The sequence below is a fragment of the Bacillus sp. FSL W7-1085 genome, from assembly GCF_038595035.1.
Classification (GTDB): Bacteria; Bacillota; Bacilli; order Bacillales; family Bacillaceae; genus Bacillus; species Bacillus altitudinis.
The window spans coordinates 2777473-3003367 of sequence record NZ_CP152000.1 but is presented as its reverse complement, the minus strand read 5'-3'; the positions used below and the strand labels follow the sequence as shown (position 1 = coordinate 3003367).

Genomic DNA, 225895 nt, shown 5'->3' with positions numbered 1-225895 from the left:
TGTCCCGGCAGGTGTTTTTACGGCTGCAATTGGTGCACCGTTCTTTATTTATTTGTTATATCAACAGCGAAATCGTTAAACGAAAGATGGGGGTTTTGATATGAAGCCAGAGTGGGTTGAGAGAGAATTACTTGATTTCGGGGTACACATCACAAATGGACCAATGACATCTGATCGCACACTGGCTGCGCTTTTTTCAGAAGCATCTATCAGACGTTTATTAGAAGCTGAAAAGGAAGCGATGCATGCACCGAATATAGCAGTGGCGGCGTCCATGTTTTCAAAACGCTATGCCTATTTAGCTGTTAGTTCTACTTTGTACTTGATGACAATGTATGATGCTGTCTACCGATTTTCACCAGAGGCGTGTGTCTTTAGAGAAGATCGTAAAATTGAGCTAGATGAAACGCTCTGTTCATTTGTTCAGTTAGAAGGAGATCGTCATGAGTGGAGAGAACAGGTCGTCCGCACGCTATTTACGCAGTGTGTCACACCTCTTTTAGATGTATTGAAACGTACTTCAAGACTTCCGTATTCAATTTTATGGGAAAATGTAGCGGTACGTATCAATTCTCTTTACCGTAGCATGATGCGAGAAACGGAAGAGCCTAAAATGAAAGAGCGCGTACGTGAGGATTATTTGTTTCTGAAGAAGGCGTCGGGTGATCTTTTCGGAGTGAATCAAAATCCTTTTCAGCACAGCTTAAATTTAGATGAAAGTTTGCTAGACACATCAAATCGAAAGACTTGCTGTATGTATTATAAGCTTGAGAAAAAATCAGAGAGCCTTGATTATTGTCTCGTCTGTCCGCTTGAAAAAAAGAAAGGCACTGCTTGTTCATAGCAGTGCCTCTCTTTTTTATTCCCAAATATCGCTTACCCATTCAGGGTGATCAATAAAAGGATTGCGATTGTGCTGGTACGTTTGATAGATGATTTCGTTACGATTCCGTTCGATTTGATCGACTGGATCTTGCTTGTGCCATTTCAATAGGACAGACATTTTGCCGTGAAGAGGGGCGCTTCCATTATTCACTTTGTTGTTCAATTCTAAATCTGGGAAACGGTCATCGCCTTCATATCGGACAGCCATATAAAAGAGCATTCTTGCTACATCTCCTTTCACCCGGCTATGAGGTTCAAATGAGTCGCTGTCGTAGAAGTTGCCCGGCGCTCCCTTGTATTCATTTCCGCCTATATCAAAATCTAAATTTCCTCGTGTGCTATTCGTTTGTACGTCTGTTGCCCGAAGGTGATGGAGATCTGTACCAGGTCCCTGGCTCGTCCCAAAATTGCCGTGAGATTTAGCCCACACATGCTCCCGGTTCCACTGTCCCACGTTTCCTCCATTTGCTTGCTTTGACCTGGAGATACCGCTATAGAGCAAAAGCACATTGCTTGGATTTTTTGGATCTTCATCCGTTTTCTTTAATGCGTCCCAAACCTGGCTGTAGGATAGCTGCGTATGATCATCAATAATATCGTGTAATGCTTTCTTAAGAGCAGGCCCAGATTTGCCAGCAGCAGATTGGTAATAGGAATCAATTTGACTTGAAGCAGTTGTTTTCGCATGTTGAGCAGATGTTTCGGTTTGTAGCTGTAACGGGGGAAAGGTGATGGTTTGACTCGGTTCATTCAGAGTAAAGCCTTGAGCATTTGCAGCGGGAGGCAGCGGAGCGGCAAATGTACCGAAAATCATGATTCCGGCGGCCACAGTTCCAAATAAAGATCTTTTCATTCTATTTCCTCCTTCATAGGGAATGTATACTCTTTAGTTCTATCATATTGCCATAAAGAAATAAATGGATTTATCGTAAATTTTATGTAACCAATTCGTAAGAAAAGAGATTGCTATTTTATCAGCATTGCTGTATAAGTGGGCATATAAGGATGGACACAGCAAGGGAGAGGATGGATAACGTGAAAGAACTACACACACCTACTAGAACCATTATGACACCAGGACCTGTCGAAGTAGATCCGAGAGTCCTTCGAGTGATGAGTACACCAATTCTTGGTCAATTTGATCCTGCATTTACAGAGATCATGAATGAAACGATGACCTTATTACGATCACTTTTTCAAACAGAAAATGAATGGGCTTATCCAATTGATGGGACGTCCCGCTCAGGACTTGAAGCTGTGCTTGCCAGTGTGATCGAGCCCGGAGATGTGATGCTTGTTCCGGTCTTTGGACGCTTCGGTCATTTGCTGATTGAAATTGGACAGCGCTATGGTGCTGAGGTACATACAATGGAATGTGAATGGGGAACGGTTTTTAAGCAAGACGACATCATCGCAGAGATGCATCAAGTCAAGCCGAAAATTATTGCGATGGTTCATGGTGAAACATCTACCGGAAGATTACAGCCGCTTGAGAAAATTGGTGAAGCATGCCGAGCACTTGATGCGCTTTTTATTGTAGACGCTGTGGCGACAATTGGTGGTGTCGAGGTCAAGGTAGACGAATGGAAAATCGATGCGGCAATTGGGGGCTCGCAGAAATGCTTGTCTGTTCCATCAGGGATGTCACCGATCACATATAATGAACGAGTGGCTGACGTCGTACAATCGAGAAAGAAAGTAGAAAAAGGGATTGCAACACAGGACGAACTGCAAAAACAGGTAGACATTTCTCCAATCAAAAGCAATTACTTTGATCTAAGCCAGCTGCAAGATTATTGGAGCCCGAGGCGGTTAAATCATCATACAGAAGCGACAACGATGCTTTATGCACTGAGAGAAGGGGTTCGACTTGTGCTAGAGGAAGGTCTGGAGGAACGTTTTCAGCGCCACTTGTTTCATGAAAAGGCTTTAATGGCAGGACTTGAAGCGATGGGGCTTGAATTATTTGGTGATCCAGACTGCAAAATGCCGGTCGTGACGTGTATCGTCATTCCAAATGATATCGACGGAGAAGCGGTCCGGGCTGATCTTCTTCATCATTTTGGAATTGAAATTGCGAGTTCATTTGGACCGCTTGCAGGACGGATATGGAGAATTGGCTCAATGGGCTATAGCTGCCGAAAGGAAAATATTCTATTTGTTTTAGCAGGCCTTGAAGCCATCTTGATGAAGTACGGAGCAGCTATCAATTGTGGCGCTGGGTTACAGGCGGCTCTTTCCATCTATGAACAAGCTGAATAAAAAAGGGATTCTCAAAATACTCGCCACCAGCGGGTATTTTTTATTTGGGAAAAAACGCTGTTTTTTGAAAAACTAGACTTATAGAGAACGATATCGCTATACTGAAGAAGTTCTTATCATTTTTGTCATCATTTTCATTTATTTTGAAGAAAGAGGTTTTAATATGAAAAAAATGGGCAGATTGTACATTTTGATGCTCAATATTTTTATTGCCATGCTTGGATTTGGTCTGATCGTTCCTGTCATGCCAAGTTATATTGAAGCCTTTGGCGCAACTGGGAAAACACTTGGTTTCCTCGTTGCTGCAACTGGCCTCACACAATTTGCTTTATCACCCGTCGCTGGAGCGCTGACTGATCGATTTGGACGCAGAAAATTGATTATTGCCGGGATTGCCGGCTTTACGATTGCCCAGTTTATTTTTGCATTTGCGGATCAGCTTTGGATGCTGTTTGTGTCTCGGTTTTTTGGTGGTGCTGCCGGAGCTTTACTCATGCCCGCCATGTTTGCATACATCGCTGATATCACAAGTGAGAAGGATCGAGGGAAAGGAATGGGGCTATTTAGTGCAGCAATGACGTTAGGTTTTGTCATTGGACCAGGCGTAGGCGGTTATTTGGTTGAGTTTGGGATTGCTTTTCCTTTCCTCATCGCTGGTTCCTTTGCAGCCCTGTCGACGCTGTTGTCTTTCTTGTTCTTACCTGAAACTTTAACAAAGGAAAAGCAGGAAGAAGCACGATTGAATAAAGAGCTTCATTTCAATCCTTTTACGCAGATGATTCAGGCTTTAAAAACACCATACGGTTTTTTGTTTATCTTGGCCTTTGTTTTGAATTTCGGAATCATTCATTTTGAATCGATTTTTGGCTTATATGTGGACCAAAAACATGGCTTTACACCGAAGGATATTGCATTTGTCATTACGGTAGCTGGACTTGCGGGTGTCATCGTTCAAGGTGCTTTAGTAAATACCTTTGTGAAACGATTTGGCGAAATGCGTGTCGTCCGGTATGCCCTTTTAGCTGCGGCGTTTATGCTGATCGCCTGCCGCTTTGCCCCTTCCTTTTGGCTAATTTTTACGGGTTCCATTTTGTTTTTATCGGCCACCTCGTTTGTTCGTCCAGCCCTCAATACATTACTATCTAAAATGGCAGGGAATCAGCAGGGGGTAGCAGGCGGCCTCAATACCTCCTTTATGAGCCTTGCGAATATCGTCGGGCCAAGTCTTGCGGGTATTTTATTTGATGTGAATATTGAGCTGCCATTTATGTTTGGAACGCTGGTGCTTTGTATGAGTTTCATTGCTTCTATTTTATGGGCGAAAAAAGCGCAGCAACATTCCCATGCCGTATCGTAAAGACAGCATAGAAAAAACCGATCAGCACAAATGGATCGGTTTTTTTCGTCATTGCTCATACTTCACGACTGGTGATTTTTCTTTATGCAGCGCATGAATCAATGCATCGTCCACATGCAAATGCTCCTTCACTAATTGAGGAGGGGTTAAGGCCATCCATTGGTTCAATGAAATATCAGCAAATCGATCGCTTTTAAACATTTCTAGAAACCAAAGGCTCGTTTGCCCAATATTTTGTATGTAATGCCCCATTCCGAAAGGAACATAACCAACATCACCTGCTCTGTAATTAAAGGTGCGAGCTGTCCCGCCTGCTCCAAAAACCGTCATTTTGGCTGTACCGGTTAAATAGTATTGCCACTCATCATTATTCGGGTGCCAGTGCATTTCTCTCATCCCGCCAGGTTTTACCTCCACAAGTGCAGCAGCAATGGTTTTAGATACTGGAAAATTGCGTGAGTCGACGATTCGCACTGTTCCCCCAGAGGTCACGATTGGTTTTTGACGAAGGAGCTGGTGGGTAAATGGCGGTTTGATGCCGCCGTATGGATCAGAGACTGTTTGGCTTTCAATGGATGCCGGTGAAGAGCCTTGAAACATATAGCGCTGTTTATGTGGAATGTGATCAAACAGCTTGATTGGCACGCCGAAATTAGCAGAAAGAATGTCTTTTGGTGTATGAGCAAACCAGTCTGTGATGGTGAACGTATCAAATTCAGAAAAAGCACCATCATCAAACACAAGGAGAAACTCACAGCCATCCTCAAGACCTTGAATGGAGTGCGGAATACCGGGCGGGAAATACCACAAGTCTCCTTCTTCTACATCAGCGATCATATTCCGTCCTTCTGCATCTACAGATGTGATCCGGGCTTTGCCTAAAATCATATATGCCCATTCCGCCTGCTTATGCCAATGAAGCTCACGAACACCTCCGCGCGTAAGCCGCATGTTTACACCAGCAATCGTTGTTGAAACAGGCAGCTCTCGCTCGGTAATTTCCCTCGACCAGCCGCCATGATTCAAGTGCATATGTGTATCAGAATATGAAAATTTTAAATTAGGAATCGTCCCCGCATCCGTTTTAGGGGGAACGAACATATCTGGGTTCTCCATATCGCGCAGAACGTCTCGCGGGCCTAAATCGGTTGCGCCGGCCCCATCGTCTCGAATCGGTTGCGGGATGTGACGAATCTCCTCATCCATTTGACACCACTCCTTGTCATTCACATTTCTCCTCCAAAATATATGAGGCGTAAGAAAAAAAGATTCAATTGGAATCGGATGAAAGGTGCTTTTGAATCCGCAAAGCTAATCGCAAGCGCAATGTTGCATCAGGATCTTTTAAGCTGATCTGGAGCAGTTCTTCACATTTCTCCAGTCGATATATCACGGTGTTGCGATGAACAGATAAACGTTTGGCTGTTTCTGAAATATGGCAATGTGTTTCGACATAAACAGATAAGGTGTGGAGAAGGTTTGGATCGACTTGTGATTGTTCATATAATGGGTGGAGATACCGCTCATAGAATGTTGTTAAATCTTTTGGTGGGATGAGCTTCAGTAAATCTGACACATCTTTTGCTTGATAGAACTGAATATATTCAGCTCGTAATGAGAGCTGGCCTGATTGCAGAGCATGGGCAGCTTCACTGAATCCTTTTGGCAGATCGGTGATGAGATAACCGCTTAAGCTTACACCAAAGGAAATGGTGGCATTCACATGCTGTTTAATAAGGATCTGCATTTGTTTTAAAAAAGAGCAGATCGATTTGTTCATTGCCTGCCAGCCGCCAGTCTCTTCTATAAGGAAGATGCCGATATCTCCTTTGACAAAAAGAAAGGCGGGAAATGGACAGTGCGAAAGGGTGCTTTCAAGTAAAGCAAACACATCATCTACAAGGGTTTGCTGCTTAAGGAAACAAGAGAAATGACTGCTCTGATCAAGTTGAGAGACGATACATAAATAGGGAATCGTTGTGTTTAATCCAAACATGAGTGCCAGACGGGTGACATCTTGCTCTGAGGAAATCATCCCCTCCATCCATTTGCGAAACCATTCATTTTTGGCTCGCTCTGTGGATTGCTTGATGGCATGTTGTTTGATGCGCAAAATGGACATGGCATTTACAGCTTGTACAATTGTCAAATGTAGCCCCATGTCGTCTTGAGGGTGAATGAAGGCTGGAACGACTAAATAATCATAAGCTTGTTCGTTTATATAGATAGGAAAAACAGAAACGCTTTCTTTTGAATGAACCATAGAAAAATAATGCTGCTGCGTACTGTGAAACAAGCGGAGCATTTGTATCCAATCTGGATTTGTCATACCTTGGGGTGAGGTGAAAAGAATACGTCCATACTGATTGATCAAATAGACAGGCTGATGAATTCTTTGGGCCACTTTTTGCAATGCTTCAACATAATGATCGACAATGTTCATATCCACTCATTCTCCTTTTTTTAGAGCTGAAGCCTTTGGTGAAGATGAATAAAAAAATGGACAATCGCTGTCAAAGTCTCTGATATCAATTTTATGTTATCAGCTCCATTCAATTTAGATAGAAAGTTGTGATGTAATATCACAAAAAAGATGGCAGGGCAAAATCACGTCACATCAGTCATCTTCATTCAGAAAAATGGGTAAATATGATATGTTGTAGACAGAAGAATTTCTTTCAGAAAGATGGGTATCCCAAGAAACAAAGACTTTCAATGGGAAAATCCGTTTAGACAAGCAAGTGGCAAGAGGTGAGATAGATGATTTATATCGGATTAACTGGCTGGGGCGATCATGACAGTCTGTACCCGCCGAGAATCGGCAGCTCTCAAAAGCTGTTTCACTACGCATCAACGTTCCCCATTGTGGAACTGGATGCAAGCTTTTATGCTGTTCAGCCTGAGCGGAACCATGAAAAATGGATAAAAGATACGCCAGACGCCTTTCAATTTGTTGTGAAAGCATATCAAGGAATGACCGGGCATCAAAGAGGCGAGATCCCGTTTGCTTCAAAGGAAGAAATGTTTGACGCCTTTATTCTTTCACTGACTCCTCTCATTCGAGCAGGGAAACTGGCGATGGTTCTGTTTCAATTTCCACCATGGTTTGATTGCAAAAAGGAGCACGTCCACTATTTAAGATGGTGTAAGGAGAAGATGGGGAACATTCCTTGTGCACTCGAATTCCGAAATCGAACTTGGTTTTCAGACGAGTTTTATGAACAAACCTTATCCTTTATGGAGAAAGAAGGGTGGATTCATTCCGTCTGTGATGAACCGCAAGTCGGAGAAGGGTCTATACCGCCAGTCATAAAAGCCACACACCGTGACAAAACATTGGTCCGTTTCCACGGAAGAAATAAACAAGGCTGGCTTCACCCGGCAGATCATGAGAACTGGCGTGAAGTTCGTTACTTATATTTATATAATGAAGCTGAACTAAAGGAATGGAAAAAGAACATCGACATCCTGCATCAACAATCGAAAGATGTATATGTCGTATTTAATAATAACTCAGGCGGAGATGCGGCAGCGAATGGCCAGCAAATGATTGATTTGCTGGATTTGACGTATTCAAGCTTATCCCCGAAGCAGTTAGATTTATTTAGTTAAACGAGAGCTGTGGCTTTCAATTTGAACGATACGGTTCAGTGACAACTTGAGGGAGAGATCAACATGCTGCAGAAGCTATGGTTATATCATACAAACGACTTGCACAGCCACTTTGAAAACTGGCCAAAAATCGCAGCTTATATTGAAGAAAAGCGTCAAGTTCACGATCAGATGCTCTTATTTGATATTGGCGATCATATGGATCGAGTAAACCTTGTATCAGAAGCGGATTATGGAAAAGTGAATGTCAAACTTCTCAATCAGCTTGGCTATGATGGAGTCACAATTGGTAATAATGAAGGCATTACGTTGCCTCATGAGCAGCTCGACCAATTGTACAAAGACGCGCAATTCCCGGTGATTTTATCTAATTTATTTGAAAAAGGCAAAAGACCATCGTGGGCAAAGCCTTATGAAGTGATCACGTTGAACAATGGACTGAAGATCGCCGTCTTAGGGGTGACCATTGCGTATACACCTGTCTATGAAAAGCTGGGCTGGGACATTACAGACCCATTTGAGAGCATACGGGAGATGCTACAAGAAGTGAAAGGACAAGCCGATGTCATTGTTCTTCTTTCCCATCTAGGCATCATCCATGATCGAGAGGTAGCCCATGACTTCCCGGAAATCGACATCATCTTAGGCTCACATACGCATCATCTTTTAGAACAGGGCGAGATGGATAATGGCGTTCTTCTTGCATGTGCTGAAAAGTATGGGCATTATATTGGCTGTGTCGAGCTGACCATTGACACAGCGAGTAGCGAGCTCATCGAGAAAAAAGCGACGGTGCAATCAGTGGACCAGCTGATCAGTGAATCCGATGAAGCGATCACGACTTTACAGAAAGCAGAAAGACGAGCGAAGTCACTCATGCAGGAAAAAGTGACATCCATTAAATCAAAGCTCGAAACAAAGTGGTTTGATGATTCCCAGCTTCCGCAACTTTTAACAGATGCCATTAAAGAATGGTGCGAGGCAGATATCGGCATGATGAATGCTGGGATGGTGCTTGATTCATTAGAGGCTGGCATCGTCACAAGAGAAGACATTCACCGGATATGCCCGCATCCCATTAATCCAATCAGGGTGACACTTACTGGGAAGCAATTGATCGAAACAGTGTCTCGTGGCTGTGAAGAAAAAATGGAACAGCTACGCATCAAAGGCTTTGGCTTTAGAGGCGAACTGATGGGGAAAATGCTATACAGCGGTTTGACTTATTCATTAGAAGAGGGCGAAGCCAAACGAGTAAAAGAGGTTTATGTAAACGGCGAGCTGATCCAAGAGGACGTGTCCTATACAGTTGGCACAGTAGATATGTATACACTTGGTTCTCTTTTTCCTCATATACGTGACCATGAACACATTGAATATTTCATGCCGGAATTTTTACGTGATGTCCTGAGCTGGCGATTGAAGGACGCAAAGTGAAATCCGCTCCAGCCTAACAACACTTGCCCTCCCTTCACATAGATTGTGTTGAAGGGAGTGAAGGGATATGGTGAATTTAACACCTATTACAATTGATGGCCATTCCTTTACAGCCGTCACCGTCAAACTGCCAAAGACCAATTTCATGGCAGTGACAAATGAGCATGGTTATATTATGTGCGGTGCACTTGATGTCGGGCTCCTAAATGAAAAGCTTGCAGATAGAGGAATCATCGCAGGAAGAGCAGTCGGTGTAAGAACCATCGAGCAATTGCTGGATGCACCTTTAGAATCTGTGACATATGCCGCTGAGTCGCTCGGCATTCATGCTGGCACAATTGGAAGAGATGCATTATTAAAAATGGTGAAATAAAATGAACAGATGATTCCTATCCCCCCGCCTGTCTGCATACACTTGTAATGGAGAAGGGGGGATTTTTTATTGAGATTGAACCGCCGTTATCGCCCCTATAAAAAGGGCCCTCTGCCATTTCGTTATGTCATGCTGCTTGCCATATTATTTTTTGTGCTCTCAACTGTCATTAGCCTATTCTTCATCAATCGTTCCATTAAACCAACGTTGATTCACATTGCTGAACTAGAAACAGAACGAATCGCCAATCATCTCATCCAATATTCTGTTCAGGATTTTGCAGATGATCAGGAGAATATGAAGGATATGGTTGTGATGAATACAAGTGAGAACGGAAAAGTGACAACTATCGACTTCAATGCGCAAGCAACATCGAAAGCAATGGCTGACCTGTCACGTCACCTTCAAAAAAATCTAGAGGACATTGAAAAGGGGAATTTTCAAAAAGAGGCAAAAGAAGCATTAAAGGATCAAACAGATGGACATGACGGCATTATATATAACATTCCGCTTGGGCAAGCGTCCGGAAATGCACTTATCGCCAACCTAGGACCAAAAGTGCCTGTACGATTCAGTGTCATTGGTGACCCGCATACGGACGTTGAAAAAAACATTAAGCCTTATGGCATTAACAACGCCTTGATTGATATTAGTGTGCTCATTGAGGTGAAGGTGAGAGTCATCATCCCATTCGCCTCAGAAACCATCGTCGTCAAAAACTCCGTGCCTGTCTCCATTCAAGCCGTTCAAGGAGATGTCCCAGATTATTATAATGGCAGCGGAACAAATTCAGGCGCTCCATCGATTGTTCTGCCAGAGAAAAAGGAGAAGAAAGAATAACAGCCCAATGGACGAATTGGGCTGTTTTTTTCATACGCTGTGATTGCATATAGTGTTTTTGTGATGAACGTTTTGTTGTTACGAAACAGACAGTCTTGTCCTTGTATCATTTTCATCGGTGATATAGGTCACGTCTTCAAATCCACATTCAACTGCATTCTTGTATAGCCATTCGAGTGTTCCCTTATTTTTGCAATAGATCGTGACATAGGAGCAATCGGTCACTAAAAGAACAAGCTCGCATTGGCTTTCAATAAATTCTTCATAGGTCTTAATATGAGACAATGTCCCTTTTGGATATGCTTGTAAATCGGCGAAAATCATATAATACGTCTTGTTTTCAATGAGGTGTTTGAGTTCTATACCGTCCATTTCTGTTTTACCTTCAGGAAAAAGTTCTTCATCTTTTTCGCCATCAACTAGTATATTCGAGTCTTCGGTATCGATTCGCCAGCTGAATTTGGTGATGTCGATCGGTTTTAGCACTTCTCCAAGGAAGACTCCGTATTCATTTGGAATGGTAAAGGTCATTCCTCTTTTCAAAAAACAACCCCCTAACTCTTTGTGAAGTAATCTTTCATTGGTTGTGATGCTTAGACTTTTTTTCATGTGATCTGTTCATCTTATCCTAATTAACCACTTGATTCCATACGGATCACGTGCCATGATAAATGTTCATTGTTTTCCTTTTCTGAATAGTGGAAGCTATCCTGAAGACTGATTTTTCACGATCGTCTGTTGTGAAAGTGAGAGGATGATTTGATTGATATGAAGAAAATTCATGTAAGCGGATTTTGTTTTTTGGTATTTGCCATTGTATTTAGTGCTAAATATATGTCAGCATCGATATTATTAGCTGGGAGTGACAGTTTGAGTGTCGACTTATTTAGAGGGATGTATGACATGATTCCACTCGAAGTAACAGTTGTGTATCTCCTTTTTTTCATCATGGGTATTCTTTTTTTAGTTTTAGGATTGAAAGAGAAGCATAAGCAGTAACAGTAGACAAGTGATGACCGGGGAAATGTTGATACATATCAAAAGGAGAAGCAAGCGGTATCGCTAAACTTCTCCTTTTATTTATCGACGTTTCCGCTCGGCTCTTTCCCATGCCCTTAAATGAGGATAAGGATCAAACGACCATTCAGTTCGTCCATTGTCTTTATACATGCCGTAATGAAGGTGTGGCGGGAATTTTCCTGCTGTGCCAGGTGGACCGTAACCGGAGCTTCCGACTGATCCGATGACTTGACCAGGTTCTACAATCTGCCCAGCTTTGAGTCCTTTGGCAAAGCCATTTAAGTGGGCAAAATAATGATAATGATTATGAATATCTCGAATGCCGATCCGCCAGCCGCCAAAGCGGTTCCAGCCTTTCATTTCAATCACGCCGTACGATGTCGCACGAACAGGAAGACCGTAATGAGCAAAAAGATCAGTGCCCTCATGAATTCTTCTGCCTCCAAAGCCTCTCGCATCACCCCATGTACTCCTGTAGCTGTAGTCAGCGCCAACCGGAAGAGGAAACGCATGCTTTCCGAGGTCAAGATGGCCGTAATGCTTATAGAGCTTCATAAAAGATGAAATGATTCCAACGGTTTGATCACGTCCGTAATAATCCCACAGCGCGATTTTTAATTGGTCGATGCTGCTGCCGTAATGGAGCAAGTATTGAGCAAACGTGAACAGGACATCTTCATCGTTATCGATTTCCGCTTTTCCATCCCCATTACCATCAAGCCCAATACCGTCGAACACTTTAATGCTTAATGGAGAGGTATCCTGCTTATTGGGATTTTCTGGTCCCATCCACATTTCCCGGGGAATGTAGATACCAATCACACCTGTTTGTTTTGGTAAATCTCTTCTGCTTTTGCGTATATTGTGTTCATACTGATCAACCGCAGCAAGTACATACCACGGGACCTGTGTGGTGATGGCGATCTTTTCATACAGTGCCATTCGCTGTTTTAATTCATCGGGCTGTTTGTTTGCCCCTTGTGCATGGACTGATGCGGGAATCATTGAAAGAGCGATGATGATCGCTAAAACCACTTTCACAAACGTCCATCTCCTTTCTTCGAACATACCTTCTACCGTTTAGTGTGGTTTGATCACGTTATTTCATAAGAAGAAAATGTTAGTAATTTTCTTCTGTTATTTTAGGAGTCTTTTGGGTATTTTTGCAGCTCATTCCCTTGTTGTTCAATCTGTACTATGTTAAAGTGTCTAAAGAAAAGGCCTTAGGCCGAAGATTCATTTTTTTGCGGCAACAGCTGCATCCATCGTATATAGCAGGAAGATGATTGTATATGCACCTTTAACGAATTCATATGGAGATGATGGAATTGGCAAAGAAGGAAGAGCACGTAAGAAAACCGGACTGGCTTAAAATTAAGCTGAATACGAATGAAAACTATACCGGTTTGAAAAAAATGATGCGGGAAAACAACCTGCATACCGTTTGTGAGGAAGCGAAATGTCCGAATATTCACGAATGCTGGGCAGTAAGAAGAACCGCTACATTTATGATCCTCGGATCTGTTTGTACGCGCGCATGCCGTTTCTGTGCGGTGAAAACCGGACTTCCTACTGAGTTAGACTTGCAAGAGCCAGAACGCGTGGCAGATTCAGTGGCTTTGATGAATTTAAAGCACGCTGTTATAACAGCGGTTGCAAGGGATGACCAAAAAGATGGCGGAGCAGGCGTATTTGCTGAAACTGTTCGTGCCATTAGAAGAAAAAGTCCATTCACAACAATTGAAGTTCTCCCTTCAGACATGGGTGGCAATTATGATAATTTGAAAACGTTAATGGATACACGCCCTGATATTTTAAATCACAATATTGAAACAGTACGCAGATTAACACCAAGAGTTCGTGCACGGGCTACATACGATCGTTCATTGGAATTCTTGCGTCGTGCAAAAGAAATGCAGCCTGACATTCCAACGAAATCAAGCATTATGATTGGACTTGGTGAAACGAAGGAAGAAATCATTGAAGTCATGGATGATCTTCTTGCCAATAACGTTGACATCATGGCAATTGGTCAGTATTTACAACCTTCGAAAAAGCATTTGAAAGTGCAAAAATACTACCATCCAGATGAGTTTGCAGAGCTGAAGGAAATTGCCATGTCAAAAGGCTTTAGCCACTGTGAAGCTGGACCGCTTGTCCGTTCTTCTTATCATGCAGACGAACAAGTAAACGAAGCGTCTAAGAAGCGTCAGGCGCAAGCATAACAAAGAAAACGCCAGAGCTCTCTGGCGTTTTTTCTCGTATTAATTTTGGCCGTAAGGTGCGTTTCGTCTCATGGTCCGATCGGAATTCGTCATGCCATTGGCATCTTCTTTCGTTGAAATATCTCCGCCTTGAGGAGAGTATTTCATTTGTTGAATCGTTTTCGTTAAAATTTGATCAAAATCACGTGAATTGGTTTGAAGACGTGAAAAATTGGCAATGGATTGAAAGTGCTCTGGGTTATCAGAGACGTACACATGATAATAACGAGGGAGAACAGAAACCGCTGTTTTTTTCACTTGATCGGCTGATTCATCTCGGTTTTTGTTGCCTGTTCGATACACAATGAGGGCATCCTCGTCTGTGACAAGTGTTGCTGCATCCTTTATATTTGGCAGCTGAATGGCTAAACTTGTAATCACGTGGGCAAGATGCTCACGATTTAAAGCAGGGGTTCTTTCCTTCTGATCGGTTACTTGCTGGCGCTGATAACGAACATAGCCTGCTCGATTCGTATCTGCTTCTGGCATGTTGGAATTATTTCCTTCATGACGATCAGACAGGCGAATTGTCTTGCTGGAAGAATCTTCATCCACTTGCCGGTTCATGCCTGATTGAAAGCCGCACCCGCCTAAAAGCATGCATAGGAGAATAGTGGCTGTCAGTTGTTTCATCATAAATGTGACCTCCTTTTTTCTTTAGCTTCGGCTAAATCGGAAAAAACATGCTTTAGCAATTGATGGAGTTGTTCCAATGAATTATCATTAAAGGTGGATCGTTTAAAAAGAGGTGAGAAGATGATCGTCATTCAGAATGCTACCTTTGATCTTGTCAGAGAAATCAAAGACGGCTTTGATGAGGAAGCGTTTAAAGCAAGGTACTCAGATATTTTAAATAAGTATGATTATATTGTGGGGGATTGGGGCTATAACCAGCTTAGGCTGAAGGGGTTCTTTGATGACCAAAACCAAAAGGCCACATTCGATACAAAAATCAGTACACTCGATGAATACATTTATGAATACTGTAATTTTGGCTGTGCCTATTTTGTCTTAAAGCGGATTAGAAAATAACGCAAAGGGGGCGTCATGATGTATTTCGTAGACAGAAAGAAGATTGAAGAGACATTACGTTTTTTTGAGGAGCAATATGATTTGATGCGCAGCCATCAAACATGGTCAAGTCCTTTAGAAAAAAAAGCGCTGGAACGAATTGTTCATTTGCTCGTCGAATGTATTCTTGATACAGGAAATGATATGATTGACGGCTTTATCATGCGGGACCCAGGAAGCTATGACGACATCATGGATATTCTTGTGGACGAAAAAGTTGTACCAACAGAAGAAGGCACTCACCTGAAAAAACTGGTCTCGTGCCGTAAAACACTTGTTCAGCAATACCAAGAAGTGGTTCATCACGATTTGTTGCAGGTCATCAGTGAGGTAGAACAGGCGCTGCAAGTCTTCCCGAATCGAATTCGCACTTACTTGGAGCAGGAGCTTGGACCAGTATCAGCGTTTAAATAAACCATTGGAGTTGTAAGCAGCATGAAATACAAAGGCTATTTAATTGATTTAGACGGGACGATGTATAAAGGAACAGAAAAGATCGAAGAGGCGGGGCAATTTGTTCACAAGTTAAATGAGTTGAACATCCCTTATTTGTTTGTCACGAATAACTCTTCACGCACACCGAAGCAAGTAGCAGAGAAACTGGTTTCATTCGATATTCCAGCAACGGAAGAACAAGTCTTTACAACAAGTATGGCGACGGCAAACTATATCGCAGAACAAAAGAAAGATGCCTCGGTGTATGTGATCGGAGAAGAAGGAATTCAGCAGGCCATCGAAGAAAAAGGCTTGTCGTTTGGTCAAGAAGACGCTGATTTCGTTGTCGTTGGAATAGACCGCGGTATTACATATGAAAAACTAGCGGTAGGAGCCATTGCGATCCGTCAAGGCGCACAATTTGTTTCAACAAATGGAGATATTGCCATTCCGACAGAAAGAGGGCTGTTACCTGGAAATGGATCGTTAACATCTGTGCTGACGGTTACGACAACAGTGGAGCCAACATTTATCGGGAAGCCAGAGTCTATCATTATGGAACAGGCCATGCGGGTGCTCGGGACAGATGTGTCAGAGACGCTCATGGTGGGCGATAACTATGATACCGATATTATGGCAGGGATGAATGCAGGGATGGATACACTGCTTGTCCATACAGGCGTCACGACAAAAGAGCTGCTTCAGAAATATGACAAACAGCCAACCTATGTCATTGATTCATTATCTGAGTGGATTGAACGATTATCTTAATGAAAAGAGGACAAGCGTCAGACGCACGTCCTCTTTTGTGTTTTATTCTGCATTTCTCGCACTATGTGCAAGTCTGCTTGATGCTGCCGCAGCAATAGCACCGACAATGTCATCTAAAAAGGTGTGGCATTCGCCTGAGGATTTATCGTTGAGTTTTCCAAGAATCCCTGGTTTTTCTTTGTCGATATATCCGTAATTCGTAAAGCCGATGGAGCCATAAATATTAACGATGGCAAAGGATAAAATTTCATCCACACCATATAAACTTTCATCTGTTTCAAGAATGGATTGCAGCGGTTCTGTCAGCTTTTTTTGCTCAGCGAGAACATCTAGTTCAACGCCTGTTAAGATGGCATTTTGGACTTCACGTTTTGCGATGACACGTTCCACATTGTGGATGCACTCTGTCATGTCTAAGCCAGGATGATATTTTTCCTGTAAAAAGAAGACAAGGTCTGCTATATCTTGAATGGTTACGCCTCGTTCTTGTAAACGGCGTCTTGCTGTTTTTTCTACTTCGTTCATCTCATGATGATGCGGCATGTTCCTCACCCAATCCTCGTAATTTGTCCACAACGTGTGAAAAAGCTTCGGATAGTAAATAGTATTCATAAATCCCTCAACCTGCGACTACGATATGATAAGAGACTGATTTTATGAACGCAGGTGAAATCATGAAAGAAACCATTTATCACACATTTGGTATTGATGTGCGTCAATTTATGCCATATGGCAGTTATCAGAGCTTTCAAACGGCGGAAGCTCTCTTCATCATTGTTCCCGTGTCTCATTTGCGAGAAGAAGAACTCACAGAGCTTTATCATATCAGTCAGTATTTACTGAATGACGGTGACCCATACGTTGCCGTGTTTGAATTAACAAACGAAGAGAAACCGACTTTTACCCATGGAAAAGAACTGTACGCTCTATTGAAGGCAGCACCGCGGGTTACAAGCCGCTCATTTCAGCACGCATCAGAGCTGGCGGCCTTTCATGTCAGGGGGAGAGGGTTTCCTTATGAGGTGTCTGAAACAAAACGTGTCGGAGCTTGGAAGGAATTATGGGCAAAACGGTTAGACCAGCTGGAAGGCTTTTGGATGCAGCAAATGCATCAAAAACCACTTGAACGATTTGAAAAGAAATTTATTGAATCCTTTCCGTATTATCTCGGATTAACGGAAAATGCCATTCAATATTTAGTGGATACAGAGCTTGATGATGAACCAAAAGAATGTGATTCAGGAACTGTTTGTCATCAGCGCTTTTCACGTATGACCTGGCCACATGAGCAGCCGCTTCGTTTACCTGTAGATTGGGTATTTGATCATCCAACAAGGGACATCGCAGAATATTTAAGAGAAACCTTTGTCCAGCATAAGGAGGATTTAATTGAAGAGGGATTTTCCTTTTTGCAGCAATATGAGCAGGTTACGCCTCTTTCATCATTTTCAAAGCGACTTTTATACAGCCGTCTTCTGTTTCCGCTTCATTATTTTGAAATTGTCGAAGGTTATTATATGTCAGGAGAAAATGAAAAATCTTATTATGAAGAACGATTAGATTACGTTTTAAATGATGCGAACCGCTACGAATATTTTCTCAAGGTGTTTCAAGAATTGAGTGCTATGCGCAGCGGTGGGCATCTCATTCCTCCTGTTGGATGGATTCATCAATCCGCTGATTTGAAGTTTCAGTGAACAGACGAAACGTCTCTTTTCTCTTGAGGCGTTTTTCGTTATGCTTAAAGAAATCTACCAAAGGAGTGTTCTTCTTGACGAAACCTTATGTCTATATCACAAGAAAGCTTGATGAAACAACACTTACACCATTAAAAGAAGTCGCTCATATTGATATGTGGACGAGCGAGGATGAGCCGTGTCCAAGAGAAGAGTTAGAAAAACAAGCGGCTCAAGCAGATGGGCTGCTCACGATGCTGTCAGATCAAGTAGATGAGGCACTTTTATCAAATGCTCCAAATCTAAAAGTGGTCGCGAATCTCGCGGTCGGCTATGACAATATTGATCTAAAGGCAGCTAAAAAGCACGGGATCACGGTATGTCATACACCGGACGTCTTAACAGAATCGACGGCTGATTTAGCCTTTGCGCTTTTGATGGCGTCAGCAAGACGAATTGTCGAAGCGAGTGATTGGATTAAGGATGGGAACTGGACAGGCTGGGGACCGCTTCTTCTAGCCGGTGCTGATGTGCATCATAAAACGTTAGGGATTGTCGGAATGGGCAGTATTGGAACCGCACTGGCCAAGCGGGCAAAAGGTTTTGATATGAATGTTCTTTATCATAATCGTTCAAGAAAGCCAGAAGCAGAAGCGCAGCTAGGTGTGACCTATGCCGCATTTGATGAGCTGCTTACGCAGTCTGATTTCATCGTTTGTTTGACACCTTTAACGCCTGAAACGAAAGAAATGTTTAATAAGAAAGCATTTGAGCAGATGAAGAACACGGCTTACTTCATCAACGTTTCCAGAGGGCAGACGGTAGACGAAGATGCTTTATATGATGCTGTCACGACAGGAAAAATTGCAGGAGCAGGTCTGGATGTATTTAGCAAGGAGCCAGTCAGCCCAGATCACCCGTTAACGACATTACCAAATGTGACAGTGCTTCCTCATATCGGAAGTGCAAGTGTTGAAACGAGAAAAAACATGATGCATTTATGTGCTGAAAATATTGCGCTTGTCCTGCAAGATCAGCAAGCCAAAACGCCAGTTCAGGCGTAATCTCAAGCTTCCCGGCTTCGGGAGCTTTTCTCACAAAAATATTTTGAAAATATAGAATCTTGATATAAATAGCTGTTAAGCGGTTTCATTCTCATATTCTCTTATTTTATTACCTTGTCAAAATGAGGATACCCCTTTATAATGTGTGTACATTGAATGTCTGTGTTAGGTTAACAAATGTCTTTTTAGAGAGGACATTTACGGAGAAAGGTGGAATTTCAGGTGAAGGCAATTCGAGTTGGACTACTAGGATTAGGAACAGTGGGGAGCGGTGTCGTTAAGATTATTCAAGATCATCAGGATAAATTAATGCACCAGATCGGCTGTCCGGTATTAATACAAAAAGTGCTTGTGAGCAATCCCGATAAAAAAAGAGATGTGGATGTGGCAAGAGAGGTCTTCACAACTGAAGTATACGATGTGATTCGAGATCCAGAGATCGACGTCATTATTGAAGTGATGGGCGGCATTGAAGAGACAAAACAATATTTAATAGATGCACTAAATGAGAAGAAGCATGTCATTACAGCCAATAAGGATTTAATGGCGCTATACGGCACAGAGCTTTTACATGTAGCAAAAGAAAACGGCTGTGACCTTTACTATGAAGCGAGTGTCGCAGGTGGGATTCCGATTTTGCGTACACTAGAGGAAGGTTTAGCCTCTGACCGCATCACAAAAATGATGGGAATCGTGAACGGGACAACGAACTTTATTTTAACAAAAATGAATGTCGATAAAAGTGCGTATGAAGATGTATTAAAAGAAGCACAGGATCTTGGCTTTGCAGAAGCAGATCCGACGGCGGACGTAGAAGGGCTAGATGCGGCAAGAAAGATGGCCATCCTGGCAAGACTCGGCTTTTCCATGAATGTAGACTTAGAGGATGTGAAAGTGAAAGGCATCTCTGACATCTCGGACGAGGACATTAATTTCAGTAAACGTTTTGGCTATACAATGAAGCTGATTGGAATTGCCCAAAGAGACGGAGAGAAAGTGGAGGTCAGCGTACAGCCAACTTTACTTCCTGATCATCACCCGTTATCTTCCGTCAACAATGAATTTAATGCTGTCTATGTTTACGGAAGTGCTGTCGGAGAAACGATGTTTTACGGACCTGGAGCAGGCAGTCTGCCAACGGCAACAGCTGTAGTCTCAGATTTAGTCGCTGTTATGAAAAACATGCGTCTTGGTGTGAATGGCAGTGGATTTATTGCACCGCAATTTGAGAAGAAAATCAAATCATCATCCGAAGTATTTGCTCAGCAATTTTTAAGAATACATGTGAGAGATCAAGTCGGAGCTTTCTCCCGCATTACATCGATTTTTTCTGAAAGAGGCATCAGCTTTGAAAAGATCCTTCAGCTTCCTGTCAAAGGGCATGATGAGCTTGCTGAAATTGTGATTATTACACATCAGACATCAGAAGAAGATTTCTCAAATATCCTGCAAACATTAAACGATCTCGACGTGGTGGTTCAAGTGAAGAGCACGTACCGAGTAGAAGGGAACGGTTTAAGCTGATGAAGTGGAATGGACTCATTGAAGAATTTCAAGAATTTTTACCAGTAAACGAACACACACCTAAACTAACATTAAATGAAGGAAACACACCGCTGATTCATCTCGCAAAGCTATCTGAAAAGCTTGGGATTGAACTTCATGTGAAAACAGAAGGCGTCAACCCTACAGGTTCTTTTAAGGATCGCGGGATGGTCATGGCCGTCGCAAAGGCAAAAGAAGAAGGCAATGATACGATCATGTGTGCATCGACAGGGAATACGTCTGCAGCAGCAGCAGCTTATGCGGCGCGCGCTGATATGAAATGTATTGTCATCATTCCAGATGGAAAAATTGCCTTCGGTAAGCTGGCGCAGGCTGTCATGTACGGAGCAGAGATCATTGCCATTGACGGCAACTTTGATGATGCGCTGAAAATTGTCCGCAGCATCTGTGAAAAAGCACCGATTGCACTTGTTAACTCCGTCAATCCATACCGAATTGAAGGACAAAAAACAGCGGCATTTGAAATCTGTGAGCAGCTAGGCTCCGCACCGGACGTACTGGCGATTCCTGTTGGAAATGCGGGGAATATTACAGCGTACTGGAAAGGCTTCAAAGAATATCATGAGAAAAAAGGCACGGGACTGCCAGTCATGCGTGGTTTTGAAGCAGAAGGAGCTGCAGCCATCGTTAGAAATGAAGTCATTGAGCAGCCAGAAACAGTCGCAACAGCCATTCGCATCGGAAACCCTGCAAGCTGGAAGCAAGCTGTAGCAGCGGCAGATGAATCAAACGGGAAAATTGATGAAGTGACAGATGAAGAAATTCTTCATGCCTATCAATTGATCGCACGTGAAGAAGGTGTGTTTGCAGAGCCAGGCTCTTGTGCATCAATTGCAGGTGTACTCAAACAAGTGAAATCTGGAGAAATTAAGCCAGGCAGTAAAGTCGTCGCTGTACTGACAGGAAACGGATTAAAAGATCCGAATACGGCGATTGATATTTCACACATCAAACCGGTCACGCTGGATGCAGATGAAGATCAAATTCTGGAACATTTAGAAAAGGCCGCACGCGTATGAGTAACGCCTCCATGCTTTTTTCAATCACAGTACCGGGAAGCACTGCCAACTTAGGACCAGGCTTTGACTCAGTCGGAATGGCGCTCAGCCGCTATTTAAAGCTATCGGTCTATGACCATGATAGCTGGCTGTTTGAAGCAGAAACAGATGTCGTGTCTGGTATTCCATCAGGCACCGATAACCTGATCTACCAAACAGCTAAAAAGGTCGCAGATGACTTTGGAAAAACACTCCCGCCTGTTCATGTCAAAGTGTGGAGTGATATTCCATTAGCAAGGGGGCTGGGCAGCAGCGCTGCTGCCATTGTCGCCGCTATTGAGCTCGCCAATCAGTTGCTTGAATTAAAGATGACCGATGATCAGAAGCTCTTTTTTGCAAGTGAGGTAGAAGGTCATCCAGATAATGCGGGTGCCTCTTTATTCGGTGGTTTACTCATCGGTCTTCATGAAGAAGACAAGACACATGCCGTTAAAGTGCAGCATGTGGATGTAGATGTCGTCGTCGTGATTCCTTTTTATGAAGTGCTCACAAAGGATGCCCGTGATGTCCTGCCAGAGGATTTTTCCTATAAACAGGCAGTGAGTGCGAGTGCAGTGAGTAACGTCCTTGTCGCCGCCTTAATGACGCAGAACTGGCCGCTTGTAGGGGAAATGATGAATAAAGATTTATTTCATCAGCCATACCGCACGATGCTTGTCCCAGAGCTGTCCAAGGTGGAGCACGTTGCTTCATTAAAAGGCGCGTATGGAACGGCATTAAGCGGTGCTGGGCCGACTATTTTGACCTTAGTGGAAAAAGGGAAGGGAGAAGCGCTGAAAAAGCAGCTTGCTCAAAATTTCCCGCATTGTGAAGTGGATGTACTGACGGTGCCGGTAGAAGGTGTTGTCGTCGAGCATCATTCTGTGAATCAAGTAAAGAACGTGCTGTGAAGACGCACGTTCTTTTTTTTATCCTTGTTTTTCATAACAAAAGCAGGGATTATTATTTAGAGAAGCGAACTATTTTTGATACATAAAAGGAGGAGATCAATTGATGAAGAAATTGATAACAGCAGAGGATTTAACACAAATCGTGTCTGTTTCTCATCCAGTTTATTCACCAGATGGAAAAAAGGCTGTTTTTACAAAAGTAACGGTGAATGAAAAAAAGGATGATTACAATATTCATTTATGGGTTCGAGATGAAGAGACAGGGGAGCTGTCTCGATGGACATTTGATGATGGAAAGCATCATCAACCAACATGGTCAAAAGACGGAAAGCAGCTTGCGTTTATTTTGCAGAAGCCAAAGGAAGTCCCCCAGCTCGCACTCATTCAGAGCGATGGCGGCGGAATTCGTACCTTAACGAATATTCCTTACGGCGTCTCTCATCCTGTATTTTCACCGGATGGAGCGTTCATTTATGCAGCGGTCTCATTAAAACAGGATGAATCTGTTCATGATGAAAAAAAGGAAGAGTGCGATGACTTTGCTCCGGCCGTATATGATGATTTGACTTATAAAGCAGATGGCAGAGGCTTTTTAGACGGGCGTCTGACGCAAATTGTAAAAATCGATGTCCGTTCCGGCGAGGTAGAGATGGTTACGAGTGAGTCTCATCATCATGTGAATCATGTCATCTCTCCTTGCGGGAAGTGGCTTGCGTATATTCAATCAAATCCTCAGACGTTTTACATAAGTGATATCTGTCTCCTTTCCTTAGAGGACGGTACATCCAAGAAAATCACCCAATCAACAGGCGCTTACACGACTGTATCATTTTCTCCAAATGGAGAAAGCCTTTTGTACATTGGACACGAACGTGAATTTGAAAATGCGACCTTCCTGTCATTGTGGCTGCATGATCTGAAGGAGAAAAAGACCGTTCAATTGTCAGAAATGCTCGATATGTATGTAGGAAACTGTATGGCAGGGGATAGTGTTATGGGTGAGGCCAATCAGCTTCCACAATGGACAAAGGATAGTCAGGGGTTTTATGCGCTTGTTTCTGATCAAGGGAGTACCGGAATTTATTATTTCTCTATTGAAGGCTTAGCCTATCCCGTTCGTTTAGAGGCAGAACATGTGACGAATTTCAGTCTTCATCCAGACGAATCAAAAATACTGATCAGCCGTCTTTCACCTGTCTCGCCTAGTGAGCTGTATGAGCTGACTTTAGGGGAATCCTCACTCAAGCAAATCACGTTTGAGCATGATGACTTTCTAAAGGAACATGTCATATCCGAACCTGAACCAATTTCTTTCCAGTCAAAAGAAGGAGACGTTGTACATGGCTGGTTGATGAAGCCTGCTCAGATGGAAGAGGGGAAGACATATCCACTAATCTTAGAAATTCATGGAGGGCCGCATGCGATGTACGGTCATACGTATTTTCATGAATTTCAAATGCTCGCCGCTGAAGGGTATGCGATTGTGTACATCAATCCTCATGGCAGTCATGGGTACGGACAGATGTTTACGGACCGTGTAAGAGGCAGCTATGGTGACGTTGATTATGAGGATGTCATGCTGGCTGTTGATCATGTGCTCGAAGCTTATGACTTCCTTGATGAAACAAGGCTTGGCGTAACAGGCGGCAGCTATGGCGGTTTTATGACCAACTGGATTGTCGGACAGACAGACCGTTTCCGTGCAGCTGTTACACAGCGTTCCATTTCGAACTGGATTAGCTTTTATGGCATCAGTGATATCGGTTATTTCTTTACAAAATGGCAGATTGATGGGGATATTTATGACTCTGTTGATAAGCTATGGGATCGTTCGCCGCTAAAGTATGTAAAACAGGTGAATACACCGCTTCTCATCCTGCACAGTGATGAAGACTACCGCTGTCCAGTCGATCAAGGAGAACAGCTTTTTGTGGCATTAAAGGAGCTTGGAAAAGACACGAGATTAGTCAAATTCCCGAAGGCTTCTCATGATTTATCGAGAAGCGGCCACCCTGGGCAGCGTATTCAAAGACTGACCTTTATTCAAGAATGGTTTAGAGAGAAGTTATCCTAATTAAAAAACGGCCCTGATTGGGTCGTTTCAGCGTGTAGACAAACCCTCGCATTCGGTGTCAGTCCTGCGTTCCGGTGCTCACGAATGTCAAATTCGCTCCGCGCCAGTACTCGTCCTTCCTAGACTGCAAAGGTTTTCTATCACACTGAAAACAAGACAAAGGGCTAAAATTAGCCCTTTGTCAACAATTAAAAAACGGCCCAGTAAGGGCCGTTTTCATGTCATATATGAATTAGAAAACCTGTTCAACTTCTACAACGCCAGGTACTTCTTCTAATAATGCGCGCTCAATACCGGCTTTCAATGTAATGGTTGAACTTGGGCAGCTGCCGCATGCACCAAGAAGGCGTAATTTCACAATGCCATCTTCAATGTCTACAAGCTCACAGTCTCCACCATCACGTAATAGAAATGGACGAAGTTTGTCCAGTACTTCCTGTACTTGGTCTTTCATTTCGACTTCAGTCATTAGATATAATCGCTCCTTTCACAACATATCACCATTATATTCATCTGGACGATAAAAATCTATTGATTGGTTTCAAAGTTTCCTTCTCATTATAGCACAATCTCATCTTGAAACAAAAAGTGATTTTGACTTTTTTCATACAGAAAATTCAGCTAAAATAAAGAAAGAATGGGGGGCTTGTCAAATGAACAAAACCGTTGACCTTTATGTATATGGAAGAGATGTCCTGTGCGCTAGTTGCGTGAATCTGCCTTCTTCAAAAGATACATTTGAGTGGCTAGATGCAGCATTAAAACGAAAATATCCAAATCAGCCGTTTCGCATCACATATATCGATATTGAGCACCCGCCTGAAAACGAACGCCAAAAAGAATTATCTGAACGAATTCTTGATGATGAATTCTTTTATCCGCTTGTCCTTGTTGAGGATCAAATTGTAGGAGAGGGCAATCCGAAATTAAAAGATATTTATCAAGAAATGGAGAAATACGGGTACGAAGAGAGCAGTGAATGAGCTGTTCTTTTTTTAGAAAAATAAATCGAACAAACGTTCCTTTTTAGGTTGATTTAGAACGTTTGTTCGTATATAATGAGATGAAAGGAGCGTGAGCATCATGAATTATTTACTAAAACAATCTCTTCATCAACAAATACCGATTGATATGATTTATATGAAGAAAAATGGAGAGTGCTCGAAACGAAAAATCATTGTACATCGTCAAACTGAACAGTTCATACAAGCGTATTGTTTATCGAAGAAGACGATCAGAACGTTTCGTAAAGACTGCATCCTTGCGCTTGCTCCTATCAAAGTGAACCATCCATCGGCACATGCCGTTTCATAATAAAAGCTCCTTCATTAGAAGGAGCTTTGAGAAAAAATTCACATCATTTTATCCATTGTGGTGCTTGTACATCCAAAGAAGTCCAGATTTTAAGAGTCTTGGAACACGACCAACAAGCGGGCGATCCGCTACTAAGCCAAAGCCGGCTTTTTTCCCTAAAGAGCCGAGTACGCCTTTTAACTTAAACTGCGGGTAAGCCTCAGGAAGCGGCTCGTTCTTCCAGCGTTTCTGTAGAGATTGCACAATTTGCTCTGCCTGTGCCTCGGCAAGCTGTGCACTTGGTGCGTGCGGCAAGCTTGCGCAGTCACCTACGACATAGACATGCTCATCTCCAGGGAGATTGTGATGAGGAGTTAAGACGACACGGCCTTGGGCGTCTTTTTCAACATCCATATCTCGCACGACTTTACTTGGCTGAATTCCTGCTGTCCACACGATGACATCTGCTTCAATGGCATCGTCATGGTTGTACACAACTCCTTCTTCAACCTTCGTAATATTGGCGCAATTAATGATCTTTACATCATTTTCTTCAAACCATTTTTGTACATATAAACTTAATCTTTTTGGGAAACTGGAAAGAATCAGTTCTCCGCGGTCAAAAAGAATGATGTTTAAATCAGAACGGCTTTCACGCAGTTCACTGGCCAGCTCTACCCCGCTAAGTCCAGCACCGACGATACCAACCGTTGCACCCGCACTCAAATTGTTTAATTTGTTATACGTATGTCTTGACTGATCAATGGTTTGAATGCTGTATGTATGTTCTTTCGCACCAGGGACATTGTGATACTTGTCCTCACAGCCGAGTCCGATTACCGTATCATCATATGGAATCGGTTCACGGTCGCTAAATAAGATCTGTTTGTTTTCAATATCAATTTTTTCTACTTCCCCGTATTGAATATCCAGCTTCGGATGCTCTGGAAAAGATACTCGAATGTGATGATCAGAGATCGTTCCAGCAGCAAGTGCATAATATTCTGTTTTTAAACAGTGGTAAGGATTTCGATCAATTAATGTGATAGTAACATCATCAGGTAATTGATTTGGTAATAAGCGGTGGAGAACCCGCATATTACCGTAACCTCCGCCGATCAAGACTAAATTTTTCATGACGATTCTCCTTTTCCCCCTAGACATTGAAAAACACTTATACTAAAAAACTTTAAGTTAAAATACCAAATAAAATTATATCGAATTTACTGTGAAACCACAATAATTGTTTCAAAATAACCTACATATTCATTACTTAGTCCTAAATAGTAAAACATTTTACGGGGAATAGGCGTAACGATTTATTGAAGCTCATGTTTTGACTAATAGAAGGAATTTCGGTAGGATAGTAAGGCAAATGTGAGGTGAAGCACAGTGTTTCCACTGATCGAATTTTGTGTAAGTAATCTTGCACAAGGGTCTCAAGAAGCAAAAGAGAAACTTGAAAAAGACCCAAACTTAGATGTAATGGAATACGGCTGTTTAAGCTACTGCGGCAAATGTATGGACTCCCCATTTGCCCTTGTGAATGGAGAATTTGTTTCTGGAGAAAATGCAGAGCAGCTAGTTGAACGTATTTATGCTTTTATAGAGGAAAACGACATGTTTTAAATGCACCACATGGGTCATGAGGTGCATTTTTTTCATATATTCATTTTCCATTTTTCGGGAGAAAATGTAGAAAGCGTATCCAATATGTTATGCTAATAAAATATCATCAAAATGAAGCATCACACGAGAGAAAAAGAGACATATGCATAATAAAAGCCCTTTGCCATGGCAGCAAAGAGCTTCTATGTATGAAAAACGGGGGATGATAAGATTGTCTCCTGAATCGACTCCTTTTATACTATAAAGAAACAACATTTTTGGAGGACGCTCATGACATCATTTCAATTCACGAAAATGCACGGACTAGGAAACAATTATATATACGTCAATCAGATGAAGGAACAGCTTCCAGAAGAGCAGCTGTCAGAGATAGCGATCCGCGTTTCTTCTGTTTATACAGGTGTCGGTTCAGACGGAATGATCCTCATTTGCCCATCAGATGTTGCGCCTGTGAAGATGCGCATTTTCAACAATGATGGATCAGAGGGGAAAAACTGCGGTAACGGTCTGCGTTGCGTTGCTAAATATGTATATGAGCATCAAATCTTAACAGACACAACGTTTAAGATTGAGACATTGTCAGGACTTGTTGAAGCTACCGTTCATGTGCAGGATGGTCACGTTCAGTTAGTGACAGTAGATATGGGTAAACCTCGTTTTGAAAAAGAAGCGATGCCAATGCTTGGTGAACCGGCCAGTACAACGATCAATGAACCGCTTGATTTTGGCACGACGACCTTAAATGGAACAGCTGTTTCAATGGGGAATCCCCATATCGTATTCTATTTAGAAGACATTGAACAGGCGCCGCTTGATTCACTTGGGCCAATTATTGAAAAGCATGACATGTTTCCAGAAGGCGTCAATGTAGAATTTGTGGAACGTGTCAGTGAAACGGAACTGCATTTTCGCGTGTGGGAAAGAGGATCAGGGATTACGCAAGCGTGCGGAACAGGAGCATGTGCTGCGGCTGTATCAACGATTGTCAATGGACATGCGAAAAAAGAAACGGATATGACCGTTCATCTAGCTGGCGGAGACCTCATCATTCGCTGGAAAGACAATGACCATGTGCTGATGACAGGACCTGCTGAAACAATTTGTGACGGCACATTCTATCTCTAAACCATTTATTTGAGAAAAGGCAACATCACGTTTATAATTGAAAAGAAACATCCAGTCAAAAGGAGGGATGATCGTGAGTACACCAGTAACGATTACAGAAGCTGCTGCATTGCAGATTAAAGATATGATGAAAGAACATGAAGAAGAAAATGCGTTCCTACGAGTGGGCGTAAAAGGCGGCGGCTGCAGCGGTCTTTCATACGGAATGGGCTTTGACCATGAAGTTTCTGAGAAAGACACGCAGTTCGAACAGCAGGGCATCAAGGTCCTTGTCGACTCCGAAAGCCTTGACATCATGAACGGAACCATCATTGATTTCAAACAATCACTAATGGGCGGCGGTTTCACGATTGACAATCCGAACGCGATCGCATCATGCGGATGCGGTTCTTCGTTCAGAACAGCTACCAATACCGGTACGCCGGAAGAGTGTTAATATCTGACCATGGATAAAGATAAGCCTTCTTGTTTGTTTGCTTTATGAACAAGAAGGCTTTTTTTGTTTTATTAAGAAAGACAAATATAAAAGAGATGCTCGGTCAGCATCTCTTATTCCATTACTTCTTCTATTTTCAATAGTTCTTTATCCAAGACATCCACCAACTCTTCAGTGCTAAACAAATAAATCACCACTTCTTTATTGCCATCTTCCACATGGACTTCAACCTCAATTTTTATCTTGGCTCGTTCTCCAAGATACATCACTTCAAAGGTGCCCATTCTTTTTGTTTCATTGTTTTTATTCATTTTTTGAACGTTGGTGAGTATCTGTTTGATTTCTTGATCACTCAAACCAGAATCCAAAACCGAAGTGGATACACGCTTTAAAAAAGGTTCTAGCTGATCAACATCCATATTCAATCCTGCAGCGAACTGAGCATAATGTTTGTTAAAGTCTTTTGCAAACACTTCAACTGAACCGCCAATCATCAGTAACAAGCTTAAACTAATCATGAAACGCTTTATCATCTTTCCACCTATCCTTCATGACGATCTTCTCCTTCTTATATCGGTTGAACCAATCAAACCTTCATTGATTCCATTCCTTCTTAAACAATTTGTAAATCGCTCAATTTTGTTACAGCTTGTCCTCACAACTGGCTATTTCCTCTCGAAAAGAGTATCATGAGAACCAAACATAAACTGTCATCAGAAAAGAGGTTGCTGAGGTTTGAGTGAACAAATCAATTGCAGGAACTGTCATGAACTGATTCCGTATCGTTCAAAAACATGTCCATCTTGCGGGATAGACAAGCCGCTTCCGAAAAAGGAACGTGTGAAGGATCGGGTGATTTTGGTTGTGGCAGGAATTGTTGTGGTGTTACTTGCTGCAATGGTACTTGGAATGGCGAATGCCTATATTGGGATTTTTAAATAAACAAAAAAGGAGTTCCGCAGATGGAACTCCTTTTTTTGATCCGTTCTTATTTATTTTCAAATAAGCTTGTGGAATGAAGCGGCTGTACACGAGCTTTCGGGTCCATGTAAGCTTTGGCGTTGTTCACAGCAGTTGGTGCTTCACCAAATCCGCTTGCAATTAATTTGACTTTTCCTTCATACGTACAGATGTCTCCTGCCGCATAGAAACCTTCGATGTTTGTTTCCATTGTGGATTTGACCACGATAGAGTTCTTTTCGATTTCAAGGCCCCATTGTTTGATTGGTCCAAGGGAGGAAACAAAACCGAAGTTGACGATCACGTCGTCCACATCTAGTACTTGCTTTTTATCGCCTTTCACTTCTTCAAGCACAATTTGTTCAATGCGGTCTTCCCCAATGAGCTCAGTTGGCACAAATGGTGTCAGCACATTGACTTTCGAGTTGTGCAAGTTTTCTACACTGTGCTCATGTGCACGGAATTTATCACGACGGTGAATAATCGATACTTCTTTTGCGATTGGCTCGAGCATCAGTGCCCAGTCAACCGCAGAGTCTCCGCCGCCAAGAACAGCAACACGTCTGCCAGCGAATTGGTTCAAGTCATTGATGAAGTAATGCAGGTTGCTTCCTTCAAATGATTCTGCTGTATCTAGCTCAAGCTTTCTCGGTTGGAATGCACCGTTACCAGCTGTAATGATGATCGTTTTCGAATAATGAACCTCTTGATTCGTAACGAGTTTAAAAATACCATCTGCTTGTTTTTCAACCGTTTCCACAGCTTGCTCTAAGCAAATGGTTTGATCAAATTTATCCATTTGTTCCTTTAAATTATCAACTAATTCTTGTGCGCGGATTTTTGGGAAACCAGCCACATCATAAATGTATTTTTCAGGGTAAAGAGCGGATAGTTGACCGCCGAGCTGAGGAAGGCTTTCAATGATTTTCACACTTGCCTGTCTCATGCCTCCGTAAAACGCAGTAAACAATCCGACTGGGCCGCCCCCGATAACGGTAATGTCATATACCTTAGAATCTTCTTGCATTCCTTAATCCTCCCAAATGAAAATTGTTATCACTATATCATATCATACCACATATCGTCGTTTGACTTGTTTTGAAAAACTTGTCGTTTTTTGATGCCGATGCTGTGAAAAGGGGAAAAAAGAGAGAAAGACCGTTTATCCTAAGGATTTTCAGTTTAAAGCCTTGAAAAAAGGAGCAGAACTCGCTATTATTGTTAAGGGAACTAAATATTAATTTTTTATGAATTTTTGTCGGATACGGTCAAATGCTTTCGTTTTTTGTAGGTGAAAGTTCAGATTTTCACATACTTATTTTTTTGTTTAAATTTCATAAAATGCCGCAAAGCGGTTGAGAATAACGATATGTAATTCTTTATCCGTTTTACAGCAAATTTAAAAAAGGTGGATGTGATTCCAGTGAATAAACCGAAAATCGTTGTATTAGGTGCAGGTTATGGCGGATTAATGACTGTAACAAGATTAACAAAACAGCTTGGCACAAATGATGCGGACATTACTCTTGTGAACAAGCATAATTATCATTACGAAACAACATGGTTACATGAAGCAAGTGCAGGTACTCTTCATCATGACCGTTGTCGTTATCAAATCAAAGATGTGATTAACAGTTCCCGTGTCAACTTTGTACAAGCAACAGTTGAAAGCATTAATAAGGAAGAGAAGAAAGTTGTGACATCAGATGGCGAACTTTCTTATGACTACCTTGTTGTTGCGCTTGGTGCTGTTCCTGAAACATTTGGTATTGCAGGACTGAAAGAATATGCATTCTCAATCTCTAACATCAACTCTGCTCGTCAGCTTCGTGAGCACATTGAACTTCAATTTGCGACATATAATACGGAAGCTGAAAAGCGTCCAGAGCGTCTGACAATCGTTGTCGGCGGTGCAGGCTTCACAGGTATTGAGTTCCTTGGTGAGCTTGGAAACCGTGTACCTGAGCTTTGCAAAGAGTATGATATTGATCAAAAAGACGTGCGTATTATCTGTGTAGAAGCTGCACCAACAGCTCTTCCAGGATTTGATCCTGAATTGATCGACTATGCGATGAACTACCTTCAAGGTAAGGGTGTTGAGTTCAAAATCGGTACAGCGATCAAAGAATGTACGCCTGAAGGCATCATTGTTGGAAAAGACGATGATACAGAAGAAATCAAAGCAGAAACAGTTGTATGGGCTGCTGGTGTACGTGGTAACCCAATCGTTGAAGAAGCTGGATTTGAAAACATGCGCGGCCGCGTAAAAGTGTCTCCAGATCTTCGTGTACCAGAAAATGAAGATGTATTCATCATCGGTGACTGCTCATTAATCATCAATGAAGAAATTAATCGTCCATACCCACCTACTGCACAAATTGCGATGCAGCAAGGTGAAACAGTAGCGAAAAACCTTGCAGCACTAGTAAAAGGTGGCACGCTTGAAAGCTTTAAGCCAGACATCAAAGGAACAGTTGCTTCTCTTGGTGAACACGACGCTGTAGGTGTTGCGTTTGGTAAAAAACTTCAAGGAACAAAAGCTTCTGCAATGAAAAAAATCATCGACAACCGTTCATTATTCATGGTTGGCGGACCAGGACTTGTTCTGAAAAAAGGAAAATTCAAGTTCTTCTAAACCGATATAGACAAAAACGTGTATCCCTGTGGTACACGTTTTTTAATGTTTTACGGAATATTTTCTCACTTGGTACTGGACAGAAAAATATGTTATGATGAATTATCAGAAAATTTAGATTAAGGAGTGAGCAATATGAATGCACAAACGAAAGAAAAAAAGTCAACTTGTCAGTATTGTTCAGGAAAAGGATATTTTCAGTTATTGCTCGGCGGATCAGAAACATGTGAGGAATGTAAAGGGACAGGAAAGAAGCATTAATCTTACGGCTTTTTCCATTGATTGACTTCATCTCTATTTCCAAGTTAAACTAATGATGGGATATTTGGGGGTGGAGATGAAGTGATCAGTTTACCAGTCGTTATCATTTCAGTTATTTTATTTTTCGTGTTATTCTTCGGCATTGGCTTTTTGCTGAATATGCTGCTGAGAATGTCATGGATTATGGCAATTTTATATCCAATTGTATGCCTTTTCATTATCAATAATCAAAAGATGATCGCTTATGTAAGAGAACCAGGTATTGCTTTTTCCGGGATAGGAGACCGCATCGTTTCTCTTGCTGCGGCAGATATCATTATTTTATTAAGTGGTCTAATTGGTGCCATTGCCTCAGGTTTTGTCATCAATGCTCTTCGTAAAAGAGGCTATCAAATGTTTTAACTCACTTGTCTACACGCAAGTGGGTTTTTTTGTTTCTCCTTTGCATAGTTTCCATTTTGTTTGGAAACAAATAGATGGGTAGAGGAGTGACAAATAGAAATGAAAACATGGATGAAACGATTGTTCATGACAGTTCTGTTTATGCTTGCCATGATGACAAGCTTTACGGGCATATCTGGCGTAGAACCAAGTGATTTAGCTGCATGGGTGAAAGAGACCGATGCCGGTAAGCACGTATCTTCTTTTTTAAAGCATCCAAAAAGGCAGACGATGGTGGTGAAAAGTGACGATTTGCGTGCTGTTTCTCTCGAAGAAGCATTTAATTGGAACGATTATCCGAAGCAAAAGGTTGTCGCCACAGGTTATACAGCAGGTGTAGAATCAACAGGTAAGACGAAAGAACATCATGCATATGGCATTACATATTCAGGCGTCAAAGTAAAACGTGATTTATATTCAACCGTGGCAGCGGACCCATCTGTCTTTCCGATAGGAACTGTCCTGTTTATCCCCAATTATGGCTATGGTGTAGTCGCAGATACTGGGAAAGCGATTAAAGGTCATAAGCTTGATTTATATTATGAAACGGTTGATGATGTGTATAGAGAATGGGGTAAAAAAGTGCTGGACGTTTATGTGATTAAAAAGGGTGAAGGAACGCTGACAGAAAAAGACTTAAATCAGTTGAATGAAGCAGAATCGATGCAAGTGTTCCGGCAGCAGTTTCAAGCCAATAAAGAATAAAAAAGCTTTGGATCTCAAAAGGTCCAAAGCTTTTTCGTTTCTACATGAAGTAATAATCTAAGATGAGTGTGAGCAAAATTCCTGTTAAGCCGCCGAAGAAGACTTCAATCGGCTTATGCCCAAGAAGCTCTTTCAATTTCTTTTGCTTCTCTTTTTCTTCCGCACTTGGGAAGTTCTTTGCCTCGGCAACAAACCGGTTAAAATCTGTGACCAGTTTGTTCAGGACAGTTGCCTGTTCTCCTGCCTGTCTGCGAACACCTGTCGCATCAAACATCGTAATAATGGCAAAGATGGCGGAAATGGCAAAAATAGATGTTCCTAGCCCGTGCTCTAAAGCAACTGCTGTTGAGAGTGCTGTTACTGCTGCGGAGTGTGAACTTGGCATTCCGCCTGTGCTTGTAATGAGCGACCAATCTAGTCGTCTAGAAATGATAAATTGAATCGGTACTTTTACAAATTGTGCAAAAAAGATGGCTGCAAGGCTAGCAAGCAGCGGAAAATTCGTCAGTACGCTCATGAACAAGAAACATCCTCTCTTTAAGAAAAAATAACGTGCGAAATGATAAAGTATTTACCCTAGTAAGATAAAAAAATGATGGCAGTAAGAACTGTTGCCAAGTCCATGTTCATTATAACATTAAAGAAAGTAGATGTGGAACGAGGAGACCATGGACAGGCTGCTATTGATCGCTGCCGCTTTTTCATGATGCCCTTCCGCGTGCCAAAATATAAATGTTCTTCAAGGGAAGACAGGCTGGCAATGATCGTATCAGCACATAAATTTTGATATAATAGAAGTTCCAATGTGAAATATGGAGTTCATTGAAGGAGCGTGTGATAAATATGTTTTTCTCGACAAATGAGTTGCAACATAAAGATACACTGGCCATCGGACTTTTTCAAAAGAGCCAATTATCAGGAAAAGCAAAAGAAATGGATGAGTTACATGGAGGAAGAATCACTGAATTATTAAAAGAAGGCGATATTTCGTCTAAGCGAAATCAGCTTTCGAAATTTTTCCCATCCCCTGAAACCGGCATTAAACGCATTTATTTTGTCGGGCTTGGGAAGGAGTCAGATTACACGTTTGAAGAGGCAAAGGAAGTGTTTGCACATTTATTTAAAAAGCTTCATCAAGATAAAAAGCAAGCAGTTTCGGTTTTGCTTGATACATTCACAGGAAAGGATCTGCCTGTTCAAGATGCAGCCCATGCCCTTTCTGAAAGCTGCCTTTTAGCTACATATGAATTACAAGATTTTAAACATAAAACGAATGAACCGGATCGCTTTATCGAATTTGTTTATGCAACAACGGATCATGATGCTGCCGAAATTCAGGCAAGTTTGAAAGTGGGCGAAGTCTACGGACAATCGGTCAATTCGGCTCGTACACTTGTGAATATGCCGCCGAACATGCTCACGTCCTCTGATCTTGCATCCTATGCGGCAGAGCTTGCTTATAAATATGAATTCGAGATTGAAATTTTAGATAAAGAACAAATGGAAGAGCTCGGAATGGGCGGTATTCTAGCCGTTAATAGAGGCTCAACAGAACCACCGAAGCTGATTGTATTGAAATATCAAGGCAAGGAAGAATGGACAGACGTCATCGGCCTTGTCGGTAAAGGTATTACGTATGATACAGGTGGGTATTCCTTAAAGCCAAGAGCAAGTATGGTGGGGATGAAAACTGATATGGGCGGCTCAGCCTCTGTTTTAGGCGCAATGGAAATCATCGGTGAACTTCGTCCAGAGCAGAATGTCATTGCGGTCATCGCCTCAACAGATAATATGGTCTCAGCAGATGCGATGAAGCCAGATGACGTCATTGTCTCACTAAGCGGCAAAACAATCGAAGTGCTTAACACGGATGCAGAAGGCCGTCTTGTTTTAGCAGATGGTGTGACCTATGCGAAGCAGCATGGTGCCTCTGTGCTTGTGGATGTTGCGACATTAACAGGCGGTGTCATTGTGGCACTTGGGAATGAGACAACAGGCGTGATGACCAATAACGATGAACTGTATGCCCAGTTTAAAGAGGCATCAGAAGAATGCGGGGAAATGATTTGGCAGCTGCCGATCACCGAAAAAGATAAAAAACGAGTAAGAAACAGCAAAATGGCTGATCTGAATAACTCACCAGGCCGTGATGGCCATGCGATCATGGCAGGTGCATTTATCGGAGAATTCGCTGAAGACACCCCTTGGGTGCACTTAGATATTGCAGGAACAGCCACGACAGAAAAGCCTTCATGCTTTGGGCCAACAGGAGCAACAGGTGTGATGGTCAGATCATTAGCAACATTTGTGGAACGATTTGAACCGAAGAAATAAAGACAGAAGCTCTGCCAGTTGGCAGAGCTTTTTATGTAGGACATACACCATTTGACGAAGTAAATTTTCTATGGTAACATACGTTGGTACTTTAATTATCTACTACATTAGTAAACTAAAGGATTTCGGAGGTTTCACCATGAATGCAGTTGTTTTAGCGGTTGTTTTAATGTTGATATTAAGCTTGCTGCGGGTCAATGTCGTGATTGCGTTGGCACTTGGAGCTTTAGCGGGCGGCCTTGCAGGTGGATTAGGTCTAGGGGGAACAGTTCAAGCGTTCACTGACGGTCTTGGCGGAAATGCGACAGTGGCGATTAGTTACGCACTATTAGGTGCATTCGCAGCCGCACTGACGAAAACGGGTCTTCCTGATGCCATGGTCGAAGGAGCTGTGAAGCTTCTTGGAAAAGAAGGCGATTCTAGAAGAAAAACATTATCAAAAGTGCTCATTATTCTGGTTATTTTGATCGTATCTTGTTTTTCTCAAAACGTTGTTCCTGTTCATATTGCCTTTATTCCGGTCTTAATCCCGCCATTATTAAAGGTGTTTAACGAGCTTCAAATTGACCGCAGACTGCTAGCATGTGTGATGACTTTCGGACTTACTGCACCATATATTTTACTTCCGGTCGGTTTTGGACAGATTTTTCACGGAATGCTTCGTGACAACATGAAAGATGCAGGTTTAACAGTGAATTTAGCAGACATTCCGTATGCGATGCTGATTCCTGTAGGCGGCATGGTTGTTGGCTTGATCGTTTCACTTTTTGTCTATCGTAAGCCAAAAACATATGAGAATCGTGACATTACGGATGTAGAAAAATCAGCATATACAAAAAAGAGCTTATTCTTTGCTGGACTTGCGATCCTTGTATCACTTATTGTTCAGTTATATCTCTCTCAAAGCCTTGGCGTCGAAGGGATGATCTTCGGTGCGCTTGCAGGCTTGCTTGTCTTGTTTGTAACTGGAATGATGAAACGTGATGAAGCAGATGCGCTGATTACATCTGGCATGAACATGATGGCATTTATCGGATTTGTCATGCTTGTTGCAGCTGGATTTGCCAATGTTTTAACGAAAACAGGAGATATTGAATCTCTCGTCAAGGCGTCTTCTCAATTTATCGGAAACAGCCAAAGCTTAGCGGCTATTTTAATGCTACTGGTGGGTCTGCTAGTGACAATGGGCATTGGCTCATCATTTGCAACGATTCCGATTATTACGACGATCTTTGTCCCTCTTTGTTTACACTTAGGATTCAGCCCGATGGCGACTATTGCGATTATTGGTTCAGCTGCGGCGGTAGGAGATGCAGGTTCACCTGCAAGCGACAGTACACTCGGACCAACATCTGGACTGAATATGGATGGACAGCATCACCATATTTGGGGTACATGTGTCCCAACATTCGCCTTTTATAATATCCCGCTCGTCTTGTTCGGCTGGCTTGCGGCAATTATGCTATAAATGAAAAAAGGTTCCTTACTCATAGAGTAAAGGAGCCTTTTCTGATATTAGGAAGCTGTTTGTTCTTTTCGAAAGGATGTGGCTTTTGAAACTGATCGATAAATTTTAGGTGCCAGCATCGCAAGGAGGATGGTCAGCGTGTAGTCTTTTACCATAAACCACATCATGAAGAACCATGTGGTTTGATAAGAGATTGGTGCGTTCAGCCATACATTTAATGCGATGTACGTATAAGTTGTCCCGATCACATACATCACGGTCGTTCCTGCAATGGCTGCAAATAAAAAGCGGCCAAAACCAGGGTTTTGTCTTTTTTCAAGAATGAATCCGGCAAGCCATGCAGCAGGAATGTATGATAACACAAAGCCACCGCTTTTTCCTAAAATAACGCCGAGACCCGCCGAGAACTGTGCGAATACAGGTGCACCAGCGATCCCAACAAGAGCATAGACAATCATGGCCAATGCGCCAAGTCGTCTGCCCAGCAAAAGACCAGCAAGCACACAAAAAAACGGCTGCATCGTAAGTGGGATTCCGCCGACCTGTAAAAATGGCACAATGGATGTGATATTGGCTCCGATAGCCATGAGTGCAGCAAACATCCCGACGAGCACAAAGTCAGCTGTTCTTGTCTTCTTTTGCATGATATTTCCCCCTGTCTTATCTGTACAAATAGATTAAGGGGAAGAGGTTCTTTTGTCAACTCATTTTTATTTTAGGTTAACAATAAAACCCGCCCCTGAAAAGGGCGGGCTACATATTAAGCTTCGGTCATGGAAGAGGTTTCAAGGGCTTTACTAACAGGCACATAATCATAGCCGAGATCACGAGCGACAGCTTCATAGGTGATATGTCCGTTCATCACATTGACGCCTTCAGCAATCGCCTTGTTTTCTTTGATCGCTTTTGCAGTGCCTTTATTTGCAATCTGCAGTGCGTATGGGACCGTGACATTTGTTAAAGCAACTGTCGATGTTCTCGGAACCGCTCCTGGCATATTGGCAACAGCATAATGTAAAATGCCGTGCTTTTCATAAGTAGGCTGATCATGTGTTGTGATATGATCGATTGTTTCCACAATCCCGCCTTGGTCAATGGCTACATCGACAATGACAGAACCAGGCTTCATTTGTTTCACCATTTCTTCTGTGACAAGGGTTGGAGCTTTAGCACCTGGGATGAGAACCGCACAAATGAGCAGGTCTGCCTCGCTCACTGAATCTGCAATGTTAACAGGATTAGACATTAACGTTTTCATTTGATGACCAAACTGATCGTCCAGCTGACGTAATCGTTCCGCATTTACATCAATAAGGGTGACATCTGCGCCAAGTCCGATCGCCATTTTCGCTGCATTTGTTCCAACGACACCGCCGCCAATAATGGTGACTTTCCCTCTCGATACTCCTGGCACGCCGGCGAGCAAAATGCCTTTTCCGCCTTTTGGCTTTTCTAAAAATTGAGCACCAATCTGAGCAGCCATTCTACCTGCTACTTCAGACATTGGCGTTAATAGAGGGAGTGATTTTCCGTCCGTTACCGTTTCATAAGCAATGGCTGTTACACCTTTTTGTTTTAATGCTTCAGCCAAGGAGGGCTCTGCTGCAAGGTGCAAGTACGTAAATAAGATCAGACCTTCTCTGAAATAAGCATATTCTTCAGGTAATGGTTCTTTTACCTTCATAATCATATCAGAAGATGCCCACACATCTTTCGCTTGATCAAGAATCTCTGCACCAACAGATACATAATCGTCATCAGTGAAACCGCTTCCAAAACCAGCGTTCGTTTCGATTAAAATCTGGTGTCCAGCTGAAAGCAATTGAGATGCTGCTCCTGGTGTTAATGCGACCCGGTTTTCATTGTTCTTAATCTCTTTCGGAATGCCGATGATCATATCAATTCCTCCTATGCTTATCTATTGATATTGTATGTCTAGTGTATCCTGAAAGTTTAGAAAATTCTTCGGTTGAATGAAAAAATTAAAAAACGCCTCTTTGTGAAATTTCACAAAGGGACGTTTTTTAGCTTCATATCAAGATAAATAGTCATTTTCTCATTCATGTTTTTTAAATCAATTTCTGCAATGTCCGTAATCCGCTTCAGTCTGTAATTCAGTGTGTTGATATGAATATTTAACTGCTTTGCGGCGATATTGGCGTTGCTGTCACAATCAATAAATCGTTCAAGGGTCTCGACGAGGTTGGAATGATGCCTGAGATCGTAATCCTCAAGCTTTGATAAAGAGTAACTGGAATAAGACGATCCCTTTCGTTTTTCAGCAAGCACATCTAAGTATTGATAAATACCCAGTTCAGAAAAGCTGTTTAATTGTTCTGTTTCCACAGGAAAGCGTTCTTTTGTTTTTAAGACGGCCAGTGCTTCTTTATAGGATGGCTGAATATGAGTAATGTGATCGTAAATTCCACCAATGGCCGCTTGAACGTCATGGAGCTGATACCGATCAGACAACTGCTTTAGCATGCCGCTTGTGAATTGTTTAATATCTTGAAGCGGATGTTCTGTTTTTGGCGAGACAAGAATAATGAATTCGTTAAAATCAACAGTCGTTAACAGCACCTGCACTTGCTGCGTTGTTTCAAGCAGATAGGAGAGCTTCTTTTCCGTATCTTCAGTGAGTTCATCACGAAGGCGAAAAATAATAATGGCATACGTGTCTGGACACCTCATCCCAAGTCTCAAGAAGAGATCAAGCATCTCATCCTTTTCATGAATATGTCCTGTGAGCATCTTCCAAAATAGCTCCTGATTGCGTTCTTCTGTTTTCGTTTTTCGAATTTGTAAATTGAGTAATTTGTTTTTCACGGCATGTGCTGCCATCTTGAGAAGGTCCATTTCTTCATCTGAAAAAGGCTGCGTGGATTCAATTGCCCAGATAAAGCCGAGCACCTCTTTGTCTTTCCATATGGAAATGGCAACCCTGCTGGATAGACCGACTTCTGCAATTTGAGGTACGCGAAGCGGTTCATCTGTTTTAAGGAGTGTAGGAATGATACCGTCTTTCCAAAGCCGATTAATGACTTTTTCCGGTACACGGCGGGAGATAATGGTTGAAGTTCTGGCGGGATCAGTGAAATCATTATGTGTGCTATAGGCTAATAATCGATGATGAGTATCTTCTATAGTAATAGGGCAATTGAGCACATCACTAATTTGGTCTGCCACATCCTCTAAACGATCAAGGCTATACTTAAATGGATCTGTCTTTTTTGTCATAAAAAACCCCTGCTTTTTCGAATATTTCACGTACTTACATTATGAAGAGAATCAGGTACGTAAATCAACAAAAAAATGCCATAATCATTAAAAAAACAAAAAGCTTGAGAAATGAGCACATTGGTCATGCGTTGATCACAAAAAGAAATAGTACAATAATAATGTAGTAAAAAATCAATAGGCGGAAAGATTCATGGAAGTGCACGCCCTTTTATTAAGAATATATGACCAAAAAACTGTTAAATACTAGATAAAGAGCGAAAAAACAGTAATTCTATAGACTCATTTTGTAAAATAAAAACAGATTTGTTTGACTGTGTATCATTTCTGTTTTTATAATAATAACGTCAAAAAATAAGTGGATTAGCCCATTATATGGCGGCTATGCACGGGAGGTAATGAGGAATATGTCAGGAATTATTCGCGTAACCCCAGAAGAACTAAGAGCGACCGCTAAGCAATATGGTGTTGAAAGTCAAGAAGTGTTAAACCAAGTTGATCGTCTAAATAGAATGATCTCTGACCTAAAAGGAATGTGGGAAGGTGCTTCTAGTGAAGCATTCGCTGATCAATACGAACAGCTTAAACCTTCATTCATCAAAATGTCTGATCTATTAACAGATGTCAGCAATCAGCTTGATCAAACTGCAAATACACTTGAAAGCACTGACCAAGACATCGCTAGCCAAATCCGCGGCTAATCAAAGGGATTTCCTTTCTAAGTGTGAAAAGCAGAAAAAGCGCCGAGTCTGTCAGTTGATGCCGGCGCTCTTTCTATTTTGTGAGGTGGAAATTTGTGTATATCGATATTACCATCGACTTAAAAAACTATGATGGCAGTGTGTTTGATTTGAGACTATCAAATTATTTACATATTAAACAAGTCATCCATATCGCCTGGCAGGCAAAACAAATCTCACTACCTAAACGAGATGGCGGATGGGTGCGTGTAGTCAATAAGAAAGCTGTGTTTTCAGGCGAATATAAGCTGTCAGACTGTGGAATCACCACAGGAGACAGGCTGGAAATACTATGAAAGGACTTTTGTAAATGGCAGATAAAAAGAGTTCCTATTTAGAAGAACAATTAGAAGCAGTCATGAAAAAAGAGGAAGGCACTTACACCTTCATTTTTCAAAGAGAGACAATTAAACTCTTAGACGGTTTAGAAGCGGCACCGATTAAAGACATCAATCCTTCATTTAAAAAAGAGATCCAATTAACCGAAGGTGAGGTCATCATTTCGATTCAACCGCCTCCTGCCTATCAGGAATTTCGTTTCATCCATGCAAAGGATGAAAAAAGCAAATGGATTTTTTCATACCAGCTTGTCGATGCAGTGTGCAAACACGACGTGAAGCGGCTGCATCCTATTGTTTCTCCTGAAAACATTGTTTTTCATCAAGGCTTAGCGCCTGCATTTTTGCATTACGGGGTCAAAGAAAGCATCCCGCCATATGAAACCGACCAACATCGTCTGTTAAAAGAGGTCAAAGCCGTCATTCTTCGAGTGGTGGACCATGAATATCAGTTTCAAGAATATTTGGCTTATCATGATACGTTGAAATTATCTGAGCTGGCAAAGGAAATAAGTGATACACAGTCACTGGAAGAATTGTCTGCTTTGATTCAACAAAAAATAGAAGCCATCGAAGCAAAAGAAAAGACGCTCTTAACCATTCCAAAAAAGAAATGGAAGATCGAACGATACATTGGACTTGGTCTCCTTGTTCTTTTGATTCCTGCATTGGTGTATACCGTTTACACGTTCTTTTTCGCCATGCCGAAACAAGAAGCGTATGTGGAAGCGAACAAGTATTATCTCAACAAACAGTACAGCCAAGTGGTGGATACGCTCGAAAAATACAAAGCCGATCAAATGCCAGTCTCTCTTCAATATGAACTGGCCATTTCGTATGTGCAAACGAATCAAGGGAATCTATTGCTTGACCAGCACAAAAAAGAAATCACGGATACGTACACATTGCAGACAGACCCGCAATACTTCCTGTTCTGGATTCATATTGGACAAGGCAATAGCAAGGAAGCTCTGGATATTGCAAGGGTGCTCGGGGACGACCGATACATATTCACAGCACTCGTCGCCTACCGCAATGAAATTCAAAATGACGACAGCCTATCTGCTGAAGAAAAACAAAAACAGCTAGATCCAATCATTAAGGAAATGGCGAAGTATGAAGAAAAAGAAACAACGGAGACGAGCACCAATGACTCCTCAGATGCAAGCCAAACAGATGAAACAGCTGAACAAAAAGAGCAGTCAAAAGCCGATCAGGAGAAAAAAGAGAAAGAATCTGATGCAAAAAAGAAAACCTCTCAGACGAAAAAAGATGAGAAAAAATAATTCTTTCGATACAACTGACAGTTGGTGCTGTCCGATGAGGAGGTGGAGCGTTTGAGTCTTCTATGGGTTTTTTATGAGGAAGATTATCAAACCGTCCGTTTAGATGAGCAGTTCAACCGAGAAGCTGTGATTGGACCTGAAATAGAGCATACAGTAACGATTCCTTCCCTTTCGTTTGATGAAGGATTGATTCGTTTATCTCCAGATGAAACGAATGACGGCTTTTCTCTTTATCAGGGCGAAAAAAAGAGAGGTCACTTACTTCCACATGAACCATGTCAGGTTGGTTCACTCACACTCATGTTGATGGATTCACATCATGATCAAATCATTTATTACCTAGGAAATAGAGTCGAAGTGACTATTTCAAGTGAAGAAATAGATGAAGCGGATGTGTGGAAAGAACAAGCCCATTCAATGTTTCAAGATGCCAAATCCTTCACGTTGGAAAAAATAGAAGGCACTTGGTATGTCATTCCCCAAGATGAGACGATCTATGTGAACGGGAAACAGCTGCACGGTCCACAGCAGCTTCTTGCTGGGGATGAGCTGTTTTGGAACTTTTTGACGCTGTCATTGAAAGATGATGATTTATTGCAAGTAACAGCATTTGAACCATTTCAAACACGTTTAGAAAAAACAAGGCCGCCGAGTACCGAAACGAAACAAAAATATCCTTTATATAGACGAACACCACGTTTGATTTACGATCTGCCAGATGACCGGGTGTCTTTCAGCTTTCCTTCACAGGAGAGTGAAAATAACGGCAGAGGACTTTGGCTCGTGGTTCTTCCGCCGCTTGTCATGCTGATTGTCATGGGGATCGTGGCCCTTGTTCAGCCGCGGGGTTTCTTTATTGTCGTGTCGATGGCGATGTTTATTATGACGTTAATTACTTCGTCCGTTCAATATTTTAAAGAAAAATCACAGCGCAAAAGACGAGAAGAGAAGCGGCAACGCGTTTACTCGCTTTACTTAGAAAATAAGCGGAAAGAGCTGCAAGAGCTGTATGACCGTCAACAATTTATTTTAACGTATCATTATCCGTCTTTTGAACAAATGAAATATTTGACGTCAGAAATCAGCGGGCGTATTTGGGAAAAGACGCTTGTCAGTGATGATTTTTTACAGCTGCGTCTCGGGACAGGTGCAGTTCCTTCAAGTTATGAATTATCGACGAGCGGCGGCGATATGGCCAATCGTGACATCGATGATTTAATGGAACAAACACAGCATATGCAAAACGTCTATCGCGAGGTAAAAGATGTACCGATTACGTTCGGTCTTGCGGACGGTCCAACCGGATTAATAGGAAAACCGGCAATTGTCAAAAATGAGCTTCACCAGCTTGTCGGCCAGCTTGCTTTCTCGCACAGCTATCATGATTTGAGATTTGTTTTTATCTTTAATGAACAGGAGTATGAGAACTGGGAATGGATGAAATGGCTGCCGCACTTCCAACTTCCTCATACATACGGGAAAGGGTTTATATATAACGAACAAACACGTGATCAGCTCTTGTCTTCTATTTATGAAATTTTGCGAGAGCGTGATCTGGAAGAGGAAAAAGAGAAAAAAATCTTTACGCCTCACTTTGTGTTTATCGTGACAAACCATGAACTCATTGCGGAACATGTGATTTTAGAATACCTAGAAGGCAGCCGGACGGATTTAGGCATCTCAATTATCTTTGCGGCAGAAACAAAGGAAAGCTTGGCTGAAAATATTTCAACGCTTGTTCGTTACATTAACGAAGAAGAAGGAGATATTCTCATTCAGCATAAGAAGGCCGTACGAATTCCATTTCAGCTGGATGCACATGAGCGAGCGGACAATGAGTTGTTTGCCAGAACCTTAAGAACATTAGATCATCAAGTCGGGATGACCAACTCAATTCCAGAAACGGTCTCCTTCCTTGACCTGTTTCATGCCAAACAGGTAGATGACATTGGCATTCGTGAAAAATGGCTGACATCTGAAACAGCAAAGTCATTATCTGTGCCTATCGGTTATAAAGGAAAAAACGATATTGTCGATCTGAACCTGCATGAAAAAGCACATGGCCCACATGGTCTGTTAGCGGGAACAACGGGATCAGGAAAAAGTGAGTTTTTACAGACGTATATTTTATCCTTGGCTGTACACTTTCACCCGCATGAAGTGGCGTTCCTGCTCATTGATTACAAAGGAGGCGGAATGGCGCAGCCGTTCCGAAATATTCCGCACTTACTTGGTACGATCACAAACATTGAAGGCAGTAAAAACTTTAGTGAAAGAGCGCTTGCCTCTATTAAAAGTGAACTGAAGAAAAGGCAGCGCTTGTTTGATCAGTATCATGTGAATCATATCAATGACTATACGAAACTCTATAAAGAGAAAAAGGCGGAACAGGCGATGCCTCATTTGTTCTTAATCTCTGATGAGTTTGCTGAATTAAAAAGTGAAGAGCCAGATTTTATTAGAGAGCTTGTCAGTGCCGCGCGGATTGGACGAAGTCTCGGTGTTCATCTCATTTTAGCGACACAAAAGCCTGGCGGGGTCATTGATGATCAAATTTGGAGTAACTCCCGCTTTAAAGTCGCATTAAAGGTACAAGATGCATCAGACAGTAAGGAAATTTTGAAAAATAGTGATGCAGCGTCGATTACCGTGACAGGTCGTGGATATTTACAAGTGGGGAACAATGAAATCTATGAATTATTCCAGTCGGCTTGGAGCGGTGCACCGTATATGGAAGATGGCTACGGATCAGAAGATGACATCGCCATTGTAACGGACACTGGACTGATCCCATTATCAGGGGTAAGTACAGAGCCGGCTGTGAAAAAAGAGACAGTGACGGAAATTTCCGCTGTTGTGGATGAAATTGAACGTATGCAGCAGGAGCTTGGAATTGAAAAGCTTCCGAGTCCATGGCTTCCACCGCTTGAAGAACGGATTCCAAAAACACGTTATGCATCAAGTGAAGAGCACGTCTTCCATTTCGCTCTTGTCGATGAGCCAGATCAGCAAAGCCAGCATCCACTTTCTTATCAAATGATGGAGGATGGAAATATTGGCATCTTCGGTTCATCCGGCTACGGCAAATCACTTGCTGCCACAACACTGCTTATGAGCTTCGCAGAAAGATATTCACCTGAAGAATGGCATGCATATATTTATGACTTCGGTAACGGCACCTTGCTACCGCTTGCAAAACTGCCGCATACGGCTGATTATTTCTTAATGGATCAAATGAGAAAGATTCAAAAGTCGATGAAGCGTCTTCGTGAAGAAGTTGAATATCGCAAGCGTTTATTTAGACAGCAGGAAATGAGTCATATCAAAATGTACAATGCGCTGAATGAGAAAAAGCTTCCATTCATATTTATCGTGATTGACAACTTTGACATTGTGAAAGACGAAATGCATGAACTCGAATCTGAATTTATTCAGTTAAGCCGTGATGGACAATCGTTAGGCATTTATTTCTTAATCACAGCGACTCGTGTCAACGCAGTCCGTCAATCGCTTATGAACAATTTGAAAACAAAGATTGTCCATTATTTAATGGATCAAGGAGAGGCATACTCCATTATTGGCAGACCGAAATTCAGCTTAGAGCCAGTTCCAGGCAGAGTCATTATCAACAAAGAAGAGCTTTACTTTGCCCAAATGTTCCTGCCAGTTGAAGGAGAGAATGATCTCGAATTGTTTGAGCATTTAAAACAAGAGATTCAGCTTCTAGATGCTCGCTTTGAATCAGCTGAAAAACCAAAACCTGTGCCGATGCTTCCTGATAAACTGACCATTTGGGAGCTAGAGAGTCGCTTAGAAGAACAAAAACAGCCGTATGACATTCCAGTCGGACTAGATGAGGAATCTGTTGCACCTGTTTACTTTGACTTGAAGAAGAATAAACACTGCCTCATCATCGGTCAAACGCAGCGAGGGAAAACAAATGTGACCAAACTAATGCTTGATCAGCTATTAGTAGCAAAACCTGAGAAGCTGGCCGTCTTTGATTCGATTGATCGGGGGCTCTCTCATTATGCAAAAGAAGAGAACATTGATTACCTTGAAACAAAGGATGATATCACAGAATGGGCAGAGGAAATAGATCGTTTATTCAAGGTGCGTGAAGAGATGTACGTCGAAGCTGTGCGCCGGGGAGAGACTGATCAGTTGTCGTTCTCTCAAATTGTGCTTGTGATTGATGGCATTACGCGTTTTCAGCAGACAATCGACCCGCGTCTTCAAGATCAATTGGCTGATTTCATGAAGTCATATGCACACTTAGGCTTCAGCCTGATCGCATCAGGAAATCATACCGAATTCAGTAAAGGCTATGATGCACTCACAAACGAAATCAAACAGGTTCGTCATGCCATGTTACTGATGAAAAAATCAGAGCAAAACATCATACCGCTTCCGTATGCAAGACAAGAACCAGAAATTCAGCCAGGATTTGGATATTTGGTTGAAAATGGGAAAGAGAAGAAAATCCAGGTTCCTTTATGTGCGGTAGAAAGGAAGAGTGTTCAATGACAGAGCAGCAAAAAAGCTCCATCAAAATCGTGTCGACCATGATACTGATTCTGGTCTTGCCGGTTCTATTTTTCCATCTCATTGGGGATGATCCGGCAAAACAGAAAAAGAATGCCACACGTAACATTGCCGTGGTCAATGAGGATATGGGGGCGAGCGAAAGTGAAAATACCGCTCGTTTCGGACAGGATGTGGTGGCGGCATTATCAGAACGTCCAGATTACACATGGACAGTCGTCAATCGAAGTGCGGCAGAAAATGGCCTGAAAAATAGAAAGTACGATGCAGTTCTCTATATTCCATCTGACTTCTCTAAAAATGTGCTGAGCTATGATAAGGATCATCCTGAGAAGGCATCTATCCAATTCTCGATCCAAGATCAGCTGAATGCAGTAAATAAAGAAAAAGTACAAAGAGAGCTAGAAAATGCTCAAAAGAAAATGAATGAACAAATGTCGACTTTATATTGGAGTTTTGTATCACAGGAAATCGGCAATGTCAGAGAAGAGTTTGAGCATATTGTTGGCAAAGAGGTCGAATTCCAAAACACGATGTACAACTTCTATAAGCCAAATTCAAACAAACTATCTGATGCCGTCCAGCAGCAGAAGAAACAAATAGAAGAACTAAAAAATGCGATGGCCGATTCACAAAAACAGTATAAAGACGGTTTAAGTACAACAGAAGAAGCGAAAAGCCAGCTGAAGGATTTCGTAAAAGTAGTCGATCAATATCAGCAGTATCAAGACAAACAAAAGGATCTCTTGATCAAAGCGCAATCGACAAGCAAAAAACAAATCCAGCAAGGACTCAAACAGCTTGCGGAGATTCAAAACCAAAATGCCCGCAGCTTTAGCGATCAAATGGGCGGACTCAAAACCGATATCAATGGGGTCCAAAGTCAGCTTAAAACAACGGACAGCGCAATTCAATCTGTTCAAAAGTCGAGGGAAGAAGCTATTCCTAAGCAATCGACGGGATTAAAGGAACTTGTGAAGGCGTCTCAGGAAGAACTGATTAGTAATTATGAAGCTCAATATCTTGCATATATAGGGGATAAAATTACTCTGTTGCAAGAGCAATTGAAAGCTTCAAGAAAGGCATTGCTTGAAGCAGAGAAACCGAAAGAGGATCCGAATGAGGATTCGAATAATCAAGATGAAGACCAAAAAGATTCGTCAGACGATTTGAAAATCGATCTTGAAGAAGAGACGAAGAAATTAACTGAAATCTCAACAGAAATAAATCAAGTGGCAGATGAGTTGTCAGGAAATGAAGAAACGACACCTACTCCAGAAAATCCAGACCAAACTGGGGAAACCAAATCAACGTCAGTTCAATCAAAAGAGCAACTAAAAGCACTGTCTCTAAAATTAGAAGAAGTGAAAAAGAATATCGAGGAGAAAACCAAAGCTCATAATGATCAATTACAAGGAAAAGTCGATCTTTTGAGTAAAGAACTAAAATCTTTAACAGATAAAATAGACAAACTAGAAGAAAAAATAATAAGAATAGAAACTAGTAACAATAAAAACATAAGTGATATAAAGAAATCCATTATCAAACAAGAATCTTCTATTACAAGAAAATTAGAACGAATAGAAACAACTCAATCTCCATTAAATCAATATACATCAAAAATGGATAAAATTGGTGGTTTCGATACAAATTCAGAAAATGCATCAGAATTATTAAAGTATTCAAATGAATTAGCACAGTATGAAGCATTACTTAACAGCTTCTATCCAAAGAAGGATCCTTCTTCTTTGGTCGACACAAAAGGAGATGAAATCCAGTCCATCCTTTCCATCAAAAAAGAAGAAACGGAAAACTGGGATACACTCAAAAATCAGATGCTGACGTCAAATGATGATGTGTCTACCTTTATTGATGAGATGCAAAAATTCTCAGATGGCTACGCAGAATACATTTCGACTCAGCAGGCAAGTATGGAACAGGAGTTAAATGCCATTTCTGAAAGTGCGGACACAGTAGCTGAACAAATGGCTGATCAAGGAGATGCGGTGTATACAGCAGACCTTGCGGGCAGTTCGATTGTTGTGAGTGCACAGGATTCAATTGGTCAGGAAGTGCTTCGTCTTTCTGAAAATATGAGCTCGTTAACCGACCGCCAAAAAGGGGTGGCCGATTATACGAATAATATTGAAGAAAGTGTCACAACCGTCCAAGAAAAAGCAGACACGTTGAACGAAAACTGGAGTAAGAATGTCAATTCTACGAAGCTTGTTCAACAAGATTTAAAGGGTATTTTAGGCAACACTTTAGACGATCAAGGCAACAGCAACTATGTGTATAACCATTTAGCTAATCCGCTGAAAATTAGCGGCGATGTGCCAGAAGAAAAAACGCAGACTGTACCGCCAGTAGTCATTTTGGTTATTGTGATGATCAGCAGTTTGTTGATTGGCTTTTTTAGCTCGTACTATGCGTCAGCGCCAATGCTGGTCAAAGGTGCACTCTTTGGTATTTTAAATCTGCTAGTCGGGCTCATGATCAGCCTGTTTGGACTCAACATTTACAAACTAGCTGATGACCAAGCCATTCAATGGTCGATCTTTACGATTTTGTTGCTAGTGGCATGCTCTGCCTTTATTCGCACAGCTTTCCTTTTCGGTTCAATTGCCGGATGGATGGCAGCAACGGTGCTTATTTTCTTCTTTGTTGCACCGTTAATTGATTTGGTCATGCCAAACTTCCATTTTACAAATCCAGTGACAGACGTGTATCTGTCCATCCAATATGGAAATGGAGACAACTTCGGTATGGGCATCACAGGGCTACTGATTTTAACGATATTGTTCATGGTCATTCCACTAGTGAAGAAGCTATGGAAAGACAAAACAGAGGAACGTGATGTCACTCATGAGGCTTAATCTATTCGTCAAAGGGATGGCACTTGGTGTCATATCCCTTTTTCTCCTCAGTCCTGCTGCTTTTGCTGCTACAGGTGAAGATACGGATACGAATGTCAAGCCGAATGAATATCAAGAAAAGAACCTCAATATTAATTCGAGTATATTGAGGGATCAAACGAAATACGAACAAAGCAAAACAACATCTAAAGTCAAAACGGACATTCACTTTGCTGACCCGCCTAAGACCTCTGGTGGTCAACTTTCGCCGCAGCTTTTTAGTGATCTGAAAGACAATCCGCCTAAAACGCCAGCTCGTATGATGAAAGAGATGGATATCTCTTTCAGCGATTCGGCTGTATCAACGCCTTCTGGCGATGATCATGAAAAGCAGAGATCGGCACTTCTGCCAATCATTTTTGGCATCTTGATCGCCTTTGGCATCATTGTCATGATCATTCTCATTCCAAAGGTGAATGTGAAGACGGAAAAGAAATAGCCTGCCTTATGAAAAGGGCAGGCTTTTCTTTATGCAGATTGCTTGATGTGATACCGATTCACTATTTAAAATAGTGTTATCAAGGGAGGAGATTGTCATTCGAATTTCAATCGTCACAGGCGGATCAAAAGGATTTGGTTTAGCACTTGTCAAACAGCTACTTTCACGCGGGGATAACGTGTATACCGCTGCAAGAAGTGAGTCGCCACTATCCCATCCACACCTCACGCATTCACAGGTCGATCTCACTGATGAGGAATCGGCTGCAAAGTGGCTTCAGGGCATCTTGTCCTCGCAAACTCTCGCAGACGCTGATGACGTCTTGCTTGTCAATAATGCAGGAATGGTGACTCCTATCAAGCGTGCAGGGCAAGGCGGAGAGGATACGCTTCATCAGCATTATACGCTGAACCTTGTCATCCCTGTTTTGCTCAGTCATGTGTTTGTGAGAGAGACACAATCTCTTGAAGGGAAGAAAATCATCGTGCATCTTTCTTCTGGAGCAGCTAAAAATCCGTACAAAGGATGGAGTGCCTATTGTAGCTCAAAAGCAGGGCTTGATATGTTTATGAGAACTTTACATGAGGAACAGCAGGACGAAGCATATCCTGTCACCACGTTTTCCTTTTCGCCCGGTACGATTGATACGGATATGCAGGGAGAGATTCGGAAATCCTCCAAACAGGACTTTGAACAAATTGAGCGGTTTCAGCAATTACATGAAACAGGTACGCTAAAGAGCCCAGATGAAGTGGCCGGTATTTTACTCGACCTTCTAGCAGATGACCCAGCTGGCGGTTGTGTATACGATGCCCGTGAGTATGGAAAAAAGCAGTCATAACGGCTGCTTTTTTCGTATTGTACAAGCAAAGACAGCTTATCGAGCATAAGCTAATCTTGAGACTCATCGGAAATATGACAGAACATTTGAGTTTCTTTTCAGAATATGTTAGGATGCTAAAAATATAGATAAGGAGGGGTTTCCATGAGAAAGGTTACATTAATGGATGTTTACACCCATCCAGTCGCTCAAAAATATTTAAATCGTTCAGGAAAAGCCCACGCCATTGCTTGTGCTTATCACGCATTCAAACTGGCGATGCAGGCGGGGATTAACCCGGATCTTGCTGTGAAAGCAGCACTCTTGCATGACATCGGCCACTATGAATGGTATACAGCAGGCGGAGAATGGGATTATGAGACATATAGACGGAATGATATTCATGCCATTAAAGGGGCAGAGCGGGCACATAAACTGCTCATACGGCTAGGCGAGGAACCAAAAGCAGCCAAAGAGATTGCCCTTGCGATTTTGCTTCACACAGATTCATATTTGCCAGAGGGTGACCTGCATAAGGACACACTCCAGCAAATTGTGAAGAAAGCAGATGAAATGGACGAAGAGCCTGGTGGACACCACCATTACAGACAAATAGATGAATCACTTGCGCTCAAAAAAATTGCTGATTTGGATGAGAAGGTGCAGCAGGCGCTTCAGCCCATGAAACGCTCTGTTTAATATGGAATATCTCCATGAATCGTTCCGTGCTGATCCACATACAATGTGCGAATCACAGTACGGTTAAATGCCGATGTCCCTGACGCAGTGAGACCTGTGTAATGAACCGTGACGGAATAAGCACCTTCTTTTTTCAATTGAACGGCTGATGAAGAGCTCGTTTTCAGTGGATGATCCTTCTCGGCATCTTTAAAATAAATGGTCTCTACAGTTTTGCTTAATCGTTTAATCAGCTTGCTTGAATGTGTCGATGCATCTCCTGATTTCGCTGCAGCGATTTTGATTTCTTCATTCAATGGTGAATCAAAGGATACAAGTAGCAAATAAGGATCCTTTTTTCCTGAATTTGATCGAATCGTCCATTTTCCTGGAACGGGTTTATTGATTTGCACATGGTGTGAATAGGCGCCTTCATATGGGAATGATGCTTCCGATGTCGTCAAATTGGTTAAGACATCGCCATTTGGCGCAACGATTTCCGGATTGGCTTCCTGTCTTTCATTTAACCACTGAATCGATAGGCCATTCGTTCCTTCCTCTACATAGAACGCTTCTGTTTTATCCTTTTCACTTTCTCCACCTTTCACATAAACGTTTGTATTTAGCTCCGAAGAGACTGGTTCTTGCTCTTGTTCGTCTTCACTTTCAGCGCTTGCGGTACTTGCACGCAGCTGTGCCTGAAATACGGGGAACATGCTTGTGCCGTTTTTGATCGAAAAGTGATCCCACTTTCCTGTTAAAATATTGTTTGCATATGTTAGCTTTGTGCTGCTGACCGTCACAGCGCCATCGTTTGCCCCAAAGCTTTTTAAATACATGCCGCCTAAATAAAGCACTCCGCCAAAGGTTCCCCATTCTGAACCAGAATAGGTCACATATTTATGAGGAAACGTCTCCAACCGGTCGGTTTCACTTCGAAAAGCTGCCATCATCCCGGTTTGCAGAGAATAGAGCGCGTCGCTCTTTTGTCCAAGGATTTGCGCAAGCCAGCTTCCGCCTTTGCTATAGGCTAAATCCGCAAGCGGCGTCCCATAATGTGGAGAGCCAAGTGTGATGACTTTCTCTACATATGGATGAGCGTTGTAATACACGAGTGCAGCCTGCGTATCCACTCCGCCTTTACTATGACCGATTATGATCAGTTTTCTGCCGAAAAATTCATAGATTTCTTTTAACTTTTCTGCTAATAGTTTCCCATTCTTTTTCATGTCCTGATCTGGATATAAATCTATGAACGCGCTTTCGTATCCATTCAGAACCGCTTGTTTTGCCATATCGTTTCGATCAGACCATGTGGAGGAAGAACTGTTTATGCCATGTACAAAAACAAGTGGGGGTTTTGACAGGTCTTTTTGTACCGGTTCTTCTCCTTTAAACCACTTCCCTGGTGTACCAGGTGCATCTCCAATTGTGCCTGCGTGCGCATAACTTGCAGAGGATAGTAAGAGCATGACAGCAACGATACAGATTAATTTTTTCAAGATCATTCACCTCTTCAAATAATTTAAGATGTTGGCAGCACCAATCTATTATACTTCTAAAAATTGTAAAAAAATACGGAATGTAAAAATACGGTAATAATGTTGTAGGTTTGCTGAGTGACACTCACATGGGTCATTGCATACGCTGTGGGTAAATACACAAGTAAAGGGGCAGGTAGCATGGCACAACAAGGAAGTCCACAGCTTGTTTCATTAGTTGATCCATATGTTTATCAAACATTGCAGAAAGTAGTCGGTATGAGATTGATTGTTCAAACAGTGAAAGATACAGTACGTGGAAAGTTGAAGGAAGTGATGCCGGATCATATTGTGATTGAGGCGGGGGCAAAATCAGTGTTTTATGTGCGGATCCAGCAAATCGTGTCGGTGATGCCTGATCACAGTGAAAGAGTGTAACAAGCAGACGCACAGGTGTCTGCTTTTTTCAATGCTTACAGAATGTATATCTGGAAAAAGTGCATGATATACCAATTGTTCTTTTTTTTTCAAAAAATATGGTTCTAAAACAAGAAGCAGTTGACAGAAGGTGGGTTGAATAGTAGTTTTTTAATAAGGTCAATACGTAACAGGAGGAGCATCTTTGTTAAAATCTAAAGTTCATTTTTGGACATTCCAAATATTACTGGTTTTACTAATTGTGTACGTATCAACAAAAGTTTCGTTTTTATTTCAGCCGATCATTTTATTTGCTTCAACGTTGTTTGTTCCTATTTTACTGGCAGGTATTCTCTTTTTCATCTTTAATCCGATTGTTCGATTTTTGTCGAAGAAGATACCTAGGACGCTCGCCATTCTGATTATTTATCTTCTATTCATCGGGCTTATCACGTTTATTGTCAATGCTGCTGGACCTGTCATTGTCACGCAGGTGGGTGGACTTGTCAAAAGCTTCCCGGGGTATGTCACGGACATGCAGAAATTTATCAACGACTTCTCGCATTCTAAAACATTTACGTGGATGATGAACCAAGATTATGTGTCTGTTTCAAAGTTTGAACAGTCGATCGTTTCGACATTAAAAGATTTACCGGAAAATATTGCTTCAAGTATGTCGGCGGTGTTTGGCGTGATTGCGAATATTGCCCTTGCTGTCATTACCGTTCCATTCATTTTATTTTACATGCTAAAAGACGGGCATAAGTTTCCGGACAAGCTCGTTCAATTTTTGCCAATGCCTTACCGTAAGGAAGGATTGAAGATTTTTAAAGAATTAAACGATACGCTTGCTGCTTACATACAAGGGCAAATCGTTGTTTGTTTATTTGTCGGAGTTGCTTGTTTTATCGGATACTTATTAATTGGTGTGAAATATGCGCTCATTCTCGGCATCATTATTGCGGTGACAAACGTCATTCCATATCTTGGGCCATATCTTGGTGCGGCACCAGCTGTGCTCATAGCTTTTCTTGATTCGCCTGGGAAAGCGGTTGTGACTGTTATTGTCATTCTTGTTGTTCAGCAGGTCGATGGAAACGTCATTTCTCCATTGATCATTGGAAAACGTCTCAACACACATCCGTTAACAATTATCTTGCTATTAATTGGGGCAGGAAGTTTTGGCGGAATCCTTGGCATGATTTTTGCCGTCCCTGTCTATGCGCTGCTGAAAGCCATCACACTCAATATTGTCAGATTGGTTCAGCTGCGTCAGCGCTCTCGAAAAGAACAGCATTTAAACGTTTAGGGCAGATGCACAACTTTTCCCTTTTTGCATAACATAACTCACATAAGCGAATAGGGAGGAGAAGGAAGATGCCTGCGATTGTTGGACCCATCCATATTGAGTCTTTAGGCGGAAACGGCTCGGCTACTTTTGGTGACGTTCTCGCCATTGCCCCTTTGGCTGTAGATCACTCGACCGGTGGAGCGGGAGCTTTTAATTCAGGTGATTATATGTCCCTGACAAGCGATCCGAATGCCACCATGCTTTGGGACTTTACACTGTTTGGCCAGCCTCAATCATTTAATGCATAAAAGACAGCTGATCATAGGACATATCAGCTGTCTTTTTTATGTTGGATAGACACGTATTGTTCCGCTAGGCATATGATGAGGGTAGTAAAGGTGGTGGAAAGATGCCAGCAATTGTTGGACCCATTCATATTGACCGTGTGATAGGAAACGGTTCTGCACATTTCGGCGATGTGTTTGCCATTTCGCCAAAAAGTGTGGATCATTCCGCTGGTGGTTCAGGCACCTATAATGCAGGAGATTTTGTTCAATTCTTCAACAATCCGAACGTCACATTTGTTTGGGATTCAAACCTGATCAGCCAGCAAAAGAGCTTTAACGCATAGCCAGCTTTGAAAGGGTCTCCTTTTCAGAAGCTGTCTTTTTTTATGGTACAATGGATAGAAGAAGGAAGAAGAAAAAGGGGGGTAAAACACATCAAATGAAAATAAGAAAAGCGCATCTGACAAGCGGGCAACCAACAACCTACAATGTATATTTACATGAAAATAAAAAAGAATATAAAACGCTTGTCGCTGTACCTGACATAGAATGGAGTATTTCTATTGCGTATGAAGACGAAAAAACGCAGCTTGAGCAAGTACTGGAACAATCTTTAAACAAAAGAGTAGAAATAGACGAAGCCCGTGAACTTGCACAAAAAATTGTGCACTGGGTCACAGAAATGTAAATTCAGAAACCAGGAGTGAACACAGCAATGAAAGAAGAATCCGTAGACTTTTATTTGCAGCAAGGGATATTTGGACATGCTGAAACAAAACCAGATGAACGAAGAATGTTTCTCGGCTCATTAAGAGAACGTGCTCTTCTCGCTCTGACAAAAGGGCAAGTATCGAGACATAAATCGTATCAAGAGGTAGAGCAAGTATTGAAGGCAAACCGAGAGGCCACTGTTCTTTTAAATGGTGAATTGTCATATGCTTCTTATTCTCCATATGTCAAAATGGCAAATGCCGCTGGTTGTTCTTTTAAAGTGGTCAACCATCACGAGTCACATTCACCTTTTGGGCTTGTGATAGAGGTGCCGCATGCGATCAATCAAGAACATATCTATATAGAAGATGAGCTTTTTCAAAAAGCTTTTTCTCGTGAATCTGTTGAATAGGTTTCCCTAGTGAAATGAATAAGCTATAATGATTCAAAAGAGCATATGGGAGAGATGCGGATGGGCAAAGCATTGATTTGTATTGATTATACAGTTGATTTTGTTGCAGACGATGGAAAACTGACGTGCGGAAAGCCTGGACAGGCGATTGAGTCGAAGATCACAGAGATCACTTCTTCATTTATTGATGAAGGACACTTTGTTGTTTTTGCCGTCGATCATCATGAAGAGCAAGATCCATATCATCCAGAGACAAAGTTATTTCCGCCCCATAATATTCGCGGGACAGAAGGAATTGAACTTTACGGAAAACTAAGTTCACTATTTCACACGTCAACACATTTAAATCATGTCTATTATATGGAAAAAACAAGATACTCTGCTTTTGCAGGCACTCAATTAGAAATGAAACTGCGCGAGCGTGGCATCACTGAACTTCACCTAGCCGGAGTGTGTACCGATATTTGTGTACTTCATACAGCTGTTGATGCGTACAATAAAGGCTTTGAACTTGTGATTCATGCGAATGCCGTAGCGAGTTTTAATGAAGCGGGGCACGAGTGGGCACTTTCTCACTTTGAGCATACGCTTGGTGCGAAAGTGGTTAAGTAAGGGAAGGAGAATGGAAGTTGGAGCATCGGTTTATTGACGACAGTTTATCACTACATACAGATCTTTATCAAATTAACATGGCAGAAACGTATTGGAGAGACGGCATTCATGAGAAGAAGGCAGTCTTCGAACTCTTCTTTAGAAAGCTTCCATTTGACAACGGCTTCGCTGTATTTGCTGGTTTAGAGAAAGCGATTGAATATTTATCGGACTTCTCCTTCACCGAGAGCGACCTTGCATATTTAAAAGATGAACTCGGTTATAAAAGCGATTTCATTGAATACTTAAGCGGATTGTCTTTTACAGGGACACTTCATTCAATGCGAGAAGGAGAAATTGTCTTTGCGAATGAACCTATTATGCGCATCGAGGCAACACTTGTTGAAGCGCAGCTAATTGAAACGGCACTGCTCAACATCGTGAACTTCCAGACGCTAATTGCAACAAAGGCGGCTCGTATTAAAGGAATCATTGAAGATGAGACAGCATTAGAATTCGGAACAAGACGTGCGCATGAAATGGATGCAGCCATGTGGGGAGCAAGAGCAGCACTGATCGGCGGATTTCAGGCAACAAGTAATGTCCGTGCAGGGAAACGCTTCAATATTCCCGTATCAGGCACACATGCCCATGCCCTTGTACAAGCATATCGCGACGAATATACTGCATTTAGAAAATATGCCGAAACACATACAGACTGTGTCTTTTTAGTGGATACATATGATACGGTCAGATCAGGCATTCCAAATGCGATTAAGGTAGCGAAAGAATTCGGTGATAAAATCAACTTTATTGGGGTCAGACTTGATAGTGGAGACCTTGCCTACTTGTCTAAAAAGGCGAGAACGATGCTGGATGAAGCTGGATTCCATGACGCCAAAGTCATTGCATCAAGCGATCTTGATGAACACACCATTATGAACTTAAAAGCACAAGGTGCAAAAATTGATGTATGGGGTGTTGGAACGAAACTGATTACCGCATTCGATCAGCCAGCTCTTGGTGCTGTATATAAGCTTGTATCGATTGAAGAAAACGGTCAGATGAATGACACGATCAAAATTTCTTCTAATCCAGAGAAAGTGACAACACCAGGCCGTAAACGAGTGTATCGCATTATCAATCAATTGAATCATCACTCTGAGGGAGACTACATTGCCCTTGAAGAAGAAGATGTTCAAAGTGAAGATAAGCTGAAAATGTTCCATCCAGTTCATACATTTATCAGCAAATTTGTGACAAATTTTGTGGCAAAGGACCTTCATGTCCCAATTTTTGAACAAGGGAAGCTGGTGTATGATAATCCAGATATCCAAACGATTCAAGCATATGTGCAGGACAGTCTCGGACTCTTCTGGGAGGAATACAAACGAATCAGCAAACCAGAAGAATACCCAGTCGATTTGAGTCAAAAATGCTGGGATAATAAGATGCAGTTTATCCATGATGTGAAAAATAAAATCAAAAAAGAGCTTTATGAAAGCTGATTACCCCGGGAAAGGAGATCATCAAGCCAGATGGTCTCTTTTTTTTCATGTTGGACGATTCAAAATGAACCTTATGGGCAATCATTTGGTATACTGAAAGCACATCTTGTTTGTCATTGCATAAAGGAGGAATGGAGCAGTTGAGGGTGTTTGTTGCAAGGCAGCCTATTTTTAACAGAAAAGAACAAGTCGTATCATACGAGCTGCTTTATAGAGATAGTGAAACCAATACATATAGCGCTGAAGATGGTGATCAAGCGACAACGGACCTCATTATCAATAGTTTTTTAAACATTGGCATCGAAACACTGACAGAAGGAAAACGATGCTACATCAATTTCACCGAAAGCTTGCTTTCGTCTGATCTGCTCACTTATTTTGATCCACATCAGCTTGTGATCGAAATATTAGAAAATGTACCGATTACCCCGGCACTTATTATGAGATGTAAGCAATTAAAAAAGTGGGGATACACGATTGCGCTCGATGATTTCTTTCTGAGCGGAACACATTTTCATGACAAGTTACTCGATGAACTCCTCTATTGCATTGATATTTTAAAAATTGATTTTCTGAAAACAACATGTGAAGAACGAAGAGACATTTTACATACATATAAAAAGTATCGACTTCGATTCCTTGCTGAAAAGGTAGAAACGCGAAAAGAATATGAAGAAGCGTTAGAAGCTGGCTTCCATTTGTTTCAAGGATATTTCTTTAGTGAGCCGCACGTCATTTCGGGACGAGCCTTATCGACTAGCTTCCACGCATACCATCAGCTATTGAATGAGCTGAGCAAGGAGCAGCCGAATATTCAGACCGTGACGCACTTTATAGAAAGTGATCTTTCCCTTTCATATCAATTATTAAAAATGCTGAATTCTGGCGGCATGAGACGTCTTTATCAAATCAAGAGCATTCGTCAGGCGATTATTCTGCTTGGGTTTAATGAAATACGGCGATGGATCTTTATCCTTTCATTTAAAGAACTGAATGTCCAAGCCAACTCAAGCCAAAAGGAAATCATCAAAATGTCGTTCATTCGTGCCAAAACGTGTGAACTCATTGCTAGTCGGACTGAACGAGAGCATCCCGCTTCTTATATGCTAACAGGTATGTTTTCACTCATTGATACGCTTGTCAGGGCGGACATTACTGAACTTGTGAAAGAACTGCCTCTTTCGGATGAAGTAGGTGAGGCACTGCTTGGCTATGAAAATGACTATTTCCTTGTGTTAGACGTTGCCAAACGTATTGAACGAAATGAATGGGATGATGAGATGTTAGGTGGAAGTCTCCCTAAGCAGGAAGCCTACGGCTGTTATATAGAAGCCATTGAATGGTGTCATAAAATGTTTGAATCTTAAGAAAAGCCGCTCACACTAGAGCGGCTTCTTTCTTTGTTATCCCCACTGTAAAAGTAGAAAAAGCCTGCTGGAAGAGAGGGATAAGTAGATGCGGATGCCTTCTGGACTAAAGCGGATATCGATATTGCTTTTCACCCCAATCTGCTTCAGCATTCGAATCACACTTGCGGTGTCAGCACGTTCAGCAGCTTCCATGATTCGCTGTCCAAACGAAAGCGAACCGGAAATCTGCTGTGTAATGAGGGATGCATCAGCCACGAGACGGGTTGATTCCTTTGCAGCCTTTTGAAACGCATGAGCATCTACTGGAGGAAAAGTCATGGGTGTTCGCGGGTATGCGTTCCCTATTGCGGGAACCTGCAAAGGCGGATAAGGAACATAGTAAAACACATGGTCACCTCTTCTCTCATTGAAGTGAATTTGGACGGATATCTGTTCTAAATGTATGAAGAAAATCCGAATAAAGAATCAAAATGATCTTTCTACCTTTGCATATTCATCATAAAAATAGGTACTTTTGCGGTCAATTTCGGTGAATGTCGCCAAAAAATTGCGGTGTCTACAGTAGAGCCTGTCGTCTGACCTATAACATGAAAAACCGAGGAAACAGAGGGGATCGTACGTTCTGCATCATGAGAATTGTGACGAATGATGCCTGTTCATGTCGCAAAAATGACGTATTTCCTTTGAAATTGAGATAAAAGTATCATTTGAAAAGTCTGAAAATGATGAAAAAAGACCTATTGAATTTTGCGGTATCACGCACACATTTTGTGCATACTTTTCGGTGAAAAAATACTCAATAGCATTTACACTGTTAGTAACAGATCAAATACTTATGACCCAATCAACATACACAAATACATTGATCTTCCAAAAAAGGAGAGTGGAATCGATGGAAAAGTATGAAATCGAAGAACTTAAACAACTATTATGGAAACTTGAAAACGAAATTAGAGAAACAACGGCTTCTCTTCATAACATTAACAAAAGCATTGATCAATACGACAAATATGAATATGTGAAAATTTCTTAAAGACTTGATAACCATCAAGTCTTTTTTTTATCCAAATACATACAAAAAAAGGATATATTATTATATAATTGTTAAATAGTGATGTCAGTGGACATTTGCTTATTTCTTTTTAGTAAAATAAGAGGCGAGAGGGTGAGGATCAAGATCGAGTATGCTAAACTATCTAGAGAATACAAAAATCAAGCAGAAAATGTCTGATTTTATTCAACATGCAGTCAGGCAAAATGATTTACAAAAGCTGCTTCTCGAATTTACAGATATAAAGAATGAATTTCCTTTTGGGCAATTGGCTTACCAACATTATGAGGCATTTGGCGGACAAGACAAGCAAGCGATTACAAAACTGGCAGCAGGGATTGAACTTCTCATCTTATCTGCCGATATATTAGATGATATTGAAGATCAGGATAATGATTCGTATCCTTGGATGAAATGTCAGAGCGGAATTGCGATTAATGCGGCGAATGTTCTCTTTGCATTGAGTTTTGATGTGTTTTCAAAGCTTGATCATGGAGCGAAGCTTTTAAACAATGTATATTCTTATTCCATTCAGTCAATGCAAGGGCAGCATATAGATATGACACTGGAGCCAGAGAATGAGCAGGATTGTTTAAATATCATGAAATTAAAGGCAGGATCACTGTTTGTATTACCTTGTGTGTTAGGTGTTGTTTTGGCAACAGGTTCTTTTGAAAAGAAGGTAGAAGAATATGCTTATTACCTAGGAATGGCGGAACAGCTTGAAAATGACTATCTAGGTCTTTTTAATAAAGATAATATTGACTTTAAAAGAATGCAAACATTACCGCTAGTTTACTTGAAAAATGAGTTTAATCCATCTAGTTCAGACTTGCTCAGTTATTTTCAATCAAAGGATAAGAGTGCCGGCTCTGAAGAATTAAAGGATAAATTAAAAAAATCTGGTGCTCAACAATATGTATTTATTATGAGAAACCTTCTCAGAAATAAGTTTAAAGAAGCATTCAAGAAACTACATTTAGAGGCTTCAAAAAAGAAAAAACTGATACTTTTTTTAAATGGAGATGGAGAAGATGAAAATTCAGGAATTGGTTAGTTATTTAGTGGAGAATCCTTCAACATTAAATCAAATCGCTAATGGGAACGCATCATTGCTTCACGTTGATCAAGAAACTGCAAGTATTATTGTTGACGGATTCCAGAAAGAAGACGTTATTAAAGCAATCATATGGGCAACTGCTTGAGTAGATAAATATTATGAGAAAGTTTTACTCTAAGTTAACAGTTATATTAGTTATCCTTAGCTTCATCTATGTGATTTACATCTCTTATATCAACGTATTTAATATTTTTGTTGGAGCAGCTGTTAAGGAAAATAGTCACGGTCAACTTGAGGTAGTGGATGTCGATAATTTTACAGATAGCTATCTAGCTGGAGTTAGGAAAGGCGATATCATACTTGAAGTGAATGGGAATAAAAAACCAGTTGAAGAAGTTAAAAGAGGTTTTTTAGCTAATGTTAAAAGTTTAGTCGTTGATAGACATGGTGATAAAATTGATTTAGAGAATGTAAGGTTATTGAGTCAAGCGAATCTGTTTATTTATCTAATACCAGTCATTCTTTATTCCATCTGTCTATTTTGTATATTTATGATTTTAAAAATGAATAAAGCAAACCAAAAAGAGTCAGCTTATATTTTAGCTTTATTTCTTTTGGCGGTGTCTATAGGTTATGTAAGTTCTGGTGGTTCTGGAAAAGGAGAGGCTATCAGTCGTATTCTTGTAATCGTTACAATGAATATTGTACCTCCACTATATATGCACTTTATGTATCAATATTTAAAAGAATTAGGAACAGAGATTATTCGTCGTCGAGTTCTTTTTTATTTGTATCTAGTTCCAGTTACTAACGTTTTATTAGTTTTATTCTATAAAAATAAAGCAGGACCAGTAGATCTATTAGCATATGTCAATTTACTTTCATTTTTTGTTCTGGCTTTCCTTTCGATTATTATCACTATAAGGGCTGCTAAAAAATTGAAAGACAATGAAGTCAGCAATGTACTTCGAGCATTTGCACTCATTTTAATCTCAGCATTCAGTCCATTCATGCTATTTTTTATCATTCCTTATTTTTTTGGTATATATTTTATTTCACCTTATGTTGTTGCATCGTTTGTTCTTTTAATTCCTTTTTTCTTAGTATACCAATTTATGTCAAATAAACTGTATAATGTTGATTTCTTTATGGGGAGGATTAAATACTACGGTTTTTTAGCGATTACACCAACAATACTAGTGGTTGTTATTTTTGATTTTATTCAAAAGCCAAATGCAAATTTCTATACAGTGAAATTTACGATTATCACGTACATTCTTATGCTCACCGTCTTCTACTTCAAAGAAATTATCGATTTCCGTTTTCGATTGAAGCGTTTTTCAGAGAAGCATAATTATCAGGATAGTGTATTTAAATTTACACAGCTTATTCGTGAGGCGTCATCACTTCATCAAGTATTGTATCATTTAAAATACACCATCTTAGAAGTACTTGTTGTGAACAAAGCCTTTGTGCTTGAAGTGAAGGCAGATGGACAAATTGTTGAAATTGATGAATCAATAGAAGAAAGCCAGCTATGGAAAGAGTATGTAGATCAATTTCAAGATATTTTAGGTGAAGTTGGTAAAATCATCGGGTTGGATAAAGGATTCATGATGAAAATTGGTGAGCGGGGCGGTCACTCGTTTGTGATTTGCTGTTTATCAAATTTACGGACACCTAAGCTGACCCGCGATGAAATCTCATGGCTGAAAACATTGGCATTTTACACAAGTGTCAGTTTAGAAAATGTCGTCAAGATCGAAGAACTGATGGAGCATCTTGAGGATTTGAAACAGCGGGAAGCCAATCCCGCCTGGCTGAAGAAAGTCATGTTCGCCATGGAAGAGAAGCAGCGCTCAGATTTAGCGAGGGATCTTCATGATTCTGTGCTGCAGGATTTGATTTCACTGAAGAGACAGTCCGAGATGTTCTTAACCAATTTCCAAAACAACCAATGCCCAACATCTATTGAAAATTCATTGATCTCATGGAATGAACAAATGTCTAAGGTGATTCAAACCACGAGAGAAACATGTCATGAACTTCGGCCGCAGCTCCTCTATGATTTGGGGTTAGTGAAGGCAATTTCGAAGCTGACTTCGCAAATTCAAGAGGAAGCGCCATTTCATATTAGACTGAATACAACCCGCTTTGATAAAGAACTGGACATTGATATTGACTCACAGCTGAATATTTACCGGATTGTGCAGGAGCTGTTATCCAATGCGTTGAAGCATTCTAAGGCCAGCCAAGTCTTAGTGATGCTCATTTGTATTAAAGATCAAGTTGTTCTCCATTATGAGGACGATGGAGTCGGATTTGATGCAAGCCAGCTTGATCAGCACACGATGAGCATGGGTCTTTCTGGCATAAGGGAACGAGTCAAAGCTCTAAATGGAAAGCTTCAAATTCACACAGCACCTGAAAAAGGGCTCAAGGTGAAAATTGAAATGGAATTGTAACGATTTCTTAAGGAATAAGACTTGGCATCTGCCAAGTCTTTTATATAAAATGGAAGTGAGTGATTTAAAGGGAGGAAGACATGAAGAAGATATTGGTCATTGATGATCATCCGGCTGTCATGGAAGGGACAAAAAGCATATTAGAATCAGATCAGCAGCTATCAGTCGATTGTTTAAGTCCTGATGCAGAAGGCGCCTTTTTAAAGACGCATGACTTTTCCATCTATGATGTGATCTTGATGGATTTAAATCTCGGGGATATCAATGGAATGGACATTGCCAAACAAATTCTAGAAACGAATCAACAAGTGAAAATTATCATTTATACAGGATATGAAGTAGATGATTATTTCGAAGAGGCCATTCGAGCTGGATTGCATGGTGCAATAAGTAAAACAGAGACAAAAGACAAAATCATTGAATACATACACCGCACATTGCAAGGAGAAGTTGTCATTCAGCTATCCTATTTAAAGAAATTAATTTCACAGCAGCAAGAGAAGCCAGAACAGGCGCAGCAGACGGATCATGAGCTGTTAACAGAGCGTGAATGTTTAATCTTAAGAGAAGTGGAAAAAGGGTACACAAACCAAGAGATCGCCGATGTGCTTCATTTGAGCAAACGCTCGATTGAATACAGTTTGACCTCCATCTTTAATAAGCTGAATGTTGGATCTCGAACGGAAGCGGTGTTAATTGCAAAATCGGAAAGTGTCCTGTAAACGTGTGAAGGGAGAGGGCCTTGATGGATGTGAGTGGTTCAAATACACTGCTTGAGGCACTGGGGATTGAGATTGTGGAATGCAATACGTCACGATGCGTGGCGACAATGCCAGTCGATCACCGAACAAAACAGCCATTTGGATTACTGCACGGAGGAGCATCAGCTGCTCTAGCAGAAACAGTGGCAAGCATGGGTGCTGCTGCTCATTTGGATTTAACGAAGCAGGTTTGTTCAGGTATTGAAATCAATGCCAATCATTTAAAATCTGTACGTGATGGAGTGGTGACAGCTACAGCTGTTCCTGTACATGTTGGACGGCGTACAATGGTATTCCAAATCGATATAAAAGATGATCGAGACCGTCATATCTGTACGTCAAGATGTACACTCGCTGTCATTGATCGCATATAAAAAAGCTCCCGGTGCAGCGGAAGCTTTTTTTAATACCCTTTTATGAACATGCAGGTAAAGTGAACAAGACCTGAATGTCATATTCTTCATTTATAAATAAGAGTCTTCTTTTCGTTTAATGACAAAGTTACGGAAACCGCCATAATCATCTTGGACACTTCGTTTGTCCATTTTCACACCAGTGTTGTAAGCGGCTCTTCCGATCAAATGAGCGCCGACTGGTGCGGTCAGAAAGATAAAGACAATCCCAAGCAGGATTTTCGCAGAGATGATCCCTGCAAGAAACCATTCATGAAAGAACACACCAACTAAAATGAGAACAACACCAAGTGTCGATGCTTTTGATGCAGCATGCATACGTGTGTAAACATCCGGCAGGCGAAGGACCCCAATGGCTGAAATCAAACAGAGGATGGCGCCAAGCAGAATAAAGAAAATCACGATCGCTTTAGCGATGACGATCATTTTCAATCACTTCCCCTTTCTCAAGGAATTTGGAAAAAGCGACAGTGCCGATAAAGGCAAGAATACCGAGCAGTAAAATAATTTCAAAGAACGTAGTGGTTTTCAGTAAGATAGACACGATGGCTGTCATCCCAATTAAATTGATTCCTATCGCATCAAGCGCACTAACGCGATCAGGGATAGAAGGTCCTTTGATGACCCGTATGACAAAAAGCAAAGTAGACAGCGCAAGAATTCCAAGTGACATTTGCAAGATCAGTTCCATTACTTACCGCTCACCTCCTGAATCGCTTTTTCAAATGATACCCGAATATCGTGGATGGCTTTTTCAGCATCTTCAATATCCATCGCATGAATGTATAAAATCGAACGATCATCGGAAATATCGATGACCAGTGTACCAGGTGTTAATGTAATCATATTGGCCAGTATGGTGATTTCCCAATCTGTTTTTAAATCTGTACGAAAGGCGAAAATACCAGGCTTGATTTTCAGCTTTGGAGATAACACCGTCTTGAGTACACTCAAATTAGCAAGAAGCAGCTCTCTGATAAAAATGATGACGAGCTTGAAAATCGCATAAAGGGCATAGCCGTAAAAACGTTGAGGGAAGAATCGCCGTAGCATAAAAATGGCGATCATCCCTAGTGCAAAGCCTGATACAAAGTCTGCAGCTCTGTATGTATCATTCATAAACATCCATGTAAAGGCGAGGAGAGCGTTTAATAATATTTGAAAGGCCATGTTCATCTACTCCTTCAGCACAGCTTGAATATATTTTTCTGGTGTTGAAAGCATTTCCGCAGCTTGATTGATATAAGGTGCAATGAATTCTGTGCCTAATCCAATCGCAAGCGATAAGATAACAAGCAGTACCCCAGGATACACCATTCCTCTAATGGATGGCTTTCTTCTTCGCATATCCTGTTCCTCTCCCCAAAACGCGAGCATGAAAATCCTCATAACAGAATAAAGGACAAGAAGACTGGACAGTAAAACAAGGATAGAGAACGTCATGTACCCAGCAGAAAACCCACCTTCAACAATTTTCAGCTTGCCAACAAATCCACTTAGCGGAGGAATACCCGCAAGTGATAAAGCCGATATGAAGAACATCCAGCCGAGTAGAGGCTGGGATTGAATCAGCCCACCCATTTTTTTCAGATGATTGGTTCCAGCATACACAAACAGTGCCCCTGCGAGCATAAATAGAGCTCCTTTGATCACCATATCGTGAATGAGGTAATAAATGGCGCCTTGAAGTGATGCCGGTGTATTGGCCGCAATCCCAAACAAAATGACACCAACAGCTGTGACAATGTTATAAATCACAATTTTTTGCACATCAGAATAGGCGATAGAGCCAATGACACCGAATATAACCGTTAGAGCGGCTAGCCAGGCCATAATTGTATGTGTAAAACCTGTATCATGTATAAAGATGAGCGTAAAGACTCTGGCAATCGCATATAGTCCGACCTTTGTCAGCAGTGCACCAAACAAAGCTGAAATCGCTGCCGGCGGTGCATGATAAGACCCTGGCAGCCAGAAATAAAGCGGGAAGACCCCAGCTTTTAAGCCAAATACAATCAGGAACAGAATGGCAATCACGGTGATTAACCCTGTTTGCCCAGATTCAGCTATTTTCACACTTAAATCAGCCATGTTCAGTGTGCCTGTGACCGCATATAAACACGCTACGCCAACAATAAATAATGCCGATGAGATAATATTAAACACAATGTATTTCAGTGATTCACGAAGCTGAGGCTTTGAACCACCCAGAACAATGAGCATATAAGATGCCATCAGCAACAATTCAAAGAAGACAAACAGGTTGAAAATATCTCCCGTTAAAAAGGCACCACTGACGCCAGCTAACAAGAATTGGACACCAGAATAATAGAACAGCCGCTCTCTTTCTTTCCCAATCGTTTGAAAGGAAAAAAGAATTGTGACAAGTCCAACAATGGAAGCGGTCAAAACAAGAAGCGCAGCAAACTGATCGGCCACAAGGGCAATGCCAAACGGTGCTTTCCAGCCACCCAAATAAAGGGTTTGTATGCCGTTTGTGAAAATCGTTTGGACCAAATAGACATTACAGATAATGGCTAAAAGAGATGCAAACACACTAAAGCCTCTCGACAGCATGGTGTTTTTATTCATAAAAATCAATAATGTAGCAGCTAGTAATGGTATTAATATAGGCAGGATCACGAGATTATTCATGCTGATCATTTCCTCTCATTTGATCCATGTCATCTGTTCTCAGCTCTTGGAAGGCACGGAAGGCCATCACGAGCAAAAAGGATGTTACACCAAAAGCAATGACAATAGCTGTTAAAATTAATGCTTGTGGCAATGGATCTACATAGGATGTGAGCCCCTCTTTCAAAATAGGAGGTGCTCCCTTTTTTAAGCCGCCCATTGTTAATAGAAGCAAATGGACGCCGTGACTTAAAACGGCAGTACCGACGATGACCCGCAGAAGGCTTTTTGAAAGCATTAAATAGGTCGCTGCCATAAAAATGATTCCGACGATAATAGACATTAGAAATTCCATTATTCCTTCTCTCCAATCGTTTGAATAATGGTCATGGTGACACCAACAACAACTAAATACACACCGATATCAAACAGGACTGCTGTCGCCAGTTCTGTTTTCCCTAGAAACGGCAGTTGGAAATAATCAAATGCATGGGATAGGAAAGGTGCTCCGAACAGAAAAGATCCCATGCCTGTTAGGATGGCAACGAGCAAACCGACACCAGCCACATAAATAAAGTCAAATGGTAAAATGCGTCTGACTGTTTTAAGGTCATAGGCTAAAAGCAGAAGGACGACAGCACCAGCACTCATCAAGCCGCCAATGAATCCTCCGCCAGGATTGTTATGTCCTGCAAGAAATAGGTGAAGTGAGAAAAGCAAGATGATGAATGCTGTAATTTTAGTAGTGACTTGTAAGAGCATATCATTCGTATCAATCTTTCTCATCGCCGTACGCCTCTCTTCCGTTTTCCTTGTGCTTTTACCTTCAATAATCCATAAATACCGAGTGCCGCAATGGCCAGCACTGTAATCTCAAAGAGTGTATCAAAGCCCCTGAAATCGACAAGAATGACATTGACAATATTGTCTCCGCCAGCCAGTTTGTAGCTGTTTTCAATGAAGTACGTTGAAATCGTGTCAAGAGACTGCTGGCTTGTGGAAGCGAAAGCAAGACAGGTGACAACGACTCCAACACCTAATGAGATGATCAAATTTGTTAATTTAAATCTTCGTGTTTTTTGCTTCAGACTCAGCTTTGGCAAATGATAGAAGCAAAGTAAAAACAGCGCGACAGAAATGGTTTCAATAATGAGCTGTGTCAGCGCAAGGTCAGGTGCTCTGAAAATCACGAAGAATAGTGACAGCGTGTAGCCCATAACACCTAGCGCAATAATAGCTGTTAAGCGTGAACGAGCAAATACAGTCGTGACTGTCGCTGCGACCATCACAAGTGAAAGGATGGCTTCGTACGTGCCGATTGATGCAGCGTGCTCAGTTTGAAATGAGAAAGCTTGCTTGTAGAACATCACGCTGCCCAGCACGATAATCATAAAACCAAATACATAGACAAGATAGTCACGAAGGAATCCTGTCATATAGCTGTTTGTTAGGCGGTATGACCCTTTTTCTACACCTATAAGTGAACGATCATACAAAGCGTTAAATGACCATTTTTCCTTAAATATGTTGTACATTGGGCGCCATTTTGACAGCGTTAAATAGCCAATGGTACCGAGCGCAACTACACCAATTGTCATGTAAAGCTCTGGCTGGAATCCATGCCACGCTTCAATTTTTACGGCAAAGCGGCTTCCTGTTTGAATGGCTTCTGGAATGATCGCTTGAATGGCAGGTTCAATGACAGAATAGGCAAGAATATTAGGGAAAAAGAAAAACGTGACCACAAGTGCAGCTAAAATAATTGGCGGGATCAGCATACCAATCGGTGCTTCATGCGGTTTTTTCTCCAATTGATCGACATTCAGACGGCCTCTAAATGTTTTGAAGACGATCATCATACTGTAGATGAACGTAAACACACTAGCGAGCCAAGCGATAGCAGGGAAGACAGCCCCCCATGTTGAAACATCCGTAAAGCTGATGTCAGAAATCCGAATCATACTTGTGAAAAATAGCTCTTTACTTAAAAATCCATTAAAAGGCGGGAGTCCAGCCATCGAGAATGTACCAATTAACGTAATTGTAAAGGTAATTGGCATGATGGTCATTAATCCACCTAATTTGCGAATATCACGTGTACCTGTTTCGTGATCGATAATCCCTGCTGCCATAAAGAGACTTCCTTTAAAAGTCGCGTGGTTAATGAGATGAAAAATAGCAGCAAGAACGGCTGCGCCAAAAAAGGCAGGGTTGTTTTCATGAATGGCAGCTGCGCCTACTCCTAGCATGAGCATAATCATACCGAGTTGACTCACTGTCGAGAAGGCCAGAATGGCTTTCAAATCATTTTGCCGAACGGCGTGGAAAGATCCCCAGAATAGTGTGATAAGTCCGACAATCGAAATGGTCCAAAACCACACCTCTGATATAGCAAAAATCGGACTAAAGCGGGCAACCAGATAAATACCGGCTTTGACCATAGTAGCAGAATGCAGATAACTGCTTACAGGGGTTGGTGCTTCCATAGCATCAGGCAGCCAAATATAAAATGGGAACTGCGCTGATTTCGTGAAGGCCCCTAGTAAAATGAGAACCATCGCAGGGATGAAATAAGGTGATGCCATAATGAGCTGAAGCTGATTGACTGCTTCGCGAATACTGAATGAATCAGTGATCAGGTAAATGAGGATGAAGCCGCCAAGCATAGCTAATCCGCCAAACACAGTAATAAGCAGTGATTTGGTTGCTCCGTAACGAGAACGCTCACGCTTATACCAATACCCAATTAAGAGGAAGGAAGAGATACTTGTTAGCTCCCAGAACAAATAAAGTACGACCATGTTGTCAGAGAGAACAACACCAAGCATAGCGGTCATAAACATTAATAAATACGTATAGAAAGAGCCAAGCTGTTCTTTTTCCTTTGATAAGTAGAAAATACTGTACAGTACCACAAGTGCACCAATACCTGTGATGAGTAAAGCAAATAACAGGCTGAGACCATCTACATACACAGTGAAATTCATCCCTAGAGAGGGAATCCATTCAGCTTGTGAGAACAACGTTCGTCCATTCGAAGTGATCTGGAGCATTTGGATGAAATAGGTGAATAAAAGAATAGGCAAGATGAGAACAAACCATCCTGTATGTATACGCCTTACGTATTTAAAGAGAAAAGGGACGACAAAGGCAAGTAAAAAAGGTGATAGGATGGCGAAGTGAATAAGCTGCAAGAAAATGAACCTCCTTTGATCAATATAAATTCACGTTCTAAAGAACTGGTAATTAAAATTATAGCGTAAATACAGTCATAGTGCATTGGTTTGAACTGATTTACGGCAAATTGAATTTGTTTTGAGTTCTTTTGACCACAAAAAATATTTTATCAAAAATGAAACTCGTTGTATATTGTTTTGTATTTCGTACATGCTTTTCTTAAAGGAGCTGATCAAATGAAACGAAAGATCGCCATCAGCTTAAGCATATTCTGCACGATTTTAGGAGGAGCATTCTTGATTGAACGAAATGATCAAAAAAGGTGGCAGGCCGGGAGTGAATGGCCGCTATTTTCTGAACAACTCCTCCATATGACCTATCCACAGGCGAAACAGTATCCTTTTCAGCCTCGGGAGTATATACGAATTGTATTAGCTGATGAATGAGGATGTATGGGAGAAAAGAAATATAAAAAAAGCATGTCCCTTACGAAAAGGACATGCTCAGCGTGTAGACAAACCCTCGCATTCTTTGTCAGTCCGGTGCTCACGAATGTCAAATTCGCTCTGCTCCGGTGCTCGTCCTTCCTAGACTGCAAAGGTTTTCTATCACGCTGAAAAGAAGACAAAGGGCTAAAATAAAGTACATTTTAGCCCTTTGTCAATTATCTGAGCATGTCCCTTATGAAAAGGACATGTTTTTTGTTTCTTTTTTAAGTAAACATTCTGAGTAAGATTGTTGCGCAAATAACGGTTGCTGCTCCGCCAAGACGTGTAGAGACTTGAGCGAAAGGCATAAGGCCCATTCTTCCAGAAGCTGAAAGAATCGCAACATCACCAGTACCGCCTAATCCACTGTGACAGCCAGTCACAATGGCAGATTCAACTGGATACATGTTCATGAATTTACCAACAAAGTAACCAGAACCAACCATGCCTAGAACAACAGCAATACATACACATACGAAAGGAATCGAAATAACAGTGGCCACATCATCAAGTGGAATGTATAGAATTCCTAAACCAACCATTAGAGGCCATGTAAAGCTTTTCGATACAAACTTGTAGAACTGCTGTGAGCCGTTTTGCAAATGCTGAGGCATCACGTTTAAGTATTTGATTAATGCAGCAAGAACAATCATTAAGATTGGACCTGGAATATGAACAAAACTTTCTAATAAGCCGCCAAAGATAAAGGTTGTACAAGCAACAAGTACACCTGCACCCATTAAGCTGAAGTCAACTTTAGTATCCATGTCAGGCTGTTCAAAGATTTCATTTGCTTCTTTTGATTTAACAAGTCGTCCATTCCCGTTTAGTTCAGGACGTTTTTCACCAAGCTTTTTCATTGCGCCAGCACAAATGATGGCAATGACGTTCCCAATGACAGCAGCCGGAATCAATTGAGAAATTAATGACTCTGCTGATACACCAAGAATTTGTGAATAAGCAATTGATAATGGCAATATTCCTTCACCGACACCACCGGCAATAATCGGTACAATGATAAAGAAGAACGAATGATGCGGTGTGTAACCAACTAGAAGACCCACTAGAATTCCAGCAGCTACAGCTGTAATTGTACCTGCAACAAGAGGAACAAACATACGAATAAGGCCTTGTACTAAAACAGTTCGTTGCATCCCAAGAATACTACCTACTACAAGAGCAGATATATAGAAGTATAGGAAGTTCGACGTTTTCATCAGAGACGTAACCGCTTCCAACGAGTTTGGATTCAGAACATGAAAAAAGACCAGGAACGATGGTACGAATAAAGAAAGAATCGCCGGTCCACCAATATCTTTTAAGATTGGAATACGTTGTCCTACATCTCCTAGGAAAATCCCCAAAATCATAATAACAGCGAAACCACCAAGCATATTTGCTGGAATTTTATTAAAATAAGCGGCAGTTAAAATAATCGCTGCAAGTACTATATACACAGGTAGATCAATAACACCAATTTTCCAAGAAAGAATTTTTCGGAAAACGCTTTTATTATTGTCAGAATCGTTTGTAATCGATTTCAATTGTTGTGTATTAGCCACATAAACACCCCCAAATGCTATTTGTCTCAATTGTAGAAGATTCTGTGACACTCATCTATTTATTAAACTAAATTAAGTGTAATAAAAGTAAAATAAACGGGGGTTTTGTCGTTTTTATCATACAAAAATCCCCTGAAGATAGTTTGTCCTTCAGGGGATTGATCATACATGGTATTTATTTATCGTTTTCCTTTTAAATAAGGGGTACCAAGTGCTTTTGGTGCGTCTGCTCGTCCAATGAAGCCAGTAAGAGCTAGGATCGTCAGCACATATGGTGCAATGAGCATGTACACGTTCGGGATATCTTGAAACAGCGGAAGTAGAGAGCCAATGATGCTTAAGCTTTGTGCAAAACCAAAGAATAAAGCAGCGCCCATAGCGCCAAATGGGTGCCATTTCCCGAAAACAAGGGCGGCTAACGCAATGAAGCCTTGTCCTGTAATGGTGGCGTGTGAGAAGTCAAGAGCGATGGTCGATGCATACACAGCTCCGCCAAGACCGCCAAATAGACCACTAATGAAGACGCCGATATAGCGCATCCGGTATACCTTGATTCCCATTGTATCAGCTGCCATTGGATGCTCTCCGACTGCACGAAGTCGCAAGCCAAACGGCATTTTAAATAAAACAAACCAAGCGACAACCGCAAGAACTAATGCGAGAATCGACGTATAATACACATCTTTAAAGAAAATATCACCAATGATCGGAATGTCACTTAAAAGGGGAATATCTCCTTTATAGAAAGGTTCTGTAATTTTATCCGTTTGTGCTTTGCCATAAATCAGTTTGACAACAAACAGCGTAGCACCAAGGGCAAGCATGTTAATCGCAACACCACTGACCGTTTGATCTGCTCTGAACGTAATAGTGGCAACAGCGTGAATGAGTGAGAACACGCCGCCAATGGCCATACCAACAAGTAGACCGAGCCACGGGGTCAAGGCACCAAACGTATCAGCAAACATTAAGTTAAAGATAATACTAGAAAATGCTCCGACGACCATCAAACCTTCAAGACCGATATTGACGACACCTGATCTTTCTGAAAAGACGCCTCCAAGAGCGGTTAAAATAAGTGGTGCAGCATAAACGAGTGTAGCCGGGACGATGATTTCAAGAATTTGCAGAAATCCCACTTATTTTCCCCCCTTTTTCTTCAATTGTTGAATGACAAGACGGATGATATAGCTTGAGGCAACGAAAAGAATAATGATCGCAATCACAATATCAACGACCTCAGTCGGTACGCCAGATTCAAGCGGCATGTTTAAAGCACCGACTTTTAATCCACCAAGCAATAATGCAGCTAAGACGACACCAATAGCTGTATTTCCGCCTAATAAGGCAACAGCGATTCCATCAAAACCAACGCCAGTGAATGATCCTTTAATCGAAGCATATTCAAATGTTCCGAGTCCTTCCATCGCACCTGCAAGACCTGCAAAGGCACCAGAAATGAGCATCGCATAAATGATGTTGCGTCGAACGTTCATTCCAGCATAATGAGAGGCCTGCTGGTTCATCCCAACTGCGCGTAATTCAAACCCTTTAGAGGTTTTCTGGATAATAACCCACATGACAACAGCCGCAATAATGGCAACAAAAATCCCATTATGCATTCTTGAGAAATCAGTGATCTGCTCAAAAAAACCAGATCGAAGGGAAGCTGTTGCATCAATTTTTTCTGTTTTATCTTTATTGTTTGTTAAGACATTTGAAATCAGATAATTTGTGACATGAAGGGCAATGTAGTTCATCATGATGGTGACAATGACTTCATGTACGTAAAAACGAGCTTTTAAAAATCCGGGAATAAAGCCCCATAATGCACCAGCAACTGCTGCTGTGATCAGTGCAAGAGGCAGATGGATATACATAGGTGCATGGACAGTTGTGCCGATCCATACAGCAGCTACCCAGCCAATCAGCATTTGACCTTCTACCCCGATATTAAAGAGGCCTGTCCGAAATGCAAAGGCAACAGCAAGTCCTGATAAAATATAAGGCGTGACTTGTCGGATGGTTTCTCCCATATAATAGGTTTCACCGAAGACGCCATTCCAAAGGGCGCTATAACCTTCGATGACACTATAACCGCTTGCCAGCATAATGATGGCCCCAACGAAAAGACCAAGTACAATGGCTATAAGCGGAATCAGCAGATTTGTTAAGCGATTAGACATTTGCTTCTTTCCCCACTTCCTGTTGCGTACTTCCAGCCATTAACAGACCAAGTTCTTGCTCTGTTGTTTCTTTTGGATCAACAATGGCAATAATGCTGCCTTCGAAAATAACAGCAATCTTATCACTGACATTGATAATTTCATCAAGCTCAAAGGAGATGAGCAGAACAGCTTTGCCTGAATCCCTTTGTTCAATCAGACGTTTATGAACAAACTCAATGGCTCCGACATCAAGTCCACGTGTCGGCTGTGCGGCAATTAATAAATCAGGATTTCGGTCCACTTCACGGCCAATAATGGCTTTTTGCTGGTTACCGCCTGATAGCGCACGTGCTTCTGTATATTCACTAGGTGTCCGTACGTCGTATTCAGCAATGATTTGTTTTGCTTTTTGATAAATATTTTTCATATTCATCAAGCCAAACTTCGAATATGGACGCTGATAATACGTTTGTAAGGAAATATTTTCTCCAATTGAAAAGTCAAGGACAAGTCCGTGCTTATGACGGTCTTGAGGAATATGTCCGATACCAGATTCTGTGACCTTACGAGGCGGGAGATTTTGAATGGCTTTCCCGTTTAGCATGATCGTGCCAGATTCGGATTTTTTCAGACCTGTAATGGCTTCAATTAATTCAGATTGACCATTTCCGTCTACACCCGCAATTCCGACAATCTCACCAGCTTTCACTGATAAATTGAGTTGTTTCACGGCTTCAATTCCTCGCGCATCTTTGACAGTGAGATCTTGAATTTGCAAGACTTCTTCAGCAGGGGAGGCTGCTTTTTTGTCTGTTTTAAATGAGACTTCGCGGCCGACCATTAAACTGGCAAGCTCGTCTTTGTTTGTGTGTTCCACATCAAGTGTACGAATACCTTGCCCTTTTCGGATAATGGTCACGCGATGACAGGCATCCATAATTTCTTTTAGCTTGTGGGTAATTAAAATAATGGATTTGCCTTCATTGATTAAGTTTTTCATAATTTGTATGAGTTCTTTTATTTCTTGAGGTGTTAAGACGGCTGTTGGTTCGTCGAAGATCAAGATGTCAGCGCCGCGGTATAGTGTTTTTAAGATTTCTGCTCGCTGCTGCATACCGACTGAGATGTCAGATACTTTAGCGGCAGGGTCTATTTTCAGTCCATAACGGTCAGAAAGTTCCTGCACTTGCTGAATGGCTTGTTCTTTGTCAATCTTTCCAAATTTCTTTGGCTCTTTTCCTAAAATGATGTTTTCAGCCACAGTAAATGTATCAACTAGCATAAAATGCTGATGGACCATTCCAATGCCTAAATCACTTGCATCATTTGGACTTGAGATTGTAACCGGTTTTCCGTGTACCTTGATTTCACCTTTTTCAGGCTGATACAGTCCGAAAAGCACGTTCATAAGCGTTGATTTTCCAGCGCCGTTTTCACCAAGCAGCGCATGAATTTCGCCCTTTTTTAGCTGTAGCGTAATGTTATCATTTGCTACAATGCCAGGGAATTCTTTGCGTATATTCAACATTTCAATGACATAATCCACAGGTTTAACCGCTCCTTTTTTAGGGTGCTGATGAAGATAAAAACTAGCAAAAGAAAAGCTGCAAAACAAGGCTGCAGCTTTTCTTTTACCACCTTTTACGAATAAAGAGGAGGTAAAGGAGAGGCAAGGGGATAAGACGCGCTTATCCCGATGCACAAATTAAGCTTTAAAATCTTTTAGTTCATCACGTGTTGCAGGGATTTTCACTTCACCCTTGATGATTTTTTGTTTCCATTCTTCGACTTTCTTCAATACATCTTTATCAAGATTCTCTTGAGATGGAGAGATGTCAACGCCGCCTTCTTTCAGACCGTACGTGATGACTTCGCCACCAGGGAATTTACCTTCTTTTGCTTTTGTTGTTAAGTCTTGTACCGCTGTGTCTACTTTCTTAATCATAGAAGTAAGAGTGACACTTTGTTTTGTTCCAGGTACTTTACCTTCGTCATACTGGTCTTTATCAACACCAATGACCCACACTTTGCGGTCAGGATCAGCTTTTTTCAGGTTTTTCGCTTCTGTGAAGACACCAGTTCCAGTTCCGCCTGCTGCGTGGTAAATGACGTCAACGCCAGATTTGTACATACTTTCAGCTGTTGCTTTACCGATGTCTGCTTTATCGAATGCACCAGCATATTTCACTTCAACTTTTGCTTTTGAATTAGCTGCTTCAACGCCTGCACGGAAACCAACTTCGAATTTTCTGATTAATTCAGAATCAACGCCGCCAACAAAACCAATTTTGTTTGATTTTGTAGAAAGAGCCGCTGCAACACCTACAAGGAATGATCCTTCGTTTTCGTTAAATGTAATGCTTGCTACGTTGTCTTTTTTTACAACTGCATCAACGATGGCAAAGTGGTTTTTCTTACGTTGATCAGCAATTTCAGTAATAGAATCTTGCATTAAGAAACCAATTCCGTAAATCAAATCAAATTTCTCACGAGCAAGTGTGTTTAAGTTTGTTGTATAGTCAGCGTCTGATTTAGATTGTAAGTAATCAAAGCCGTTTTTACCTTTTGTTAAATTGTTGTCTTTCCCAAATGCTTGTAAACCTTCCCAAGCTGATTGGTTAAACGATTTGTCATCGACACCACCGACATCAGTTACCATTGCAACAGTGAATTGATCTTTATCTTTTTTGTTTTCACCGCTGTTTGAGCCAGAGTTGCCGCATGCTCCAAGGATGGTTCCTGCTGCTACGACTAAGGACAATGCAAGTCCAATTTTGCGCTTCTTCAAAACATAACCCCCTATAAAATTTAAAAGTTTCAGAAAAGTCTCGCGAAAAAAGACCGACTCTTGCCTTCTCCTATCCTTGTGAAAAGGGTATTTTATCCTGCATTCTTTTAAAATTGATGGAAACAGGAGAGAAGATGTAAGACATCAGACTTATATCTCGTTGAACTAATCAATCATAATTTATCATTTCCCATCGAATAAATAAATAGAAATTTGTTTTATTTTTAAAAAAATGTTAAAAGGCTAAATTCGATGTCTTTTTATGTGCTGAAATATGATATAATGCCGCTTTTATGATGTGCTCTACTACAGTGGAACCACTGATATCAAGGGGTTTGTGACATCGTATGCCATAAAAAAACATCTGGCCTTTGTGAAAGGTCAGATGTGTCAAATTAAAGATATTGCTGAATCAAATTCATGTTGCTTGTATTCAGTTTATATTGGAAAACAGGGCGGCCGATTGTCCCGTATGCCATTTCCACATCAACCACTTCGATATCCTCAAGAAATTTCAAGTATTTTCTAATTGAAACTTGGGAGATTTCAGTATGATTGGCTAGGTCTTCGGTCGTGAAAGCCTGCTGACCGAATGATTGAATGCTTGTCCAGATGAGTTTGAGTGTGCTCTTCGTCAGGCCTTTTGGCAGCAGGACTTTTTCCGCCTCTGCTTTTTTATGAAAAAGCTTCGCATCTAAATCATTTTGGGAGATGCTGTTCATCGTTTGGTATAGGGCATGTTTTCTTTTATATTCTGCCAGTGCTGATTGGAAGCGTTCAAACTCAAAAGGTTTGATTAAATAGTCGACAGCTCCGTTTCGCATCGTTTGTTGTACGACATCCACTTCATTTGCAGCTGAAATGACGATGACGTCAACGGAATGATTTTTCTCACGAATTTCTGATAATAGGGCGAGCCCATTTTGTCCAGGCATATAAATATCAAGCAATACAAGGTGAATGATTTCTGATTTTAAGATGTCTAGTGCCTTCTGAAATGAGGTGGCAATCCCTTTTAATTCAAATCCTTCTATTTGGGTCAAGTAGCGTTTATTCAGCTCCCCGACCATTGGGTCATCTTCTACGATCAACACATTAATCATGTGAATCCTCCTTTTGTTTATATGGAATACGGAGACTAAAGGTCGTTCCTTCTCCTTTTTCGCTTGTGACGATCATATGTCCGTTCAGTTTTTTGATGCTTTGGTCAACAAAATAAAGGCCAAATCCTCTGTCTTCTCCTTTTGTTGAAAAGCCTTGATCAAACATAATGTCCTGTTCTTCTTTTGTCAGACCGACCCCTGTGTCTGTAATTTCAATATGAAGCTGCTCTTGGACATATCTGAATGAGATGGAGATATTTTTGTTCTCTGTATGGGAAACGGCATCGAGTGCGTTATTTAACAGATTACCGATGACCGTAATAAGGTCATGTGTGACTGCTGGGTCCTCCGAGTTTGGTACCTGTGTACTGCAATTGACTTCTAAAGATGCGCCTTGTTCTCTGATGTAGCTTTGTTTTCCTAGTAAAAACCCGGCTAAGACTGAGTTTTTCACATGGTTGATGATTTCATTTGTTTCTGTCTGCTGATAAATCGCAATATCTTTAATATAGGTGCCAAGGTCATCATAGTTCTTTAGCTGGACCAATCCTAAAATGACATGGAGCTTGTTCATAAATTCGTGTGACTGGGCACGAAGTGCATTGGCATACATCTTCACCCCGCTCAGCTGCTCAGCCAGGTGTTTGACTTCTGTTTTGTCACGGAAGGTTGCGATCGCTCCGACAATTTCCCCTTTTACCGTAATCGGCACCTCATTAAAGACCAGCTCCAGTCCGTTCATTCTGACATCGCGATCAAGCAGCGGTTTCCGTGTTTCGATTACTTGCTTTAAGCCGCTTGAAGGAAGAAGGGCCTGTACATCTTGTTCTCTAGGATCAACCATAATGCCCATATTATGAAAAAGACGTTTAGCTTCTGCATTTGCCAGCTTGATTTTACCGTGCTGATCGACGGCAAGAATGCCTTCTTTTGTTGACTCTAGCATAGCGCTTCGTTCTTTTAATAAAGTGGCAATTTCATCTGGCTCTAGCCCAAACATAATCTTCTTTACTTTACGTGCCACAATGAGTGCGCCGATAATGCCAGATAAAAGGCTAAGCGATGTGACAAAGTAGAGCGGGAGCAGGCTTTGATGAATAATTAAATCAATTTCCTTTAATGTAATCCCAACTGCCACAGCCCCGAGCTGCTTGCCATCTTGGTTATAAACAGGAACAAAGGCACGCATGGACTTGCCAAGTGTTCCAGATGCGGTACTAATATGTTCTTTACCCTGTAATGCCGGTTTTTCATCACCGCCAGCAAACCGCTTCCCAATCTTTTGCGGATTCGGATGTGTTTTGCGGATACCGTTCATATCCATGACGACAACGAATTCGGTTTTGGTAATACGCTGAACACTTGTTGTATATTTTCGCAGTGCTGTATATGATTGATCTTTTTCCAATGATTTTGCTGTGATCGGAGCCTCTGCGACCATTTTGGCAGTGGAGAGGGCGATATCACGTTCCTGCTGATGAATATTTTTGGCTGTTTCTGACCAGATCGTAAAGAATGTGATACAGAGGGAGATCAGGACAACAATACAGACAAAGATCGTCAGCCGTGTTTGCAGTCTTAAAGTTTTTTTCACGAGTATACCCCTAACGCGCAATTTTTTCGTAATAGTAATACTTTAACGGGAAAATGTAAGTTTGTGAAGGAATGTACGTGCAAAATCACAAATTTGATTTAGATTCCAGTTTACTTGGAAAGCATCTTGTCAATCCGTTTTAAGTGAGCCATAATAAAAATGAGCTTATGAGAAAGGATCTATTTATGAAAAATACATATTTGACTGGATATTTTCCGCTGATTTCAATTTTGCTATTCAGCTCTGCCTTTTCTATTTTTACAGTAGGTATCACGACTGACTTCTTGACCCAAGCAGGAATTTTAAAAGGAATGCTGGAATTTTTCTCTGAACAGGGCATTCGTCTTGCTTTATTTGCCGCATTTGCACTTGTTTATTTTATGATTTTATCTGCTTTAAAACTCATTGCAGATACGGTGTTAGAGTTGGCGCTGCTCTTTTTTGCAAAGGACCCTGAAGGGGAGAACTTAAAGAAAATTCGGATTGCATCGGTTGTCTATTTGTTTGCCAGCTTACTTGCATTTCTATTGACGCAGCAGCTCATTCTGCTTGTTGGGCTTTTTGTTTTAGCAAGTCTCGTCTATTTTATCTGGGTTGTGGTACGCATTTATCAATCGCTTTCCATGCTGAATTTAATTGGGTTTATGATGTTTAATCTGCTGTTTTGGGCCACGTTTTTGATCGGCATTTTGTACTTATTTATTAAGCTATATAACAGTGTGATGGCGAGTCTGCCAGCTTAATCAGACGAAAGAAAGCATCCTCCGATGATGGAGGATGCTTTTTTTATGGAAGAAACCGCTTCTGAATATCAGGTGTAGGCATCATACAGGATGTTTTTTGACCAAACCATCTGTAGCGATTCTTTGCAATGAGCTGATAAAACCAGTCACGGATTGGACGAGGGATCGCGAGGAGTAAATAGCTCCATCTGTATATCCCTTTTAAATGCCGCGCGGCTTTTAAGATGCCTGTTGACTTCATATAAAGGGTCCCATTTTCAATATAAATGAATGAATTGAACTCATCTAAAGGCAAGCCGTTTTCTTTTAAAATACGCTGCCCTGTATCTGATTGTAAAGAAGCAAACATCATCCGCTCATTCGGGTCGCGCTTGATGATAAACTGAACAGCACCACTGCACACGTTGCAGACACCGTCAAATAAAATGAAGTGAGAGGGTTGTGTTGAATGCATCGCAATCAAACCTCCTGTTTATCTAGCGTATTGCATAGTTTGTTTCCAAATACGTAAGTGCGGACTTGAACTATAAATAGATTCAACGGTTCCTCTATCTCTTCCTACCCATACACCCATTGTGTATTGATCTGTCAGGCCAACAAACCAAATGTCTTTGTAGTCATTGGATGTGCCTGTTTTTCCCCCAATGTAAGGAGAATTGAAATTCGCCTTTTTCCCTGTTCCACTTTTCACAACAGAGGCAAGCAGCTTGCGCATTGTTTCATTTGTACGCTGAGAATAGATTTGCTTCGGCGACTCTTTCCACTTGTAAAGGGTTTTGCCGTTTAAGTCTGTGACCTTTGTAATGGAGTGATTTCGCGTATAGGCACCTTGATTGCCAAACACGGTATATGCATCGGTTATTTCTAGCGGCGAGAAGCCTTTTGTAAATCCTCCAAGTGCAGAAGGGAGACGGTAATCATCTGCGACAATATGTTCGAATGAAAACTTTTCTAAATAGCTGAAGCCTTTTTTGACACCGACTGTATCAAGCATACGAATCGCTGGTGTATTGTAAGAGTTCTTAAAGGCTGTTTCAAGTGTTACAGTTCCATACGTTTTATGATTATAGTTTTGCGGGCAATATCCGCTACTGCAAAACTTGCCGGCACTGATTTTGCTTGATGCCGTGGCACCGGTTTGATCAATATAAGGGCCATAATCTAACAGCGGCTTAATGGCGGAACCTGGTTGTCTTTGCGCTTGATAGGCGTAGTTGAAATCAAACTTTTTATAATTCTTCCCGCCAGCAAGTGCGACGATTTGATGGGTTTGGTGGTTAATGACTGCTGAACCGCCTTCCACACCTTGATAAGGCAATTGTGCATTGAGCTGATAAACCGCTCTTTGTTGTAAGGAAGGGTCTAGTGCTGTATAAATCTTCACACCATCTTGAAGCAATGCACTGACCTTTTCTGATAATTCTTTTTGAATTGCCTTTTTTGCGCCAGTTGTTTTGGCTTTTTTCAATCGTTTTGTAAAGCCTTCCTGATCAGACACCAGATCGGTAAATTCTTCATTGGCGTATGTCACATAGTCAGGGTAAAGGTTTTTCTTTTCACTTAATGACAAGCTGATTTTTTCTTTCACCGCTTTTTTGTATTGCTTCTTAGTAATGACACCATCTTTTTCTAAAATACCAAGCAGCCGTTCCTGGCGTTTCTTTGTATGTTTGAATTGTTTCAATGGGTCATACAGCGTAGGGTTGTTAGGAATCGCAGAAATAAATGCCATCTGTGCAAGCGTCAAAGAACTAAGCGGCTTATCAAAATAGTAATTAGCCGCAGAACCGACACCGTAAACCCCGTTACTGAAATAAATCGTATTTAAATAGCTTTCGAGAATTTCCTCTTTTGTAAATTTTCGCTCGAGCTCATAGGAATAGAGCAGTTCTGTAAACTTTCGGCTGAATGAACGTTCATGACTTAAATATAAATTACGGGATAACTGTTGTGTGATGGTGCTAGCGCCTTGACTAATGCCATGGTTTTTCACATTTGCGGCAAGGGCACGAATCACGCCCATAAAGTCAATGCCTTTATGGTCATAAAAGTTGCGGTCCTCTGATCGGAGGAACAGCTCCTTGACGGAATCAGGAATTTTATCGTACTTCACGAAAACACGGTTCTCATCGTTTGATACGATCTCAGAGATAAGAGAACCATCTCGATCATACATATAACTGTTTTGGGAAAAGTCTACCTTTTCCAGCTTGATTTTTTGATCAAGCACTTCGTTAACAGGTTTTACACTTGCGGCTTCTTCCTTTGATAGATAAAAAGTCAGAACAAATAATGGAATGAGGGCAGCAAGTAATAACCATCCAATGATTGCACGAAACATGAGGTCACTCACTTTCTTCGGATTTCTAGCCATATCGTACCATTCTTTTGCGATTACGAGAAGGTTATTTTTAGAAAAGAATAGACGTGAAGTCTAGTAAACAAGGCATTTAGACAGAAGAAAAGAGTATCTGATGATGGATCAGACACTCCTCTCTTTTGTCTTTGATTGTGAGCGGACCGCCCATAAAAATAATGCCCCGAAAAGGAAAATGCCGGCGGTAACATAAAAGACAGCTGGAATTCCGTAATGACTCGCCACAATGCCGCCTATGACGGGTCCGACGACATTTCCAAGAAAGCGGAAGCTGACATTGTAACCAAGCACTTCCCCTTGCATAGAGGCAGGCGCTTTGATGCGAATATAGGCCGTCGTACAAGGAATGATGCCGCCTAGTGCCATCCCGTATAAGAAACGGAAGATGACTAACATCCCGTAGGAATCTGCCATCGCTTGCGGGATAAATAAAATGGAGGAGAGGATGAGAAGGGCAAGCAGCACCTTATCGTGACCAATACGATCTCCAAGATCTCCCCATTTCCGTGTAAACAGCAAATTGCCAAGCCCTGTTGCAGAAAACGCCAGCCCTGCATAAAAGGCAAGATTGACTGGGCCGTGTAAATCATGAATATACAAGGCTAAAAGCGGCTGAATACTAAAGTTCCCGACTTGCGTAATAAATGTGAGAAGCATGGTGACGACAAGTAAAGGCTGTTTGAAAATATGGACAAGGACGTCCTTCCGTGAGTAAGAAACCCGTTTTGCTTCTTTTGAACGGATCGGCTGTTCTTTCACACCGAAGATAATGACAATCGCTGATACATATATGACAGCAGCTGTTAAGAAAAATGTATAAATGAATCCGACACTGTCTGCCATAAATCCACCCATTAATGGACCGAATAACCCTCCGGCGACATTACTCATCTGCATTGTACCAAGGGTCTTACCGGCTGTTGCCTTTTCGGTCTGTGCAGAAATCAGTGCCATCGAAGTCGAAATAAAGCCTGTCACAAGCCCCATGAAAAGCCTTAACGCAAATAGTTGATAAACGGTTTGAACAAGCCCCATTAATAAAATGCTTGTTGCAATCCCAATGCCGTTAATGAGCAAAATCTTTTTATAGCCATGCCGGTCACCAATCCGTCCCCAAATTGGAGAAATGAGAAAGGCTGTTAAAAACGTAACCCCAAAGACATAGCCGCTCCATCTTTGAACAAATTCATTCGAATAACTGCTATCAAGAGACTCTATGTAAAGTGATAAAAAAGGGACGATCATTGTAATGCTGGCAGATACAAAAAAGTTCACAAACCACATGATGTACAAGTTTTTCTTCCTGTTTGTGATAAAGACCACCTTCTTTATTTATTTCGTGTTCCTTAATAATTATAAAGGAAAATAAACGATCTTTCATCTGATGAATAGGTTGGGCATAGTGAATCTGCATTATTTTCACGAAAATGAAGTGATTTCAAAGTCCGTCTTAATATAATAGTAGCAGGATGGAAAACAGACGAGAAAGTGGGGTGAGACTGATGGAACAGAAGACGCTGCTTGTGGTCGATTTTGAATTTACGATGCCTGATGGGAAATATCATCCGCAAAATTTTTTCCCGGAAATCATTGAAGCCGGTGTCGTCAAAGCATCAAATGAAACGATCATAGACACATTCTCAAGCTATGTCAAACCGAAAAAGTTCCCGAAGCTGACAAAGCGCTGTAAATCGTTCCTTGGCATTACGCAGCAGGATGTAGAAAGCGGGATTTCTTTTGAGGCGTTTATCGAGAAGCTCGTGTCACTCGATGGGGGAGAAGACTGTGAGATTATCACATGGGGAAATATGGACATGAAGGTACTGAAGCAAAACTGTATGCTCAATCATATTGGTTTTCCTTTTAAGGGGAATCAAAGGGATCTGGCTTTTGAATATAAAACCTTTTTTGGGGATAGAACACTCACAGGACTTCGGAAAGCAGCTAAGGAGTACGGCAGTGAAGGAGCTGGTAAGCATCATAAAGCACTTGATGATGCCATGACCACTTATCAGCTGTTCACCCTTTTTGAAAAAGATCGATCCTATGTGGAAAATCCGCAAACAACCAAAATTGGTGAACTCATTGACTTCTCTCACTTTTTTGATTCGGCAGATTAGCGGGCGTCTTCTGGAAAATAATCTTTTTCAAGAGAAGAGAGGCACGCTCTTGATTTTTCAGCCCACTTGGAATCATCCGCACTGAGCCCTTTTTTCAATTTGTCTACGGCGTCTTTCAGTGATACTTGATAATCAGGTATGTCGCCATCATAAGGCTTGACCATATGATGAGGGATGTTCGTCTGTTCCCTAAAGGCCAAAGCCCGTCTTTCCTGAAAAAAAGGTACGTCCGCTTCTTTTGGATGATGCAGGTCACCTTGAGTGGGGTGTGTGAAAACCGCTTTTACTTGAACGAGATAAGTAGATGGTTTAACGGCTGTCACTTCCCCAATGTAAACACCTGTTTTGTAAAAACCTTTCACGATTTGTCCAATCTGAATGTCTGTCATATGAAATTCCTCCATTTCCTTCGCATAAGAAGGTATTTCCTTTCTTTTAGCCAATATAGTGAAGTAAACGAGCAAAAGGGGGAAGAGCGGAACATGTCGTTCATCATATTCTTTCTACTGTATTTTCCTGAAGATAAAAGGGAGTATATCCCTGCGGCAATCACGACGGTGCTTTTCTTTGCTGCTGCATTTATTTGCTTTCGTCTGATCGTTCGTGCTTCTAAGAAGCAGGAGCAGATCGATGAAAAAAGGACAAAAAAAATGGATTGATCATTTTCTTCTTGTATCTTCAGGAAACTTCACGGTGACTGTTGTACCAGACTGCAATGAGCTTTTGAAACGAATGGTTCCATGATGATTTTCAATGATGGAAAATGTCACTGTCAACCCAAGCCCTGTTCCTTTATTTTTCAATGTGTAATAGGGTTCACCAAGCTTTTTCATTTGACTTTCTGACATGCCTACACCGTTATCAACGAAATAAAGGCAGATTCGATGATTTTCTTTTGAAGCAAACAGTTCGATTTTACCTTCGTGTTCGGGCGCTGCTTCGATTGCATTTTTGATTAAATTAATCATGACTTGTTTGATTTTCGTTTCATCACCTTGGATGTATAAGTCTGGTTCAATCGATTGATGAATCGTGACCGACTTAAAATTCGCATAGGATGTCATCAGCGATGCACACTCTTCAAGTAATTTAGATAAATTGAGAGACTCAATTTGATAATAATTTTGTTTCGCAATATCAAGATAGCTCGTAATAATATCCTGCGCACGGTCAAGTTCAGATAAAACGAGATTTTTATAATCTTTATTGGTTGACGGCTCTTTCGTATTGTCACTTGAAAAGAGCAGTTGGATAAATCCTCTCACCACCGTCAGTGGATTGCGGACTTCATGGGCGACACTTGCTGCAAGTTCACTCACAATCGTCAGTTTCTCTGATTGGACAAGCTGTGTTCTCATTTGCGCATTCTCTTTCACAAACTCAATGGAATAAATACTCAGCACAAGAAAGAATATGTAGTAAAGAGTTGAGAAAAATAATTCGAGCAGCTTTTGTTGCATAATGAATGCAGGGCTGTACTCTATTAAGCTGACCACAAGCAGTCCAATGTAAATAAACATCCCTTTTGATAACGCAATCATGACTCCGTATAACAGTTTTCTCTGCTTAGAATATTGGCGCCATTTCCGGTAAAGCAGGAAAGGAATGAAAAAGTAAATCGGTACAACAATCAATCCAACCCATAAAAAAGAGCCATACATCACGAACTTTACGGTTGAACTAACTAAGATAGCGACGATTCCGGCGGTATATCCCCCGTATAAAATAGCCAGTACAAGGGGAATCGATTGAAGCCCAGTCTGCAAATCTAAAATCGAACCAACTGGATACATAATACATAGTGCTGATGAAATGGATGCAAATATGGTGATGAGCAGTTTATTCGTTTTAGGGAAATGAGCAGGGGTCCGGCTTAGCCATAGTGCATGATATAAAAAGATTGGAAATAGAATAAAAGATACATGGAGCAGAAAATCCTTGAACATTTCCATTTAAATGCTCTCCTCGTAAATAATTGTAATTCCTCTCATTATACCATTTCATGTACAAAGTAGATATGATAATAGGAGGGTTTTTTTCTTTAAAAAGAACACCCGTTAGGATGTTCTTTTGATAGAAATGGTTTTATTCGGATGATAGAGTGAATGCTTGATGAAGGCGCTTCAGACCTTCTTTTACTGTTCCGGCAGGACAGCCTAGATTCATTCGAATAAAGCCGTCTCCTTCGTGCCCATATACGTTTCCGAGCTCTAGTATGACCTTGCCCTTTTTCAGCAGATTACGTTTCAATTCTGCTTGAGTGAGCTCATAATCACGAATATCCAGCCACAATAGATAAGAAGCATCTGGTTTCATATAACGCATGCTCGGCAGATATTCATCAATATAATCCATTGCGATCTTCATATTATTTTCGAGGTAAAGAACAAGTGAATCAAGCCACTCATCTCCGTGGCGATAGGCCGCCTCCATGGCAGGAATCGCAAAGGCATTCAGTTTGGACAATCCATTTCTTTGCAATTCATTGGTGAAAAGGGTTCTTTTTTCTTCATCAGAAATGATAATGGCAGATGCCTGAAGACCAGCTAAATTAAATGTTTTACTCGGTGCAATACACGTTATCGTGATGTTAGCTATCTCATCAGAAAGGCTGGCAAAAGGCACATGCGGCTGTCCGTAAAGCATCAGATCGGAATGAATTTCATCTGACACGACGGTGACACCGTACTGTACACATAGGTCTCCTACACGCTTTAATTCCTCTTTTGACCAAGCTCTCCCTGAAGGATTATGCGGATGACAAAGAAACATCAGCTTTGCTTCTGGTCTGCTTAATTTTTTCTCTAAATCATCAAAATCCATCATGTAACGGTTGTTTTCTATTTTTAAAGGATTGGTTAAGACGATACGTCCATTTCTTTCAATCATTTGATAGAAGGGCGTATACACCGGTGACTGAATGACCACTTCATCATTCGGAGCTGTAAAGGCTTGTACCGCAAAACTAAGTGCTGTCACGATACCTGGTGTGAAGGTGACGGCATCTGTTTGTATCGTCCAACCGTGTCTTCTTTTGAGCCAGTCAGCTACTGTTTGCTGCGTTTCCTGATCCTGAAATGCATAGCCGAATACGCCGTGATCTAATCGTTCTTTTAAAGCATCAAGCACGACTTGGGGCGCTTTAAAATCCATATCTGCTACCCACATTGGCAGCGCATCTGTTGTCAGGAACAAAGACTCTGCTTGATCCCATTTGACTGATTTTGAACCTTTACGTATGATCTGTTCGTCGAAATTCATGAAACCCACCTCTAGCCGTTTTTCAACCACTCTTGGTTGTGCTAAAATAAACATCACAAAATTTATTATAAGCGGTGATCCCCATGAAAGATAGTCAAGCTGTAGAAGAGATGATTCAAATCATTAAGGCATGGGACCCTTTTCAGTATGGAGAGGACTTTTACGAAACGGAGCCTGCTGACGTCATCAGTGCCTTATACGACGCAGAAGACCCGTTATCTTTCGCGAAAGACATTCAAGCCATTTACCATCACTCATTTGATCAGCTTCTTCCGATGGAAAGCTGTCAGCATATCGCAAATCAGCTTTTTGTCATAAGAGAAGGTAGCTCCTGCTCGTTTTAAGACAGGCTGAAATGACCAATTTGATCAGACACAAAGACCGGATTTTCCTCAGGGATGAGGTGCCCGGTTTTTTTTAATGCGTGAAAGGTTGAATGCGGCAGATCCTTGTGCAGTCTTTCGCCAATTTGAATAGGAACGATCCGGTCTTCCTCCCCCCAAATCAGCAGGACAGGTGTCTCCATTTTCTTTAAGACATCCGACGCTAAATCGCCTTCCCTGTGCCGAATCAAACGAAAAATACCTCTGAAAATTTGGTCATCTGAAAAAGGCTTTAAATATCCGTCCACCATTTCTTGATCAATAATCGAATGATCATGCACAACAGCGGTTAAATTGTTCATAATACCTTGCTTGAACAACTTTCTTTTTAAATAGAGATAAAAATAAGGAATATAAGTACTGTAAACAAGCGACTTTTTGGACTTATTCATATACCCTGAACTGCATAAAAGAACGGCTTTTTCAAATAGGTCGGGACGCTCAGAGGCAGCATATAAAGCAATTTGTCCCCCCATGGAATGCCCCACGAGGATCGCATGCTGAATCTGCAAATAACCAGCTAGTTCAATGATGATTTTTGCCATGTTCCGATAGCTGTAAATGAACGTATTCGATTTTTCGGACTGCCCGAATGGAGGCAGATCAATCGCAATTAAATTGAAGTCTTGTTTCAGAAGCGGGATGAGCTTTCGATAGCTGAAGGTAGATGAGAAAAGGCCGTGAATCAAAATCAATGTCTTCTTACCTTCATTTGGATAGTGTTCGTAATAGATATCTAAACCGAATTTACTTTTCATATAGGATGGCTGTACAATGTCCACACTCATCAACTCCGATATTTGATACTCACTCTCTGTTAGGTGACTGTATTGTACCCTAAAAAGTGGATTTTAAGCTACGATTAGAATCTTTTCCCTGCTTAGCATAATGGGAAAAACGTGCTATAATGTTCAGAAGATTTTTTAAAACTAGCTTTTTACAATCAGAGGTGTGAAATCAATGAAACTAACCGAAAAAGAAACTGAAATATTAGAGATTTTAGATGAAAACAGCCGCGCCGATTTAAATACAATTGCAAAAATGGCAGGTGTGACATCAGAAGAAGCAGAAGCCATTATTCAAAAGCTGGAAGATCAAAAAGTCATTATTGATTATTCGACCATGATTGACTGGCGAAAAGTAGACGGACACGAAGGCGTTACAGCGATGATTGATGTGAAAGTGACCCCAAAAAGAGGCGTCGGTTTTGATGAAATTGCTGAACGCATTTACAGGTTCCAAGAAGTGGAGTCCGTGTATTTAATGTCAGGCGTGTATGATTTATCTGTTGTGATCAGAGGAAGATCCATGTCTGATATCGCCCGCTTCGTATCTGAAAAATTATCGACACTTGATTCTGTTGTTTCAACCACTACCCACTTTATTTTGAAAAGATATAAGCATGATGGGAAAGTCTTTGAAACAGGGGACGATGACAAAAGAATCGTGGTGTCTCCTTAAATGAAAAAGTCTTATTTATCTGAAACGGTACAAAGCATTCAGCCGTCAGGTATTCGGAAATTCTTTGATTTGGCAGCCACAATGGAAGGGGTTATCTCCCTCGGGGTCGGCGAACCGGATTTCGTGACAGCTTGGAATGTGAGAGAAGCCAGTATTATGTCTTTAGAGCAAGGACTGACCTCTTATACAGCAAATGCTGGGCTGCTCTCTTTGCGAAAAGAATTGAGCCATTATTTATATAAGCGGTTTCACATTGAGTACAGTCCTGAAGAAGAACTCATTATTACCGTTGGCGGCAGCCAGGCGCTTGATTTGGCCTTTCGCGCCATTTTAAACAACGGGGACGAAGTAATCATCCCAGAGCCTTGTTTCGTCGCATATGGGGCTCTGACGACACTTGCGGGCGGTGTACCGGTTTATTTAAGTACATCGGCTGAAAAAGATTTTAAAGCCGATTCTGCTGATCTTCGTACGAAGCTGACGCCGAAAACAAAAGCCATCTTGCTATGCTCTCCATCAAACCCAACAGGGTCTGTTTACTCGAAAGAAGAGCTTGAAGATATTGCTCAGTTTGCAAAGGAGCATGATCTTTTAATTATCACGGATGAGATTTATGCAGAGCTGACGTACGATGAAGCTTTTACGAGTGTGGCGGCGATTCAAGATATGAAGGAAAGAACGATTTTGATTTCAGGCTTTTCCAAAGGGTTCGCTATGACGGGGTGGCGCTTAGGCTATGTGGCAGCACCGCCAGTCCTCCGTGATGCCATGCTGAAAATACATCAATATTCTATGATGTGTGCACCAGCTATGGCACAATATGCCGCAGAAGAAGCATTAAAAAATGGACTTGAAGATGTGGAGAAAATGAAGAAAAGCTACAGAAGGCGCCGTAATTTGTTTGTCGGCTCTCTCAATGAACTTGGACTCACTTGCCACCAGCCAAACGGAGCGTTTTACGCTTTCCCGTCCATTAAAAGCACAGGAATGACTTCAGAACAATTTGCTGAGGAGCTGCTGCTTAGCGAGAAAGTAGCGGTTGTCCCTGGAAATGTATTCGGTCCAAGTGGTGAAGGACATATTCGTTGTTCATATGCGTCGTCACTCGATCACTTGCAAGAATCACTTTCAAGAATCCAGCGTTTTTTACAGAATAGACAAGTGAAAGAAGAAGCACCTGCTATCTTAAAATAAAAAAAGGCATCAATCCATCTGGACTCATGCCTCTCAAATTAGGGGGGAATACTAGAAAGCATTCTTGTTTTCAGGTATTCCCCCTTTTAAACTGATCTAAACCCAATTAAAAAATATTTTGCGTAAAAGAGCGTTCTGTGATATAGTTTTTAATTGCGTATAAACGAATATTAAAACATTTATTTAGGAGTTGTTATCATGGCGACAAAGTTTGAAGTAGGCAGTGTTTACACTGGTAAAGTAACAGGATTACAAGCGTATGGTGCGTTTGTTGCATTAGATGAAGAAACTCAAGGACTTGTGCATATTTCTGAAGTAACACATGGCTTTGTAAAAGACATCAACGAGCACCTTTCAATTGGTGACGAAGTACAAGTAAAAGTTCTTTCTGTTGATGAAAATGCAGGTAAAATCAGCCTTTCTATCCGTGCGACACAAGATGCACCTGAAAGAAAAGAAAGCAAACCAAAGAAACAAAGACCACAGCAAGCGAAAGAAGAAGCTGCTGCACCACAAGGTTTCAATACACTGAAAGATAAACTTGAAGAGTGGATTGAGCAATCTAACCGTAAAGACCTTATCAAGAAATAAAAAAAGCACCGCTTCAAACGGTGCCTTAGGCTGCCTCATAGGCAGTCTTTTTTTTATGTCTTTTTCATTAGCGGACCTCTGGATTTGGCTCGTCACGGCGGACAGCTTCTTCACTAGGTTTGAACAACAGACCAAGATTGACAAGACCTGCAATTCCAACAAGACCATAAATAATACGTGATAATGCAGCACCTTGACCGCCAAAGATCGCTGCTACTAAGTCAAATTGAAAAAAGCCGATTAGTCCCCAGTTAATAGCACCGATAATCGTGAGCACGAGGGCAATACGCTGAATAGCACTCATCGTGATTCCTCCTTTCGCTACAGTATCAATACATTTATATTTTGCAGATTTTTAGCCAAACTATGCGTAAGAAAATGGATGAAAGCAAATTACTTTACTTTTGGAATGAAAGAAGCGCATAATGTAGCGCGAGGAGGAGATCACATGGATCGATTTACTTATTGGAACCCAACGAAATTAATTTTTGGAAAGGGAGAAGTATCAGCCCTTTCAGATGAACTAAAACACTACGGAAAAAACGTATTGCTTGTATATGGTGGAGGCAGCATTAAACGAAATGGCCTTTATGACCAAGTTGTCAGCATCTTAAAAGAATCAGGAGCTACAATTACTGAGCTTGCTGGTGTTGAGCCAAACCCGCGCTTAACAACAGTTAGAAAAGGGGTTGAGCTTTGCAAAGAGAACCAAATTGATTTTATTTTGGCAGTCGGCGGCGGTAGCGTGATTGACGCAACAAAAGCGATCGCAGCTGGTGCGAAATACGATGGAGATGCTTGGGATATCGTCACTCGTAAGCATGTCCCAATGGAAGCCATCCCATTTGGTACAGTATTAACACTTGCCGCGACAGGTTCTGAAATGAACTCTGGCTCCGTCATCACAAACTGGGAAACAAATGAGAAATATGGATGGGGCAGTCCAGCTGTCTTCCCTAAATTCTCTATTCTTGACCCAGTCAATACATTTACTGTGCCAAAAAACCATACGATTTATGGCATGGTCGACATGATGTCTCACGTGTTTGAACAATATTTCCATCACACGGAGAATACACCTTACCAAGATCGTATGTGTGAAGGACTTCTTCGTACGGTCATTGAAACAGCACCGAAGCTGATCAATGATTTGGAAAACTATGAGCTTCGTGAAACGATTTTATTCACAGGCACCATTGCACTGAATGGAATGCTTTCAATGGGCGCACGCGGAGACTGGGCATCTCACAATATTGAGCATGCGGTATCCGCGGTGTATGACATCCCTCATGCAGGCGGACTTGCGATCTTGTTCCCGAACTGGATGAAGCATGTCATTCAAGAAAACCCAGGTCGCTTCAAGCAATTAGCAGTGCGTGTATTCGATGTAGATCCTGCGGGCAAAACAGACGAAGAAGTTGGCTTAGAAGGAATCGAAAAGCTTTCTGCTTTCTGGACAAGTCTAGGCGCACCAAACCGTTTAGCTGACTATGACATCAACGATGAGAAAATTGATCTGATTGCAGACCGTGCAATGGCACGTGGTGAATTTGGTCAATTTAAAAAGCTGAACAAAGAAGATGTTCTAGCTATTTTAAACGCTTCTTTATAATCGAACATGGAAAAGATAGCTGCTTTTAAGCAGTTATCTTTTTTGAGTTCTGCATGTACATATGTTACAGTAGTCTTTCATGTTTTTGGATATAAATGTTTTAAGGAGATGTAGAACAGATGGAAAACTTTATTTACTATAATCCAACGAAATTGATGTTTGGAAAAGGACAACTAGACGGACTAAAAAGCGAACTCGCTCGTTATGGAAAGCGAGTGCTTCTTGTATATGGTGGAGGCAGTATTAAGAAAAATGGTCTTTATGATAAGGTCATCAGCGCTTTAAATGAAGCAGAGGCTGACGTATTTGAACTGTCAGGAGTTGAACCGAACCCTCGTCTCACTACAGTGCAAAAAGGGATCGACATTTGCCAAAATGAGAACATTGATTTCTTATTAGCAGTTGGTGGGGGAAGTGTCATCGACTGTACAAAAGCCATTGCAGCTGGAGCAGAATATGACGGGGATGTATGGGACATTATCTCAAAGAAAACAACCGCTCAAAAAGCATTGCCGTTTGGCACAGTGCTGACACTTGCGGCAACTGGTTCAGAAATGAATCCAGACTCTGTTATCACAAACTGGGAAACAAATGAAAAGTACGTGTGGGGCAGTTCAGTCACGCACCCTGCTTTTTCAATTTTAGATCCTGAGCACACATATTCTGTGCCAGAGAATCAAACGGTGTATGGCATGGTTGATATGATGAGCCATGTATTTGAACAATACTTCCATAACGTCAAAAACACGCCTCTACAAGATCGGATGTGTTTTGCTGTTCTTCAAACAGTCATCGAGACAGCGCCAAAGCTACTTGAAGACTTACAAAACTATGAGCACCGTGAAACCATCCTTTATGCAGGAACAATTGCTTTAAATGGCACGCTGCAAATGGGCTATTTTGGCGACTGGGCATCACATACGATTGAGCATGCAGTATCAGCAGTCTATGACATTCCGCATGCAGGTGGACTTGCGATCCTCTTCCCAAACTGGATGCGTCATACACTTGATCATAATGTCGAACGTTTTAAAAACCTCATGTTGAACATGTTTGACATTGAGACAGAAGGAAAATCGGATCGTGACATCGCATTAGAAGGAATCGACAAGCTGTCAGCCTTCTGGACAAGCCTAGGTGCACCGAGCCGTTTAGCGGATTATGATATTGGTGAAGATCAACTGGACAAAATTGCTGATATCGCAGCAAAAGAAATGGAATATGGTGGTTTTGGTAACTTTATGAAACTTGGCCGTGATGACATTTTAGCGATTTTGAAAGCTTCTCTATAATTTGGATGGCCGCTTCTCTTCATGAGGAGCGGCTTTTTGCTGCATCAATGACGATCACTTGATTTCAATAGCTAGTTCCGCTAAAGTGAAAGGGACAGAACTAACGTAATGGAGGGCTTACAAGCGATGACACATATTCAATTTGACTACTCGAAAGCGTTACCTTTCTTTCAAGAACATGAGCTTACATATTTAAAAGATTTTGTGAAGGTGGCCCATCATAATATTCATGAACAAACGGGTACTGGCAGTGATTATTTAGGCTGGGTTGACTTACCGAAGCAATATGATCGCGAAGAATTTGCCCGCATTAAAAAAAGTGCAGAAAAGATTAAATCTGATTCTGATGTATTACTCGTTGTTGGAATTGGTGGTTCTTATCTTGGCGCACGTGCGGCCATTGAGTTTTTAAACCATTCTTTCTATAATAGTTTGCCAAAAGGCAAACGCAAAACACCGCAAATCATCTTTATTGGAAACAACATCAGTTCTTCTTATTTAACAGATGTAATGGATCTGCTAGAAGATGCCGATTTCTCCATTAACGTGATTTCAAAATCTGGTACAACTACAGAGCCAGCCATTGCGTTCCGTATCTTTAAAAAGCTCCTTATCGAAAAATATGGCGCTGAAGAAGCGAAAAAACGCATCTATGCGACAACTGACAAGGCACGCGGGGCACTCAAAACATTAGCAACTGAAGAAGGCTATGAATCATTTATCATCCCTGATGACGTCGGCGGACGCTATTCCGTTTTAACAGCAGTTGGTCTATTGCCAATCGCTGTAAGCGGTGCAGACATTGATCAAATGATGGAAGGTGCTGCGAAAGCAAGTGAAGACTTCGCTTCATCTGAGCTCTCAGAAAATGCGGCTTATCAATATGCGGTTATCCGTAATGTTCTTTATAATAAAGGACGGACAATTGAAATGCTGATTAACTATGAGCCAGGCTTACAGTACTTTGCGGAGTGGTGGAAGCAGTTATTCGGCGAAAGTGAAGGGAAAGATGAAAAAGGAATCTATCCTTCATCTGCCAACTTCTCAACAGATCTTCATTCACTTGGTCAATATGTACAAGAAGGAAGAAGAGACTTGTTTGAAACCATCGTGAATGTAGACAAGCCACGACATGAACTTGTCATCGAAGCAGAAGAACAAGACCTTGATGGGTTAAACTATCTTGCAGGAAAAACGGTTGATTTCGTCAATAAAAAAGCATTTGAAGGCACAATGCTTGCTCATACGGATGGAAAAGTACCGAACCTGATTGTGACAATTCCTGAAATGGATGCTTATACATTCGGATATCTCGTGTACTTCTTTGAAAAAGCATGTGCGATGTCTGGGTATTTACTAGGCGTCAATCCATTCGATCAGCCTGGAGTAGAAGCGTATAAAGTGAACATGTTTGCTTTATTAGGAAAACCGGGCTTCGAAGAGAAAAAGGCAGAACTTGAGAGCCGTCTCAAACAATCATAAGAATAAAAGGCACATCTTTGCATAAGATGTGCCTCAGATTGTTGACAAAGGGCTAAAATGAACTGTATTTTAGCCCTTTGTCTTCTTTTTAGCGTGATAGAAAACCTTTGAAGTCTAGGAAGGACGAGCACTGGAGCGGAGCGAATTTGACATTCGTGAGCACCAGTGCACAGGACTGACAACGAATGCGAGGGTTTGTCTACACGCTAAGGCACATCTTTGCATAAGGTGTGCCTTTTTTTATGTTCTCATGGTGTCAGTGCAAGCCTCCCTAAGCTCTGTACATAGAATAATCAATGGAGGAGGTTGATGAAGCGATGAGAACAAATCATATTTATATCCATGACATTTCCGGGCAGGCCATCGTTAACTTTGGGAATATTGGACGGATTTGTCCAATGAGTGCTACGAAAGAAACATCAGGAGCGGGCAGTGTGAACGAGACAAATGCATCATCCAGCCAAAGCTTATTTGATGCTGCTTTTACAAACAATGTGCAAATCACGAAAGGCAAATGTATGAATTCCTCTCTTTAACGAACCCTATACAAAAAGGAGGGTTCTGTATGATTCATGTACCATCTAGGCTGACTGGTGAAAGCTTTTCACTGTACCATTTAGAAGAAAACATGAAGCCGCTCGGATATGTCATTAATGGGAATTGGGATTATGATCATGGATATTTTGATTATAAAATTGACAACCGTGACGGCTATACCTTTCTCAGAGTTCCGTTTACAGCCGAGAAAGGACAGCTGGATCAGCCAGGCGTTGTGGTGAAAATGGGACATCCATTTCTCTTAAAGCATGTCTATCAAGATAAATTAGATGACCATGCGATGGTTGGAAATGTAGGGGCATCTTTTAACCAATTCCAAGAACCGAAAGAGAAAGACGGAGATGTGTCAAAGGCTTATGCCGAAATTGGCTTTTCACTCGTCAAAGAATTAGAAGATGTACTGCTTTAAAAGCTGATCAGCTCATCCTCTGGATGAAGCTCATATCCAAAAGGAGGATTCATCATGGGTCCTTCTTTTTTTTGTACGCCTACAATGATCACATGATGCTCTAAAAAGTGATGAAGTGCCGTTAAGAATGTCTCTCCAGCTAATGAAGCTGGTACTGGAATGATAGTGATCTGTTTATGGAGGGTCATGTTTCTTTTTATTTTTAACGCCATGAGCTGTTCTTTTAAAAGAAAATGCTCCACCATTAAATGATTCACGGCATCAGAAGTATGGATGACTTGATTGGCGCCAGCCCGCTCAGCATTTTTCACATAGCGATCGGTTAAAATTTCAATTAAACAATATAACGAAGGATTTAATCCTTTTGCCGCAAGCAAGGTTAAGACACTCTGCATATCAGCCGTCACTTCATTTTCATGCTGGTCGGCAGTAATCATCAATGTATCAGCACTCATAATATTTGCTCTGCGAAGTGTGGCATCCTCTGTACCATGGCCTTTAATAAAATGGACATTCTCTAAAAGAGGTCCTTCCTTTAAGGAATCATCAATGAGTACAATCGGCATGGCGGGATCAATGGTTTGAAACGATTGAAGCAGTTTGTTCGTTTTCTCATTCCAGCCGACAATGATGAGATGTCCCTTCCCCTTGAAAGCCACCTTTCCCTCTACATAATGGTGCTGTTTGCTAAATACAGCGGCAGCAAGCGTGGCAAAATATGCAGTGACAAAGCTGGCGCCGATCAAAATAAGCGCCATCCCTGCTACTTGCCCAGGCATGGTTTGCGGCACAAAATCACCATAGCCTACCGTCGCGACTGTAATGAGAGCCCACCAGATCCCATCAAAGATCGTATGATACTGCTTTGGTTCAAGTATGACGATTAATTGTCCAAAAAAGAGAAGCAAGAAACAGATGATGATCGCAATGCGAACATAAAGAGGCCATCTTAGCCAGGCAATGAAGATACGGTTTGATTTCATCGAACTCGTCCTTTCAGGGAGACTGCTAATGTCAGTATGCCCGATTAGGAAACAATTTTTCATCATCGTCATGTATTGAAACAGAACCCATATCTTAAAATAAGAGAGAAGAAGGAGGGAATGCGAATGTCGTTTGTTCAAAAGACCGTACTTCTTTTTATTGGCGCACACTTTTTATCATCTGCGGTGATTTTACTCGTGTTTGATTTAAATGCGGTGAACCATTTTATGAATAATTTCTCGTGGCTTCGTTTTTTTCAAGACCTATATGGAACAGTGACATTTTATACAGCATGCATCGGAATGTTCTTCTTTTTCATTGGTGTAGTGATTCCCCTTAAAAAGACCTAGTGCTTTTTGCTGTACACGTTACATAAAAGTCATTAAAATTGTAAATAAATATATAAAATAAAAAGGAAGCTGATGAGCATGCTGTTTTTTTATTTTTTAACATTTGCCGCATTGGGATTGTCTTTTTGGGCACAATTTAAAGTAAAGAATAATTTTGAAAAGTATTCAAAGGTTGAAGCTGCCAGTATGAAAACAGGTGCTGAAACCGCTCGATATATTTTAGATCGCAACGGGTTATACGATGTACCCGTTGAACCGGTAAGAGGAACTTTGACTGATCATTACGACCCGACGCAGCGTGTGGTTCGTTTATCTGAACCAGTGTATTATGGCCATTCCATTTCGGCCATTTCAGTCGCATCACACGAGGTTGGACATGCCTTGCAGCATCAGGAATCCTATGGTGCGCTTGTCTTGAGACATAAGATCTTCCCTGTCGTGAACTTTGCATCTGGTGTTGCCCCGCTTCTTTTCCTAGGTGGATTATTGCTCGGCAGCCTTAACTTAATCGGGCTTGGGATCGTTCTGTTCTCAGCTGCTGTGTTCTTTCAGCTAGTGACATTGCCTGTTGAGTTTAACGCAAGTTCTCGTGCAAAGAATATCATTGTTTCAGAAGGAATCATTAGAAGCAGTGAAGAAAGAGGCGTGAACAAGGTGTTAAATGCCGCAGCTCTTACGTACGTAGCAGCGGCCCTTGTCTCCCTGTTTGAATTGCTCCGTTTTGTAATGATCTTCCTAAATGGCCGTAATGATTAATTGACGCCAGAGGAGGTGAGCCCTTACCCGTGTTAGGTAAGGGTTTTTTTGTATATTTTAAACGTATTTTTAGTCCTATTACTCATTGCTGCGACAGCATTTTTTGTTGTCACTGAATTTGCGATTGTGAAAATTAGAGGCTCAAAAATCAATCAGCTGATTGAAAGCGGTGATAAGAGAGCCATTCATGTTCAGAAACTGACAACCAACCTTGATGAATATTTATCTGCCTGTCAGCTTGGCATTACCATCACGGCATTAGGCTTAGGGTGGTTAGGGGAGCCGACAGTGGAACATTTCCTGCATCCGCTTTTTGAAAAGGCAGGGCTTCATTCCGCTTTGACAGACATCATATCGTTTATCATTGCCTTTGTGATCATTACGTTTTTGCATGTTGTCGTTGGGGAACTTGCTCCCAAAACGATTGCCATTCAAAAGGCAGAAGCCGTCAGTCTTGTGACGGCAAAACCTCTTATTTTTTTCTATAAAGTCATGTACCCGTTTATTAAAGCATTAAATGGGGCTGCACGAGGCATTGTGAAATTATTTGGTTTTCATTCTGTCAAAGAACATGAAGTGGCGATCAGTGAGGAAGAACTGCGTCTCATCCTGTCTGAAAGCTACGAAAAGGGCGAGATCAACCAATCTGAATACAAATATGTCAATAAAATATTTGAATTTGATAACCGAGTGGCGAGAGAGATCATGATCCCGCGTACAGAAATCTCTGCCATTGAAATTGAACAGAGCCTGGAAGACGTGACGCATTATATGCTGAACGAAAGGTATACACGTTATCCTGTCATTAAAGAAGACAAAGATCATGTCATTGGTGTGATCAATAGCAAAGACGTATTTAAAGCAAGTTTTCTCAATCAAGAGGTGTCCATTGAAGACTTAATGCGCCCTGTCATTCGTGTCATTGAAAGTACACCGATTCAAGAACTGTTGATTTTGATGCAAAAGGAACGGATTCATATGTCGGTGCTTGTAGATGAATACGGCGGAACAGCAGGTCTCGTCACAGTTGAAGACATATTAGAAGAAATTGTGGGCGAGATTCGAGATGAATATGATCAAGATGAAACCCCGCATATTGTGAAAAAAGGTGACTTCCACTATGTCATGGATGGGAAAGCTTTGATCGATGAAGTAAATGATTTATTGGATTTAGCGATTGAAAATGATGATGTTGATACAATTGCAGGCTGGATGATGACGCATAAAATTGATTTTGACATTGGAGATATCATTGAAGCAGAAGGCTGTGAATTTAAAATTGTCGATGCAGAAGATCATCATATTCGAACCATAGAAGTAAAAAAGGTTCACTTTTCCTAAAAACCTCGGAGCTATTGACGAGGTTTTTTTGCTTGGTAAACTTTAGGTAAGAAGATTTGTTTCTGCCAACCGGCAGTGATTGGTTTCACATAAAAAGGGTATGGTTTTATAGACATGATCAAAAGGAGCCAGTGAAATGAAAAAAATCAACGTACAAACAGACAAACACGATGACATGATAGACATTACCCATGAAGTTCAGCAATATGTCCGGGAAACTGGGATTCAAAACGGAACGGTTATGGTCTATTGTCCACATACGACGGCTGGAATCACCATTAATGAAAATGCCGACCCAGATGTCAAACGTGATATGCTGCGCCGGCTTGACGAAGTCTTTCCGTGGGAACATTCAAAAGATCGTCATATGGAAGGCAATACAGCAGCGCATATGAAAGCTAGTTATATGGGAGCATCTCAGCACGTTCTTGTCCATCATGGTGATCTTGTGCTTGGAACGTGGCAGGGAATCTATTTTTGTGAGTTTGACGGACCGAGACATCGTCACTTTTATGTACAGGTGTCATCTAACGAGTAAGGGCGGGAGAGAAGATGGGAGAATTCACAGCGTTACTTCAAATTGAACATGGCATCATTCAAGCACCAATGGCAGGAGGAGCGGTGACGCCGCAGCTTGTCGCCGCTGTTTCACAATATGGGGGTCTCGGCAGCTTAGCAAGTGGTTATGTACAGCCTGAAAAGATGAGGCAGCAAATCAGACAGGTCAAACAGCTGACATCTCGTCCATTTCAAGTGAATGTGTTTGTCCCTGAACCCATTTCAGAAACGAAAACAGAAGATGTATCATTTTGGACAGATCGGCTGCCTGTCATACCAGAAGCACAGATAATCCCTAGCGAAGAAGAATTATGGAAGGACTATGAACAAAAAATCAACATTCTTCAAGAAGAAGAAGTCCCAGCTGTGTCGTTTACATTTGCCTGTCCAAACGAACAAACCATTCATCACCTGAAACAAAAGGGGATCTTTCTCATCGGAACAGCTACAACAAAAAAAGAAGCACTGCTTTTAGAAGAAAAAGGCATGGATGCCATTGTTCTGCAAGGAAGCGAAGCAGGAGGGCACCGAGGCACCTTTTTACATTCAAAGGGAGATGCTCTGCAGGGACTTTTCTGCCTGATCAGTGATGTCAAGTCTGTCTGTCATATCCCATTGATTGCCGCTGGAGGTATCACAGACAGGACCACTATGAAAGCAGCACTAGCACTTGGAGCAGATGCGGTTCAAATAGGGACACGATTTTTAGCGAGTCAAGAAAGTGGTGCGGCAGATGTGTACAAAAAGGCGCTGTTACAGGCAGAAGGCAGTGAAACAGCGATGACACGGCTTTTCTCTGGAAAAAAAGCCAGAGGTATTGTCAATCAGTGGATGGAGGAAGAAAGACGAAATGAAGACCGGGTTCTTCCCTATCCTATACAGCATGTATGGACAACACCGATGCGAAAAGCGGCAGCTGCTGCAGGAAACCCAGAACAAATGGCTCTTTGGGCAGGTCAGGGGGTTGGCCGTATTCATTCCATTTTAACCGTTGAAGAGATCATGCATGAACTCACGCAGATATAATTTGATGATGGGTGGTGTGACAGGATGGAAATCTTAAAACATTCATATCGGAAAAAAGGACAAATTGAATTTCTATTTGATGATTTTCCGCACTCCCCTGCCGTCCTTACCCCCATTCGTCATTACTATTTCGTTCGTTATGTGAAATGGAATCAGCACGACCCTCCAGTCACAAGAAACGATCTAGAAGAAATGGAAATCCTAGCAAACACAATGCTTGGCACGCTCCATGATTACCGAAAACGTAAGGCATACAAAGGCCCCTTGTCATAACCTATAGACAAGAGGCCTTTTTTAGCTGCCAAACATTTGCCTGAGATAAATAACATCCATCCTAGTAGTCTGCGGCAGTAAATAAGCGGACTGAACCGCCCCTGGCCGTCTTCTGGCATTTAATTTATCGATAATCTCTGCAGCTGTTAAGATCCCAAGCCCATGCCCATAATATTGATCTTCCCCTAAGTAAATCACATTTTCTCCGCGCCATTGAGACTGTTGATAGCTAAACTCTGGATTCTCGAAATATAGGCAATCCCCATAAATAAAATCATTTCCGCGCTCTGTATAAATGGACAATGTATCATAGTGCCAGTCATACAGGGTTAAACTTCTAAGTCTTCGATTGAACTTCTCGTCTCCTACCGTTTGCAAGACTCCCATATAAAACACAATGACAATCGCTGTGGCACATTCAAAGGCATATTTTGAGCCATTTTCAAAGATGTCTTTAATCCCCGTAGATGGCTCGACTTGATAGCGCAGTTCTAACGCTCCGGCCTCTGATACACGCCAATAGGCGTCATTCGCACGGGACCTTTGAAAGATAGCAAATGAGGCACCGCTCTTATTCAAATCTCTTGCCGCATTCATGATATTTGATCTTAAAGTCACTTCAAATAACAAATCAGATGCCTGCCTATAACGGAACGTATCATTTGAGGCTTGTAACTGCATCAAAATGATCCGCTTTTGTCCTTCTAGCTGAAACGATGCCAGCTGCTCATTTGTCACTGGCTGTCCTGAAAGGATAATCATATGAAAAGCGCCCCCTTTTGTATTAGCGTATGCGGGATGCTTGGGCAAGGAATCAATTTGTGGAAATAAACAAAAAGACATCCTTTTTATTTGAAAAACATGAAAATAATATGAAGCTGTCCGATATAAAACATAACGTTTAAAAGGAGGAAAAACATGAAAAGTATCATAAAATGGTTGAAAAAACCATCGATTTCTAAAAGGCTGATTATTTCATTCACACTTGTTCTCGTCTTGCCTATCATTACACTCAGTACGATTTCATATCAGATTGCCAAAGAAGAATTAGATCATGAAATCATGTACGGAGCCAACGCAAGAGTCAATGAGCTGAATGACATGATCGAGCAAAAGCTTTTGAATAAGGAGAACGCAGTCAAACTGTTTACCGAAACATCCAGTGCTGCAGACTTTAAAAAGAAAAACCAGGACGAACTGTATGAGCATTTTGAGATATACAGTAAAATCAATGAAGACGATGTGGTTGGGTTTTATGCAGCAAGTAAAAATCGTGACTTTATTCAGTTCCCTAAAGTAGACATGCCAAAAGGCTATGATCCAACAACTCGTGATTGGTATAAAGCGGCGATGCAGGACGAAAAAGGTGAACCTGTGGTCACCAATCCATACATCTCTGCCACAACAAACGGCATGGTTGTCACAATCGCTCAGCGTCTGAAGGACGGATCGGGAGCCATTGGGATTGATATTGATGTACAGGATATTGTGGATAAAATCAAAGACATTAAAATTGGACGAGAAGGTTATCCAATTATTGCAAATAAAAATAAACAGATTGTCGCTCATCCAGAAGAAAAATCAGGATCTGCAGTGACTGAAAATATTTCATCAATCCTTTACAGCAGCAAAGAAGGAACATCAACTTATGAGAATAAAGGAGAGCAAAAACGTCTCGTTTTTGTGACAAATGATTTAACAGGTTGGAAAATTGCTGGAACGATGTTTGTATCAGAAACAGAAGAAGCAGCACAGCCAGTTTGGAATTCTGCCATTATTCTTTTAATTTCTTCTTTTATCCTTGGCGGTATTGCGATCTTCTTTATCGTTCGCTCCATCACAATTGGACTTAGAAGGCTTGTTGATTTCTCAGAAAAGGTGAGTGAAGGGGATCTAACGGAAACCCTCGAAACCAAATCGAAGGATGAAATAGGAGACCTCACAAGAAGCTTTAGTAAGATGAGTGAATCTTTGCGTGAAGTTATCCGAGCGGTCCAGCAATCTGTCGACAATGTAGCTTCAGCTTCAGAAGAGCTGACTGCTAGTGCCAGCCAAACAAGTCAGGCGACAGAGCATATCACCATGTCGATTGAACAATTCTCAAATGGGAATGAAGCACAAAATGAGAAAGTCGAATCTAGCACGAATCAGCTTGTCGCAATGAATGAAGGATTACAAGGTATGTCACAAACTTCATCAGAAGTGACTGCTGTCTCCATTCAATCGACAGAAGCGGCTGGACAAGGCGGACGTATCGTTGAAAGCACAGCGAATCAAATGAAACATATCGATACATCTGTACAAGAAGCCGAACAAGTCATGAAAGAATTAGAATACAAATCTAAAGATATTACGAGCATTTTAAATGTCATTAATGGCATCGCAGATCAAACGAATTTACTTGCACTCAATGCAGCCATAGAAGCAGCAAGAGCAGGTGAATCAGGGCGCGGTTTCTCTGTCGTAGCAGAGGAAGTCAGAAAACTAGCAGTCCAATCCGCAGATTCAGCGAAAGAAATTGAAAAGCTGATCCAAGAAATTGTGTTGGAAATTTCCAAATCTCAAGAGATGTTCAAAGCTGTTAACCGAGAAGTAAATGCAGGACTTGGGATGACAGAAGAAGCAAAGGAAAGCTTCCAAAACATCTATGAGGCGGCAGAAGGTATGTCGAAAAAGCTCACTCAATTAAATGATACAGCGGTTGACCTATCAAGCGGATCAAAACTTGTGTCACAAGCCATGCAAGAGATGCGTCAAGTTTCAAGAGAAAGTGCGGCGAACATTCAAGATATTGCGGCATCTGCTGAAGAACAATTGGCATCTATGGAAGAAATTTCGTCCTCTTCTGTCACACTTGCCAATATGGCTGAGGAATTAAAAGAGCTGACAAGTCAATTTAAAATTGATTAAAAAACGATGAAAAAATATCCAGAATTGTCTGGGTATTTTTTTTATTTTTAAACGTCATTTCCAGCCCTCTAAAAATAAACCTTTCATCCGATAATAACTTTAGAGAAGTAAAGGGGGAAAGAGAAAATGGGAAAAATGATCCAATGGTTCAAAAAACCATCCATTTCTAAAAAATTAGTTATTGCCTTTTTGGTAGTCCTCATACTGCCAACTGTTGCACTGACCATTAGTGCGTTTTTCACATCAAAGACAGAGTTAGACAAACAGATTATGGGCAGTGCGATGAGTCAGGTCAATGCATTTGATACCTTAATCGATGAGAATATTGGGAACAAGGCAGAGGCTGTGACTCTGTTTACAGATGATCTCAAGGCGGCTAATCTTCAAGAAAAAAATAGAAAAGCTACCATTAAAGAATTGCAGCAATATGGAAAAATTAATGAAAAAGATGTCTCGGCCATTTATGCAGGTTCAGAAAAGGGTTTGTTCATGCAATACCCAGTTCAAAAAATGCCTGATGGCTATGACCCGCGAGAGCGTCCATGGTATCAAGAGGCCATGAGTGCTGATGGTAAACAAGTCATCACGAAGCCATATGTCGCAGCATCTACAGGTAAAATGGTCATCACCATTGCCCAAAAAACGAAAGATGGCTCAGGGGTGATTGGTCTTGATATGGAAATTGACAGCCTCATTCAAAAGCTAAAAGAAATCAAAATAGGTCAAAAAGGATATGCTTTCATCATGGAGAAGGATAAAACCGTGTTAGCAGATCCAACCCAAAAGCCAGGAAGCAAAGTCAATGAGAATTTGGCGAACATTATTTTTAAAAACAAACAAGGAAACGGCAGCTATACACTCAATGGAACAGATAAAAAGGTAGCTTATGTCACCAATGAACTAACCGGCTGGAAAATCGGCGGCACGATGCTCGTATCAGAAGTAGAGGATGCAGCTAAACCCGTTTTCAATACAGCCATTATTGTGTTCAGTGTGACACTGATCGTAGCAGGAACCCTCATCTTCTTTATTGTCCGCTCTATTTCAAATAGATTATCCAATCTGGCCCGTTTCTCGAAAAAGGTCAGCGATGGTGATTTACGTGATAAACTTCAGATTCAATCAGATGATGAAATAGGACAAGTTGGTAAAGGCTTTAATACGATGATTGACTCATTAAGATCCCTCATTGGTGCCGTCCAAACCTCCGTTGAAAATGTCGCTTCTTCATCAGAAGAACTGACCGCAAGCGCAGGACAAACAAGTAAAGCAACAGAGCATATTACATTAGCCATTGAACAATTCTCTACTGGTAACGAAAGCCAGAATGATAAAGTGGAATCAAGCTCAGAAGAGTTAGAAGAAATGAACAGAGGCCTTCAGCACATGAATGAGTCGGCTGAATCGATTACCGCTTCATCCATCAAATCAACAGAGATTGCAGGAGAAGGCGGACAGCTAGTAGAAAAAACCGCTTCTCAAATGAACGTGATTGATCAATCAGTGAAAAAAGCAGAGAATGTCATCAGTGCGCTAGAAAGCAAATCAAAAGATATCACCCAGATTCTTGGTGTCATTAATGGCATCGCAGATCAAACGAATTTACTTGCGCTGAATGCAGCGATTGAGGCAGCAAGAGCTGGAGAATCTGGTCGAGGATTCTCTGTTGTAGCAGAAGAAGTAAGAAAACTTGCTGTTCAATCTGCCAACTCAGCGAAAGAAATTGAAAACTTAATCAAAGAAATCGTTCAAGATATTGATGTATCACAAGAAGTATTCACAGCAGTAAATCAAGAAGTTCAATCAGGCTTAAGCTTTACTGAACAAACGAAAGTCAGCTTCCACAATATTTTCGACATGACCAAAGAAATCTCAGATCAGCTCCAAACAATGAATCGAACAGTTGTCCAGTTGTCAAAAGGATCTGCACATGTTTCTGAGGCTGTCCGTGAGATTGCAGACGTATCACGTGAAAGCTCCGCCAATATTCAAGACATTGCCGCTTCAGCTGAAGAACAGCTGGCATCAATGGAAGAGATCAGCTCATCCTCTGCCACCCTTTCTTCAATGGCAGAAGAATTACGTGATTTGATTAGCAAATTTAAAGTCGAATAAACCAAATGAAAAGAACCTCCAGCTAGCTAGGGGGTTCTTTTTTTGAAGTGATTAAATCTAAAGGAATAGGTAAATATGCTTATTTTGGTGGTTTTTTGAACATTACACCTTGAAAAATAATCCGTATTACCTAAGAATAGAGGGGGATGATCCCAAATCATAAACCAAAAGGAGTAGAGTCATGAAAAAAATCAACTTTTTTAAGCACTTTACGATGTCAAAGAAATTAATTACTGCATTCTTAGCGATTCTCCTAGTGCCCATTCTTGTGTTGGCCGCATTTTCCTATGAAGTGGCGTCTAAGTCTCTCAATGATGAGATTATGTCTAGCGCTGCAAATGGTGTGAATCAATTAAATGAACTGATCAATAAAGATGTACAGCCTAAAATTGATATTGTTTCATATTTATCTAAATCGGTGAAAAAAAAGGAACTGGCCTCTAAAAATAAGGATTTACTTAAGGTGAAATTAGAGCAACTATCGGAAACAGACGACGATGTCGTAGAAGTATTTGTTGCAGATCAGAATGGTAAACTAACTGAATATTCCGAGATTCATAAAGGCAGTGTCAAAAGCGCAAAAAATGAACCATGGTTTCAACAATCAATGGGAGATGACAAACTCATCATTTCAGATCCTTTTACAGACAAGTCATCAGATGACCTGCTCATCACAATATCAGAACAGTTAGCAGATGGTTCTGGTGTTATCGGCATAAATGTACGATTGAACACAATTGTGAAAGATACAAACAGCATCAAAATTGGTCAAGAAGGTTATGCGTTTGTCGCTACCTCAGACCAACGTTACATTGCTCATAAAACGGAAAAGGCCGGGACGAAACTGACAGGCGATTTCATCGAAAAAATGTATCACAATAAAAAAGGCAGTTTCGAATATGAATTCAACGGACAGCCGAAGCAAATGTTTTATGACACAAATGAAGCGACAGGCTGGAAGCTCGCGGGAACAATGTATGTTAACGAAGTGAAAGAAGCTGCACAGCCAGTGCTTGACTTAACCATGATCATCCTAGCTGCTGCGATTGTCATCGGTGGAATCGCGATTTATTTTATTATTAAATCAATCCGAAAACCACTCATAGAGCTCTCTGAATCGGCTGAGAAAATAAGTCAGGGGGATCTTACCCAGCATATTGAGGTGCGCACACATGATGAAATCGGCAAACTTGCACAGAGCTTTAACGATATGTCGGCAAAGCTGAAACAAGTCATTCAAGCCGTCCAGAATTCAATTGAAAATGTTGCTGCCTCATCTGAAGAATTAACGGCTAGCGCAGGACAGACAGCCCAAGCAACTGAGCATATTACCTCATCTATTGAACAGTTCTCAAACAGCAATGAACATCAAAATGAGATGATTGAAAAAAGCTCTGTCCAGCTAAACGACATGGATCGCAGTTTATCACATATGGTCAACACGACTTCTCACATGATGGAATCATCTATCGAGTCTAGCAAAACCGCTCAGGCTGGTGGAGAGCTCGTTCAAAAAACAGCAGGTCAAATGCAAACGATTGAACAAGCAGTGAAAGAAGCAGAGCTTGTGATTGCAGGGCTAGAACAGAAATCTAAGGACATTACAAGCATTCTTGGAGTCATCAACGGCATTGCAGATCAGACGAACCTCCTCGCTTTAAATGCAGCGATAGAAGCCGCGCGTGCAGGTGAGGCAGGAAGAGGCTTCTCTGTGGTCGCAGAAGAAGTCCGCAAGCTGGCAGAGCAATCAGGCAGCTCTTCAAAAGAAATTGAAAGCCTAACGAACGAAATTGTAGATGAAATTGAAAAGTCGCAAAAGATGTTTAGACAAGTAGCAGGTGAAGTTCAATCTGGATTAAACATTACAGATGAAACGAAAGTGAGTTTTGAGAAAATCACCCATAAGACATCAGAAATGACAGAACAAATGAAACAAATGAACGGATCAGCCCAAGAACTTTCTCATGGCTCAAACGATATTTCACAAGCAGTCAATCAAATCAAAGAGCTTTCACGTGAAAGTTCCGCAGGCTTCCAAGATATTGCGGCTTCAGCAGAAGAACAGCTGGCATCAATGGAAGAGATCAGCTCATCTTCCGCCACTTTATCTCAAATGGCAGAAGAACTGAGAGAGCTCATCAAACAATTTAAAATATAAGAGTCATAGTAGAACCCCTGACGTTTTGACGTTAGGGGTTTCAGCGTGTAGACAAACCCTCGCATTCGGTGTCAGTCCTGCGTGCTGGTGCTCACGAATTCAAATTCGCTCCGCGCCAGTACTCGTTCTTCCTAGACTGCAAAGGTTTTCTATCACGCTGAAAAGAAGACAAAGGGCTAAAATAAAGTTCATTTTAGCCCTTTGTCAATAATCTGGAACACCTGACGTTTTGACGTCAGGGGTTTTTCCGTTATTTGCACATAATTTGGGTATTTTGGACTTATCTAGACTTTAATAAGTTAAAAAAGTAAAGAACCTAGTAGTACTTCCGATATATATACTATCTTACTAAAAGGAGTTTTCTTTTTTATGAATTTCATACAGTATTTCAAAAAACCATCGATATCAAAAAAGCTCGTTTTCTCTTTCTTATTTATTCTTTTATGCCCAATTATCGTATTGGCATTCTCTTCATATCATACGGCGAGCACCTCTTTAAATGATCAAATCATGCAAAGTGCAAAGGAAAATGTAGAACAGTTGGACAAAAACATTACGAAGGTTGTAAAAGTAAAAACAGACGCAGCCGATTTCTTTAGCAAATGGATTACGGAGAAAAAGCTGGGGCAAAAAGGAACGACTGATATTCAAGGACGCTTTGAGCAGTTCATGAGCATGAATGATGACACAGAAGGCATCTTTGTTGCTTCAAGTGATGGAAAAGTGTTCTCAAGATATCCTAATCAAAAAATGCCTGCTGATTATGTCGCAACTGAGCGGGATTGGTACAAAGATGGCTGGGCGAAAAACGGTGAGCTGTCTGTTTCCGCTCCATATCCAACCGCATCAACTGGTACGCTTGTTGTGACGATTTCTAAAAAACTAGAGGATGGTTCTGGTGTTATTGCCATGAACCTGGACATTGCGAATCTAGTAAAAGAGTCTAATAGTATCAATATTGGTAAAGAAGGTCATGCTTTTATCGGCAGCCCAGATCGAACATACGTGGCACACCCAACAAAAAAAGCAGGAACAAAATTAACAGGTGATTGGGTAGACAAGCTTTATACACAAGACAAAGGTTCAATGAGTTATATGTTTGAAGGAAAAGAAAAGCAAATGGAGTTCACAACAAACAAAGCGACTGGTTGGAAAATTGCCGGTACAATGTTTGTCAATGAAGTAGAAGAAGCGGCGCAGCCAGTTTTCAACATGGCGGCCATTATATTAGCTGGTGCGCTCATCATTGGCGGTATTCTCATCTTCTTTATCATCCGTTCTATTACAAAACCACTTTCCATGCTTGTCTCCTCTTCTAAGAAGATTAGCGAAGGAGATTTAACAGAAAAAATTGATGTTAAATCAAAGGATGAAATTGGTCAGCTCGGTACAAGTTTTAATGAAATGAGTGAGTCACTCAGAGACGTCATCCAAGCTGTACAGACATCTGTTGAAAACGTGGCGTCATCGTCGGAAGAATTGACGGCAAGTGCAGGTCAAACGACAAAAGCAACCGAACATATTACATCATCCATTGAAACATTCTCGAACGGAAACGAAAATCAAAGTGAAATGGTGGAACAAAGTGCAGCCCACTTGAAACAAATGAACGAAGGGCTAAATGAAGTTGCACAAACATCTGATGTCATTACAGAATCATCGGTTCAATCAAAAACAGTCGCAGAAACAGGCGGACAGCTTGTTGAACAGACAGTTGGCCAAATGAAAACGATTGATCATTCAGTGAAAGAAGCTGAAAGTGTGATTAACGGATTAGAGCATAAATCAAAAGATATCACCAACATTTTAGGTGTCATTAACGGTATAGCAGATCAAACGAATTTACTGGCTCTGAATGCAGCCATTGAAGCAGCACGTGCGGGTGAGTCAGGCAGAGGCTTCTCGGTTGTAGCAGAAGAAGTCCGTAAGCTAGCGGTTCAATCATCAGATTCTGCAAAAGAGATTGAAAAACTCGTCAAAGAAATTGTCTCTGAAATAGAAACGTCTCAAAATATGTTCAAATCTGTGAATGAAGAAGTAAAAAATGGCCTATCAATTACAGACCAAACAAAAGAAAGCTTCTCACAAATCAATCAGCAAACGGCAGAAATTGCGACAAGAATCAATGAAATGAATACGACAGTTCGTGAGCTTTCAAAAGGATCTGAGCAAATTTCTAAAGCAGTGAATGAAATTGCAGATGTATCGAGAGAGAGTTCAGCAAGTATTCAAGATATCGCGGCATCAGCAGAAGAACAGCTGGCATCAATGGAAGAGATTAGTTCTTCTTCGACGACGCTTTCCCAAATGGCGGAAGAATTGCGTGACTTAATTAAAAAATTCAAGATCAGTGAATAATGGAAAGTGGTTCTCCTCAAGGGGAACCGCTTTTCTTTTTAAGAGATGATCTCGTACAATAGAGGAAATCCGAAGAAAAGGAGAGATGTTATGCGTTTATCAAATAAGAAGGTCATTGCGTTAGTCAGTGATGATTTTGAAGATTTAGAGCTATGGTATCCCGTTTTGCGATTAAGAGAAGAGGGGGCAACTGTCCATCTCGTAGGCGAAAAAGCAGATCATGAATATATCGGGAAGTACGGAGTGCCAGCTGTATCAGATGCAGACTTCTATTCCATTCAAGCAGATGATTATGATGCGGTTCTCGTTCCTGGGGGATGGGCACCGGATAAACTGCGCCGATATCCAGAAGTATTAGACATCGTTCGTACGTTTGATGCAAAGGGCAAACCGATCGGACAAATCTGTCATGCCGGATGGGTGCTCATTTCAGCTGGTATCCTGAAAGGTAAAAAAGTAACGAGTACACCTGGTATTAAAGATGATATGACGAATGCTGGAGCGGAATGGTTTGATGAAGCCGTTGTGACAGATGGTCATATTGTATCAAGCAGACGCCCGCCGGACCTTCCGCCATATGTGAAAGCATTTGCCGATGTATTAGCGGCAAACTAGATTCACACGAACAAACAAAGGGCTGTAAAACGCCCTTTGTTCATTCAATGCCTCATTACATTTGTCTGTCGGCTGGATAGATAATGCCCATTTGTCTTCTCGCCTCGTCCATGACGGACATGGTTTGAACGGATAAGGCAAATGTATTGACTGGAGACTGTCCCTTTTTTTGCTTGATGCATTGAATGAAGTGATCGATTTCATAATACATAGCAGGTTGATCATCTTTGAGAGAAATATCGGTTTGCTTTCCATTTCGATCATGGATGGTGATACGAGAAGGACGGTGAAATTGATCAATCACCATTGTGGCATCCTCCCCTTGAATTTCAGCAGATACATGAGATGTTGAGATTTTTGAATGAAAAAGCAGTGCTTGATGCCCTTCATATTGTAAAAGTAATGAACCGCTCCCATCTACTCCAGAAGAAAGTGTATAGCCTCTCGCGGTGATTTGATGTGGCAGCCCGAATAAATAAATGATGGGAAAGACAAGATACACGCCGATGTCCATTAAGGAGCCATTGGATAATTCCGGCTTAAAAGCATTTGGAATCTCACCGTTTCGGTAGGCATCGTATCTTGATGAATATTTACAGTAATGAGCGATCACTTGCCGAATGGGGCCTAGTTGATCAAGATGCTGTTTGATTTGAAGAAAATTCGGCAGAAATGTGGTCTTCATCGCTTCCATTAAGCACACCTGATATTTTTTCGCAGCAGCAATCATTTCTTCAACCTCTTTCCGGTGAGAGGCCAATGGTTTTTCACATAATACATGTTTTTGATGCGCCATCATCAGCATCGCTTGCTCTTTGTGAAGGGCGTTTGGACTTGCGATATACACAGCATCAAACGCATCACTTGCCGCCATTTGCTGTAAATTAGTAAAGACGGTATCAATGCCATACTTGTCTGCAAATGCCTGTCCTTTTTCAGCAGACCGAGAATAGACGGCCGTACATGTAAAATCTGCCACTCCTTCACCAGCCTGTAAGAATCGATCTGTAATCCAATTCGTTCCGATGACAGCAAATCGAATCATCACATTCCCTCCTTCTGCTTTTCTCTGATTATACATGCTTTGAAAGCGTTTGTATGAAAGAATCTTCTTTTTTATTGAAAAGCGGATGAAACCTTTACCTTAGCTGATGCGTCTTACATAAAGAATATAAATGTACGAAAAGTGGATAGTTTCCTCCTTCATTCGGGTAATACTTGAGAAGGAGGGAGGAGGAAACGAACATGAAGCGCATCCTACATATAGGAAGTACATACGCATTCGCGCTTTTATTTATAGCAGCCGGTGTTTTTCATGTGATAGAGCCAAGCGGCTTTGCCCGCATGATGTCTAGATGGCCATTTCCCTATGGCATCATTTATGCCACCGCATGCTTGGAATGGCTTCTGGCCGTTTTACTGTTTCTTCCAAACGTAAGGATTGTGGCAGCAAAAATGATCGCTGTCTATCTGGTGCTCATTTTCCCTGCGAACCTATTTGCTGCGAGAGAAGGGATTCCATTTCCAGGGCAAGAGAGCACAGAACAAGCCTTGTTATGGATGAGATTAATCGGACAACCGATTTTGATTGGATGGGCCCTGTCCATTGCGAAACTGGAAGAAAAGCTGAAACAATGATCACAAAATGATGATCAAGTAGTGTACAATTTACTAATAAAATAGCCCGTGTTTGGAGGAAAGATATGAATTCTATGCAAATGTGGAGCAGTCGATTTAGAAAATTTTTTCTTGATAACAAGTTTGTTCTCTTTTTACTCATCCTGCTATTAATAGGGTTGAATATCCTTGTTTTCATGAAAGCATCTTTTATTTTCACACCGCTCATTGTACTCATCAAAACCATTGCCTTACCGATTATTTTAACGGGGGTTGTGTATTATTTATTAAATCCAATTGTGAATTTATTAGAGAGATTTAAGGTCAAACGGATCTTTTCGATTTTGCTTTTATATATCGTCATTATTGGGATCATTACAGTGACCATTGTATCTATTATTCCTTTTTTACAAGCACAAACGATGAGTCTGTTTCATAATCTGCCAAAATACGTTGATACGGTAGAAGAACAGATTCGACAACTAACAGGAAGCAACTTCATTAATCAGGCGCAGAAAACGATGAATTTTAACGTCTCTGAATTGGTGAGTAAAGCATCAAGTCAAGCGACGAAGATTTTGGAAAGTACTTTTACCGGAGTCGGCACTTTCTTAGGGGCGCTTACTGAAATTATCATCTCGATCGTGACGGTTCCGTTCATTCTGTTTTATCTATTAAAAGACGGCAAAAAACTGCCTGACTATTTCTTGAAATTTATTCCGAATAAGTTTAGAGAGCATACACATATCGTGCTTCACGAAATGAACCATCGCTTAAGCTCTTATATTCTTGGACAGATCATTGTCAGCTTCTGTATCGGTGTTCTTCTTTTAATCGGTTATCTGATTATTGGACTTGACTATGCGCTGCTTCTGGCGATTATTGCGGCATGTACAAGTGTAGTGCCTTACCTTGGGCCAACAATTGCCATTACACCAGCGATTGTGATTGCACTTGTCACATCACCTATTATGCTACTGAAACTGATCATTGTCTGGACAGTGGTTCAACTTATTGAAGGGAAATTCATTTCTCCTCAGGTCATGGGGAAAAACCTTCATATCCATCCGATCACGATTATCTTTGTTCTATTAACAGCAGGTAAATTGTTCAGCGTAGTCGGCATCATTGTCGCAATTCCGACGTATGCCGTTCTGAAAGTGATCACGACCCACCTGTTTGATTGGTTCAAAATGCGATCCAATTTGTATAAAGAAGAAAAGGTTTGATGTCATAATCTTTTTTAGAAAAAAATATAGTATCATAAAGACGAGCTTTCGAAAAAGAAAGCTTGTCTTTATGTGGACATAGATGTTTGCCTTCAAAAGATCAGAATTGAAAGGAAAGAAAATCATGAATCTATGGGATTTATTCGTGGCACTGGTTTTAGGAATTGTCGAAGGATTAACAGAGTATGCACCTGTCTCGTCTACAGGGCATATGATCATTGTTGATGATCTTTGGCTAAAATCAAAAGACATCATTACGCCAGAGGCTGCAAACACATTTAAAGTCGTGATTCAGTTAGGTTCTATTTTAGCTGTCATGATCGTGTTTAAAGATCGTATTTTGAACTTGTTAGGCTTAAAGAAAAATATCACAGAAGAACAAAAACGCAGCGGACATAAGCTGACCATTGCTCAAATTGCTGTTGGACTCGTCCCAGCCGTCATTTTAGGATTCTTATTTGAAGATTATATTGATAAATATTTGTTTGATGTGAGAACGGTCGCTGTCGGTTTGATTTTAGGGGCTGTGCTGATGCTTGTCGCTGATTGGATCAATAAACGTAAAACAGAAACAAGCTCTGTGGATAATATGACGTACAGACAAGCGCTGTATATCGGGTTATTTCAATGTTTAGCACTATGGCCAGGCTTCTCGCGTTCAGGTTCTACAATAGCAGGTGGTGTTATTCTTGGACTGAATCACCGAGCGGCGGCTGACTTTACGTTTATTATGGCCATGCCGATTATGGCGGGAGCAAGCCTTTTAACACTTGTTAAAAATGCCGAATATTTAACAACAGACATGCTTCCATTCTTTATTGTGGGCTTTGTGAGTGCGTTTATTGTGGCTCTCTTTGTTGTTCGATTCTTCCTAAAACTGATTAATAAAATCAAACTTGTGCCTTTTGCGATCTACCGAATCATCCTAGGTCTGATTTTATTTATCCTGTTTATGTAATGATGGAAAACTACTCTTTTAAAAGAGTAGTTTTTTTGTTGTTTTGCCCTTTTAAACAGTAAAAACAGCCTCTTAATTGGTAGAAAAAGAAGTTTTTTCTTAAATTAGTGTTTAAGTGACAAAGAAAAGGGTAGTACATAGACATACCAATTAAAGGAGGAGTTAGAAATAATGAGGAAAACAAGTAAATTTTTTGTTAGCTCTATGATTGCTACGTCAATGGTTGCTGTCCCTTTATCTCTTACGACTTTTGGTCAAAAGGCTGAAGCTGCTACGACAACAGGTGTCGATGGAAGTGTCTCGATTGATCCAGTAGCCATTGCCGATAAAATTGAACAAGCAGTAAAATCATCTCAAAATCGTGATGGATTTGTAAAAAATGCGGCATACAGTGCATTCTATGAAGCTGGTCAAAATTACAACGTAGTTGTTCAAAACTTAAGCCAAGATCATGACTTTAGCGGACTGAACAATGTTGTTTATTATGATAGTGTTGAATATGACGGCATTACGTTTGGTATTTGGGTATTTGAAGATGGTACGTTTGTCAACAATGGTGACGGCGGCTATATTAACTGGACTTTTGTTGGCAGCTTTGACCGCGAAGAAGGAAGCGGTACTGTCGATTTCCATAAAAGATTCTAATCTCAACGTCAAAAGTCTGCCGATCCATCGGCAGACTTTTTTAAAGCGCACATTCTTCTATTTCAAAACCTAAATCTTCAATGATGTGATGATCGGTTTGAACTTGCTGTCCTTTTGTCGTTAAATAATCGCCTACGAAAATAGAGTTTGCTGCATATAATGCGAGAGGCTGAAGCGTTCGCAAATTAAACTCTCTTCCGCCAGATACTCGAATTTCCTTAGCCGGGTTGATAAATCGCATCAGTGCCAAAACCTTCAACGCTTTAATCGGATGTGTGCGTTCTTGATGTTCAAGAGGCGTTCCTTCAATTGCATGGAGAAAGTTGACGGGAATCGAATCCGCATCAAGGGCTCTCAGCGCAAAAGCCATTTCAACAATTTGTTGATTGGTTTCGCCCATTCCAATAATAACCCCTGAACATGGTGACATCCCTGACTGTTTGACCTTATCAATGGTCGATACGCGGTCATCATACGTATGGGTCGTTGTAATTTGAGCATGATGATCTTGATGTGTATTGAGATTATGATTATACCGATGAACACCCGCTTCCTTCAGCCGCTTCGCTTTTTCTTCATTTAATAACCCAAGGCATGCACACACCTTCAAAGGCATTGTCTCAGTAATTTCCTTTACTGCTGCGGTGACTTCATCTAATTCACGGTGCGAAGGTGCTCTCCCGCTTGCTACAATACAATAAGTCCCTGCTTTTCTTTTTAACGCCTCACGCGCACCGGCCACAATGGTTTTTTGGTCAAGCATTGTATACCTCTCAACAGGAGCTGTTGAAATCACCGATTGTGAACAATACCCGCAGTTTTCAGGACAATATCCGCTTTTGGCGTTAAAGATCATATTTAACTTCACCTTTTTTTGAAAAAAATGAAATCTCACCTGATAAGCTGCATGCATAATAGGCAGCAACTCTGCGTCGTCTGCTCCAAGAATTTTTAGACCTTCTTCCATAGTAATCGGTTCATGATTGATGGCTTTCTTCACGAGCGTTTCCCAAGACAAAGACGTTATTTTTCCCATCATAAGCCCCTCTCAATATGTAAACTTATTTTTATTAAAAGTTAACATAATGGATAGAGATTGGCAAGCACTGGTAAGCATCCTAAGTAAAAACACAAAAAGGCGATGAACATATAGTCATCGCCTTTTCATATGAAAAAAATCGCTTAACGAACAGTAATATAGTTAATAACAAGCTCACCTAGTGAATTATAGTAAGACACTGTAACAGAACCGCGTTGTACAGCACGGATCCATGTGAAGTTTGGAGCAGTTTGGTCTAATTGAATGGCATACGTTGCGCCTGAGACAGAAATTTGACTTGCTGGAAGTGAAACAGCGATTGAAGAACCTACAGTAAGTGTGCGGTTCACCGTAATCACTTTATTCATAATAGGAGCTTTTGCTATAACTGGTTCTTTAGGCTGTGCAGCTGCATGAGCACCTTCTGTTTGGAAGAACGTAAGAGCACCTAAAGCAGCTAAAGACAATGTACAAGCTTTCATTAATTTTTTCATCGGTAACACTCCTTTTTTTGGTATATACATATATTAATAATAATAGAATTATATGTCAATCAAAATAAGTGGAAAAATGAGTATTTTTGGTGAAAATTGTCACATATTATGTAGGGGAAGACGATTTTGCCCAAAAAACACATGATTTTTTATTCATATGTCATTCTTTTTTAGGGGGGAAAAAGAGACATAAAAAAAGCTGGGTATCTACCCAGCTATGTGATGCTTTATGAAAAGAGATCTTTTATTTGTCGTCTGTCTGTTTTGGCTGACGGCCTTTTTGTTTTTCTTTCTCTCTAATGTAGTTAATAAAGTCGATGGTTTGTCTTCGTGCTTCTTCAGAAAAATCGGAGGCAGCTTTAAACGCAATTTGCAAATCAGGATCATCTGCAAGATCGTCATCAGAGGCGTTTTTGTCTTTACCTGTGAGAAGATAATCTGTTGAGACCCCGTATAACTCGGCGATTTTCACAATCATTTCACCATCTGGCTTTCTCAATCCATACTCCCAGTTAGCATAGGTCGACATCGCCTTTAATCCGAGTTTTTTGGCAACGGTAGACTTACTCCATCCATGTTTCTCTCTTAATTCAGTTAGAATCTTTCCAGTCAAATTATCCATCGGAAACACCTTTTTTCATATTATGTGTAAATTTTATCATGAATTACACGGAAAAGATAAATAAATACACAAAAAGAATAAAAATATGATTGACTTACCCGTTTTGTGTATATTATCATAATGAATATAACTTACACATAATGAGTAAGAGGTGGAAACATGAAACTTGAAAATTTACGAGAAGAACGAATATTACAAGGAAAAACACAAACGTATATGGCGAAAAAACTTGGATATAAGTACACGAGTGGCTATGCAAATATAGAAATGGGCCGAACAAAGCCCAGCTTAGAAATAGCCAAGCATATTGCAGATTTGCTAAATATCGGTGTTCAAGAGCTTTTTTTTGGTCAAAAGTTACACAAAAAGAGTAATAGTCTTGAGGAAGACCGTTCTTAAAAAGGGGAGACAAACAGAATGAATATCGAACATCCGATGGTGACACAAATGAATGATTTCGGCTATCCAAAACGTTACTGGCCATATGAAATGTCCCGAAGTGGTTATCGATTAGAGGACGAGGACCGTGAGAAAGGATTTGATGATGATGAGACATCAGATGACATTTGATGCCCGAAAAGAAGCCCAGCATTGCCTAGTACAAGCTGGCGGCTGGATCACTTTTCATCAAAAAGAGCCGATTTTTGCTTTCCCCACGGCAGAAGAAAAACGCACATACATGACCCTCATGGCAGAAAAAGCCGTTGATGACAAGAAGAAGGAAAGGATGAATGCGACATGAATCGATGGAAGCAAATCATGACATTCCTGAAATGTTTGCTCAATGCGGGGCAAAACGAACAAGACATTCGGCAGTGGGCGAAGGATGACGGGAGATCGTAGCATGGTCCTTCATTTTATCATTGAAAAAGAACATTTGTGCAGAAAAGAGACATTGATAAACAGAATTCAAACAGCCGCTAAAGCGCAATGCACAAGCAAAATAAAAGGCGCATTATCACTCGACATTCGCTCATTTTACAATATGCCCATTGATCTAGCGAACAGCCAAGACACACGTACATCTGCAGAAAAAGGCCTGATACGCCCGGTACACATCAGCATTCTTCAACCAAATTTGCAGTATATACAAGAAGCACTTCATGCCGTTACCGATGACGCCTCTTTACAGATTGTAGAATTAAGAGTTTCACAGTTTTATAGCATGCGTCCTCGAATGGAAATCATTTTAAATACGATGGGTGATGATATGAGATCCTCACCACCAAATAAGGAGACAAGCATATGAACGAGCCAAAACAACTCATGATTCAAGAAAACCAGACATTTGTCGGTGAAATGGAAAAAGGAAAGATTCAAGTCATTGTGTTAGATGGAAACGTAGGAACGGCTTATATGATGGATGTACCTGAGCATGGAAAAACGATTATTCAAACAGCAAAAGGACATTTTGCAAGAGTTGATCATGAGATTGGTTTTAAAATCAGCTAGCCTGATGAAAAAGAACAACTGAATAAGTCCAAGACGGAAAGCCTGCGGACACTGATCAAGACCCTATAAAAAGGGGCTGATTGGTGTCCGTTTTTTATTTTCTTAAAAAAGGGAGAGAGCATAGATGCAAGATTTACTGATTGAATATAAAAGAAGTTTAAAAGATGCCAGAAAACGATATGAACAATTGAAAGACAAAGAAGAGAAACAGATGTCAGATCAGGACAAACATGATCAAAAAATGATCGCCAGTATGGTCAGTGATTTAGAATACGTGGTGGAATGGCTTCAAATCGGTAGAGAGCCAGGCGCACGCAGAGGATTAGATAGACGGTCTGTGTATCAGCGCACCATTCTTGCTAATCAAGAGGTATTAGAGGCTTTATCACATGAATACACCCTCATTCAAGAGAAAGAAAGAGAGGTAAGTGAGCGGGACAAAAGGCGAATTGACGAAGCCTTATCCGTTTTGACAGATCGAGAGAAGGACGTATTTTTTATGCACACAACGCAGGGTCTGTCATTTAGCGAGATTGCGATCATGCTAGATGTAAAAAAAGGAACAGTCCAAAAACATATGGAAAGAGCTCGGACCAAAATGTCCAAAAAAGTACAAGAACGCCTATTCAGAGCTGCTGAATAGGCGTTTTTTCTTTCATCACATCAATCTTCAAAAGCTTGTCTTACAGTTGCCACCTATAGTTAGAAAGACCAAACGAATGTTTGCTAGCCCGGCACAAATGATTTCTCATCAGGGAATCATTCGAACTAAAAGGAGGCGGCAGGTGAATGTAAATGAAAGATAAACGGATAGAGGCTAAGCAGGATTATATGAAAGGGATGACGTACCAGCAACTAGCCGATCATTACAACGTCTCCATCCATACCGTTAAATCATGGAAAAGACGATACGGCTGGCAAAGACAAAAAACACCGTCAAAGCAGGCGCACTCGATCTTTCATCAATTTCTTTCAGATGAAACGATTGAAATCATGGAAAAAATGGATGGGCGCACATCTCTTGATATCATCTGGGATCAAATTCAAATTCAATACGCAGCCATTATTCGAGCGCAGCGCATCATGCATGTAGCAGATCAAGATGACATGATCAAAGAACTGAAAAAGGCGACGTACTTGCCTTCTTCAATAGAGGAAGAAACAGGCGAAGGCATTCATCCAGAGCCAGAGATCACGGCAGAGGAATTTTCGTTTCAATTTTCATGGGATCGGCATGCTACTTTTTTAAATGCCCAATCTCGTGCAATGGGAGAACTAAGACGGCTGATTAAACAGTTTGAAGAGCTCGCTCACGCAAAAGATGAACGAAGATTAAGGCTGAAGCAAATTGAGCTGACAATCGAAAAAACAAAAAAAGCAGTTCGTGAGGAAAAAGAAGAAGATCTTCATATCATGATCAAAAGAAAAGAGGACGATTCATGACGCCGTTGATTGAAAAAGAAGTCAATCCTCACTTTGAACACTTTTTGTTCGATTGGAATCAAAAGTTTCAGTTTTTAGTAGGCGGTTATGGCTCCTCCAAAAGCTATCACATTGCTTTAAAGCTGATTTTAAAACTGCTTGAGGAAAAACGAACAGCACTTGTCATTCGAGAAGTGTATGATACGCACCGGGAGTCGACCTACTCTCTTTTACAAGAAATCGTCAGCGATCTTGGCATCGATCATCTAGTAAAGTGCCGCAGTTCACCGCTTGCTCTCACTTTTCGCAATGGGAGCAGCATTTTATTTAAAGGACTGGACAAGCCTGAGAAATTGAAGTCGATCAACAACATCTCAATTATTTGGATTGAGGAGTGTTCCGAGGTTTCTTATGAAGGGTTTAAAGAACTGCTTGGAAGGCTGAGACATCCGGTTTTACCTCTTTATATGATGTTATCGACGAATCCCGTTGGTCAGGATAATTGGACGTACAGACATTTCTTTCGAGATGAGCAGCTGAAACGTTTTGTCCTTGATGACGAAACCTTATACAAACAGCGAACCATCGTGATAAAAGATACGTACTATCACCACTCAACAGCAGAAGACAATCTATTTCTTCCTAAAAGCTATGTCAAGCAGCTGGATGAGCTGAAAGAATACGATCCAGATCTTTATCGAATTGCAAGGAAAGGATACTTCGGTATCAATGGCACAAAAGTGTTTCCGCAATTTGAGGTCAGACAGCATGCTGACGTATTAGAAGCGATCGGGCAGATTGAAAGACCGCTGAAACGAGCGGGGATGGATTTTGGATTTGTCGAATCCTACAATGCGCTCATTCGGTTAGCTGTCGATCATGAAAAAAAGTACTTATATATTTATTGGGAATATTACGACCGCGGGAAAACGGATGATGAAACAGCTGTTGATCTGAAAGAATTTGTTGAATCAAAGGAACTCATTAAGGCAGACGCAGCAGAACCTAAAACGATTCACTATTTTCGGCAGCGCGGATTTCAAATGGTCGCTGCGCATAAGTTCCAAGGGTCACGTTTGCAATATACAAAGAAAATCAAACGATTTAAGAAAATCATTTGTTCTGATGCTTGCCCTTATACCATCTATGAACTTCAATCACTAACCTATAAGGCAGATAAGAACGGCCGCTTAGAGGAAGATGAATTTCAAATCGACCCACACACATTATCCGCCATTTGGTATGCGCTAGATGATTATGAGGTGACCGATTTGAAACAGACTGCTACAGAGCGTGTCCGTCCAAACCGAGAGAGGAGGTCCATACAATGAAACAATTAAAAGCAACGATTATGAAGGCCAACATGTCTGATCATACAAAACAAATGTATGAGGATGAATTTTCATACGAAAAAGATGACATTGTCCCACCGCCCTATCATATCAATGAATTAAAAAGCATGGCAGAATACTCAACGATTCTTCAGCAATGTATAGATGCGTATCGAACAAATATTTTAGGCTTTGGCTTTGGGGTGGAATATGCCTTTGATTTTAATGCGGAAGATGTAAAACCGGTCAAAAAGAAGACAGCCGAGAAGGAATGGACAAGACTCGAAGAGTTTACGAAATACATGAACTATGATGAGTCTGCTGACGTGATTCTTGGTTATGTCCTAGAAGACCGGGAGAAAACAGGAAATGGCTTTTTAGAGGTGCTGCGGGATGGACAAGGAAAGCCGGCAGGAATCGAGTATTTGGATGCACTCCATATCCGCATTTGCAAACTGAGTGAGCCAGTCGACGTCGAATTCCGCTACACAGAAAACGGCGAATTAAAGACGATGAATCGCAAGAAACGATTCCGAAAATATGTGCAGGTCATCAATGAGAAGAAAGTCTTTTTCAAGGAGTATGGTGATCCGCGCATATTAAATTGTGAAACAGGCAAGTACGATGATGCTACACCAGAACCACTTCAAGCAACAGAAGTCATTCATTTTAAAATTGGCAGTGGGACGTATGGGATTCCCCGCTGGATTGGCAACATCGTCAATATGTATGGCGCACGAAAAGCAGAAGAGCTGAATTATCTTTATTTTAAGCAAGGACGGCATGTACCTGGTGCCATCATTGTTGAAAACGGCATGCTGTCAGAGACTTCTTATCAGCAGCTACAAGATTATATGGATGATATTGAAGGCTCTGATCATGCGCATAAGTTTTTATTGCTCGAAGTAGAAGGGCTTCCGACAGAAAAAGGATTAACAGGTGAAGAAGATGTATCAAATGTCAAAGTGAACTTTAAATCCTTGGCGGAAATCCTGCAAGAGGATGCGCTCTTTTTAGAATACGATGAAAAGACGAGAAACAAAATCCGCTCCGCTTTTCGTCTGCCGCCTATTTACACAGGAGAGTCACAAGATTATAACAAGGCTACAGCAGATACCGCGCGAAAAACAACGGAGGAGCAAGTGTTTCAGCCAGAGCGGCATCTTATTACAGGGAAACTCAATACTCTTTTTCTCCCAGATTTAGATATTTGGCATGTCCGCTTTCTATTAAATGGTCCTGACTTTAGAGATCCATTAGAGATAGCGAAGGTTCTGACACCATTTATTCAGGCTGGGGCAGTATCGCCAAATGATTTACGAGATCTTGCGGGGCGTATTCTTGGTAAGACGTTAGAGGAATGGCCGGAAGAATTCTACCACCGACCTTTAGAAAGCCGCATAAAAACAGCTAATGGGCTGTCTCCATCCGAGTCAAACCAGCTGGAGAAATAAAAGGACGTGAGCTTTTTTTGAAAGGGGGTGAACATATGCCAAGGGAATTAAAAAACGCAAAAATTACACATGTTTCCTATGTGGACAAGGCCGCCAACCAAAAGAAATTTTTCTTGATGAAAGCAAAGAAAAAGCAGCCTGACTTTCAAAAAGAAGTCAGTGTCCTGACGAAGGCAGAGGATGCGCATCGCCTCGTATATGGCGTCGTGTATGAACCGAATACACCTGATGCACATCAAGACTTTATGTCGGCCAAAGAAATTGAAAGAGCAGCACACGGTTTTATGAAAGATGCCCGTCACATTGATAAACAGCATGATTTTCAAGATGGTGTTGGTGAAGTCGTCGAATCATACATTGCCCCAGCGGATTTTGAAGTAGGCGGGGAGCTGATTCAAAAAGGATCTTGGGTACTTGTGACAAAGGCATCACAAGATATTTGGGACCAAATTCAGCAAGGCCATATTACAGGCTACTCAATGGCTGGAACAGCAGACATCATCGCAATAGAGGAACACGATCAGCTCCTATCTCAAGAAACGAACGAGAGAGGGCTTTTTTCTTTGCTGAAAAATTTCTTTTTGAAAGAGGAAGGTGCAAATATGCCACAACAATTTTGGAGCGTTTTAGATCATCTGCTGGAAACGTTGCAGTCAAGTGATGGTGATGAGTCTAGCGTAAGAGCGGCACTTGAACAATTGATTCCAATCGTGCAGGATGTGTTGAAAACAAATGATGTCCTCCAAACGATTGGTGAAAGACCAGCATCCGTTCAAAAGCAAGATGCCGGATTAACGACTGATCAAGTACGCGAACTAGAAAAAGCAAAAATGGCCATCGACAACGTTTTACAAGCGGATAAACAAGGGACAGATCAAACAGGTGAAGAAGAACCTGTACAAAAAGTGCTGGAGCAAGTGGTTGCGCCAATTCGTCATCAGCTCTCTTCCTTAGAGAAATCAGCAGGCAGAGAAAAAGCAGCGATTCAGGAAGTGCTTCAGCAACAGCTACTGCCTATTTCAGAGCGGATACACATGCTTGAAAAAGCGCGGGGCATTTCTAAACAAACAAATCACGATACACAAAATGATATGACAAAGCCCATATGGGATGGCTTACTATAAGCCTAAATAAGGAGGAAAAAGTGTGAGAAATCAAGAGTTGATTCGCAAGGCTGAAATGACACTTGCCAGCTTAAAAACAGGCGGTCTCATGAACGCAGCCCAATCCAACACATTCATTAGAATGATGCAAAATACACCAACCGTTTTAAATGATGCACGTATCATTCCAATGGAAAGTGATTCACAAAAAATCGAAAAAATCGGCTTCGGTCAGCGCATTTTACGCCCAGCAGAAGAAGGCAAAGCGCTTGATGCAAAAGACCGTGTTGTCCCAGCGACAAGCACTGTCCAGCTCAATGCAAAAGAAGTCATTGCTGAGATCCATATGACGTACGACAGCATTGAAAACAACATTGAAAAAGACGGGATTCAGCAGACCATTATGCAAATGCTGGCGGAACGAGCGGCAGTCGATATTGAAGAACTGATCGTCAACGGTGATACAACATCACAAGATCCATTTTTAGCTCAAATGGATGGCGTACGAAAACAGGCAGTTTCTCATATTGTCGATGCGAATGGAGCGGAAATTAGCCGTCAAATGTTCAAACAAGCCTATAAAGCGATGCCGTCAAAATATTTACGTGTACCTCAGGATTTCCGTTTTTATACATCCCCAAGTTTAGAGGTCGAGTGGAAAGACCAAGTAGCAAACCGTCAGACAGGTCTCGGAGACGCGGCGATTCAAGGCGGACTTTCTTCTGCATTCGGTGTTCCGGTCAAAGGTCTTGCCAATATGCAGCCATATGATGAAGAAGGAACAGACGTATCAGATATTTTACTGACACATCCGAAAAACATTATCGTAGGGTTTTCTCGCAATATTCGTATTGAAGTAGAAAAAGATATTCGCAGCCGTAAGTTTATCATTGTTCTGACAGCGAAGCTCGACAGCAAATTTGAGGAAGAGGATGCTGTAGCCAAAGTAATGAAAGTGAAAGAGTAGGTGACAGCAGGCTATGATCATTTCTGCTGAGGAACTACAAGCCTATTCTGTATTTGATCGCGTGAAAAATCGTTCTGTAGAGAGACTAGCGGCAGATATTATTGAAGCAGAAGCAGCGGTATTTCAAATTGTCGGGCACGATTTTACACATGAAAAATATCAGCCCATTCCTGAAAAAGCAAGGATCGCCTTATTAAAAATGGCCCAGTATTTTGCCATGCTGAATGATGATGAATCCATGATGAAAGGCTTGACTTCAGAAAAAATGGGTGATTATTCATATGCAAAGGCAGCGGACAAAGTGAAAGGCAGACCTTATGTGTATGCCCTTCTTGTTGATTATATTGAACCTTCACTAACTGGCGGCAGCGCCAATTTAAAGGTGAGATCATTATGAGTTATGATTCTCTATTAACGGATCGCTGTGATCTTTTTCACTTAGAGAATGAGGAGGCAGTCCGCGGCAAATTTGGTATACCAGCAGGGGATCTGCAAACGGACCTCTCTTATCCTGATACACCAAGTATGAGAGATGTTGCTTGCTATGTTGTAGAAAAAAGCCAGTCACTCGTGCAAGAAGAACCGAATACAGTCATCTATCAGTCCTATCTCGTCCATTTCCCTTTAGCAAGCGACATTCGCTTGCATGACAAAATGGTGTGGAACGGCATCTTACTCAAGTTACAGCAGCCAAAAAGAGTGAAAAATCATCACATGGAAGTGATGGCCGTCAGAAAGGAAAACCTATGAAAATTGATGGACTTGACCGGCTGCTATCCCAGCTCCAACAGGCAAATAGTGGCGGCTTAACGGCGCAATATCAAGAGTGGTTACAGGAAATGGGCTTACAGTTTTTAGACATCATTCAAGATGAAATCATCAAAGAAAAGGCTGTTGATACAGGCCGTCTCCTCAATTCCTTTCAAAAAGGTGACAAGGAGAATCACTTTCTCACTTCCCGAGGCGGGCTCACGCTAGAAGTAGGGACACAGCTCGATTATGCCTCTTACGTGAATGATGGACATGCCATTTCTTCAAATGGAGAACGAAGATGGGTGCCTGGCAGATGGAACGGCAACCGCTTTGAATATGATCCGAATGCCAGTACTGGCATGATGCTTTCATCTCAATGGATTGAAGGAAATGGGTACTGGGATCATGCCGTCATGCTCTATGAACAAATGTTTGAACACTCGTTGGATCGAAAGCTTCAAAGCTGGATCGATCGACATTTTGGGAGGTGATGGAATGAATCAAGAAGTCGGGGCAATCATGCATTATATATACACACACTTTCCTGTGAAAATGTATGATCGTCTTCTGCCAGAGCGTTTCCAAGTGCCATCTGTTTATGTGCCGCCAGTGACTGTCATTAGTGGTCCAGATACAGTGTCTACTTTTATGAAATCTTATTCGCTGCAAGTGAAAGTGTTTCATATGGATACAGAAAAAGCGCATGATGCGGCGGAAACAGTCGTCGATGCATTGCTTGCTGATCGTCAAATCATTCAGATGATCAGTGAAGATGGAGAGGTGCTTGATGATTATGTCCGCATAAAAAGAGTGGAAACTAGAATCATAGATCAAGGTGTAGCAGCGATTGTCCTGACGTGGGATAGCAGCTATTGGTACAACCGAGATAAACAGCCAAGCCTAGAAGATATCAATTTTTCAGATGGGGTGATCAAACGTGAGCAAGACTAAAAAAACACAGCTCGATCAAACAGCGGGCGAAGAAAAAGAATTTGGCTTTTCATTTGAAGCCTTAAAAGAGCACAGCAAGGATCTTTTTGGGGTAAAACCAGAAATCCTTGAAGGTGCTCTTTTTTATATCAAACATCAACCAATTACAAAAACAGAAGCAAAGAAGCACATCGATGCTTTTTTGTCCAAGGAGGTTTAAAGGATGAACGGAGGCACTTTTACACCAGGTACAGAGAAAAAGCGTCCTGGCATTTACTTTAATTTTAAAACAACAGCAGAGCAGCGAATTACTTTAGGCGAGCGAGGAACAGTTGCACTTCCTCTTGTCATGAGCTGGGGAGAACCAAAAACCTTTATTTCCGTTTCCGATATGGAAGACTTAAATAAAAAGGTCGGGCTCAACATTGATGATAAGTCACTTCTTCTTTTCCGTGAAGCGAAGAAAAAAGCGCAAACGGTCTTGCTTTACCGCCTAAACGAAGGAGAGCCAGCCAAAGCGGAAATCGCAGAAAACTTTGTGGTCACAGCCAATTATGGTGGTCAAAAAGGAAATGAGATTACCATTCAAGTGGCAGAAAATGTACTCGACAGCACAAAACGTGACGTTATCACCTATCTTGGAACAGATATTGTCGATAAACAGGTGGTCACAGATGTCAAAGATCTTGTGAAAAACAAATACGTTCAATTTTCTGGTGAAGGCGAAGCGGTCATTACTGCTGGAGCGGCTTTAAGCGGCGGGAAAAACGGTGTGGCAAGTGTCGCAGATTATACAGCTTTCCTAGAAGCAGCTGAAACGGAATACTTTGATGTTATTGCACTCCCAGTCGATAATAGTGAGCAATTAAAAGCAACATTCGCGTCATTTATTGAGCGTTTACGTAATAAGCAAGGACGTAAGGTGCAAGGCGTTGTGGCTAACTATGCAGCTGATCAAGAAGGTATCATCAATGTCACAAGCGGTGTTGTTTTAGAAGACGGAACAGAACTCGCGCCTGCTCAAACAACAGCTTGGGTCGCGGGAGCAAGTGCAGGAGCGACTTTTAATCAGTCACTGACCTTTGTTGAATACGAAGGCGCAGTCGATACATTAGAGCGTCTTGATAATGATCAAGTAGAATACCGTTTATCACAAGGAGAGTTTCTTTTCACTTTCGATGCAAGAGACCGCACGGTGAGCGTTGAAAAAGATATTAACTCTTTGACAAGCTTCACGGTTGAAAAGAACCAGCAAATGGCGAAAAACAAAATCATCCGTGTGCTAGATGCAATCAACAATGATTTAACATTTGAACTGAAAAATTTGATTAAATTACGCAAAGCCAATGGCAATGACATTCCAGCATCTGATGATGGAGTGCAGCTTGTGAAAACACTGATTACACAGTATCTCACACAACTTCAAGATGGCAGCGGTATTACAGGCTTTAACTCAGAAACAGACATCGTCATTGGCCTCAATGAAGATCGTGATGGATTTATCATCGATTTAGCAGTACAGCCAGTAGACGCAGCAGAAAAATTCTATTTCAATGTGGAGGTGAAGTAAGATGGCTTTTAAAGCGCAAAATACAATCTCAGGTAAAGAAGGTCGTCTTTTCTTAGAAGGTGAGGAGCTTGCCTTTATCAAAACGTTTGAAGCAAACGTGGAGAAAAATAAATCAGAAGTGAACGTAATGGGCCGCCGAATGACTGGCCATAAAACAACTGGGGCAAACGGAACAGGAACGGCAACATTCTATAAAGTTACGTCACGTTTCGTTCAACTCATGCTCAACTATGTGAAAAAAGGGGAAGATCCTTATTTCACTCTTCAAGCGGTAATTGATGATAAATCATCAGGCCGAGGCACAGAGCGTGTGACATTATTCGATGTCAACTTTGATTCAGCTAAAATTGCTGGACTAGATGTCGATTCAGAGGCACTTGAAGAAGAAGTTCCATTTACATTTGAAGACTTTGATCTGCCTGAAAAGCTGAAGAATTCTTTCTAAGAAATGCGGAGGAAATTAGCTAATTAATTAGCTAAATAAAAACCAAATATGCTATAATGCAAATGTAATGAAAAATGAATGCATTTGTAATGCACATTGCAATAAATGACACACAAAATTATGTTTACATGCAAAGCGATTTGCATACAATAAAAAGAAGCCAGGATGCGCTAACATCCCGGCAATGTACAATGAGGCCCTTCAAGGGGCTGGCTAATCGAATAGGATGTTCAGGATAGACTTTCCCTTTCACCTACCAAAGCTCAAGGGGGAGTCTATTTTTTGTCTATATATGTCAACAGGGCAATGATAAATGACCCGAAAGCAAGCATTAACATCAGTGCTTGGAATGTTGACATGAGCATCACCCCCTTCCTATCGGGGATGAGCCAGACGCCCTTGAGCAAGCCGTTCAATTGTACGAGTTATATTATACATGAAAAGATTGGAAAGCACATTCAAAAAATGGATGTGCTTTTTTGTATTCAAAAAAACAAACAAAAGGGAGTTTTTAAACATGAGCGAAAAACAAACATTTGATCTTTCATTTTTTATGCCAGGACAAACAGTAGAAGCAGAAGAGGTCAAAGTACCAATTTCTAAGCGTTTTGTTGATAAAAAAGGGAATGTCATTCCTTTTGTCTTCAAAGCGATTACCACGGAACGTATTGATGAACTGGAAAAAGAAAACACCACGTTCAAAAATGTCAAAGGCAGAGGCCGCGTAAAAGACTTAGACAGCCAGCGCTTCTATGCACGAATTGCCATTGAATCGACGATTTATCCAGATTTCCGCTCAAAGGAATTAAGAGAAGCCTACAGCACACAAGATCCAGTTGAAGTTGCAAAACGTGTTTTATCTGTCGGCGGTGAATATGCAAACTGGTTAAACAAAGCAATTGAAATCAATGGATTTGAAGACGAAATTGAAGATTTAGAAGAAGCAGCAAAAAACTAATAAAAGATGGGGATAAGGAAGCGGTGTTTTTATATTACGCCATGCATGAGCTTCACTATTCTCCATCAGAACTCCTCGATTTATACGAAGCACCAAGACAATTTAAGGCATTCTTATTCGGACTCATCAGCTACAAACTCGACATGCTAGAAAAAGAAGCAAAGAAAGGAGGGAAATAAACTGGCGAAGCTCACTGCACGATTTGAATTAGAAGACAAAGTATCAAAGAAGCTGTTGCGCATTCAAAAACGATTTCAAACGTTTGAGAAGCAGCTCAAACCATTTAGAAAACCGGTGAAAATAAGCCTGGAAATGGATGAAAAGAAGCTAAGGAACCTCAATTTATCGATTAGAAGGTTATCTGTATTATCCATGAAGCTAGATCAAGGAATCTATCGTGATCTCAAATCATTAACAAACCAGCTGAACATGATACCGAAACAGATGGTCATAACCATTCAAGCAAAAGGACTAGATGTCATTAAATCCAGTATAGATCGCTTGAAACAATCACAAGCAAGTCCAATCCTGCTGACGTTCAAACTGAATGATCAGTTGTCAGGAAAAATGTCATCAATCAAAAAATCAATCCTTCAGCTCATGAACAGAACGTACTATATGAGATTAAACATGGTTGACCAAGCCACCGCTGCCATTCAACGAATCAAAAAGACACTCAAAAGCTTGACAATGGCTAAACATGAGATCAGAGTGTCTGTTCAAGACAATGCAAAGAGTAAGTTGAAAAAACGAGATCAGGCAGAGTCAGTTGTGAAAGAAAAGAAAATCAAAAAGAAACCTAATGCGACAGCTGCTACAAAAACGCAGGAAAACAAACAAAGCTGGCTGGGGAATTTGGGGAACAAGGCGTTAAAAGAAATTGAAAAATATGCAGGTGACGTCTCAGATAAATTGAAGGAAAAATTAAGCCCTAGGAAATTTTGGGATGAAAAGGCGCTACCTTGGATTGAAACGAAAATAGACGAATACAAGCAAGAAGTAATCGGACGAATTCGTGAGAAAATTAAAATCAATCCTGAAGAGTATCTAGATAAATGGTTTAACAAAGGATTAGATTTGATCCTTGGTCCGAAAAACCAATCGAGCGAAAACAACACTAACTCATCAGCTCAAAATCAAACGACAGAAACCCCAACAAATCCAACTCCTAATACGCAGCAAAATAATCGAAATGGAAAAGGTTTGTTTCGTAGTAGTTGTTGCCCTTGTTGTGCTCGTGGTTTAAGTAGGCGTGGCTCTAATAGGACAAGAAATAGAAATGGTCGTTCACAAAGACAACCCTCAAATCCTACCGCCACAACAAGAACGGAGAGGTATAGAAGACCTCAAGGTAGATTAGGAAAACTTAAAACAAGTGCAGGTAAGATTTTTGAAAAAGTACCTAGTGGATTGAAGAAAACCACAGGTATAGTAGCCTCTGTAGCCGGACTTGCGGGCTTGATGAAAGGTAGTGGGGGGCTAAGTGGATTAGGAGATGTACTTAAAAATATAGGAAAAGGAAGTAGCCAGCTTTTAAAGAGAGTGCCTATCTTGGGGAACTTATTAAGTGCTACAGATTTGATAGGAACAACGAAAGAAAACGTTGGAGAAAAAGTAGGTGGATTCTCTGGAGGGCTTGCAGGAGGAATTAGTGGAGCAGCAATAGGCCAAACTCTAATTCCTATACCGTTTGTAGGAGCTGCTGTTGGGGGTGTTGCTGGGAGCATCGCCGGAACTTTAGGTGGATCAAAACTTGGGGAATTATTTGATACCTCAAAATTAAAAGAGAATATTTCAAATACGTTATTTAGTGAGGATTGGTGGAGTGAAAAGTGGGGAAGTGTTAAAACCTCCGCAGAGAAATCTTTAGGGAACTTAAGTGAAAAATGGGAAGATATAAAAACAACAGCATCTAATACACTATTTAATTCAGAATGGTGGGCAGAACAGGCCGGGTACGTTACTGGAGCTTTAGAATCTACTGTATTTAATGGAGAATGGTGGAGCGAGAAATGGGATGCTATCAAGGATTGGACGCAAGAAAAATGGGACGGTGCAGTCGAGATATGGAATTCTATCACAAAAAAACTTGGTGAGACCGTTTTTAACGGAGAGTGGTGGGGAGAAAAATGGGATAGCGTAAAAAAATGGACCAAAGAAAAATGGGATGGTGCCGTTGATATATGGAACTCAATTAAAGGAAAAATCCGTGAAACTGTCTTTAATAAAGATTGGTGGGGCGAGAAGTGGAATGATGTAAAAAATTGGTCAAAAAATAAATGGGAACAATCAAAAACAATTTGGTCAGCTGCAAAAGCAACTGCTTCTTCTACCCTATTTAATAAGAACTGGTGGACAAATAAGTGGAATGATGTAAAGTCTTGGGGTAAAAATATTTTAGGAGATACATGGGATTTAATTAAAACTAAAGGCGCGGAAGTTATTGGTAAGCATATTGTGAAATTTGAAAAAGGTCGGGAAAAAGGTCGGAAAGATTTTAAACCTGATCAAAAAGCCACAGGCGGCTATATCACCCAACCTACCTTATCATGGATTGGTGAAGCAGGTAACGAATTTGTCATTCCAACTCAAAATAACCGGGGACGCGGGAAGATGCTGCTTGCACAGGCTGCTTCTCATCTTGGAATGTCTGTTGTGCCAAGCAGCAGCGGAGCAGCAAGTCCAGTTTCTAGCTCTTCAGCTCCAATAACGCCTAATGCTCCAGCAGCTCCAAATACTTCTGCCGGTTCGATTGGTGGAACGGTTTCAATGAATGGAAACATCCAATCTGCCAGCATAGGCGAGCAATTTAATCATGATTTTGAACAAGGGCTGAATCAAAAGGTGGTTTCACTTGATCAATGGAAGCAAAAAAACATTCAGCAGCCATTTAATCAAATGACATCAGATTCAGGAAAGTACGGACAACAAACGGTATCGGCATTTGCTACTGGCCAGCAAATGACACCAACAGGAACTGACAGCTTTTTGCAAAGTCGTGTAAAAGCACCATACCAACAAGTGATGACAGCATCACCAACTTGGGGTTCTGGAACTGTTAGTGGCTTTGCAACAGGCCAAAATGCCACATCAATTGGCACAAGCCAATACGTAGACCAACACGTCAAACAACCATTCCTGCAAGCCAAACAAGAATCACCAGGATGGGGTTCAGGAATGATCGACGCCTTCAATAGCGGCATGCGTTCAAAAGCAAGTGAAGTCACACAAGCTGCCAAAGAAATGGCGAAGAAAGTGGAACAGGCGTTTAGAGAAGAACTAGACATTCATTCTCCTTCGCGTGTCATGATGAGTCTAGGGAAATTCGCATCGATCGGTGTCGTCAAAGGGCTCGATTCAGTTGATGTGAAAAAGTTTGCTGAAAATCAAGCGGGTTCATTAATCGGAGCGTTCAGCGGTATGGGTGCTTCAGGTCTTAGTGTTCAGCAATGGCTCATGGCAGCTCTGATGGCGACTGGCACATCGATGAGTTGGCTTCCAGGTCTTATGACAATCGCTCAGCACGAATCAAATGGTAACCCGAAAGCCATCAACTTGTGGGATTCCAACGCCAAGAAGGGAACGCCTTCTAAAGGGTTAATGCAAACCATTGGACCGACCTTCCATTCCAATAAAGGCAAGGGCATGAATGATATTTGGAACCCAATTCATAATGCCGTAGCAGCCATTAACTACATTAAGGGCAGATATGGAACAGTCTTCAATACACCGGGATTACGGAGTATGAGAAGAGGCGGTCCTTATAAAGGCTACGCCAATGGCGGTCTGATTACTCAGGAGCAGGTAGCTAGAGTCGGTGAAGGAAACAAACGCGAATGGATTATTCCAGAAGAAAGAGGCATTCGCGGGAGATATTTATTGACGCAGGCAGCAAAGGCACTTGGGATGCAAGTCTATGATCCATCAAATGCATCTGCTCCTTTACCAGAATCACAGATGCAGCAAGTCACCTCAGCACAGTCAGCTGGGACTGCAACAACGTCTGGTAATAAACAAATCACCATCCAGTTCAATGGTGATCAGCATTTCCATAATGGACAGGATCAGCAATCGCTTGTCGAAAAAATTAGACAAATGCTTGTAGACGAACTGGAAGTAGAGCTTCAGACAGGAACGAAAGGGGTCGTGATCGATGGGTAAATCAGTGTATCAATTGTGGATTTCCCAAGGCAAGGAGAAGTTGCGATTCCCTGTGCTTCCATCCGAACTTGAGATCACAAATAATGTACAAAATGAAACAGTGAAGGTCTCCTCCTTTGGAGAACTGACTTTTATTGATGTACCATCGGCTAAACAAGTATCATTCACCTCATTATTTCCTAAGAAATATTCGCCAATTGCTGAATATAAAAGCATTCCATCACCAGAGAATGCAATAGCGAAAATTGAACGAATGATGCGTTCAAAGAAGTCTGTGCGACTGATTGTTACAGGGACTAAAATCAACATGACGTGCAGCATAGAGAGCTTCACTCACAAGGAAGGGTCTTATGACATAGGGGATCGTGAATTTACGATCGCGTTAAAGGAATATAAAACCGCATCGCCTAGGAAAATCAAACGAAAGAAAAAAGCGAAACAAACCAAAAAGAAAAGACCCTCAAAAACACCACCAAAATTGTACACTGTCAAAAAGGGAGATACTCTGTGGGCCATATCAGGCCGTTTTTATGGCGATAGTACAAAATGGCGGCGTATTTGGAATGCCAATAAAGCAGCGATGATCAAACGAAGTAAACGCAATATTAAACAGCCGGGACATTGGATTTTTCCAGGGCAAAAATTGAAAATACCACAATAGGGGGGCTGACATTGATTGAGCTTTTTGCCATCAGAAGCGGCACGATGTATGAGCTTGTCACAGAGAGTGTGACACTTCAGGGGCAAAGGTATCAGGCCCCTCGCTCTATTCAGGCGAATATTATCACAAAGCAAGGCAGTCAAACATATTACCGTGTCTCAGAAGGAGACACGGTTCTTTTTAAATGGAAAGGAAAAGAGCTGTTCAGAGGCATCGTGTTTTCTAGGACGCCTGTTGAAGGAAAGCTGACCTTTACCGCATACGATATGCTCCAATATTTAGTGAAAAACCAAGATGTATATGTTTTTTCAAATCAACGGGCAGATCAAATTTTGAGGCGGATCGGGGCAGACTTTCAAATTCCTATGACATCCATCGCAAATACAGGACATGTCATGAAGTCTCTCGTTTTTAAAAATGACACGAGTCTATATGACATCATTTTAAAAGCATTGAAAGAAACGAAGCGGCAAACCGGTAGAAATTATCAAATTTATTCTGCTAAAGGCAAGATGGGGCTGAGAGCTTGGCCCGATCCAGAGGACGTGTGGGTCATTGAATCAGGCGTCAACCTCATCGGTTATCAGTACAGCACCTCCATTGAAGAGACAGCAACACGTGTGAAGATGCGCACGTCTGTAGACGAACAGGGGAAGAATAAGAAAAAAGGTAGCAAATCAGATATTGTGGTGATCGAACAGGACAAAGCGGGTCAGAGTCAGTACGGCATTTTACAGCATGTGGAGACGGTCACAGGTCAAATCAACCAGCCGCAGCTTCAAAAAAGAGCGAAAGTACGCCTAGCTGAAAAAAAAGGCGTCAAACAAGAAGTGAAAAGCATACAAGCACTAGGAATCCCTGAACTGCAAAGCGGTCTGCCAATCTATTTGAAAATCCCTGAAATCAACATCAAAAAAACCTACTGGATCGATCAAGACAAACATGAATTCAATGGAGTGAAGCACACCATGACAATTGACGTCGTTGAGAAAAATTCCATGCCAAAGGGTGATCAAGCATGAGATTAAGTGAAGCAATTAAACGACTCGCTGTCAATGCAGTAGATGCAGCTTCTCCAATTGATCTGGTGATTGGAGAGGTCACAATGGCTTCGCCTCTTCACATCCGATTAAATGAGAACAGTAAGCTGATCATTCCAGAAGAACTGCTCATTTGGCCTAAACGCTTAAATAAGGGTGAGGATGATGAGTTGAAAAAGGGAGACAGCATTATGGTACTTGCAATGGCAGGAGGGCAGTCCTTTTACATCATCGACAAATTGTAAGGGAGGTGATGAATGTGGCACTTTCACCAGAGGAAGAAATCGAGGAAACAGAAGAAGACGAAGAGGTAGAAACCTCGACGACGTATCGCATAGATTTTGAAAATGGTAGGCTGACAAATGAAGCCATTACAGGCATTGAAGCGATCCGTCAATTTATTTATATGACATTGAGAACAGAGCGCTATGCACATCCCATTTACAGTCACGACATTGGTACTGAAATTCAGGAGCTATTGACCGATACAGAAGCAACAGATGAATACAAAGAAATGGAGATTCCAAGATTGCTAGAAGAAGCATTGGTCGTTGATGAGCGGATTGATCATATTGAAGAGATAGAGGTCACGAAGCAAAATGATGCTTTTCAAGTCAAACTAGCCATTGTCACAGATGAAGGCACATTAGAAATAGAGGAGGTGATGGAGGGAGATGTTTGAGGAGCAAACGTATGAGGCGTTGATGGAAAGAATGCTGGACAGGCTGCCAGATGACATAGATAAAAGAGAAAACAGCGTCATTTGGAATGCCTTGGCACCTGCTGCTGCTGAACTGGCTCAGTCGTATATTTGGCTTGATCAAGTATTTGAGCTTGTCTTTGCTGATACAGCACAGGGGGAATTTTTAGATCGACGAGCAGCAGAAGTGGGGATTGAACGAAAGCCAGCCACCAAAGCGGTCTGGTCCGTAACCATTCAACCAGAGAACGTAAACATTCCAGCAGGATCAAGATTCTTTATTGAAGATGTTTATTTTCAATTTTCAAAGGACGGTACACTAGAATGCGAGACAACAGGTACAGCTGGCAATGGGCAATTAACAGGTCAGCCGCTGCTATCGCTTGATACCATTCCGGGTCTAGAGTCGATGATCATGAAGGAATTGGTGATACCAGGGCAAGAGGAAGAAGATGATGCGTCATTATACGATCGGTATTTAATACGCGCAAGGCGAGAGGCTGTCAGTGCCAACAGAGCACATTACAAAAAGTGGGCCGAGGAAGTGGTTGGTGTCGGCAGAGCGAAAGTGTTCCCGCTATGGAATGGAGAGGGAACGGTCAAAATTGTCATCACAGACGGCAATCTAGATGTAGCCTCTGAGCTTCTTGTCAAAAGGGTCCAGGAGTATATCGATCCTGTACCGGGAGAAGGAGAAGGGCAAGCTCCTATTGGTTCAAAAGCAACCGTTGAAAGCGCCAAGTGGCTGGATATTGACATAGAAGTGTCCGTCGAACTTCAGATGGACTGGACACTTGAAGGTGCGCAAAAAGAAATAGAAGAAAAGGTCAAAGCACTGTTAAAATCAATCGCATTTGAAAAAAGTACGATTCGAATGTCCGCTTTAAATGATATTTTGTACCATTCAGAGAGTGTGTCCGATTATGCAAACGTCTTATTGAATGGGGAGTCAAAAAACTTAGTATTACAGGACATTGAGATACCACGTCTGAGGCAGGTGAAGGTTATTGAGCAAACTTAATGAAATGAAAAACTACTTACCGCCTTATTTCACGGAGATTTATGATGTGGATCATTTACTAAAGACGGAGGCGCCAGAGTTTGAACAATTGGATGAATCCATTTTTGATGTAACGGATCAATTTTTCCCTTTAACAGCGACGTGGGGATTGAATCGGTGGGAAAGAATGCTCAAGGTGCAGCGAGAGTCAGATGATTCGATTGAGCTGCGCAGGGCGCGATTACTTAATATGATGTCGAACATTCCACCAATTACGTATCTGTCATTAGAGAAATCTGTGAATCGATTTCTTAAAAATCCGAGTGCGATCATCCGACTTACAACCAACCGTTATCATTTTGCATTGCGTGTGAACCTGGATGACCTGCAAAACACAAGATATATCGTCGAAATACTCGAAACGTTAAAGCCAGCACATTTGGCGTATACGTTCACCGCCATTCATCATACCGATGTTCATGAAACAAATGATCATCGTCAGCGGCTCACACTGCGAAGCAGAGTGGGCTTTTTCGATCATATTCCAATTGTACTCAATGGTGAATTCGTATTAAATGGAACGTTCTATCTCAGCGGGATACGAGGTACTACAGAGGTCCCTGCTCGTTTTCGGCATTCATTAAAGATGAGAATGCCGCTTCAACAAGAGAAAGAAACAGCATATCGTATGAATTATGTCATGACTGGAGCATCGCATGAAACGAAGCAAGCAGCTACGCTGACTTGGCGCGCAAAGAACCAGCTTTCACATCGCATGAAAAAGAGGATGACGTTCCGCTTACCGGTACATGTTCAAAATGAACAAGGCGGCAGTTTACTAATCAAGGAGCATTACTGGATTCTCGATGGATCCGTTCCACTTGATGGATCAAAAATGCTGGCAGCAACTTCTAAAAAAATAGACCTATAAGGAGGATCACAATGGCTGATCAATTAACCGTAACCACACTATATGCACGTCAACAAATGGCAAAGGCACGAGCAGAAGGAACAAAACTCACAAAAGTCGTCAAAATGGCATTCGGAAATGGAGGAACAAAGGATGGAAAACCGATCTCTCTTGACGGAACCGAACAAGCACTCAAAAAAGAACTGATTCAAAAAAATATTGACTCGTTTACCTTCATGGAACCGGCAAAAATCCGCTACACCTGCACCATCGCTGAAGGAGAACTCGCAGGCGAAGTCATCAATGAACTAGCCCTTGTCGACGAGGCCGGCAAATTCACCGCCATCCGCACCATGACAGACAAACAAAAAGACGGCGACATCGAATTTGTTTTTGAGATTGATGATATTTATTAATGGAGGCGAAAAGAAGTGGACATAAAATCACCTTTACCGTTTGAAACCTCTGACAAAGCCCATGCCAACTTATTTAACAGGATGGTCCACACACTTGTGGAGAACGATAATGCGCTCAGTAAACAAATAGAAGGAATCACAAATGAAAGCTTGTTCATTTTAACAGGCGATCAAGCCATTCAAGATGCATCAGTCAGCGGTGAGGAATATCCGATTGGCATTACGTTGATGGCTATAGCGAATGACACCGGATACCCTACAAAATTAGGTTTTGTGAAGAACGAAAAAATGAATGAGTATCGTTTTGTACAATATTATTATGGCAACGGTAATGAAACAAATAGTTATTTTACTAGTACTGGTATTTGGTTTAGACAATGGTATATCGCCTCTGGGTGGACCGAGTGGCACAAAATCTCTGGCTTTCTTCATGCGAACATTGGTACAACTGGTAAGCAGTTGCTTAATAATGCTGAGCGACAAAAGATCCTTTTTAATCGAAAAATCAAAGATAGTCACAATAATTTTGATATAAAAAATAGTCGTTTTATTTGTCCGGAAAACGGAATGTATCTAGTAAACGCTGGAGTCTATATTGAGACGGTTCAAATGTATGCGAATTTTGAGCTGTCTATCTTTTTAAATGGCAAAAATTATAAAAATATATCTCATTATAGACATCTCCCTGCCACACCCTCTGAAACGGCAAAACTTGATATAGGTTTATATGGGGCTGCGAATGTGCCAGCGAATAAAGGAGATTACATTGAAATTTACATGTATATAGGATATGCGGGAAATTCCGATCGTTATATATCTGATAATTCAGGTTGGTACAACTATTTCGACATTACAGAATTAGGCGGCCGAAATTTCCCGAGAGTTTAGGAGGAGTCAGATGATTTTATATGAAGCCATTAAGTATAAATACCCCGCTGCGGACCCGCAAAAAGATTTTGAACTAAGAAATGACGGCGACGGTTCGTATATAAACGAGTGGCATTTAGATGTGCCAAAGCCAACGGCAGAAGAGTTGAAAAAATGGTGGGAGGAAGCCCAAGTCAACCCGAGGTATCAACCACCTCTTCCACTAGATTATCTAGCACAAGAAGTAGCCAAAGAAAAGCTAGTGAGAAAACAGCTTGAACACCAATGTGACCTTCTAACAAATGAACTAAAGGCGCTAAAGAATGAGATCCTTTTCATTAAAGGAGAGAGTGAAACATGAATTATTGGGTTATGGCATTATATTTCCAATGGGTAACACCTGAATTAGTCAAAGAAGCAGTTGAATTAGGTGATTGTTCGATGGAAGATCTAAATGCAGGATACGAGCAAAGGATGCTCACTTTAGAGCAGCTGCAAGAAATAAAACAAGCATCAAGAGTGAAAACTGAATAGAAATAAAAGGACCATACCTGATTTTTCAATGACATGTTAAAAGCACTACTTGAGAATGATATTGGAATATTAGAGCAGTTCTTAAAACATACAAATGATGCGAGAATACAGCAGCTAATACAGAAAAGCAGAAATGTGATGATTCACAGAGTGATTAGATAACATTATATAGTGGAAGGAAGCGTATAGTGATAATAGATTTGAAAGGAGAATGATCATGGAGATTAAGACACCACGCACTTTTAAAACAACTGATAAAGCCCATGCTGATCTATTTAATGACATGGTTGAGGCATTTCTTGACAATGATGTGGGTCTATTAGAGGCTATCAATCAACATATGATAGATACAAATCCACATGCTTCTGAAGCAGAAAAGAACAAATGGAACGATTCTCAGGGCTATAAAATTACAGCGGATAATGGAAGTCATTTAATTAATGTGCGAGCTGATGCTAGGATTTTTGATTCGATAAAAGGGAAAGGAACGTGTACTTTTTATGCAGCTTCTGGAGTCGAAGATTCCCCATCAAATCTTTCATTGAGAGGATTACAGACAGTAGGTCAAGATAACATTGGTACTGGCTTTGCTGTAGATATTGCTGGTAATGCTTATAGTTTTTACTATAATGCTGCACATACTACTATTAACTGGACAAAGCTCCCGTCAAATGCTGAAAGAAATAAATGGAATGATGGACAATTGTCTAAGATTACTTCAGATAATGGAGGGGTGATTCTATCTGTTTCAGATGGTGAAGATTTACTTGAAAAGATTGTTTCTTTAGGCCCGAAGCATGGTACATTTTATGCCACAGGTAAAGCATTAAACAGCCCAACTACAAGATCATGTCGTGGTATGTATCATTTTACTTCTCAAGATAGTAATGGAAAAGGTACATTTGGATGGGTCATAGCAATAGATTATAACAATTACATGTATACAAATTATCTTGATTTAAATTTGGGGTGGCAAGGCTGGAAACGTGTTTTAACAAAGGAGGATATGGATAATACTTCTTTTGTTGATACGTATGATCTCGATAATTCTTCTGTATCAGCCGTTGAAAATGTTCCAACAAAACTGAATTTTGGTGATACAAGATCAGACGATTTAGGAGAGTATAATCGTTCGCGAGCTGAAATTACACTGAAAAATAATGGTCTGTATTTAATTAGGCTTTATCTTAATAGCAATAACATTCCTGTTGGATCAGATAGCATTTTGTCATGTTATGTGAATGGTACAGAATTTCAACGATTAGGTAATTGGAATCCTGTTATTTCATCAAGTATATGTGTATTGTACCTTCAACAAAAGTTTAAAGCGGGGGATAAGTTAACATTTTATATTACTCCCAAAAACACTGGAAGAACTATTACAGTAAATAGGGCTTATGTTACCTTGTCACAGCTAAGATAGAATTATTTGAAAAATAAAGTGTGTGTGCAAATCGGTGGAAGCTGTCGTTCAAAACTTAATGACGTTCACTTTTACCAGATTCTGTTTTATGTGTTCAATACAACAAAGGAACGAGAACAGAAACTCAATGCACAATACATGTTGTTAAAATTATTGGGTCGAATTGCAGGAAGAAAGAATGAGTTTGACTCTGTTGTTTTGACAATAAAGGAAGGGAATAGACTCATGCAATCGATCCACTTTATTGGAGTGGCATCAATCATAGGTAAGGGCAGACGTGACTTATAAAAATCGGGATATTTGAAAAAATATGTGCTTAATATTGTTCTAATGACTTGAATCCTAATGAATTCATCACGTTTGGTTCCAAATCTAAGAACGAAGTAAAATAACTGATTTTTATCATAACATCACCTAATTCGTAATGTTTTTTGAAAGGAGAATAAGATCATAAAAACACCTCAACCTTTTAAGACGAGTGATAAAGCTCATGCAGATCTCTTTAACGATTTAGTGAAAATTTTGATTGAAAATGATCAGGAACTACTAGAACAATTCAACCTTCATAAGGGAGATCCAATTCCTCACGTATCTGGTTCAGAAAAGAAAAAATGGAATGAATCACAGCTATATAAACTGACAAATGATAATGGGTCCCAATTGATTAATATCCCTGCTGGTGGCAGTATCTATGAGGGAATTAAAGCGCTAGGGGCTTGCTCATTTTATGCGCCAGGTGGTTCTGGAGTAGTCGATTCTCCAGCTATAGGAAATGCTGCATTAAGAGGCTTTCAGCTAGTAGGTCAAAATAATATCGGTGTAGGAATCGCAATCGACACTTCAGGTAATTCATTTTGTTTTTACTATCATGTGAATGACATTGCGATCAATTGGCTGCAAATGCCTACTCAAAACGAAAAAAACAAATGGGACGCAGGACAACTATCTAAAATTACTGCTGACGATGGAAAAGCTTTTGAAAGAATTAATGCGGATGATCCTAGTATTTTAGATAAGCTGATAAAATTGCCGGGAGTTCATTCATGGTACATTCATGAAGCACATCCAGATCTTCCGACAAGAAGTTCCATGAGGGCTTTGTCTGTTTTTAGTGAGAATACCTATGGATGGGTCATCGGTGCAAACAATACAGGAGATGTCTATATTAACCGTTCAACAACTGATGTAACGGGTACACAACAAGAGTGGAGCGGTTGGAAACGTCTCAATGACCATAACCTATTAAATTCAAAGGGATTAAGACTTTCAATGTCAATAGGAACTGATATTTTAACGCTGCCATCCGGCTTTTACTTTGCTGTAGGATCTAATATTGTAAATATGCCTGTCGATAATGATTCTTCTTGGTTTAATATCGATATCTTAGAAACTGTAAATGGTAGAAAGACCATTCATGTCTGCAGAAGTTACGACAACACTCATTGGTTCGGAACGGTCCATACTGATGGTGTTTTTAAAGGGTGGAAAAAACTAGTGACTGATGCTGATTTTGAAAATGTTAAGTGGCTAAATGTAACCTTAAGTAATGGTTCTTCTATTGGAGAAAGACCAGTTGAATATACTAGATGGGGAAATTTATTATTGTTGAGAGGTCACCTAAAAGCAAATAGAGAAGTTATCTGTGGAAGTATTCCAATTACAGGCTTACCAGATAAAGGCCTAGTAGTATCAGTTCCCGTATCAGGTACAACGGGTCATAGTAAATTACTTATATACAAAACAGGAGAGCTAAAGCTAACTGGTTTATTATCAGCAAATGATAGTGCGGTAACTGGCTACTATTTAGACACGGTCATCCCATTAAATTAAGGAAGTGATAGTATGATACAAGTCTATGAATACAATCATCGATACGAATTGGTCAGACCTATAGAAGTGTCTCAGGTGGATGACGAAGGAAATTATGTAGTGCCAGATCAATGTACAACAATTGCTCCACCTAATAATCCATCCTTCTATAAAGCAGCATTTGATGTAAAAAAACAACAATGGTATGAAGCCGCAACACAGGAGTATATAGACAGTCTAAAATTAGTTACTCCTCGGCCAAGTGATATTGAGCTTTTAAAGAAACAAAATGCTTTATTATCAAAACAATTAACACAGCTATTTGCTATCTTTAAAGGAGCTGAATCAGATTGATGTTTCCAACTGTAGCGGATATCAAACAATTCTGGGACTGGCAGTGTTACGGCCCAGAGGACATTGCATTTTATGTAAGCATTGGCTGGATCTCGGCAGAAGACTATCAAAATATAACTGGAGAAATATACAAAGCCTAATGGCTTTATTTTTTTGCCGGAAAGAAGGTGATTCAAATGGAAGTAGATGTCGTTCAAAACTTAATGACACAAGGCCCATTCGCCGTTCTTTTTTGCTGGATTCTGTTTTATGTTCTCAACACTACAAAAGAACGAGAAAACAAACTCAATGAGCAAATCGAGGCGCAAAATGATGTGTTAGCAAAGTTTAGTGAGAAGTATGACGTCGTGATCGACAAGCTCGATAAAATTGAAAGGAATTTAAAATAGGAGGGAAACATCATGAAAACATTCGACAAAGGCACTGTGATTCGCACAGTGCTTCTTTTTATTGCGCTTATCAACCAAACGCTTGTCATGTTTGGACAAACAGTGCTGCCGATTAGCGAGGAGCAAGTGCAAACCGTAGGAGAGGCACTATATGTGGCAGGTTCCACAATTTTTACTATGGTCACTGCCGTGATCGCTTGGTTTAAAAATAATTATGTGACCTATAAAGGTCAATTGCAAAAAGATGCCCTGAAACAAAGAGGGTTAACAAAATAATTTTTGAAGGAGAAACAATATGGTGAAGATCATTCAAGCACTCATCCCAAAACAAAATCGCAACAGACCAGGAAACAGGATGAAGCCGCTCTATATTACGGTGCATAATACATCGAACACTGGACGGGGGGCTGATGCGGCAAATCATGCAGCATTTGTTGCTCGGGCAAGTACCGGGGTTAGCTGGCACTACACGGTCGATGATCAGGTCATTTATCAGCATTTACCTTTAAACGAAAATGGCTGGCACGCAGGAGATGGCAGGGGAACCGGCAATATGAAATCAATTGGAATTGAAATTTGTGAAAATGCAGGCGCTAATTTTGAACAGGCTGTTAAAAACGCCCAATGGCTTATTCGGAAACTGATGGGGGATTTAGGAATTCCTTTATCAAACGTGGTGCCACATAAGCATTGGAGCGGGAAAGAGTGTCCGCGTAAGCTGTTAAATCGTTGGGATGGCTTCAAGGCGGGTATTGCATCAGCATCAAGTCAAATGACAACAGCTAAACCGGTGAAAGAAACATCTATCAAAACCATATCAACGAGATCAACATCTAAAACCAACAAGGTCAAAAAAACATACAGTTTGCCTGCAGGTATTTTAAAAGTGACGAAGCCTCTTACAAAAGGGTCAGCTGTAAAAGCTGTACAACAAGCCTTAGCATCGATTTATTTTTATCCTGATAAGGGAGCGATCAATAATGGAATCGATGGGTACTACGGACCCAAGACTGCGAATGCAGTGTCTCGATTTCAAATGATGCATGGGTTAACCCCAGATGGCATTTATGGTCCAAAGACCAAAGAAACATTAAGAAAGGTCATAGAAAGTTAACACATATGGAATGAATCAACCCTTATCTATTATAAAAAGTAAAATAAAACCATTTTTGGAGTTATTTGTTGTATAATGGTAAAAATGAATGGAGGGGTTGTATGAAGCGGATAAGTGTAATGATGTCTCTTTGTTTCATTGTCATGTTCCATTTTAATATGGAAAAGGTTGCAGCTAAGACCATTTATCGAGAAGTAGAAGTTGATTTCATCATGACGGAACAGGAAAAAGATCTGTGGGTACCAGGAGGTCAAAATAATCCTGAACAATATCCATCTACTTATGGCTACCAATTTTCTATACTAAATGCAGAGGGGTGTACTCTAGAGGTGACACTCTACAGAACATCCTTATCAGGAACGGATTTTCCGTCATCAGTCAAAGAGTATACAGGTAACCAATATGATCTAAGTGCAACAGACCGAATTTTATCAAGTGGGCGCTACATTTATAGACCCCATGGTATTAAACTGACCAAAAAAGAAGGCTGCGGGGATGTTGAGATAAAAGGAGTCTTTGGTTATCAAATTCAAGAACCAGACAAATAATCTTTTATGAGTAAAATCAAATGAAAAAGCCTATCCATCATTGGATAGGCTTTTGATAATGGAGCATAGCGGGATCGAACCGCTGACCTCTACGCTGCCAGCGTAGCGCTCTCCCAGCTGAGCTAATGCCCCGGGATGTTTCAACAAATATTATTATATTTAATTCCCCCTTAGAATACAAGGGGGAAGGCTATTTTTTTATTTTTGATGAGAAATCTCTCAATTTTGTATTATGCATTATTTTTAACCTTGGGGACGACTTGGGGACGGAAATTTCCTATCTCTGAATTTGTGTTTCTCAGATGTTTAGGATCAAACTTGTTAAAGTGATTCGCTGCACTCTTTTTCATTTCATCTGTTACATGGCCGTATATATCAGATGTTGTTCTGGCGCTAGCGTGTCCGGCACGTCTTTGAATGGCACTTATGCTTTCGCCAGCTTCCATCAATAAAGCAACCATAGTGTGACGCAAATCATGTAAACGGATATTTTTTATTTTAAATTTTTGCGTGATTCGATTCCATTTGGTAGTAGGTGTTGTGAAATAATAGGGCTTTCCAAACCCACTATGAAAAATGTATTGATGATCTCCGCCCTCCCAGGCATCATCTAGCTTTTCTTTTTCTCTTTTCCACATATGATAATAAAGTAACAGCTCATTCATATACCAATCCGGCATCTGCACAAACCGTTTTGAACTTTTAGACTTAGGGTCTTTTACATGCGGTTTTCCTTGAATTGTCTTTGAAAGTGAACGATTAATTTTAAATCCACCAGCATCCCAATCCACATCTAAATGCCATTCAAGTGCAAGACCTTCGCCTCGTCTCAATCCCCCTATCATTGCTGCTAAGAAATAAAGTCTCCATTTAATTTCAACTTCTTCATATAGAATCTTAATACATTGAGCAGCTTCATCAGCTTCAAAATAGTTCATTTCTTTCTTCTCGTTGACTGGCAAGGGCAATCCCTTCATTGGATCAACCTTGATAATCTTCCATTCTTCAGCTGCGGTTTTAAAAACTACCTGCAGTAATTTAAAAATATCTAATATTGTTCTTTCTCCTAATCCTCCTGGCTTACCGTCTTTTCTAGCCCCATCCTTTGATAAATCATCTAAAAAGTCTACGATATGTAAACTCTTTATACGTTCTATCCTCATATGTCCAAAAACGGGAAGGATATGATTTTTTAAGTGACGCCAATAAACATCTGAGGTTGTCAAAGAGTAAGGTTTTCCGCTCTTTTGATAAAGCTTTTTTTCTTTCCACTTATTGATGAAGGATTCAAAGGTTAGTTTCTCTGGTTCGATATATTCGCCAGAATTGACTTCCATCTTGAACTGATAAAGCTGGTCTGAGAGGTATTCCTGCAATTTTCTCTTTGTTTTCAACAGTTTATGATCTTCTATACGAATAGTTTTATATTTCCTTAACCTTTTACCATTAGCATCATATCCGATTTCAACAACTAATCTAAAAGAATTGCTACCTCTTTTTTCAATGCTAGCCATATAAAACGCTCCTTGTCTGAGAAAAAGTTTTTTGATAATAAAGATTTAAACGGTGATTCGCAAATTCAGGAGTAACATTGAAAATGTTAGAAATTTTCAAGACAGCTAGTTCAAGTTCTTTGGGTAAATCCAAATCCATTAACATGAATGTTGGAACGCAAAAATGATAAGCAAAATAATTTGCTTGTCTTTCTTGATAGATATTCCATAAAGTTTTGGTCAAATGAAAATTTGAGAATTGACTGGATTGTCTAACAATATGACAAAGTTCATGGGCGAAATCTTGCCATTGTTCTTCTTTAGATAGGTTTCTATTTAGAAAAATAGTGTACAGGTTGTTAATCTCAACATAATGACTTGTGTCATTAACATAAAATATCCAAATATCTAGGTCATTAGCTATTTTGTGTTTGTCTAATTGATAAGATTCATTTATGCCAATATTACTAAGGAATGATTCAATCCAATCTTCTAGATGACTATTTATATACCTCAATGTTATTTAGCCCCTTTCTACAATGAGAATACAATCGGATAGAACAGAAACATATGTTCTGTTTTTAGTTAAAAATAAAAGCCCAAAAAGGGCATTTATTATTTAGTTTTAAAGAATAGTTTACCTGTAGTGGATATACTTTTATAAGCTATTAAGAAGTCATCTTCTTTTTCTACTTGGTTCACTATGTAACCATCAAGAGAGCCGCCATTATAAACTTCGCCCTTAAAGTCCTTTGGTGCTATAAAGCCCAGCTCCTGTGTGTAAGGAGATCCATCACTAGAAAAAAAATCGAAGTTAAGAATTGGGCTGAATAGAAGAGGTTCATCATCAGTTTCAGAATCTGTCATTTTCACTTTGACCTTAACAAGTGCCCATTCAAATCCTTTTTTCGGTTTATCGACTGTGCTATTAGTTTCATATAAAACATCAAATGCTTTATCGCCCCGAATAACCTCTTCTACGTTCATTTTTAATTCAGCAGTATATTCATTATCTGGAGCACTTATGTAATCTTCGAAATAAATTGGCTCTTTCATAGGTATGGGAGCGGTTCGTGTTCCGTCTGCTTCTTTTTTAGTTTTCTTTTTATCAGATGAATCTTTATTTGGTTCTTCCTGTTTATCGCTCTTTTCATTTGATTCATTTACTTTAGCACTTTGTGTACCACAAGCAGCTAAAGAAGTTGTTATCAACAAAATAAGTAAGTGAAAAAAAGTCTTTTTCAAAAAAGTGCCCCCTTTTTAAGAAATAACATGAATGAAATTAATTAAAGTGTCTTAATTTAATTAATCACCATTGAAGTCATTTTGTTTATCTCCTGGTTTACGACCTTCCTGGAGCCTAAGTGCTCTTTCAATTCTTTCAATTCTCTTTTCTATATCTGTATTTCCATCACTTGCAGCGGTAGACGCGTTGCCTGATCTCAGAAGTTGTTCTGCTTCAAACCTATAATCTTTTCCGGTTAGCAAATAATCTGTGGATACCCCAAAAACCTCAGCGATTTTCACAATTTCAAAATCAGTTAAAGGACGAGTTCCTTTTTCAATTCTGTTCATTACACTGACATTCATATTGATTTTTTGAGCTAACTCTTTTTGGTTCCACTGTTTTTGTTCTCTCAATTTTATTATTCTTTCGCCTACAGCCAGCATCTTTAATCACCAACTTTCTATATTAGCAATATAAATCTTACCATTTTTCCAATGTAGAAAAAAATAAATTGCTAAATTAGAAATAAAACTGTTGAAATTTCTTTTTTAGAAATGTATTATTAAATCAACAACAAGATTTCTAAAACAGAAATCGAGAGGAGGGAAATATGTTAGATTTAAAATTTGTCAAATCGAGACGTAATGTCAAACAAATTAATTTACAACAAATGGCCAAGGCCCTAGGATTCAAAAATGCCTCAACATATATGAAATATGAGACAGGAGAATATGCCTTTAAAGCAAACCATCTCCCAATCTTGGCTAAAGAATTAGACTGTGACATTAAGGATTTTTTTCGGAAATAAATTTCTGAAATAGAAATCTAATTTAATGACTAGGAGAGATAAGATATGCCAACAAAATCAACTATGAGTGTTCAAGAAACAGCTGATTTTCTTGGGGTACATCACGACACTGTTTACACAATGGTGAAAGAGCGGCAAATACCGTTCTTCCGAGTAAGAAAAAGAATTTTCTTTAAAAGAGAAGTTCTTGAAGAATGGCAAATGTCACAAATGGAATCCAACTTTCAGCCAGTGATTGATTAAGAATTTACCACCTTAGAATACAGCGGATTTATGAGATTTGCTGTTCCAATTCGGAACATGTTCCAGATAGGAACATTGAAAGGGGGTGAAGAGGGGGTGAAGTTGGGTGTGGTGCTTCGTAAAGCCCGAGTGCAGGCAGGCATTTCCCAAGAGAAGTTAGCGGAAATGCTTAGCCGCTCTCGTAGCTGCATATCAAAGATCGAAAATGATCAGAAGGTGCTTGATGTACCTACATATGTACGGTGGATGGAAGCCACAAACGCTAAAGAAGCAATGATTGCTACATTATGCGGCATTGATCCACTGGCAGTCACACAGCAAATAACGGCCATCATGGCTTTGTTCGGAGGATGAGGATGAAGAAACGAAATTCAATCTTTAAAAGCATTGATAACGATGGAATAACAAGAGAAATGATTTGCATCGAGGTTTTACAAGAAAATTTAATGGATGCATTAAAAAACAAAAATACAGCACAAGCACTAGAGATTCACAAAGACATTGAAAAATCAATAAAGCAAATTCAGCAATATGAAAAACAATCAACGGTGAAATTGTTGATGGCAGCCGCTAAAATCACGCCTGTTGAATATCCAAAAACATTAAAAAACAAATTGAAAGGATTGATTTAAATGAAATACATGTTCACTGCAAGCAAGTTGATGAAGGCTAAGGAAGTAAAGGAAATGTGTAAGTTACGTGATGACGAGGCTGTGAAGATCTCTTATTTTCAAACTGAAACCCGTTTAAAGTCTCAACTAGGTTTAGGACAAAGAAAAAAGCAGCAAGCTCCTACACTCACTGCTTAAATCGAATATCGAAATGATCGAATTTATTATATCGCTCTTTGAAGAGCACGACAAGTTTTATTCTTGTCGTCCGGCTTGCGGATGGACAATGCACACACACCCCATCCCCTCAAATCATGCACCATCCGCAGTCGGACGATGCGAATAAGCATCAATAAATCTTAGGAGGACGAATCGATGAGAGAAAAACCTGTAATTCAACCCTTTTCTGAGAAACGCAGCGATCAAGTCCGTTTAGCAAAAGTCGGGGGATCAATTGTAATGGGATTTCATGAGGAACTCGCTTTCTATTTCCCAAACGAACAAGCATTTGATGAGTTTAAGCGGCTCAAAGCTGACGCGATCCGAAGAAGGGTAGGGGTAATAGCATGAACATTGAACATCCAATGATCACGCAAATAAATGCTACTGGATACCCAAAGGGGGTTGAAGTGGTTGATGTTGTTGGAACGGACTATTTCGGGGATGAGATTTTCTCCAGTGATGAGTATGTCATTGATAGAAATGCTGGTGAAATGATCCTCGTTGATAACTTGGAACGCTATCTGAAGGAACAACTCGATTTTACCTTTGTGAATGCAAATTAAAAAGGTTCACTCCCACAAGTGAACCTTTCCCAAAAATTACAGAATAAAGTGTCAACCCCTATTATAGCAGGTTGGCACTGTAAATCAATGGAGGCTTGTTCATGACCAAAAATATCAGGTTGGCAGAACTCCATCTATCAAACTTCAAGGGTGTAAAATCATTCACCCTTGAAACAGGTGGAGAAAGCGCAAAGGTCTATGGTGATAACGCTACAGGCAAAACAACGTTGTTTGATGCCTTTACGTGGCTGCTCTTTGATAAAGACAGCCAAAACAAAAAAGACTTTGAGATCAAGACGCTCTCAAAAGATAACAAAGCGGTCAGTGGCGTTGATCATGAGGTATCAGCTGTTCTATTGATCGATGGTAAATCCGTTGAATTGAAAAAGGTCTATTCAGAGAAATGGACCAAGAAACGGGGATCAGCAAAGCAAGTCTTTTCTGGCCATACGACTGACTACTACGTCAATGACGTGCCAGTGAAGAAAAAAGAGTTTGCTGAGAAGGTCAATGAGATTATCTCTGAGGATATTTTCAAACTGATAACTTCTCCTTCTTATTTCAATGAACAAATGAAGTGGCAGGATCGTTTGGCCGTACTCATGGAGATTGGCGGAGCTGTGACAGATGATGACGTTATTAAGCAGGACAGTTCATTATCAAAACTTCAATCGATCTTAGATGAAAGAAGTCTTGATGAACAAAAGCGCATCCTTGCTGAAAAACGTAAAAAGATCACTAAACTCCTGGAGCAATTTCCAGTCAGGATTGACGAAATCAATCGTTCTATTGAAGATGTAACGGATATAGACCAGGAGCAATTGAAAGAAGATTTGAAAGCACTTCAGGCATCAATTGATGATATGGAGAAAGAAGCCCGCTCTATCAAAGCGGATGCAGGTGCAGATCGTAAGAAGCGTATGCTTCAGCTCGAAGGCGATCTGCAACAAATAAAAAATGACCACGACACAGAAAGATTTCAGATATTGAATGAGAAAAAAGAAGCCTACTACCAAGCGAAAAACAGTCTTTCTCAAATCAAGCATCAACTTGACAGCTTAAAAGCTAAAAAGGATCACTTGACATCCTTTTTGTCTCAAACAGACAAAGAACGTGTTGAGTTGCGAGAAGAATGGTCTAAAAAAAATGAGGAAACGTTTGAGGATCATCTAACAGATTGTCCGACATGTGGTCAAGCATTACCAGAAGGGCAAATCCAAGCTGCTATTGAGAAATTCAATTTACAAAAAAGTGAATCCCTAGAACGAATAGTCGATAAGGGAAAGCAATTAGGGATTGAATATGACAATAAGCAGAACGAGTTATACGAGGTTGATGAGAAGATTCAGCTTTTGATCTTGGAAGAGAAATTTACGACAGCAGCCGTTGAAAAACTGAAAGAAGATATGGAGCAAGCTGAAGCATCAATTGCTCCAATTACTAACAATCCCTCGTATCAAGCCAAGATCGAGGAGATCGAAAGAATTAAAAGCGAGATCCAGTCTGATGAACAAGAGACTAGTGGAGCTGTTCAATCGATTAATGAACAGATCAAGGAAAAACAGCAGGAAATGACATTGATTCGCAATGACCTTTCTCGCATCGATCAAGCTCAAAAGGCTCTCAATCGAATTGATGAGCTGAAGGAAGAAGAACGGAAAATGGCTGATGAATATAACGAGGTAGAACAACAAACTTTTCTCATTGAGGAGTTTATCCGAACCAAGATGAACCTTATGGAAGAACGGATAAACAGCAAATTCAAGTATGCCCGCTTCAAGCTCTTTGAAGAGCAAGTCAACGGTGGTTTAACAGAAACATGCGAAACGCTGTATGAAGGTGTTCCTTACTCTAAAGGCTTAAACAATGCGGCGCGTATTAATGTCGGTTTAGACATCATCAATACATTGAATGAGCATTATGGTATTTCTGCGCCGATTTTCGTTGATAACAGCGAGGCGGTCACGTGTCTTATCGATGTGAATGCTCAAGTTATTAGCTTGATAGTATCCGACAAGGACAAGCAGCTGCGAGTTGTGAATCAAGATGACGAAATGAAGGAGGTTATATGAATGTCTGAATTTAACACAGTGGCAAGCATTAATGCTCAAAGTGAATATTGCGAACGTAAGGGTGTCCCTCATTTTGCTCCTGCGACCGGTATTTGCTGGAATTGTAGATCAAATATATATGAACCACGTCAGTGGAAATTTGAAATGGGTAGAAAAATTCAGGTGAGTAAAGAAGAGGCAACCATGACCACAGGGATTCCCTTAGAAAAAGCAGCTAGTAGTCTTGTAACAGGTTGCCCGCACTGTAATAGGAGCTATTGCGATTAATAAAACACCTATTTGAAAAATCATAACTACAGGAGGATACGGATGAGTAATCAACAATTGAATCCAAACGGAAAACTGATGGAGACACCCTCAGTTTTTGAGGTGAATGGTGAAGATGTCAAGCTTACTGGAAATACAGTTAAAAATTATTTAGTACGTGGGAACGCTGATGTAACTGATCAAGAGGTGGTCATGTTCATCAACTTGTGTAAATATCAGAAACTTAATCCGTTTATTAACGAAGCCTATTTGGTGAAATTTAAAGGCTCGCCTGCACAAATCATTGTTGGTAAAGATGCATTTATGAGACGTGCTGAAAATAATGAACAATTTGCGGGAGTACGCGCTGGAATAATTGTTGAGCGAGACGGTGAGATGGTGGACATAGAGGGTGCAATCAAACTGCCGAATGACAAATTATTAGGTGGTTGGGCTATTGTATATCGAAAAGATCGTGAAACAACTACCCCTATTCGGATTAGTTTTGATGAGTTCAGCAAAGGTCAATCAACTTGGAAATCGATGCCGATGACCATGATACGCAAAACAGCCATTGTCAATGCTTTAAGGGAAGCCTTTCCTAACTCTCTTGGAAACATGTATACGGACGAAGAAACGCCTGACACAACTGAAACAGTTGCTCGTGAAATAAATGAAAATGCAAACTCAGAAATTATTGATGTGGATTTCAAGGAGCCGGTAGAAGATCCAGTGCAACATCAAGAACCATCTGAAATAAAGCAACGTGAAGAACCTGAGCTACAACCATCAAATGAACATGATGAAAAGCCGTCTGCATTGAATGAGGAACCACCATTTTGATTGAGATCAACGCTGTCTCGTCAAGCAGTAAGGGGAATTGCTATCGGGTGACTGATGGTAAAACCCCGCTCCTTTTGGAGTGTGGTATCACTTTCAAAGAGATGCAACGTGCTTTTGATTTCAATATGAGCTTCGCTGGTTGTCTCATCACTCACGAGCATGGTGATCATTGCAAGGCTATAAAGGATGTTTTGAGAGCCGGAATTGATTGTTATATGTCTCCTGGAACGGCAAAAGCTCTTGGAGTGGAAAATCATCACAGAATCAATCTTGTAAAAGCTCGGCAGGCGTTTAGGATCGGCACGTGGCTAATTATGCCCCTTGATGTTCAACACGACGTATCAGAGCCATATGGCTTCCTGTTGGCTAATGAGGACGGAGACAAGCTGCTCTTTGCCACTGACACCTATTACATCAAATATAAGTTTCCTGGACTCACGCACATCATGGTTGAGTGCAATTACTCTGAATCGATCTTGGATGCAAATATCGAAAATGGGAGCATCCATAAAAGCATGCGTAACCGGCTCATCCAGTCGCATTTCAGCTTAGAGAATGTAAAGACATTCCTTGCAGCAAATGACTTGTCAAAAGTGCAGGAAATATGGTTGTTGCACCTATCTGACACAAACAGTGATGAGCAACTATTCAAACAAGAAATAGCAAAACAAACAGGAAAGGTTGTCTATGTTCCGAAATGAGCGAGCTTTTTAAAACAGCTTATCCCTATTGTTTTATTACGATGGCTAGATCAGTAGCTCCAGACATGCGGAAAAAGGTATTGGCCATGTACATAAGCACTTATATGGCTAAGTATGAACCGCATCTTGAAGTCGTGAAAATTGAAGGCAAATACGCTATTTGCAGACTCAAAAGCAAATAGTTGGGAAGGAGGAATTTGTTTGTCTACTGGATGGATAAAACTACATCGCAAGATATTTGATCATGAAATCTGGAATGATGTTACTACTTTTAGGCTTTTTACATTGTTGTTATTGAAAGCAAGCCATCAAGACGGGATCAAAATTAACGGCATTGAATTGAAGAAGGGTCAGTATATCCGCTCCTATTCTAAGTTGTGTGAGGACCTTTGTTACAAGGAACGAAGAGCCCTAAAAGAAGTATCTAAAAGTACAATTTTACGTTCCATAAAGAAACTTGTTGAGAACGGTATGGTCACCGTTTGCGAAACGGATATTGGAACACTATTCACCATAGTGAAATACGAGTCATACCAAGGCTTAGACGGTCAAAACAATTCTAATTACAGAACGGCTAATGAACCTTCAACGGAACGATTGCAGAACGATTGCGGAACGATTGCAGAACCAAAACAAGAATTAAAGAATTCAAGAATTAAAGAATTTAAAGAAGAGGAAGAAGAGAGATCGCCAGTAGAAAATGATCTAACTCCTTTCCAACAAATCGAAGATAAATACTTGTCTCGAAAAGGTGGGTTGATGATAACTCCTGCTGATGCACAGGCCATTGAGAGGATCATTCAGGAGCAGATACCCCTTGAAGACATTTTGGTGTGGATAGATGAGATTTTTGATCACTACCGACCAAGACATAGAGCGGATGGCATTAAATCATTTGCGTACCTTGAGAAAGGCATCCTTGATCGATGGCATGCCAAAAACAATCAACCTAGCAACATATCTGAATTTAAACCTAAGAGACAACAAGACAACTTATCAGCATTAGCTCAATACGCCAAAGAAAAAGGCATTAAGTTTGGAGGAGGATGATTAGCATGACTGAAGAACAAGCGATGATTATCTTAACCAGGATAGCAGCTGCGTATCCAAGGTTTGAACTTTCTACAGATGAGATTGGAAAAGAAAGAATCAGGATTTGGTTAGAGCATTTAACTGCACTGCCGTATGAGGCAGTTTCAAAAAAAGTTGATCAACATATTGCTGAAAAACGTTTCCCTCCTGCTATTGCGGAGATACAAGTACATCAACAAGAGAAAAACGAGTTTCTAGAGAAGCAGAAAGAGTGGGAAAAGAATGCAAAATTTGCGAAACGTAGAGGCTGAACAGTTTTTGCTCGGCTGTATCATCCTTGAAGGCGATCTAATCAAGGAAACAGCCTTAGAGCCTAAACATTTTGCTGAAGAGCGTCACAAGCAAATTTTTGTCGCGATGAGGGATGTGGACAAGCTAGGTAAGCCAGTTGAATTGGCCAATATCGCTGCATCTATGGGAGGCACATTGAATGAAGTTGGTGGATTTGAATATTTAACTAACCTAGCAAGTGCTGTTCCATCTACTCATTCATTTGAAACCTATGAAACATTAATTTACGAGGCTTTTAAACTTAGAGATGTGCAGAGTGCTGCTTTAGCATTTGCCAGTTCTCCTACTGATGAAGGTATCGTCGAGTTGTATCAGAAAACCATTGAAGCTCAAGAAGTAGGTGTACAAGAGACTCGGACGAAAATGGATGTTCTAACAGAAATATACACGAGCATGGAAGAAGATCATGGTGATCTGACTGGAGTCAACACGGGTCTTGCGGATCTGAATGCCATGACAGGCGGTTGGCAGAAGAGTGATTTAATTATTGTGGCTGCTCGTCCATCGATGGGGAAAACAGCGTTCGCTCTTAACCTTGGTCGTAATAACGCGCAAAAAGGTGGAGTAACTGACATATTTTCGCTAGAAATGTCTGATACCCAACTGACTCGTCGCATGTTAAGTAGCATTGGAAGCATTGAAAATACAAAGTGGAGAAATCCAAAGAGATTCTTTAGTGCAGAAGATTATGATAAAGCCAGCAAAGCTATGGGTGAATACGAAAAATTAGACATCTATATTCACGATAAACCTACTCAAACTGTCGCAGACATTCGCTCTAAAATCCGTAAGACAAAGAAAGATCACCCAGATCAGGATCATTTGGTCATTATTGATTATCTTCAGCTTATCACCCCGATTGGTAAATCCGAGAGCAAAAACCATGAGGTGGGAGAAATCACACGAGAACTGAAGAATATGGCCAGAAGTTTCGATGTTCCCATCATCTTGTTGTCGCAGCTTTCACGCGGCGTAGAAGCGCGAAATGATAAGCGACCTATGATGTCTGATTTGCGAGATTCAGGAAGTATCGAGCAGGATGCCGATATCGTGATCTTCCTTTATCGAGATGATTACTACGACAAACAAACCGAAGCTAAAAACATTGTTGAAATCATTTTTGCAAAACAACGGAATGGATCAACAGGAACAATAACCGCTGCCTTTGTGAAAGAGTACGGGATGTTCTTAAATTTAGCGCGGCAAATGGAAGCCGCTATGTGAAATGAGGAATGAACATGACAATTAATAGCGATCAGCGTAAACAGTTCCTACTCAACGAACTGAAGCGCATTGGATATAAACCAAGTGAGAATGAAAGTCTCGCTGATAAAACTCTCTATGACCTCGAAATGTTAGTCATTTCAGCCAAGAGTGAGCGAGGGAACAACATTGAGACCTACAATGCCAGGATGGAAATCGAAATCGAGGAGGAAGCAGAGTGATTAAATTACAAATCAAAGACAGTACTTCTGGTAAAGAAGTTAATTTTGAAGCAGATAATTACAAAGCTGCAGATTGCAATCGTCTGATCATGCAACTGGCTGCATACATGCATGGAGGACCACTAAATATCAATACAAGTCATAGTGATGGACGAGTCGCTCCGTCCTCTGTGAAAAGGACGGAAGAACCAATTCATACCGATATCGTAACCAGTCAAATCAAACGGTTTCAAGAAAACCAAGATGTTTCTAAATCAAAGGATGAAAAGAAAGCTACTCCTGCTCCTTCAGAACCAAAGAGAACGAGACCAAGATCAACTGCTCTTTTGAATAATGAACGGACTTTGAATGCGAGCATCGGGGAACACGTAAGCTTGATGGATCAAGTCAAAAGAATAGCTCTAGTTCAAAAGGAAAATCCAGACCGCATGAAATGGAAGACTAAATTTCAATGCCCTGAGTGTGGATTGAAAGAGGACAAGCAGGTTTATAAGGGCTTTAGATACACCTCATGTGACAACTGTGAAACAAAGGTGAAAATCATGCCTGCTGATATGAAAAACGGTTGGGATCATGAAGATGAAGAAGGGTACTTGTACCATGCGAAAAGTCGTTATGTTCAAGGAGATGAAAAACTATGAAAATAGCATTCACCATTTACGCAGAACCTGTTGCACAAGGGAGACCGCGGGCTACGACTGTGAATGGCATGACAAGACTTTATGATCCAAAAAAATCAAGAGACTTTAAGTCTTATGTAAAGCTGGCTGCTAGTGATCATCGTCCAGATCAGCTCCTCACAGGACCACTTGAATTGAAGGTGAAAGTCTATAAATCATTATTGAAAAGCTTCAGCAAGAAAAAGGCCGCAGCAGCCGAAAGAGGCGAATTGCGTCCAGCGAAAAAGCCTGATGTTGATAACTATATCAAAGGAATTAAAGATGGCTTGAATAAAGTCATTTGGCAGGATGATAGCCAGATAGTTGATCTGCATGTAAGCAAGTTCTACAGCAGCACACCAAGAATTGAAGTCGAAGTATCTACTCTTATACCAACCCACGAGGAGGAACAAATATGTCTTTTATAAATTTTGATGATTTCGTTAAAAAAGTGAATCACAAGCCTAAAGGTGTTACGGAATTGGTCCTTGAAATCTCCACCAAGGAGCTAGGAAACAGTATTCAAAATCTAGCTGAAATGATCGACAACGATGTGCGTGTTGAAATTGAGAGCGATATTGTCCGCTATAACGTTCAAATCAATGCGAACACTGAGCGACCGATTGTAAATTATCAAGTAGACCAGAGCGGCGTGGTTCACATAGCTGATCCTGAGCCGGAACAGTTAGAGGCTGAATTGGGCTTACCTGCAGAAAAACCTAAGATTGAAGAAAAACCGATGGAGATTGAGCGGGAAGTGGTTGATCGATTCATCGTTGAAGGTATGGCTCCAGAACAGGAGGGCTTTCCTGAAAATATGTCAGAGATCGCGAAGCGTCGCATTGAAGGTGAATCATACCGGAGGTTGGCCACTGAGCTTGAGATGTCCTCCGGCACCATCGTTGATCTGATCAATGACTACCGAGCAGCAGTTGCCCCGCTTGCTGAAAAATGGTGGGACTGGAAGCAGGACCAAGCCAACGAAGCTGAACCGTTGCAAAAGGAAAATGCTGAAGAAGAAGCAGCTGAAGGTGAAAAGGGTTCAGATGATACCGTTCCAGATAAAGATGATCTTCCTAAAGATGATCAAAAAGATGAGGAAGATGGGGCTGCATAAGGTGGCACGCAAACGCTCAAAACGGTGGTTCTTGCTTTATCGCGAAGAGGATGGACAGCACGTCCACCTCTATGAACCACTTAAAAAATATGAACTGCAAAGTCGGATCAGGAAAGGATGGAGGCTTGTCAGATGATTAATAAAATCAAGTTTTTCTTCAAACATAAGCACTTCTTTTGCTTTAAGTGTAGGAACCTTGTTTCAGTTGCGCGAGGCTATGAGTTGGAATTTTGCACACGGGTTTTCAATGGTCCTTACTGCTCGAAATGCGGAAGGAGCTTCAGGAAATGAGAAAGATTGTAGAAGGCGATTGGGTGGAAGTTTTGGGTGAAGTTAATCGCAGAATGTTTCATATATCTGGTTACGTTGTGAAAATCTCTGAAGCTGAACTTTTAGTGAAGCCGCTTAAAGGAAAGTCTACGGCTGTTCCTAAACATTGGGCTAAAAACTTGGATGTAACGATCACTAAAGATGAATTAAAGGCACTGATCGATTTGTCCTTAGACTTAAATGATGAACATCTCTTTAGAATGTGCGTACGTGATCTACAAGCTTTTCTGGACAAATAAAAAGAACCAAAGCACAAGGCTCCGGCTCTAATGAATCCCGACAATTCATTATAACATGGGAGGCCTTGTGCGCATGAATAATCCTTACAAACATATAGACTCTAACATCTCCGTTGATAGCTTTATGACAAAGGGAGAGGTCAAAGTCATTATCCTAGATGGCCATTCCAACGAAGTGTTCTTGGCGGAAACACCGATGTACGGAAAGATGGAGATCACGACACGTGATGGCCAGTTCACAAATTTAAATTACAGCAGTTCACACAAAATAAATCTATAGCAGGAGCGTCCTCCTGCAGGGAGGCATTCAAAATGAAAGAAATCTGGTATTCAAAATCACCATTTGCTGAATTTTGTATCGTCAATACAGCGAGCGGATACGTTGCCTATTGGCGATCTGAGATGCTAACAGATGATAAATGGAGTGAGCATGACACGTACCCTACCTATCAAGCAGCACGCCGGGATCTTGGGAAAATCGGCTGTGCCGGAAGTATGAAAAAGGTTGAGCGGTTACCTTGGGAAAGCGTGGCATGAGCTGCGCCCCCGATTTGATCAACAGGCCAAGCAAGCAGAATGAAAAAAAGAGAGGAAGATCATTGTGAAACTGAGAAGCATTTTTTATTTAAACGTACAAGGTATACGACTTTTAGGAGGATGGGATCACTATCCTAGCGAGGACGAAATGCGAAAGGCATTAATTAATATGTACGGCTCTTGTACTCACTTAGGAGAACGGCCAATTATTTTTGAAGTCATTAAGCAAAACACGTTTTATCAAGGCGATATACAAGATTTGCAGGAGGGCTTCTGATATGAATCTCAAAAAAATCACTATTCCTGATCGTGATTCATATGGTTGCTTGGTCGGATTCAAAAAATTGAATGTGCTTTGGGAATGCCCTACGTGTGGTAGCGAAATGGGCAAGCCTCAACTCACACAACATTCCGAAGATGGTTTTCATGGGAGTGTTCACACTTGGGAAAACAAATGTGGTCATATAGCAAAATACGCAGACCTAAAGGAGATAGTGGAATGAACTACTCACTATATTTGATTGACGACAGACTCATTATTGATCTTGGATCGAACAATAAATGGCTGCATAAAGCATTTAGTGGAGTGCCTGAATTAGTAGAAGCACATAACTTTTGCCAGGAGCCAATCGGACAAGTTGAAATTACGGATGAACAACTAGCAATGATCGAACTTGTTTTTCACAATGGTGGTTTGTGCAATTACTGCGAAAATTTTGCAAGCAAAGTGCGCCCTTCACCTTACTTGGCTGACATCGGATCAAGTATGTGTAAGGACTGCTGGGATATGACAAAGCAGGAGTATGCGGCATCACATGATGAGCATATAGGAAAGTTTGAAGATTATCCTCACTGGAAGGAGAATGTTTGATGCGAGAGATTAAATTTCAGGCGTTGGTAGTTAAACATGCATTGAGAAATTTGGGTTCTAATATGCAAGGTATAGACAGTTACGAAGAAATTATTGATGTTCATGACATTTCTTTTGATAACGGAAAAATAGATTACGTTACAGATAAAGACGGTGATGAATATTCGTTTGCTGATAAAAGTTTGAAAGCAGTTCGGCAATACACCGGATTAAAGGACCAAAACGACAAGGAGATTTATGAGGGAGATATCATTCATTGCGTTCATTGGTTCTTTAATGGAGATGAAATAGAAGAACATTTTACTGCTTCAGTAGGGTTTCGAGATGGATCGTTTACATTAGAGAACATTAAAAGCCGTTATTATTCAGATTTTACCGGAGAAGAAAACGGAAAAGGCATCTGCTGGATTGGGGAAATAAATTACTGTGAAGAAGATTACGAAGTCATCGGAAACATCTATCAAAATCCTGAACTGTTAAAAACGGAGAGTGAATGATGGCGAAGTCAGACCTTACACTGAAATTAGAGAGGCAGATTCATGCTAAAACTCAAGAAAATCAAAGTATGTATGGATGCTTTGAAGTTACCATTGGCTATGAATATGGCCGAGCGGGCTATGAGCGAATTGACTATCTAACTTTCGATACAAAGGGTATATGGAGAGCTTTTGAGATCAAAGTATCTCTTTCAGATTTTCGATCCAGTGCCAAAAAAAGCTTTGTGGGTCATTACAACTATTATGTGCTCACAAAGGAACTTTATGAAAAGGTTAAAGATGAGATACCAAGTCATATCGGTGTTTTTGTTGACTATCGCTATGCCAAAAGAGCGAAGCGCCAAGAGCTTGCAGTAGATGAAAATGTTCTAAAAGAGGCGTTCATGCGTGCAGGTGCTAGGGATGCTGACAAGCTGTATAGAGGTAGTAGTCCTACGCTGCTTTTAGATGCTGAACGAAAAATGAAAAATTTCAAAAGACAAAAAGATATAGCCTATCAAGAACTGAGAGAGCTACAAGATAAACTCTATAAGCGTTTCGGAAGAAAATGGGAAGATGAGATTGATAAGGGGGAAGTACGATGAAAAAACTACTAATCACACTATCTATCATTGTGGCTGCGGTGCTTTGTGCGCCGTCTGCTGCGGCAGTAACGAGCGGATATAAAACAGTTGGAGGGCATACAGTCAGCGTATCAACGGATGCCAATTCATACACACCACGTGCTAAAAGCATTGATGTGACAGCACGCAAAACAGGCAATGAAACAGTATACTACCGCTTCACGCTTCAAAAGAAGGTGAGCGGCAAATGGAAAGATCAGCGTTTTTGTCTTGTTGGATCGTTTAAAAACGCCACGCCAGCAAAGGAATTTTACACAGTCAATCACACTGCTGGTACGCACCGTATCAAAATGACGATTTACAAAAACAGCAATTGGACAGGCGTAAAAGGCCATATCTACACGCCGTCATTCGAGGTGAGAAAATGATGAATGTACGAATTGTTGATAACAATTATAAAGAAATATCTATTCAACCGATTGATATTAAAAAGGTTGATAACTTGGTTCGTTTAGTTGAAAAGTATGGGATTGCTGATTTAGATGGGGATAAATATAAATACGAGTCAGCTATATATCTGCCGTTGGAGAATGCGTTTGAAATTAGAGTCTTTCCAATAGAAGAATAAATCATACGACATAGATCGGTGCAAAATTGCCCTGGTCTATGTCTTTCATTGTTTATAGGAGGTTGAGGAAATGGGAGCAGAACAATTGTGTTTACTGCCAGGGATCGATGAGAAACAAGTCAGAAATGCTCTGATCAAGGAGCTGAAGGTCTATAGGGCGTTGAAGGTTAAGGAAGAAAATCTTAAAGAACAAAAAGAGCATAAGGTGACTGGTCTTTTCCCTGCCCTGAGGAATCAAGAAGCAATAAATGGGCTTAAATTACGTCAGATTGAACGAGCTCTGAAGAACAGTCTTGATGAGCTTGAATACAATATAATCGAGAAAAAGTATCTCACGTCACGCTTGGTTAAAGATTTAGAGGTATACCAAGAATTAGGGTTAAAGAAGGATCGATACTATAAATTAAAAAAGCAAGCTACATTTAACCTTTCCACAGCTCTTGGAATCATTTAGTTACTTGAAGAATAAAGAATATAAGAAAGAGTAGGGGTCGTGTAAAATTAACCCCTCTCTTTGTAAGGATTTATCGTTCTTTTTATGAGTCTTTTTAAAGATTGATGGTGATTGACTCAGTTACAGGTGATTTATTAGAAATTACAGTTGCTGTGATTTCAACTTCTTTTGGTGAATATTTTAATAAATTTACTTCTGATGAAAAACCTCCATCTTTATCAGTAGTAGATATTTGAGGTTTTAAAATACTTTCAGATGAACTTGATAAATTTACATTAACATGTTGTAAAGGAAGTGTATTGCATGATACTTTTCCTTTAACTTGAAAACACATATCTTCCTTTCGGATAATTTCTAAAGTGATTTCAGGGCAGCTCGTTTTAACAATGAAATCTCCTTCTTTATAAACTCTTCTTCCGCATCCGCAGTTCCTAGCCATATTTACTCACATGCCTTTGCCAATTCTTTAATTTTAAAAATTTTGAACACAAGTATCGCATGGCCCACCTGCATTTTTAAACACGACGTTGTCGACTAAAGCTTGACTACCTTCGGATGGATCACCAATATTTTGGAAAGTAATACAGGCAGTTGTCGCTCCTGGTGGTGCACAAACTGTTAATGAATAATTTTGAAAGACACTTTGGGGTTGGTTAGACACCGCTATAATATGCGGAATATCCTCTGTAAAAATTGGGTTAGTTGTAACTGTTCCTTCAGCAGTACCTGTATTAGTGATTAATGGTGGGCATGTTTGTGGTGGGAAGGAAACCGATGCAACTAAAACACCTTGTGCTCGCACATCACCTGCAAACGTAAGAGTAAAGCAGCAGCCTTCTGAAACAGGAACAATTTGGTTTATAAAGCCAGGAGTTGCTACTGTTCCAACAGGTGGGTTAGGGTCTAAACCTAGAATACTAACCGATTGTATGGTTGGAGTTGTAGGACTTCCGACAAAACGACCACTATGAGCATCAGGGAAATCAACGACAGTAGCTGTAGCGGATGTCCATGATGCAGGTGGAGCCCCAGTAGCTGATAAATCAAATCCAGGGTTAGCTAATAGATTTGTACATGGACAGCAGGCTTCTCCAGTAGGCCCAGTAGCGCCCGTCGGCCCAGTAGCGCCAGTAGCGCCCGTCGGTAGTAGCGCCAGTAGCGCCCGTCCCAGTAGCGCCAGTAGCGCCCGTCGGTAGTAGCGCCAGTAGCGCCCGTCGGCCCAGTAGCGCCAGTAGCGCCCGTCGGTACCAGCGCCAGTAGCGCCCGTCGGTAGTAGCGCCAGTAGCGCCCGTCGGTACCAGTAGCGCCAGTAGCCCAGTAGCGCCAGTAGCGCCAGAAGCGCCCGTCGGCAGTAGCGCCAGTAGCGCCCGTCGGTAGTACCAGTAGCGCCAGTAGCGCCAGTAGCGCCAGTAGCGCCCGTCGGTACCAGTAGCGCCAGTAGCGCCCGTCCAGTAGCACCAGTAGCGCCCGTCGGTAGTAGCGCCAGTAGCGCCCGTCGGTAGTAGCGCCAGTAGCGCCCGTCGGTAGTAGCGCCAGTAGCGCCCGTCGGTACCAGTAGCGCCTGTAGCGCCCGTCCCCAGTAGCACCGGTAGCGCCCGTCCTACCCAGTAGCACCGGTAGCGCCCGTCGGACCTGTTGCTCCCGTGGCTCCAGGGGGTACCAGGGGGACCAGTAACACCCGTAGCACCACGTCTACCAGGTATTCCTGCCGGTCCACGCCTTCCAGGAACACAAACCGTTTTTATACAACAACAAACATCTAACCATTCTCCACATCGACAACATCGTCTATAGCTCATTTGAACACACTCCTAAAAAAATGTAATCACGATATGGTATTAAATGAATAAAAATATGTAAGGGCTGTTGCGGAATTAAAAATGTTTTAATTTTAAACATAGAAAAAAGCCGACAAAAAGGGGGATAAAAAGGGGACCTTTTTTCCTAAGGGGATCATCGTATGATAGAGACAAGCAAAACGAACGTGAATATTTGTCCAGAAGGAAGAACCTGCGGACGCTGATCATTGAGCACTCTAAGTGCCTTGATTGGTGTCCGCTTTTTTTATTGGGAGACGCGTCTTTCCCTTATCAATGGCGTATCTGGATACGGAACAAAGGTGTTGAGGAATGTGGTAATACGAGAGGGACATTCTGAGCCTGGATAGCAGCTGGTCTGCGGCGGCCGTATCGAGGACAGTTTTTCATTTTACTTGATGATTGACTGTACTTGGCATCCTCTCGGAGTGTAGTCATCATTTCAAAATCTATTTAAGCGAATAGCGTAAGGTGGTGCTTATTCGGCAAGGAGCGAGTGAAATGAAGATCAGGGATTCTGTTTCTAAAGAGACATTAAAGCAATTTAAAAGCATTGCTCCTGGTTCTAATAGAAAGAAGGAGAACGATGCTGATCCCATTACGAAAAGGGATTGGGAAGAAATCATGGGAACGAGAAGCGAAACGTATCAACGACAAGGCGGCCGGGTCCGAAGAAAACGCTGATTTGATGGGAACAGTCGTCTTTTGGGTGTATGGCTGCAGGTGCTTTGGTGAGGGATAGGAGCGCAAAAATATAAAAAGGGAGATGATGAGCATGGCATCAGGATTTGGCGTATCTGCGAATCCAACAAAAGCAAATCACAAAATCGGAGAGGATAAGGTTGTAAAAATTGCGGTACAAAACCACAACGACTTTAGTGCTGGTCCCAACCTTATTCCACAAAGAAAGGTTAATGGCAAGTGGGAGACAATTAAAACAAATTCCCCGAACCCGCTTAACCCAGGTGAAAAACTTTATGATCAATTTGACATCACAGAATCATTCGGTAACAAGAAAGGCACTTATCGATTCAGAGTGGACGTAGAACGCTACGACAAAAAGGGCAATCATGTTGCAACCCTTGGAACATTCTATACTAGCGAATTTTACGTTAAATAGAACCAATTCACTGAACGCCTGAAAATTTCCAAATCACCTCCGATATATGTTTAGGAGGTGATTTCTTATGAATGAAATTAACGAAACCAACGAATTTACATCATTTGAACAGAGTAAATACATCGAAATTTATTTGAAACAATTTGGGAAAAAGATGCATAAAGCAACTATTAATCAACAAACAGCATTTAAAGAGAAAATAAAAAAGCAGCATAATAGAAAAGAGATTCAAATGCTTTTGGGTAGGACTGAAGATATTATAGAGAATAAGAAATCTAATAAGCATTACATTACAGCTCTTTTTGCAATCATGTCTTTTTTATTTGGAAGCATGTTGAATCATGGTATTACAATGGTTAAAAAATTAGGTGTACATGCGCCTACATTTACGATCTTGTATGTTGCTTTTTTAACTTTGGGAATTTGGCGCATGCAATCCTTTGTTGATAGAAAAGAGTACAAATTATTGATTAGATATAAACGATTACTACAAGAATGTTTAGATGAAATTCCAAATAGAAGTTTTAAATAAGTACCGGACACCTTAGGATATAAGGTGTTTTTTTAATTGGAGGAGATACATCATGAATATCAAAACAATCCCCGTACATAAAATTAACCCTGCACCATATAACCCCCGAATTGATCTGCAGCCAGGAGATCCTGAGTATGATTCACTAAAACAATCTATAGAAAAGTTTGGATACGTTGATCCGCTCATCTGGAATGAACGGACTGGCCATCTTGTAGGAGGCCATCAACGTTTCAAAGTATTGATGGAGGACAATCCAAGTGAAATTCTTGTATCTGTTGTATCGCTTAATGAGGAAGACGAAAAAGCATTAAATATTGCCCTTAATAAGATAGATGGCGATTGGGATGAATACAAACTCACTGAACTAATCAAGGAACTAGAGAAATCAGGGTATGATCTCAGTGCAACAGGATTCAGTGATACGGAACTAGAGGACATTCTTCAACAATTGGAGCATACAGGGCAAGGTGGAACTGTCTCTGAGAGTAAAGAAATTGATTTAGATGACTTTGGAGATGATCAGTTTGAACATACATGTCCTAAATGCGGTTTTGCATACAATGAGTAGGTGACAACATGAACTATAGATGGAAATTGAGTGATCTAAAAAACATCCCTTCCAATGGGCTGAAAGTGTTCAGTACATTCTCGTGCGGTGGTGGCTCATCAATGGGCTACAAATTAGCAGGGTTTGAATTGCTGGGAAACTGCGAGATCGATCCGCAAATGATGAAAATCTATAAAAAGAATCATAAGCCGAAATATCCTTATCTCATGGACATTCGAGAGTTTAACCAGATCCCGCTCTCCGATCTTCCTGAAGAACTCATGAATCTTGATGTGTTCGATGGATCGCCACCATGCAGCGTGTTTTCAACGGCCGGAAAAAGAGAAGAGGATTGGGGAAGAGAAAAGGCGTTCAGAGAGGGACAAGCTGTCCAAAAACTAGACGATCTATTCTTTCATTACCTGGATGCTGTGGAACGTTTGCAGCCGAAAACCTTTGTGGCTGAGAACGTAAGCGGCATGATCAAAGGGAAAGCAAAGGGGTATGTGAAGCTTGTCATTGAGCGAGCAAAAGAAATCGGGTATGACGTTCAGCTGTTCTTGCTGAACGCGGCCACAATGGGAGTCCCGCAAAGAAGAGAGCGGGTCTTTTTTATTGGCCGTAGAAAGGACCTGAATCTGCCACCGTTGAAATTGGCTTTCAATGAACCACCGGTCACATATGGAGAGTTTAGAAGTGGACATGGATCAAGGCTGAATGAATCAAGTAAAACATATAAAAGATGGATTAAGCGGCGTCCGTCTGATGGCAACATCGGAGACATCACTAAACGAACAGAAGGTAAAGAGAGGAATTTCAATACAGTATTAGTTAAAAACAGTTTAGTTCCGCCAACACTAGCAAGCGGTTCTGTCTTTATTAGATACGATGAACCTTATTATATCTCTGAAAGGGATATTATTCTGATGCAATCTTTCCCACTGGATTATGACTTTATGGACGCTTCAGTACAGTATGTCTGCGGGATGAGCGTGCCTCCAGTGATGATGAAACGGATCGCAGAACAGATACATTTACAATGGTTTAAATAAAAAAAGAGGGTGCTGACAACACCCTCCCTTCAAAGACAGAAAGAAACTCCCTGCCTAAGAGCGTGATCAAGACGCGGCCGCGTTTGTGGGAAAATATCACGCTCTCATCCACTATTGTAATGGAGGACAGGGAGAATGACAATAGAAAATACAAACACACGTTCCCTTTCTGACGAAGAAAAGATGGAAATGCTTATGACTATTCAAGCTGAACAGGCTGAAGGTATAGATAAATCAAAAGAGAATTATCGCAAAATTGCACAGGCTTGCATCACTCAATGGGTGAGAGATTTTAAAGAAGGCAACATCGAATTGTCTTCAGTAGAAGATCTGAAGAAGCTCATAGAACTCGACATCGATCTTCAGAAGCATGACGATATTTGAAAACAAACTCAAACTTAATTCAGTAGCTCGGAGGTGGGTGATATGTAATGGCTAGACCGAGAAATCCTAAAAGAGATCAGGCATTCCAGTTGTGGAAGGAAAGCAATGGAACCCGCTTACTGAAAGACATTGCTGAAGAGTTAGAGTGTTCCCAAACGCTTATCCGCAAATGGAAGAACCAAGACTCTTGGGATGAGAAATTGAATGGTAACGTTACTAAACCAAAAGGGAAATCCAATGGTAACGTTACTAAACGTCCTGGCGCTCCGAAAGGGAGTAAAAACGCCAGAGGTAATAAAGGAGGTAAAGCGCCACCTGGTAACCAAAATGCTAAAGGCAACAGGGGTGGCGCAGCTCCTAAAGGGAACAAAAATTCATTCAAGACCGGTGAATATGAAACGATCATGTTTGAGTACATGGATGAAAAGGAACAGAAGCTATTTACTGAAGTTGAGACCGATCCTCTGTACCAAATTGATCTATCAATACGATTATTGAGCGTTCGTGAAACAAGAATGATGCGCTTGATCACTAAATATGAGAATGGATTGACTGATAAGCAGCGGACAGTTTTGCAGCAAATGCGGAAGATGAAAGACGTTGTACAGGCTCCAGATAAAAATGGTCTGATTAAAGCTGTTCCGATAACTAATGAACGTCTAGCAGTCGTCCAGATTGAGGAGACAGATTCACCGCTGCTGGAGAAGATATTGAGCATAGAAGATGCTCTGACACGTGTGACCGCACAACGTGATAAAGCCATTAGGCAGAAAGTCGACATAATGAAAACTATGTCTGAATATGAATTGAGGCTTCGTGGTCTCGATCTTGCAAACCGAACGAGAGAAGCAGAACTGGAGCGGATTACCGCACGCCCTGTTGATGATTCGGTTCAAATTACTATAAAGAGAGCAAAGAAAAAAGGTGATGGCTGATGCAACTGATGGAAAAAGAGGTCAATCCACACTTTGAGGACTTTCTTTTTGACTGGGATCAGAAGTTTCAGTTCTTGGTGGGTGGTTATGGATCATCTAAAAGCTATCACATTGCGCTGAAACTCATCTTAAAGTTACTGGATGAAAAGAGAACAGCCCTTGTGATTCGTGAAGTCTATGACACGCACAGAGATTCCACGTTTTCTTTATTTGAAGAGATCGTGAATGATCTTGGACTCGATCATGTCATTCAGTGCCGCACATCACCGCTCATGCTTAAATTTCACAATGGCAGCCGGATCATCTTCAAAGGGTTGGACAAGCCAGCCAAATTGAAGTCGATCAACAACATCTCGATCATCTGGATTGAGGAATGTTCAGAAGTGAAGTATGAAGGATTCAAGGAGCTGCTTGGTCGTTTGCGTCACCCAACTTTGGATTTGCACATGATCCTATCAACTAACCCTGTCGGTCAGGATAATTGGACGTACAGACATTTCTTTAAGGATGATCAAAACAACCGATTTATCCTGGATGATGAAAAGTTATACAAAGAAAGAACGATCGCTATCAACGATACGTACTATCATCATTCTACAGCTGAAGATAACTTGTTCCTTCCGGTCAGTTACATCAAGCAGCTGGACGAACTAAAGGAATATGATCCCGACCTTTATCGCATAGCCCGAAAAGGTCATTTTGGCGTTAACGGAATTCGTGTTCTTCCTCAATTCGAGGTGCAGCCGCATGAAGATGTGATGCTGGCCATCTCAAATATCAATCGACCTTTGCTTAGAGCGGGCATGGACTTTGGTTTCGTTGATTCATATAACGCTGTTGTTAGGTTGGCTGTGGATCACGAGAAGAAGTATCTATACATCTATTGGGAATATTACGATCGTGGCAAGACTGATGATGTTACTGTCGAGGACTTGAAAGAGTTCATTGAAACAAAAGAGCTCATAAAGGCCGACAATGAACAAAAGACAATCGCGTATTTCCGCAAGATGGGATACAACATGGTGGCTGCTCATAAATTTCAAGGATCACGCTTGCAGTACACCAAGAAGATCAAGCGGTTTAAGAAAATCATTTGTTCCGACTCATGCACAAACACAATCTATGAGCTTCAGCCGCTCACGTACAAGACGGACAAGAATGGCAATATCATAGAGGACGAGTTTAAAATTGATCCTCATACCTTTTCAGCCATCTGGTATGCGCTTGATGACTATGAGGTAACCGACCTGAAAGAGAAACCAAAAGAGCGGACACGCCCGAACAGAGAAAGGAGGTCACGCTGATGAAAACGGTCAGAGCAACAGTGATGAAGGCCAATGTGTCTGAAACCACTAAGCAGATTTATGATGATGGATTTAATTACGATGCTGATGATGTGATCGAGCCGCCATACAATATCAAAGAGCTCAAACAAATGGCCGAGTATTCTACCATTCTTCAACAATGTATAGATGCATATAAAACAAATATTCTAGGTTTCGGATTGGGAGTTGAATACACTTTCGACTTCAACGCTGAGAACGCAACAGAGGGAAAGAAAAAGGCAGCTGAGAAAGAATGGACAAGGCTTGAAGAGTTTGCCAGATATATGAACTATGATGAGTCAGCCGAAGTGGTCCTTGGTTATGTGATAGAAGACCGAGAGAAAACAGGGAATGGATTTGTCGAAGTGCTGCGAGAAGGTACAGGGAAGCCTGCAGGTATTGAATATCTGGATGCACAATATATTCGTGTTTGTAAGTTAGGCGATTCCGTTGAGATCGACTTTAAGTATACAGATCATGGTGAAGTTAAGACCATGAAAAGAATGAAACGGTTCAGAAAGTATGTGCAGCAAGTCAACACTAAAAAAGTATTCTTCAAAGAATACGGCGATCCAAGAACATTGAACGCTTCTACGGGAGAATACAGCGAAGACACTCCTTCTAATCTTGTAGCAAGCGAAGTCATTCACTTCAAGATAGGCAGCGGTACATATGGTGTTCCTCGTTGGATTGGTAACATCGTCAATATGTATGGAGCCCGCAAAGCTGAAGAACTGAACTATCTGTATTTTAAGCAAGGGCGGCATGTGCCGGCAGCCATCACAGTGGAAAATGGCATGCTGTCTGAATCCTCGTACGAACAGTTGCAGGAATACATGAACGGCATCGAGGGATCAGACAATGCACATAAATTCCTGTTACTCGAAGTGGAAGGGATTCCGAAAAAGGATGAGCTATCAAATGATGAAGAGCCAGCTAATGTAAAGGTAGATATAAAATCACTAGCCGAGATTCTCCAGGAAGATGCTCTGTTCCTTGAATACGACGAGAAGACGAGAAATAAGATACGTTCTTCTTTCCGTCTGCCGCCGATCTACACAGGTGAATCACAGGATTATAACAAGGCGACAGCTGACACCGCTCGTAAGACAACTGAGGAACAGGTATTTCAGCCAGAGAGAATGATCATCACTGGCAAGCTCAATACACTCTTTCTTCCTGATCTCGATCTCTGGCATGTGCGCCTTATATTAAATGGTCCTGACTTTCGTGATCCGCTCGAAATTGCAAAGGTCCTTACGCCGTTTATTCAAGCAGGAGCGGTTTCACCGAATGATCTGCGTGATCTGGCTGGCCGTATTCTTGGTAAGACACTTGAAGAATGGCCAGAGGAAGAATATCACCGACCAATTGAGGCGAAGCCAAAGGCATCAACTAGCTTACTTGATACGGTTTTTCAAAAGTCTGCGGGCACTAACAATGAATTGGTATCTATCCTCAAAGACCTTAGGGATGAACTAGAGGAGATCCGCAAATGAGCAAGATCGATCAGCTGATAAAAAACATCAATACCTTTGTGCAAAAAGCGGAGGAAGATGAGGTCAAGGAACTTGAAGCAGCTGTAGCAGATTTCCCTGAACTGGAGGATATCCCTTCTTTGGTGGAAGAGTACGAGAAAACCGCCGCAAAACTTCTCAGATTGCAACGCAGGACGTTTTTAAATGCTTTGAATGGTTTTATATCCAAGGATGATTCGGAGACGTTAGAATCAATTCTAGCGTTCTTCCAAAATGACTTGTTCGCAGTTGATGAATTTGCGGAGTTGTTCGGAAAAGAAACTGCTGTCTTTCTAACACTTACCGTCACGCAGCTGGCTGAGAAGATCATGCATTCCATCGATGCAGATATTCCATTCAAGGTGCTTTCTGAGAAAACTGAACAGTGGATTGAATCATGGTCGACAGAGTTGGCGCGGCTGATGAAGCTGAATACTCATGCAGCTATTGAACAAACGCTGAAAGAGGGAATAAAAGAAGGCCACTCTATCCAGGAGATTGAATTGGAGCTGAAGGACCTTCCTGAATTCAGCCGGAAGCGCGCACGTGTGACAGCTGTAACTGAAGTGTTGACCGCTTCTTCTGTCGCTCAACATGAATCATATGTACAATCTCCAGCTGTAACGGGGAAGAAGTGGAAGCATAGTGGAGGGAAAAAGAATCAGTCAAGAGAAAGTCATGTGCAGCTGGATGGAACTATCATCCCTCTCGATGAAGAATTTGAGATACCAGGAAGCGGAGAGCGCTGCATGTTTCCGAGAGATACACAGCTCACGCCAAAAGAGCGAGTGAACTGTCATTGTGCGGTTGGTCCTGTGGTTGATCCTGTTATTCTAGGATTGTCGGTTGAAGAGAAAGAAAAAATACGTCTTAACGAGGTATTTTAGAGGAAAAAGAAGGCATGAATCTTTAAAAATATATTGATTAAAATATCTCTGAAAACTAATTTGGAGGTATTTTTAAAATGAGTAATATCAAAAGTGAAGTAGTTTCAAGTTTCACACGAAATGGGAAAATGTATTTGGTGCTAGAAATAGACACTAAAGACACTTTGCAAGGAACGACAAGTTTTCCTATTCCATGGCCTGACTGGGGAGACTTCGATTTCGATGTAACATTTAGAGGTGGAGAGTTATGTTTAACTGTGCTTTATAAAGGAAATAAAAAGTGGGAACAATGTGTTCAAATTTTAGATGAATGTTATCAGCCTGGTGACATTGATCTTTTCAGTATAGGTGAAGCAAAAATCTATATGAGATACATTAGCTGTTGTCCAATTGAAAATGGAGTGAACGTACGTTTTGCAATCTGGGCAAGGGCTGGTAAGTTTAAAATTGAACTAGGTACATTTAATCGAGATATTACTGCTTAACGTCGTTGACGTTGAGCTTTCTTTTTGAAAGGAGGTGAATGAATTGCCACGGGAATTGATTAATGCAAAAATCACACACGTTTCATACGTAGACAAGGCTGCTAATCAAAAGCAGTTCTTTTTTATGAAATCAGAAAAACAGCCAGACTTTCAAAAAGAGATCAAGGTCCTTGCGAAGGCTGATGATGCACAGCGTCTTGTATATGGAATTGTATACGAACCACACGTTGCGGATGCTCATGGAGATTACATGACACCAAAAGAGATCGAAAAAGCCGCTCATGGATTCTTGAAGGATGCCCGTCATATTGACAAGCAACATGATTTCCAAGGTGGTGTCGGGGAAGTCGTTGAATCGTACATTGCTCCGTCTGATTTTGAAATGGGCGGTGAAGTGATCAAGAAAGGATCGTGGGTCCTTGTGACGAAGGCTTCCGATGAAATTTGGGAACAGATTCAAAAGGGCGAGATCACCGGATATTCAATGGCGGGAACAGCAGACATAGGAAAACAAGAGCGTGAGCCAGCTTCTGATGAGAAGGGGCTTTTTTCTTTGCTCAAAAACTTCTTTTTGAAGAATGAGAAGCCTGAGACAGAAGTGACAAAGGCAGGTAAAAAGTTTTCTGCTGCCAATCTAAATGAGCTGAAAAATGCAAGAGCCGCTATTGACAACTTACTAAGTCAAGCGGAAGAGAAGGAGGAGAACGAAGAAGTGAACAAAGAAGAACTGCAAAAGATGCTAGAGGACACAATTGCACCGGTTGTAAAGCGCTTGGATGACCTTGAAAAAGGAGAAGGCGAGCAGCAACCTGATCCGCAAGAAAAACACATTGACGAAGAGGTCGCAAAAGAACTGGCCGCAGCTGTAGAAAAGGCATTGGCTCCAGTAGTCGATAGAGTCGAAGCACTGGAAAAGGCACGTCCGCAAGGTAATGGAGTAGGAGATCAACAACAAGACTTACAAAAATCTGAAACGGTATGGGGCGGCTTGCTTTAAGCCGAGAAAAGGAGGAACTAGAGTGAGAAATCAAGAGGTAATTAACAAAGCGGAAGTGACGCTTGGTACATTAAAGACAGGCGGTCTCATGAATCCGACCCAATCTAGCACATTTATTCGTATGGTGCAAAATGCACCAACACTGCTACAAGATGCACGTGTCATTCCAATGGATAGCGATGCACAAAAAATTGAAAAAATTGGTTTTGGTCAGCGGATTCTTCGTCCTGGTGTGGAAGGAAAGGCAGTTCCTGCAAGTGATCGAGTTGCACCAACAACAAGCACTGTGGAGCTTAATGCAAAAGAAGTCATCGCAGAAGTGAATATTACGTATGACACACTTGAAAATAACATCGAGGGCGATGCTTTGCAAAACACCATCATGCAAATGCTGGCGGAACGAGCGGCAGTAGATATTGAAGAATTGATCCTAAATGGTGATACAAAATCTGAGGATACTTACCTTGCGCAGCTTGATGGTATCCGAAAGCAAGCCACATCTCATATCGTAGATGTTGCTGGTGAACCACTTACACGTCAAGTATTCAAACAAGGATACAAAGCTGTTCCACCAAAATATTTGCGCGTCCCACAAGAGTTCCGCTTCTATTCTTCTCCAGGGCAAGAGGTCGAGTGGAAAGACAAAGTAGCGGATCGTCAAACGAATCTAGGGGATGCAGCTGTACAAGGTGGACTTTCTTCTGCATTCGGTGTTCCAGTCAAAGGAATTGCAAACATGCAACCGTATGATGCGGACGGCACAGATGTTTCAGACATTTTATTGACTCATCCAAAAAACATCATCTTGGGCTTCTCTCGTAATATCCGTATTGAGGTTGATAAAGACATCCGTAATCGTAAGTTCATTATCGTCCTTACTGCGAAGCTCGACAGCAAATTTGAGGAAGAGGATGCTGTTGCTAAGATCATCAAGGTCAAGGAGTGATCAATATGTATACAGCTGAATTGATCAAGGGAAAGACATACTCTGTTATGGGTCATGTCTTTCTTTTAAATCAGGAAAAAGAGATTGAGAAAAAGGTCTTTCAATATCTCAATGGCAATGATTTTTTCTCTTGTAAGGAAGTGAAAGCTCCTGTTGATGATCCAAAAACGGATGATCAAACAAAAGAAAAGCCATCGGAAGAGGCAGAACCAAAAGAGGCCGAAGAAGAACCGCAACAAGAACAAAAAATCTACACTGAATCAGAACTGAAGGGCATGAACAAAACTGAACAAGAAGCCATTGTTATTGATCTTGGCGGCGATCCGACTCAGCTCAAAGATAAGAGTGAGAGAATTGCCTTCATCCTTGAGCATCAAGAAAAAGCAGGAGAGTAAGGCTGATGCTGATCTCTCCTGAAGAAGTTAGGGCTTATACCGTATTCGAGAGCGTGAAAAACCGTTCGGAGGAACTATTGGAAAGTGACATCATTGAGGCTGAAGCTGAGGTATTTAAGATTGCAGGTCATGATTTCACAAGTGAAAAATATCAGCCGCTCCCTGAAAAGGCAAAGATCGCATTGATTAAAATGGCGCAGTTCTTCGCATTGATCAACGGCGATGAATCAATCATAAAAGGGTACAAGTCGGAAAAGATTGGTGACTATTCATACACCTTGGCAGATGGTAACGCCATTTCAAAGCCAGATGTGTATAACCTGTTGATAGATTTCATTGAGCCTGGAGAAGTGCCAGAAGATCCAGGTAACGTCAAGTTAAGGTTGAGATCGCTATGAGCTATCAATCATTATTAACGGATCGATGCGATATTTTCCACTTACAGAATGAGCAGCTGTCAAAAGATCGCTATGGAATACCTGCCCAAGATGCGCAACCGGTCTTTTCATATCCTGATGAGCCTGATCAAGTTGATCAAGCATGTTACTTCACAGAGAGAAATCAAAACATCACACAGCAGGAGCCAAATGCAACCATTCATCAATCGTATCTTGTTCATTTTCCTATTACCGCTGATGTTCGTCTAAATGACAAAGTAGTATGGGAAGGCATTACTTTGAAACTGCAAAAGCCCAGACGGATCAAAAATCACCACGTTGAGGTGGTAGCGATGAGGAGTGGAAGCCTATGAGGATTGATGGTCTTGATCAATTCATTGAGGACTTGAATGCAGCTGTTAATGGCGGCTTGCAAGCTGAATATGAAGAGTGGTTGGAAGCGATGGGTTATGAGTTCTTGGATATTGTTCAGGATGAGGTCATTCGTACAAAAACAGTGGATGCTCGTCGTTTGCTCAACTCATTCCAAAAAGGAGACCAAGAAAACGTCTTTTCAATGAGTAGCGGTGGACTTACTCTTGATGTTGGGACCAACTTGGAATACGCATCGTACACAAACGATGGCCACTTTACCATTGATCCCTCCAAGAATCAGGACAGACGTTGGGTTCCTGGTAGGTGGGTTGGTGACAGATTTGAATATGACCCAAATGCCGAAACAGGGATGCTCCTAAAATTTCAATGGGTTGAGGGCAGCGGCTATTGGGAAAATGCACTTTCAATTTTCGAACAGATGTTTGAACATTCATTGGAACGCAAGCTGCAGCAATGGATCGATGAACAATTTTGGCGGTGATTAAATGAATCAAGAAATCGGCGCCATCATGCATTATTGTTACAAGCGGTTTCCGGTGAAAGTATATGAAAAAGAGATTCCCGAACAATTTCAGGTCCCATCGATGTACTTTCCTGCAGCATGGACAAATACAAGAAACGATACTGTTTCAACGTTCCTCAAAACATACACGCTGCATATTAAAGTGTTTCACAAAGATTCTGGACAGGCTCATGATGCGGCAGAAACAATCATTGATGCCTTATCAGCTGATCGAAACATCATTCAAATGGTCAGTGAAGAAGGTGAACCGCTTGATGATTATGTCCGCATTAAGAGGGCGGAAACTAGGAATGGTGATCAAGGCGTGGCAACGATTGTCCTCACATGGGATAGTGCCTATTGGTACAACCGAGACGCGCAGCCAAGCCTTGACGACATAAATTTTTCAGATGGGGTGATAAAAAGTGGCCAAGAATAAAAACGAGCCGGTGAAAGAAGAAAAAGTGACACCGGTTATTCCAAAGGAACCAGGGTTCTCATTTGAAGCCTTGAAAGAGCACAGCAAGGAATTGTTTGGCGTAAAGCCTGAAATCCTTGAAGGTGCTCTTTTTTATATCAAAGATCAACCAATTACAAAAACAGAAGCAAAGAAGCAGATTGATGCTTTTTTGTCTAAGGAGGTTTAAGCATGAATGGAGGTACTTTCACACTAGGTACAGAAAAGAAGCGTCCTGGTATCTACTTCAATTTCAAAACCACAGCACAGCAACGTATCACGTTAGGTAATCGCGGAACCGTTGCACTTCCAATCACGATGAGTTGGGGAGAGCCGAAGACGTTTATCTCTATCTCAGGCATCGAGGACTTAAATAAAAAAGTCGGATTAAATATCGATGACAAGTCACTGCTTCTTTTCCGAGAAGCGAAGAAAAAAGCACAAACGGTCTTGCTTTACCGTCTGAATGAAGGTGAGCCAGCAAAGGCTCAGATCAGCGAGAATTTCAACGTTCTTGCTAATTATGGTGGACAGAAAGGGAATGAGGTCACGATCCAAGTCACTGAAAACGTATTGGATAGCTCCAAGCGTGATGTGGTGACATACGTTGGTACAGACATTGTTGATAAGCAGGTTGTCACTGATGTCAAAGAGCTGAAGCAAAACAAATATGTTTCGTTCTCTGGTGAAGGTGAAGTGACGATTACCGCTGGTGTAACACTAAGCGGCGGGAAAAATGGTGTGCCAAGCGTGGCAGATTATACAGCCTTCTTAGAAGCAGCTGAAACAGAATACTTTGACGTGATCGCGCTGCCTAATAACACTAGCGAGCAGTTAAAAGCGACATTTGTGGCCTTCGTCAAGCGTTTGCGTGATGATCAAGGGCGTAAGGTGCAAGGTGTTTTGGCAAACTATCCGGCTGATCATGAAGGAATTATCAATGTCACAAGCGGTGTTCTGCTAGAAGACGGCACAGAGATCACGCCAGCCAAAGCAACTGCATGGGTGGCCGGTGCATCTGCAGGAGCAAACTTCAATCAGTCGTTAACCTTTGTTGAATATGAAGGGGCTGTGGATACGTTAGAGCGTCTTGATAATGATCAAGTGGAATACCGTTTATCACAAGGCGAATTCTTGTTCACATTTGATGCGAGAGATCGCACAGTAAGCGTTGAGAAGGACATTAACTCTTTAACGACTTACACAACAGAGAAGAACAAGACATTTGCTAAAAACAAGATCATTCGTGTGCTTGATGCGATCAACAATGATCTCACACGTGAATTGAAGGATTTAATTAAATTGCGCAAAGCAAATGGCAATGACATTCCGGCATCTGATGATGGACTTCAGCTGGTGAAAACTCTCATCACGCAATATCTCACGCAGCTCCAAGACGGATCTGGAATCACTGGCTTTGACTCCGAAACGGACATCACGATCAGCTTAAATGAAGATCGTGACGGTTTCTTGATTGATCTAGCTGTTCAACCTGTTGATGCAGCTGAAAAATTCTATTTCAATGTAGAGGTGAAATAAGATGGCTTTTAAAGCGCAGAATACCATTTCAGGTAAGGAAGGGCGTCTTTTCCTCGATGGTGAGGAATTGGCGTTTATTAAAACGTTTGAAGCGAACGTGGAGAAAAACAAATCAGAGGTCAATGTCATGGGCCGTCGTATGACCGGTCACAAGACAACCGGTGCGAATGGTACTGGCACAGCGACTTTCTATAAAGTCACATCACGTTTTGTGCAGCTCATGCTGAATTACGTGAAGAAGGGACAAGATCCGTACTTCACCATTCAGGCAGTTTTGGATGACAAATCATCTGGCCGCGGCACTGAACGTGTCACATTGTTTGATGTGAACTTTGATTCTGCAAAGATCGCGGGGCTTGATGTGGATTCAGAAGCACTGGAAGAAGAGGTTCCTTTCACGTTTGAGGACTTTGATCTTCCTGAGAAGTTGAAGGATTCTTTTTAACTTCTAGTTTGATTTATAGAAGAATCGAATATATAATCAATATATAATTATTTGTTGCGGTTGGTTTATCTAAATTGCAACTTGCGTAGAATAAAAAGAAGCCAGGATGTTGGTAGCATCCTAGCTCTTGAACAGTGTACAATTTTTTTGACCATCAAGAGCGTGGCTTTATCCTTTGTTAGAATAAGCACTTTTAGAAAATAGACTCTACCCTTAAACTGGTCGAAGGCTCAAGGGAGGTCTATTTTTTCTTTTTAAATAGTGCCAACAGTGTCACTACGAAAGTCAGAATGCTTACGGTGAAAATCCCAAAAGCAATCATTAGACTAATCGCTTCGAACGTTGACATGAGCATCACCCCCTTTCTAACGGGGATGAGCCAGACCGCCCTTGATAAATTGTACGATGTCTATTATACATGAAAAGATTGGAAAGCACATTCAAAAATTGGATGTGCTTTTTTGCATTCAAAAAACAAATCAAAGGGAGTTTTTAAACATGAGCGAAAAACAAACAAACAACGTATATGATCTTTCATTCTTTATGCCAGGACAAACAGCTGAAACAGAAGAAATCAAATCAATCATTTCAAAGCGCTTTGTTGATAAAAAGGGTGAAGTGATTCCATTCGTATTCAAAGCCATTACAACTGAACGCATCGATGAACTGGAGAAAGAAAACACGACTTTCAAAAATGTTAAAGGTCGTGGACGTGTGAAAGACTTGGATTCTCAACGCTTCTATGCACGTATTGCGGTTGAATCTACTATCTATCCGGATTTCAAATCAAAGGAATTGCGTGAGGCATATGGCACACAAGATCCAGTCGAAGTGGCAAAGCGTGTCCTATCTGTCGGCGGTGAATATGCGAACTGGTTAAACAAAGCCATTGAGGTCAACGGTTTTGAAGATGAAATTGAGGACCTTGAAACAGAAGCAAAAAACTAATAAAGGACGGGAATAAAGAGGCGGTGTATCTGTATTACTGCATGCATGAACTTCATTATTCCCCGTCCCAGCTTTTAGAGGTTTATGAAGCGCCAAGGCAATTCAAAGCCTTTTTGTTTGGGTTGATAGCCCACAAACTTGAAGTGTTAGAAAAAGAATCAAAGAAAGGGGGATAAGACATGGCTCGTTTAACCGCTCGGTTTGATTTACAAGACCGGATCACGCGTAAATTGCGTTTGATCAGAGGGGACTTAGAACGACTTGATAGATTGCGCCGCAGATCAGAGCGGCCAATCACTTTAAGAATCAGGGACAATGCCACAATTGCATTAAGACGTGTGCAACGGTTTGTATTGCGCGATCTTGCGCGAACTTATCAGCTGACGCTTGATGTAAATGATCTGGCCACAAAAGCACTACGAAAGTTCAATGGCTTCTTACAACGCAAGATGCCGCGTACTCATAGTGTGCTGATGCGCATTAAAGATCAGGCAACACCAGGTCTTGTTCGGTTGCGTCGTTACATCGATCGTAAATTTGGCAAAGTAGAGCGGTTTGCCATAACGGTTCATGATCGTGCAACCGCAGGGATCAGACGTATTGCATCATATGCAGCGCGTCAGCTTGGTCGGGGATACAGCTATACAATTAGAGCTGTTGATATGGTCCGACGTACTGTCAGCCGTATAGCGTCTTATACTCGAAACACGTTAGGGACTGAATACAGGGTGGCGATTAATGCGATCGATCGTTTCACCGCTCCAGTACGTGGAGCTGTCTCATTTGCAAATACCCACTTGGGACGGACTTACACAACCACAATCAAGGTTCTTGATCTTATCACAAAGCCATTGAGAGGGATCGTGTCAGCTGTCACCAGCACACTTGGGTTGCTTGGAGTAGGAGCCGGTACAACAGGTGGTATTGTCGTGCCGCTCAAAATGGTTGCGGATCGCCAGAACATGACCACGGCTTTTGAAACACTGCTCGGCAGCAGAGGAAAAGCAGATGCACGTCTGGACGAGCTGACGGCCTTTGCTGGTCAAACGCCATTTACTCGTGATGAGATTTTCGAGTCAAGTCGTGTTCTCCAAGTATTCACAGGGAACGCTCTATCGACTACAGAAGGCATGAAGCTAGTTGGTGACGTTGCTGCAGGTGTTCAGCGGCCATTCTCAGAAGTTGCGTTATGGATGGGGCGTTTATATGACGGCATTAAATCGGGGCGTCCTATCGGTGACGCAACGGCAGCGCTTCAGGAAATGGGGGCAATCTCTGGTGATGCCAGAGGTAAGCTCGAAAAACTTGCAAAGAGCGGCAAGGACATAAATAAAACGTGGCCAGAAGTAACTAAAGAGTTTGGCAAATACAACGACATGATGATCAAAATGTCGGACAACTTGGCCAACTTATTTCTGGGTGTCAAATCATTCATCAACAACAGCATCCTGATGCCTTGGGGTAAAGGACTAGCAGCTGCGTTCCAACCTGCGTTAGAAGCGTTCAGGACATGGCGTGGGGAATATTCCTTTGTGCTGACTGATCTATCAAACAAAGCTGAAAAGGCGGGCAAGAAATTTGCTAACAGCTTCCTTGATCCGACGAAGAGTGTTTTCGGATTCATTGGTGATCAGTTCAAAATCTTGTTTCCTGGTGAGAAGTTAACCAAAAAACAGACACAGGAACTGAAGGTCAAGTTTAAGGACAACCCTAAGCTGAAGAAGCACTTTGAACAGCTAGAAAAATACAGAAAAATGGACTTTGAAACTCGGTGGAAGCTCGTCTTAGATAATACAAAAGACGTCTTTGGCGAATGGTGGGAAAAGACAGGAAAGCCTGGTCTTTTCAAAATGGCCGAGAATGTCGGGAAGACTTACGGTGGCATCATAAACGGCGTGATCAACGGTCTGCTTGGTATTGATGACAAATCATCTGAGGACAGTTTCACTGATGCAGGAGCCAAAGCAGGAAAGATATTCATTGAATCATTTTTAGAAGCTCTTGATCCTGTGCAATTAGGTATTCGTATTGCCAAGAAGATAGGTGAGATCAACTGGAATGCCCTTACTGGAGAAGGCTCAATTGCTGGTGCACTGATTGCCAATGCATTTGCACTCGCATTCCTTGGAAAAGTGGCCACTTTATTAAAGCCGCTTAAATCCATCCTTTCAGGAGCCTTTGCTGCCTACAAATGGGGAAAAGGTTTAAGAGGAGGAATGGGAGCAGGAACGAGCGGCGGTGTAATTGGAGGTTCTGGAGGAGCAGGGAGACCGCCAAGGAACCAACGACCTCCTGAATATCGTCAGCCTTGGATCAATAGAGGTGAGCCAGTACGTCCAACAACGCCAAACCAAGGGCGTGGCGGTGGATTCTTAGGAAATCTCGGTAAAGGTGCAAAGAGCATCGGAAAACGTATTCCTATTCTCGGTACACTGATTGCGGCCACAGAACTGATCGGCATCAACAATGATAATAAAGGTGAAAAGATCGGTGGGTTCACAGGAAATCTAGGAGGCGGAATCGGTGGAGCGGCAATCGGAACAATGATCGCCCCTGGAATTGGAACAGCAATCGGTGGAATCTTAGGGAGCATCTTTGGCGGTGATCTTGGCAAATGGATTGGAAAGATGTTCGACAACGGAACCATCAAGAAAAAATGGGATGAGATCGTCAAATGGTCAGAGGATGCAATCAAGTGGATTAAAGATACATGGAAAGATATTTCTACTTGGTTCAATGACAACGTTGCTGAACCAATTGGTGGTTTTTTTGAAAAAGCATGGACAAAAATTAAAACCACTTGGGAGAAAGTCTCTAACTGGTTCATGGAAAAAGTATTCATACCTATCTATAACTTTGTTGTACCAATCATCAACTTTGTGGTTGGTGTTTTCACCGTTGCTTGGAACATTATTAAAACCATATGGGGTGTTGCATCAACTTGGTTCATGGAAAAGGTATGGAAACCATATGGTCAATATGCAGTAGAAGCCATTGGTGTGGTATGGAATAAACTTGTTGATACATGGAATTGGATCAAAGAGACATGGGGAGTATTGTCTGAGTGGTTTAATGAATATGTGTGGACACCATTTAAGACATATGGCATTCCAGCTATCATGTTTATCTGGAATCTATTCAAAGGTACATGGAACTGGATTAAAACAACATGGGTGATACTTGCAGCTTGGTTCGATGAGTATGTGTGGCAGCCGTTTAAAACTTACGCTTTACCAGCCATTATATTCGTTTGGAATCTATTTAGAAACACGTGGAATTGGATTAAAACTACGTGGGAAAAACTCTCTACTTGGTTTTATGAAAACGTATGGCAGCCATATAAGAAATATGCGGAACCAGCGATTTCCTTCGTGTGGGAGAAATTCCAAGATGCCTGGAGAATTATCAAAGGTATCTGGAAGACAGTGAGTGGATGGTTTGAAAAATATGTTTTTAATCCGCTAAAAGACCATGCTGAAAGGTTAACGAGCACATGGAAAGGCTTATTTGACATTGTTGGGAATGTAGTCGGTAAAGTTAAAGAAATTAGTGGAAATGTATTTCATATCTTTGAGAAAAAAGGAGAAGAAAAAACAGGCCTGAAAAAGAAAGAGAAAACAGCAAATAACGCCACCGGTGGTTATATCACAAAACCAACACTTTCATGGATCGGCGAGGCAGGGAAAGAATTTGTCATACCAACTGAAAACAATAAAGGTCGAGGGAAGATGCTACTTGCTCAGGCTGCTTCACATCTCGGAATGTCTGTTGTGCCAAACGGTGCATCAACCTCTCCAGCAAGCTCATCTTCTCCAATGAGACCGGCGGCTGCGTCATCAGTTTCCACGTCTGCAAGTGGATCGGTATCAATTGGGGATGCGGGCAACGCATCAAAATATGGGGAACAGTTCACGTCTGAATTTGAGAAGGGACTAAATAATAAAGTCATCTCAATGGAGCAATGGAAACAAGCTAATATCAAGCAACCATTTACTCAAATTCAGACTTCGACTCCGCAGTATGGTGTTCAAACTGTCAGTGGCTTTGCTGCAGGTCAAAACATGACACCAACTGGCACAGGTCAATTCTTAGATCAAAATGTAAGGCAACCCTTCGTATCTGCTCGACAAGAGTCACCTACATGGGGAGCTGGAATGATTGACGCCTTTAACAGCGGCATGCGTTCCAAAGGAAGCGAAGTGACACAAGCAGCCAAGGACATGGCCAAGAAAGTGGAGCAGGCGTTTAGGGAAGAGCTAGACATTCACTCCCCTTCACGCGTCATGATGAGTCTTGGAAAATTCGCATCGATTGGTGTCGTCAAAGGTCTTGATTCAGTTGACGTGAAGAAATTCGCAGAGAATCAAGCCGGTTCCTTAATCGCTGCATTTAGTGGTATGGGTGCATCTAACCTGAGTGTTCAACAGTGGCTGATGGCTGCTTTAATGGCAACCGGCACATCGATGAGCTGGCTACCTGGTTTGATGACGATCGCGCAGAATGAGTCACGTGGAAACCCGAAAGCGATCAACCTATGGGATTCAAACGCCAAGAGAGGAACGCCGTCTAAAGGATTAATGCAGACCATTGATCCGACCTTTAATTCAAACAAAGCAAGCGGCATGAATGACATCTGGAACCCGATCCATAATGCTGCAGCTGCTATCAATTACATCAAAGGCAGATATGGAAGTGTCTATAATACGCCTGGATTGAGAAGTATCAGAAACGGTGGACCATATAAGGGTTATGCAAACGGTGGTTTAATCACGCAAGAGCAAATCGCCAGAGTGGGTGAAGGAAACAAGCGTGAATGGATTATTCCTGAAGAGCGCGGCATACGTGGCCGCTACTTGTTGGCTCAAGCTGCACAGGCTTTAGGAATGGACGTATACGATCCGGCCACCGCTACATCATCTGAGCTTTCACAAGGGCAGGTCCAAACAGTAACAGCTGGCACAGCAAATGCACCGTCTGCTTCTGGTGGTTCAAAACAGGTCATCATTAACTTTAATGGTGATCAGCACTTCCATAACGGCCAAGATGAAGATTCACTTGTTGAAAAGATCAAACGATCAATAGCTGAAGAACTAGAAGTAGAGATCAACACAGGAACGAAGGGAGTCGTGATTGATGGCTAAATCAAAATATCAAATGTGGATTTCACAAGGGAAGGACAAATTACGATTCCCTGTTCTTCCTGAGAAATTGGAACTCAGTAACAACGTACAAAATGAATCTATCAAAGTATCAAAATTTGGCGAGCTCACATTCTTGGATGTACCAGGGGCTCGCCAAATTTCATTTACAGCCTTTTTTCCCAAGAAGTATACACCGATCACTGAATATAAAAGTATTCCATCACCAGAGAATGCGATTGCCAAAATAGAGCGATTCATGAAGTCAAAAAAGCCTGTACGTTTTATTGTCACAGGAACCAAAATCAATATGCAATGCAGTATAGAAAGTTTCAATCACAATGAAGGTACGTATGACGTTGGTGATCGAGAATTCACCCTGCAGCTGAAAGAATACAAAACCGCATCACCTAGGAAGATTAAACGGAAAGCGAAAAAGAGCAGCAAAAAACGCAGCTCAAAAGGCGCGCCAAAAGTGTACACCGTTAAAAAGGGCGATACATTGTGGGATATTTCTGGCCGATTCTATGGTGATAGTACAAAATGGCGCCGCATTTGGAATGCGAATAAAGCCGCAATGATCAAACGAAGTAGACGCAATATTAGACAACCAGGGCATTGGATTTTCCCTGGTCAAAAATTGAAAATACCACAATAGGGGGGCTGACATTGATTGAGCTTTTTGCCATCAGAAGCGGAACCATGTATGAGCTTGTGACAGAGAGTGTGACACTTCGGGGGCAAAGGTATCAGGCTCCCCGCTCAATACAATCAACAATCGTTACAAAACAAGGAAGTCAAAAGTATTACAGCATCAAAGAAGGAGACACGGTTCTTTTCAAGTGGAAAGGAAAAGAACTCTTTCGAGGAACAGTGTTTGCAAGAACGCCGAAGGACGAAAAGCTCACTTTTACTGCTTACGACATGCTTCAGTATTTGGTGAAGAACCAGGATGTCTATGTATTTGCAAATAAGAGAGCTGATCAAATTATGAAGAGGCTTGGTCAAGATTTTCAGATCCCGATGACGTCGATCGCTAACACTGGCCATGTCATTAAATCACTTGTATTCAAAAACGATACAAGCCTTTATGACATCATCCTGCAGGCGTTGAAAGAAACAAAGAAGCAAACAGGGCGTAACTATCAAATCTATTCTGCTAAAGGAAAGATGGGGCTGAGAGCGTGGCCTGATCCGTCCGAAGTATGGGTCATTGAATCAGGCGTGAATCTCATTGATTATCAGTACAGCACCTCGATTGAGGAAACGGCCACACGTGTGAAGATGAGAGCAACACATGTGGAAAAAATTAAGGTGCTGAAGAAGGAAAAAAAGAAATCAAAGTCTACTGATCAGGACAAAGATAAGAAAACAGCTAAAACCACGAAGCCGAAAACTGTCACTCAAAAGAAAGAGATTGAGATGTTGGCTGTGGCGAATGATAGTGCTGCTAGAAGTAAATACGGTATCCTTCAGCACGTTGAAAGAGTGTCAGGAGAGATCAACAAAGCACAGCTGCAAAAGAGAGCAGATGTCCGACTGGCTCAAAAGAAAGGCGTAAAAAAAGAGCTGAAAAGTATTCAAGCTCTAGGTATTCCTGGATTACAAAGCGGCATGCCAGTACGCATTATCATTCCTGATATCGGCATTAAAAAAACGTACTGGATCGATCAAGACAGCCATGAATTTAAAGGAACCAAACACACCATGACGATCGATGTCGTTGAAAAGAATACAATCCCAACGGGGAATCAGTCATGAAACTAAGCGATGCAATCAAGCGATTGGCCGTCGATGCGGTTGATGCACAATCGCCAATGGAATTGATACTCGGTGATGTTGTATCTGTTTCTCCTCTTAGTGTTAGGCTCAACGAAAATGACAAACTCATCATTCCTGAAGAACTCTTTATCTGGCCAGCCCGATTAGATGAGGGGGAAGATGATGAGCTAGAAGAAGGCGATAGTGTCATGGTCCTTGCGATGACAGGCGGTCAGATGTTTTACATCTTAGATAAAGTAGTAGGAGGTGGTTCATGATGGCACTCTCTCCAGAAGAAGAAATTGAAGATTTCGAGGAGGATGAAGAGGATATTGTTGAACCTTCGACTACCTACCGAATCGACTTTGAGTCTGGCCGTTTAACCAATGAAAAGATTAATGGTCTCGATGCCATTCGCCAATTTGTCTATATGGCTTTGCGAACGGAACGATATTCACATGCCGTTTATAGCCATGATGTAGGATGTGAGGTTCAAGAAGCTGTGTCTGATGAAGAATCAACGGACGAATACAAGGAGATGGAGATCCCGCGGCTCATTGAAGAAGCACTTCTTGTTGATGAGAGAATCGAAAGTGTTCAAGATTTTGAGATCACTAAAGAGGGGGCAACCTTTAAGGTGATATTTGAAGTGGTGACAGATGAGGGAACCTTGGAGATCGAGGAGGTGATTGGCGAAGATGTTTGAAGAACAGTCTTATGAAGCCATCATGGAACGCATGTTGGAACGTATACCGGATGATATTGATAAACGTGAAAATAGCGTGATATGGAATGCGTTGGCTCCTGCAGCTGCGGAACTTGCTCAATCTTATATATGGCTTGATCAGGTATTCGATCTTGTCTTTGCGGATACAGCGCAGGGAGAATTTTTAGATAGACGAGCTGCTGAAGTTGGGATCACACGTAAAGCGGCAACAAGTGCTGTATGGTCCGTTGAAGTCGCGCCTGAAGGTATCAGAATACCAATTGGCTCAAGGTTCTACATTGACAGTCTATATTTTCAATATCAATCTGACGGCACGCTGAAGTGTGAAACCACTGGTGCTGTAGGCAATGGAAATTTTGCAGAGCTGCCGCTCCTATCTCTCGATAACATACCAGGACTTGAGTCTGTCATATTTGAAGAATTGAAGATACCAGGGCAAGAGGAAGAAGATGATGAAGCTCTTTATGAGCGGTACTTGATGAGGGCAAGACGTGAAGCTGTAAGTGCCAACAAAGCTCACTATAAAAAGTGGGCTGAAGAAGTAGAAGGAGTTGGCAGGGCGAAGGTTTTTCCTCTCTGGAATGGTGAAGGCACAGTGAAAGTTGTCATCACTGACGGGAATTTTGATGTTGCGACGGATCTGCTCGTCAATAAGGTGCAGGAGTACATTGATCCAGTTCCGGGCGAAGGGGAAGGCCAAGCACCGATTGGAGCTACCGCAACCATCGAGAGTGCTAAGTGGAAAGATGTTGAGGTGTCCGTATCCGTGGAGCTCAAAATGGACTATTCACTGGAAGATGCTCAACAAGAAATAGAAGAGAAGATCAAGTCTCTCCTGAAATCACTTGCTTTCGAGGAGAACGTGATCAGAATGTCAGCGATCAATGACATTTTGTATCATGCGGATAGTGTGTCTGATTATGCGGATGTATTGATCAACGGTGAGGCAAAAAACTTACCGCTCCAAGACATTGAAATCCCGCGTCTAGGGCAGGTGATCGTCAATGAGCAAGTATGATGATATGAAAGCCTATTTACCTTCCTATCTAACGGAGATCACAGATTTTGATGAGCTCATGAAATCCGAAGCTCCTGAGATGGAAATGCTAGACGATTCTATTTTTGATATGACGGATCAGCTTTTTCCGATCACAGCCACGTGGGGGCTTAATCGATGGGAAAGGATGCTGAAGGTGCAGCGTGAGTCAGGTGACTCGATTGAATTGCGAAGGGCACGTATATTGAATCTCATGTCCAACATTCCACCGATCACGTATGCATCACTAGAAAGAGCAGTGAACCGGTTCTTGAAGAACCCTAGCGCAGTGGTTCGTCTAACGACAGGCCGCTATCATTTCTCTTTACGAGTGAACCTGGATGATCTGCAAAACACAAGATACATCGTTGAAACACTTGAAAATCTCAAACCGGCTCATTTGGCTTACAAATTCACAAGCGTTCATCATACTGATGTTCATGAAATCAAAGATTATCGTAACCGGCTCACACTGCGCAGCAGAGTGGGCTTTTTTGATCACATCCCCATCTTACTCAATGGTGAATTTTTAATAAATGGTACGTTTTATCTTAGCGGATCACGCAATTCAACAGATATTCCAGTGCGCTTCAGACAAACCCTAAAGATGACCATGAAACTCAAAAAAGAAATGAAAGTTTCTGGCCGTACAAGATATGTCATGGTAGGAGCCAAACATGAAACGGATCAACAAGCGGCTCTTACGCTTCGATCGCGCTTCAATCAGGTTAGAAAAGAAAAAAAGAAAATGACATTCCGCATGGCTGCTCATGTATCAAATGAGCAAAGCGGAAGTGTAATCATTAAACAGAAATATTGGACGCTTGATGGATCAGTACCGCTAGACGGTTCAAAATATCTAGCTGCCACGTCCAAACAAATAGATTTATAAAGGAGGATCACAATGGCTGATCAATTAACCGTTACAACGCTTTATGCTCGCCAACAAATGGCCAAGGCTAGAGCAGAAGGAACAAAGCTCACAAAAGTCGTTAAGATGGCTTTTGGGAATGGTGGGACGAAAGATGGCAAGCCAATCTCCCTGGATGGAACAGAACAAGAATTAAAGAGTGAGCTTGTTCAAAAAGAAATTGATTCATATGAATTCATGGAGCCGGCGAAGATCCGGTACACGTGCACCATCTCTGAAGGAGAACTGGCAGGAGAAGTCATCAACGAATTGGCTCTTGTTGATGAAGATGGAAAGTTTACGGCCATCCGTACCATGACAGACAAGCAAAAAGATGGTGATATTGAATTCATCTTTGAGATTGATGATATTTACTAGGAAAGGAGTGCTCATAGATGGACATTAAATCTCCTAAAGTATTTGAAACAAGTGACAAAGCCCATGCTGATTTATTCAATGACATGGTAAATGTTTTACTTGAGAATGATCAGAGACTGTTAGAACAACTCATTGGCCATATTCAGGATACCAAGCCACATGCATCTGCAGCAGAGAAGAAGAAATGGAATGAATCGCAGCTTTATAAGATCACAGCTGATGACGGCAAATACTTGATTTCTGTTCCTGCTGACAAAAATATTTTTGATGCGATTAAAGACAAAGGGACCTGTACTTTCATTGCATCCCCAGGTGTAGAGGATTCCCCTGCGCCTAGTAACTCATATTTAAGAGGAATACAGACTGTTGGCCAAAACAATATCGGAACTGGATTTGCTGTAGACACGTCAGGTAATGCATATTACTTCTACTATAATTCCAACCATATTTCAATTACCTGGACGCAGCTTCCAACATCAGCTGAAAAAGATAAATGGAATAGTGGCCAACTGTATAAAATCACTCAAGATTCGGGTGATCGTAAGCCGCTTCCAACTGTTTTGAATGGAACCGATATATTGTCTTTACCCCCTGGCCGTTATTATGCAGCTGGTCAATATCTTACAAACATGCCGACCACAAACGATTCGTCATGGTTTAATATCGATGTTGAAAGAGCGGGCACTCGAAAAAATTTCCATGTCATAAGAAGTGTTGATAATGTGCATTGGTTTGGAACAGTACACACAGATGGTTCATTTAAAGAATGGGAACGAATGCTGACTGAAAAAGATGCAAAACTCAACTGGAAGTACCCCACAATCGGCAATGGTTGGAAAACATACCAGTCTGAGGTCAATAATGATTATCGGGTACGTGTTGCAAAGGATGCGCTGGGAACTGTTACTGTTAAGGGAGCAATTGCCGGAGGGACATTAGGTGATGTACCTGCCTTTATGTTACCAGAAGGATGTGAACCAGTTGCTCCTTTCTACAATCTTGGAGTCGCTTCAAGTACCGGTGGTTTTAAAGGACCTCAATATAGTAGACAATATATCGCAACTGATGGCCGTTTCTGCATACAAAGCACAAGCAGCAATACTGAGTTTATTGTTGTGAACTGCATGTTTAAGGCAAAGGAGGGATAGACCATATGAAGCCTATATACGCCTTTGATAAAGATTTTAAGTATATAACTGGTGGAGATAAAGAAATACCCGATGATGCTGAAATTCCAGAGGGTTTTACAGATGTTCAACCGCAAGAAGGGTTGTACATCGCAAAATACAATCCTTCAAGTAAGACATGGAGTGAGTCGGCAACCAAGGAATACATTGATAGCTTACAAACAGAGCAACCACCGTATGATATTGATTTACTAAAACAGCAAAATGCGGTGTTAACTAAACAATTGAGTCAGCTTTCAAAAGATGCAGCTGCAGCTAAATTGCGTGAGGCACAGATGGCAAAACAACTGGCTCAACTCATGACAGAGATTCAGCAATTGAAGGGTGGTGAAAAATCATGATATATCCAACAGTTGCGGATATAAAGCAGTTTTGGGATTGGAAGTGTTATGGTCCAGAGGATATTGCTTTTTATGTAGAAATCGGTTGGATTAACAAAGAAGACTATCAAGAAATAACGGGAGAACATTACGAAGCCTAAATAGGCTTTTTATTTTGCCTTCTTTAAGGGGGTGGACAAAGTGAGGGAGTAGGTGAGTATGGTGGAAATGGATTTGGCTCAATATTTGATGACACAAGGACCCTTTGCAGTTCTTTTTTGTTGGGTGCTGTTTTACGTATTAAACACAACAAAGGAACGAGAAAACAAGCTCAATGAACAAATCGAAGCGCAAAATGATGTGTTAGCAAAGTTTAGTGAAAAGTATGACGTCGTCATTGACAAACTCGACAAAATAGAACGGAATTTAAAATAGGAGGAAACATTTATGAAGAACTTCGACAAAGGCACTGTCATTCGCACAGTGCTTCTTTTTATGGCATTGATCAACCAAGCATTAATACTATTTGGCAAGCCAATCTTGCCGATCAGCGAAGATCAAATCACATCATTAGCTGAGACATTGTACCTTGCTGGCTCAATGATCTTTACAATCGTAACAACCCTTGCTGCATGGTTCAAAAACAACTATGTGACTGACAAAGGCAAGTTACAAAAAGAAGTCCTGAAACAAAAAGGATTAACGAAGTAAGGAGCTGCCACGTGGCGGCTCTTTTTATATTAAATTGATCAAAGGAGACGATGAAAGTGGTAAAAATCATTAAGGATTTTATTCCAAAGAGTAATGGAAACCGTCCGCAAAACTATATGAAACCTTTATATATAACAGTCCATAACACCGCCAATATATCTAAAGGAGCAGACGCAGCAAGTCACGCAGCTTTCGTAAAACGATCGAGTACAGGTGTAAGCTGGCACTACACTGTGGATGATAAAGTCATTTATCAACATCTGCCGTTGAATGAAAATGGATGGCATGCGGGAGACGGCAGAGGAACCGGAAATATGAAGTCGATAGGCATTGAAATTTGTGAAAATGCAGACGGCAATTTTGAGAAGGCGGTTGAAAATGCTCAATGGCTCATTCGTCAGCTGATGACGGATCAAGGCATTCCATTGGCCAACGTTGTGCCACATAAAAGATGGAGCGGCAAAAATTGCCCTCGCAAGCTGTTGAATCGTTGGGATTCCTTTAAAGCGGGTATCGCAACCGCTCATACAGGGAAAAAGGCAACAGCGAAGCCGGCGACACCTGTAAAAAACACACCATCCAAGCCAAAAGCGAGTAAGCCTAAAAAGTCGTTTAACTTACCATCTGGCATCATTAAAGTAACGAAGCCTTTGACAAAGGGCGCTGGAGTAAAAGCATTGCAGGAAGCCCTTGCTGCTGTTTATTTCTATCCTGAAAAGGGAGCGATCAATAATGGAATCGATGGCTATTACGGACCAAAAACAGCGGATGCAGTCAAGCGATTTCAATTAATGAACGGCCTAACGGCGGACGGCATATACGGGCCGAAGACAAAAGCAGCGTTAGAAAAGCTATTAAAATAAAAATCTATAGACATATGACTATAGGAAAAGAAATTAGCCCCTGTCCTTAATGGATGGGGGCTTTTTTTATTTGTCGTAAATTACATACTTTATTACTAATCCACATTCGCTATTCGGTTATTTATAACTATGGAAATTATTGTATATTTTAAGTTATGCTTAACCTGTGATTACAAAGGGAGGGTTTTATTTGAATAAAAAATGGATAAAAAGAACATCTTTGTCCATTGTAGCTGCGTTGGGTATCTCCTGTACGCTTGGAGAGTTTGCAGATGCAAAAGCTAATCAGCCACAATATGAACAAAAAACATCGTCTGAATCATTTACAAAAAACGATTCTGAATTATATCAAGGCGCGTTAGATCTTGGCCTAACTGACAATGACATCTTTAAAATCGACAGTCTTTTCGACAAAGAAGATAAAGCCACAGTACATAATCCTATACTTGTTGTGATCGGTATAATTACTGGGATGACCGCAATTGTGGGGAGTGGATATGCTGCTGGTCGCTATATCGCCAATCAACTTTACAAGCGCAAGCAGTTAACGAAATCAACTTATAAAAAACACAGATGGGGTTTCAGAGCAGCATTAGTTCCGGTTATCGGAATTGCAGCTACATTTGGCTTTGATGACTACTATATGGATATTTAACATGTTTGAGTATATTTTGATTTTACTTATAGTTGCAACTTTGTTATTTACAGTCGTAGAGGTTTCTAAGGTCAAACGAGAAAACAAATCCCTTAGAAACGAGATAGAAGAGATAAAGAAAAACATTAACAAATGAAACTTATTGGCCGTCCAGAAGGACGGCCTTTTATCAGATTGTTTTTACATTTAGTATATCTGCAAACCGTATAAAGTTTGTGTCGCCACGTTCATCCTTAACTCTGAACTCTTTTCTTAGATGATCCACGTACCCGACTTTCCCTGTAATCTCACGAACAAACCCATTGTCGTACAGATCGAAACTAAGGTATAAGTCTTCGCTCATAGCAGCTGCAATGGTATATTCAAACTCTTCCAATTGTTCTGCGCTTAATGTTGGCCGCTCGATCTTATGTTTTGCAAGATGAAGCTGCCTTAGCGCTTCGTTGTGTTCCGGCAGAATAAATTTCATCTGCCATCTATTTTGATCTTTTCTTTCATCCCACACAATATCACCTCAAAAGGAAGTATAACCGAATGTTTGTTCTGTGTCTGAATTTGAGTTATAATAAATTTATATACGGTTTACCTGCGGAAACGGGATGAAAAATTCGTATATTTCAATGATTTACTTCTTTATCAAACCACTATTACTCATGTATTACTCACATGGCTCCTTTACAGGAGCTCTTTTTTTGTTCTATTTGCGGTTTCTTTTCGGTGCTTTGTAAATTCCTGTATGTAATAATATATGTAATATAAGGGAATTTTGTGGAAGGGGAGTAAGGGGATGGAGAAGGTTCTTTCTTCACATGTTGGTGTGAAAATAAATGAATGGTATAAAATGATTCGTCAATTTAGTGTTCCAGATGCAGAGATTTTGAAAGCTGAGGTAGAACAAGAAATTGAACGAATGGAAGAAGACCAGGATTTACTGATTTACTATCAATTGATGTGCTTTCGCCACCAGCTTATGCTTGATTATATTAAACCTTCAGAGCAACGGTCTTTATCGATTGCAGACCTAGTGGATAAAATCGAGAATTCAAATCATAAATTATCCGGCATGCTGCAGTATTACAACGCATTTTTTCGCGGAATGTATGAGTTCAGTATAAAAGAATATGTACAGGCCATCCAATATTACAAGATCGCTGAGCGGCAGCTCGCACTGGTTGTAGATGATATTGAGCAAGCGGAGTTTCACTTCAAGGTGGCTGAAGCCTATTATATTATGAAACAAACCCATGTTTCTATGCATCACATCATAAAGGCGCTTGAAATATACGATCAGTATGAGTTATACAAGATTAGAAAAGTTCAATGCTTATTTGTAATCGCAGGAAATTATGATGATTTTAAGCAGTATGAAAAATCATTAATACATCTGAATAAAGCCTATTCCATCGCCGAAGAAATAGCGGATAAAAGGTTGATTGCCAAGGCACTTTTAAATATAGGAAACAATTATGAAAAAAAACAAGATTATGCAAAGGCTATCCAATATTATCAAGAGTCCCTTGAAATATCAGAAGATGATGTGGACGATGTAAAATCGGTCATATATGTTAACCTTTGTTGGGCGCTATATAAGACAGGAGAAAATGATGAAGCATCCAAATTAGTGGATAAAGCTTTGGAACTTGTCTCTCATAAAGAGAACCAGCACGAAATTTTATTAATACGTTCTATAAGAACAACATATGAAAGTAATGATGAGGAAGAGATTCAAGCTATGCTACAGACATTTGAAGAAAAGCAGCTGTTTGTTTTCGTAGAAGAATTCACTAAAAACCTTGCAGTTATTCATGAAAAAAGAGGAAAGTTTGAGAAAGCAACAGAATATTACAGGAAGGCATTTCAAGCCCAACATAATATTCAAAAAGGAGAGTGTCTTTATGAGTGTTAAAAAAATGATTGTTATAAGCTCTATTATCCTTCTAGGTGCAGGTGTACATGAAGCATCTAGCTTGATTAAACCAGCATCAAATCGGAATACAACAATGGAGGAGTCGAATAGAAATACAACTTTCATTCCACAAAAAATCGATCGAAACACGACTATGATCGATCGAAACACAACTTCTCAAAACGTATAGGCAAAATTAAAACAGACCCTGCATGGTCTGTTTTTTTATGGGGACGGATTGGGGACCAACCCTTTCAGTTTTGTTCAGAAATGAAAATATTTATTCAGAAAGGCTCATCATAGAACCTTATTAAATCAGTCTTTTTCAGAGAACGTCTGTTTGCTTCGGGCGGTGTCGTTCACCCTGCCAGCGTAGCGCTCTCCCAGCTGAGCTAATGCCCCGAAGTATTACGACATAACTTATTATAATCAATCCTCCTGTAAAATTCAAGCTGTAAAACACAAACACCCCGGCTAATTTTCTTTCTGATCAATCGGAATATAGTCAAAGATTTCTCCCGAATGAACCGAGTGGGCTAATCGTCTAAGCCAGTCATAATAGGCTTTTGAGCTTTCAAGCTGTTCAATGAGCTGTTTCGCTTCCTCTTTTTCATGTTCCTCCGCCTGATCATCACGAGCTACATCTTGAAGGCGTTCTTGCGCTTCTTCAATCGCTGTTAGATTTACCTCAACCTCTCGTTCCCATTTTTGCGGGAAGAAGTTCATGAAAAACTTAAAAAAGTCTTTCTCAGCAACAAAGCTGTGTTTTCTTCGGCCACGGTGAAAGGTCTTTTTGACAATATTCATGTCTTGCAGTTTTTTCACACCCGTACTCATACTAGGCTTACTCATTTGCAGCTCTTCACGCATCTCATCCAGCGTCATTTCCTCATTTAAATACATCGTCCCATATAAAATACCCGCACTTCTAGTAATGCCATAGAGATCCATTGTTTCAGCGATGGAATCAATGACGAGATCTTTAGCAGCTAAAATGCGTTCTTCTGCTTGTGGCTGGTCCTGCTTTTTCATCTTGTCCCTGCTTTCTATTAAGTGAATTCAATACGTTCAAAAAAATCTTTATGGACTATATGTTAACGAAAGAATGCAAAATGTCAAAATAAAAGAAGCATATCCACCCTTTGACAGAAAAATTTGAACATGTTAAGTTAATTATGTTCAAAACGTTAAATTTTTATTTAACAAACTTACCAAAGAGAATCAGAGGAGGTTCCTTCTATGAGTCAAACACTATTTATCGATGGACAATGGGTTGGCGCTAAGAGTGGCGACACAAGAGATATCATCAATCCATTTAATCAAGAAGTGATCGCGACAGTCAGTGAAGGATCAAGAAATGACGCGCAGTTAGCCATTAAGGCAGCAAGAAAAACCTTCGATCAAGGTGATTGGGCAAACATGCCTGGACTTGAAAGAGGAAATATTGTGTTCAAAATTGCGGAATTGATTAGGCGAGACCTTGATGAATTAGCCAAATTAGAATCACTTGATACGGGTAAAACATTAGAGGAAAGCAAAGCAGATATGGACGATATTGCGAATGTATTTCAATATTATGCCGGTCTTGCTGATAAGGATGGCGGGGAAATCATTGCATCGCCTATTCCAAACTCAAAAAGCGAATTAGTCCGAGAACCTGTCGGTGTATGCGGTCAAATCACTCCTTGGAACTATCCATTGCTTCAAGCGAGCTGGAAAATCGCTCCTGCCCTTGCAGCTGGAAATACAATCGTACTAAAGCCAAGTGAAATTACACCATTAACCACGATCAAAGTTTTCAAACTTATGGAAGAAGCGGGTGTTCCAGCAGGCGTTGCCAACTTAGTGCTTGGACCTGGAGCAACTGTTGGAGATGAGCTGGCTGTCAATGACCAAGTCGATTTAATTTCATTCACAGGCGGTATTGAAACAGGTAAGAAAATCATGCAGGGAGCCAGCGGGAATGTGAAGAAAATCGCCCTTGAGCTCGGCGGGAAAAACCCGAATATCGTCTTTCAAGATGCTGATTTAGACGTAGCGGTTGACCAGGCAATGAATGCTGTGTTTTTCCATGCAGGGCAAGTGTGTTCAGCAGGTTCACGCTTGTTAGTGGAAGAATCCATTCACGATGAATTTTTAGAAGAACTGGTGAAGCGTACGAAAAAAATCAAGCTAGGCAACGGCTTTGATGAAGGAACCCAGAGCGGACCGCTTATCTCAGCTGAGCATCGAGAAAAAGTAGAAAAATACGTCAGCATCGGTTTAGACGAAGGTGCAACATTAGAAACAGGTGGGAAACGACCTGATGCAGAGGAGCTTCAAAAAGGATTCTTCTACTTGCCGACGATTTTCTCAGGCTGTACATCAGACATGCGAATTGTACAGGAAGAAGTGTTTGGACCAGTCCTCACTGTCGAATCCTTCCGATCAGAGGAAGAAGTCATCGAGCTGGCAAATGACACGATTTATGGTTTAGCAGGAGCGGTGTGGTCTTCTGATATCGGCAAAGCCGAACGAGTGGCTCGTCAATTAAGATTAGGCACGGTATGGATCAACGACTTCCATCCTTATTTTGCCCAAGCACCGTGGGGTGGGTATAAACAATCAGGTCTTGGACGTGAATTAGGACGTACGGGCCTTGAAGAATATACGGAACTAAAACATTTATATCGAAATACAAAACCAGAAGCGGTTCATTGGTTTAAATAAATATCACTTATCTGGAGGAGATTCTATATGACGTTAAATATGAAAATTGAAAGCATGCAAAAATTCCATACGTTTGAAATTCCGACTGTCATCAAGCATGGCATTGGGGCAGTGAAACATGTTGGGGAAGAAGTGAGAGCATACGGCGTTTCAAAGGTATTGCTTGTCACAGATCCTGGTATTTATCAAGCAGGTGTTGTAGATCCAGTGATTGCTTCATTAAAAGAAGCGCAAGTTGATGTGGTTCTATTTAATAAAGTAGAACCAAACCCGCCAGTCCGTTTAGTGAGTGAAGGATCTGCGTTATATGAAAAAGAAGGCTGTAATGGTTTAGTCGCAGTAGGCGGCGGAAGCTCAATGGATACAGCGAAGGCTATCGGTGTGGAAGCGACTCATGAAGGATCAGTTCTTGATTACGAAGCGGCTGAGGGGAAAAAACCGCTTGAAAATAGAATCCCTCCGTTAACCACAATTCCGACAACGGCTGGTACAGGTTCAGAGGTCACGCAGTGGGCAGTGATCACTGACGAAGAAAGGGAATTCAAATTCAACACAGGTGGACCGCTCATTGCAGCTCACCTAACAGTGATTGATCCTGAGCTTCATGTATCTATGCCGCCGCATGTGACGGCAATGACGGGTATCGATGCGCTTGCGCACGCGATCGAATGCTATACGATGAAGTTTGCTCAGCCAATTACAGATGCGGTAGCGCTCATGGCCATTGAATATGCTGCTCATTATATTCGCCGTGCCTTTGCCGATGGAGAGGATTTGGAAGCAAGATATGGCATGGCACAAGCTGCGATGCTTGCCGGACTTTCCTATGGCAGTGAATCAGCTGGCGCAGCCCATGCGATGAGCCAAACGCTTGGAGGCATTATTCCAGTCGCACATGGTCAATGTGTAGCGGCAATGATGGGACCTGTCATGGAATATAACTGGAAAGGGTACCCAGAGAAATTCGCTCGAATTGCGCAAGCATTCGGGATTGATACAAGCAGAATGACAACAGAGGAAGCTGCAAAAGCAGCAGTGAATTGGATGTATGATTTAGTGGAAGACCTAGAAGTTCCTTCATTAGAAGAACAAGGTGTACCAAAAGATATGATCGACCGTTTATCTAAAGAAGCAATGAAAGATCCGCAAACAGTTGGAAACCCAAGAGACCTGAACGAAAAAGCATACAACTGGATTTACGCTCGCTGCTTTGATTTAACACCTAAAACAGTGTAACAATGAAAAAAGGCTCCCAAAAGGGAGTCTTTTTTACATCTTATAGCTGTTCTTTAATTTCTTTAATTTGATGAATATGGCGCTTTTCATGTGCGCCGATAAAATCAAGGTATTGCTTTAATGAAAGTTCTTCAAACACAGGATGTGCAATCACGCGTTTGAAATCTTCCTCTGTAAACGTTGATAAAATTTGATTGAGCTTCTCACGTGCTGTATCGAGCTCATCCTTTAAATGTGTAGGTGTTACATGCTTGCGATCAGGCGCTACGATACTAGGCGCAGTGGCTTTTTTTGAACGATCCTCTGCCATTTCCACTGGCTTTGGTTCATATTCTTTGATCGGTGCTTTTTTCCCCTCGGCAGCTAGATGTTTTGCTGCAACTAGGTCCATCTTCTTTAAATGATCTGCAACTTCTTGAATACTCCAAGTATCATCAGATAATTTTTGATTTAATTGTTCTTCGCTCAATCCTTGCAGCTCCTGCCACAATTCTTGTCTTGCTTCATGTAATAAACTCATTTCTCTCACCTCAAGATCAAATTTTATCATACTGGTACAAGACAATCATTCTTTAGCTATCCGAGAAATCCTTTAATGAATTGTGATGAAAAATGAAACCTTTACAAAAGTGGTTCGTATTACCTGTTAGAAGGAATACACTTGGATGTGAGCATAGTCTAAATGAATGAAAGGCTGCTCATTTCATAAAGAAAGGGTGAGGAAGATGGATGTGTTTGGGCTGCCTCTTCAGACGCTGTACTTATACATATTGATGGTATCAGGAATCCTGACGCTTGTTTTCGTCTTTTTTGGCGATGTATTTGATGGATTGTTTGAAGCGATTCCTGTCCCGTTCCTTCAACCAACATTGATCCTCGCATTTCTTACCTTTTTCTCGGCTGGAGGATTTATCTCTGAAAAAACAGCAATTGTAGGAAGTGGACTTGGCGCCGTATTATCTGCCATCCTCGCAGTGGTTCTCGTTACTTGTTTAAATGTATTTGTCTTAGTCCCGCTTTCCTCTGCTGAAGAATCTCTTTCATATACGGAGGCCGACCTAAAAGGAAGAACTGGGGAGATCATTGTATCTGTACCAAAAGATGGGTTTGGAGAAGTGCTGTTAATTAGTAACAGCGGAAAAATCTCAAAGCCTGCCGTCAGTTTCGACGAAGAGGAGATTCCATATGGAACCCGGGTGCTGGTCGTCGAAGTGAACAAAGGCGTGTTATCTGTTATACCAAATGAAGAAATCTAGGAGGGAATGCTATGCCAGGAACAACCATATTAATTATTATTGGAATTGTGCTTGTGATTCTCATTGCACTTATTGGTGTATTTGTTTCGAAATACCGGACAGCTGGTCCAGATGAAGCATTAATCGTCACAGGAAGTTACCTCGGAAGTAAAAATGTCCACGTGGATGAAGGTGGAAACAAGATTAAGATTGTAAGAGGTGGAGGTACCTTTGTACTCCCTGTTTTTCAACAAGCAGAGCCGCTCAGCTTACTATCTAGCAAGCTAGATGTTTCAACGCCTGAAGTCTATACTGAACAGGGTGTACCGGTCATGGCGGATGGAACGGCCATCATTAAAATTGGCGGATCAATTGAAGAAATCGCCACTGCGGCAGAGCAGTTTTTAGGGAAAACAAAAGAAGATCGTGAAAATGAAGCAAGAGAAGTACTAGAAGGACACCTTCGCTCCATTTTAGGGTCAATGACAGTTGAAGAGATTTATAAAAACAGAGAGAAATTTTCTCAAGAAGTACAGCGTGTCGCTTCTCAAGATCTAGCGAAAATGGGTCTTGTCATTGTATCGTTTACAATCAAAGATGTCCGTGATAAAAATGGCTATTTAGAATCACTAGGTAAACCTAGAATTGCTCAAGTGAAACGCGATGCAGATATTGCGACAGCAGAAGCAGATAAAGAAACACGTATCAAACGTGCAGAAGCAGATAAAGATGCGAAGAAATCTGAGCTTGAGCGTGCCACTGAAATCGCTGAAGCAGAAAAAATCAATGAGCTGAAAAGAGCAGAATTCAGACGTGAACAAGATACAGCAAAAGCAAGCGCTGACCAAGCGTACGATCTTGAAACAGCTCGTAATCGTCAGCACGTAACTGAACAAGAAATGCAAGTCAAAATCATTGAACGTCAGAAGCAAATTGAATTAGAAGAAAAAGAGATCCAGCGTCGTGAGCGTCAATACGATTCTGAAGTGAAAAAGAAAGCAGATGCGGACCGTTATGCTGTTGAGCAGTCGGCTGCGGCGGAAAAAGCGAAGCGTCTTGCAGAAGCAGATGCGAAGAAATACAGCATTGAAGCAATGGCGAAAGCAGAAGCAGAGAAAGTTCGGATTGACGGGCTTGCCAAAGCGGAAGCCGATCGTGCAAAAGGGGAAACAGAAGCAGAAGTCATTAGGTTGAAAGGACTTGCGGAAGCAGAAGCGAAAGAGAAAATTGCAGAAGCATTCGAACAGTATGGTCAAGCGGCGATTCTTGATATGATTGTGAAAATGCTACCTGAATATGCGAAACAAGTATCTGCTCCACTTTCTAACATTGATAAAATTACAGTTGTTGATACAGGTGGTAACGGGGAAGGCAGCGGCGCCAACAAAGTGACTGGCTATGCGACAAACCTTATGTCCAGTCTTCAAGAAAGTCTGAAAGCTTCCTCTGGAATTGATGTTAAAGAAATTATTGAGAATTTCTCTGGCAAAGGCAATGTGAAACAAAGCATCCAAGAACTGACGAATGAAATCAAACAGCCAAGAAAAAAAGAAATCGCTGATCGTCAAATAGAAGAATAAAAATCAAAAGACACCTTCTGATTGAGGGTGTCTATTTTACTTGGGGCACATGCCGGTGTCTTTTGATAGATGAAGAGAGATTCACAAGAATGCCTGCAGATATCATCATGAACACCAATGAAGATCCGCCGTAGCTAATAAAGGGAAGAGGAATGCCTGTAATGGGGAGAAGCCCAAAGACAGCTCCTAGATTAAAGGCTGCTTGAATCATAATTTGAAAAGTAAGCCCGATCGTTAATAGCTTTCCAAATGGATCTTGTAAACCTTGAACGATTCGAACGGCGCGATACATGATGAGTAGGTAGGCACCCATCACAAACGACAGCCCCATGATTCCCAGCTCTTCACTGATGATGGCCATAATAAAATCTGTATGGGCTTCAGGAAGAAATCCTAGTTTTTGAATACTTCCGCCTAAACCATTCCCGGTCAGTCCTCCTGAATCCATGGCGAGATAAGAATGGATCAGCTGATAACCATCTCCATCTTCATACATGAAAGGATCACGAAAAGAAGTGATCCGTTTCAAACGATAAGGAGCGGTCACAGCAAAAAAAGTGATCCCTGCCGCAGCCGTCGAACCTAGTAGAATGAGGTGGCGTGTTTTAAGTCCAGCACATAATAAGACGATACCGCAGCTCAATAAAATAGAAACTGCTGTACCTAAATCTGGCTGTTTTAAAATCAATAAAAAAGCTAGACTTAAAAGAAGAAGTGGAGGTAGTACTCCTTTTTTAAAGGATGTAATGTACGCTTGTTTCCTTGCATATACATAGGCAAAATAGATGATCATCACTAATTTCACAGCCTCAGACGGCTGGATGATCAGAGAGCCCAATTGAATCCATCGCTGTGAATTGTTTTTGACAACACCGATTCCAGGAAGCAGGACAAGGAGAAGACATAACAATGACAGCATCACAAGCCACCGAATCCATTTACGGTAAACTTGATATGGAACCAGGGCCGCAGCGATGAAAAAGAAGAACCCAATCAAAAGCCATTGCCACTGTTTCATGAAGAAGTAGCTGCCCTGTCCATATTTTATTTCGCCTAAAGGATAACTCGCACTGTACACCATCAGTAATCCAAAGAAACAAAGACAAACAATCGTCCCAGCAAGAATGTAGTCGATTTTTTTTAGGTGAGAAAGAATCAATGACATCACCTTCAATCCCAGTTACGTCCAAACATGTAGGATGAGGACCTCAAATTGACACTAAACACAAGGCCAATGGCAATCATATTGGTTAAAAGCGCACTGCCTCCATAGCTGATAAAAGGAAGGGCAAGACCAGTCACAGGCATTAGCCCTACTGTCATCCCAACGTTTTGGAAGACTTGAAAAACGATCAGCCCAACCACTCCAGCACATATATAAAGCCCATAAAGGGTATTCGCATGCATTGCCACATGAATCATTCGATAGACCATCATAAGATATAAACAGATCAATAGGGAGGCGCCGATAAAACCAAATTCCTCGCCAATGACTGCAAATATAAAATCTGTATGGGCTTCAGGGATATTTCCCCCTTGTACTTGATTTCCTTTTGTATACCCGCTTCCTGATAATTGCCCTGACCCAATGCCAAGCATTGCTTGTTTCAGTTGATAACCATATGTCGAATCAAATTCATCTGGGGAGAGCCACCCATAAATGCGATCAAGCTGATGAGGTTTAATCACTTTTGTAAAGTGCTCAAAATGTTCATTGTGCAAGTAGGTCAAAAATGCAAGAAGCGCAAGAAAAGAAGCGATTAATGCAGCGATCATCTTACTTGAAATGCCTGACACAAGCATCAGTGTAAAAGCAATAGACAAGATCACAAGTGCCGTCCCCAAATCTGGCTGAATTAAAATCAGGAAAAAAGGAACAGCGGTCCAGCATATGATGTTCATTGTAGGAATCATGCTTTCTTTAAACGAAAAGCGCTGATGTTTGTATCGATTTAAAATAGCCGCTAACAGAAGAATGACAAAAATTTTCATAAATTCTGATGGTTGCACTTTCATGGGCCCCAAGCTGATCCACCTTTGGGATCCATTTTGATTCGTGCCAAAAAAATGAACGAGAATGATGAGGAAAAGACCACCTGCAAATAATCGAAAAGATAACCGCTCAAGCAGTTCATAATCAAAGTAAGCAACTGCCGCCATAAGGCCAAAGCCGACGATATACCAGAAAACTTGTCTTTTGACGAAATAAAACATATCTTGCGTTTCATACTGTCCCGATCCGCTATATACAGCCAGCAGGCTGATCACAAAGAAGCAAATGACAGTGAATAATAATGCGAAGTCAATGCTGTTCTGTTTTTTCATGTCTCTGTCACCTGCTATGACCTATTTGTCAGCTGGTTTAATACGACCTGCACCGCTGCAGCGTCATCAATATAGCCGATCGGAAAAATATAATCTGGTATTAAATCAACGGGCATAATGAAGTAAAGTAATGCGCCTCCCATCAACATCAATTCTCGAGAAGTCCCCCGTCCGCTCATAAACGAGCTGTACATGCTTTTCAATTGATCAAGAAATGGCCCAACACCGCTTATCGTATCTATCTTTTTTTCAAAATATGCCGAGATCGTTTCTTTTCCCTCGTCTGATTGACTATAGGTCTCATATTCATTTAGCTTCTGTTTCAATTCATTCTCGCTGAACGTCCCGTCATAGACATCATGATCTTTCAGCGTTCGCTCAATCTCTTCTACTGCTTGAATGAACGTATTACCGTGAACTCTGTCGTTTTTAATTGAAAATCCAGCCGTGGTCAATAGATGATCTAAAGAAATGTGTAGAGCATCTGAAAGCCGCTGTAAATGGTTCAAAGTCGGTTTTCTTTTTCCGTTCATGATTCTAGACAGTGTGGCTTTATCAATTTCTGTTTGTGTACTGAGTTCTCTTAATGAAAGAGAACGTATTTGCAGTTGTTCTTTTAAAAACTGCCGAAGCTCAGTTGTTTTAAATTCCATCTCTTTCTTCACCCTTTTCATAAAGTTCAACTCTTCAATAGAAGAAGTCGTACCCAATATATAGGGGTGTTGACAGAATGTCAACGAATATCCATTAGAGATTGATTTTTATAAAATAGCAACTTATCATATGAAACATAGAGTAAGAAATGGCTAAAAGGGGTGTGCAGATGAAGGTTAGACATGCAGTACATAATGATATTCCTAAAATTGCCGAAATTCATGTGAAGAGCTGGCAAACGACTTATCATGGCATTATTTCACAAGAGTATTTAGATGCTTTGAATGTAGAGGAGCGGGAAGAGAGCTGGAGAAGCAGGTCGCTTGAAGGCACGTTTGTCGCAGAGGATGCTGACGGAGTATTTGGTTTTGCTTCCTTCGGAAAACAGCGTGATGAGAGATATTCAATATATGATGGCGAGCTTTATGCCATCTATTTGTTGCAGAGAAAACAGAAATCAGGAGCGGGTATGGCTTTGATTGCAAAAGGTGTGGATTATTTAATAGAGAAAGGCTATCAGAATATGCTGCTCTGGGTATTTGAGCAAAACTCAGCGAAGCAATTTTATCAAAAACTTCAACCTAGTTTTGCCGTCACCAGCCAGTTTGAGCTGGCTGGTGAGAACCATGAAGAAATAGGGTATGGATGGGAACTGTCTGTCCTAAGTGATCATGTTCAACAGATTATATCGTCAGCTTCCAGTAATAATGAGAGAAAAAAGTAAAAAGGGTGGCGAGTAAAATATAAGATATAAAAGGAGAAGCCTCTACTTTTCCTTTCACACCTGCTATTTTTAATGCCTCATAGAAACTTGCCAAAAAGTAGGCGATACTGAGAATGTAACAGCACAGCATAATGGAGTAAGGATTCATTGTCGTACCTCCAGCATGAAATCTTCTACTATTAATAGATTCAATAGAGCAGCAAATTATGCATAAAAAAATAACCCGCTGAAACAGCTGGGTTATTTTTGTCGAGGAAAAACCAAACGAGATGCACTAGGGATGAGTAAACAAAGAACAATACTACAAATGATAAATGAAGGAATCATATATGTGCTGTTATAAACTAATGAATACACCCATCCTGGTGTTCCTTTTGGTGCATAATGAGAAAAGAAAACAACACCTGAAATAAAGAACGTCAGCAGTCTGAAGAAACTGGCGACAAATACAGCTAGGATAATATAGAAGAATTGTTTCTTTCGCTTTTTATCCTGAATGGCTTTTTTAATTGATCCTGAGAATAGCCCGCTTAAACAAATCACAACAGATGCGACAAAGTAATCGAGAAACCCTTGTACAGGTGTAGCAATAATAGGATTGTTCATCAGCTGCAGTCCTGCGATTAACACACCGATGATAAATCCAGCAGACACGCCCCATCTAATGGACATGAGAATGACAGGAATCATGATCAGTGCAATTGACCCGCCGTTTGGCATTCTTAAAAAGAGACCTGATAAATAATCTAAAACAAGTGCAAGAGAAGTCATGATGGCGATCTCCATCAGTCGTACTAATTGATTTGATTGTTGCATAAAAAAATCCCCTTTTCACGAATTGTGCAAGGAGAGACCATGTCAGGATGAGTATGTGATTCATAGAAAAACATATCGGCTTGAATACAATGCATGTATGCAAGTGATTCCACATTCCTACTTCAGTATTAACTGACAGGTTCAAAGGGTCAGAACAACGAATTGTTCACTCTCAGCACGAAGCTCCCCCTGCGGTTATTAAATTTCAATCTATTATAAATATACTAAAGACCTACAGGATCAACAATAGTGAATTACAGAGTTAAGCCCTTTTTGTACGAATATATAGGAAGAGATAAGGAAAAATAAATTATTTAGAAAAAATACTTGTTTCTTCTTTTAAAAGGTGTTATATTTGTATTCGCCGCTGAAACAGCGCGGTTGAGAAATAACATTCAAGAAAAAAGTTGTTGACTTCATTTTGATAGAATGTTATATTAATAAAGTCGCTTCTGAGCGATAACGATGATGATCTTTGAAAACTAAACAAGACAAAACGTACCTGTTAATTCGAGTTTTTATAAAAAAATCCTATGATACATCATAGGTAGTCAGTCAGACTGACGAGGCAGGAAATGATCACATGCTAAGTTCGCTACATCGTGTAGCAACGCATGTGTGATATGCATCCTGCATACCTCGGAGAGTTTGATCCTGGCTCAGGACGAACGCTGGCGGCGTGCCTAATACATGCAAGTCGAGCGGACAGAAGGGAGCTTGCTCCCGGATGTTAGCGGCGGACGGGTGAGTAACACGTGGGTAACCTGCCTGTAAGACTGGGATAACTCCGGGAAACCGGAGCTAATACCGGATAGTTCCTTGAACCGCATGGTTCAAGGATGAAAGACGGTTTCGGCTGTCACTTACAGATGGACCCGCGGCGCATTAGCTAGTTGGTGAGGTAACGGCTCACCAAGGCGACGATGCGTAGCCGACCTGAGAGGGTGATCGGCCACACTGGGACTGAGACACGGCCCAGACTCCTACGGGAGGCAGCAGTAGGGAATCTTCCGCAATGGACGAAAGTCTGACGGAGCAACGCCGCGTGAGTGATGAAGGTTTTCGGATCGTAAAGCTCTGTTGTTAGGGAAGAACAAGTGCAAGAGTAACTGCTTGCACCTTGACGGTACCTAACCAGAAAGCCACGGCTAACTACGTGCCAGCAGCCGCGGTAATACGTAGGTGGCAAGCGTTGTCCGGAATTATTGGGCGTAAAGGGCTCGCAGGCGGTTTCTTAAGTCTGATGTGAAAGCCCCCGGCTCAACCGGGGAGGGTCATTGGAAACTGGGAAACTTGAGTGCAGAAGAGGAGAGTGGAATTCCACGTGTAGCGGTGAAATGCGTAGAGATGTGGAGGAACACCAGTGGCGAAGGCGACTCTCTGGTCTGTAACTGACGCTGAGGAGCGAAAGCGTGGGGAGCGAACAGGATTAGATACCCTGGTAGTCCACGCCGTAAACGATGAGTGCTAAGTGTTAGGGGGTTTCCGCCCCTTAGTGCTGCAGCTAACGCATTAAGCACTCCGCCTGGGGAGTACGGTCGCAAGACTGAAACTCAAAGGAATTGACGGGGGCCCGCACAAGCGGTGGAGCATGTGGTTTAATTCGAAGCAACGCGAAGAACCTTACCAGGTCTTGACATCCTCTGACAACCCTAGAGATAGGGCTTTCCCTTCGGGGACAGAGTGACAGGTGGTGCATGGTTGTCGTCAGCTCGTGTCGTGAGATGTTGGGTTAAGTCCCGCAACGAGCGCAACCCTTGATCTTAGTTGCCAGCATTTAGTTGGGCACTCTAAGGTGACTGCCGGTGACAAACCGGAGGAAGGTGGGGATGACGTCAAATCATCATGCCCCTTATGACCTGGGCTACACACGTGCTACAATGGACAGAACAAAGGGCTGCGAGACCGCAAGGTTTAGCCAATCCCACAAATCTGTTCTCAGTTCGGATCGCAGTCTGCAACTCGACTGCGTGAAGCTGGAATCGCTAGTAATCGCGGATCAGCATGCCGCGGTGAATACGTTCCCGGGCCTTGTACACACCGCCCGTCACACCACGAGAGTTTGCAACACCCGAAGTCGGTGAGGTAACCTTTATGGAGCCAGCCGCCGAAGGTGGGGCAGATGATTGGGGTGAAGTCGTAACAAGGTAGCCGTATCGGAAGGTGCGGCTGGATCACCTCCTTTCTAAGGATATATGGAGCAGCGTACGTTTTTCGTCTTGTTTAGTTTTGAAGGATCATTCCTTCAAAACATGTCTCTAGCGAGACAGGATTGTTCTTTGAAAACTAGATAACAATAAGTAATACATTCACATTGAATGCAATGCAAAGTTCATCACACATAGTGATTCTTTCTAAAGTAAGAAATGGTTAAGTTAGAAAGGGCGCACGGTGGATGCCTTGGCACTAGGAGCCGATGAAGGACGGGACGAACACCGATATGCTTCGGGGAGCTGTAAGCAAGCTTTGATCCGGAGATTTCCGAATGGGGAAACCCACTGCTCGTAATGGAGTAGTATCCATACTTGAATACATAGAGTATGAGAAGGCATACCCGGGGAACTGAAACATCTAAGTACCCGGAGGAAGAGAAAGCAAATGCGATTCCCTGAGTAGCGGCGAGCGAAACGGGAACAGCCCAAACCAAGAGGCTTGCCTCTTGGGGTTGTAGGACACTCTATACGGAGTTACAAAGGAACGATATAAGCGAAGAGGTCTGGAAAGGCCCGCCAAAGAAGGTAACAGCCCTGTAACTGAAATGTTGTTCTCTCCAGAGTGGATCCTGAGTACGGCGGAACACGTGAAATTCCGTCGGAATCCGGGAGGACCATCTCCCAAGGCTAAATACTCCCTAGTGACCGATAGTGAACCAGTACCGTGAGGGAAAGGTGAAAAGCACCCCGGAAGGGGAGTGAAATAGATCCTGAAACCGTGTGCCTACAAGTAGTCAGAGCCCGTTAACGGGTGATGGCGTGCCTTTTGTAGAATGAACCGGCGAGTTACGATCCCGTGCAAGGTTAAGCAGAAGATGCGGAGCCGCAGCGAAAGCGAGTCTGAATAGGGCGCATGAGTACGTGGTCGTAGACCCGAAACCAGGTGATCTACCCATGTCCAGGGTGAAGTTCAGGTAACACTGAATGGAGGCCCGAACCCACGCACGTTGAAAAGTGCGGGGATGAGGTGTGGGTAGGGGTGAAATGCCAATCGAACCTGGAGATAGCTGGTTCTCTCCGAAATAGCTTTAGGGCTAGCCTCAAGGTAAGAGTCTCGGAGGTAGAGCACTGATTGGACTAGGGGCCCCTACCGGGTTACCGAATTCAGTCAAACTCCGAATGCCGATGACTTATCCTTGGGAGTCAGACTGCGAGTGATAAGATCCGTAGTCGAAAGGGAAACAGCCCAGACCGCCAGCTAAGGTCCCAAAGTATACGTTAAGTGGAAAAGGATGTGGAGTTGCTTAGACAACCAGGATGTTGGCTTAGAAGCAGCCACCATTTAAAGAGTGCGTAATAGCTCACTGGTCGAGTGACTCTGCGCCGAAAATGTACCGGGGCTAAACGTATCACCGAAGCTGCGGACTGTTCTTACGAACAGTGGTAGGAGAGCGTTCTAAGTGCAGTGAAGTCAGACCGGAAGGACTGGTGGAGCGCTTAGAAGTGAGAATGCCGGTATGAGTAGCGAAAGACGGGTGAGAATCCCGTCCACCGAATGCCTAAGGTTTCCTGAGGAAGGCTCGTCCGCTCAGGGTTAGTCGGGACCTAAGCCGAGGCCGAAAGGCGTAGGCGATGGACAACAGGTTGATATTCCTGTACCACCTCCTCACCATTTGAGCAATGGGGGGACGCAGGAGGATAGGGTAAGCGCGGTATTGGATATCCGCGTCCAAGCAGTTAGGCTGGGAAATAGGCAAATCCGTTTCCCGTGAAGGCTGAGCTGTGATGGCGAGCGAAATTTAGTAGCGAAGTTCCTGATTCCACACTGCCAAGAAAAGCCTCTAGCGAGGTGAGAGGTGCCCGTACCGCAAACCGACACAGGTAGGCGAGGAGAGAATCCTAAGGTGATCGAGAGAACTCTCGTTAAGGAACTCGGCAAAATGACCCCGTAACTTCGGGAGAAGGGGTGCTTCTTAGGGTGTTAAAGCCCCGAGAAGCCGCAGTGAATAGGCCCAGGCGACTGTTTAGCAAAAACACAGGTCTCTGCGAAGCCGTAAGGCGAAGTATAGGGGCTGACGCCTGCCCGGTGCTGGAAGGTTAAGAGGAGCGCTTAGCGTAAGCGAAGGTGCGAATTGAAGCCCCAGTAAACGGCGGCCGTAACTATAACGGTCCTAAGGTAGCGAAATTCCTTGTCGGGTAAGTTCCGACCCGCACGAAAGGCGCAACGATCTGGGCACTGTCTCAACGAGAGACTCGGTGAAATTATAGTACCTGTGAAGATGCAGGTTACCCGCGACAGGACGGAAAGACCCCGTGGAGCTTTACTGCAGCCTGATATTGAATGTTGGTACAGCTTGTACAGGATAGGTAGGAGCCTTGGAAACCGGAGCGCTAGCTTCGGTGGAGGCATCGGTGGGATACTACCCTGGCTGTATTGACCTTCTAACCCGCTGCCCTTATCGGGCAGGGAGACAGTGTCAGGTGGGCAGTTTGACTGGGGCGGTCGCCTCCTAAAATGTAACGGAGGCGCCCAAAGGTTCCCTCAGAATGGTTGGAAATCATTCGCAGAGTGTAAAGGCACAAGGGAGCTTGACTGCGAGACCTACAAGTCGAGCAGGGACGAAAGTCGGGCTTAGTGATCCGGTGGTTCCGCATGGAAGGGCCATCGCTCAACGGATAAAAGCTACCCCGGGGATAACAGGCTTATCTCCCCCAAGAGTCCACATCGACGGGGAGGTTTGGCACCTCGATGTCGGCTCATCGCATCCTGGGGCTGTAGTCGGTCCCAAGGGTTGGGCTGTTCGCCCATTAAAGCGGTACGCGAGCTGGGTTCAGAACGTCGTGAGACAGTTCGGTCCCTATCCGTCGCGGGCGCAGGAAATTTGAGAGGAGCTGTCCTTAGTACGAGAGGACCGGGATGGACGCACCGCTGGTGTACCAGTTGTTCTGCCAAGGGCATCGCTGGGTAGCTATGTGCGGACGGGATAAGTGCTGAAAGCATCTAAGCATGAAGCCCCCCTCAAGATGAGATTTCCCATTCCGCAAGGAAGTAAGATCCCTGAAAGATGATCAGGTTGATAGGTCTGAGGTGGAAGCGTGGTGACACGTGGAGCTGACAGATACTAATAGATCGAGGACTTAACCTATATTCTAATGTGAAGCGTGAACATTGTTATCTAGTTTTGAGAGAACATTCTCTCCATCAGGTTTGGTGGCGATAGCGAAGAGGTCACACCCGTTCCCATACCGAACACGGAAGTTAAGCTCTTCAGCGCCGATGGTAGTTGGGGGTTTCCCCCTGTGAGAGTAGGACGCCGCCAAGCTTTTCAAAGGATCAGTTCCAATCGGAACTGGTCTTTTTTGTGCTGTTTGAAAGAAGATCACCTTGATACAGATGTGGTATAAATCAGGTTGTTTTAATTCACTATAAGCGTGGAGATGCTCTAAATTAACGTGAAAGTCTGTGAAGCATGTTCACTTTTAAGTATGGAGAAAAGTAATAGAGAGAAAGAATAGCAGGTGTATAGATGCCTGATACAAATTCATTCATTTAAATGGAGTTGTATAAGTCTATTTTATTGAAATCAAAACATTCATTGCGTTTAACAGTTGAAATAAAGAAATATCTATATCATTAAAGTATAAAAATTGAAAGGCTGCTGATATTTTTAAAGGATTTACTCGTTTTTAAAGAGAATATAGAGAAGAGAAATACAGCTGTTAATCGTTGAATTAAAGCCGTTTTGACTGGTAACATCAACATCATCTGTTAAAAGAAATACGTCATGAAAAATGAAATAAAATTTTTTTAATATAGCCTTTACAAATGAGTGAAACCTGTATATAATAATCTTTGTCGGATCGAGAGATTCCTACATAGTGGAGGATTAGCTCAGCTGGGAGAGCATCTGCCTTACAAGCAGAGGGTCGGCGGTTCGAGCCCGTCATCCTCCACCATATTTATTCTTACATAATGTTAGGATAGATAAAGCCGGTGTAGCTCAACTGGTAGAGCAACTGACTTGTAATCAGTAGGTTGGGGGTTCAAGTCCTCTTGCCGGCACCACTTTCATATGGTAAGATAGACAAGTCGCTTTAAAAGCGAGCCATTAGCTCAGTTGGTAGAGCATCTGACTTTTAATCAGAGGGTCGAAGGTTCGAGTCCTTCATGGCTCACCATTTTCATGCGGGTGTGGCGGAATTGGCAGACGCGCTAGACTTAGGATCTAGTGTCTTTATGACGTGGGGGTTCAAGTCCCTTCACCCGCATTGCCAAACAACATAAAGAAATCCTGTAATGCGGAAGTAGTTCAGTGGTAGAACACCACCTTGCCAAGGTGGGGGTCGCGGGTTCGAATCCCGTCTTCCGCTTATACCATCCACGCCGGGGTGGTGGAATTGGCAGACACACAGGACTTAAAATCCTGCGGTAGGTGACTACCGTGCCGGTTCAAGTCCGGCCCTCGGCATTATAAAATAAGCGCCCGTAGCTCAATTGGATAGAGCGTTTGACTACGGATCAAAAGGTTAGGGGTTCGACTCCTCTCGGGCGCGCCATTAAGATCGGGAAGTAGCTCAGCTTGGTAGAGCACTTGGTTTGGGACCAAGGGGTCGCAGGTTCGAATCCTGTCTTCCCGACCATCTTTTATGGGGCCTTAGCTCAGCTGGGAGAGCGCCTGCCTTGCACGCAGGAGGTCAGCGGTTCGATCCCGCTAGGCTCCACTTTTCAAAAGATTATTTTATATCATGGCGGTGTAGCTCAGCTGGCTAGAGCGTACGGTTCATACCCGTGAGGTCGGGGGTTCGATCCCCTCCGCCGCTATAAAGGACCTTTAGCTCAGTTGGTTAGAGCAGACGGCTCATAACCGTCCGGTCGTAGGTTCGAGTCCTACAAGGTCCACCATCTATACGGAGGAATACCCAAGTCCGGCTGAAGGGATCGGTCTTGAAAACCGACAGGGGTGTCAAAGCCCGCGGGGGTTCGAATCCCTCTTCCTCCGCCATATTTTTAAAAAATGATATCATCGCGGGGTGGAGCAGTTCGGTAGCTCGTCGGGCTCATAACCCGAAGGTCGCAGGTTCAAATCCTGCCCCCGCAACCAAATTTTTTCTCTAATGGTCCGGTAGTTCAGTTGGTTAGAATGCCTGCCTGTCACGCAGGAGGTCGCGGGTTCGAGTCCCGTCCGGACCGCCATTTTCAAATGAATACATGGCTCGGTAGCTCAGTTGGTAGAGCAACGGACTGAAAATCCGTGTGTCGGCGGTTCGATTCCGTCCCGAGCCACTTTTACAAATAAATATCAGTATGGCGGTTGTGGCGAAGTGGTTAACGCACCAGATTGTGGCTCTGGCACTCGTGGGTTCGATTCCCATCAATCGCCCCATACATATTTTTGCGGGTGTAGTTTAGTGGTAAAACCTCAGCCTTCCAAGCTGATGTCGTGGGTTCGATTCCCATCACCCGCTCCATTTGCATATCGTTCATGGGCCTGTAGCTCAGCTGGTTAGAGCGCACGCCTGATAAGCGTGAGGTCGGTGGTTCGAGTCCACTCAGGCCCACCATGACTTTCCGCAGTAGCTCAGTGGTAGAGCTATCGGCTGTTAACCGATCGGTCGTAGGTTCGAATCCTACCTGCGGAGCCAAATGGAGAAGTACTCAAGTGGCTGAAGAGGCGCCCCTGCTAAGGGTGTAGGTCGCGCAAGCGGCGCGAGGGTTCAAATCCCTCCTTCTCCGCCATTTTTCTGGCCCGTTGGTCAAGCGGTTAAGACACCGCCCTTTCACGGCGGTAACACGGGTTCGAATCCCGTACGGGTCATTTTTTAAAGAGGTCTAATAAAGACCTCTTTTTTATTTTCCACAAAACGAAAAACCGCCATCATAGCGGTCTTTTTTACATATTCATGGAATAGATCGTATAAGACAAGTATGTCGCAAAGAATCCCCATAAAACATAAGGAATCAATAAAATTGGGACAACTTTGCTTAGTTTACGTGAGACGATGACAAGTGCGAGTGCTGTCAGTGCTACAAGCAGGCAGTCGATCGTAGCTGCAAATAAATCTTTTTGTGTAAATTGAAAAAAGCTAAAGGCTTGATTGAATACATAATTTAAAAGAAACAGAATCCAAAATGGTAATGTGATTTTTTGAAAACCATACTTTGCATAAATGATGGCGGCAGATAACGAAATGAGGGCGAATAAGACAGCCCAGACCGCACCGATGACACCACCACTAGGTGTCCATTCAGGTTTATTTAGTGCGTCATACCATTCTCTGTCGATAGGGAACAGGAACCCTGCAATAGAAAATAATGCGTATGTAATAAAGAAGACGATAACCGCCCAAATGATACTTTTTTTAGCCATCCAGAAATCTCCTCCCAATCAATTCACTCTTCAACTTATTTCCCAATTATTACATGATATAAACATCAAGCCCCCAATATGTGGGGACTAATCATTTTTTTTAGTATAAGGTTCTTCTTCATACGGCTTCAAGTCACCAAACACTGTCATGACGCCTTCTTCATCTAATGCTTCTTCATAAGCTTCGTGTGCTTTATTTGGATAGACCTTGCTTGCTTTTCCTTCAATATCAGCAGCTGCAAACCCTTCATAGTCTTCCACATAATCTTCATCTTCTGATTGTGTATACACATCATCGTATGTCAATGGAGGAAATTCCATATCGGATGGGGTATCAGAGTTCCCATAGCGTTCTACGTCTTGGTAGGCATCTTCTCCGTCATATGCAGCACTATCTTCATTTTCAAATTGCCCTGAGGGCGGACTTAATAAGTCCTCTTCAATGGGACGGTTTTGTGAAACGGTCTGTTCTTTTGAATGCTCTGTGCATGTGACGGCGGTGGGAAGGGCTTCTAAGCGTTCTTTAGGAATAGGGGCTTTACACACTTTACACAAACCATAAGAGCCGTCTGCCATTGCTTGGAGTGCTTCATTGATATCGGAAAGATGCTCATGTTCCAAACTGTTTAAGGCAATGTCTTTTCCGCGTTCGAAAAGTTCTGTCCCTTGGTCGCCAGGGTGGTTATCATAGGCTGACAGTTCGCCCACTGAATCATAAGGAAATGATACTTTCTGTTCATCGTCATGGCTTTTGGCTTCAATTTCTTGTTTTTCATCGAGAAGTCGCTGCTTCAACTGATGTAATTCGTTTTTAGACAACAAAGCGATCACCCTTTCATATCAAACATATTGTTAGTATGAGCAAATTTTTATGTAAGACTTGTGCCAATTTGAAGCAATTCTTCAATAAAAAACGCCTGCGGCTGCAGGCGTTTCGTGTTATGCGAGATAATATTGTAAGATCAATGCGATCGTTAACAGGAAACCAAAAAACGTATTGGTTTGTGCTGTCGACTTCATGGCATTCATTAATTCAATTGGTTTTTCTTTTTGCTTAAATTCTTTAATGGCTGTATAAGCTTTTGGCACACTGAGTAAGACAAGAAGACTCCAAAGACCCACGATATCCATAAAGATATAAACAAAAATGAGTACATATGAGATCACAAACATGGAAAGTAGGATGTTGACTGCCGCTTTACGTCCAGCTAGGATAGCAAGTGTCTTTCGTCCATTCTCTTTATCACCGTCTAAATCACGGATATTGTTCGACAGTAAGATGGCACCAACTAAAATAGAGATAGGTAATGAAATGAGCACAGCTTTTGATGTCAATGTTCCTGTTTGGATATAGAAACTAATTAAAATGATGCCTAGTCCCATAAAAGCACCTGATACAAGTTCTCCAAATGGTGTATAAGCAATTGGTACAGGGCCACCGGTATAAAAATAGCCTGCTGCCATACAAATTAGTCCTATGAGTGCAATCCACCAGCTAGACATCATGCAAATATAGATCCCAAGTAATAAAGAAAGCGCGAATAAGGCATAAGCGAGGCCTAAAACTGTTTTTGGTTTTACACCGTTTCTCACGATCGCTCCGCCGATACCGACAGATTTCTCATTGTCCAATCCGCGAACATAATCAAAGTACTCATTAAACATGTTCGTTGCAATTTGGATAAACATCGATGCAAATAGCATAGCTAAAAATAGCCCAACATGTATTTGACCACTCGGAAGTGCTAGGACAGTTCCTAAAGTAACGGGAATAAATGCCGCTGTTAATGTATGCGGTCGTAGTAAATTCCACCAAATCCGCCAGTTTTTATCAGGCTTAATTGGTGAAAGCTGATCTGATATCGATTGATGCTGCATAAAATATACTCCTTTAAATAAAAAAATACGTACACGTCCAAATTCCAGTTTAGCAAAGTTCAAAAAGGTGTCAATATATTGATGCGATGAAACAAGAAAAAGATGTTTGCTAATCGTTCCCATCTAGAGAGAAAGCTTGATCTTCGAACAGGTCTTACCATTTTTTAAGGGATGTTCTCATTTCAATATGCGGGAGCGAAAAAATCTTGAAAGCGTGATATAATAAGGATTCGAGGTTTTAAAAGCTGTTTTCTTTACTAAGTTCATCTGTTAAGGTTTATAATAGAAAAGCAGGTCATTCGACATACTCGAATGTTCATGTATTTTTTTACATGATGGTTTTATTTTTATATGTTATTTCATGGATTTTGGAGGAATGTATCATGGTGACAACAGTGCAAAGTACTTTCCGGCAGGAAGCGCTTGCGACATTAGAAGAAGCGAATAACGTCAACCATGCTGTTTTGATAAGCTACTCCAGAAGAGTTGACGATCTGGATCCTCTTGCCTTTTTCCAAAGCGGCGAAGCGGATTTTTTAGGCGAGCGGTTTTTTTGGTCTGATCCAGAAAGCCAAATGATATTTTCTGGACTTGGCAGAGCGGCCGTGATTAAATCATCAGAGCAAGGCAAAGAACGATTCAATATCGTCCATCAAGAATGGGAGCAGCTGAAACAGCATATGTTCCATTTTCATGATGAGAAGGAGTTAAAGCAAGCGGCAGTTGGTCCGCTTTTATTTGGAGGATTTTCATTTGATCCATACGAAGAAAAGGCGCGTCACTGGGAAGCATTTGGCGAGGCTCATTTTTTTGTGCCATCGATGATGCTGACTGTTTCAAAAGAAGGCACGTTTCTAACGATCAATGAATGGAACGAGGTGGACGGGAATGTTCATCAGCTCATTCAAGAGTTAGAACAGAAAGCTTCTAATTTTGATGCATTGCCTGTCAGAAATCATGGACAAGCTGAGCTTGTTCATATGGAAGAGTTAGATGTTCAGGAATGGATGAAAGCAATCCATGAAGCGACAGAACACATTCGTGTGAACGAATATGAAAAGGTTGTTTTAGCAAGAGAAGTCTTGCTTCACTATAAAAATCAAATAGAACTCGCTCCACTATTAGCAGAATTACTAAAACATCAAACAACGAGTTATGTATTTGCTATAGAGCAGGGAAGACAAGCATTTGTCGGGGCGACGCCTGAACGTTTAGTGAAAAAAAGCGGTGGTGAAGTGTTTTCATCGTGTTTGGCAGGTTCCATTGTACGTGGTCAAGATGAAGTAGAAGATCAGGCACTAGGTGAGGAACTGCTTCATGATGAGAAAAATTTGATTGAACATCAAATTGTCGTGAATATGATTGAGCAGGCATTTGAAGCAAACTGCCATTATGTGCATAAGCCAAATCAACCAAGTCTTTATAAAACGAAAAACATTCAGCATTTATTTACACCCATTGTGGGAGAAATTAAAAGCAGCTGTTCACTCTTTTCATTAATTGAACAGCTTCATCCAACACCAGCGCTTGGAGGATATCCTAAGGAAAAAGCGGTAGAGGTGATTCGTGAAATCGAACCGTTGAAACGCGGTTGGTATGCGGCGCCAGTGGGATGGATTGATTCTAAGGACAATGGAGAATTTGCTGTCGCCATTCGATCAGGTCTTATTGAGGAAGACCAAGTTCGTTTGTTTGCTGGATGTGGAATTGTAGAGGATTCCCTTGCAAAACAAGAGTATGAAGAAACGCAAGTGAAATTAAGACCAATGCTGTCTGCTCTTGGAGGTCGTCCTATTGAATAATCAAATCATGACAAGATATATTGGCAGATTAATGGATGAATTTGTGCAAAGTGGTGTGAATGAGGCAGTTGTTTGTCCTGGCTCCCGTTCAACACCGCTTGCGATGCTCGCTCTTGCTCATCAAGAAATCAATGTCCATGTGTTAGTGGATGAACGGTCTGCTGCTTTTTATGCACTGGGTCTTGCGAAAGCGAGCCAAACACCAGTGCTACTCATTTGTACATCAGGTACGGCAGCAGCTAACTTTTACCCAGCTGTTGTCGAGGCACATTATTCTCGGGTACCATTGATTGTTTTAACTGCTGATCGGCCGCACGAATTGAGGGAGGTTGGGGCACCTCAAGCGATTGATCAGCAATTCTTATTCGGTAAGTTTGTTAAATGGTTCACAGACTTAGCCTTGCCAGAAGAAAGCCAAACGATGCTGCGGTATGTCCAAACTACTGCTGCTAGGGCAAGTCATGTGTCTATGCAGGGGCCAAAGGGACCAGTTCAGGTGAATGTGCCGCTGAGAGAACCATTGCTACCTGACTTGTCTATTGATCCTTTTGATAGAGAAGAAGGAGCTGCGAATAAAGTTTTAGCAGCAGGTCAAGCTCGTCCGGATGATCGGGTTATGTCAGAATTAGTGTCTATCATGAACAAAGCGGCAAAAGGAATCATTGTTGCTGGTGAACTTCACTCGCCGGAAGAGCAGGCGTCAGTGTTACGTCTTGCAAAAGCTTTGCATCTGCCAATTTTAGCTGACCCGCTTTCTCTTTTGCGAAATGGACATGAAAGTGAAGAATACATCATAGATGCATACGATTCTTTGTTAAAAGATGAGGCATTGCAGCAGCATCTCTTGCCTGAAATGGTCATTCGTTTTGGACCGATGCCTGTGTCTAAGCCTTTATTTAAGTGGCTAGAAAAGCATGCGGAAGTGAAGCAGATTGTCGTCGATGCTGCGGGTGGTTATCGAGATCCTGGTTTAAGCGCATCATACATGATTGAAAGTCATGCAGCCTCTTTTGTAGAAGAAGTCTTGATGAGAGCGGAAAAGCGTCAGGATACATCTTATTTACGACGCTGGCAGAGTGTCAATTCTTCTTTTAGAATGCATGTAAATCAATACAATGATGAGGACCTGACATTTGAGGGAAATGTGTATCGTCAGCTGCAGCACCTTTTGCCAAAAGAGAGTGTGCTCTTTATCGGAAATAGTATGCCTATTCGAGATGTCGATACCTTTTTTGAAACGCAGTCAAAACCGTTTCGGATGATGGCGAATCGCGGAACAAATGGTATTGATGGTGTTGTGTCCACAGCTCTTGGAACATATGCAGCCTTGAAACAACCCATCACTTTAGT

The 225895-nt window shown here is 41.5% G+C and carries 259 protein-coding genes, 22 tRNA genes, 3 rRNA genes, 1 pseudogene and 1 riboswitch (2 of these 286 running past the window's edge); of the genes and pseudogenes, 221 read left to right on the top strand and 64 right to left on the bottom strand.

The genetic code is table 11. The features are described from left to right. Both MKY11_RS15720 and MKY11_RS15715 read left to right on the top strand, forming a co-directional pair. On the top strand, positions 1 to 79 hold the 3' end of the coding sequence (locus MKY11_RS15720; protein WP_039168968.1) for an iron ABC transporter permease. Its footprint begins 959 nt before the window's first position; 79 of the gene's 1038 nt are visible here — the last part of the coding sequence; its start codon lies beyond the left edge, outside the window; it ends in the stop codon at positions 77 to 79. A gap of 21 nt (positions 80 to 100) precedes the next feature. Then, on the top strand, positions 101 to 844 hold the full coding sequence (locus tag MKY11_RS15715) for an IucA/IucC family C-terminal-domain containing protein (RefSeq protein WP_342501587.1): 744 nt from the start codon (positions 101 to 103) through the stop codon (positions 842 to 844). 15 nt (positions 845 to 859) lie between these two features. Here the strand turns inward: MKY11_RS15715 and MKY11_RS15710 are convergent, their stop codons facing one another. Beyond that, entirely contained in the window at positions 860 to 1738 is an 879-nt protein-coding gene (locus MKY11_RS15710; RefSeq protein WP_342501586.1) for an endonuclease, read from the bottom strand. A gap of 173 nt (positions 1739 to 1911) precedes the next feature. Between MKY11_RS15710 and MKY11_RS15705 the strand changes: the two genes are divergently transcribed. After that, a complete protein-coding gene (locus MKY11_RS15705; protein ID WP_342501585.1) occupies positions 1912 to 3147 on the top strand; it encodes an alanine--glyoxylate aminotransferase family protein in 1236 nt (411 codons plus the stop codon). A gap of 163 nt (positions 3148 to 3310) precedes the next feature. Next, complete coding sequence (locus MKY11_RS15700) at positions 3311 to 4504, top strand: tetracycline resistance MFS efflux pump (RefSeq protein WP_008346860.1); 1194 nt, start codon at positions 3311 to 3313, stop codon at positions 4502 to 4504. Positions 4505 to 4552: 48 nt separating this feature from the next. Here MKY11_RS15700 and MKY11_RS15695 read toward each other — a convergent pair whose 3' ends face one another. Together MKY11_RS15695 and MKY11_RS15690 are read right to left on the bottom strand one after the other, a co-directional pair. Next, on the bottom strand, positions 4553 to 5710 hold the full coding sequence (locus tag MKY11_RS15695) for an oxalate decarboxylase family bicupin (RefSeq protein WP_342501584.1): 1158 nt from the start codon (positions 5708 to 5710) through the stop codon (positions 4553 to 4555). A 64-nt stretch (positions 5711 to 5774) separates the two neighbouring features. Beyond that, complete coding sequence (locus tag MKY11_RS15690) at positions 5775 to 6947, bottom strand: helix-turn-helix domain-containing protein (protein WP_342501583.1); 1173 nt, start codon at positions 6945 to 6947, stop codon at positions 5775 to 5777. A 317-nt stretch (positions 6948 to 7264) separates the two neighbouring features. On the opposite strand from MKY11_RS15690, the gene MKY11_RS15685 reads away from it, so the two are divergent. From MKY11_RS15685 to yunB, 4 genes are all read left to right on the top strand, one after another. After that, positions 7265 to 8116, top strand: coding sequence for a DUF72 domain-containing protein (locus MKY11_RS15685; RefSeq protein WP_173408250.1), 852 nt, complete (start codon positions 7265 to 7267; stop codon positions 8114 to 8116). 63 nt (positions 8117 to 8179) lie between these two features. Beyond that, entirely contained in the window at positions 8180 to 9553 is a 1374-nt protein-coding gene (locus tag MKY11_RS15680) for a bifunctional UDP-sugar hydrolase/5'-nucleotidase (protein WP_144679217.1), read from the top strand. A gap of 67 nt (positions 9554 to 9620) precedes the next feature. Next, positions 9621 to 9926 carry a DUF1805 domain-containing protein gene (locus MKY11_RS15675; RefSeq protein WP_007500404.1) on the top strand — a complete coding sequence of 102 codons (306 nt, stop codon included), beginning with the start codon at positions 9621 to 9623 and terminating at the stop codon, positions 9924 to 9926. A gap of 69 nt (positions 9927 to 9995) precedes the next feature. Then, on the top strand, positions 9996 to 10766 hold the full coding sequence (gene yunB, locus MKY11_RS15670) for a sporulation protein YunB (protein ID WP_007500406.1): 771 nt from the start codon (positions 9996 to 9998) through the stop codon (positions 10764 to 10766). Positions 10767 to 10844: 78 nt separating this feature from the next. On the opposite strand, the gene MKY11_RS15665 is transcribed toward yunB, so the two are convergent. Next, positions 10845 to 11309 (bottom strand): DUF2691 family protein, encoded by a 465-nt coding sequence (locus MKY11_RS15665; RefSeq protein WP_327872250.1) that lies wholly within the window; start codon positions 11307 to 11309, stop codon positions 10845 to 10847. Between the two features lie 225 nt (positions 11310 to 11534). On the opposite strand from MKY11_RS15665, the gene MKY11_RS15660 reads away from it, so the two are divergent. Further along, positions 11535 to 11765 carry a hypothetical protein gene (locus MKY11_RS15660; protein WP_138278968.1) on the top strand — a complete coding sequence of 77 codons (231 nt, stop codon included), beginning with the start codon at positions 11535 to 11537 and terminating at the stop codon, positions 11763 to 11765. Between the two features lie 81 nt (positions 11766 to 11846). On the opposite strand, the gene MKY11_RS15655 is transcribed toward MKY11_RS15660, so the two are convergent. Beyond that, on the bottom strand, positions 11847 to 12791 hold the full coding sequence (locus MKY11_RS15655) for a M23 family metallopeptidase (RefSeq protein WP_226650614.1): 945 nt from the start codon (positions 12789 to 12791) through the stop codon (positions 11847 to 11849). 323 nt (positions 12792 to 13114) lie between these two features. On the opposite strand from MKY11_RS15655, the gene lipA reads away from it, so the two are divergent. Then, positions 13115 to 14011, top strand: a complete 897-nt coding sequence (lipA, locus tag MKY11_RS15650) for a lipoyl synthase (protein WP_008360456.1) — start codon at positions 13115 to 13117, stop codon at positions 14009 to 14011. A gap of 39 nt (positions 14012 to 14050) precedes the next feature. Here lipA and MKY11_RS15645 read toward each other — a convergent pair whose 3' ends face one another. After that, positions 14051 to 14686: a YhcN/YlaJ family sporulation lipoprotein gene (locus tag MKY11_RS15645; protein WP_007500413.1), complete on the bottom strand. Its 636-nt coding sequence runs from the start codon at positions 14684 to 14686 to the stop codon at positions 14051 to 14053. 120 nt (positions 14687 to 14806) lie between these two features. On the opposite strand from MKY11_RS15645, the gene MKY11_RS15640 reads away from it, so the two are divergent. The 3 genes from MKY11_RS15640 to MKY11_RS15630 are packed head-to-tail and all read left to right on the top strand — an operon-like array spanning position 14807 to position 16327. Then, positions 14807 to 15082 carry a YutD-like domain-containing protein gene (locus tag MKY11_RS15640; protein ID WP_008346837.1) on the top strand — a complete coding sequence of 92 codons (276 nt, stop codon included), beginning with the start codon at positions 14807 to 14809 and terminating at the stop codon, positions 15080 to 15082. Between the two features lie 18 nt (positions 15083 to 15100). Further along, entirely contained in the window at positions 15101 to 15535 is a 435-nt protein-coding gene (locus MKY11_RS15635; protein WP_024719757.1) for a DUF86 domain-containing protein, read from the top strand. Positions 15536 to 15556: 21 nt separating this feature from the next. Beyond that, entirely contained in the window at positions 15557 to 16327 is a 771-nt protein-coding gene (locus MKY11_RS15630) for a TIGR01457 family HAD-type hydrolase (protein ID WP_041091846.1), read from the top strand. A gap of 42 nt (positions 16328 to 16369) precedes the next feature. Here MKY11_RS15630 and MKY11_RS15625 read toward each other — a convergent pair whose 3' ends face one another. After that, positions 16370 to 16870, bottom strand: coding sequence for a phosphatidylglycerophosphatase A (locus tag MKY11_RS15625; protein WP_024719755.1), 501 nt, complete (start codon positions 16868 to 16870; stop codon positions 16370 to 16372). Between the two features lie 113 nt (positions 16871 to 16983). Between MKY11_RS15625 and yutH the strand changes: the two genes are divergently transcribed. The 6 genes from yutH to MKY11_RS15595 all read left to right on the top strand — a co-directional run bounded on the left by yutH (position 16984) and on the right by MKY11_RS15595 (position 24655). After that, positions 16984 to 18024: a spore coat putative kinase YutH gene (yutH, locus tag MKY11_RS15620; protein ID WP_100324813.1), complete on the top strand. Its 1041-nt coding sequence runs from the start codon at positions 16984 to 16986 to the stop codon at positions 18022 to 18024. A gap of 74 nt (positions 18025 to 18098) precedes the next feature. Next, complete coding sequence (locus MKY11_RS15615; RefSeq protein WP_017367983.1) at positions 18099 to 19067, top strand: D-glycerate dehydrogenase; 969 nt, start codon at positions 18099 to 18101, stop codon at positions 19065 to 19067. A gap of 222 nt (positions 19068 to 19289) precedes the next feature. Further along, on the top strand, positions 19290 to 20591 hold the full coding sequence (locus MKY11_RS15610) for a homoserine dehydrogenase (protein WP_024719752.1): 1302 nt from the start codon (positions 19290 to 19292) through the stop codon (positions 20589 to 20591). Then, complete coding sequence (thrC, locus tag MKY11_RS15605) at positions 20591 to 21652, top strand: threonine synthase (RefSeq protein ID WP_048002236.1); 1062 nt, start codon at positions 20591 to 20593, stop codon at positions 21650 to 21652. Before MKY11_RS15610 ends, thrC begins: the two co-directional genes overlap by 1 nt. Next, complete coding sequence (thrB, locus tag MKY11_RS15600) at positions 21649 to 22581, top strand: homoserine kinase (protein WP_148943997.1); 933 nt, start codon at positions 21649 to 21651, stop codon at positions 22579 to 22581. The genes thrC and thrB overlap by 4 nt, the downstream gene beginning before the upstream one ends. A 103-nt stretch (positions 22582 to 22684) precedes the next feature. Next, complete coding sequence (locus MKY11_RS15595) at positions 22685 to 24655, top strand: S9 family peptidase (protein WP_342501582.1); 1971 nt, start codon at positions 22685 to 22687, stop codon at positions 24653 to 24655. Positions 24656 to 24887: 232 nt separating this feature from the next. Here MKY11_RS15595 and MKY11_RS15590 read toward each other — a convergent pair. Next, a pseudogene (locus tag MKY11_RS15590) lies at positions 24888 to 25187 on the bottom strand (NifU family protein). A gap of 121 nt (positions 25188 to 25308) precedes the next feature. On the opposite strand from MKY11_RS15590, the gene MKY11_RS15585 reads away from it, so the two are divergent. Together MKY11_RS15585 and MKY11_RS15580 are read left to right on the top strand one after the other, a co-directional pair. Continuing rightward, on the top strand, positions 25309 to 25638 hold the full coding sequence (locus MKY11_RS15585; RefSeq protein ID WP_008346819.1) for a YuzD family protein: 330 nt from the start codon (positions 25309 to 25311) through the stop codon (positions 25636 to 25638). 100 nt (positions 25639 to 25738) lie between these two features. Then, a complete protein-coding gene (locus MKY11_RS15580; RefSeq protein WP_008346816.1) occupies positions 25739 to 25969 on the top strand; it encodes a hypothetical protein in 231 nt (76 codons plus the stop codon). 48 nt (positions 25970 to 26017) lie between these two features. Here MKY11_RS15580 and MKY11_RS15575 read toward each other — a convergent pair whose 3' ends face one another. Continuing rightward, positions 26018 to 27085: an NAD(P)/FAD-dependent oxidoreductase gene (locus tag MKY11_RS15575; protein WP_039168948.1), complete on the bottom strand. Its 1068-nt coding sequence runs from the start codon at positions 27083 to 27085 to the stop codon at positions 26018 to 26020. A gap of 255 nt (positions 27086 to 27340) precedes the next feature. Between MKY11_RS15575 and MKY11_RS15570 the strand changes: the two genes are divergently transcribed. The 3 genes from MKY11_RS15570 (at position 27341) to erpA (ending at position 29138) form a co-directional block, all read left to right on the top strand. Continuing rightward, positions 27341 to 27577 carry a YuzB family protein gene (locus tag MKY11_RS15570; protein WP_008346813.1) on the top strand — a complete coding sequence of 79 codons (237 nt, stop codon included), beginning with the start codon at positions 27341 to 27343 and terminating at the stop codon, positions 27575 to 27577. Positions 27578 to 27847: 270 nt separating this feature from the next. Continuing rightward, entirely contained in the window at positions 27848 to 28702 is an 855-nt protein-coding gene (gene dapF, locus MKY11_RS15565; protein ID WP_335364572.1) for a diaminopimelate epimerase, read from the top strand. 73 nt (positions 28703 to 28775) lie between these two features. Beyond that, on the top strand, positions 28776 to 29138 hold the full coding sequence (erpA, locus tag MKY11_RS15560; protein ID WP_017358921.1) for an iron-sulfur cluster insertion protein ErpA: 363 nt from the start codon (positions 28776 to 28778) through the stop codon (positions 29136 to 29138). Between the two features lie 113 nt (positions 29139 to 29251). On the opposite strand, the gene MKY11_RS15555 is transcribed toward erpA, so the two are convergent. Next, a complete protein-coding gene (locus tag MKY11_RS15555) occupies positions 29252 to 29671 on the bottom strand; it encodes a hypothetical protein (protein ID WP_274660907.1) in 420 nt (139 codons plus the stop codon). A gap of 202 nt (positions 29672 to 29873) precedes the next feature. Here MKY11_RS15555 and MKY11_RS15550 point away from each other — a divergent pair, with 202 nt between their 5' ends. Next, positions 29874 to 30080, top strand: a complete 207-nt coding sequence (locus tag MKY11_RS15550; RefSeq protein ID WP_008346803.1) for a hypothetical protein — start codon at positions 29874 to 29876, stop codon at positions 30078 to 30080. A 46-nt stretch (positions 30081 to 30126) separates the two neighbouring features. Here MKY11_RS15550 and yumC read toward each other — a convergent pair whose 3' ends face one another. Next, complete coding sequence (yumC, locus tag MKY11_RS15545; RefSeq protein WP_039181175.1) at positions 30127 to 31125, bottom strand: ferredoxin--NADP reductase 2; 999 nt, start codon at positions 31123 to 31125, stop codon at positions 30127 to 30129. Positions 31126 to 31515: 390 nt separating this feature from the next. On the opposite strand from yumC, the gene MKY11_RS15540 reads away from it, so the two are divergent. The 4 genes from MKY11_RS15540 to MKY11_RS15525 all read left to right on the top strand — a co-directional run bounded on the left by MKY11_RS15540 (position 31516) and on the right by MKY11_RS15525 (position 34140). Beyond that, a complete protein-coding gene (locus MKY11_RS15540; RefSeq protein ID WP_160758061.1) occupies positions 31516 to 32733 on the top strand; it encodes an NAD(P)/FAD-dependent oxidoreductase in 1218 nt (405 codons plus the stop codon). A gap of 135 nt (positions 32734 to 32868) precedes the next feature. Then, positions 32869 to 32994: a YuiA family protein gene (locus tag MKY11_RS15535; RefSeq protein WP_008346797.1), complete on the top strand. Its 126-nt coding sequence runs from the start codon at positions 32869 to 32871 to the stop codon at positions 32992 to 32994. Between the two features lie 81 nt (positions 32995 to 33075). Continuing rightward, positions 33076 to 33396: a YuiB family protein gene (locus tag MKY11_RS15530; protein WP_003212933.1), complete on the top strand. Its 321-nt coding sequence runs from the start codon at positions 33076 to 33078 to the stop codon at positions 33394 to 33396. 99 nt (positions 33397 to 33495) lie between these two features. Continuing rightward, the gene (locus tag MKY11_RS15525; RefSeq protein WP_072368222.1) at positions 33496 to 34140 is read left to right on the top strand and encodes a 3D domain-containing protein; all 645 of its coding nucleotides are present in this window, start codon (positions 33496 to 33498) and stop codon (positions 34138 to 34140) included. A gap of 40 nt (positions 34141 to 34180) precedes the next feature. Here MKY11_RS15525 and MKY11_RS15520 read toward each other — a convergent pair whose 3' ends face one another. Then, entirely contained in the window at positions 34181 to 34657 is a 477-nt protein-coding gene (locus tag MKY11_RS15520) for a divergent PAP2 family protein (protein WP_024719744.1), read from the bottom strand. A gap of 326 nt (positions 34658 to 34983) precedes the next feature. On the opposite strand from MKY11_RS15520, the gene MKY11_RS15515 reads away from it, so the two are divergent. Together MKY11_RS15515 and MKY11_RS15510 are read left to right on the top strand one after the other, a co-directional pair. Continuing rightward, positions 34984 to 36474: a leucyl aminopeptidase gene (locus MKY11_RS15515; protein WP_008346787.1), complete on the top strand. Its 1491-nt coding sequence runs from the start codon at positions 34984 to 34986 to the stop codon at positions 36472 to 36474. A gap of 139 nt (positions 36475 to 36613) precedes the next feature. Then, the gene (locus MKY11_RS15510; RefSeq protein ID WP_024719743.1) at positions 36614 to 37942 is read left to right on the top strand and encodes a Na+/H+ antiporter family protein; all 1329 of its coding nucleotides are present in this window, start codon (positions 36614 to 36616) and stop codon (positions 37940 to 37942) included. Positions 37943 to 37989: 47 nt separating this feature from the next. Here MKY11_RS15510 and MKY11_RS15505 read toward each other — a convergent pair whose 3' ends face one another. The 3 genes from MKY11_RS15505 to MKY11_RS15495 form a co-directional block, all read right to left on the bottom strand. Continuing rightward, on the bottom strand, positions 37990 to 38586 hold the full coding sequence (locus MKY11_RS15505; protein WP_058336874.1) for a biotin transporter BioY: 597 nt from the start codon (positions 38584 to 38586) through the stop codon (positions 37990 to 37992). Positions 38587 to 38702: 116 nt separating this feature from the next. Then, positions 38703 to 39839, bottom strand: a complete 1137-nt coding sequence (ald, locus tag MKY11_RS15500) for an alanine dehydrogenase (protein WP_212360848.1) — start codon at positions 39837 to 39839, stop codon at positions 38703 to 38705. Positions 39840 to 39949: 110 nt separating this feature from the next. Beyond that, positions 39950 to 41179, bottom strand: coding sequence for a PucR family transcriptional regulator (locus tag MKY11_RS15495; RefSeq protein ID WP_008345900.1), 1230 nt, complete (start codon positions 41177 to 41179; stop codon positions 39950 to 39952). A gap of 407 nt (positions 41180 to 41586) precedes the next feature. Here MKY11_RS15495 and MKY11_RS15490 point away from each other — a divergent pair, with 407 nt between their 5' ends. The 8 genes from MKY11_RS15490 to MKY11_RS15455 all read left to right on the top strand — a co-directional run bounded on the left by MKY11_RS15490 (position 41587) and on the right by MKY11_RS15455 (position 52961). Beyond that, positions 41587 to 41880: a WXG100 family type VII secretion target gene (locus MKY11_RS15490; protein WP_003213769.1), complete on the top strand. Its 294-nt coding sequence runs from the start codon at positions 41587 to 41589 to the stop codon at positions 41878 to 41880. A 95-nt stretch (positions 41881 to 41975) separates the two neighbouring features. Next, the gene (locus tag MKY11_RS15485) at positions 41976 to 42215 is read left to right on the top strand and encodes an EsaB/YukD family protein (RefSeq protein WP_008345897.1); all 240 of its coding nucleotides are present in this window, start codon (positions 41976 to 41978) and stop codon (positions 42213 to 42215) included. A gap of 14 nt (positions 42216 to 42229) precedes the next feature. Further along, complete coding sequence (essB, locus tag MKY11_RS15480; RefSeq protein ID WP_061420092.1) at positions 42230 to 43543, top strand: type VII secretion protein EssB; 1314 nt, start codon at positions 42230 to 42232, stop codon at positions 43541 to 43543. Positions 43544 to 43594: 51 nt separating this feature from the next. Beyond that, the gene (essC, locus tag MKY11_RS15475; protein WP_342501581.1) at positions 43595 to 48070 is read left to right on the top strand and encodes a type VII secretion protein EssC; all 4476 of its coding nucleotides are present in this window, start codon (positions 43595 to 43597) and stop codon (positions 48068 to 48070) included. Continuing rightward, on the top strand, positions 48067 to 50964 hold the full coding sequence (gene esaA / locus MKY11_RS15470) for a type VII secretion protein EsaA (RefSeq protein WP_342501580.1): 2898 nt from the start codon (positions 48067 to 48069) through the stop codon (positions 50962 to 50964). Before essC ends, esaA begins: the two co-directional genes overlap by 4 nt. Beyond that, complete coding sequence (gene essA, locus MKY11_RS15465) at positions 50945 to 51442, top strand: type VII secretion protein EssA (RefSeq protein WP_072368217.1); 498 nt, start codon at positions 50945 to 50947, stop codon at positions 51440 to 51442. Before esaA ends, essA begins: the two co-directional genes overlap by 20 nt. A gap of 97 nt (positions 51443 to 51539) precedes the next feature. Further along, a complete protein-coding gene (locus MKY11_RS15460; protein WP_342502115.1) occupies positions 51540 to 52283 on the top strand; it encodes a (S)-benzoin forming benzil reductase in 744 nt (247 codons plus the stop codon). A gap of 144 nt (positions 52284 to 52427) precedes the next feature. After that, a complete protein-coding gene (locus tag MKY11_RS15455; protein WP_007500462.1) occupies positions 52428 to 52961 on the top strand; it encodes an HD domain-containing protein in 534 nt (177 codons plus the stop codon). Here MKY11_RS15455 and MKY11_RS15450 read toward each other — a convergent pair. Then, positions 52958 to 54442 (bottom strand): alpha/beta hydrolase, encoded by a 1485-nt coding sequence (locus MKY11_RS15450; RefSeq protein ID WP_342501579.1) that lies wholly within the window; start codon positions 54440 to 54442, stop codon positions 52958 to 52960. The two genes, MKY11_RS15455 and MKY11_RS15450, sit on opposite strands and share 4 nt — an antisense overlap. Positions 54443 to 54622: 180 nt before the next feature. Here MKY11_RS15450 and MKY11_RS15445 point away from each other — a divergent pair, with 180 nt between their 5' ends. The 9 genes from MKY11_RS15445 (at position 54623) to MKY11_RS15405 (ending at position 61005) form a co-directional block, all read left to right on the top strand. After that, positions 54623 to 54859, top strand: coding sequence for a YuzF family protein (locus tag MKY11_RS15445; RefSeq protein ID WP_003213721.1), 237 nt, complete (start codon positions 54623 to 54625; stop codon positions 54857 to 54859). 184 nt (positions 54860 to 55043) lie between these two features. After that, positions 55044 to 56147 (top strand): AI-2E family transporter, encoded by a 1104-nt coding sequence (locus MKY11_RS15440; protein WP_050826566.1) that lies wholly within the window; start codon positions 55044 to 55046, stop codon positions 56145 to 56147. 68 nt (positions 56148 to 56215) lie between these two features. Next, complete coding sequence (locus MKY11_RS15435) at positions 56216 to 56437, top strand: spore germination protein (protein ID WP_008345880.1); 222 nt, start codon at positions 56216 to 56218, stop codon at positions 56435 to 56437. A gap of 101 nt (positions 56438 to 56538) precedes the next feature. Next, positions 56539 to 56760: a spore germination protein gene (locus MKY11_RS15430; protein WP_008345878.1), complete on the top strand. Its 222-nt coding sequence runs from the start codon at positions 56539 to 56541 to the stop codon at positions 56758 to 56760. 95 nt (positions 56761 to 56855) lie between these two features. After that, entirely contained in the window at positions 56856 to 57104 is a 249-nt protein-coding gene (locus MKY11_RS15425; protein WP_342501578.1) for a YueH family protein, read from the top strand. Positions 57105 to 57131: 27 nt separating this feature from the next. Next, positions 57132 to 57539 carry a YueI family protein gene (locus tag MKY11_RS15420; protein ID WP_007500468.1) on the top strand — a complete coding sequence of 136 codons (408 nt, stop codon included), beginning with the start codon at positions 57132 to 57134 and terminating at the stop codon, positions 57537 to 57539. A 60-nt stretch (positions 57540 to 57599) separates the two neighbouring features. Beyond that, on the top strand, positions 57600 to 58151 hold the full coding sequence (locus MKY11_RS15415; protein WP_046526549.1) for an isochorismatase family cysteine hydrolase: 552 nt from the start codon (positions 57600 to 57602) through the stop codon (positions 58149 to 58151). 17 nt (positions 58152 to 58168) lie between these two features. Further along, positions 58169 to 59638 (top strand): nicotinate phosphoribosyltransferase, encoded by a 1470-nt coding sequence (locus MKY11_RS15410; protein WP_007500472.1) that lies wholly within the window; start codon positions 58169 to 58171, stop codon positions 59636 to 59638. Positions 59639 to 59778: 140 nt separating this feature from the next. Then, complete coding sequence (locus MKY11_RS15405; protein WP_035701209.1) at positions 59779 to 61005, top strand: HDOD domain-containing protein; 1227 nt, start codon at positions 59779 to 59781, stop codon at positions 61003 to 61005. A gap of 36 nt (positions 61006 to 61041) precedes the next feature. Here the strand turns inward: MKY11_RS15405 and MKY11_RS15400 are convergent, their stop codons facing one another. Then, positions 61042 to 61395, bottom strand: a complete 354-nt coding sequence (locus MKY11_RS15400; RefSeq protein ID WP_017367963.1) for a hypothetical protein — start codon at positions 61393 to 61395, stop codon at positions 61042 to 61044. A 505-nt stretch (positions 61396 to 61900) separates the two neighbouring features. On the opposite strand from MKY11_RS15400, the gene degQ reads away from it, so the two are divergent. The 6 genes from degQ (at position 61901) to MKY11_RS15370 (ending at position 66719) form a co-directional block, all read left to right on the top strand. Next, positions 61901 to 62041 (top strand): degradation enzyme regulation protein DegQ, encoded by a 141-nt coding sequence (degQ, locus tag MKY11_RS15395; protein ID WP_003213123.1) that lies wholly within the window; start codon positions 61901 to 61903, stop codon positions 62039 to 62041. Between the two features lie 151 nt (positions 62042 to 62192). Next, positions 62193 to 63116 carry a polyprenyl synthetase family protein gene (locus MKY11_RS15390; protein ID WP_008345863.1) on the top strand — a complete coding sequence of 308 codons (924 nt, stop codon included), beginning with the start codon at positions 62193 to 62195 and terminating at the stop codon, positions 63114 to 63116. Further along, positions 63094 to 63264 carry a competence pheromone ComX gene (gene comX, locus MKY11_RS15385; RefSeq protein ID WP_017358941.1) on the top strand — a complete coding sequence of 57 codons (171 nt, stop codon included), beginning with the start codon at positions 63094 to 63096 and terminating at the stop codon, positions 63262 to 63264. The genes MKY11_RS15390 and comX overlap by 23 nt, the downstream gene beginning before the upstream one ends. Positions 63265 to 63277: 13 nt before the next feature. Next, a complete protein-coding gene (locus MKY11_RS15380) occupies positions 63278 to 65584 on the top strand; it encodes an ATP-binding protein (protein ID WP_073412603.1) in 2307 nt (768 codons plus the stop codon). An 80-nt stretch (positions 65585 to 65664) separates the two neighbouring features. Continuing rightward, positions 65665 to 66306, top strand: a complete 642-nt coding sequence (locus MKY11_RS15375) for a response regulator transcription factor (RefSeq protein ID WP_007500477.1) — start codon at positions 65665 to 65667, stop codon at positions 66304 to 66306. Between the two features lie 23 nt (positions 66307 to 66329). Beyond that, the gene (locus tag MKY11_RS15370; protein ID WP_017358943.1) at positions 66330 to 66719 is read left to right on the top strand and encodes a hotdog fold thioesterase; all 390 of its coding nucleotides are present in this window, start codon (positions 66330 to 66332) and stop codon (positions 66717 to 66719) included. Between the two features lie 90 nt (positions 66720 to 66809). Here MKY11_RS15370 and mnhG read toward each other — a convergent pair whose 3' ends face one another. Genes mnhG through MKY11_RS15335 form a run of 7 tightly spaced genes read right to left on the bottom strand, consistent with a single transcriptional unit; the run spans position 66810 to position 72586 of the window. Then, on the bottom strand, positions 66810 to 67184 hold the full coding sequence (mnhG, locus tag MKY11_RS15365) for a monovalent cation/H(+) antiporter subunit G (protein WP_003213369.1): 375 nt from the start codon (positions 67182 to 67184) through the stop codon (positions 66810 to 66812). After that, on the bottom strand, positions 67168 to 67449 hold the full coding sequence (locus MKY11_RS15360; RefSeq protein WP_008345849.1) for a Na(+)/H(+) antiporter subunit F1: 282 nt from the start codon (positions 67447 to 67449) through the stop codon (positions 67168 to 67170). Before MKY11_RS15360 ends, mnhG begins: the two co-directional genes overlap by 17 nt. After that, entirely contained in the window at positions 67449 to 67928 is a 480-nt protein-coding gene (locus MKY11_RS15355) for a Na+/H+ antiporter subunit E (RefSeq protein WP_008345848.1), read from the bottom strand. The genes MKY11_RS15360 and MKY11_RS15355 overlap by 1 nt, the downstream gene beginning before the upstream one ends. 6 nt (positions 67929 to 67934) lie before the next feature. After that, the gene (locus MKY11_RS15350; RefSeq protein WP_327854899.1) at positions 67935 to 69413 is read right to left on the bottom strand and encodes a Na+/H+ antiporter subunit D; all 1479 of its coding nucleotides are present in this window, start codon (positions 69411 to 69413) and stop codon (positions 67935 to 67937) included. Next, positions 69406 to 69747, bottom strand: a complete 342-nt coding sequence (locus MKY11_RS15345) for a Na(+)/H(+) antiporter subunit C (RefSeq protein ID WP_003213576.1) — start codon at positions 69745 to 69747, stop codon at positions 69406 to 69408. Before MKY11_RS15345 ends, MKY11_RS15350 begins: the two co-directional genes overlap by 8 nt. Beyond that, the gene (locus tag MKY11_RS15340; protein WP_008345843.1) at positions 69747 to 70178 is read right to left on the bottom strand and encodes a Na(+)/H(+) antiporter subunit B; all 432 of its coding nucleotides are present in this window, start codon (positions 70176 to 70178) and stop codon (positions 69747 to 69749) included. Before MKY11_RS15340 ends, MKY11_RS15345 begins: the two co-directional genes overlap by 1 nt. Further along, entirely contained in the window at positions 70175 to 72586 is a 2412-nt protein-coding gene (locus MKY11_RS15335) for a Na+/H+ antiporter subunit A (protein WP_058336866.1), read from the bottom strand. The genes MKY11_RS15340 and MKY11_RS15335 overlap by 4 nt, the downstream gene beginning before the upstream one ends. Before the next feature lie 219 nt (positions 72587 to 72805). On the opposite strand from MKY11_RS15335, the gene MKY11_RS15330 reads away from it, so the two are divergent. Next, positions 72806 to 73015: a hypothetical protein gene (locus MKY11_RS15330; protein ID WP_019744044.1), complete on the top strand. Its 210-nt coding sequence runs from the start codon at positions 72806 to 72808 to the stop codon at positions 73013 to 73015. Between the two features lie 266 nt (positions 73016 to 73281). Here the strand turns inward: MKY11_RS15330 and MKY11_RS15325 are convergent, their stop codons facing one another. The 7 genes from MKY11_RS15325 to malK all read right to left on the bottom strand — a co-directional run bounded on the left by MKY11_RS15325 (position 73282) and on the right by malK (position 82272). Continuing rightward, the gene (locus tag MKY11_RS15325) at positions 73282 to 74619 is read right to left on the bottom strand and encodes a 2-hydroxycarboxylate transporter family protein (RefSeq protein ID WP_017367956.1); all 1338 of its coding nucleotides are present in this window, start codon (positions 74617 to 74619) and stop codon (positions 73282 to 73284) included. A 179-nt stretch (positions 74620 to 74798) separates the two neighbouring features. Beyond that, positions 74799 to 75758: an ABC transporter permease gene (locus tag MKY11_RS15320; RefSeq protein ID WP_008345835.1), complete on the bottom strand. Its 960-nt coding sequence runs from the start codon at positions 75756 to 75758 to the stop codon at positions 74799 to 74801. Then, a complete protein-coding gene (locus tag MKY11_RS15315) occupies positions 75759 to 76805 on the bottom strand; it encodes an ABC transporter permease (protein ID WP_024719726.1) in 1047 nt (348 codons plus the stop codon). Beyond that, positions 76798 to 78333: an ABC transporter ATP-binding protein gene (locus MKY11_RS15310; protein ID WP_024719725.1), complete on the bottom strand. Its 1536-nt coding sequence runs from the start codon at positions 78331 to 78333 to the stop codon at positions 76798 to 76800. The genes MKY11_RS15315 and MKY11_RS15310 overlap by 8 nt, the downstream gene beginning before the upstream one ends. A 159-nt stretch (positions 78334 to 78492) precedes the next feature. Next, a complete protein-coding gene (locus MKY11_RS15305) occupies positions 78493 to 79575 on the bottom strand; it encodes a BMP family protein (protein ID WP_342501576.1) in 1083 nt (360 codons plus the stop codon). A gap of 395 nt (positions 79576 to 79970) precedes the next feature. Beyond that, on the bottom strand, positions 79971 to 80678 hold the full coding sequence (locus tag MKY11_RS15300) for a response regulator (protein ID WP_024719723.1): 708 nt from the start codon (positions 80676 to 80678) through the stop codon (positions 79971 to 79973). Continuing rightward, positions 80671 to 82272, bottom strand: a complete 1602-nt coding sequence (gene malK / locus MKY11_RS15295) for a malate sensor histidine kinase MalK (RefSeq protein WP_058336863.1) — start codon at positions 82270 to 82272, stop codon at positions 80671 to 80673. The genes MKY11_RS15300 and malK overlap by 8 nt, the downstream gene beginning before the upstream one ends. Positions 82273 to 82457: 185 nt before the next feature. Between malK and MKY11_RS15290 the strand changes: the two genes are divergently transcribed. Continuing rightward, the gene (locus tag MKY11_RS15290) at positions 82458 to 83015 is read left to right on the top strand and encodes a YufK family protein (protein ID WP_017367952.1); all 558 of its coding nucleotides are present in this window, start codon (positions 82458 to 82460) and stop codon (positions 83013 to 83015) included. A gap of 43 nt (positions 83016 to 83058) precedes the next feature. Here the strand turns inward: MKY11_RS15290 and MKY11_RS15285 are convergent, their stop codons facing one another. From MKY11_RS15285 to MKY11_RS15275, 3 genes are all read right to left on the bottom strand, one after another. Continuing rightward, a complete protein-coding gene (locus MKY11_RS15285) occupies positions 83059 to 83469 on the bottom strand; it encodes a thiol-disulfide oxidoreductase DCC family protein (protein WP_342501575.1) in 411 nt (136 codons plus the stop codon). 18 nt (positions 83470 to 83487) lie between these two features. Continuing rightward, positions 83488 to 85389: a transglycosylase domain-containing protein gene (locus MKY11_RS15280; RefSeq protein WP_224564046.1), complete on the bottom strand. Its 1902-nt coding sequence runs from the start codon at positions 85387 to 85389 to the stop codon at positions 83488 to 83490. Between the two features lie 108 nt (positions 85390 to 85497). Continuing rightward, on the bottom strand, positions 85498 to 86676 hold the full coding sequence (locus MKY11_RS15275; protein WP_220482436.1) for an MFS transporter: 1179 nt from the start codon (positions 86674 to 86676) through the stop codon (positions 85498 to 85500). Between the two features lie 218 nt (positions 86677 to 86894). Here MKY11_RS15275 and kapD point away from each other — a divergent pair, with 218 nt between their 5' ends. Beyond that, positions 86895 to 87512: a 3'-5' exonuclease KapD gene (kapD, locus tag MKY11_RS15270; RefSeq protein ID WP_008345814.1), complete on the top strand. Its 618-nt coding sequence runs from the start codon at positions 86895 to 86897 to the stop codon at positions 87510 to 87512. Here the strand turns inward: kapD and MKY11_RS15265 are convergent. Further along, positions 87509 to 87901 (bottom strand): kinase-associated lipoprotein B, encoded by a 393-nt coding sequence (locus MKY11_RS15265; RefSeq protein WP_047945340.1) that lies wholly within the window; start codon positions 87899 to 87901, stop codon positions 87509 to 87511. The two genes, kapD and MKY11_RS15265, sit on opposite strands and share 4 nt — an antisense overlap. A 93-nt stretch (positions 87902 to 87994) precedes the next feature. On the opposite strand from MKY11_RS15265, the gene MKY11_RS15260 reads away from it, so the two are divergent. Next, positions 87995 to 88171 carry a hypothetical protein gene (locus MKY11_RS15260; RefSeq protein WP_008345810.1) on the top strand — a complete coding sequence of 59 codons (177 nt, stop codon included), beginning with the start codon at positions 87995 to 87997 and terminating at the stop codon, positions 88169 to 88171. Here MKY11_RS15260 and MKY11_RS15255 read toward each other — a convergent pair whose 3' ends face one another. Together MKY11_RS15255 and MKY11_RS15250 are read right to left on the bottom strand one after the other, a co-directional pair. Continuing rightward, complete coding sequence (locus tag MKY11_RS15255) at positions 88172 to 89464, bottom strand: HAMP domain-containing sensor histidine kinase (RefSeq protein WP_024719721.1); 1293 nt, start codon at positions 89462 to 89464, stop codon at positions 88172 to 88174. Positions 89465 to 89597: 133 nt separating this feature from the next. Next, complete coding sequence (locus MKY11_RS15250) at positions 89598 to 90773, bottom strand: MalY/PatB family protein (RefSeq protein ID WP_274660898.1); 1176 nt, start codon at positions 90771 to 90773, stop codon at positions 89598 to 89600. An 83-nt stretch (positions 90774 to 90856) separates the two neighbouring features. Here MKY11_RS15250 and MKY11_RS15245 point away from each other — a divergent pair, with 83 nt between their 5' ends. Beyond that, entirely contained in the window at positions 90857 to 91117 is a 261-nt protein-coding gene (locus MKY11_RS15245) for a YugE family protein (protein ID WP_045034535.1), read from the top strand. Here the strand turns inward: MKY11_RS15245 and MKY11_RS15240 are convergent. Next, a complete protein-coding gene (locus tag MKY11_RS15240) occupies positions 91114 to 91938 on the bottom strand; it encodes an alpha/beta hydrolase (protein WP_268431604.1) in 825 nt (274 codons plus the stop codon). The two genes, MKY11_RS15245 and MKY11_RS15240, sit on opposite strands and share 4 nt — an antisense overlap. A gap of 178 nt (positions 91939 to 92116) precedes the next feature. Here MKY11_RS15240 and MKY11_RS15235 point away from each other — a divergent pair, with 178 nt between their 5' ends. The 3 genes from MKY11_RS15235 to yugI all read left to right on the top strand — a co-directional run bounded on the left by MKY11_RS15235 (position 92117) and on the right by yugI (position 94402). Further along, positions 92117 to 92617: an Lrp/AsnC family transcriptional regulator gene (locus tag MKY11_RS15235; protein ID WP_007500517.1), complete on the top strand. Its 501-nt coding sequence runs from the start codon at positions 92117 to 92119 to the stop codon at positions 92615 to 92617. Next, positions 92618 to 93811: an aminotransferase gene (locus tag MKY11_RS15230; protein WP_039169726.1), complete on the top strand. Its 1194-nt coding sequence runs from the start codon at positions 92618 to 92620 to the stop codon at positions 93809 to 93811. 198 nt (positions 93812 to 94009) lie between these two features. Continuing rightward, the gene (gene yugI, locus MKY11_RS15225) at positions 94010 to 94402 is read left to right on the top strand and encodes a S1 domain-containing post-transcriptional regulator GSP13 (protein ID WP_024719717.1); all 393 of its coding nucleotides are present in this window, start codon (positions 94010 to 94012) and stop codon (positions 94400 to 94402) included. Between the two features lie 67 nt (positions 94403 to 94469). Here the strand turns inward: yugI and MKY11_RS15220 are convergent, their stop codons facing one another. Further along, complete coding sequence (locus MKY11_RS15220; protein WP_008345792.1) at positions 94470 to 94706, bottom strand: DUF378 domain-containing protein; 237 nt, start codon at positions 94704 to 94706, stop codon at positions 94470 to 94472. Between the two features lie 144 nt (positions 94707 to 94850). On the opposite strand from MKY11_RS15220, the gene MKY11_RS15215 reads away from it, so the two are divergent. The 5 genes from MKY11_RS15215 to MKY11_RS15195 all read left to right on the top strand — a co-directional run bounded on the left by MKY11_RS15215 (position 94851) and on the right by MKY11_RS15195 (position 99755). Next, the gene (locus MKY11_RS15215) at positions 94851 to 96014 is read left to right on the top strand and encodes an iron-containing alcohol dehydrogenase (protein WP_008345790.1); all 1164 of its coding nucleotides are present in this window, start codon (positions 94851 to 94853) and stop codon (positions 96012 to 96014) included. A gap of 119 nt (positions 96015 to 96133) precedes the next feature. After that, positions 96134 to 97306 carry an iron-containing alcohol dehydrogenase gene (locus MKY11_RS15210; RefSeq protein ID WP_039169723.1) on the top strand — a complete coding sequence of 391 codons (1173 nt, stop codon included), beginning with the start codon at positions 96134 to 96136 and terminating at the stop codon, positions 97304 to 97306. 126 nt (positions 97307 to 97432) lie between these two features. Continuing rightward, positions 97433 to 98788, top strand: coding sequence for a glucose-6-phosphate isomerase (locus MKY11_RS15205; RefSeq protein WP_342501574.1), 1356 nt, complete (start codon positions 97433 to 97435; stop codon positions 98786 to 98788). Between the two features lie 317 nt (positions 98789 to 99105). Continuing rightward, entirely contained in the window at positions 99106 to 99324 is a 219-nt protein-coding gene (locus tag MKY11_RS15200; protein ID WP_342501573.1) for a spore germination protein, read from the top strand. 29 nt (positions 99325 to 99353) lie between these two features. Then, positions 99354 to 99755, top strand: a complete 402-nt coding sequence (locus MKY11_RS15195) for a YugN-like family protein (protein ID WP_024719713.1) — start codon at positions 99354 to 99356, stop codon at positions 99753 to 99755. Here MKY11_RS15195 and MKY11_RS15190 read toward each other — a convergent pair. Beyond that, complete coding sequence (locus MKY11_RS15190) at positions 99752 to 100738, bottom strand: potassium channel family protein (RefSeq protein WP_041091818.1); 987 nt, start codon at positions 100736 to 100738, stop codon at positions 99752 to 99754. The two genes, MKY11_RS15195 and MKY11_RS15190, sit on opposite strands and share 4 nt — an antisense overlap. A 126-nt stretch (positions 100739 to 100864) precedes the next feature. Between MKY11_RS15190 and MKY11_RS15185 the strand changes: the two genes are divergently transcribed. The 6 genes from MKY11_RS15185 (at position 100865) to MKY11_RS15160 (ending at position 105043) form a co-directional block, all read left to right on the top strand. Continuing rightward, positions 100865 to 101089, top strand: a complete 225-nt coding sequence (locus MKY11_RS15185) for a hypothetical protein (RefSeq protein ID WP_160758042.1) — start codon at positions 100865 to 100867, stop codon at positions 101087 to 101089. A gap of 81 nt (positions 101090 to 101170) precedes the next feature. Beyond that, positions 101171 to 101845: a zinc metallopeptidase gene (locus MKY11_RS15180; RefSeq protein WP_024719711.1), complete on the top strand. Its 675-nt coding sequence runs from the start codon at positions 101171 to 101173 to the stop codon at positions 101843 to 101845. 48 nt (positions 101846 to 101893) lie between these two features. Continuing rightward, positions 101894 to 103186, top strand: a complete 1293-nt coding sequence (locus MKY11_RS15175) for a hemolysin family protein (protein ID WP_024719710.1) — start codon at positions 101894 to 101896, stop codon at positions 103184 to 103186. Between the two features lie 136 nt (positions 103187 to 103322). Next, positions 103323 to 103724 (top strand): secondary thiamine-phosphate synthase enzyme YjbQ, encoded by a 402-nt coding sequence (locus MKY11_RS15170; protein WP_025207889.1) that lies wholly within the window; start codon positions 103323 to 103325, stop codon positions 103722 to 103724. A 14-nt stretch (positions 103725 to 103738) separates the two neighbouring features. After that, complete coding sequence (locus MKY11_RS15165; protein WP_203143604.1) at positions 103739 to 104770, top strand: nitronate monooxygenase; 1032 nt, start codon at positions 103739 to 103741, stop codon at positions 104768 to 104770. Positions 104771 to 104794: 24 nt separating this feature from the next. Then, entirely contained in the window at positions 104795 to 105043 is a 249-nt protein-coding gene (locus MKY11_RS15160; protein WP_017358966.1) for a hypothetical protein, read from the top strand. A gap of 21 nt (positions 105044 to 105064) precedes the next feature. Here MKY11_RS15160 and MKY11_RS15155 read toward each other — a convergent pair whose 3' ends face one another. Then, positions 105065 to 105805: a protein-glutamine gamma-glutamyltransferase gene (locus tag MKY11_RS15155; RefSeq protein ID WP_008345763.1), complete on the bottom strand. Its 741-nt coding sequence runs from the start codon at positions 105803 to 105805 to the stop codon at positions 105065 to 105067. 156 nt (positions 105806 to 105961) lie between these two features. Here MKY11_RS15155 and MKY11_RS15150 point away from each other — a divergent pair, with 156 nt between their 5' ends. From MKY11_RS15150 to MKY11_RS15130, 5 genes are all read left to right on the top strand, one after another. After that, positions 105962 to 107953, top strand: a complete 1992-nt coding sequence (locus MKY11_RS15150) for a methyl-accepting chemotaxis protein (protein WP_024719706.1) — start codon at positions 105962 to 105964, stop codon at positions 107951 to 107953. Between the two features lie 126 nt (positions 107954 to 108079). Further along, a complete protein-coding gene (locus MKY11_RS15145) occupies positions 108080 to 110068 on the top strand; it encodes a methyl-accepting chemotaxis protein (RefSeq protein WP_096881793.1) in 1989 nt (662 codons plus the stop codon). Positions 110069 to 110249: 181 nt separating this feature from the next. Beyond that, on the top strand, positions 110250 to 112226 hold the full coding sequence (locus tag MKY11_RS15140; RefSeq protein ID WP_342501572.1) for a methyl-accepting chemotaxis protein: 1977 nt from the start codon (positions 110250 to 110252) through the stop codon (positions 112224 to 112226). A 369-nt stretch (positions 112227 to 112595) separates the two neighbouring features. After that, on the top strand, positions 112596 to 114584 hold the full coding sequence (locus MKY11_RS15135; protein WP_039169704.1) for a methyl-accepting chemotaxis protein: 1989 nt from the start codon (positions 112596 to 112598) through the stop codon (positions 114582 to 114584). Positions 114585 to 114674: 90 nt separating this feature from the next. Further along, the gene (locus tag MKY11_RS15130; protein WP_008344162.1) at positions 114675 to 115199 is read left to right on the top strand and encodes a type 1 glutamine amidotransferase domain-containing protein; all 525 of its coding nucleotides are present in this window, start codon (positions 114675 to 114677) and stop codon (positions 115197 to 115199) included. Positions 115200 to 115254: 55 nt separating this feature from the next. Here MKY11_RS15130 and MKY11_RS15125 read toward each other — a convergent pair whose 3' ends face one another. Continuing rightward, complete coding sequence (locus MKY11_RS15125) at positions 115255 to 116244, bottom strand: Gfo/Idh/MocA family oxidoreductase (RefSeq protein WP_100324837.1); 990 nt, start codon at positions 116242 to 116244, stop codon at positions 115255 to 115257. 200 nt (positions 116245 to 116444) lie between these two features. On the opposite strand from MKY11_RS15125, the gene MKY11_RS15120 reads away from it, so the two are divergent. The 4 genes from MKY11_RS15120 (at position 116445) to MKY11_RS15105 (ending at position 119648) form a co-directional block, all read left to right on the top strand. Continuing rightward, entirely contained in the window at positions 116445 to 116837 is a 393-nt protein-coding gene (locus MKY11_RS15120) for a DoxX family protein (protein ID WP_342501571.1), read from the top strand. A 65-nt stretch (positions 116838 to 116902) separates the two neighbouring features. Further along, a complete protein-coding gene (locus MKY11_RS15115; protein WP_024719700.1) occupies positions 116903 to 118045 on the top strand; it encodes an AI-2E family transporter in 1143 nt (380 codons plus the stop codon). Between the two features lie 124 nt (positions 118046 to 118169). Further along, entirely contained in the window at positions 118170 to 119003 is an 834-nt protein-coding gene (locus MKY11_RS15110; protein WP_024719699.1) for an undecaprenyl-diphosphate phosphatase, read from the top strand. Positions 119004 to 119174: 171 nt separating this feature from the next. Further along, complete coding sequence (locus MKY11_RS15105) at positions 119175 to 119648, top strand: hypothetical protein (RefSeq protein WP_007500557.1); 474 nt, start codon at positions 119175 to 119177, stop codon at positions 119646 to 119648. Positions 119649 to 119688: 40 nt separating this feature from the next. Here MKY11_RS15105 and bioB read toward each other — a convergent pair whose 3' ends face one another. From bioB to MKY11_RS15090, 3 genes are all read right to left on the bottom strand, one after another. Next, positions 119689 to 120684 (bottom strand): biotin synthase BioB, encoded by a 996-nt coding sequence (gene bioB / locus MKY11_RS15100; RefSeq protein ID WP_268412634.1) that lies wholly within the window; start codon positions 120682 to 120684, stop codon positions 119689 to 119691. Between the two features lie 146 nt (positions 120685 to 120830). Next, positions 120831 to 121181: a hypothetical protein gene (locus MKY11_RS15095; protein WP_003213146.1), complete on the bottom strand. Its 351-nt coding sequence runs from the start codon at positions 121179 to 121181 to the stop codon at positions 120831 to 120833. Between the two features lie 244 nt (positions 121182 to 121425). Continuing rightward, the gene (locus MKY11_RS15090; RefSeq protein ID WP_007500560.1) at positions 121426 to 121803 is read right to left on the bottom strand and encodes a helix-turn-helix transcriptional regulator; all 378 of its coding nucleotides are present in this window, start codon (positions 121801 to 121803) and stop codon (positions 121426 to 121428) included. A gap of 159 nt (positions 121804 to 121962) precedes the next feature. Between MKY11_RS15090 and MKY11_RS15085 the strand changes: the two genes are divergently transcribed. The 18 genes from MKY11_RS15085 to MKY11_RS15000 all read left to right on the top strand — a co-directional run bounded on the left by MKY11_RS15085 (position 121963) and on the right by MKY11_RS15000 (position 133230). Next, entirely contained in the window at positions 121963 to 122202 is a 240-nt protein-coding gene (locus MKY11_RS15085) for a helix-turn-helix transcriptional regulator (protein WP_017358976.1), read from the top strand. 18 nt (positions 122203 to 122220) lie between these two features. After that, positions 122221 to 122373: a hypothetical protein gene (locus MKY11_RS15080; protein WP_164071363.1), complete on the top strand. Its 153-nt coding sequence runs from the start codon at positions 122221 to 122223 to the stop codon at positions 122371 to 122373. Then, positions 122351 to 122545 carry a hypothetical protein gene (locus tag MKY11_RS15075; protein ID WP_226650593.1) on the top strand — a complete coding sequence of 65 codons (195 nt, stop codon included), beginning with the start codon at positions 122351 to 122353 and terminating at the stop codon, positions 122543 to 122545. Before MKY11_RS15080 ends, MKY11_RS15075 begins: the two co-directional genes overlap by 23 nt. Positions 122546 to 122647: 102 nt before the next feature. Then, complete coding sequence (locus MKY11_RS15070; RefSeq protein WP_178929940.1) at positions 122648 to 123052, top strand: holliday junction resolvase; 405 nt, start codon at positions 122648 to 122650, stop codon at positions 123050 to 123052. Beyond that, positions 123049 to 123255 (top strand): XtrA/YqaO family protein, encoded by a 207-nt coding sequence (locus MKY11_RS15065; protein ID WP_008344129.1) that lies wholly within the window; start codon positions 123049 to 123051, stop codon positions 123253 to 123255. The genes MKY11_RS15070 and MKY11_RS15065 overlap by 4 nt, the downstream gene beginning before the upstream one ends. Before the next feature lie 124 nt (positions 123256 to 123379). After that, entirely contained in the window at positions 123380 to 123898 is a 519-nt protein-coding gene (locus tag MKY11_RS15060) for a sigma-70 family RNA polymerase sigma factor (protein ID WP_024719695.1), read from the top strand. Between the two features lie 152 nt (positions 123899 to 124050). Continuing rightward, positions 124051 to 124698, top strand: coding sequence for a phage terminase small subunit (terS, locus tag MKY11_RS15055; RefSeq protein ID WP_342501570.1), 648 nt, complete (start codon positions 124051 to 124053; stop codon positions 124696 to 124698). A gap of 8 nt (positions 124699 to 124706) precedes the next feature. Beyond that, on the top strand, positions 124707 to 126008 hold the full coding sequence (locus MKY11_RS15050; protein WP_342502114.1) for a PBSX family phage terminase large subunit: 1302 nt from the start codon (positions 124707 to 124709) through the stop codon (positions 126006 to 126008). Continuing rightward, positions 126005 to 127462: a phage portal protein gene (locus tag MKY11_RS15045; protein ID WP_144679261.1), complete on the top strand. Its 1458-nt coding sequence runs from the start codon at positions 126005 to 126007 to the stop codon at positions 127460 to 127462. Before MKY11_RS15050 ends, MKY11_RS15045 begins: the two co-directional genes overlap by 4 nt. Positions 127463 to 127497: 35 nt before the next feature. Beyond that, positions 127498 to 128586 (top strand): XkdF-like putative serine protease domain-containing protein, encoded by a 1089-nt coding sequence (locus MKY11_RS15040; protein ID WP_061420044.1) that lies wholly within the window; start codon positions 127498 to 127500, stop codon positions 128584 to 128586. 22 nt (positions 128587 to 128608) lie between these two features. Beyond that, positions 128609 to 129532 carry a phage major capsid protein gene (locus MKY11_RS15035; protein WP_008344119.1) on the top strand — a complete coding sequence of 308 codons (924 nt, stop codon included), beginning with the start codon at positions 128609 to 128611 and terminating at the stop codon, positions 129530 to 129532. Positions 129533 to 129545: 13 nt separating this feature from the next. Next, positions 129546 to 129929: a DUF3199 family protein gene (locus MKY11_RS15030; protein WP_024719690.1), complete on the top strand. Its 384-nt coding sequence runs from the start codon at positions 129546 to 129548 to the stop codon at positions 129927 to 129929. Continuing rightward, positions 129926 to 130282, top strand: coding sequence for a YqbH/XkdH family protein (locus MKY11_RS15025; protein ID WP_342467559.1), 357 nt, complete (start codon positions 129926 to 129928; stop codon positions 130280 to 130282). Before MKY11_RS15030 ends, MKY11_RS15025 begins: the two co-directional genes overlap by 4 nt. Then, a complete protein-coding gene (locus MKY11_RS15020; RefSeq protein ID WP_056702586.1) occupies positions 130279 to 130776 on the top strand; it encodes an HK97 gp10 family phage protein in 498 nt (165 codons plus the stop codon). Before MKY11_RS15025 ends, MKY11_RS15020 begins: the two co-directional genes overlap by 4 nt. 4 nt (positions 130777 to 130780) lie before the next feature. Beyond that, positions 130781 to 131236, top strand: coding sequence for a DUF6838 family protein (locus MKY11_RS15015; RefSeq protein WP_041091933.1), 456 nt, complete (start codon positions 130781 to 130783; stop codon positions 131234 to 131236). Continuing rightward, on the top strand, positions 131223 to 131435 hold the full coding sequence (locus tag MKY11_RS15010) for a hypothetical protein (protein ID WP_008344108.1): 213 nt from the start codon (positions 131223 to 131225) through the stop codon (positions 131433 to 131435). The genes MKY11_RS15015 and MKY11_RS15010 overlap by 14 nt, the downstream gene beginning before the upstream one ends. A gap of 3 nt (positions 131436 to 131438) precedes the next feature. After that, positions 131439 to 132785, top strand: a complete 1347-nt coding sequence (locus MKY11_RS15005; protein WP_024719687.1) for a phage tail sheath family protein — start codon at positions 131439 to 131441, stop codon at positions 132783 to 132785. Between the two features lies 1 nt (position 132786). Beyond that, positions 132787 to 133230, top strand: a complete 444-nt coding sequence (locus MKY11_RS15000) for a phage tail tube protein (protein WP_003213309.1) — start codon at positions 132787 to 132789, stop codon at positions 133228 to 133230. Between the two features lie 275 nt (positions 133231 to 133505). On the opposite strand, the gene MKY11_RS14995 is transcribed toward MKY11_RS15000, so the two are convergent. Beyond that, complete coding sequence (locus MKY11_RS14995; protein ID WP_072368332.1) at positions 133506 to 133595, bottom strand: putative holin-like toxin; 90 nt, start codon at positions 133593 to 133595, stop codon at positions 133506 to 133508. 152 nt (positions 133596 to 133747) lie between these two features. Between MKY11_RS14995 and MKY11_RS14990 the strand changes: the two genes are divergently transcribed. From MKY11_RS14990 to MKY11_RS14890, 21 genes are all read left to right on the top strand, one after another. Continuing rightward, the gene (locus MKY11_RS14990; RefSeq protein WP_012011040.1) at positions 133748 to 134188 is read left to right on the top strand and encodes a phage portal protein; all 441 of its coding nucleotides are present in this window, start codon (positions 133748 to 133750) and stop codon (positions 134186 to 134188) included. Positions 134189 to 134229: 41 nt separating this feature from the next. Beyond that, positions 134230 to 134367, top strand: coding sequence for a hypothetical protein (locus MKY11_RS14985; RefSeq protein WP_008344097.1), 138 nt, complete (start codon positions 134230 to 134232; stop codon positions 134365 to 134367). A 55-nt stretch (positions 134368 to 134422) separates the two neighbouring features. Continuing rightward, positions 134423 to 138349 carry a transglycosylase SLT domain-containing protein gene (locus MKY11_RS14980; protein WP_342501569.1) on the top strand — a complete coding sequence of 1309 codons (3927 nt, stop codon included), beginning with the start codon at positions 134423 to 134425 and terminating at the stop codon, positions 138347 to 138349. Beyond that, a complete protein-coding gene (locus tag MKY11_RS14975) occupies positions 138342 to 139010 on the top strand; it encodes a LysM peptidoglycan-binding domain-containing protein (RefSeq protein ID WP_025207870.1) in 669 nt (222 codons plus the stop codon). The genes MKY11_RS14980 and MKY11_RS14975 overlap by 8 nt, the downstream gene beginning before the upstream one ends. Before the next feature lie 11 nt (positions 139011 to 139021). After that, on the top strand, positions 139022 to 140032 hold the full coding sequence (locus MKY11_RS14970; protein ID WP_017367933.1) for a hypothetical protein: 1011 nt from the start codon (positions 139022 to 139024) through the stop codon (positions 140030 to 140032). Further along, positions 140029 to 140295 carry a DUF2577 family protein gene (locus MKY11_RS14965; RefSeq protein ID WP_039169977.1) on the top strand — a complete coding sequence of 89 codons (267 nt, stop codon included), beginning with the start codon at positions 140029 to 140031 and terminating at the stop codon, positions 140293 to 140295. Before MKY11_RS14970 ends, MKY11_RS14965 begins: the two co-directional genes overlap by 4 nt. 14 nt (positions 140296 to 140309) lie before the next feature. Further along, positions 140310 to 140732, top strand: coding sequence for a DUF2634 domain-containing protein (locus MKY11_RS14960; RefSeq protein ID WP_024719684.1), 423 nt, complete (start codon positions 140310 to 140312; stop codon positions 140730 to 140732). Then, entirely contained in the window at positions 140725 to 141771 is a 1047-nt protein-coding gene (locus tag MKY11_RS14955; RefSeq protein ID WP_007500587.1) for a baseplate J/gp47 family protein, read from the top strand. Before MKY11_RS14960 ends, MKY11_RS14955 begins: the two co-directional genes overlap by 8 nt. Further along, complete coding sequence (locus MKY11_RS14950; RefSeq protein ID WP_274660890.1) at positions 141758 to 142681, top strand: YmfQ family protein; 924 nt, start codon at positions 141758 to 141760, stop codon at positions 142679 to 142681. The genes MKY11_RS14955 and MKY11_RS14950 overlap by 14 nt, the downstream gene beginning before the upstream one ends. Before the next feature lie 11 nt (positions 142682 to 142692). Next, positions 142693 to 143076, top strand: coding sequence for a phage tail protein (locus MKY11_RS14945; RefSeq protein WP_017359000.1), 384 nt, complete (start codon positions 142693 to 142695; stop codon positions 143074 to 143076). Positions 143077 to 143091: 15 nt separating this feature from the next. Further along, positions 143092 to 143964 (top strand): hypothetical protein, encoded by an 873-nt coding sequence (locus tag MKY11_RS14940; RefSeq protein WP_274660889.1) that lies wholly within the window; start codon positions 143092 to 143094, stop codon positions 143962 to 143964. A gap of 10 nt (positions 143965 to 143974) precedes the next feature. After that, positions 143975 to 144304, top strand: a complete 330-nt coding sequence (locus tag MKY11_RS14935; protein WP_274660888.1) for an XkdW family protein — start codon at positions 143975 to 143977, stop codon at positions 144302 to 144304. After that, positions 144301 to 144477, top strand: coding sequence for a phage portal protein (locus tag MKY11_RS14930; RefSeq protein ID WP_017367927.1), 177 nt, complete (start codon positions 144301 to 144303; stop codon positions 144475 to 144477). Before MKY11_RS14935 ends, MKY11_RS14930 begins: the two co-directional genes overlap by 4 nt. Before the next feature lie 217 nt (positions 144478 to 144694). Next, on the top strand, positions 144695 to 145900 hold the full coding sequence (locus tag MKY11_RS14925; protein WP_342501568.1) for a hypothetical protein: 1206 nt from the start codon (positions 144695 to 144697) through the stop codon (positions 145898 to 145900). 513 nt (positions 145901 to 146413) lie between these two features. Beyond that, on the top strand, positions 146414 to 147730 hold the full coding sequence (locus MKY11_RS14920; RefSeq protein WP_274660886.1) for a hypothetical protein: 1317 nt from the start codon (positions 146414 to 146416) through the stop codon (positions 147728 to 147730). 12 nt (positions 147731 to 147742) lie between these two features. Beyond that, the gene (locus tag MKY11_RS14915) at positions 147743 to 148063 is read left to right on the top strand and encodes a hypothetical protein (RefSeq protein WP_024719678.1); all 321 of its coding nucleotides are present in this window, start codon (positions 147743 to 147745) and stop codon (positions 148061 to 148063) included. Beyond that, on the top strand, positions 148063 to 148203 hold the full coding sequence (locus MKY11_RS14910; protein WP_039170001.1) for an XkdX family protein: 141 nt from the start codon (positions 148063 to 148065) through the stop codon (positions 148201 to 148203). The genes MKY11_RS14915 and MKY11_RS14910 overlap by 1 nt, the downstream gene beginning before the upstream one ends. Before the next feature lie 36 nt (positions 148204 to 148239). Beyond that, positions 148240 to 148452, top strand: coding sequence for a BhlA/UviB family holin-like peptide (locus tag MKY11_RS14905; RefSeq protein ID WP_017367922.1), 213 nt, complete (start codon positions 148240 to 148242; stop codon positions 148450 to 148452). Positions 148453 to 148464: 12 nt separating this feature from the next. Continuing rightward, the gene (locus MKY11_RS14900; protein WP_008361671.1) at positions 148465 to 148728 is read left to right on the top strand and encodes a phage holin; all 264 of its coding nucleotides are present in this window, start codon (positions 148465 to 148467) and stop codon (positions 148726 to 148728) included. 19 nt (positions 148729 to 148747) lie between these two features. Continuing rightward, positions 148748 to 149566: an N-acetylmuramoyl-L-alanine amidase gene (locus tag MKY11_RS14895; RefSeq protein ID WP_342501136.1), complete on the top strand. Its 819-nt coding sequence runs from the start codon at positions 148748 to 148750 to the stop codon at positions 149564 to 149566. A 101-nt stretch (positions 149567 to 149667) separates the two neighbouring features. Continuing rightward, positions 149668 to 150114, top strand: a complete 447-nt coding sequence (locus MKY11_RS14890; RefSeq protein ID WP_025207857.1) for a hypothetical protein — start codon at positions 149668 to 149670, stop codon at positions 150112 to 150114. Between the two features lie 59 nt (positions 150115 to 150173). Here the strand turns inward: MKY11_RS14890 and MKY11_RS14885 are convergent. The 5 genes from MKY11_RS14885 to MKY11_RS14865 form a co-directional block, all read right to left on the bottom strand. Next, a tRNA-Ala gene (locus MKY11_RS14885) sits at positions 150174 to 150246 on the bottom strand. Between the two features lie 98 nt (positions 150247 to 150344). After that, a complete protein-coding gene (locus MKY11_RS14880; RefSeq protein ID WP_342501567.1) occupies positions 150345 to 151628 on the bottom strand; it encodes a site-specific integrase in 1284 nt (427 codons plus the stop codon). Continuing rightward, complete coding sequence (locus tag MKY11_RS14875; protein WP_342501566.1) at positions 151621 to 152124, bottom strand: ImmA/IrrE family metallo-endopeptidase; 504 nt, start codon at positions 152122 to 152124, stop codon at positions 151621 to 151623. Before MKY11_RS14875 ends, MKY11_RS14880 begins: the two co-directional genes overlap by 8 nt. 98 nt (positions 152125 to 152222) lie before the next feature. Continuing rightward, entirely contained in the window at positions 152223 to 152852 is a 630-nt protein-coding gene (locus MKY11_RS14870; RefSeq protein WP_268417627.1) for a DUF4352 domain-containing protein, read from the bottom strand. 60 nt (positions 152853 to 152912) lie between these two features. Continuing rightward, positions 152913 to 153278, bottom strand: a complete 366-nt coding sequence (locus tag MKY11_RS14865; protein ID WP_342501565.1) for a helix-turn-helix transcriptional regulator — start codon at positions 153276 to 153278, stop codon at positions 152913 to 152915. A gap of 167 nt (positions 153279 to 153445) precedes the next feature. Between MKY11_RS14865 and MKY11_RS14860 the strand changes: the two genes are divergently transcribed. The 29 genes from MKY11_RS14860 to MKY11_RS14720 all read left to right on the top strand — a co-directional run bounded on the left by MKY11_RS14860 (position 153446) and on the right by MKY11_RS14720 (position 167867). After that, positions 153446 to 153643, top strand: coding sequence for a helix-turn-helix transcriptional regulator (locus MKY11_RS14860; RefSeq protein ID WP_061409411.1), 198 nt, complete (start codon positions 153446 to 153448; stop codon positions 153641 to 153643). 45 nt (positions 153644 to 153688) lie between these two features. Next, positions 153689 to 153886: a helix-turn-helix domain-containing protein gene (locus MKY11_RS14855; protein WP_342501564.1), complete on the top strand. Its 198-nt coding sequence runs from the start codon at positions 153689 to 153691 to the stop codon at positions 153884 to 153886. Positions 153887 to 153982: 96 nt separating this feature from the next. Then, entirely contained in the window at positions 153983 to 154240 is a 258-nt protein-coding gene (locus tag MKY11_RS14850) for a helix-turn-helix transcriptional regulator (protein WP_234712496.1), read from the top strand. 2 nt (positions 154241 to 154242) lie between these two features. Beyond that, entirely contained in the window at positions 154243 to 154518 is a 276-nt protein-coding gene (locus tag MKY11_RS14845; RefSeq protein WP_148960609.1) for a hypothetical protein, read from the top strand. A gap of 54 nt (positions 154519 to 154572) precedes the next feature. After that, complete coding sequence (locus tag MKY11_RS14840) at positions 154573 to 154695, top strand: hypothetical protein (protein WP_273543052.1); 123 nt, start codon at positions 154573 to 154575, stop codon at positions 154693 to 154695. A gap of 177 nt (positions 154696 to 154872) precedes the next feature. Continuing rightward, positions 154873 to 155067 carry a hypothetical protein gene (locus tag MKY11_RS14835; protein WP_342501563.1) on the top strand — a complete coding sequence of 65 codons (195 nt, stop codon included), beginning with the start codon at positions 154873 to 154875 and terminating at the stop codon, positions 155065 to 155067. Continuing rightward, a complete protein-coding gene (locus tag MKY11_RS14830; RefSeq protein WP_342501562.1) occupies positions 155064 to 155282 on the top strand; it encodes a hypothetical protein in 219 nt (72 codons plus the stop codon). The genes MKY11_RS14835 and MKY11_RS14830 overlap by 4 nt, the downstream gene beginning before the upstream one ends. Positions 155283 to 155383: 101 nt before the next feature. Continuing rightward, complete coding sequence (locus MKY11_RS14825) at positions 155384 to 157354, top strand: hypothetical protein (protein WP_342501561.1); 1971 nt, start codon at positions 155384 to 155386, stop codon at positions 157352 to 157354. Then, positions 157355 to 157621: a hypothetical protein gene (locus MKY11_RS14820; protein WP_342501560.1), complete on the top strand. Its 267-nt coding sequence runs from the start codon at positions 157355 to 157357 to the stop codon at positions 157619 to 157621. It abuts the gene before it with no gap. 42 nt (positions 157622 to 157663) lie between these two features. Further along, a complete protein-coding gene (bet, locus tag MKY11_RS14815) occupies positions 157664 to 158443 on the top strand; it encodes a phage recombination protein Bet (RefSeq protein ID WP_342501559.1) in 780 nt (259 codons plus the stop codon). Beyond that, on the top strand, positions 158440 to 159144 hold the full coding sequence (locus MKY11_RS14810; RefSeq protein WP_342501558.1) for an MBL fold metallo-hydrolase: 705 nt from the start codon (positions 158440 to 158442) through the stop codon (positions 159142 to 159144). Before bet ends, MKY11_RS14810 begins: the two co-directional genes overlap by 4 nt. 201 nt (positions 159145 to 159345) lie before the next feature. Beyond that, on the top strand, positions 159346 to 160194 hold the full coding sequence (locus MKY11_RS14805; protein WP_342501557.1) for a hypothetical protein: 849 nt from the start codon (positions 159346 to 159348) through the stop codon (positions 160192 to 160194). 5 nt (positions 160195 to 160199) lie between these two features. Next, entirely contained in the window at positions 160200 to 160487 is a 288-nt protein-coding gene (locus tag MKY11_RS14800; RefSeq protein WP_342501556.1) for a replicative helicase loader/inhibitor, read from the top strand. Continuing rightward, on the top strand, positions 160459 to 161751 hold the full coding sequence (gene dnaB / locus MKY11_RS14795) for a replicative DNA helicase (protein ID WP_342501555.1): 1293 nt from the start codon (positions 160459 to 160461) through the stop codon (positions 161749 to 161751). Before MKY11_RS14800 ends, dnaB begins: the two co-directional genes overlap by 29 nt. A gap of 14 nt (positions 161752 to 161765) precedes the next feature. Further along, on the top strand, positions 161766 to 161972 hold the full coding sequence (locus MKY11_RS14790; RefSeq protein ID WP_342501554.1) for a hypothetical protein: 207 nt from the start codon (positions 161766 to 161768) through the stop codon (positions 161970 to 161972). Then, on the top strand, positions 161969 to 162613 hold the full coding sequence (locus MKY11_RS14785) for a hypothetical protein (protein ID WP_342501553.1): 645 nt from the start codon (positions 161969 to 161971) through the stop codon (positions 162611 to 162613). Before MKY11_RS14790 ends, MKY11_RS14785 begins: the two co-directional genes overlap by 4 nt. Continuing rightward, positions 162610 to 163059, top strand: a complete 450-nt coding sequence (locus MKY11_RS14780) for a RusA family crossover junction endodeoxyribonuclease (protein ID WP_342501552.1) — start codon at positions 162610 to 162612, stop codon at positions 163057 to 163059. Before MKY11_RS14785 ends, MKY11_RS14780 begins: the two co-directional genes overlap by 4 nt. Further along, positions 163047 to 163748, top strand: coding sequence for a hypothetical protein (locus MKY11_RS14775; RefSeq protein WP_342501551.1), 702 nt, complete (start codon positions 163047 to 163049; stop codon positions 163746 to 163748). Before MKY11_RS14780 ends, MKY11_RS14775 begins: the two co-directional genes overlap by 13 nt. Positions 163749 to 164035: 287 nt before the next feature. Beyond that, a complete protein-coding gene (locus tag MKY11_RS14770) occupies positions 164036 to 164317 on the top strand; it encodes a hypothetical protein (protein WP_342501550.1) in 282 nt (93 codons plus the stop codon). A 73-nt stretch (positions 164318 to 164390) separates the two neighbouring features. Then, a complete protein-coding gene (locus MKY11_RS14765; RefSeq protein ID WP_047946038.1) occupies positions 164391 to 164597 on the top strand; it encodes an XtrA/YqaO family protein in 207 nt (68 codons plus the stop codon). A gap of 32 nt (positions 164598 to 164629) precedes the next feature. After that, a complete protein-coding gene (locus MKY11_RS14760) occupies positions 164630 to 164854 on the top strand; it encodes a hypothetical protein (RefSeq protein ID WP_342501549.1) in 225 nt (74 codons plus the stop codon). 64 nt (positions 164855 to 164918) lie between these two features. Continuing rightward, a complete protein-coding gene (locus MKY11_RS14755; RefSeq protein ID WP_342501548.1) occupies positions 164919 to 165131 on the top strand; it encodes a hypothetical protein in 213 nt (70 codons plus the stop codon). 1 nt (position 165132) lies between these two features. Then, the gene (locus MKY11_RS14750) at positions 165133 to 165357 is read left to right on the top strand and encodes a hypothetical protein (RefSeq protein WP_342501547.1); all 225 of its coding nucleotides are present in this window, start codon (positions 165133 to 165135) and stop codon (positions 165355 to 165357) included. Next, positions 165354 to 165725 carry a hypothetical protein gene (locus MKY11_RS14745; RefSeq protein WP_342501546.1) on the top strand — a complete coding sequence of 124 codons (372 nt, stop codon included), beginning with the start codon at positions 165354 to 165356 and terminating at the stop codon, positions 165723 to 165725. Before MKY11_RS14750 ends, MKY11_RS14745 begins: the two co-directional genes overlap by 4 nt. Then, positions 165725 to 166222 carry a YopX family protein gene (locus MKY11_RS14740; protein ID WP_342501545.1) on the top strand — a complete coding sequence of 166 codons (498 nt, stop codon included), beginning with the start codon at positions 165725 to 165727 and terminating at the stop codon, positions 166220 to 166222. Before MKY11_RS14745 ends, MKY11_RS14740 begins: the two co-directional genes overlap by 1 nt. After that, positions 166222 to 166806 carry a hypothetical protein gene (locus tag MKY11_RS14735; protein WP_306011582.1) on the top strand — a complete coding sequence of 195 codons (585 nt, stop codon included), beginning with the start codon at positions 166222 to 166224 and terminating at the stop codon, positions 166804 to 166806. The genes MKY11_RS14740 and MKY11_RS14735 overlap by 1 nt, the downstream gene beginning before the upstream one ends. Then, entirely contained in the window at positions 166803 to 167213 is a 411-nt protein-coding gene (locus tag MKY11_RS14730; RefSeq protein WP_342501544.1) for a hypothetical protein, read from the top strand. The genes MKY11_RS14735 and MKY11_RS14730 overlap by 4 nt, the downstream gene beginning before the upstream one ends. After that, positions 167213 to 167413, top strand: a complete 201-nt coding sequence (locus MKY11_RS14725) for a hypothetical protein (RefSeq protein WP_342501543.1) — start codon at positions 167213 to 167215, stop codon at positions 167411 to 167413. Before MKY11_RS14730 ends, MKY11_RS14725 begins: the two co-directional genes overlap by 1 nt. A gap of 70 nt (positions 167414 to 167483) precedes the next feature. Next, a complete protein-coding gene (locus tag MKY11_RS14720; RefSeq protein ID WP_342501542.1) occupies positions 167484 to 167867 on the top strand; it encodes an ArpU family phage packaging/lysis transcriptional regulator in 384 nt (127 codons plus the stop codon). 94 nt (positions 167868 to 167961) lie between these two features. On the opposite strand, the gene MKY11_RS14715 is transcribed toward MKY11_RS14720, so the two are convergent. Continuing rightward, on the bottom strand, positions 167962 to 168306 hold the full coding sequence (locus MKY11_RS14715; protein ID WP_342501541.1) for a hypothetical protein: 345 nt from the start codon (positions 168304 to 168306) through the stop codon (positions 167962 to 167964). Positions 168307 to 168339: 33 nt separating this feature from the next. Next, positions 168340 to 168669 (bottom strand): hypothetical protein, encoded by a 330-nt coding sequence (locus MKY11_RS14710; RefSeq protein ID WP_342501540.1) that lies wholly within the window; start codon positions 168667 to 168669, stop codon positions 168340 to 168342. Positions 168670 to 170185: 1516 nt separating this feature from the next. Between MKY11_RS14710 and MKY11_RS14705 the strand changes: the two genes are divergently transcribed. From MKY11_RS14705 to MKY11_RS14605, 21 genes are all read left to right on the top strand, one after another. Then, positions 170186 to 170368 (top strand): hypothetical protein, encoded by a 183-nt coding sequence (locus tag MKY11_RS14705; RefSeq protein ID WP_342501539.1) that lies wholly within the window; start codon positions 170186 to 170188, stop codon positions 170366 to 170368. 91 nt (positions 170369 to 170459) lie between these two features. Next, positions 170460 to 170804: a structural protein gene (locus MKY11_RS14700; protein ID WP_342501538.1), complete on the top strand. Its 345-nt coding sequence runs from the start codon at positions 170460 to 170462 to the stop codon at positions 170802 to 170804. Positions 170805 to 170871: 67 nt separating this feature from the next. Then, positions 170872 to 171336 (top strand): hypothetical protein, encoded by a 465-nt coding sequence (locus MKY11_RS14695; RefSeq protein ID WP_003213013.1) that lies wholly within the window; start codon positions 170872 to 170874, stop codon positions 171334 to 171336. Between the two features lie 52 nt (positions 171337 to 171388). Then, positions 171389 to 171907 carry a ParB N-terminal domain-containing protein gene (locus MKY11_RS14690; RefSeq protein ID WP_342501537.1) on the top strand — a complete coding sequence of 173 codons (519 nt, stop codon included), beginning with the start codon at positions 171389 to 171391 and terminating at the stop codon, positions 171905 to 171907. Between the two features lie 8 nt (positions 171908 to 171915). Then, a complete protein-coding gene (locus tag MKY11_RS14685) occupies positions 171916 to 172938 on the top strand; it encodes a DNA cytosine methyltransferase (RefSeq protein WP_342501536.1) in 1023 nt (340 codons plus the stop codon). Between the two features lie 135 nt (positions 172939 to 173073). Beyond that, on the top strand, positions 173074 to 173322 hold the full coding sequence (locus MKY11_RS14680) for a hypothetical protein (protein WP_342501535.1): 249 nt from the start codon (positions 173074 to 173076) through the stop codon (positions 173320 to 173322). A 47-nt stretch (positions 173323 to 173369) separates the two neighbouring features. Beyond that, entirely contained in the window at positions 173370 to 174257 is an 888-nt protein-coding gene (terS, locus tag MKY11_RS14675) for a phage terminase small subunit (protein ID WP_342501534.1), read from the top strand. A gap of 8 nt (positions 174258 to 174265) precedes the next feature. Continuing rightward, a complete protein-coding gene (locus tag MKY11_RS14670) occupies positions 174266 to 175561 on the top strand; it encodes a PBSX family phage terminase large subunit (protein ID WP_342502113.1) in 1296 nt (431 codons plus the stop codon). Next, positions 175561 to 177081, top strand: a complete 1521-nt coding sequence (locus tag MKY11_RS14665; RefSeq protein ID WP_342501533.1) for a phage portal protein — start codon at positions 175561 to 175563, stop codon at positions 177079 to 177081. Before MKY11_RS14670 ends, MKY11_RS14665 begins: the two co-directional genes overlap by 1 nt. Beyond that, positions 177078 to 177986 carry a phage minor head protein gene (locus MKY11_RS14660; RefSeq protein WP_342501532.1) on the top strand — a complete coding sequence of 303 codons (909 nt, stop codon included), beginning with the start codon at positions 177078 to 177080 and terminating at the stop codon, positions 177984 to 177986. Before MKY11_RS14665 ends, MKY11_RS14660 begins: the two co-directional genes overlap by 4 nt. A 77-nt stretch (positions 177987 to 178063) precedes the next feature. Next, entirely contained in the window at positions 178064 to 178471 is a 408-nt protein-coding gene (locus tag MKY11_RS14655; protein WP_342501531.1) for a hypothetical protein, read from the top strand. 43 nt (positions 178472 to 178514) lie between these two features. After that, positions 178515 to 179468: an XkdF-like putative serine protease domain-containing protein gene (locus MKY11_RS14650; protein WP_342501530.1), complete on the top strand. Its 954-nt coding sequence runs from the start codon at positions 178515 to 178517 to the stop codon at positions 179466 to 179468. A 22-nt stretch (positions 179469 to 179490) separates the two neighbouring features. Then, entirely contained in the window at positions 179491 to 180414 is a 924-nt protein-coding gene (locus tag MKY11_RS14645) for a phage major capsid protein (RefSeq protein ID WP_073979152.1), read from the top strand. 5 nt (positions 180415 to 180419) lie between these two features. Beyond that, complete coding sequence (locus tag MKY11_RS14640; protein WP_342501529.1) at positions 180420 to 180809, top strand: YqbF domain-containing protein; 390 nt, start codon at positions 180420 to 180422, stop codon at positions 180807 to 180809. Between the two features lie 5 nt (positions 180810 to 180814). Continuing rightward, the gene (locus tag MKY11_RS14635; protein ID WP_342501528.1) at positions 180815 to 181207 is read left to right on the top strand and encodes a DUF3199 family protein; all 393 of its coding nucleotides are present in this window, start codon (positions 180815 to 180817) and stop codon (positions 181205 to 181207) included. Further along, the gene (locus MKY11_RS14630) at positions 181204 to 181560 is read left to right on the top strand and encodes a DUF3599 family protein (RefSeq protein WP_342501527.1); all 357 of its coding nucleotides are present in this window, start codon (positions 181204 to 181206) and stop codon (positions 181558 to 181560) included. Before MKY11_RS14635 ends, MKY11_RS14630 begins: the two co-directional genes overlap by 4 nt. Next, positions 181557 to 182063, top strand: a complete 507-nt coding sequence (locus tag MKY11_RS14625; RefSeq protein ID WP_342501526.1) for an HK97 gp10 family phage protein — start codon at positions 181557 to 181559, stop codon at positions 182061 to 182063. The genes MKY11_RS14630 and MKY11_RS14625 overlap by 4 nt, the downstream gene beginning before the upstream one ends. A 4-nt stretch (positions 182064 to 182067) precedes the next feature. Then, positions 182068 to 182523, top strand: coding sequence for a DUF6838 family protein (locus tag MKY11_RS14620; protein ID WP_342501525.1), 456 nt, complete (start codon positions 182068 to 182070; stop codon positions 182521 to 182523). A 25-nt stretch (positions 182524 to 182548) separates the two neighbouring features. Next, positions 182549 to 182731 (top strand): hypothetical protein, encoded by a 183-nt coding sequence (locus MKY11_RS14615; RefSeq protein ID WP_234833592.1) that lies wholly within the window; start codon positions 182549 to 182551, stop codon positions 182729 to 182731. 2 nt (positions 182732 to 182733) lie between these two features. Then, on the top strand, positions 182734 to 184080 hold the full coding sequence (locus MKY11_RS14610; protein ID WP_342501524.1) for a phage tail sheath family protein: 1347 nt from the start codon (positions 182734 to 182736) through the stop codon (positions 184078 to 184080). Position 184081: 1 nt separating this feature from the next. Continuing rightward, positions 184082 to 184525, top strand: coding sequence for a phage tail tube protein (locus tag MKY11_RS14605; RefSeq protein WP_034282378.1), 444 nt, complete (start codon positions 184082 to 184084; stop codon positions 184523 to 184525). Between the two features lie 241 nt (positions 184526 to 184766). On the opposite strand, the gene MKY11_RS14600 is transcribed toward MKY11_RS14605, so the two are convergent. Next, positions 184767 to 184874 carry a putative holin-like toxin gene (locus tag MKY11_RS14600; RefSeq protein ID WP_198303823.1) on the bottom strand — a complete coding sequence of 36 codons (108 nt, stop codon included), beginning with the start codon at positions 184872 to 184874 and terminating at the stop codon, positions 184767 to 184769. A 149-nt stretch (positions 184875 to 185023) separates the two neighbouring features. On the opposite strand from MKY11_RS14600, the gene MKY11_RS14595 reads away from it, so the two are divergent. The 17 genes from MKY11_RS14595 (at position 185024) to MKY11_RS14515 (ending at position 199159) form a co-directional block, all read left to right on the top strand. Continuing rightward, positions 185024 to 185473 (top strand): phage portal protein, encoded by a 450-nt coding sequence (locus tag MKY11_RS14595; protein ID WP_342501523.1) that lies wholly within the window; start codon positions 185024 to 185026, stop codon positions 185471 to 185473. Positions 185474 to 185502: 29 nt separating this feature from the next. Next, on the top strand, positions 185503 to 185649 hold the full coding sequence (locus MKY11_RS14590) for a hypothetical protein (protein WP_095117862.1): 147 nt from the start codon (positions 185503 to 185505) through the stop codon (positions 185647 to 185649). 3 nt (positions 185650 to 185652) lie between these two features. After that, complete coding sequence (locus MKY11_RS14585; RefSeq protein ID WP_342501522.1) at positions 185653 to 190614, top strand: transglycosylase SLT domain-containing protein; 4962 nt, start codon at positions 185653 to 185655, stop codon at positions 190612 to 190614. Then, positions 190607 to 191269, top strand: a complete 663-nt coding sequence (locus MKY11_RS14580; RefSeq protein WP_342501521.1) for a LysM peptidoglycan-binding domain-containing protein — start codon at positions 190607 to 190609, stop codon at positions 191267 to 191269. The genes MKY11_RS14585 and MKY11_RS14580 overlap by 8 nt, the downstream gene beginning before the upstream one ends. Before the next feature lie 11 nt (positions 191270 to 191280). Next, positions 191281 to 192372: a phage portal protein gene (locus MKY11_RS14575; protein WP_342501520.1), complete on the top strand. Its 1092-nt coding sequence runs from the start codon at positions 191281 to 191283 to the stop codon at positions 192370 to 192372. Beyond that, complete coding sequence (locus MKY11_RS14570; RefSeq protein ID WP_025092914.1) at positions 192369 to 192650, top strand: DUF2577 family protein; 282 nt, start codon at positions 192369 to 192371, stop codon at positions 192648 to 192650. The genes MKY11_RS14575 and MKY11_RS14570 overlap by 4 nt, the downstream gene beginning before the upstream one ends. Next, entirely contained in the window at positions 192650 to 193078 is a 429-nt protein-coding gene (locus MKY11_RS14565; RefSeq protein WP_342502112.1) for a DUF2634 domain-containing protein, read from the top strand. Before MKY11_RS14570 ends, MKY11_RS14565 begins: the two co-directional genes overlap by 1 nt. Continuing rightward, positions 193071 to 194117, top strand: a complete 1047-nt coding sequence (locus MKY11_RS14560; protein WP_342501519.1) for a baseplate J/gp47 family protein — start codon at positions 193071 to 193073, stop codon at positions 194115 to 194117. The genes MKY11_RS14565 and MKY11_RS14560 overlap by 8 nt, the downstream gene beginning before the upstream one ends. Continuing rightward, positions 194104 to 195027 (top strand): YmfQ family protein, encoded by a 924-nt coding sequence (locus MKY11_RS14555; RefSeq protein ID WP_342501518.1) that lies wholly within the window; start codon positions 194104 to 194106, stop codon positions 195025 to 195027. The genes MKY11_RS14560 and MKY11_RS14555 overlap by 14 nt, the downstream gene beginning before the upstream one ends. 12 nt (positions 195028 to 195039) lie before the next feature. Then, the gene (locus MKY11_RS14550; protein ID WP_342501517.1) at positions 195040 to 195423 is read left to right on the top strand and encodes a phage tail protein; all 384 of its coding nucleotides are present in this window, start codon (positions 195040 to 195042) and stop codon (positions 195421 to 195423) included. A gap of 17 nt (positions 195424 to 195440) precedes the next feature. Continuing rightward, a complete protein-coding gene (locus tag MKY11_RS14545) occupies positions 195441 to 196571 on the top strand; it encodes a hypothetical protein (RefSeq protein ID WP_342501516.1) in 1131 nt (376 codons plus the stop codon). A 5-nt stretch (positions 196572 to 196576) separates the two neighbouring features. Continuing rightward, entirely contained in the window at positions 196577 to 196951 is a 375-nt protein-coding gene (locus MKY11_RS14540) for a hypothetical protein (protein ID WP_342501515.1), read from the top strand. Beyond that, on the top strand, positions 196948 to 197091 hold the full coding sequence (locus tag MKY11_RS14535; RefSeq protein WP_342501514.1) for an XkdX family protein: 144 nt from the start codon (positions 196948 to 196950) through the stop codon (positions 197089 to 197091). The genes MKY11_RS14540 and MKY11_RS14535 overlap by 4 nt, the downstream gene beginning before the upstream one ends. 61 nt (positions 197092 to 197152) lie before the next feature. Beyond that, on the top strand, positions 197153 to 197365 hold the full coding sequence (locus tag MKY11_RS14530; protein ID WP_034620157.1) for a BhlA/UviB family holin-like peptide: 213 nt from the start codon (positions 197153 to 197155) through the stop codon (positions 197363 to 197365). Positions 197366 to 197377: 12 nt separating this feature from the next. After that, positions 197378 to 197641 (top strand): phage holin, encoded by a 264-nt coding sequence (locus MKY11_RS14525; RefSeq protein WP_342501513.1) that lies wholly within the window; start codon positions 197378 to 197380, stop codon positions 197639 to 197641. 56 nt (positions 197642 to 197697) lie between these two features. Beyond that, positions 197698 to 198504, top strand: a complete 807-nt coding sequence (locus MKY11_RS14520) for an N-acetylmuramoyl-L-alanine amidase (RefSeq protein ID WP_342501512.1) — start codon at positions 197698 to 197700, stop codon at positions 198502 to 198504. Positions 198505 to 198694: 190 nt separating this feature from the next. After that, complete coding sequence (locus MKY11_RS14515) at positions 198695 to 199159, top strand: hypothetical protein (RefSeq protein ID WP_342501511.1); 465 nt, start codon at positions 198695 to 198697, stop codon at positions 199157 to 199159. Between the two features lie 169 nt (positions 199160 to 199328). Here MKY11_RS14515 and MKY11_RS14510 read toward each other — a convergent pair whose 3' ends face one another. Continuing rightward, on the bottom strand, positions 199329 to 199664 hold the full coding sequence (locus MKY11_RS14510; RefSeq protein ID WP_342501510.1) for a YolD-like family protein: 336 nt from the start codon (positions 199662 to 199664) through the stop codon (positions 199329 to 199331). A gap of 282 nt (positions 199665 to 199946) precedes the next feature. On the opposite strand from MKY11_RS14510, the gene MKY11_RS14505 reads away from it, so the two are divergent. Further along, complete coding sequence (locus tag MKY11_RS14505; RefSeq protein WP_047946747.1) at positions 199947 to 201065, top strand: Rap family tetratricopeptide repeat protein; 1119 nt, start codon at positions 199947 to 199949, stop codon at positions 201063 to 201065. Next, the gene (locus MKY11_RS14500; protein WP_047946748.1) at positions 201055 to 201255 is read left to right on the top strand and encodes a hypothetical protein; all 201 of its coding nucleotides are present in this window, start codon (positions 201055 to 201057) and stop codon (positions 201253 to 201255) included. The genes MKY11_RS14505 and MKY11_RS14500 overlap by 11 nt, the downstream gene beginning before the upstream one ends. 284 nt (positions 201256 to 201539) lie before the next feature. Here the strand turns inward: MKY11_RS14500 and MKY11_RS14495 are convergent, their stop codons facing one another. Then, positions 201540 to 202097, bottom strand: a complete 558-nt coding sequence (locus MKY11_RS14495) for a GbsR/MarR family transcriptional regulator (RefSeq protein WP_274660884.1) — start codon at positions 202095 to 202097, stop codon at positions 201540 to 201542. Positions 202098 to 202304: 207 nt separating this feature from the next. Here MKY11_RS14495 and betB point away from each other — a divergent pair, with 207 nt between their 5' ends. Beyond that, positions 202305 to 203774, top strand: coding sequence for a betaine-aldehyde dehydrogenase (betB, locus tag MKY11_RS14490; RefSeq protein WP_041507663.1), 1470 nt, complete (start codon positions 202305 to 202307; stop codon positions 203772 to 203774). Between the two features lie 27 nt (positions 203775 to 203801). Next, positions 203802 to 205010 (top strand): iron-containing alcohol dehydrogenase, encoded by a 1209-nt coding sequence (locus tag MKY11_RS14485; RefSeq protein WP_274660883.1) that lies wholly within the window; start codon positions 203802 to 203804, stop codon positions 205008 to 205010. 40 nt (positions 205011 to 205050) lie between these two features. Here the strand turns inward: MKY11_RS14485 and MKY11_RS14480 are convergent, their stop codons facing one another. After that, a complete protein-coding gene (locus MKY11_RS14480; protein ID WP_047946755.1) occupies positions 205051 to 205530 on the bottom strand; it encodes a DinB family protein in 480 nt (159 codons plus the stop codon). A gap of 205 nt (positions 205531 to 205735) precedes the next feature. On the opposite strand from MKY11_RS14480, the gene MKY11_RS14475 reads away from it, so the two are divergent. Together MKY11_RS14475 and MKY11_RS14470 are read left to right on the top strand one after the other, a co-directional pair. Next, positions 205736 to 206266: a hypothetical protein gene (locus tag MKY11_RS14475; protein ID WP_017359006.1), complete on the top strand. Its 531-nt coding sequence runs from the start codon at positions 205736 to 205738 to the stop codon at positions 206264 to 206266. Positions 206267 to 206277: 11 nt separating this feature from the next. Further along, positions 206278 to 207825, top strand: a complete 1548-nt coding sequence (locus MKY11_RS14470) for a flotillin family protein (RefSeq protein WP_008344044.1) — start codon at positions 206278 to 206280, stop codon at positions 207823 to 207825. 31 nt (positions 207826 to 207856) lie between these two features. On the opposite strand, the gene ftsW is transcribed toward MKY11_RS14470, so the two are convergent. The 3 genes from ftsW to MKY11_RS14455 are packed head-to-tail and all read right to left on the bottom strand — an operon-like array spanning position 207857 to position 210824. Beyond that, positions 207857 to 208999 (bottom strand): putative lipid II flippase FtsW, encoded by a 1143-nt coding sequence (ftsW, locus tag MKY11_RS14465; protein ID WP_274660882.1) that lies wholly within the window; start codon positions 208997 to 208999, stop codon positions 207857 to 207859. After that, positions 208996 to 210150 carry a rod shape-determining protein RodA gene (gene rodA / locus MKY11_RS14460; RefSeq protein WP_008344041.1) on the bottom strand — a complete coding sequence of 385 codons (1155 nt, stop codon included), beginning with the start codon at positions 210148 to 210150 and terminating at the stop codon, positions 208996 to 208998. The genes ftsW and rodA overlap by 4 nt, the downstream gene beginning before the upstream one ends. Positions 210151 to 210164: 14 nt before the next feature. Next, positions 210165 to 210824, bottom strand: coding sequence for a DUF1232 domain-containing protein (locus tag MKY11_RS14455; protein WP_342501509.1), 660 nt, complete (start codon positions 210822 to 210824; stop codon positions 210165 to 210167). Positions 210825 to 210973: 149 nt separating this feature from the next. Between MKY11_RS14455 and MKY11_RS14450 the strand changes: the two genes are divergently transcribed. After that, positions 210974 to 211528, top strand: coding sequence for a GNAT family N-acetyltransferase (locus MKY11_RS14450; protein WP_024719667.1), 555 nt, complete (start codon positions 210974 to 210976; stop codon positions 211526 to 211528). A gap of 240 nt (positions 211529 to 211768) precedes the next feature. Here MKY11_RS14450 and thiT read toward each other — a convergent pair whose 3' ends face one another. Continuing rightward, on the bottom strand, positions 211769 to 212344 hold the full coding sequence (gene thiT, locus MKY11_RS14445; protein WP_007500615.1) for an energy-coupled thiamine transporter ThiT: 576 nt from the start codon (positions 212342 to 212344) through the stop codon (positions 211769 to 211771). A gap of 97 nt (positions 212345 to 212441) precedes the next feature. Then, positions 212442 to 212544, bottom strand: a riboswitch (TPP riboswitch). 436 nt (positions 212545 to 212980) lie between these two features. Between thiT and MKY11_RS14440 the strand changes: the two genes are divergently transcribed. The 24 genes from MKY11_RS14440 to MKY11_RS14325 all read left to right on the top strand — a co-directional run bounded on the left by MKY11_RS14440 (position 212981) and on the right by MKY11_RS14325 (position 220313). After that, positions 212981 to 214529, top strand: a 16S ribosomal RNA gene (locus MKY11_RS14440). A 183-nt stretch (positions 214530 to 214712) separates the two neighbouring features. Beyond that, positions 214713 to 217643 (top strand): 23S ribosomal RNA (locus tag MKY11_RS14435). Between the two features lie 61 nt (positions 217644 to 217704). After that, a 5S ribosomal RNA gene (gene rrf, locus MKY11_RS14430) occupies positions 217705 to 217820 on the top strand. The 16S, 23S and 5S rRNA genes sit together here, the layout of an rRNA operon. A gap of 558 nt (positions 217821 to 218378) precedes the next feature. Further along, positions 218379 to 218454, top strand: a tRNA-Val gene (locus tag MKY11_RS14425). A gap of 33 nt (positions 218455 to 218487) precedes the next feature. Then, positions 218488 to 218563, top strand: a tRNA-Thr gene (locus tag MKY11_RS14420). Positions 218564 to 218600: 37 nt separating this feature from the next. Further along, positions 218601 to 218676: transfer RNA gene (locus MKY11_RS14415), tRNA-Lys, on the top strand. A gap of 7 nt (positions 218677 to 218683) precedes the next feature. Next, positions 218684 to 218766 (top strand) — tRNA-Leu (locus MKY11_RS14410). A gap of 30 nt (positions 218767 to 218796) precedes the next feature. Continuing rightward, positions 218797 to 218868: transfer RNA gene (locus MKY11_RS14405), tRNA-Gly, on the top strand. A 12-nt stretch (positions 218869 to 218880) separates the two neighbouring features. Further along, positions 218881 to 218966, top strand: a tRNA-Leu gene (locus MKY11_RS14400). A gap of 11 nt (positions 218967 to 218977) precedes the next feature. Continuing rightward, a tRNA-Arg gene (locus MKY11_RS14395) sits at positions 218978 to 219054 on the top strand. A 7-nt stretch (positions 219055 to 219061) separates the two neighbouring features. After that, positions 219062 to 219138, top strand: a tRNA-Pro gene (locus MKY11_RS14390). Positions 219139 to 219146: 8 nt separating this feature from the next. Beyond that, positions 219147 to 219219 (top strand) — tRNA-Ala (locus MKY11_RS14385). A gap of 26 nt (positions 219220 to 219245) precedes the next feature. Beyond that, positions 219246 to 219319: transfer RNA gene (locus tag MKY11_RS14380), tRNA-Met, on the top strand. Between the two features lie 4 nt (positions 219320 to 219323). Further along, positions 219324 to 219400 (top strand) — tRNA-Ile (locus tag MKY11_RS14375). Between the two features lie 7 nt (positions 219401 to 219407). Then, positions 219408 to 219500 (top strand) — tRNA-Ser (locus MKY11_RS14370). Positions 219501 to 219522: 22 nt separating this feature from the next. Further along, positions 219523 to 219599 (top strand) — tRNA-Met (locus tag MKY11_RS14365). A 15-nt stretch (positions 219600 to 219614) separates the two neighbouring features. After that, positions 219615 to 219691 (top strand) — tRNA-Asp (locus tag MKY11_RS14360). A gap of 17 nt (positions 219692 to 219708) precedes the next feature. Further along, a tRNA-Phe gene (locus tag MKY11_RS14355) sits at positions 219709 to 219781 on the top strand. 24 nt (positions 219782 to 219805) lie between these two features. Next, positions 219806 to 219881, top strand: a tRNA-His gene (locus tag MKY11_RS14350). An 11-nt stretch (positions 219882 to 219892) separates the two neighbouring features. After that, positions 219893 to 219966 (top strand) — tRNA-Gly (locus MKY11_RS14345). A 16-nt stretch (positions 219967 to 219982) separates the two neighbouring features. Next, positions 219983 to 220059 (top strand) — tRNA-Ile (locus tag MKY11_RS14340). Between the two features lie 6 nt (positions 220060 to 220065). After that, positions 220066 to 220140 (top strand) — tRNA-Asn (locus tag MKY11_RS14335). A gap of 3 nt (positions 220141 to 220143) precedes the next feature. Further along, positions 220144 to 220234, top strand: a tRNA-Ser gene (locus tag MKY11_RS14330). 7 nt (positions 220235 to 220241) lie between these two features. Then, positions 220242 to 220313 (top strand) — tRNA-Glu (locus tag MKY11_RS14325). A gap of 75 nt (positions 220314 to 220388) precedes the next feature. Here MKY11_RS14325 and MKY11_RS14320 read toward each other — a convergent pair. From MKY11_RS14320 to MKY11_RS14310, 3 genes are all read right to left on the bottom strand, one after another. Further along, entirely contained in the window at positions 220389 to 220865 is a 477-nt protein-coding gene (locus MKY11_RS14320; protein WP_041506519.1) for a tryptophan-rich sensory protein, read from the bottom strand. Positions 220866 to 220952: 87 nt separating this feature from the next. Further along, positions 220953 to 221687 (bottom strand): TraR/DksA C4-type zinc finger protein, encoded by a 735-nt coding sequence (locus MKY11_RS14315; RefSeq protein ID WP_342499167.1) that lies wholly within the window; start codon positions 221685 to 221687, stop codon positions 220953 to 220955. Between the two features lie 117 nt (positions 221688 to 221804). Beyond that, positions 221805 to 222743: a 1,4-dihydroxy-2-naphthoate polyprenyltransferase gene (locus tag MKY11_RS14310; RefSeq protein ID WP_017358382.1), complete on the bottom strand. Its 939-nt coding sequence runs from the start codon at positions 222741 to 222743 to the stop codon at positions 221805 to 221807. Positions 222744 to 223126: 383 nt separating this feature from the next. Here MKY11_RS14310 and MKY11_RS14305 point away from each other — a divergent pair, with 383 nt between their 5' ends. Both MKY11_RS14305 and menD read left to right on the top strand, forming a co-directional pair. After that, a complete protein-coding gene (locus tag MKY11_RS14305) occupies positions 223127 to 224545 on the top strand; it encodes an isochorismate synthase MenF (protein WP_342501508.1) in 1419 nt (472 codons plus the stop codon). Continuing rightward, positions 224538 to 225895: the 5' portion of a 2-succinyl-5-enolpyruvyl-6-hydroxy-3-cyclohexene-1-carboxylic-acid synthase gene (gene menD, locus MKY11_RS14300; protein WP_342501507.1), read on the top strand. Its footprint extends 385 nt past the window's final position; the window shows 1358 of its 1743 coding nt (coding positions 1–1358); it begins with the start codon at positions 224538 to 224540; its stop codon lies off the right edge, out of view. The genes MKY11_RS14305 and menD overlap by 8 nt, the downstream gene beginning before the upstream one ends.

Excerpts from the sequence above, each read along its gene's own strand:
- MKY11_RS15715 (WP_342501587.1), top strand. The coding sequence starts at position 101 with ATGAAGCCAGAGTGGGTTGAGAGAGAATTACTTGATTTCGGGGTACAC.
- MKY11_RS15710 (WP_342501586.1), bottom strand. The coding sequence starts at position 1,738 with ATGAAAAGATCTTTATTTGGAACTGTGGCCGCCGGAATCATGATTTTC.
- MKY11_RS15705 (WP_342501585.1), top strand. The coding sequence starts at position 1,912 with ATGGATAACGTGAAAGAACTACACACACCTACTAGAACCATTATGACA.
- MKY11_RS15700 (WP_008346860.1), top strand. The coding sequence starts at position 3,311 with ATGAAAAAAATGGGCAGATTGTACATTTTGATGCTCAATATTTTTATT.
- MKY11_RS15695 (WP_342501584.1), bottom strand. The coding sequence starts at position 5,710 with ATGGATGAGGAGATTCGTCACATCCCGCAACCGATTCGAGACGATGGG.
- MKY11_RS15690 (WP_342501583.1), bottom strand. The coding sequence starts at position 6,947 with ATGAACATTGTCGATCATTATGTTGAAGCATTGCAAAAAGTGGCCCAA.
- MKY11_RS15685 (WP_173408250.1), top strand. The coding sequence starts at position 7,265 with ATGATTTATATCGGATTAACTGGCTGGGGCGATCATGACAGTCTGTAC.
- MKY11_RS15680 (WP_144679217.1), top strand. The coding sequence starts at position 8,180 with ATGCTGCAGAAGCTATGGTTATATCATACAAACGACTTGCACAGCCAC.
- MKY11_RS15675 (WP_007500404.1), top strand. The coding sequence starts at position 9,621 with ATGGTGAATTTAACACCTATTACAATTGATGGCCATTCCTTTACAGCC.
- MKY11_RS15660 (WP_138278968.1), top strand. The coding sequence starts at position 11,535 with ATGAAGAAAATTCATGTAAGCGGATTTTGTTTTTTGGTATTTGCCATT.
- MKY11_RS15655 (WP_226650614.1), bottom strand. The coding sequence starts at position 12,791 with ATGATTCCCGCATCAGTCCATGCACAAGGGGCAAACAAACAGCCCGAT.
- MKY11_RS15645 (WP_007500413.1), bottom strand. The coding sequence starts at position 14,686 with ATGATGAAACAACTGACAGCCACTATTCTCCTATGCATGCTTTTAGGC.
- MKY11_RS15640 (WP_008346837.1), top strand. The coding sequence starts at position 14,807 with ATGATCGTCATTCAGAATGCTACCTTTGATCTTGTCAGAGAAATCAAA.
- MKY11_RS15635 (WP_024719757.1), top strand. The coding sequence starts at position 15,101 with ATGTATTTCGTAGACAGAAAGAAGATTGAAGAGACATTACGTTTTTTT.
- MKY11_RS15630 (WP_041091846.1), top strand. The coding sequence starts at position 15,557 with ATGAAATACAAAGGCTATTTAATTGATTTAGACGGGACGATGTATAAA.
- MKY11_RS15625 (WP_024719755.1), bottom strand. The coding sequence starts at position 16,870 with ATGCCGCATCATCATGAGATGAACGAAGTAGAAAAAACAGCAAGACGC.
- yutH (WP_100324813.1), top strand. The coding sequence starts at position 16,984 with ATGAACGCAGGTGAAATCATGAAAGAAACCATTTATCACACATTTGGT.
- thrC (WP_048002236.1), top strand. The coding sequence starts at position 20,591 with ATGAAGTGGAATGGACTCATTGAAGAATTTCAAGAATTTTTACCAGTA.
- thrB (WP_148943997.1), top strand. The coding sequence starts at position 21,649 with ATGAGTAACGCCTCCATGCTTTTTTCAATCACAGTACCGGGAAGCACT.
- MKY11_RS15595 (WP_342501582.1), top strand. The coding sequence starts at position 22,685 with ATGAAGAAATTGATAACAGCAGAGGATTTAACACAAATCGTGTCTGTT.
- MKY11_RS15585 (WP_008346819.1), top strand. The coding sequence starts at position 25,309 with ATGAACAAAACCGTTGACCTTTATGTATATGGAAGAGATGTCCTGTGC.
- MKY11_RS15580 (WP_008346816.1), top strand. The coding sequence starts at position 25,739 with ATGAATTATTTACTAAAACAATCTCTTCATCAACAAATACCGATTGAT.
- MKY11_RS15575 (WP_039168948.1), bottom strand. The coding sequence starts at position 27,085 with ATGAAAAATTTAGTCTTGATCGGCGGAGGTTACGGTAATATGCGGGTT.
- dapF (WP_335364572.1), top strand. The coding sequence starts at position 27,848 with ATGACATCATTTCAATTCACGAAAATGCACGGACTAGGAAACAATTAT.
- MKY11_RS15555 (WP_274660907.1), bottom strand. The coding sequence starts at position 29,671 with ATGATAAAGCGTTTCATGATTAGTTTAAGCTTGTTACTGATGATTGGC.
- yumC (WP_039181175.1), bottom strand. The coding sequence starts at position 31,125 with ATGCAAGAAGATTCTAAGGTATATGACATTACCGTTATCGGGGGCGGC.
- MKY11_RS15535 (WP_008346797.1), top strand. The coding sequence starts at position 32,869 with ATGAATGCACAAACGAAAGAAAAAAAGTCAACTTGTCAGTATTGTTCA.
- MKY11_RS15525 (WP_072368222.1), top strand. The coding sequence starts at position 33,496 with ATGAAAACATGGATGAAACGATTGTTCATGACAGTTCTGTTTATGCTT.
- MKY11_RS15520 (WP_024719744.1), bottom strand. The coding sequence starts at position 34,657 with ATGAGCGTACTGACGAATTTTCCGCTGCTTGCTAGCCTTGCAGCCATC.
- MKY11_RS15515 (WP_008346787.1), top strand. The coding sequence starts at position 34,984 with ATGTTTTTCTCGACAAATGAGTTGCAACATAAAGATACACTGGCCATC.
- MKY11_RS15510 (WP_024719743.1), top strand. The coding sequence starts at position 36,614 with ATGAATGCAGTTGTTTTAGCGGTTGTTTTAATGTTGATATTAAGCTTG.
- MKY11_RS15505 (WP_058336874.1), bottom strand. The coding sequence starts at position 38,586 with ATGCAAAAGAAGACAAGAACAGCTGACTTTGTGCTCGTCGGGATGTTT.
- ald (WP_212360848.1), bottom strand. The coding sequence starts at position 39,839 with ATGATCATCGGCATTCCGAAAGAGATTAAGAACAATGAAAACCGGGTC.
- MKY11_RS15495 (WP_008345900.1), bottom strand. The coding sequence starts at position 41,179 with ATGACAAAAAAGACAGATCCATTTAAGTATAGCCTTGATCGTTTAGAG.
- MKY11_RS15490 (WP_003213769.1), top strand. The coding sequence starts at position 41,587 with ATGTCAGGAATTATTCGCGTAACCCCAGAAGAACTAAGAGCGACCGCT.
- essB (WP_061420092.1), top strand. The coding sequence starts at position 42,230 with ATGGCAGATAAAAAGAGTTCCTATTTAGAAGAACAATTAGAAGCAGTC.
- esaA (WP_342501580.1), top strand. The coding sequence starts at position 48,067 with ATGACAGAGCAGCAAAAAAGCTCCATCAAAATCGTGTCGACCATGATA.
- essA (WP_072368217.1), top strand. The coding sequence starts at position 50,945 with ATGTCACTCATGAGGCTTAATCTATTCGTCAAAGGGATGGCACTTGGT.
- MKY11_RS15455 (WP_007500462.1), top strand. The coding sequence starts at position 52,428 with ATGAGAAAGGTTACATTAATGGATGTTTACACCCATCCAGTCGCTCAA.
- MKY11_RS15445 (WP_003213721.1), top strand. The coding sequence starts at position 54,623 with ATGGCACAACAAGGAAGTCCACAGCTTGTTTCATTAGTTGATCCATAT.
- MKY11_RS15435 (WP_008345880.1), top strand. The coding sequence starts at position 56,216 with ATGCCTGCGATTGTTGGACCCATCCATATTGAGTCTTTAGGCGGAAAC.
- MKY11_RS15430 (WP_008345878.1), top strand. The coding sequence starts at position 56,539 with ATGCCAGCAATTGTTGGACCCATTCATATTGACCGTGTGATAGGAAAC.
- MKY11_RS15425 (WP_342501578.1), top strand. The coding sequence starts at position 56,856 with ATGAAAATAAGAAAAGCGCATCTGACAAGCGGGCAACCAACAACCTAC.
- MKY11_RS15420 (WP_007500468.1), top strand. The coding sequence starts at position 57,132 with ATGAAAGAAGAATCCGTAGACTTTTATTTGCAGCAAGGGATATTTGGA.
- MKY11_RS15415 (WP_046526549.1), top strand. The coding sequence starts at position 57,600 with ATGGGCAAAGCATTGATTTGTATTGATTATACAGTTGATTTTGTTGCA.
- degQ (WP_003213123.1), top strand. The coding sequence starts at position 61,901 with ATGGAAAAGTATGAAATCGAAGAACTTAAACAACTATTATGGAAACTT.
- MKY11_RS15390 (WP_008345863.1), top strand. The coding sequence starts at position 62,193 with ATGCTAAACTATCTAGAGAATACAAAAATCAAGCAGAAAATGTCTGAT.
- comX (WP_017358941.1), top strand. The coding sequence starts at position 63,094 with ATGAAAATTCAGGAATTGGTTAGTTATTTAGTGGAGAATCCTTCAACA.
- MKY11_RS15380 (WP_073412603.1), top strand. The coding sequence starts at position 63,278 with ATGAGAAAGTTTTACTCTAAGTTAACAGTTATATTAGTTATCCTTAGC.
- MKY11_RS15375 (WP_007500477.1), top strand. The coding sequence starts at position 65,665 with ATGAAGAAGATATTGGTCATTGATGATCATCCGGCTGTCATGGAAGGG.
- MKY11_RS15370 (WP_017358943.1), top strand. The coding sequence starts at position 66,330 with ATGGATGTGAGTGGTTCAAATACACTGCTTGAGGCACTGGGGATTGAG.
- mnhG (WP_003213369.1), bottom strand. The coding sequence starts at position 67,184 with ATGATCGTCATCGCTAAAGCGATCGTGATTTTCTTTATTCTGCTTGGC.
- MKY11_RS15360 (WP_008345849.1), bottom strand. The coding sequence starts at position 67,449 with ATGGAACTGATCTTGCAAATGTCACTTGGAATTCTTGCGCTGTCTACT.
- MKY11_RS15355 (WP_008345848.1), bottom strand. The coding sequence starts at position 67,928 with ATGGCCTTTCAAATATTATTAAACGCTCTCCTCGCCTTTACATGGATG.
- MKY11_RS15350 (WP_327854899.1), bottom strand. The coding sequence starts at position 69,413 with ATGAATAATCTCGTGATCCTGCCTATATTAATACCATTACTAGCTGCT.
- MKY11_RS15345 (WP_003213576.1), bottom strand. The coding sequence starts at position 69,747 with ATGGAATTTCTAATGTCTATTATCGTCGGAATCATTTTTATGGCAGCG.
- MKY11_RS15340 (WP_008345843.1), bottom strand. The coding sequence starts at position 70,178 with ATGAGAAAGATTGATACGAATGATATGCTCTTACAAGTCACTACTAAA.
- MKY11_RS15330 (WP_019744044.1), top strand. The coding sequence starts at position 72,806 with ATGAAACGAAAGATCGCCATCAGCTTAAGCATATTCTGCACGATTTTA.
- MKY11_RS15315 (WP_024719726.1), bottom strand. The coding sequence starts at position 76,805 with ATGTCTAATCGCTTAACAAATCTGCTGATTCCGCTTATAGCCATTGTA.
- MKY11_RS15300 (WP_024719723.1), bottom strand. The coding sequence starts at position 80,678 with ATGATTAATGTGTTGATCGTAGAAGATGACCCAATGGTCGGGGAGCTG.
- MKY11_RS15290 (WP_017367952.1), top strand. The coding sequence starts at position 82,458 with ATGAAAAATACATATTTGACTGGATATTTTCCGCTGATTTCAATTTTG.
- MKY11_RS15285 (WP_342501575.1), bottom strand. The coding sequence starts at position 83,469 with ATGCATTCAACACAACCCTCTCACTTCATTTTATTTGACGGTGTCTGC.
- MKY11_RS15280 (WP_224564046.1), bottom strand. The coding sequence starts at position 85,389 with ATGGCTAGAAATCCGAAGAAAGTGAGTGACCTCATGTTTCGTGCAATC.
- MKY11_RS15275 (WP_220482436.1), bottom strand. The coding sequence starts at position 86,676 with ATGTGGTTTGTGAACTTTTTTGTATCTGCCAGCATTACAATGATCGTC.
- kapD (WP_008345814.1), top strand. The coding sequence starts at position 86,895 with ATGGAACAGAAGACGCTGCTTGTGGTCGATTTTGAATTTACGATGCCT.
- MKY11_RS15265 (WP_047945340.1), bottom strand. The coding sequence starts at position 87,901 with ATGACAGACATTCAGATTGGACAAATCGTGAAAGGTTTTTACAAAACA.
- MKY11_RS15260 (WP_008345810.1), top strand. The coding sequence starts at position 87,995 with ATGTCGTTCATCATATTCTTTCTACTGTATTTTCCTGAAGATAAAAGG.
- MKY11_RS15255 (WP_024719721.1), bottom strand. The coding sequence starts at position 89,464 with ATGGAAATGTTCAAGGATTTTCTGCTCCATGTATCTTTTATTCTATTT.
- MKY11_RS15250 (WP_274660898.1), bottom strand. The coding sequence starts at position 90,773 with ATGAATTTCGACGAACAGATCATACGTAAAGGTTCAAAATCAGTCAAA.
- MKY11_RS15245 (WP_045034535.1), top strand. The coding sequence starts at position 90,857 with ATGAAAGATAGTCAAGCTGTAGAAGAGATGATTCAAATCATTAAGGCA.
- MKY11_RS15235 (WP_007500517.1), top strand. The coding sequence starts at position 92,117 with ATGAAACTAACCGAAAAAGAAACTGAAATATTAGAGATTTTAGATGAA.
- MKY11_RS15230 (WP_039169726.1), top strand. The coding sequence starts at position 92,618 with ATGAAAAAGTCTTATTTATCTGAAACGGTACAAAGCATTCAGCCGTCA.
- yugI (WP_024719717.1), top strand. The coding sequence starts at position 94,010 with ATGGCGACAAAGTTTGAAGTAGGCAGTGTTTACACTGGTAAAGTAACA.
- MKY11_RS15220 (WP_008345792.1), bottom strand. The coding sequence starts at position 94,706 with ATGAGTGCTATTCAGCGTATTGCCCTCGTGCTCACGATTATCGGTGCT.
- MKY11_RS15215 (WP_008345790.1), top strand. The coding sequence starts at position 94,851 with ATGGATCGATTTACTTATTGGAACCCAACGAAATTAATTTTTGGAAAG.
- MKY11_RS15210 (WP_039169723.1), top strand. The coding sequence starts at position 96,134 with ATGGAAAACTTTATTTACTATAATCCAACGAAATTGATGTTTGGAAAA.
- MKY11_RS15205 (WP_342501574.1), top strand. The coding sequence starts at position 97,433 with ATGACACATATTCAATTTGACTACTCGAAAGCGTTACCTTTCTTTCAA.
- MKY11_RS15200 (WP_342501573.1), top strand. The coding sequence starts at position 99,106 with ATGAGAACAAATCATATTTATATCCATGACATTTCCGGGCAGGCCATC.
- MKY11_RS15195 (WP_024719713.1), top strand. The coding sequence starts at position 99,354 with ATGATTCATGTACCATCTAGGCTGACTGGTGAAAGCTTTTCACTGTAC.
- MKY11_RS15190 (WP_041091818.1), bottom strand. The coding sequence starts at position 100,738 with ATGAAATCAAACCGTATCTTCATTGCCTGGCTAAGATGGCCTCTTTAT.
- MKY11_RS15185 (WP_160758042.1), top strand. The coding sequence starts at position 100,865 with ATGTCGTTTGTTCAAAAGACCGTACTTCTTTTTATTGGCGCACACTTT.
- MKY11_RS15170 (WP_025207889.1), top strand. The coding sequence starts at position 103,323 with ATGAAAAAAATCAACGTACAAACAGACAAACACGATGACATGATAGAC.
- MKY11_RS15165 (WP_203143604.1), top strand. The coding sequence starts at position 103,739 with ATGGGAGAATTCACAGCGTTACTTCAAATTGAACATGGCATCATTCAA.
- MKY11_RS15160 (WP_017358966.1), top strand. The coding sequence starts at position 104,795 with ATGGAAATCTTAAAACATTCATATCGGAAAAAAGGACAAATTGAATTT.
- MKY11_RS15155 (WP_008345763.1), bottom strand. The coding sequence starts at position 105,805 with ATGATTATCCTTTCAGGACAGCCAGTGACAAATGAGCAGCTGGCATCG.
- MKY11_RS15150 (WP_024719706.1), top strand. The coding sequence starts at position 105,962 with ATGAAAAGTATCATAAAATGGTTGAAAAAACCATCGATTTCTAAAAGG.
- MKY11_RS15145 (WP_096881793.1), top strand. The coding sequence starts at position 108,080 with ATGGGAAAAATGATCCAATGGTTCAAAAAACCATCCATTTCTAAAAAA.
- MKY11_RS15140 (WP_342501572.1), top strand. The coding sequence starts at position 110,250 with ATGAAAAAAATCAACTTTTTTAAGCACTTTACGATGTCAAAGAAATTA.
- MKY11_RS15135 (WP_039169704.1), top strand. The coding sequence starts at position 112,596 with ATGAATTTCATACAGTATTTCAAAAAACCATCGATATCAAAAAAGCTC.
- MKY11_RS15130 (WP_008344162.1), top strand. The coding sequence starts at position 114,675 with ATGCGTTTATCAAATAAGAAGGTCATTGCGTTAGTCAGTGATGATTTT.
- MKY11_RS15125 (WP_100324837.1), bottom strand. The coding sequence starts at position 116,244 with ATGATTCGATTTGCTGTCATCGGAACGAATTGGATTACAGATCGATTC.
- MKY11_RS15120 (WP_342501571.1), top strand. The coding sequence starts at position 116,445 with ATGAAGCGCATCCTACATATAGGAAGTACATACGCATTCGCGCTTTTA.
- MKY11_RS15115 (WP_024719700.1), top strand. The coding sequence starts at position 116,903 with ATGAATTCTATGCAAATGTGGAGCAGTCGATTTAGAAAATTTTTTCTT.
- MKY11_RS15110 (WP_024719699.1), top strand. The coding sequence starts at position 118,170 with ATGAATCTATGGGATTTATTCGTGGCACTGGTTTTAGGAATTGTCGAA.
- MKY11_RS15105 (WP_007500557.1), top strand. The coding sequence starts at position 119,175 with ATGAGGAAAACAAGTAAATTTTTTGTTAGCTCTATGATTGCTACGTCA.
- bioB (WP_268412634.1), bottom strand. The coding sequence starts at position 120,684 with ATGGGAAAAATAACGTCTTTGTCTTGGGAAACGCTCGTGAAGAAAGCC.
- MKY11_RS15095 (WP_003213146.1), bottom strand. The coding sequence starts at position 121,181 with ATGAAAAAATTAATGAAAGCTTGTACATTGTCTTTAGCTGCTTTAGGT.
- MKY11_RS15090 (WP_007500560.1), bottom strand. The coding sequence starts at position 121,803 with ATGGATAATTTGACTGGAAAGATTCTAACTGAATTAAGAGAGAAACAT.
- MKY11_RS15085 (WP_017358976.1), top strand. The coding sequence starts at position 121,963 with ATGAAACTTGAAAATTTACGAGAAGAACGAATATTACAAGGAAAAACA.
- MKY11_RS15080 (WP_164071363.1), top strand. The coding sequence starts at position 122,221 with ATGAATATCGAACATCCGATGGTGACACAAATGAATGATTTCGGCTAT.
- MKY11_RS15075 (WP_226650593.1), top strand. The coding sequence starts at position 122,351 with ATGAGACATCAGATGACATTTGATGCCCGAAAAGAAGCCCAGCATTGC.
- MKY11_RS15070 (WP_178929940.1), top strand. The coding sequence starts at position 122,648 with ATGGTCCTTCATTTTATCATTGAAAAAGAACATTTGTGCAGAAAAGAG.
- MKY11_RS15065 (WP_008344129.1), top strand. The coding sequence starts at position 123,049 with ATGAACGAGCCAAAACAACTCATGATTCAAGAAAACCAGACATTTGTC.
- MKY11_RS15060 (WP_024719695.1), top strand. The coding sequence starts at position 123,380 with ATGCAAGATTTACTGATTGAATATAAAAGAAGTTTAAAAGATGCCAGA.
- terS (WP_342501570.1), top strand. The coding sequence starts at position 124,051 with ATGAAAGATAAACGGATAGAGGCTAAGCAGGATTATATGAAAGGGATG.
- MKY11_RS15045 (WP_144679261.1), top strand. The coding sequence starts at position 126,005 with ATGAAACAATTAAAAGCAACGATTATGAAGGCCAACATGTCTGATCAT.
- MKY11_RS15040 (WP_061420044.1), top strand. The coding sequence starts at position 127,498 with ATGCCAAGGGAATTAAAAAACGCAAAAATTACACATGTTTCCTATGTG.
- MKY11_RS15030 (WP_024719690.1), top strand. The coding sequence starts at position 129,546 with ATGATCATTTCTGCTGAGGAACTACAAGCCTATTCTGTATTTGATCGC.
- MKY11_RS15025 (WP_342467559.1), top strand. The coding sequence starts at position 129,926 with ATGAGTTATGATTCTCTATTAACGGATCGCTGTGATCTTTTTCACTTA.
- MKY11_RS15020 (WP_056702586.1), top strand. The coding sequence starts at position 130,279 with ATGAAAATTGATGGACTTGACCGGCTGCTATCCCAGCTCCAACAGGCA.
- MKY11_RS15015 (WP_041091933.1), top strand. The coding sequence starts at position 130,781 with ATGAATCAAGAAGTCGGGGCAATCATGCATTATATATACACACACTTT.
- MKY11_RS15005 (WP_024719687.1), top strand. The coding sequence starts at position 131,439 with ATGAACGGAGGCACTTTTACACCAGGTACAGAGAAAAAGCGTCCTGGC.
- MKY11_RS15000 (WP_003213309.1), top strand. The coding sequence starts at position 132,787 with ATGGCTTTTAAAGCGCAAAATACAATCTCAGGTAAAGAAGGTCGTCTT.
- MKY11_RS14995 (WP_072368332.1), bottom strand. The coding sequence starts at position 133,595 with ATGCTCATGTCAACATTCCAAGCACTGATGTTAATGCTTGCTTTCGGG.
- MKY11_RS14990 (WP_012011040.1), top strand. The coding sequence starts at position 133,748 with ATGAGCGAAAAACAAACATTTGATCTTTCATTTTTTATGCCAGGACAA.
- MKY11_RS14985 (WP_008344097.1), top strand. The coding sequence starts at position 134,230 with ATGCATGAGCTTCACTATTCTCCATCAGAACTCCTCGATTTATACGAA.
- MKY11_RS14975 (WP_025207870.1), top strand. The coding sequence starts at position 138,342 with ATGGGTAAATCAGTGTATCAATTGTGGATTTCCCAAGGCAAGGAGAAG.
- MKY11_RS14965 (WP_039169977.1), top strand. The coding sequence starts at position 140,029 with ATGAGATTAAGTGAAGCAATTAAACGACTCGCTGTCAATGCAGTAGAT.
- MKY11_RS14955 (WP_007500587.1), top strand. The coding sequence starts at position 140,725 with ATGTTTGAGGAGCAAACGTATGAGGCGTTGATGGAAAGAATGCTGGAC.
- MKY11_RS14945 (WP_017359000.1), top strand. The coding sequence starts at position 142,693 with ATGGCTGATCAATTAACCGTAACCACACTATATGCACGTCAACAAATG.
- MKY11_RS14935 (WP_274660888.1), top strand. The coding sequence starts at position 143,975 with ATGATTTTATATGAAGCCATTAAGTATAAATACCCCGCTGCGGACCCG.
- MKY11_RS14930 (WP_017367927.1), top strand. The coding sequence starts at position 144,301 with ATGAATTATTGGGTTATGGCATTATATTTCCAATGGGTAACACCTGAA.
- MKY11_RS14925 (WP_342501568.1), top strand. The coding sequence starts at position 144,695 with ATGGAGATTAAGACACCACGCACTTTTAAAACAACTGATAAAGCCCAT.
- MKY11_RS14915 (WP_024719678.1), top strand. The coding sequence starts at position 147,743 with ATGATACAAGTCTATGAATACAATCATCGATACGAATTGGTCAGACCT.
- MKY11_RS14910 (WP_039170001.1), top strand. The coding sequence starts at position 148,063 with ATGTTTCCAACTGTAGCGGATATCAAACAATTCTGGGACTGGCAGTGT.
- MKY11_RS14905 (WP_017367922.1), top strand. The coding sequence starts at position 148,240 with ATGGAAGTAGATGTCGTTCAAAACTTAATGACACAAGGCCCATTCGCC.
- MKY11_RS14900 (WP_008361671.1), top strand. The coding sequence starts at position 148,465 with ATGAAAACATTCGACAAAGGCACTGTGATTCGCACAGTGCTTCTTTTT.
- MKY11_RS14895 (WP_342501136.1), top strand. The coding sequence starts at position 148,748 with ATGGTGAAGATCATTCAAGCACTCATCCCAAAACAAAATCGCAACAGA.
- MKY11_RS14890 (WP_025207857.1), top strand. The coding sequence starts at position 149,668 with ATGAAGCGGATAAGTGTAATGATGTCTCTTTGTTTCATTGTCATGTTC.
- MKY11_RS14880 (WP_342501567.1), bottom strand. The coding sequence starts at position 151,628 with ATGGCTAGCATTGAAAAAAGAGGTAGCAATTCTTTTAGATTAGTTGTT.
- MKY11_RS14865 (WP_342501565.1), bottom strand. The coding sequence starts at position 153,278 with ATGCTGGCTGTAGGCGAAAGAATAATAAAATTGAGAGAACAAAAACAG.
- MKY11_RS14860 (WP_061409411.1), top strand. The coding sequence starts at position 153,446 with ATGTTAGATTTAAAATTTGTCAAATCGAGACGTAATGTCAAACAAATT.
- MKY11_RS14855 (WP_342501564.1), top strand. The coding sequence starts at position 153,689 with ATGCCAACAAAATCAACTATGAGTGTTCAAGAAACAGCTGATTTTCTT.
- MKY11_RS14845 (WP_148960609.1), top strand. The coding sequence starts at position 154,243 with ATGAAGAAACGAAATTCAATCTTTAAAAGCATTGATAACGATGGAATA.
- MKY11_RS14840 (WP_273543052.1), top strand. The coding sequence starts at position 154,573 with ATGTGTAAGTTACGTGATGACGAGGCTGTGAAGATCTCTTATTTTCAA.
- MKY11_RS14835 (WP_342501563.1), top strand. The coding sequence starts at position 154,873 with ATGAGAGAAAAACCTGTAATTCAACCCTTTTCTGAGAAACGCAGCGAT.
- MKY11_RS14830 (WP_342501562.1), top strand. The coding sequence starts at position 155,064 with ATGAACATTGAACATCCAATGATCACGCAAATAAATGCTACTGGATAC.
- MKY11_RS14825 (WP_342501561.1), top strand. The coding sequence starts at position 155,384 with ATGACCAAAAATATCAGGTTGGCAGAACTCCATCTATCAAACTTCAAG.
- MKY11_RS14820 (WP_342501560.1), top strand. The coding sequence starts at position 157,355 with ATGTCTGAATTTAACACAGTGGCAAGCATTAATGCTCAAAGTGAATAT.
- bet (WP_342501559.1), top strand. The coding sequence starts at position 157,664 with ATGAGTAATCAACAATTGAATCCAAACGGAAAACTGATGGAGACACCC.
- MKY11_RS14800 (WP_342501556.1), top strand. The coding sequence starts at position 160,200 with ATGACTGAAGAACAAGCGATGATTATCTTAACCAGGATAGCAGCTGCG.
- dnaB (WP_342501555.1), top strand. The coding sequence starts at position 160,459 with ATGCAAAATTTGCGAAACGTAGAGGCTGAACAGTTTTTGCTCGGCTGT.
- MKY11_RS14790 (WP_342501554.1), top strand. The coding sequence starts at position 161,766 with ATGACAATTAATAGCGATCAGCGTAAACAGTTCCTACTCAACGAACTG.
- MKY11_RS14780 (WP_342501552.1), top strand. The coding sequence starts at position 162,610 with ATGAAAATAGCATTCACCATTTACGCAGAACCTGTTGCACAAGGGAGA.
- MKY11_RS14775 (WP_342501551.1), top strand. The coding sequence starts at position 163,047 with ATGTCTTTTATAAATTTTGATGATTTCGTTAAAAAAGTGAATCACAAG.
- MKY11_RS14770 (WP_342501550.1), top strand. The coding sequence starts at position 164,036 with ATGAGAAAGATTGTAGAAGGCGATTGGGTGGAAGTTTTGGGTGAAGTT.
- MKY11_RS14765 (WP_047946038.1), top strand. The coding sequence starts at position 164,391 with ATGAATAATCCTTACAAACATATAGACTCTAACATCTCCGTTGATAGC.
- MKY11_RS14760 (WP_342501549.1), top strand. The coding sequence starts at position 164,630 with ATGAAAGAAATCTGGTATTCAAAATCACCATTTGCTGAATTTTGTATC.
- MKY11_RS14750 (WP_342501547.1), top strand. The coding sequence starts at position 165,133 with ATGAATCTCAAAAAAATCACTATTCCTGATCGTGATTCATATGGTTGC.
- MKY11_RS14745 (WP_342501546.1), top strand. The coding sequence starts at position 165,354 with ATGAACTACTCACTATATTTGATTGACGACAGACTCATTATTGATCTT.
- MKY11_RS14740 (WP_342501545.1), top strand. The coding sequence starts at position 165,725 with ATGCGAGAGATTAAATTTCAGGCGTTGGTAGTTAAACATGCATTGAGA.
- MKY11_RS14735 (WP_306011582.1), top strand. The coding sequence starts at position 166,222 with ATGGCGAAGTCAGACCTTACACTGAAATTAGAGAGGCAGATTCATGCT.
- MKY11_RS14730 (WP_342501544.1), top strand. The coding sequence starts at position 166,803 with ATGAAAAAACTACTAATCACACTATCTATCATTGTGGCTGCGGTGCTT.
- MKY11_RS14725 (WP_342501543.1), top strand. The coding sequence starts at position 167,213 with ATGAATGTACGAATTGTTGATAACAATTATAAAGAAATATCTATTCAA.
- MKY11_RS14720 (WP_342501542.1), top strand. The coding sequence starts at position 167,484 with ATGGGAGCAGAACAATTGTGTTTACTGCCAGGGATCGATGAGAAACAA.
- MKY11_RS14715 (WP_342501541.1), bottom strand. The coding sequence starts at position 168,306 with ATGGCTAGGAACTGCGGATGCGGAAGAAGAGTTTATAAAGAAGGAGAT.
- MKY11_RS14705 (WP_342501539.1), top strand. The coding sequence starts at position 170,186 with ATGAAGATCAGGGATTCTGTTTCTAAAGAGACATTAAAGCAATTTAAA.
- MKY11_RS14700 (WP_342501538.1), top strand. The coding sequence starts at position 170,460 with ATGGCATCAGGATTTGGCGTATCTGCGAATCCAACAAAAGCAAATCAC.
- MKY11_RS14695 (WP_003213013.1), top strand. The coding sequence starts at position 170,872 with ATGAATGAAATTAACGAAACCAACGAATTTACATCATTTGAACAGAGT.
- MKY11_RS14690 (WP_342501537.1), top strand. The coding sequence starts at position 171,389 with ATGAATATCAAAACAATCCCCGTACATAAAATTAACCCTGCACCATAT.
- MKY11_RS14685 (WP_342501536.1), top strand. The coding sequence starts at position 171,916 with ATGAACTATAGATGGAAATTGAGTGATCTAAAAAACATCCCTTCCAAT.
- MKY11_RS14680 (WP_342501535.1), top strand. The coding sequence starts at position 173,074 with ATGACAATAGAAAATACAAACACACGTTCCCTTTCTGACGAAGAAAAG.
- terS (WP_342501534.1), top strand. The coding sequence starts at position 173,370 with ATGGCTAGACCGAGAAATCCTAAAAGAGATCAGGCATTCCAGTTGTGG.
- MKY11_RS14670 (WP_342502113.1), top strand. The coding sequence starts at position 174,266 with ATGGAAAAAGAGGTCAATCCACACTTTGAGGACTTTCTTTTTGACTGG.
- MKY11_RS14665 (WP_342501533.1), top strand. The coding sequence starts at position 175,561 with ATGAAAACGGTCAGAGCAACAGTGATGAAGGCCAATGTGTCTGAAACC.
- MKY11_RS14660 (WP_342501532.1), top strand. The coding sequence starts at position 177,078 with ATGAGCAAGATCGATCAGCTGATAAAAAACATCAATACCTTTGTGCAA.
- MKY11_RS14655 (WP_342501531.1), top strand. The coding sequence starts at position 178,064 with ATGAGTAATATCAAAAGTGAAGTAGTTTCAAGTTTCACACGAAATGGG.
- MKY11_RS14640 (WP_342501529.1), top strand. The coding sequence starts at position 180,420 with ATGTATACAGCTGAATTGATCAAGGGAAAGACATACTCTGTTATGGGT.
- MKY11_RS14635 (WP_342501528.1), top strand. The coding sequence starts at position 180,815 with ATGCTGATCTCTCCTGAAGAAGTTAGGGCTTATACCGTATTCGAGAGC.
- MKY11_RS14630 (WP_342501527.1), top strand. The coding sequence starts at position 181,204 with ATGAGCTATCAATCATTATTAACGGATCGATGCGATATTTTCCACTTA.
- MKY11_RS14625 (WP_342501526.1), top strand. The coding sequence starts at position 181,557 with ATGAGGATTGATGGTCTTGATCAATTCATTGAGGACTTGAATGCAGCT.
- MKY11_RS14620 (WP_342501525.1), top strand. The coding sequence starts at position 182,068 with ATGAATCAAGAAATCGGCGCCATCATGCATTATTGTTACAAGCGGTTT.
- MKY11_RS14610 (WP_342501524.1), top strand. The coding sequence starts at position 182,734 with ATGAATGGAGGTACTTTCACACTAGGTACAGAAAAGAAGCGTCCTGGT.
- MKY11_RS14605 (WP_034282378.1), top strand. The coding sequence starts at position 184,082 with ATGGCTTTTAAAGCGCAGAATACCATTTCAGGTAAGGAAGGGCGTCTT.
- MKY11_RS14600 (WP_198303823.1), bottom strand. The coding sequence starts at position 184,874 with ATGTCAACGTTCGAAGCGATTAGTCTAATGATTGCTTTTGGGATTTTC.
- MKY11_RS14595 (WP_342501523.1), top strand. The coding sequence starts at position 185,024 with ATGAGCGAAAAACAAACAAACAACGTATATGATCTTTCATTCTTTATG.
- MKY11_RS14585 (WP_342501522.1), top strand. The coding sequence starts at position 185,653 with ATGGCTCGTTTAACCGCTCGGTTTGATTTACAAGACCGGATCACGCGT.
- MKY11_RS14580 (WP_342501521.1), top strand. The coding sequence starts at position 190,607 with ATGGCTAAATCAAAATATCAAATGTGGATTTCACAAGGGAAGGACAAA.
- MKY11_RS14570 (WP_025092914.1), top strand. The coding sequence starts at position 192,369 with ATGAAACTAAGCGATGCAATCAAGCGATTGGCCGTCGATGCGGTTGAT.
- MKY11_RS14565 (WP_342502112.1), top strand. The coding sequence starts at position 192,650 with ATGGCACTCTCTCCAGAAGAAGAAATTGAAGATTTCGAGGAGGATGAA.
- MKY11_RS14560 (WP_342501519.1), top strand. The coding sequence starts at position 193,071 with ATGTTTGAAGAACAGTCTTATGAAGCCATCATGGAACGCATGTTGGAA.
- MKY11_RS14555 (WP_342501518.1), top strand. The coding sequence starts at position 194,104 with ATGAGCAAGTATGATGATATGAAAGCCTATTTACCTTCCTATCTAACG.
- MKY11_RS14550 (WP_342501517.1), top strand. The coding sequence starts at position 195,040 with ATGGCTGATCAATTAACCGTTACAACGCTTTATGCTCGCCAACAAATG.
- MKY11_RS14545 (WP_342501516.1), top strand. The coding sequence starts at position 195,441 with ATGGACATTAAATCTCCTAAAGTATTTGAAACAAGTGACAAAGCCCAT.
- MKY11_RS14540 (WP_342501515.1), top strand. The coding sequence starts at position 196,577 with ATGAAGCCTATATACGCCTTTGATAAAGATTTTAAGTATATAACTGGT.
- MKY11_RS14535 (WP_342501514.1), top strand. The coding sequence starts at position 196,948 with ATGATATATCCAACAGTTGCGGATATAAAGCAGTTTTGGGATTGGAAG.
- MKY11_RS14525 (WP_342501513.1), top strand. The coding sequence starts at position 197,378 with ATGAAGAACTTCGACAAAGGCACTGTCATTCGCACAGTGCTTCTTTTT.
- MKY11_RS14505 (WP_047946747.1), top strand. The coding sequence starts at position 199,947 with ATGGAGAAGGTTCTTTCTTCACATGTTGGTGTGAAAATAAATGAATGG.
- MKY11_RS14500 (WP_047946748.1), top strand. The coding sequence starts at position 201,055 with ATGAGTGTTAAAAAAATGATTGTTATAAGCTCTATTATCCTTCTAGGT.
- MKY11_RS14495 (WP_274660884.1), bottom strand. The coding sequence starts at position 202,097 with ATGAAAAAGCAGGACCAGCCACAAGCAGAAGAACGCATTTTAGCTGCT.
- betB (WP_041507663.1), top strand. The coding sequence starts at position 202,305 with ATGAGTCAAACACTATTTATCGATGGACAATGGGTTGGCGCTAAGAGT.
- MKY11_RS14485 (WP_274660883.1), top strand. The coding sequence starts at position 203,802 with ATGACGTTAAATATGAAAATTGAAAGCATGCAAAAATTCCATACGTTT.
- MKY11_RS14480 (WP_047946755.1), bottom strand. The coding sequence starts at position 205,530 with ATGAGTTTATTACATGAAGCAAGACAAGAATTGTGGCAGGAGCTGCAA.
- MKY11_RS14475 (WP_017359006.1), top strand. The coding sequence starts at position 205,736 with ATGGATGTGTTTGGGCTGCCTCTTCAGACGCTGTACTTATACATATTG.
- MKY11_RS14470 (WP_008344044.1), top strand. The coding sequence starts at position 206,278 with ATGCCAGGAACAACCATATTAATTATTATTGGAATTGTGCTTGTGATT.
- rodA (WP_008344041.1), bottom strand. The coding sequence starts at position 210,150 with ATGAAAAAACAGAACAGCATTGACTTCGCATTATTATTCACTGTCATT.
- MKY11_RS14455 (WP_342501509.1), bottom strand. The coding sequence starts at position 210,824 with ATGAAAAGGGTGAAGAAAGAGATGGAATTTAAAACAACTGAGCTTCGG.
- MKY11_RS14450 (WP_024719667.1), top strand. The coding sequence starts at position 210,974 with ATGAAGGTTAGACATGCAGTACATAATGATATTCCTAAAATTGCCGAA.
- thiT (WP_007500615.1), bottom strand. The coding sequence starts at position 212,344 with ATGCAACAATCAAATCAATTAGTACGACTGATGGAGATCGCCATCATG.
- MKY11_RS14320 (WP_041506519.1), bottom strand. The coding sequence starts at position 220,865 with ATGGCTAAAAAAAGTATCATTTGGGCGGTTATCGTCTTCTTTATTACA.
- MKY11_RS14310 (WP_017358382.1), bottom strand. The coding sequence starts at position 222,743 with ATGCAGCATCAATCGATATCAGATCAGCTTTCACCAATTAAGCCTGAT.
- MKY11_RS14305 (WP_342501508.1), top strand. The coding sequence starts at position 223,127 with ATGGTGACAACAGTGCAAAGTACTTTCCGGCAGGAAGCGCTTGCGACA.